Below are 230,686 nucleotides of genomic sequence, written 5' to 3'. Positions count from 1 at the left end.
CTATCTTAGACGCCAAGCAAGGCGTTAAAACCCATATGCAATCACCTAGTGCAGAGATGCTTGATCATTTAAGTGGCAGTAGCACCGAAAAAAACGCTTTTAGTTTGTTTGATCACTTTGGCGTAACCCACCCGGGACTTGCTTATATCTACATGGGTAATGAACAAGGTGGTTATATTCAATGGCCAGAGGGTGAAGTAACAGCAAATTATGACCCAAGAGTTAGGCCATGGTACGAAACAGGTAAAGCTGCAAATGGTAAAACAGTAAGAACCAATGCCTATTATTGGGCAGTAGATGACATGGTAATTGTTTCTACTGTTAAGGCAATTAAAGAAGAGGGCGAGTTTATTGGTGTGCAAGGCATGGATGTATCCTTGCAGGGGCTTACCGATATTATTGCGAACATTAAACTTGGTGAAACTGGCTATTTAATGCTGATTGAAGACAGTGGCAATGTACTCGTTGACGTTAAAAATGCTGATTACAGGTTTAAGCAGCTAGCACAAGTCAATAACGGAAAATACAAGCAGCTCGCTGAGAATAATCATGGTCAATTTGAAATAGACATTAATGGTAAAGATTACTTAGCGAATATTTATACCTCACAAAAACTAGGCTGGAAATTTATAGGCTTAGTTGAAAAATCTGAAGTGATGAGTGCCGCAAATGCAATGACGATTACTATTTTAGTCATCAGTGCAATTCTGATTGCTGTATTCATTCTAGTTGCTAGCTACATTTCTAAATTAATTTCAGCACCTATTGTTGAAGTAAGTGATGGCCTGACAGAAATATCGCAAGGTGGTGGTGATCTAACCAAACGTTTGGTTATTAAAACACGTGATGAAACGGCCAAATTAGCAAACAGCTTTAATTTATTTTTGAACCTGATATCGGATTTAGTTACGCAAATTAATGATTGCGCTCAAAATGTGAGTGATACCTCCGCACAAACATCATCACAGGCCGCACAACTGTCAGGCTCAACATCGCAGCAACAACAAGCTCTTGAAATGGCGGCCACAGCGATTAATGAAATGGCAGCGACTGCTAATGAGGTCTCTGCCAGTTGTGCAAATGCAGCTGAGCTTGCATCGCAAACTCAACAAGCCTCAGAGCTTGGACAAAGTGTGATTTCTCAGACTGTTGATAGCGTTGTATCTTTGTCTGAAGTGATCACCAAAGCAACTCAAGATATAAACCAACTTGATGCTGAAAGTGAAAACATCATGTCGATATTGAGCGTAATAAGAGGGATTGCAGAACAAACCAATTTATTAGCATTAAATGCGGCAATTGAAGCGGCGAGGGCGGGCGACCATGGCCGAGGCTTTGCGGTTGTTGCAGATGAGGTTCGTGCATTATCACAAAGAACATCTGAATCAACAGAAGAAATTGCAAGCCAATTAGACTCCTTACGAAAGATGTCTGATCAAGTGTCAAAAGAAATGACAACCAGCTTAAACCGCACAAATAAAACAGTTGAGTTAGCCCATTCAGCACAGCAACAATTTAGTGAAATAACCGCGTCAATTGTTAATATTAGCGATTTGAATACACAAATCGCGACAGCAGCTGAAGAGCAACAGCATGTAGCTGAAGACATTAATCGTAATGTGGTAGAGATTAAAAACGCGGCGGATGATGTCAGCGAAATTGCTGAAAGTGCAAGAGGCAACGGAGAGAAACTAAACTTATTATCGAACACGCTTACTGATTTAGTAGGTAAGTTTAAAGTTTAGAGTAGTTAAAATTATGCTTGGATACTAACCTTGTCCCTTTTTTGTTGATTAAATAGAGATTAAAGGTTAGTTTTTATGTTGGTATTATCAAACCTAAAGTAGAACATGCAGGGAAAAATATTTCAGCTAAACAATAACAAACAAACTATTTATATATTTTTTATCATGCTATTTTTTACGCTGAGTCTCCACCTCCTCATAAGCTACCTTCAAGTAAATCATCAAAAGCAGTTTGCTGAATCTCTATTAACTAAAGCAGAAAATATATCGAATGATATAGTGGCTTCTATCCAAGAAGTCGCAACGCTATCTCCTAATAGATGTGACTCTGATTCCATCAACACATTACGTATAATTCTTTCAAAATATGAATACACTCATGACTTAGGTCTAATTTTTGATGGTAAGGTCGGTTGTTCAGCAAACTGGGGACTATTTGAAACTCCAATTTTATTTGCAAGAGAGTTTTATAGTTCTTCCTCGGGGTATCAATTCGCTTCGAAGGTAGGGAATATTTTCCCAGTTCCAGCCAGATACGATATAACAAAAAAAGACAACGTGATTGCTTTCACAATTAATGAACCATTTAAGAGTTTTGACCATCTTGAAAAAGGGTTTTCTTATAAAATTATTTCAAAAAATGAGAGCCATACTTTCCATAACTACAAATCTGAGTATCAGTTCAAAAAGGATACGTTATTAAATTCTCAGGAATTAAAAATTTGCAGTTCAAAATTCGAATACTGCGTAGAGACGTTAAATAATCGTCCTGGGCTACTTTATTTACCAATTTTTATCTCGTCATCACTTATTTGTTTAATCGGGTTAATAAGTTTTTTAATTGCTTATTCTGTTATTTCATATTTTGATAAGAACTCTTCAATCGAGTTTAGGTTGCGTAAAGCTATAAAAAACGGTGAATTATATTTAGAGTACCAACCAATAATTGAGCTGAAAAATAATAAAATAATTGGTGTGGAGAGCCTAGTTAGGTGGAAAGACGCCGTTCATGGAAATGTATCACCTGAACTTTTCTTAAGTATCGCAGAACAGTTAGGCTTGTACTCAACCTTAGCATATGACTTAGTTAAAAGAGCATTTGCAGAGCTTTCAGCTATTTTACATAGGGATCCCGAGTTCACAGTTGCGATTAATGTTAATGCGTACGAAATTAAAACTTCAGAGTATTTAGATAACCTATACGAACTTTGTATGAGTTATAAAATAAAGCCGCAGCAAGTAAAAATAGAAATTACAGAGCGAATAGGTTTGCCACTTGAAGAGTTATCTAACTTTGCAACACGGGCAAAGTACTATGGCTTTATTATTGCTCTTGATGATTTTGGAACAGGAGTATCTAACCTTGTGTGGCTCACTGAAATTAACTTCGACATCATTAAAATTGATAAAATATTAACACAATCAATAACGGATGAATTTAAACAGGATATGGTATTAGCCATTATGTCTCTGGTTACAAATCTTAATCGCTTGGTCATTTTTGAAGGGGTTGAGGTGTTTGAAGAATATAACTTCATAAAAGCTTTTAATCCTAATCATCAAATTCAAGGTTGGTATTTTTATAAGTCTTTACCATTAACCGAGCTAAATAAAGCACTAGATGGCCAGCAAGGATGACAATGAAAATAGAAAGTGTGAACACTGAAGATTTCCCAGAACTACTTAGTGTATGGGAAAACTCAGTTCGAGCGACACATGATTTTATAACAGAAGACGACATAGCCTTTTTTAAGCCCATTATCATTGAGCAGGCTTTTCCAAATGTTACTTTGAAGTGCATAAAGGATGAACATAAAGCAATTTTAGGTTTTGTTGGTGTTCACGATAGCAAAATTGAAATGTTGTTCATTTTAGATGCTGCCAGAGGTGAGGGGATAGGTAAAGTACTCTTGAACTATGCGGTTGAGCAATTAGCAGCCAACAAAGTGGATGTTAATGAGCAAAACCCACTTGCAGTTGGGTTTTATCAACATATGGGGTTTAAAGTTATCTCACGCTCACCTTTAGATGATATGGGCAAACCATTTCCAATATTACACATGGAACTCGTGTAGGAATGGCTACAGCCATGTAGGTCGTCATTTATGGCGACAATAACTGTGAACGATGAATGTACGGCGTTGAAACGCCTCCTACATACTTTACTCTCGTAACTCGCAAACTTTACTCTCATATCTCGCTAACTTCTCTTTTAACGCGCTAAAGCACGACCTACAACGCGCGAAACAAGTTTCACGCCTACGATTGAAAACATTGGGCTCTAGGATTTAGGCTCTGGGACGCGATGTAAAATCGCTGCTACTTGCTCGGCGTTAAAACGCCTCCTGAAACTTTCACCTTGTAACTCGCAAACTTCTCTTTTAACGCGCTAAAGCACGACCTACAACGCGCGAAACAAGTTTCACGCCTACGTTGGAAAACATTAGGCGCTAGGATTTAGGCTCTGGGACGCGATGTAAAATCGCTGCTACTTGTTCGGCGTTGAAACGCCTCCTACAAACTTTACTCTCGTATCTTACAAACTAAAAAATCATTACTTGTCATACAAAATAATCTATTGTATTTTCAGGGGATTAAGGTTTAAAAATAAAAGGATTTTAGTAATGGTTAAACTAAATGGATTCACAGTTTTAATTTTGATTGCTATCAGTTCGCTAATAACTTATTTGGTTACTTCATCGAGCAACAATAGTGAGGTGACGGCTACCGTAATAGAGAGTCAAGTTAATAGTGATTCTAATAAAGAAGTGATCTCGGCGAATAACAAAGATATACATCAAAGCACTATTCAAGTTAAACAATTAGCCAGTTCAGAGCCTGAAGGTAATAAGGTGAGTGAAGAGCAAGGTCAACAAACGAATTTAGCTGATAGACATTTTTCATCATCAGAATCTGTTACCAATTCATTCATCACTGATAATGGGTAAATTAAACAGCAAAGCGTATTTGGCGCAATCACAATTCCTGAATTTCATGACTTTTTGAATAATGTACGAGTTACTGAAGAAACAGATAATTCAATAGAAAGAGAAGTTAAGCTGCTCGAGATGTTGAGTCAAATTCGCACAAACGACGTTTATGCTGAAGACTTTGCTTGTAGAGGTAAAGTCTGTGCTATGTCATTTCACCATGAGGCTAACTCTGATTTTGATCTTGATAAGTTGAGTACTTTTGATGAAAACTACCTTTTCACAAACACATCAAAAGACGAATCAGGTTCAACAGTGACAAGAGTCTTGTTTATTCAAACAGACAACCCATCTCAATTAGTTTTTACCAATGGCTAGTCTTTGTAAGTCGCTATTTATGGCGACAAAACCTTGAACATTTTCATGTAGGAACGGCTTTTGCCGTGAACCATAAATGTTTGGCTTTGAAACGCCTCTTATAAACAAACGCGCGAAACAAGTTTCACGCCTACGTTGGAAAAACATTAGGCGCTAGGATTCAGGCTCTAGGACGCGATGTAAAATCGATGCTATTTGCTCGGCGTTGAAACGCCTCCTACAACTTTCATCTTGTAGCTTGCTAACTTTCCCCTTGTAACTTGTAACTCGTCACTTATCTTTTGCTTAATTTGCTGTTCGCGATATGCTGACATAACGAATATTGAATTACATTGGAATTGAAAATGAAGCTCAATCAGGTGACGTTACCTGTAAAAGATATGGATGAAGCGGTGGCTTTTTACTTAACACTGGGAATGATTCAGATTGTAGATACCCCGCATTACGCACGCTTTCAATGCCCAGATGGTGATGCCACATTTTCGCTGTCATTAGAAACCGATAATTATAATAATCATGCGGTAATTTATTTTGAACATGAGCAGCTCGATGAGCTCTACGCAAGCCTTGTTGAAAAAGGCATTAACTTTGAACAGCCACCAACCGCCCAGCGTTATTTATGGAAAGAAGCAATTTTAAAAGATCCATCAGGTAATAAAATTAAATTGTATTGGGCCGGAGAGAACCGCTTAAACCCACCATGGAAAGTAGAAAAAAGAGGATAAATTAAAGGCGCTAGGTCCTAGCGCCTAATATCTAAAAACTAACCTCTTAAAATGTTACTGCTTTTCTTTCAGTAATTGTTTTAGTTCGGCCATTTCAGCTTGTAGCTGAGCAATTTGTCCTTTGGTTGCAGGCATGTCGGCATCAGATGTTTGCTCTTCTCGAGCGTTGCGATGCTCTTCAGACATGACTTCTAAAATTGCACCCACCATCATGTTTAAAAATATAAAGGCAGTTAAGAAGATAAACGTTAGGTAGAAAATCCAACTGAGTTCATACACAGCCATGGTCTCATACATGACATCAGTCCAATCCTCGAACGTTGCAATCCTAAATAGGGTGAGCATAGAAATAGATACATCGCCCCATAATACAGGGTTTATATCAGCAAACAGCATGCTACCCATAGCGGCATAAATATAAAAAATCACAAACATAAGTAGGGCAATATAGCCCATTTGCGGAATAGCTTTTAAAAGCGAGTTAACCAGCAGTCTAAGCTCTGGGATCATAGAGACTAGTCGCAGAACGCGGAAAATACGCAGTAATCGAGCGATAAAAATTGTTGATCCAGCTGCAGGGTAAAGGCTACCGACCACGATTATGAAATCAAAAATATTCCAACCTTTGCTGAAAAAATCTTTAAAGCCACGGCTTGCGATAAAACGGATCACTAGTTCAACTAAAAAGAATACCGTGATACCTACGTCCATCCAATGTAAAGCAAGCTCAGCTGTAGGATGTAATGAATAGGTATGTGCACCCACTGTTAGTGCTGAAATAACAATGACAGCGATAACAAATGATTGAAAAATTTTACTTTTATCGATACGCTGAAACAGCTCTTGTAACTGCGACAACATCATATAGAACCCTTTGGTAATAATATTTAAACCCACGCAATATACAGGAAAACGCAGCACCAATGTATAACTACATAAAGGAAATTTAATGTTTTTTAATGCTTTAAAATTGGCCATCATCGCGACTGTTGTAGTGCTCTTGTCAGCTTGTAGCTCAGACGCCCGTTATCATGAAATTCAATCGGCGCGTTTAAGTGAATGCAATCATATGGCAGATAAAGAGTACCATGAGTGTGTAAAGCGCCAGCAAGATGGCTACGAAGAATTTAAAAAACAACAAGCAGAACATGACTAAAACTGAAAAGCGCCAAGATAAGGCTATTCGAGTTGCGTTAACGCAAGCGTGCGAACAAGCAAAAGAACAAGTACACGAATTTTCATGGTTAACTCATACTGCTGATCTAAAAAAACTACCGCAATCGCTGAGAGTAAGTTGTTACTGTAAAGAGCTGCCGATTACAGCTGAGCAAACCCAGTTAATTAGCAGTCTAATTATCAAAGAATTGAGTGCAATAGATTTAGCGATCAATCCAAAAGCAATTGCGTTTTTAAAGGAATAAAAATGAATTTAAATTTAACCCCTAAACAGATGGTTAGGTTAAACCTAGCTCTTGCTGTGTTGTTTTGTATTATTGGTGTGTACAGCTTGCAATCAGACTCATTACCTATTTCAAGTTTTACTGGTTTTATATTTGCTATCGGTTTTTTGGCACAGGCCTATCGCTATACAGAAAAGTTTGTAGCCAAAACAGCCCTTAGTAAAACACTCACAGCAACAGACACAAGCCTCACGGTTAAGCAGGTGTATTATGGCGAGCAAGTAGAGACTCTTGAGTTGAGCCGTATTACACAATTGAAAGTTGCTGATAACTATTTAGCTGTCATTTTAGATGGCAACGGCCAAGGCTTCGATTTTCAAATTAAAGGCAAAGCTCAAGCCATTACTGAACGTTTAAATGAAATATTGCCAAAGGAGCTGCTTAAAAACAGCCCAATCAAACAGGTTTAATTTGGTAAGCCAGCTGCAAATGGCTATAATCGGCAAAAATTATTGAAAGAGATATAGCAATGGCAGTGCCTACGCGTTCACAAATTTCAATTGGCTGCGAAGTCAACATTGTATTAAAACAAGATCAACGAACTGGTCAGTTAACTCAAGGTATAGTGTCACGTATTTTAACTAAGTCACCGAATCACCCGCATGGTATTAAAGTTCAACTTGATGATGGTCAAGTAGGGCGCGTGAAAGAGATTTTATCATGAGTGTTTTAAGCGAAAGTGAATTTTGGCAACTCGTGACCGCCGAAGATAAAACTGCCGAGCCTGAGTCTGTTTGTAATGCATTAAAAGCAAAACTGACTGATTTATCTGACCAGCAGCTGATGGAATTTGATAAGCAGTTTAACCTACGTATGCGTAAAGCCTATACCTGGGACTTATTTGGTGCAGCTTATGTAATGGCCGGTTGTAACGATGATTATGGCTTTTCTGAGTTTTTATGTTGGCTTATTTCACGTGGTGAACAGGCTTTTTTAAAGGCGCTTGAAAACCCAGACTCAATTGCTGAGTGTACGCCAGTTTATCATTTAAACGAACAGCCTTACCCGTATTTAGATGAGTACGACTTGATTGCCGGTATGTTGTACGAAGAGCGTAATGATGACGAATTACCCTTTGTGCCATCAGGCCTTGAGCAACCAAAAGGTAAACGTTTTAAAGATAAAGCAAAGTTTTTAAAACAAACCTACCCAAATTTATACGCCAAGTATTGGCAACAACCGAGTTAAATAAAAGCACCTAAGGGTGCTTTTTTATGTCTTTATACTTACTTGTCTATGGCTTTTAAGTAATTTCTTAGTACCCAAATCTATTCACTTTGTGTTATCTTATTAATGCTGAATTCAGCACTATTTACAATATAAATCAGCAGACTAGATTAAATCGGTTTGCTACAACACATATCAAAGGAAATGACAGTGTCAGAAAATGTATATCAAGCCCCAGAAGCAAACCTCGCTACAGCATCAACAGAAACAACCACTTTAAGCATAAAAGAAATTTTGTTTTCTTTTAAAGGACGTATTCCTCGTAAGACTTATTGGTATTCAGCATTAGGTATGATTTTAGCTTCATTTGTTCTTATGTTTTTAGTAGCACTATTAACAGGTGGTAATGAGTCTGCTATTTCTGTAATCATGCTTATTCTCTATATTCCGCTAATATGGGTTTCGCTTGCGATTCAAGTGAAACGCTGGCATGACCGTAATAAATCAGGTTGGTGGGTACTAATTAGTTTTGTGCCATTAATTGGTCCTATCTGGGCTTTAATTGAAAATGGTTTTTTAGCTGGTGATGAAGCTGAGAACCGTTTCGGTCAACCTACTAGCTTATAAGCTATACTGTGTGCTCTGAATAACAGAGCACACAAAGCCAACTTGTCTAATGAAGCATTTAAATACGATTCAAATAGCTCGATTTATTATTAGCTTTAGTTGGTTTTATCATGGGCTGATACCAAAGCTTATTCACATTGCCCCCCTAGAGCTAAAAATGACAGCCAGTTTTGGTTTTAATCCCGAAATCTCAACGCTCATCACCCGAGCAGCTGGCATAGGTGAAATTATATTTGCCGTGCTGTTTTTTATTTTCTACCGTTCCATCTTAATCAATATTCTCAATATAGCTGCTTTAGTTGGGCTAATGCTGTTTGTTGCTGTTTTACAACCCGCACTTTTAATCGAAGCGTTTAATCCTGTAACTACAAACCTTGCCATAATCGCGTTTAGTCTAGTGCTTATAAATGAGCAAAAAGCGCCAAAAAAGTAATAAAGCCTAAACCGCGTAACAGCGCTTAATTTCGTCAATCATAGCGTTTGCTAAAGGGGAGCTGGCGTTTGTTTTTGAGGTGATTAATACCACAGGAATATCGTAGTGATATTTGTTTGGCTGAACAGCCTTAAAAATGCCTTTATCGACCCAGAACTGTGCATAGTGATCAGGTAAATAACCAATAAACTCACCAGATAAAATTAAATGTGCAATCCCTTCATCATGGTAGGCAACGGCACTATTTTGATAGTTTAAACCGTCGTTTCGGCTTTCTTTATCACGCATGTAGTTACTGGTAATCACCTCCGCTTCTTTGAGCAGCTCATTTATTTTCTTGTCTTCACAATTAAATAACGGGTGACCGACTGCGCAATACAGAAAGTTGGTTTCGTTATGTAGGGCGGTGTAATCTAATCCGCGAATATGATGGCGGCTAACACCAATCCCCACTAACGAGCGGCCATTGGCTACTGCGGTTTCTACCTCTCGTGCTTCACATACGTTAATATCGAACTGAATGTTTTTACCTTTTCCTTTTAACCTTGCAATAGCACGGGGAACGGCACAGCGTGGATCGCTAACCATGGTATCTATCATGGCGATACTTAAACGTCCCGATAACTCATTTTTAGAGCTTGCTACGGTATTAGCAAAGGCTTCGCATTGCTGAAGCAGTTCAATCGATGCCTGATAGGTGATAGCTCCTGCATCTGTAATTTCAAAGCCACTGCGGCCACGTTTACATAATTTAATGCCAAGCCTTACTTCTAAGTCTGATAAATGCGCACTGATGGTTGAGCGGCCAATATTCAAACGTGACTCTGCGGCTGAAAGCCCGCCACACTCAACAATTGCTACAAAAACGCGCAATAAGCGCAGGTCTACGTCATGAACTTGCATAGCTCTTCTTTTAGTTCGATAAATCTGGAATGAATAACGATAATTATGCATTTGTAAAACAACTAGAGCAAGCTAGACTCCCTCTAAATAAAACTAATCCTGTTCTTTAGGAGTTATAAATGACATTTAAGTATGGTGTTGACCAATTAACGTTAGATAGCGTTAATGCTATTGCAGCCGGTACGTTACAGGCAGAGCTTTGCCAAGAAGCAATTGATAAAATTAATAAAAGCCGCCAAAATGTAGACAAAATGGCTGCCTCAGATAAAGCCATTTATGGTATCAATACTGGCTTTGGTCCATTATGTGATACACAAATTTCTCCAGAAGAAACTAACCTACTACAAAAGAACTTATTGATCACACACGCTGTAGGTGTGGGTGAGCCAATCGCTAAACCTATTTCAAAGCTAATGCTAATCACCAAAGTACATGCATTAAGCCAAGGTTTTTCAGGTATTCGTTTAACCGTTGTTGAGCGTATGCTTAAGTTTATTGAACTTGATATCATTCCTGTTGTACCAGAGCAAGGTTCAGTTGGCGCATCGGGCGACTTAGCACCGTTATCGCACTTATTTTTACCTCTTCTAGGTGAAGGTGAGTTTTGGGTAAACGACACAATCAAGCCAGCAGCAGAAGTATTAAAAGAGCACGGTTTAGCGCCTCTAGATTTACATGCTAAAGAAGGTTTAGCGTTAATTAATGGTACTCAGTTTATTTTATCTCATGCCATTACTGCGCTTACTAAAATGCGTTACCTATTAGACCTTGCAGACATCGCAGGTGCTATGAGTATTGAAGGTATGCAAGGTAGCGAATCACCATTCCGTGAAGAGTTACATGCTATCCGTGCTTTTAAAGGTAACATCGAAGTTGCAGCGCGTATGCGCAGCTTTTTTGCAGGCTCTGAAAACATGGCTTCACATACTGATTGTGACCGTGTTCAAGACCCTTACTCACTGCGTTGTATTCCTCAAGTTCATGGTGCATCACGTAATGCGTATTACCACTTAAAAGAACTTGCTGAAACAGAAATGAATTCAGTTACAGATAACCCAATTGTGATCAGCGAAGAAGAAGCAATTTCGGGTGGTGGTTTCCACGGTCAACCACTTGCTATGGTATTAGATTATGCTTCAATTGCAGCAGCAGAGCTTGGTAACATTGCTGATCGTCGTTGTTACTTGCTACTTGAGGGCTTACATGGTTTACCGCGTTTATTAACGTCATCGGGTGGCTTAAACTCTGGCATGATGATCCCACAATACGTGACTGCGGCATTGGTAACAGAAAACAAATCTTTGTGTTTCCCACCATCAGCGGACAGTGTACCAACATCAATGGGTCAAGAAGATCACGTATCTATGGGTAGTATTTCTGGTCGTAAGTTAAACCAGATTTTAGGTAATCTTGATAAAATCTTTGCAATTGAGCTTATGTATGCAGCACAAGCAATTGAATTTAGACGTCCTAATAAGTGTTCTGACATCATTGAAGAAAACTTTGCATTAATTCGCAGCAAAGTTGCCAAATTAGAAGAAGACCGCTTACTTAAGCCTGATATTGATGCCATGGTAGAACTTGTTAAATCGCAAGCGTTTAAAGTTAACTAAGGGAGCAAATAATGACTTTTCAAGAACAAATTAAGCAAGGTATCCCAAGCGTATTGCCAGAGCCAAAACCGTATCCAAGCGATGCAAACCGAGCTCCAAAACGTAAAGACATTTTATTGGCCGACGAAAAGCAATTGGCTATTCGTAACGCATTGCGCTATTTCCCTAAAGAATGGCATCAAGAATTAGCTGCTGAATTTGCTGCTGAGCTCAAACAATTTGGCCGTATTTACATGTATCGCTTTAAACCTAACTATGAGCTTAAAGCGCGCTCGATCAGTGATTACCCGGCTAAATGCGAACAAGCTGCCGCTATTATGTTGATGATCGACAACAACCTTGACCCTGCTGTAGCACAGCACCCAGAAGAGCTAATCACTTACGGTGGTAACGGTGCGGTATTCCAAAATTGGGCGCAGTACTTATTAACCATGAAGTACTTAAGCGAAATGGAAGAAGACCAAACGCTACACATGTATTCGGGTCACCCTATGGGGTTATTTCCATCATCAGTTGAAGCACCGCGTGTGGTTGTGACAAACGGTATGATGATCCCGAACTATTCAAAACCAGATGACTGGGAAAAATTCAATGCACTAGGTGTAACTCAATATGGTCAAATGACTGCGGGTTCATTTATGTACATCGGCCCGCAAGGTATCGTTCACGGTACAACCATTACGGTAATGAATGCGTTCCGTAAAGTACTTGCAAAAGGCGAATCACCAAAAGGTAAGATCTTCTTAACTGCTGGTTTAGGCGGTATGAGTGGTGCTCAGCCTAAAGCGGGTAACATTGCTAACTGTATTACCGTGTGTGCTGAGGTTAACCCTAAGGCGGCTATTAAGCGTCATCAACAAGGTTGGGTAGATGAGCTAATCGATAACATGCCAGAGCTTGTTGAGCGTGTACGTACTGCTCAGCAAAATGAAGAAGTGGTTTCGATTGCCTTTATTGGTAACGTGGTTGATGTATGGGAAAGCTTCTTAGCTGAAGATATTTTCATTCACTTAGGTTCTGACCAAACTTCACTTCATAACCCATGGTCAGGCGGTTACTACCCGGTTGATATCAGCTATGAAGAGTCAAATCGTTTAATTCGTGAAGAGCCAGAAGTATTTAAAGAAAAAGTACAAGCGACGCTTAAGCGCCACGCCGATGCTGTTAACAAGCACACGGCAAAAGGTACTTACTTCTTTGATTACGGTAATGCGTTTTTGTTAGAAGCATCACGCGCTGGTGGCGATGTAATGGCTGATAATGGTATTGATTTTAAATACCCATCGTACGTACAAGATATTCTTGGCCCAATGTGTTTTGATTACGGCTTTGGCCCGTTCCGCTGGGTATGTACCTCAGGTAAGCCAGAAGATCTAGATAAAACAGATGCTATTGCTGCAGATGTTTTAAATAAAATCATGGCAGACTCTCCTGAAGAGATCCAACAGCAAATGCAAGACAACATCACGTGGATCAAAGATGCGAAGCAAAACAAACTTGTTGTAGGTTCTCAAGCTCGTATTCTTTATGCAGACGCACAAGGCCGCGCTGAAATTGCTAAAGCCTTTAATGATGCCATTAATCGTGGTGAAATTGGTCCAGTTGTACTTGGTCGTGACCACCATGACGTAAGTGGTACTGATTCACCTTTCCGCGAAACATCAAACATTTATGACGGTAGCCGCTTTACAGCAGATATGGCTATTCATAACGTAATTGGTGATGGTTTCCGTGGTGCAACATGGGTATCTATCCATAATGGTGGTGGTGTAGGCTGGGGCGAAGTGATCAACGGTGGTTTTGGTATGCTACTAGATGGTAGTGAAGCTGCCGAGCGTCGTCTGAAATCTATGCTATTATTTGATGTAAACAACGGTATTGCTCGTCGTAGTTGGGCTCGTAACGAAGAAGCTAATTTTGCAATTAAACGTGAAATGGCTCGTACGCCTAAACTTAAAGTGACCTTGTCTAATAACGTTGATGATGAAGTTTTATCAAACTTAGATTTCTAAGTTGTGTCAATGCAAAAAGGCTATGTTGTACACGCAACATGGCCTTTTTTATTGCCTAAAATTTTTAAATAGCGCATTGTTTAGGTAATAAATTTTTGGCTTAGCTAATGAGGAGATAGAGATGACTAAAACACTGACGGGTGAATGTTGCTGCGGTGCAGTGAGTTTTAAAGTTGCTGATAAATTTAGGCGTTTTTACTTCTGTCATTGTGAACAATGTCGAAAACTGAGCGGAACAGCTCACGCTGCAAATTTGTTTACCTCACCAGATGCTATCGAATGGGTAAAAGGTCAGCAGCATATAACGCGGTTTAATTATCCTGGTCGTGCATTATCTAGAGCGTTTTGTAAAACCTGTGGCTCTGCGCTGCCATTTGAATCACAAGACAGTAAATACCTACTTGTACCTGCAGGTAGTTTAAACGAAGAGCCAAGTAAAGAATTAGACGCGCAAATATTCTGTGAAGAACAAACCGAATGGCATAGAAAAGGCTTAAATGGCAAAAAGTTGATTGGCTTGGGTCGCGATTAAGCGCTTTGATAATTTGCTTTTATGAATAAAGTTTGACCAGCTAATCGAGTTTGATTAATCTTTAAGATACATTTTAAAAGGAGGTTTAATATGTTTAAAGTTTTAACCTTAGCTGCTTTAGTCTCGTTAGCAGTACCTACAAACGCAAATGAAATGACAGCCGAGTTTCTTAAAAATGAGCTAGAAATCGCTCATTCTCAGTACATCAAAGGTTCAAGCGATAGTGCGCTTTATGCGTTAAATGCACTCGCAAGAATTCTTGAGCTTGATAGCGCTAAAACGCTGCAAACAGAGTTAGGCCCTAATAATCTTGCGTTTACTTATCTTCGGATTGGACTTATTCATGAGCAAGCTGGTGAGCAGCAGCAAGCCAATAGCTACTTTGCAAAAGCAATGAATGTTCACCAAGGCGAAAAAAGTCAGCTTGCAGAGCTTAAAGCTTATGTAACTAAATTAGACAAATCAGTAAAGAGTTAGCGAGATACTAGAGTAAAGTTTGTAGGAGGCGTTTCAACGCCGAACATCGAAGGTTCACTGCTGAAGCCGTTCCTACTTGTGAAACTGTATAGGCTCTAACATCCTGACTCGCAACTCGCAACTCGCAACTCGCAACTCGCAACTCGCAACTCGCAACTCGCAACTCGCAACTTTAATCTTCTTTCTTTGCTTTTTTCGCGAGAATCTCAACTTCTGCTTTTTCGGTTACACCTGCCATACTAAGGGCTGTGCTGCCTACCGATTCATATTCAAGTTTGATTTTATCGAGTTTTGCGTCGTTTTTGTCTGGTAAGCTTAAACTACGTGACGACATCCCTTTGGTTAAAACCCCTAGGTTATCAAACACTTTTTCTTCACCGTTATTCATAACAACTTTAATTTTCTTAAGATTCACAGTGCCATGGGTACATTTAATTTTAATATGGCTGTAGTTGCTGCTGGTGATAGGATTAACGGTATCGGTTTCGCTTTTGTAGCTGACTTTTTTCTCGGCGATGGACTTCCAGTCGTCATCACTGGCTAGGCTTTGTGTGCTAGCTAGGGCTAAAAATGTTGTTAAAGCGATGAGTTTGATTATTTTCATTTGATTCCCTCCAAAAATTTTCATCATTAAAATTTATAGCACATAAACAGATTGGTTGCTTATGCAAAGTTCATAAAATAGAACCAAAAGCATTTTTTTATCGTATTAACTAATGCGTTATAAATTCACCAACCTTAATCAGCATGCTATGCTAGTAAAGTGTCTATAAGTTTATGGATTTTCAATGAGATATTACTTTTGTTTAGTGGCTTTTTTACTATCAACCTCGTCAATTGCTAGTGCTCTACTTGATGTGAAGCCGAGCAATAAAACGCAGTTTTTGGCTCTGATTAAAGATAAACAAGGTGATTACAAAGTGAAAGCAGGCAGTGATGTGGTTTGTCAAAACGCCTCCTTTTCATTGATAAAAGAAACAACTCAAGGATTTAGCTTAGGAACATTAATCGACTTTAGTGACTTACATAACGGTACGCAGGTAAAGAAGATCCCAAATTTTTGTGTTGTCAGCTCGAAGTTAAAATACTTTGTAAATGGGATTGTCAGAACTAAGCGCTACTTTCGCTGTGAAAATGAAGACGATAACGGTTCAACAACTGAAGATCTGCGTTTTAAAGATAATGGCAATATCACTTACACACTGAATAAACCTGAAGTTTCATGTGTGTTTGAAAAGCAATAAATGTTTGTCTCACGCAATTTCAAGCCTATTATGGGCTTTTATTTTTAATTGAAAATTCTATGACTAGCCAATTTATTCAAGCACTTTTAGTTATCGCCGCGTTTTACATTGCAAGCCTGATTATAGACCATGCTATTAAACAATTTCAACGACGCTTTGATTCAACCGCTCTTGAAACTTTTCGGCTTATTTCTAACTCGCAGCGTGCTATTTTATTATTCATTGGTATTGTGCTTGCGTTATCGAAACTGGGTTTTGACGTTGCCGCTTTAGTTGCCGGCTTAGGCCTAACAGGCTTTGCTTTGGGTTTTGCGTTGAAGGATGCTATTTCGAATCTAGTAGCAGGTGTCATGATTGTGCTTTATAAGCCCATTAAGCTTGGTAATTACATTGAAGTGAGCAATTCAAAGGGCACAGTGATTGACCTTAATTTGCGCTATATCACAATTAAAGGCGAGGGAGCGGTGCATTTAATTCCTAACTCTTTAATTTTAAGTAATAAAGTGTCAATCATTGATCGCGAAGATGATTAAGCACAAATTTTTGCCATAAAAAAAGCAGCCTAGGCTGCTTTTTTAAGTTTTAGCAAATTACATTTGAGATTGCAGGTAATTCTCAAGCCCTGCGGTTTTGATTAACTGTTGCTGTGTTTCAAGCCAATCAATCTGTTCTTCTTGCTCATTTAAGATGTTATCTAACGCTTCACGGCTGATGTAATCTTTTTTCTCTTCAGCAAGTTTAATTGCCGCTTTAAGATCGACTAATGAATCAAGCTCAAAGCTCATGTTAGCTTCGATCATTTCTTCTGAGTTTTCACCAATACGTAGGCGACCTAAATCTTGTAAGTTTGGTAAACCTTCTAAAAACAAAATACGCTCAATTAAACGGTCGGCGTTTTTCATTTTTTGAATAGATACTTTGTAATCAGCTTTGTCTAATTTTGAAAAACCAAAATCTTTAAACATACGAGCGTGTAAAAAGTATTGGTTAATACCCACTAATTCATTTGCTAATACTTTATTAAGTGCAGCAATGACGCTTTTATCGCCTTTCATACAATTAGCCTCTATTCGCCCATTTGAGATTGATGGTAGTTTTGGCTACCAATTTTGTCGATTAGACCCAGCTGTTGTTCTAACCAGTAAACATGATCTTCTTCTGTATCAAATAATAGCTTTTCAAGCACTTCGCGTGATTGATAGTCTTTTTCTTGTTCACAAATTGAAATAGCTTCTTTAACGCAGTCAACAACTTCTAGCTCAAGTGTTAAGTCATTTTGCATCATGCTTTTAACGTCTGAGCCAATTAATAAATCACGACGTTTAGTCATGTTTGGTACGCCTTCTAAAAATAGAATACGTTTTATCAACCAATCAGCGTGGTCTTTTTCTTCTTCCATTTCGTGGTTAAGACGCTCATACAGCTTATTTAGGCCCCAATCGTCATACATACGAGAATGAATAAAGTATTGATCTATAGCAGCTAATTCGTTTGCGAGTAGTTTATTAAAACTATCGATGACTTTTTGGTTACCTTTCATAATGCTGTCCTCGAATTCCAAGTTGCGATAATTGTAGTATATAAAAATAAGATTGCAAACATTTTCCTTTGTAAATCAGTTGTTTACTATTGAGTGTGATTCTCGTTTAAGTTTGCGTTAATGGTTGATAAATGAACAATTTATCGTTTCTATTCTTAAAGGTAAAAGCCCTTACTAAGAAGGGCTTGTTGCTCTAAACAAAAACTGCTTTAGAAGCTATAAGTTGCACCAAGTGTCATGGTCGTACCTAAACCATTAATGTTATAGCCACCATAAGTATAAGACTGCGCACGGGCAGGGTAGTAATCATTATTAAATAGGTTTTCTACACCCATAAACGCTTGCCAGTTGTTGCTAAAGTTATAACGACCGCTTAGGTTAAATAGGTTGTAACTGCTAATTGGACCTTGATCACCAACAAACTCACCCTCTGCATTTGGCTCAAAGCGTTTGCGTGAACCCACATATAAATAACTCACAGTGAGTGATAATTCATCATTTGGTTGCCAGTTTAAATTAGCAGTACCTTTTGGTGGGCTTATTTGGCGAGAACCTAAGTAAATGTCGTCTTCGGTGTTCTTACCTTCAACATAGCTGTAGGTTGCAACAAGTTTGAGAGTTGGATTAATTTTATAATCGATTAGTGTTTCGTAACCCCAGATCTCTTGTGGCGCTCTTACTGGCTCATAGACACCCGTTACCTCATTAAAGCTATTAGTAGTGCCAAACTCAGACGTACTGCGGTAAGCTGCAAATTCAAAACGTAAGTCATCAAACTGTGATGTAAAGCCAATTTCATAGTTATCGATGATTGATGCTTCTGTTTGAATTAGGCCAATATCATTTACTGTTGCAGAACGTAATAAGCGGCCAATATCTGAGATATCAGAACCTTGTGAATAATTGGCAAACGGGCTGAAGGCATCAAGCAAATTGTATTTAACACCTACGTTATAGGTGGTTGCATCGTAATCAATAGTGTCACCCTTTACACTAAGTGGCACTGAGCACTGTGTTTCTGAACGACAAAGCTTTAAGGTGTTGTAGTCATCAACGGTTAAATCAATACTCTCTTGGCGCACACCCGCTTTAATGATTAAATCATTATCGATAACCCACTTTGTTTGTAAAAAGCCAGCAAGGCTTTCCATATCCATCTCTGGTACCCAAACACGGCCATCAACAAGCGGTTGAGAAGTCACATCATTCAGTGCATCTAGGCCATAAATAAAGGTGGCTTCAACATTGTCAAAATCAACAAGGGTATTAAAGGTAGCGCGCGCCCCTTTCTTTTCTGAGCGAATAATTGATTGGCCGCCTTCGTAACCTTCGTCTGGGTTAGCTAAGTTTGTAGAAAAGAAAAACACATTCTCGATGTCTTGCATGTATAGATCGAGCGTCATTTGTGTATTAGTAAATAGGGCGTAGTCTGTATACTTTAAGGTTATGTTTTCGTTACCGTCTGGGCCTTGTGGTTTACCTTGCTTTTGAAGCTCTTTAGGTACATGAATCGCATAAGTTTTTTCGCCATCGTTCAGGTTGCCAACAACGTCACCTAAATCGGTTTTTTGTTGAGAGCTAAAGTAGTTATAGCTAAATTGCAGCTGCTTCTCATCATCAAAATCATAGCCGAGTTTGGTAAAGTAGTTTTCTGTTACTGCATCAGATAAACCATACTGCAAGCCAAGAATATCGCCTTCGGCGTCACGTTGAACACCATTTTCTTCGTAACTTGCGGTAAATAAATAGCTAATTTTATCAGCACGACCATTAATTGCTGCAGAGACTCGCGCACCGGCGCTTTCTTCTAATTTAACTGCACTAAAACGTGACGATAGGCTGATCTCACCTTCTGGCTGACCATCACTTGTTGCCTGCTTTGTGATGTAGTTAATGATACCGCCCGATGCACCATTACCATAAACAGAGGTAGCGCCTTTGATCACTTCGATACGCGCAATGGCGCTTGGATCGAGAGTTTTAACTCCTAATGAGCCGTTTCTGAGTGGTGTCGATTGCGGCACTCCATCGATCATTACAAGTGGTGCACGACCACGTAAACTCTGACCTGTATTACTCGAACTGCCGGTATCTGGTGCTAGGCCTGGTACCATTTGCGCAAGTAAGCTTTGTAATTCTGGATTAACTTTTAAATGTTCTTCAATTTGCTGTTGGCTAATAATAGTGACAGAAGCTGGGACTTCATCAATGCTTTCAAATACACGGCTGCCTGATACAACAACGTGTTCCATTTCTTCTACGGTAAGGTTTTTATTTATGGCATCATCAGCAAATGATTGGCTGCTAATTGCAATAGCGACCAGAGTCAGAGAAGTTTTTAACATGCTTGTCCTTAATTCTTGTTTGATTGTGCGGCAGTCTAAATGTAAAGAAGAGTAAAGGCAAGGTTAATGATAATGATTTGCAATAAGTCCTTTGGTTCTGTTATATAGCGATGAATTTAGCATCCACGAATGTTCAATGGATGCTTAATAGGTGAGTATTATATTTGAACCCTTACTAATTTTGCGTGTTCAGAGTATTGGTTTTAAAGCGCTAACATAGGTGTTACTGATATTTCTAGTGTTACCTAGCAGGCAGCACCCAAATTTGTGAATAAACAGTTGATATAGCGATGTGGTTGATTGCCACTTTAGCATCAAGTGTTTTGCCACCAATTTTACACATTCATGTGATTATATATACGCAGTAATATAGCTTTGGCCGAGAATATGAGTTCGTTTAATGATGAAAGGCCGTTGTATAATTAATCTGTCAGATAAAGTGTCTATCTGTAATGCCGTTTGTACCAAAAGTAAACACCTGAGATCGTAAAAAATAACGGTGATAAAGCAAATATCAACCACAATAATTGCACAATTGGGCCTGCAAAATCACCAATATGAAACTTATATTTGAAGTTCCAAGTTTGAGTGGTCAAAGAGCTTTCGCTGGCATCATAACTTGCTACAATATCGGCTGAATATGGGTTTGCCCATACCCAACTATAGGCATGGCTTTCACCTGGGTTCTCTATTCTAAATCCTATGTTGTCACTTGGTTTTTTCGGTAAATAAATTCTAAATAACTTGCCTTCAGGAAAAACAGTTTGTGCGTTATCAAACGCTTTTTGCACTTGAAAGGGCGTATCCGCTAAAGGGGGAATAACCGCTGGTGGTTTAGGTCTATCTTCAACTGTGCCTTGCATCACAAATTCTAATACGGCTTTGGTTTGTTCTTTCCAGTTAAACGCCATACCTGTGTAAGCAATTAAAATGAGTGGAATTAAAAAATACACACCCAAAACGGTATGTAGCTGATACATCAGTACTCTAAACTTTGCTTTACGCTTAATAGCCAAACGTTTCATACGATTTTTTGGCTTAACCCAAATATAAAAGCCGAGCAGAATTTCAATAATAAGAATGAGCGCACACACCGATACCCAGTTTCTTAGAGGGCGGCTTTTATCGCCATCTTCATAAAGCAGCCAGCGGTGCAAAGCCATGGTAAAGCCATAAATCGTACTGTAATAATCGTATTCATGTAAAACCTGACCATTGTATGGATTAACACTCACATAGCGGTTATTTGCTAGTTGTAATTGCCACGCTAGATCACTGCGCTGCTCTGGCATTACCAGAGTAACAGGTTGTTTAGTTGACGCTGAAACGTGATTGATTAGGTTATCAAAATCAAGTGCTGAAGCCGCTGGCGTTACTGTCCATCTATCACTTTGAGTAAGGTATTGAATGTCTTTTGCGTAAATAAGCAAAGCACCGGTCAAACTTAAACAAATTAAAAATAAACCGCTTACTAAGGCAAGTAATAAATGCGTACGACGTAACCACAACTTCAACAAGATTTGTTCCTTCAGTTTGCTTTAACACAAAACTGAATAGTAAATGATAACGCGAAACATTTACACTAAAACTTGTTCAATGGTACAGCTTTCAATTGCAAAGTTGTTATGTAAAAAGTGACGTATATCATCGTTACTGATGCTTTGCTTGGCACGAAACTTTAGCTCGCAATGAACGTGATGATCATCTATCTGCCATGTTTTAAGGTAATCAACATCAGTGATTGCAAATTGGGCTTTAAGCCTATTGATAGCGTCTGTTACAGCAAAATTATCAGGGGCTGCTTGCATTAAAATTTTACTACTGGCAATTAACAGTAAAATGCCGTGATAAATGACATACATTGAAATCAGCATAGTGGCAATTAAATCAACAATATACCACTGGTAGAGAATGATTAAGGTACCCGCAATGATTACCACAACTGAGGCTAGTGCATCAGACACATTATGTATAAACGCAGCACGAATATTCATACTGTCTTTTGCACCCGCTTTGTAAGTTAATAGGGCGGTGACAAGATCAACAACCAGCGCAAGACCCGCAACCCAAATGATGATCCAGCCATCAATGGGGTCGGGGTTTAAATAGTTGGTGATCGCTTCAAAAATTAAGTAACCACCAATCACAATTAAACTTAAACTGTTAAATAGCGTGGCTAAAATTTCTGCACGTTTATAACCGTATTGATAACGATGATTAGCAGGTTTGGCACCAATTTTTCGGGCAATTAGGGCAATGAATAACGACGAGGCATCGCTTAAATTGTGCAGCGCATCAGCAATTAACGATAAGCTGCCAGAAACGAGGCCGCCAATCACCTGAGCGACAGTTAATAACACATTAATTGCAATTGCCAGCATGAGTTGGCGGGTGCTTTGGTTATTTGTATCGTGATGATGGTGGTGTCCGTGTCCCATATAAATACCTAGTTATTGATTTGCTTTATTTTTATACCATGCGTGCCTTTGTAATAAAATGTTTGTATTGGTTTGTTTGCTAACAGATTATAATTTTCTGTTCAAATGCGGGTGGATTTGTTAATTTAGCGCCGATGTACCAATTTTTAGTTCTAATTTTTAGGCTCAATGTGAAAGCTGCATTTATTATTTTGATTAGCGTATTATTGCTCCAGCCACTGCTGGATAGCTTTGATGTGGCCGATCATAATGTTGCGTTTAATCACACCTCGGTACTGCTATAAGAAGAAATTGACCTTGAAGCTCATTGCGCTGCCAATGGCGATCATCAACTACATCAATCAGAGCATGACGAGCTTAGCAAACAGTTGTCTGACTCAGCCGAGAAAGGCCATTGTCATGTTTGTCACAGCCCTGCATTTTTAGATTCGCTGCAATTGTCTGAACCTACTGGTGTCTATTTCACTAAAATTGAATCACTTGATTTCAACTTCAAATCGCCTGACTTAGCACCGCTACATCGCCCACCTATTTTAGCTCTTACTTAATCCCAAACCCTTTTTAGATGTTATTTGGGCTTAGCCCATTTTAAGTAAGAGACAATATATGTATTTAAGAAATTTTATGCGTTATGCATTGCTGTGCGTATGCTACATGACTGTGACAAATATTTATGCGACAGAACAAGCGCATAATCATCAAGAAAATGAGCAAGCTGAACATGCTAATGAAGTCAGTTTAACTGAGCAGCAACAGCAACTAGCTAATATCAAGGTTGAGCGCCTTGTACTGAAAAAATACAAGCAAATCTTGTATGCACCGGGCGAAATTAAAGCCAATGGCTATGCCAGTTATTTGGTGTCACCGCGTGTTGATTCAATTGTTGTAAAGCGCCATGCCTTATTAGGGCAGCATGTAAATAAAGGAGACTCTTTAGTCACTTTATTTAGTGGCGAAGTGGCCAGCCAGCAAACTGAATTTAGGTTAGCTGAAGCCGAGTTAAAACGGCTAACTAAAATGACAGCTGGCACGGTAAGCAAAAAGCAAATTCTAACTGCTAAAGCTGAATATGAAGTCGCTTATAGCCGATTAGTTGCCTTTGGTTTATCAAAACAAGCTATTGCAAAAACACTCACCATAAACCCAGAAAAACTCGGTGAATACACCTTGTTTGCACAAACATCGGGGGCTGTTTTAACCGATAACTTTGCCCAAGGTCAGCGAGTCGATTCGGGGATTGAGTTGATGCTAATAGCCGATGAATCAGCGCTTTGGGTTGCTGCTCAGCTTTCAGCTAATCAAGACCGTACTATCAGTAATGGCTCTAGGGCGCTGTTAGAAGTTAACGGTAATCGCTATCCAGCAACAGTTATTCAAGAAGCACATACCATTGATGAACAAACACGCTCACGCACCGTTAGGCTCGAGGTAAAAAACACTCAGCATAGTTTGCATCCAGGCATGTTTGCCGATGTGTATTTTCAATTTGAAACGGATAAAGCAGTACTTGCTGTACCTGAAAATGCATTAACTCGCAGCGCAGATGGTGACTGGCAATTGTTCGTCGTTGATGACGATGGCAGCTTTGTCGCCCAAGAAGTGAACCTCGGCAGACGTTTTGGCGATTATCGTGAAGTGCTGGATATTCAAGCCGGGCTTGAAGTTGTCACCCAAGGTGCATTTTTTATTGCATCACAACTAGCTAAAGGCGGATTTGATCCGCATAACCACTAGAGGTGACGCATGTTTAATTTATTAATTGAGGCGGTGATAAAGAACCGTCTACTTGTGCTTTTGGCCTTACTTACGGCGATTGCGGTGAGTGCATTTATGATCCCAAAACTCAATTTAGATGCCTTTCCTGATGTTACGAATGTGCAAGTGGCGGTAAATACCGAAGCGCCAGGACTTGCGGCTGAAGAAGTCGAGCAACTGATCACATACCCGATAGAAGCCGTTATGTATGCACTGCCTGATGTAGAGCAGGTTCGTTCTATTTCTAAAACGGGTTTATCGGGTGTTACTGTTGTGTTTAAAGAAGGGGTTGATATTTACTTTGCTAGGCAACTGGTTTTTGAACGTTTGCAGTCTGCTAAAGAGTTGATCCCATCTGGTGTGGGTACGCCAACCATGGGCCCTAATACATCTGGGCTTGGGCAAGTCTATCAGTATTTACTTGAAGCAAAGCCGGGTGCAAACATTGATAGTATGGCACTGCGTAGTTTAAATGATTGGGTGGTTAAATTACTTATTTTACCTATTGATGGTGTGACCGATATTCTGTCATTTGGCGGTGAGGTTAAGCAGTATCAAGTGAACATAAACCCCAATAAGCTACTTGCTTATGACTTAACACAGCAAGATGTTAGTAACGCCCTAGATGCTAACAACAGTAATGTGGGTGGCTGGTATATGAACCGAGGCCAAGAGCAGCTTGTTATTCGTGGTACAGGTTGGTTTACTCCAGGCGAAAAAGGACTTGCTGAGATTGCGCAAACGCCTATCAAAACCATTGATGGTACGGTCGTTAAAGTGGCTGATGTTGCGACTATTGAGCTTGGCAGTGAGATTCGCCAAGGTGCTGTTACCTTGTCTAAACGCAATGATAAAGGCGAAATAGTTAATCGTGGTGAAGTGGTTACTGGTATCGTGCTCAAACGGATGGGTGCAAATACCAAGCAAACGATTGATGGCATAAACGCGCGTATCGAGATGATAAATCAAGCATTGCCAAAGGATGTTGAATTTAAAGCAATTTACGACCAAGCAGAGCTTATCAGCCAAGCAGTACAAACGGTTATTGATGCACTGCTTTTAGCTTTTGTCTTTATTATCATAGTATTAGCACTATTTTTGCTTGATTTAAGAGCGACATTTTTGGTGTTATTGTCGATCCCTATTTCGATTGGCTTAGCACTGAGTGTAATGGCATGGCTGGGATTATCGGCAAACTTAATGTCGTTGGGTGGGATTGCTGTTGCCATTGGTATGCTGGTGGATGGCTCTGTAGTGATGGTTGAGAATGTATTTAGGCACTTAGGGCTTAAGCATAATCAACATAAGCCTTCTTCGGAGCTGGTTGCAATTGCTGCAAAAGAAGTTGCGCGGCCTATCTTTTTTGCTTCTTTGATTATTCTAACGGTATTTTTACCACTGTTTAGTTTTGAAGGCGTTGAGGCTAAGCTATTTCAGCCAATGGCTGTGAGCATTATGCTGGCAATTATTAGTGCAGTGATCGTTGCCTTGGTTGTAGTGCCAGCTCTGTGTGTGTACTTATTTGCTAAGGGCGTGACAGTAAAGCAAAGTATTTTGTTAAAACCTATCGATATGCTTTATCAAAGGGCTTTACAAAAAGCATTGCAGGCTAAACGCGCCGTTTTAGTTATAGCAGGGTTATTACTGATTGTAGCTGCCGTTATGCTACCAAGGCTGGGTACTGAATTTGTGCCAGAGCTTGAAGAAGGCACTATCAATCTACGTGTGACACTTGCTCCCTCTGCAAGTCTCGATACAGCAATCTCAGTTGCACCAAAGCTTGAAGCCATGTTGCTTGAATTTAGTGAGGTGGAATATGCGCTGAGCCGAATCGGTCGGGCTGAAGTAGGGGGCGATCCTGAACCGGTTAACAACATTGAAATCTATTTAGGCTTAAAACCTCATGAGCAATGGGTTAACGCGAAAACACGTGTCGAATTGCAAAAACTAATGGAAGCCAAGCTTGAGCAATTCCCAGGGCTTTTATTTAACTTTTCACAGCCTATAGCAACCCGAGTAGATGAGCTTTTATCGGGTGTTAAAGCGCAATTGGCCATTAAGTTATTTGGTAGTGACCTAGGCGTTTTAACTGAAAAAGGCCAACAAATTGAGCAGCTAGTTCAGCAAATACCTGGCGCTAAGGATGTCGCGATGGAGCAAATAGGCGGCGAAGCACAGCTTATAGTTAAACCCAACCGTTTGGCGTTGTCGCGCTTTGGCTTATCGGTGGCTGATTTGATGGATGTAGTTCAGCACGGTATTGGCGGGCAATCGGCAGGGCAAATCATTAATGCTAATGAGCGCTATGATATTTATGTGCGCATAGCCCAAAGATTTCGCCAAAACCCGAATGTGATTGCAGATCTTCGACTGCGAACCCCCGCGGGTGCCATTGTTAGGGTGGGGGATGTAGCCGATGTACAGATTGAGTCAGGCGCTCCTCAAGTTCGTCGCGATGATGTTCAAAGGCGGGTGGTTATTCAAGCGAATGTGCAGGGGCGAGATATGGGCTCTGTAGTTGCAGATATACGCGCTAACATTGCCGATAAAATACAGCTACCAAGTGGTTACAGTGTTGCCATTGGCGGCCAGTTCGAAAACCAGCAACGGGCACAACAGCGGCTGATGATTGTAGTGCCTGTGGCCTTGTTACTCATTGCGTTATTGCTTTATTTTGCTTTTAGTAACCTATCGCAAGTGGTGCTTATTCTTGTCAATGTACCTTTGGCTGTGATTGGTGGGGTGATTGCATTATATGTCTCTGATCAATACTTATCTGTACCCAGCTCTGTAGGGTTTATCACGCTATTTGGTGTTGCGGTATTGAATGGTGTGGTGATGGTCGAAAGCATTAATCAAAGGATTATTGCCGGAGATAGCAAAGACAAAGCGGTATTTGAAGGAGCTATTTCGAGGTTAAGACCCGTACTAATGACTGCGCTAACCTCAATGCTTGGGCTAATTCCGATGCTGCTTAGCACAGGAATAGGGGCTGAAATACAAAAGCCCCTTGCCACGGTTATTGTTGGCGGGTTGGTCAGTGCAACCCTCTTAACTTTATTTGTACTGCCGGTACTTTATAAGTCGATGAGTAAGTAAATAAAGCAAAATGGGGCTAACGTTTAGTAGCCCCTTTTTTTAATGCAATGTATTTCTGTAAAGGGCGTTTACACCACGCTAAAGCCCTTATAAACTGGGCATTACAATAATGATGTAAAAAAGGAATACAGAGTGAGTAACGCAATTACAATTCGTCCGGCAGTCGCAAGTGATGCTGCAACAATCCTACATTTTATTACCGAACTTGCTATCTACGAAAAAGAACCTGACGCAGTTAAAACAGACGAGCAAGCTATTTTAAAAACGTTATTCAGTGAAGGCGCAACGGCTCATAGTGTTATTTGTTTAGAGGGCGACACACCAATTGGTTTTGCTGTGTATTTTTATAATTACTCAACGTGGCTTGGCAAAAATGGGTTGTATTTAGAAGACCTTTACGTAAGCGCAGATAGCCGTGGTAAAGGTGCCGGTAAGCAAATTATGCAATATCTTGCTAAGCAAGCACTTGAAAAAGACTGTGGTCGTTTTGAGTGGGTGGTACTTGATTGGAATAAACCAGCCATTGATTTTTACGACAGCATTGGTGCTAAACCGCAAAATGAGTGGATTATTTACCGCCTGACAGGCCAAGAGCTTATCGACTTTGCTCATCAATAAGCAATGTTGATGTAGTTTAAAATAAACAAATAAAAACATAAATAAAAATCATTTGCATTTGTGTGTGTCGGTGTGTAGTTTAAACACATACTGAGACTGGTATAAGTGCAGGTGATTTTTATGACTCAAACAACACGCCACACACCTTTAACTTCAAACGCCATTGATGATGCGCTTGTCCCTTGGCAACGTGCTATTTATAAAGGCAATTTAGCATTTGAATCTGGCGAACTTATTACTGCGCGTGATCATTACACGGTTGCAAGCAGCTGCGCCGAAACACTACTCGCACAACTTTCTAATATCCCAATCAACCAGTTGGTTACTCGCTCGTTAGAGCATTGTATTGCAGCATTTGTTGTTGCAACTTTGAATCTTGCAGATACCTTTAAAGTGATGCAAAAACCCGAAAAAGCTTGCACTTGGCTTTGCCATGCTCATCAACAATTAAGTATGCTTTTAAGTCACCCAGAGCTGCAAGTTCGCACCTTGGTCCTGCATCATCATCACAAAACCTACTTTGAGCTGGTTAAGTTTGCCAGCATGGCATCAGCATTTCCGACACTCATTAACCGAATCAATCAGCTATTAGCTGACCATCCCCACAAAACGCAGTTATTACATTAACGATAAGGAATCAGTATGTCTTTTACATTACCCGATTTAGCGTATGACTATGATGCACTTGAACCGCACATTGATGCGAAAACTATGGAAATTCATCATACCTTGCATCATCAAACCTATATCAATAAAGCGAATGTTGCACTAGAGGGCAGCCATTACTCTGAGCAAGATGCTGAAACATTACTACGCACCATTTCATCAATGCCTGAGTCATTACAAAAGGCAGTGCAAGAGCATGTAGGTGGCCATTATAATCACTCATTATTTTGGCAAGTTATGTCACCTAATGGCGGTGGTGAGCCAAGTGAAGAGTTAAATACCGCCATTGTTGATACATTTGGCAGCTTTGACGCATTTAAAAAGCAATTTACTAATGCAGCGGTAAGCCGTTTTGGCAGTGGCTGGGCTTGGTTATGTGTTGATGAAAATAACCAGTTGGTTGTTGAAAGTAGCCTCAATCAAGATAGCCCATTAATGCATAACCATACGCCAATTTTAGGTCTTGATGTGTGGGAGCATGCGTATTACTTGAAATATCAAAATCGTCGCCCTGACTATATTGCGGCATTTTACGAAGTGATTAATTGGCCGGAAGTAGAGCGCCGATATTTAGCCGCACTTAAATAGCTGTTTAAATAGTTAAGGTCCGAAACCGGCTAGTCAAAAAATAATATTCAGTTAAGCTAACGGTATTAGCGTGTAACGAGAATAATTATGACTAGCCAACAATGGCAGACTGCAAGGCAAAGCCGCGATCCACGATTTGATGGGGTGTTTTTTGTGGCGGTAAAAAGTACTGGTATTTATTGCAGACCAATTTGCCCCGCACCAACGGCACAAGAAAAGAACGTTGAATATTACCAATACGCGCACTTAGCTGCGCAAGATGGTTTTCGACCCTGTATTCGCTGTCGCCCAGATAGTGCACCAAATAGCCCAGCTTGGCTAGGTACTAAAACCACAGCATTACGCGCAAAACAATTGATAGATAAAGGTGAGGCTTACGACTGTGAGGTTTTAGCAGACAGACTCGGGGTGTCGAGCCGCTATTTACGCCGTTTGTTTAACCAACATTTTGGACTGTCGATCACCCAATATAGATTATTTAACCAATGCAATTTCGCCAAGCAGCTATTACAAGAAACAGATTTGTCGGTGGCAGATATCGCATTTGCTTCTGGCTTTAATAGTATTCGTCGCTTTAACGATGCTTTTTTAAAGCAGTTAAATATCGCTCCTTCAAAGTTACGTAAGTCAGATAAAAAACCAGCCTCAACATTAACTCTAACACTGGCATTTAGGCCGCCTTATAACTGGCAAGCACTCCATGACTTTTTGCAGCGCCGTTTAATCAGTGGGTTAGAATGGTTGAGCACAACAAGCTATGGTCGCACTTTTAAAGATAAATATTGCCAAGGGCAATTCACTGCGCATTTTGTTGAGCATAAAAACCACTTTAAAGTGGCGATTGATATTGATAACACCCGCTATTTACAGCAAGTGATCCATAACATTCGTCGTGTGCTTGATTTAGACGCCGATACGCATACCATAGAACAGCATTTAGATGCAGAGCTTAAAGTTTCAATGCCGCTTTGTGTTGGCCTGCGTTTACCGGGGATTTGGTCAGATTATGAAGCGGGCATACGAGCGGTCCTTGGTCAGCAGGTTAGTGTTACAGCGGCTCATAACCTAGTGTCACAGCTTGTGAGTGAGTTTAATCAGCAAAGTAATAACCACTATTTTCCAAGCCCTGAATGGGTTGCCAATTCTGAACTCGATTTTTTTAAAATGCCACAATCACGCAAAGATGCGCTACGTCGTTTAAGTGCTTATTGTCAGCAAAACCCAGATAATCAAGAGCTTGATAATTGGTTAGAGCTTAAAGGCATTGGCCCGTGGACAGTTAATTACGCCAAACTACGTGGTCAAAGCCACCCAGATATTTTACTGGCGGGCGACTTAGGGGTTAAAAAAGCCCTCGCTGGAATCAGCGAATTTAATAGCGAGCACTGTGCGCCATTTCGCTCTTATTTAACTTTTCAACTATGGCAACAATTATGAGTATGCAACAAGTTATAATGCCAAGCCCCATTGGCGATATTACCATTCAAAGTACATTAAAAGGCGTCAGTTACGTTGGCTTTTACCCAGTAGTTGCGATGCAAACAGAGGCTGTTGATGAGCACACCCTTACACCTATTTTAATATGTATAAGTGAGCTTAATGAATATTTTAATGGTCTGCGTACGCGTTTTACTGTTCCTATTGATACGCAAGGTACAGAGTTTCAAAGGCAAGTATGGCATGCGCTGATGGATGTTGAGTTTGGTCAAAGTAAGAGTTACCAAGAGATAGCACTTGCCATTAATAACCCAAAAGCGGTGCGTGCAGTGGGCGCTGCGAATGGAAAAAACCCGATTAGCATTATTGTGCCATGTCATCGAATTATTGGCGCAAACGGCAAGCTCACAGGCTATGCGGGTGGCCTTGAAAGAAAAGAGTGGTTACTGAAACACGAAGGCTTGTTATAAAACAGCAATTTTACTGGGATAACGCTTGAGGTAATAAGAGTAAGGTAATAGATGATGTTGTCGCGCGATTAGGGTAGCATATTGCGACTTTAAAATTTGGGCAACATCATGGCACAGCTGTACTTTTATTATTCTGCAATGAATGCAGGCAAATCTACCACACTTTTACAATCTGCATTTAACTACCGCGAACGTGGTATGGAACCGGTTATTTTAACAGCGGCTATTGATGATAGAGCAGGTGTTGGCAAGGTGTCTTCACGTATTGGTTTACAGGCTGATGCGCATATTTTTGATGCAGATAAAGATGTATTTGAATTGATCAAATCATTAAATGCAGAGCAAAAGCGCCATTGTATTTTAGTAGATGAGTGCCAGTTTTTATCAAAAGACCAAGTAATGCAATTAACAGATGTGGTTGATGAACTTGGTATTCCGGTACTGTGTTATGGCTTACGTAACGATTTTAGAGGTGAGCTATTTAGTGGTTCACAATACCTACTTGCCTGGGCTGACAAACTAATTGAGTTGAAAACCGTGTGTCATTGCGGTCGTAAAGCTAACCATGTACTGCGTACCGATGAGCATGGTAATGCGATTGCAGACGGTAATCAGGTAGAAATTGGCGGCAACGACCGATATGTATCGGTGTGCCGCAAACATTATAAAGAATCGTTAAATCTCGGCCGCTAATGCCGAGATAAAGCTATCAATATCTTGCTTAGTGACACCTAAATGGGTCACTAGGCGCAGTGGTTTACCTGGCGAAAATAGCATATTTTGCTCTTTTAGCGCATGTGCCACTGCTTTTAAATCGATATGTTCGGCAACATTTGCGTAAACAATGTTGGTATCGATTTGAAAAGTTGACGTATCAAAACCAGCTAACGTGTTTAACTGCTCTGCCAAATACGCCGCATTATCGTGATCCTCAGCAAGCCTTGCTACGTGATGCTCAAGTGCATACTGACCAGCGGCTGCAAGCATACCTGCTTGACGCATACCACCGCCGAGTACTTTACGCCAGCGGCGCGCTTTATCAATCAGTGCCTTGCTACCTAATAATAGTGAGCCAACCGGCGCGCCAAGTCCTTTTGATAAGCAAATAGACACTGAATCAAAATACTGGGTGATTTCAGTGATATCAACACCTAACTTAACCGCAGCGTTATACACACGGGCACCGTCTAAGTGCAGAGCAAGGTTATGTTTATCAACACATTCTCTGGCTTCTTTAAGATATCTAAGCGGGAGAACTTTGCCGCCAATGGTGTTTTCTAAGCTAAGTAATTTAGTTTTAGCAAAGTGAAAGTCATCAGCTTTAATTGCAGCCACAACTTTGTTTAAATCTATGCTGCCATCAGTATTATTTTCAATTGGTTGCGGCTGAATAGAGCCTAATACAGCAGCACCGCCACCCTCAAATTTGTAGTTATGTGCTTGTTGCCCACAAATGTATTCGTCGCCACGTTCACAATGTGCCATCAATGCCAGTAAATTGGCTTGCGTGCCTGAGCTACAATAAAGGGCGCTTTCGAAGCCATGACGCTCAACAGCAAATTGTTCAAGCTGATTAACGCTTGGGTCGTCACCATAAACGTCGTCACCTACTTGGGCGTCATTCATTACCGCGCGCATGGCTGCTGTTGGTTTTGTAACTGTGTCTGAACGAAAGTCGATCATCTTATTATCCTTATACTAGTTCGTTAAGAATGGCTTCGCGGTCGGCTTGGTCAAAATAGCTCCAAGCAATAAAGCGACTAATTTTTTGGCCTTGTGCCATTTTTATAACTTTTACCTCTTTCACATCAAGTGTGCTAAGTAACTTTTTTATATGCGGTAAAGTGTCAGATTTAGAAACAAGTGATGTAAACCAAATACATTGCTCTGCAAACTCTTGGCTCTCAATACACATTTTACTGATAAATTCGCGCTCACCGCCTTCACACCATAGCTCGTTTTGGCGGCCACCAAAATTAAGTACTTTTTGTGGTGCTTTGTTTAGGTTTTTCCATTTACGCTCAGTACCCGCTTTGGCCTGTTGCTCACTGGCATGAAACGGCGGGTTGCATAAAGTTAGGTGGAAGACATCTTTATTCGATATCACGCCCTTAAACATTTTATCGGCGTTGTTTTGCTGCTTAACATTAATTTTCAGGCGGTTAAATTGCACAATTTGTTTAGCAATTTTAACAGACAAGGCATCAATATCTGAGCCTGTGAAGTGCCAGCCATATTCGTGATTACCAGTAAGCGGGTAAATCACATTTGCACCCGTGCCTACATCAAGTACTTTTACTTGCTTACCCGTAGGAATATGACCTTGGTTATCGCTTGCTAATAAGTCGGCTAAGTGATGAATGTAATCCACTCTGCCAGGGACCGGTGGGCAAAGGTAGTTGTCGGGTAAATCCCAAAAATCGATTTTATAATGGCTTTTTAATAACGCTTGGTTGAGGGTTTTAACCGCTAATGAATTGCTGAAATCAATGGTATCAGTGCCCGTTGGCGTTTGCGTTATATAAGGTGTTAGGGCAGGAGTATCTTTGCATAGCAAAGTAAAGTCGTAGCCATTTAAGTGGCGATTTCGCGGATGCATTAAGGAAAACCTATCTGTTAGCAATATCAAAGGTTGATTGTACCAAATAAATCTTTGCTCTGAGTTAGTTTGCGGTGGATATTTTTCTGCAGAATCAGATAGATTTTAGTGTGTAAATAGCTTCGGTTTTGAAGTTATGTATTTACTAAGCAATTACACCTGATCAGGTGCTAACTAAATATTTAATTGATATTTATAACGATAAAATGGTTAGTTCAAAGAGTGTTTTGTTTTTATGGCGTAATTAGTTAAGTTCAATTTTATGCTTGCAATAAATTATTAACCGATAGTGATACTTGAGTACTTCTTAAATGATTGAAATAGAGTATTTAAAATGCCATGTATGGACGAAGAACCAAATGCTTGAATGGCATTTACTCTTTGTTTTTTCAGATGAACATCATATATTTGTTCTATATATGGTATTAGAATCTAAGGTAAATATGAATATTTCATTGGAAGAAATAGACAAATCGAATTACGAATCTGTTTGTGATCTGGATGTGGCAGACTCTCAAGAAGAGTATGTTGCTTGTAATATGTGGTCATTAGTTGAGTCATTTTATAATACAGGTTATACGTGCAGGGCTATTTATAGCGACAATCTACCCGTCGGCTTTTTGATGTGGGTTCAAGAATCTCCTTACAAAATTTCAATTTGGCGGTTTATGGTTGATAAGAGCTATCAGAACAAAGGGATTGGTAGGGAAGCATTAACGCAAGCAATAGATGCTATTAAACAGAGTCCCACTGTTAAAGAAATCGAAATATGTTATGACCCAAAAAACCCTGTAGCTAAAGAATTCTATTCAAGTTTTGGTTTTCAAGAGGTTGGCTTGGACGAAGAAGATGATGATATGTTAGCTATTATTAGACTTTGAATTTTAACTACAATAAATTTTACGGTAAGTTCAGCTTGCCGTTTTTCATTTCTGTTATTTATTTTTTAAAAAATACATAAGTTTTTTTTAAGGTTAGCAAAGTAGAGTGAGATACTAGGTAAAAAATAAACAAGATAATTTATAACTTGTTTATGTTTCAGATCATTAAAGTAACAATGATTGAACGCTACACTAAATCCACGAATTTCAAACGCATATAAACTATGTACTACTGTGAATGCGTTTCTGTACAAACGAGGCATTATGAATTTTAAAAATACAACAACTCATTACAGTACTATTTCAATTGCCTTACACTGGCTTATGTTTATTTTAATTGTGACGGTTTTCGCTAGTATTGAGCTACGTGAATTATTTGATAAAGGTACTGAAACCCGCGATGCTTTTAAAATGTGGCACTTTATGTTGGGCTTATCAGTTTTAGCTTTAGTCGTTGTGAGGATAGTTATGCGTGTATTGGCAGGTCCGATACCCGCAATACAGCCTACGCCTGCTAAATGGCAAGATGCTTTAGCTAAATTAGTACACATTGCGCTTTATGTGTTTATGTTGGCGATGCCAATAGCAGGCTGGTTAATATTGAGTATGTCAGGAAAACCAGTGCCATTTTTCGGTATAGAGCTTCCTGCATTAGCAAGTGAAAACAAAGAGTTGGGTAAGTCTATAAAAGAAATACATGAAACAGTCGGCGAGTTAGGTTATTACTTAATCGGCTTTCATGCCGCGGCTGCATTGTTTCACCATTATATTTTGGCAGATAACACCCTTAAACGTATGTTACGTCCTAAAAAGTAGATACAAGAAAAAAGCTTCTAACCCAAAATAAACTCGGGAAAAGTTCATAAAATGAATTGAAGAGAATTTTATTGGTAAATGAGATAGGTGACGGGGCCGAACAGATTATTTTTACCATACTTAAAATATGCGAATAAGGGTGAAATAAAGCATATCAAATTTAATTCCCAACTCTAAATTTTGTAGTGTCAGAAGGGAGGTAGCAATATGGAAATAAAAAGAGTACACAATGCTAAATGTCATTGTGGCACCGTTGAGTTAGAGCTGATTATGCCTCATGGTTTAGAAGACCCGCGTCGTTGTTCATGTTCCATGTGTCGTAAGCGTGGAGCAATTGCTGCTTCTGTTTTGCTTGAAAACCTGAAAATTATTAAAGGCGAAGATAACTTAACCCTCTATCAATTTAACACCATGGCAGCAAAACACTATTTTTGTAAAACATGTGGAATATATACTCATCATCAAAGGCGTTCTAACCCTCATCAATTTGCAATCAATGTTGCTTGTCTCGATGGTGTTAACCCCTATGATTTAGAGCCAGTTAAAATATACGATGGAATCCATCATCCAAAGGATGAAGTTATCTTATAAATTAAAATATTAGCGAGTATTTTATAAAGCGTTATGCTCGGTTTGCCATTTGATTGCTTCAAATTTAGTGATGGCGGCACATTGAGTTAGGCTTGATATCGGCGCTTTAGAAAAGCGCCGTAAGGTTTAACAATAATGGTTACTTTAGCCCTTTCATACGTCAAAACGGTTCCTTGATTATCATTTCATAATGCTTGCTTTGCTGGATAGACTGGCGTAATTTGATGCTGGTACGATGAGTCTATAAGAATAAAAAGGTCAAACGTGACGATTAAACAAGAATCAGTATTTATCAAACTCGCTGAGAACCAAACTTTACATTTACGCCGTATTAGCAAAACTGATGCGAAGGGCCCTGCGGTGTTTTTTATGCATGGTGCCGTTGAAAATGGCAAAATCTTTTACACTCACAGCAATAAAGGCTTAGCCCCTTTTTTAGCTGAGCATGGTTATACTTGCTATGTGGCTGATTTACGTGGTCGTGGTGAAAGTAAACCTGCGATTTCAAAGCATGCAAACTATGGACAAACTGAGGCTATTTTAGAAGATATCCCCGCATTTCTAGATAAAATTAAACAACTTGAAGGCGAGCCTGCTCGTTATTGGGTTGCTCACTCATGGGGCGGGGTGTTAATGAACAGTGTGTTTGCCCGTTTTCCTGAGTTGATTGATGATGTGAAAGCCTGCGGCTATTTTGGTTCTAAACGGTCTTTGTATAATCATCATCCGAGTAAGTATATTCAAGGTAATTTAATTTGGTATGGCTTGGCACCCTTAGTTGCCCGTAAGCATGGCTTTGTTCCGGCTAAAAAGCTGAAGTGGGGCAGTGATGATGAAACCCGTAAATCACATTATCAAAGTATGCAATGGGCTAAGCGTAAACCTTGGGTCGATACAGACGATGGCTTTGATTACGCCAACGCATTAGCTGATAAGGCACTGCCACCCATTATGCATGTGGCGGGAATTAAAGATAAAGCGCTATGCCAGCCTATTGATATTGAAAAGTTTATGGAAGAGTCGGGCATCGGCAAGCAAACGATGACCATTTATGGCCGTAAATTTGGGCATAAGGTCGATTATGATCACATAAATATGCTTACTCACCCACAGGCGCGTTTTGATCAGTTTGTTGATTTGTTGAATTGGTTTGAGACTCACGCATAAGCGTGTGCATTGCGCTCTCGTAGCGTTTGTATTTCTCTAATGCTTTATCACTTAACGGCTGCCTTACAGCCGTTTTACTGAGCGTTGCCACCGGTTTTTTTGACTTATAAAAATTTAAAAACTGCTTGCTGTACTCAATGTTTAAGAATTTACACAGCGCTGTTAGTGTTTGTTCGCTGTCGCTGACAAGTGCTTCATAGCTTAAATCAAAAATTGCTTCTGGCATTACGTTTTGCCAATGTTCCATTAACTGCTGATACAAATCAAAATACTGTTTAAACTCTGGGAGAGAACAAAAGTAAGGTTCGTTTTCAGCAAAATAGTTGCTAAACACCGACCAAGCAATTGCATCATACTCTCGCTGCATATTAATAAATTTGGCATTAGGAAAGAGTAAGTAAATCAAACCAAGTGACTGATAGTTCGCAGGCAGCTTATTGATCATAAAGGGCCGCACAACTGGCGCTTGTTTTATTCGTTCAATATAAATATTACGGGCATTGTTAATTAGCCCTTGGTTTAGCTCTGCTAAGCAATCTGGGTAGGGGAGCTGTGTTTGTTGTTCAAGATATGCAACAACCTGATTACTGATACTGGCATCTTCACCTAAGCTTGCAAAATCATCATTGCTTGCCAACATTTGTTCTACTAGCGTTGAGCCACTTCTTGGCATACCAATAATAAATATGGGTGTAATGGTGCCTGTGAATGATTTGTCTCTAGCATCTATTAGCTCTTCGGTATTTTGCTCTATTATACGCTGATAAAAAGGCACTAAGTCACTGGTTTTAAACTGAGTAAGTTTTATTTGTAATCTATTTGCTAGGCTGAAGTAGTTAAAGGCTTGCTCTGTATCATTGAGCTGGTCATAACTTTTACCTAGCGCATAATAACACACCATTTTTAAACGTAGGTTATTAGTCAATGTTAAAAATTGATGTAGCTCATTTATGTAATTATGTTCGTTATTAAAGCGGCCAAACTGTACTAATTCAAATAATATGTACGCCGTAACTGGGTAATTTCCCATACTGAGAGCATGCTTTAAAATGCGATAAGCTTTGTCTAACTCACCATAGGTTAAATAATGCTGGGCGAGGTAATAATGCGGTTCAGGATTATGGCTAGCAATTGATTTAGCATATTCAAGTACAGTTAAAGCATCTTGCGGTGAATGCACACCATTGAAGGCATCCGCAAGAGCATGTAAAGGTTCAAGCATATGAGGTAGGCGCTCACAGGCTCTTTGTAAAAGGTAAACCGCGGCATCATAACGCTCTAATCGCAGCGCAATGCGGCCTAATCCAAATAACGCTTCGCCATTTTCAGGATCTGAATCGAGAATGGTTTTAAAATGAAACTCAGCCTCTTTTAGCTTGTTTTCATTTAGTAGTTGATTCGCTTTCTGTAACAGCATAGTAATAGCGGGTTATTTGTTATTTTTATTTACTATAAAACGAAAAAGGCGAAATGTCTTTCGCCTTGGTTAACTATAAATATCCAGAATAAATCCGGGGTATCGACTTTCTAGGTTGATTGCTCAACCTAGAAAGCACTTCTATTAGAAAGTATATGTCGCTTTCACGTAATAGAAGCCACCGTTAATACCATATGGTGAAGTCTCGTAGTATTTACCACCCCAGTTGTTGTTTGGGATACCTGTACTATCGAAGAAATCAAGTTTCTCTGCTTCTTGGTCGAATAAGTTTGTCGCACCAACAGAGAAGCTAAGCTCTTCAGTTAGGAAGTAAGTAACTTCTGCATCAATTGTTACTGCAGCATCAGCTGTTTTGGCTGTTGCATCGTAATCTACGTGAACGCCTTGGTATTCGCCATAGTAGTTAACACGTGTAAACGCCGAGAAGTTCTCCCATTGTTGTGCCCAGCTAAGCGTTGCACGGTGGTTTGGTAAGTCATTTTCTAAACGGCTTACTTTAAATTCACCTGTAATTGGGCTCGACTTAGTTACTTCGGTGTCGTTCCAGTTGTACGCTAAGCTAAATGTTGAGCTGCCACCTAACAATTCAGTTGAATAGTTAGCAACCGCATCTACACCTTGTGTCGTTGTGTCAAAGTCATTTGTGAAGAAGCTAACTTGCGCTAAGTTTTGTACATTAGGTACACCAGCTGCTTCAAGTGTGTCTTTGTCTGCTTGGCTTAACTCAATTTTATCTGATTGACTGATACGGTCATCAACTTGAATGTTGTAGTAATCAATGGTGAAGAATAAGTCGCCAAGGGTCCATACTGCACCAAATGTGTAGCTTTGTGACTCTTCAGGTTGTAACTCTGTACCACCTAGTTGCACAGCAATTGGGTTTGTTGGTGGTAAAAGAGCCGAGTCAACTAGAACACCGCTGCTTAAGTTAGTTTGAACGTTACTTACGTTTGCTTGACCAACCGTTGGCGCACGAAAACCTGTACTGATTGAACCACGAATGTTCAAGTCTTCAGTTAAGTGATATTGACCAGTTAATTTGTAGTTAGTTGTCGAACCAAATGTGTCGTAGTCTTCATAGCGCAGTGCTAAGCCCATTAAGAAGTCTTCTGTAAATGGTGCTTCAACATCAACATATGCTGCATAGTTACGGCGAGTATATTCGCCAGCATCAGATGGTTTGAAACCAGGGAAACCGTTCGAGCCGATACCAAAACCTTGTTGAGTTAATGGACCCGCTGTAAAAGATGCCACATCACCAGCGACAACAGTGAAGGTTTCTTCATGCCATTCAAGACCACCAGCAACGTTAACGTCGTAGGCTAAACCAAAGTCAAAACCTTTTGATAAATCAGCGTTGAAGTTTTTCTCTAACTGAGAATATTTACCAGGGCTAAAGTCACGAGGGCTTTCTGGGCCTAATGATGCATTGATTGTGTCGTAGATGAAGTAACGAGATTCGTTGTAACCAACTGTACCGCTTAAGTCATAGTAAGCACCTTCAAGGAAACCAGATGTGATTTCACCTTTAGTACCAATTGTTAAAGCAGTATCTGTAATATTACCACCGAAGTTAGGTGTAAAACCGCCAGGTAGCATTTCGTTAAACGCAAAACAGTCTGGGTTGTTAGCAACTAGATCAATGTATCTTTGGTTATCTAAGACGTTATCATCAATCATGATGTCGGTAGGACAGTTACCGCTCATATCGCCTGTTAAATCACCAACAAGGAGTGTTTCACCGCCGTCATTTGAGTAAACACCTGGACGAGTGTGTGGGTTACGATAGTAGAAACCACCTCGTACATCACGCTCAGAGTAGTTACCAAACATATAGAATTCAGATGAATTGCTTAATTCAAGGCCAATGTTACCAAAGATTGAAATATCGTCATCGACTTCAGGTGCACCCCAAACTTGAGCAAGAGAAGAAACTTCTGGCACGCCTGCAGCGTTAAGTGCTGCTGCATCAGGACGTTGCACTGAGCGACTTGTAGCATCCGCAGTTTTATATTGGAAGCTTAAGTTAGCAAAACCGCTATCAGTAAATGGAAGACCCACATTACCTGAAATTTGTGTTGTGTCGCCATCACCTTCGTAGTATTCACCCTTACGGATTTCGAAAGAACCGCCTTCAGAGGCATCTTTTAAAACAAAGTTCATTACACCTGCGATTGCATCAGAGCCGTACTGAGCTGCAGCACCGTCACGAAGTACTTCTACTTGTTTTAGAGCAATACTTGGAATAACTGAGATATCGGCACCTTGAGCACCATCGTTGATACCACCACCCAAGAATGCGATAACAGAAGCACGGTGACGACGTTTACCATTAACAAGCACTAAAGTGCTGTCTGATGGAAGACCACGAAGGTTAGCTGGACGTACAAGTGACGCAGCATCACTAATTGGGTTTTGGTGAACGTTAAAAGAAGGAACAGAGCCTTTTAAAAGCTCTAGCATGTCAGTGTTGCCACCTTTATCTAGCTCTTCACCACCAATGATATCAATTGGTACAGGTGAATCACCAATTGAACGTGGTGCTGAACGAGTACCTACTACGGCAATTTTTTCTACATTTTTGTTAACTTTAGTTTCTTCAGCTGCTTGTTCTGCAGCAACAACCGAACCCGACACAAACAGGCCTGCTGTTGTTGTCGCTAAAGCAAATTTAATTGCTTGTTGTAGCGCATTATTTTTGAATTTCATTCTGACTTCCCCAGTTAGAATATTTGTGATTATGTCACCGAAGCTAAATGTTAAACTTGGTGTAAATCTCTTATACATCCTGTAAATTTATTTTGCAAATTGTTAATGTCATGTTGTTTGTTGGTTTTTTTGTGATTGTTTATTGCTCGTTTTTTGATTATGTCTATGAAATCAATGGGGATAATTTATTCCTTATTCTTCTTGTTCATGTAAGAAAATATATAAAATATCTAAAAATATTTTAAAAAAGGAATTTTTTGAGTGAATTTTAAGCAGGATTGGGTATGGAGTAGTCTATTGAGCTTGTTGCGGATTGCTGTTTAATTGCCACTGTTTTAATTTTTCTCGGTATTCATCCCATACACAGGGACAACAGCTACCACCACCACAACATTCATCTGGGGCTGGCTTTTGGGGTTTAGGCTCAGCCTGTTGTTTGGGTGTGTTCATTTTTAATACTGAAAAATAATTAGTACTAGAGTTTTAAGAATAAAACAAAACCTAATATAAGTAAATTATACTTTGTGAACGTCGCCTGCTGTGTGAAAATAACCTAATGCGATTATATAAAGTTATTCATAGAGCCCCGTTCCGAGTGGCTAAAATTACCAAAAAGCGTCAGACCCTACGTTTTAAGCGTGCTATGGTAGCACTTAAAATCGCACTTGCCCAAGAAAAGCAAGAAACAAAAGAGATGCTTCATATCTATAGACGATACACCCAAGGGCAAGCTACTAAAGAAGAATTGCATACTGCTAATGAGCAATTCTTAGATATTTTGAAAGGACTTGGCTTAGGGGTATTTGCTGTATTGCCCTTTGCACCTATTACGATTCCTTTGGTTGTAAAACTGGGTCAATGGGTTGGTGTTGATGTGCTACCTAGCTCATTCAATATCAATAAGTCGATTAAAGAGCTTGATCAACAAGTAGAAAAAGAAGAAAAAGAGAACCAAAACAAAGACTGATTAGGTTTTGATTATCTAATTTTGCCTATACCTTTTGTACCAAGATATTGGTATGCTTAAATACCTTTTCTTTATATCGAGTCGTTTAATGAGTTCATTAATTCGCCATTCTTCTACGGGAATTCCCCTGTCATTTATCGCTAAAGCTGACCTATCAACCTGGTTAACCGAGCAGCCGCAAGCCTTACAAAATTGGCTAACAAATTGTGATTTCAAAAACAAAGGCATGGCCTTAATTGCTGATAGCGAATCGGGTTCACTTGAGCATGTGTATTGCTTAGTTAATGATTTGCAGGACTTTTGGTTGGCAGGTGACTTATCAACTAAACTGCCTGCAGGCTGTTATCAAATTCAAGGTGATGACAAATTTGTAGAACAAGTAGCGCTGGGTTTTGTGTTAGGTGGTTACGAGTTTAGTGAATATAAAGAAAAACCATCGCCACGTGCCACACTAGCTATTAAAGATGAAAGCTTAGTTAAGCGTTTATCGCAGCATGCAAGTGCAATTAATTTAGTGCGTGATTTAGTTAATACGCCTGCTGCAGATATGATGCCGCAACACCTATCACAAGTGATGGCTGATTTAGCCGACACCTTTGATGGAGAGTTTAGCGAGTGGGTTGGTGATGAGCTATTAGAACAAAATTACCCAACGATCCATATGGTTGGTCGTGCCTCTGAGAATAAACCTCGCTTACTTGATTTAACTTGGGGCGCAAAAGATGCTCCACAAATTACCTTAGTTGGTAAGGGGGTTTGCTTTGATTCTGGCGGTTTAGATCTCAAACCAAGCTCAGGTATGCGTAATATGAAAAAAGACATGGGCGGTGCCGCGCATGTTATTGGTCTTGCGCAGTTAATTATGGCTGCTAACTTACCAATTCGCTTACGTGTACTGGTACCTGCTGTTGAAAATGCGGTTTCTCGAAATGCATTTAGACCTGGTGATGTGATCAAAACTCGTAAAGGGATCACAGTAGAAATTGATAACACTGACGCTGAAGGTCGTTTAGTGCTGTGTGATGCACTTGCTGAAGCACAAAACGATAACCCCGATCTTATCGTTGACTTTGCAACCCTTACCGGTGCTTGTCGTGTAGCCCTAGGTACTGAATTACCAGGCTTTTTCGCAAATAACCGTGAAGTGGCTAACAAATTGATGGATGCAGGCGAAAGCTGCCATGATCCTGTTTGGCAACTGCCGTTATTTGATCAATACAAGCCATTATTAAAAAGTGATGTAGCTGATATTGCTAACTGTGCGTCGACTCCATTTGGTGGTGCGATCACTGCAGCGCTTTATTTAAAAGAGTTCATTGAGCCAAGCACCCCTTGGGTCCACTTTGATGTAATGGCTTGGAACTTACGTGCATTACCAGGTCGTCCTACTGGTGGTGAGGCACTGGGTATTCGCGCTGTATTTAACTATCTACAAGACCGTTTCCAATAAATTAGAGCTGATATAACTCTAATGGTAAATCATCGGGATCAGCAAAAAACGTAAATTGCTTCCCGGTGATTTCATCCACTCTTATTTCTTCAACCTTGATACCTTTTTCTTCTAAATAGAGTTTAGATTTTGTAATATCAGCAACATTAAACGCTAAATGGCGAAGTCCTTGTGCTTCTGGGTAACTTGGTCTTTTAGGGGCTGCGGGAAACGAAAATAGCTCCAGTTGACTGCCATCTGGTAGTGCTAGATCTAGTTTATAAGAGTCACGTTCAGCGCGGTATAGTTCGTTAATTACCGGAAGTTTTAATATTTCACTATAAAAGTGCTTCGACCTCTCGTAGTTGCTACAGATGATTGCAGCGTGGTGTATACCTAATAGTTCCATGGTCGATTCCTTTTATGCTCATAAAAAAACGCGGACTAAGCCGCGCTTTTCTATTAATGAGTGCAGCTTTTTATTCTGCCGCTTTACATGCCGCAACAGCCGGTGCAACAAGTTCAAGACCTGTTTTATCACACTCAGGTAGAGCTGCATCAGACACTGCAATTGGTGTCACCCGATCGCCCCATTTAATGTAACTTGCAGCCCACGTTAAGCCTGCACCAAATGCTGCTGACATAATATTTGAGTTTGGCTTGATTAGGCCTTTCTCAACAGCTTCACAAATTGCAATCGCAATTGTAGCAGCAGAAGTATTACCATAGTCGGCAATGTTCACCATTACTTTTTCGTCAGCTACTTTCAAGCGTTGTTGAATGGCTTGAATAATACGTAAATTAGCTTGGTGAGGAACTAATACATCAATATCATCAAGATCTAACTGTGCTTGGTTTAGCACGTCATCACAGGCTTCACTCATACCTTTAACTGCACGTTTGAAGATTTCACGTCCTTCGAATAATAAATTAGACGGACCAATTGGTTCGTATTTATTTAAGTCGCTACCAAAGTTTTCGATATGCAAAATATCACGATCTTCACTGTCACAACCTGTTTTCGTTGCGAGTAAACCTGATGGTGTATCTGAGGCTTCTAATACAACTGCACCCGCACCATCACCAAATAATACAGCACTGTCGCGACGAGCCCAGTTGATGTACCAAGTCATGCGTTCAGCTGCAATAACTACGGCTTTTTTGATCATACCTGAACGAATTTGTGCTGTAGCAGCTTGTAATGCATATAAAAAGCCTGAACATGCAGCATTAGTGTCCATTGCTGCTGCGCCTACCGCACCAATGTTTTTTTGCACTAAAGACGCCGTATTTGCCACCATAGTTGATGGTGTACAAGTCGCAAGAATCACAAGGTCAATGTCTTTACCTTCAACACCTGCACATGCAAGCGCGTGTTTTGCTGCGACAGTTGCTAAATCGGCAGTAGAAACATGGCTGACACGGCGAGATTTGATGCCTGTACGTGTTGTTATCCATTCATCATTGGTATCAACAATATTGCTAATTTCATCATTGCTGATGCTTGCTGGTGGTATACATTTACCCCAGCCAGTAATTTGGGCATAAGACATAATGTGTTCTCTTTATGTGGTCAGACTTGTTAAATTTTTCCGAAGTTATATCAAAAATCACTTGTTAACACTAGTTCATTGCTGCGCTACGTCGTAAATAATGGCATTTACTCAGCATTTAAGTTAAACCTAGTATAAAAAAGAGGCGATTATGAAAAAAATAAACCTAAAAATAAGCACATTATCGGTACTGACTTTATTATCTGCGTTTACGGTTCATGCTCAAACCACCATAATCCATGCTGGGAAAATGCTAGTTGGCACTGATCAAGATGTCAAAGAGCAGCAAACACTGGTTATTGAAGATAGTAAAATTGCAGCAATCAAAGCTGGTTTTCTAACAAAACAACAGTTAAAGCTCAGTGACGCAGACGTTATTGATTTAAAAAATCAGATGGTATTGCCGGGTCTGATTGATATGCACGTTCATGTTACCTTTGAGCGAGATGCAAAACGTAACCCACACCAATGGGCAACTGAATACGAAGCAGATTATGCACTGCGTTCTTTAAAGTACTTAAAACGCACGGTAGAAGCGGGTTTTACCTCTGTGCGCGACCTTGGCAGCAGTTATCAAGTTATCTTTCCATTAAAGCGAGCGGTTGAACGTGGCGATATTGTTGGTCCGCGCATTTTTGCTGCAGGCGATATGATCACACCGACCGGTGGCCACGGTGACATGCATGGTTATCGCCGTGATATTACCAAGGCAACAGAAGGGGGTGGTTTGGGTGTCTGTGATGGTGCTGACGACTGTACTCGTGCAGTGCGCGATGTAATAAAAAGTGGTGCTGATGTGATTAAAATTACTGCGACAGGTGGTGTTTTAAGTAATACAGCTGCAGGGGTTAATCAGCAATTTACTGATGAAGAGCTCAGTGCCATTGTCAACACCGCCCATCATTTAGGTCGTAAAGTCACCGCTCATGCTCATGGTACGGAAGGTATAAAAGCTGCACTTAGAGCGGGTGTCGACTCAATCGAACATGGCTCTTTTTTAGATAAAGACACAGTTAAATTATTTAAAAAGCAAGACGCGTATTTAGTCCCTACTTTGTTAGCTGGTGCAACAGTAAAAGAAGAAGTGCTAAACAACCCGAATATGCCAAAAGCCATTGCTGATAAAGTAGAAATCGTAGCGCCAAAAATGGAAGCGTCTTTTAAATTAGCTTTAAAAAACAAAGTTAAAATAGCCTTTGGTACAGACTCAGGGGTATCTAAGCATGGTGATAATGCCAAAGAATTTGAGTTATTAGTAAAATATGGCATGACACCAAAGCAGGCAATTAAATCAGCCACCGTTGAAGCTGCTAAACTATTAGGTCAAAGTGATAGCCTTGGTGACTTGAGTGTTGGTAAACAAGCAGATATTATCAGCGTTAATATGAATGTACTTGATAACATTAGCGAACTTAGTCAGGTTCAGTTTGTTATGAAGGACGGTAAAGTGCTCAAACAGTAAGGGTTACTATGGGCGGTAAAATTAAAGAGACGTTATTTAATCATTTGATTGATGCAGAGCGACAGTTGCTTGAGCCAGAAGTGCGGCAATCTACTGAAGCGCTTGATGCATTACTTGATGATGATTTTATTGAAATAGCCGCCGATGGCACGTCTTTTAATAAGTTCCAAGTATTAACCCGTCTGCCAACTGAGGTGGTGCCGCAATTTTACAATCAACATTTTAAAGGTCGTATGCTCAGTGAGAATATTGCACAACTAAGCTATCAAGCGGCCTTTAGACGCTCTGCCCGCTCTGAATTTAACTATTCAGTTCGCATGTCACTGTGGCGTTTTAATGGTAAACAATGGCAAATGGTGTTTCATCAGGGAACGCCTTGTGCTGTTTTTACAATTTCAATGGACGATGATTAAGCCTTAAAGAGTCCGCTATGCAAACCGATCCGGCGATTAGTCGCCTACTAATTTTGAGAAGCGCCGCAATAGCTGTGCAGTTTGTTGCTGTGATTGCAGTGTATTTTCTATTTGAATACCAAATACCTTTACTGCCGTTACTTGCTGTTATTTGTGTTGAAGCAATTTTTCAGCTGTTAAGTATATTAGCTTATCGAAAAGTAACAAAAGCTAAACCTGCTGCTGTGTTGATGCAATTAACTGCTGATTTGCTGTTTTTAACTATTTTACTCTCGTTAAGCGGCGGGGCAACCAATGCGTTTGTTTCATTATTGCTGTTGCCAATAATGATAGCTGCAGTGTCTGTTAATGCCAAAGGACTTGCTTATACCGCTGTGTTGGCAATCGCAGCTTACAGTTTTTTACTGATACGAATGCCTGAGCACACCATGCATCAAATGCAAATGACACACCATTTTATTGGTATGTGGATTAACTTTGTTATTAGTGCAATTGTAATCGCGTTTGTAATTGGCACATTAAATAGTACCTTAAGAGCTAGAGAAGCCACCATTGCACGTACCCGTGAACAGCAGCTGAGGCATGAGCAGTTATTAACTCTCGATGGCGCTGCAGCACAAGTGACACACCAACTAGCGACACCAATCGCAAACTTACAGCTTTTATTTGAAGAGTTGCAAGAGCAACAAGCTGATGATCCTATTGTCCAAGAAATGGCTAAACCATTAGCACAATGTAAAGAACAGCTTGAGTACTTTAGAGCACTATCAAATGCATTAAGAACCGGTCAAACACAGCAGGTGATCAGCGCGGATACATTACAAAATACCATTCAAGATGCTATGACCCTGCATTTTCCAGAGCAAAGCATACATTGGCAAAATGATGCACCAGAATGCTCTATTTTAAGTGACGCCATGCTGTTACCAGCTATTTTGAATTTACTACAAAATGCTGTTTCAGCGAATAATCAGAGCCAACAAAACATCATAGAAGCTGATTGGCAAATAGATAATCAACAACTTTCTTTATCATTGCGTGATTTCGGTCAAGGCTTTAGCGAGCAACAAATGGCATCATTAGGTGGTCAGCTAATGCCAAGTAGCGGCGGAATGGGGATGGCAGTCATGTTATCTAATGCGACTTTAGAGCGCTTAAATGGCTCATTAACACTGTGCAATCACCCGCAGCAAGGTGCAATTGCAATGGTTAGTTTAAAAATTGTATGAAACTTTTAATTATTGAAGACGATGTAAATCTTGCCACCACACTTGCAAGGCGCTTTACAAAGCAAGGCTTTACATGTGAACTGGCTCATAACAGTGAACAAGCATTACAAAAATTAGCCACTTTTGAAGCAAGTCACTTTTTAGTGGACTTGAAACTTGGCGATGATAATGGCCTCGCATTAATTAAACCAATTAGAGCTCAATTTCCAACAGCGCGCATTGTATTGCTCACAGGTTTTGCCAGTATCGCCAGTGCGGTTGAAGCAATACGTTTAGGAGCTAATGATTACTTACCAAAACCTGTTGATTTTAATGCATTAATAAGAACCATTTTAGGTAATACAGAGACGAGTCAATCACTGGATGACACAAAGCCAAACCAGATTATGTCACCAGAGCGACTTGAGTGGGAGCATATTCAGCATGTATTGCATAGCAATAATGGCAATATCTCCGAGACAGCACGCCAACTCAATATGCATCGAAGAACTTTACAACGTAAATTACAGAAAAAACCCGTACAACAATAAAATGATTGTTTAATAAACTGAAACAATGATTAAATTAATGCTAAAGTATTAATTTAATGCAAATAGGTACAAAACTCGACCTCTTTGATTTGCTGCATTGCTGATCGTTAACTAAAGTCAAAATAACCCTGTTAGTTGTATGAGTCTGGCGTATGCATTTTTCAGAACTTAATTTCTTCGCGATATTTTTTGCTGCCCTTGCATCTTTCCTATTGGGCGCTGTGTGGTATTCTCCTTGGCTTTTTAAACGAATTTGGATGGAGAGCTGTGGCTTAACTGAACTTGACCTACAGAGCATTAACCCGTTTATGGTGTTTGGTGGCAGCTTTGTTTTATGTTGTTTAATTGCTTTTAGTTTATCGTTATTTATTGGTGCAAATGTCAATGTAGGGGTGGCTGTTGGCACTGGCTTTATTATTGGTTTATGTTGGGTCAGCTGTGCTTTGGGAATTGGTTATATCTTTGAACAGCGACCATTAAAGTTGTTTTTAGTTAATGCAAGTTATTCAATATTACAGTTTTCTGTTATTGGCTTAGTTTTGGGGCTCTGGCCTTAACATGTTAAAGTATGCTTTTAGTTTAGTAATGTAGTTGTAATGGCAAAACCAAACAAAAAAGGCCCGACTAAAACTGTCGATATTTTTTGCTCACAATGTAAAAGCCAATTGTTTAAATACCGCAAAGGTGGAAAAGGGGCGTTGGTTAAATGTTTTGTCGAACGTATTAGCCAAGACTTTACCAACGAAACCGGTATTTGTCCTGACTGCCAACGTCAATTCGCCCGCCAGACCATGATCCGTGGCACACCTGCTCTAAAAATCATTGGTGGTAAGGTGACGCATAAGTAGCAATTAAAATACGGACATTTATCCTCGTTTATTCCTCATGCTCTGATACTATTAGCCGGTTTGCTGTTTCAATGAATGAAAACAACCCTCCCCATGGATTGGGCCAGTTGTATGGGTATAAACACATGAACAAAATGGACTCACGCACGTGATAGCACTTTTATTTGATATTATTGGCATGACAGGCACATTCTTAGTGGTTGGTGCTTTCTTTTTATTGCAACTGAATAAAGCATCGCCAACCGGCCTTGTGTATAACATGATGAACTTAACCGGTGCAATTCTGTTACTGATTAGTCTTTGTTATAACTTTAACCTTGCTAGTTTTGTTATCGAAATTTTCTGGATAGCGGCGTCACTTATTGGTTTATATAAGTACATCAAAGCAAAGCGCACTGGTAATGTTGAAACAGCATAATTAAGTTTGGTGCACCAAAACAGATTTTCTTAAAACCCATTTACAGTTGAAAATGGGTTTTTTTGTATCTACTTCCGAGAACTCTTCAACTAAAGCTATAAAAACATTGCAAGCTTGCCAATCTTTTGTATTAATAGTGTAAACAATGTGTTGCTGTTGCAGCATAGACTATTAGTACAGGTAAGTCGCAACGTGAAGTTTTTAAGATGTTCAGCACTTTTTTCAATTGCAGTTGCCTCAACCATTCCATTGGTTGCAAACGCGACTGAAGAGCAAGACTTATTCTCTTTAAGTTTTGAAGACTTGCTTGACGTTCAAGTTGATATTGCTAGCAAAACCAACGAAACCTTGTCCTCTGTTCCCTCAACCATGAGTGTATTTAGTCGTAAACAAATTCAAGCACTTGGTGTTGATAACGCCTATGAAGTAATGAACTTTGTGCCTGGTATGCAATCAACCCGGGGGGATTGGGTCGGTGCAGTGCCTAAAGATCATGCTCGGGGTGTTTATCTAGATAGTGGCAATGTACTGGTGATGATCAATGGTGAACGAGTCAATGAATCATCATTCGGTAAAGCCTCTGTTTACATGCCTTATATTCCCATTGAAGTCATCGAAAAAATTGAGTTTATTCGCGGCCCTGGCTCGGCGCTGTATGGCAGTAATGCGTTTTTAGGGGTCATGAATATTGTTACCTCTAAAGAGCGAAATACTATGCAACTTGTGGTTGGTAATAATGGTCGCTATGGCGCAACAGGGCAGTTTAATAGCTCCTTTAGTGATGATACATTACTCTTTGCGAGTTTTTCTTATGATCAAAAAGACGGCGAAAGCTATCCGCAAGGAGTAAAAGATCCTCTTGAAGCGATATATCTAGAAGCGGGTGTTGATTATAAAAAGCTTAAATTACGAGCTCGTTACAACGAAACATCCCTTGATGAGTTTTTAAACCTTGCTGGCTATTCAACGCAGAACCAACATAGCAGTGATAACACCTTTGTTGGCATTAAATATAACTGGGTTAACAACGATAAGCTAAAGCTAGATTCTAGTTACTCATACACAAAGCATAATATCTCTAGCGCTGGTCTAATCGCTGAATTTGACGATATACCTGACTTTTTCCTCGGTCCAGAATGGCAAACAACCGATAGTAAATTTGAAACGGAATTGAGTTATCAATTTGATAATCAATGGCAGCTTGCCGCAGGTGTTGAATATGCAGAGGCTAAGCAAGTAAAAGCAGGGGTACGTACCAATTACTATGATGATGAGTCTATGTTAGTCATTATTGACCCCGCTTATTATCAGCAAGGTATCGTGACTGTGATGGACTTTCCTGAATTTGCGCCACTTAAATATACTTTCGAAACATATAGTGCGTATGGGCAGTTAAAAATACCTTATTCAGAGGCACTTACTTTATTTATAGGGGCACGCTATGACGATGTGAAAGACATCGACAGTAAACTTTCGCCTCGTCTTGCGGGTGTTTATGTTATAAACCCAGAGCATACCGTTAAAGTGCAATATGGCGAATCGTTTAGAACCCCGGTTACTAATGAGCTTTTTTCAAATGATGATGTCACCGTAGGTAACCCATCACTTCGCTCTGAATCAGTAAAAACCACTGAGCTTGTTTGGCATTATCAAACTTCAGAGTTACAAGCTAATGCCGTATTTTTTTATAATGAACTCAATGACTTTATAAACATTGAGCCAACGCAATCTAATGATGCCTTATTTACTTTTGCAAACTCATTTAATACTCAAAACAGTGGTATCGAGCTTGATGGCACTTGGCAATCAAGTAAAGAGTTCTCTGTAACGGGCACTTACACGCAATACTTTGAAGATCCAATTAATGCGAGCTTTAAGCGTTTCGCAAGCTTAGTTAGCAGCTACAACTTATCTGACAGCTGGCAAGTAAGTTTAAACTTATTATGGCGTGATAAAGTTGAGGTAAGTTCAGTAACTGGTGCTCACTTCAAACAGTCTGCCTATAGCTTATTAGGTGGCAGTTTAAAATGGCAAGTAAACGCAAAGAGCCAGTTAACGTTAAAAGCAGAAAATCTGTTAGGCAAGAAATATAACGTGTTTGACCCACGTATGGACAATGGCGCTGTCGCTGGTACAACAGAAGAATTATCGTTACACTACCAGTTTAATTTCTAGTTGCGCTGCTCACAAAGGTTTGAATGTCGTCATTAAGTAAAAAGTTAGTTATTGCAGGTGCAATGCTTTTATTGTTGCTTGTGTTAGTTTTTTACGTTGGGCGAGCCCATGATTATCAGCAGGCAGAGCAACAAAGCCGTGTTCAAGCGACTCAGTTAAGTCATTACTTCTCCAGTGAATTAGCCCGATTTAAAACAATTCCTACCTTAGTGAGTGCTAATGATTTAGTTAAATCCTTTGTGATTAAGCAAGGTATAGGCGAACAAGCCGTTAATTATTATTTAGAAGATATTCAACGTGCCAGCGGTGCATCAGATGTCTATTTAATGGATTTATCAGGTTCGGTCGTGGCAAGTAGTAACTGGCAAGTTGATTACACCTTTTTGGGAAGTAATTTTGCTTTTCGGCCTTATTTTTATTTAGCCAAGCAAGGTGGGAAAGTTGCCTATTTTGCTTTAGGCATGCGCTCAAGTGAGCGCGGTATTTATTTTTCAGAGCCTGTTATAGATAAAGGGAAAGTCATTGCCGTTGTAACATTAAAGGTTAATGCTAAAAAGTTTGAGCAAGACCGCCAACTACTTAATGCATCAGATAGCACCCATTTTTATATCACTTTAGAAGACAGTGTAATTGTGATGTCAGATGTTGCTGACTGGCGTTTAAAATCTCTTAAGCCCCTCAATGATGCACAAATGGCTGCTTTAATTAAGTCACGCCGATACTTGTCTCATAAACCGAGCTTACTTGCCCATAATCACAAGCCTTTAAGTAAACAAACCGCGCAGCAAAACATTCAGCTTGATGGCAAACAAGCGCGCTTTATTAGTGCCATCGAAACAATAGACATTATAAACGCTAAAGCCAGTGTGTTGGTGGATGTGACAAATGTGGAGCTTGCACAAATTCCAAGGCTTCTTTGGTTTAGTGTGTTTTATGCCATTGCTGTGGTGCTTATTCATATGGCAATGGTACGATTTGCTGGTTATAAAAAACTACTTTTTTCAAGGCATAGTCTTGAGCAAGAAGTGATTGAACGAACCCAAGCGCTCGAAAAAGCTCAAAAAGCACTGATCCAAACAGCTAAATTGGCCACGATAGGCCAATTAAGTGCAGGCATTAACCATGAAATAAACCAACCTTTGAGTGCCATGAATACCTACTTAGTAAGTACAAAAAGGTTACTTATGAAAGGCAATATTGAACAAGCTGGCGAAAATTTAGTGCTAGTACAGTCGTTAATAGAGCGTGTTCATAAAATTGTTGCTCAGTTAAAGCATTTTAGTAAACCGGCGCAAACTCAATTGAGGCAGCAAAGCTTAGCGAGTATGTTAAAGAATGCTTTAATGATTGCCAGCGCTCAACTTAAGCAAGATGATATCGAGGTAAAAGCCAGTGATATTGACGCAAACATAACCGTGTGGGTCGACAGCGTGAAGTTTGAACAAGTCTTGGTAAACGTAATCACCAATGCCAGCCAAGCGATGAGTGAATCAGAAAAGCGCGAATTGAGTTTTGAACTTGAACTATTTGACGACCGTGTGAAGCTATCGATTCTTGATACGGGTCCAGGCATTGATCAACATGCATTAGGTAATATTTTTGAGCCTTTTTATAGTACTAAAACCAGTAATGGTTTAGGGCTTGGTTTATCTATTTCACGACAAATTATAGACTCATTTAATGGTCGACTATCGGCTCACAACCGTCCTGAAGGCGGGGCACAATTTATAATAACCTTACAAACTAATAAGGAACAATCATGAGTGTAGTTGCAACTACCTGTAATCAGGTAATTGTTATTGATGACGAAGCGGTGATCCGCGATTCATTAAAGCAACTGCTTGAAATTGAGGGTTATCAAGTTCAGTGTTTTAGCGAACCTACAGCTGCACTTTCAAAACTGGGTCGTCGTTTTGAGGGAATTGTGCTTAGCGACATAAATATGCCAAAAATGGATGGTTTGGAGTTTTTAGAGCAAGTAAAAGCGTTTGATAGTGAACTGCCGGTTATATTTCTTACCGGTTTTGCTGATGTATCTGTTGCGGTTAAAGCTATGCAGTTAGGGGCTTATGATTTATTTGAAAAGCCGCTTACTGAGCAATTGTTAGATTGTATTGCGCGTGCTTCAGAAAAACGGGCTTTAGTGATGGAAAACCGCGCCTTGAAAATTGCGGTAGAAAAAACTTCTGCACCCGGTGTGCGTATTTTAGGTGAAACAGAGCAAATGCAACAAATGATGCATTTACTTAATGCTGTAATTGATACTCCCGCCGATGTGCTTATAGAAGGTGAAACAGGTACAGGTAAAGAGTTAGTTGCTCGTTACTTGCACGATCAAAGTAACAGATCAGCGGCTAATTTCGTAGCGATAAACTGTGGTGCAATTCCTGAGCAATTAATTGAAAGTGAGTTATTTGGGGCGGCAAGTGGGGCTTACACCGGTGCAACGCAATCTCGCCAAGGTAAATTTGAATTTGCTAAAGGAGGTACCGTTTTTTTAGATGAAATAGAGTCAACGCCTGCAAGTTTACAAGTCAAGTTACTTAGGGTGCTTGAAGAGAGAAAAGTCACGCCTGTAGGCGACAACCACGCCATTGATTTAGATGTACGCATTGTTGCTGCTACAAAAGTTGATTTGATGACCTTGGTAGAAGCAGGTGAGTTTAGAGCCGATCTTTATTATCGATTAAACTTAGTTAAAGTGAGTATTCCTGCATTACGCGATAGAAAAGCCGATATTCCATTACTTTTTAAACACTTTAGCTCAATTGCTGCAACACGCTTTCATAAGCCACCTGCACCACTTAGTAGTGAAGCAAAACAGCGACTACTTGCTTATGATTGGCCAGGTAATGTGCGAGAACTTAGAAATCAGGCCGAACGTGCAGTATTGCTAGGCTCTGATTTAGCATTTGCTTCATACAACGACGCAAACAATGAAAACGAACTAGCTCAGGACCTAAGCCTAGCTGAGAAAATCAGCTTTTATGAGCAATCACTGATTGAAGAAGCGTTAGAGCGTAACAACGGTAGCATTAAAGACACTATGGTCACTTTGCAAATTGCTCGTAAAACCCTTTACGACAAGATGACTAAATACGGTATTAATCGGGAAATGTTTAAAGACTAACCAGTACATCTACAGTTAATTAAAGATAATGGGTGGAACAGGTGACAACACAATCTTAAAAATGTGTGGAGATCCACCCATAAAACTCAGCCTCCACTAAGCCAATGAAGTTAATGTTTTGTTATTTATAGTTTTTTTATAAATTAACTAAGTTGGCAACCTACTTGCCTTAACAGTTAGGAACAACAATTTGAACCTAATAAGGGGCGCATAATGACAACAATATTCACTCATAACAAAACACGCGTAGCAGCGGCTGTGATTTTAGCGAGCACAGCGGGCTCAGCAATGGCAGCAGATTACGCTGTATATGGTAAAGCAGAAGTTCAAATAGCAAACACAGATACTGGCGTTATGCGCTATGCAGATGAAGGCACTCAAATTGAAGCACCTTTTTCTCGTATTGGTATTAAAGGTAGTCATAAACTAACTGAATCGCTAAAAGCGGTATTCAAATACGAAGTGCAAGTAAAAGGCTTCGAGCATGACGATACCAGTGAACCATTTTCTGCTCGTAATACCTACTTAGGTCTAGCAGGTGATTTTGGTGAAGTCGTTGTGGGTCGTAACGATACTCGTTTTAAATACTCAGAAGGTAAAGTTGACGGTTTTAACGAAACGCAAGCTGATATTGCCCAGTTGATCCCTGGTCAAGACCGTATTGGTGATACAATTACCTATAGCTCAAAAACCTATGGTGGCGCATCGCTTGCGCTAACTTATGCACCAAAAGATGACAGTAGCAACGATGAAGATGGTTTTGCTGCAACCGTTATTTATGGTGACCGTGCATTAAAATCAAAAGATTACTATTTAGCTATCAGCCATGTTGATGCACTTAACAAGTTGACTGCAAGCCGTGTGGTTGCAGCATGGAAACATGAAAACCTACAACTTGCGGGCTTATTCCAACGCAGTGAATCAACAGATGGAAGTAAAGAAGGTAATGGCTATGCACTCAGTGCAAGCTATGCTATCGATAAATGGGTATCTAAGCTTCAGTACGTTAAAGATGACTCAAAAATTCGCCATGCTGAAGAAGGTAAACAATGGACAGCAGGTGTTGATTATGTTTTTGATAAACAAACCACAGCCTACTTATTCTATACTGATTTAGATTTAGAACTTGAATCAGACAACAGCGTTGCAATTGGCCTTAAATACAAGTTCTAAGGAATAGGTATGTCACTAGTAAATCAAACAAAAGATGGCTCTCAGCCACGTCCATTAATGAGCACAGTCATGTTACTGCTTGGCCCATTAGTAATGCTATTAACTTGCTTAATTGATCCACCAGCGGGAATGAGTGTGTCTGCACTTCGCACTGCGGGCCTTGCTTTTTGGATGGCTTCTTGGTGGGTAAGCGAAGTTGTGCCAATTCCTGCTACTTCATTATTGCCACTGGTTATATCACCTCTTGCTGGCATTGCTGCAATCAAAGGGGTCGCGTCGCCTTATGCACACCCTTTGATCTTTTTATTCTTGGGCGGTTTTTTAATCTCAATTGCGATGGAGCGTTGGGGTTTACATAAACGTATTGCGCTTAATACTATGCTTCGAGCAGGGACTAAGCCAAGCCTACAAATTTTAGCCATGATGTTAGTAACGGCATTTTTATCAATGTGGATGTCAAATACAGCTACCGCTGTGATGATGTTACCGATTGCTATGTCGATTACTATGTTGGTGAAGCAATCTAACCCTGATAATGACCAGTTTGGTAAATCAATGTTACTGTCGATTGCTTATGGTGCGAGTATCGGTGGTATTGCAACGTTAATTGGTACGCCGCCAAATGCGTTAATGGCTGCGTATTTATCAGATAGCTACAAAATCGAAATAGGTTTTGCACAGTGGATGAAAGTAGGTGTACCACTTGCAACAGTTATGCTGATTTTATGCTGGGTTTGGTTAACTAAGTTTGCTTACAAAGTAGATACACAATGTGCAAAAGCAGCAAGTAAAGATACGAAATCGTTATTCTTATCGCAGTTACAAGAGCTTGGTAAAATGCAGCGCGCTGAAAAAGGCGTAGCAGCAGTCTTTGTCTTAGCAGCTGTTTGTTGGATCTTTAGACCAGTACTTGCCGATCTGTCGGGTTTAAAAATCTCTGACACTGGTATTGCGATTGCTGCGGCACTATTGTTATTTGTCTTACCAGCAAACAAAGGTGATGGTGAGCGTATTCTTGACTGGGAAAGCGCTGCTAAGGTGCCATGGGGTGTGTTATTACTATTCGGCGGTGGTTTAACACTTGCTGCGCAAATTAAATCATCAGGTCTAGCTGAATACATTGCGCACATGATAGAGGGTGCAAGTGCTATACCTTTGGTACTAAGTGTTCTAGCAGTTGCTACTTTAATTACGTTCTTAACTGAGATCACGAGTAATACAGCAACAGCCGCAGGCTTCCTTCCACTTTTAGGCCCGGTTGCTGAATCTGTATTTGGTACACCTCTTGTGTGGGTCATTCCTGCGGCAATCGCGTGTAGTTGTGCGTTTATGATGCCAGTTGCAACACCGCCAAATGCGATTGTATTTGGCTCAGGACAAATTCAAATGCGCGATATGATCCGATCTGGTTTTGCACTAAACATTATTGCTATTGCGATGATCACTTTAGTAACTATGACCATTGCAGCAGTTGTGTTTGGCTTTTAGATAAGTTTAAAAGTTTTCAACCTAATCCAACCATCAACAGCGCTCACTATGAGCGCTGTTTTTACATTTATAAAGTTGCTCAGATAATTATAGCTGGTTATAGTGGCTAAAATCGTTTATCAAGAGATGACCTTTTGACTGATATATACGCACAATTACACAGCAAATTTTTAAAACTTAATGACGCCTTTTTGGCTGAGCCTTATTTAGCGCTTGATAAGCGTATTAAGCTTTTAAAAACCATCAAAACTCGCCTCATTGAAAATGAACAGGCCTTAGTTGCAGCAACCAGTAAAGACTTTGGTTATCGTACTGAGTTTGATACGGTGTTAGGCGATCTGCTGCCAACTGTGAAATCGATTAGTGATACAATAAAACGTTTACCTAAATGGGCCCGTAACGAATCGCGCAGCGTCGGTATTAGTTTGTGGCCTTCATCAGCGCATATTCATTACCAACCTAAGGGTGTAGTAGGCGTTATCGCACCTTGGAACTACCCAATTCAATTGGCTTTAGTGCCAGTTATAAGCGCAATAGCGGCTGGTAACAGAGTGATGTTAAAGCTAAGCGAATTTACGCCGCATACCAATAATGTTATCAAACAGCTGATGGCAGATACAGTTGCAGAGCACTGCATCATTGTTGAAGGTGAAGCCGATACCGCAGCATGCTTTTGTGACCTACCGTTTGCCCACTTACTTTTTACAGGCTCGACATCAGTAGGGCGCAAAGTAATGCAAGCTGCCAGTAAAAACCTAACCCCTGTGACTCTTGAGTTAGGTGGCAAGTCACCGGTAGTGATTTTAGAAGATGTGAATATTAAAGAAGCTGCAAAAACACTATTATTTGGTAAATTAAACAACGCGGGGCAAATATGTGTCGCGCCAGATTATGTGTTTGTGCCTAAAAAGCTTGAACATCAGTTAGTCTTACAGTTGAGTGAGCTTTATAAGAAGTATTATAAACAAGGTGTTGAAGGTAAAAACCTAACTTCAATCGTCTCTGATGCGCAGTACCAACGTTTAAGCGCAACACTGCTTGATGCAAAAGACAAAGGTGCACAAGTGTTTGAGCCTATTGAAGGGCACCAAGTTGATGAACTTAAACATCGCATGGGGTTACATATTTTAACGCAAGTTAATGATGATATGCGTGTAATGCAAGATGAGATCTTTGGCCCTTTACTACCTATTAAAAGTTATGAATCAGAGCAACAAGTGATTGACACCATCAATGGTGACTCCTCACCACTTGCATTATATATATTGGGCCATGACAAAGAGAAAATTAGTAAGCTAAGTTCATCAATCAGAAGCGGTACATTAGCGATTAACGATGTACTTATGCAGGTTACAGCAGATCAGTTACCGTTTGGTGGCATTGGTGAATCAGGAATGGGGCACTATCATGGTGTTGAGGGATTTAAAACCTTTAGCCACGCAAGAAATACCCTAGTATCAGGAAAGTTTAATCCACGCACAAGCCTATTGTTAAAACAAAATAAGCTGTTAATTAAACTGTTAAAATGGATGTACTTGCGCCGTTAAGCGCAAGTACATTACTTGTTTACAAACGTCCGTCAGGGGCGTAAAGGCCTGCCTGTATTTTTGCATAAATTGCGTCTGCTTTTTCTTTAGCAGCTTCAATTTCTGCTGGCATCATATTGCGCTCATCTAGTTTACGACTATGACTTGCATTCATATTGCCATTGTACTCAGCAATTGTATTCCAAATGTATGATTTCTCAAGGTTCTTGGGTACTCCTAAACCTTCGTAGTACATCAAGGCCATATTAAACTGAGCAAGAGTAAAGTTATTCGCTGCAGCTTTTTGGTACCAGCTAAGCGCGGTGCGATAATCTTGAATAACACCTTCGCCATTAGCGTACATAACGCCTAAATTATATTGAGCTGCAGGGTGATTCTTTTTTGATGCCATTTCAAAAAGTGAAATCGCTTTTTCTTTATCAAGTTTAACACCTTTACCTTCTTGATAAAGCACACCCAATGCAAACATTGAATCAGCATGTACTTTCTTTACAGCCTTTTCATACAACTCTGCCGCTTTTCGATAGTCTCGTTGCACACCAAAACCACCTTCGTACATTTTAGCAAGCTCATAGATTGCAGGGGCATAACCTCTATCAGCAAGGTAATTAAATTCATGAAGTGCTTCTTCAAAACGACCTTCATTAGCCGCTAATTGGGCATCTTCAAGACTGGCATTTGCAAAAGGTGAGAGGATTAACGTACTAGCGAACAGTAGTGATTTAAAATTAGGCTTGATCATAGTCTGCCTCCAAATGTGTTATGTATCAATAATAGGCAATCAGCTATTGATAAAATGCATTGCCAAACAGTCACTGAGCAAAACATCTCTTATAGTTTAGACCCAACAGCTGTAAATGCCTAATTTATAGACAGCGGCAAGCGTTGTAATTAACAAGTAGGCTTAAGATACAGATTTTACAGAAAAATTAAAGAAATAAAAAAAGCCCATGATGGGCTTTTTAGTGTCATATCTACCGTCACCGATATGAGCAATGTAGCAAGTAAAGTGTAACGTTTTATGTCGCTGCTTGGGTCGAGGAAACAGATGACAATCAAGAGTTACGTCTTGAACTAACTTGGTAAAACAACATCAAAGCCTTTAACAGCAAGATGTTGCCGTGAGAATACTTTAGCGAGCCAAGTTGTTGATAACGATTATTACTTAGGTTTGTTTTTTCGTCAATACCTAAATGATAATTAATTTCATTTATATGCTATTGCTGAATATTTGTTCTCAATGTTAACTTTACTATGTTTTAGAAACAGGATTTAAAAAAAGACAATGAAAAAGCTATCAAAGTATCTAATAATTTTCAGTTTATTGTTTTCAGTCGCGGGGTGCTCTCCTAGCTTCACTTACAATAACTTAGGCTGGTTATCAGGGTTTTGGATTGATGATTATGTTGATCTAAATGGCGACCAAGCTGATAAATTTAAGCATATTGTCAAAACCAGTCGTGATTGGCACAGGGAAACTCAGCTACCTTTATACAAGAGTGACCTCGAAAGCTTAAAATCTATGTTAGATAAGCAAGTTAACCATAGCGAACTTAAAGCACACTTTGTGCAAGCAAAACAACACTGGCAAACCTTGGTTGATAAAATTGAACCCGAACTTATTGAGTTAGCTAACTCACTAACTTACAAGCAGCGAGTTGAGTTTGTCGCTGCCTTACAAGAAAACATTAACGATGAGTACAAAGAGCACGAAGAGAAAACACCTGAGCAACATGCTCAAGAACGTTTAGAAGAAAACCTTGAAAACTATAAAGAGTGGTTCGGTACCAAGCTCTCTGCACAGCAACAAACACTGATAGAAAATTCATCAAATAGCCGTATAAGTACATTTTTACTATGGATGCAATACAAACAAAAGCGTTTAGATGCATTAAAAACGTTATTTATGCAAGAGGAAAAACCAGCAGACTTTGATAGCAAGCTCGCTGTTATCATTAATGATCGTTTTGCCTTTATGAGCGATGAGTTAATTGCCGCCGATGATAAAAACCTTGATAACTACGTTAGCTTGTTATTGGAGCTAAAGCCTACATTAACCGACAAACAGCGCCGTAATATTCATGATGAGTTTGATGAGTTAATTGAAGAGGTCAGTGACTTGATTGATGATTAGCTGCAAGGTGTGCTTTTACGCGATGTGAAACTGCTGCTAGCTTGAATCTCATTATTTGTAAATAAAAGTTAAAAACTATTAGTTTTTCTTGTGCTTATGAAAACGTCTGCATTTTTATGCACTTTTTATTAATAACTTGTTCCTATATCTATTATTTCGCGTTAAAATTAGGCAATTATAACAATAACGAGAAACTGGATGGATATTGGGGCGCTAAGGGGCACTCAAGCGTTACGAAATACCGTTCTTAAATGGATGGGCTTTTGTCTTGGCGTGCTAGCTGGAATATTCGCCGTTTTTAATCTCTTTATAAATGACTTTTGGGTTCTTGGTGCATTAGAAGTCGTTTTTGCATCCTTTTGTTTTTATATCTTTTTTTATACCCGAAAACGCAATGGTCATCTATGGCAGTCGCTCACCTTATGCGTGTTTTTAACGCTACTTGTCACATTGGGTACTTACCTCAGTAATATTAAAAGCTTGCTGTTCATTTGGACTTGCTCATTACCGGTTCTATTTTATTTATTATTAGGCAAACAGTATGGCAAAGTTTTGTCATTGGTCGTTGCGGTACTGCAAGGCGGTTTTCTTTTCACCAAATCAAGTCTTGAGCCCCTTAATAGCATTAATTTTTTACTCAACTTTACATTCACGTACATCAGTATTTGGGCGGTGTCTCACACCTTTGAGAATAGTCGTGCAGAATATGGTAAACGACTCGAAAACTTAGCTTTACTTGACCCACTTACAGGGGCAGGTAACCGGTTGGCGATGACCCATTATTTTGAAGTTGAGCTGAAAAACAAAAATGGCTTATTTATCTTAATGCTCGACCTTGATTACTTTAAGAATATAAATGATCAATACGGCCATGATGTTGGCGATCGTATTCTAATTGAAGTAACCAGTTTCTTTAGGCAACGCATAAGTAAAGGCTATGTATTTCGAATTGGCGGTGAAGAGTTTGCTATCTTCTTACCAGGTAGCGACCCGCAAAGTGCATATGAATTTGCAGATATGCTGCGCGAGCACTTATCAACAACTATCCACAATATTGATGAGCAGGCGATCAATTTGACTATTAGCATCGGTGTTGCCTGCTACATGCCAAATCAAACCCTTAAAAACTTTATTAAGCGTGCAGACGATGCGCTATACCAAGCAAAACAGCAAGGTCGAAATAGAGTTGTAACGGCTTATGAGTTAAGCGAACAATTTGCACAACGTAATAAAGCGAGTTAGTGCTTTTTAAACTTAGCCTTTGTACATAGTATCAAAATCAGGAATGTTCGCCTCCCATACAGGAACATCTTTACCAATGTATTCACGCATAGCATCAAAGAATAAACGTGTTCTTACTGGTAAATCTCTATGTGGGTAAACCGCGTACACTGCGCTGTAATCGAGTAATTCCATATCGGTTAAAATTGGTACTAAATCTCCGCGTTTTACCTCATCATCAAGAATAAATGCTGGTGCAAGAACATAGGCATTTCCTGAAATTGCCTTCATCAAAAGTACTTCCGCATCGTTAGCACGAAAGACACTTTTAATATCCTGCTCAATAATATCGCCACCGGCATTACGATAGCGAATACCACTAATGCGTTTACTTGGGCTTGAATAACTAGCGGCAGGCAGCTCTTTTAAATCTTCAACATGCTTTGGCATGCCGTAAGTTTTAATAAATTCTGGTGAGGCCAACAGTAACATACGGTTGCGGGCAATCTTACGGGCAATAAATGACGAGTCTTTTGGTTCGCCAACACGAAAAGCCAAGTCATAGCCTTCTGATACTAAGTCAATCAGCCTGTCGTCTAAACGAAGCTCAACTTCAACTTGCGGAAAACGTTTTTGAAAGTCATTAATTACTGGTTGAATATACCTTTTACCGATAATACTTGATGAGGTAATTTTTAACGTGCCACGAGGTTCTTGGTGATAGTTCTCGGCCAGTCTAACAGTATCTGATAATAAATCCCTGAGTTCAGCTGCTTTTTTTACCATTTCAGCGCCTGCAGCAGTCAACGAAAAAGAACGAGTTGTACGGTTTAGTAAGCGCACCCCTAACTCATCTTCAAGACGGCTAATTTGTTTCGAAATGACAGAACGGTCTATATTTCTAGACTCTGCAGCTTTAGCAAATGAGCCTCGTTCAATCACTTCAAGCAGCATTAATAAACGGCTGGTGGTATCCATAGCAGTTCCTTAAAATTTATTGGTGCCATTCTGGCATTAATGAATTTAAAAATCTATCGTTTTTATCCTCTAATTAGTTCCGTAACATTGTCTCCAATCTATTAACAGGAGAGTCGTGATGAACAAATCTATTCTTGCAGTGGCTGTCACCATTGCGAGCTTAACGCTTGCAGGGTGCGGTACTGAAGCCAACCAAGCAGCGCAGCAACAGCATTTACAACCTATCGATGTAGCAAAAGTACTGGTTAAACCCGTACAAAATTGGCACACCTATACAACGCGCTTAGAAGCACCACAAGAAGTAGCGCTTATGCCACGTGTTTCGGGTGTTATCGACAAAATTAATTTTAAGGAAGGTGATAGCGTTAAAGAGGGGGATTTGCTTTTCACCCTTGATGCACGTCCCTTTGCTGCAGTGGTTGATAGCTTAAAAGCGCAAATCGAAAGCGCCAAGGCAGCACTTGAACAAGCTAAAAGTGAAGCAAAACGCGCAGAGCGCTTAACTGAGCGTAAAGCGATTTCAACTGAGCAAGCTGAGTCTCGTAAATCAACCCTTAGACAACGAGAAGCACAATTACTTGCTCTTCAGGCTGAGCTAACTGCAGCTGAGCTTGATTTAGCATTTACGAAAGTTCGCTCGCCAATAAATGGCGTAGTATCGCGTGCCAACATCACCAAAGGTAATAACGTACTTGCCGGACAAAGTGTGTTAACAAGTATCGTATCAAATCAGCAAATGTATGCTTATTTTGATATTGATGAGCGCACGTGGAATCAGTCATTTGCTGATGTAACGGCACAAAGTGAACAAGCGGTTGTGATGCAAAAAGTGGGTGAAACCAGCTTTAACTTTAATGGCAAAATTAATTTCATTGATAACCAAATTAACGAAACTACAGGCACTCTTCGTGTTCGTGCCGTGTTTGAAAATGATGAGCAACAACTTCGTGCTGGTTCATTCGCCCGCATTAAGCTTGCAGGCAATAAAGTAAGCGAAAAGGTCATCGTGCCGGAGCGTGCTATTGGCACAGATTTAAAGAATCGTTTTGTTCTAACCGTTGGTGAAGGCAATGTTCTTGAATATAAGTTAGTTACTGTTGGTGAACGTTATGGCAGCTTACGAGCAATTAAATCGGGACTAAACGAAAACGATGTGATTGCAGTGAACGGTCCTGCTCGTGTGGGTCCAGGTATGCCAATTTCGCCTAATAAAGTAACGATTAATAGCGACGGTATTGCATTCACTCTTTCAAATAATCACTCAGATTTGGTTGCTAAACAGTAGGTCAAAATGAAATTTTCACACTTTTTTATCCAGCGACCCATCTTTGCAGCGATGCTGTCGCTTATCTTTCTCATCGCAGGGGCAATTTCGTTATTTCAATTGCCAGTGAGTGAGTATCCAGAGGTGGTGCCGCCAACAGTTGTTGTTACAGCAAGTTACCCAGGTGCAAACCCAACGGTTATTGCTGAGACTGTTGCAACACCTCTTGAGCAAGAAATCAATGGTACTGAAAACATGTTGTATATGTTTTCGCAAGCAACCAGTGATGGCCGTATGACGTTAACAGTTACCTTTGCGTTAGGCACTGACTTAGACCGAGCACAAGTACAAGTGCAAAACCGTGTAAACAGTGCACTGCCACGCTTACCACAAGAAGTTCAGCGTTTAGGCGTCGTAGCAGAAAAATCATCACCAGATTTAACCATGGTAGTGCATTTATACTCACCTGAAAAAACGCATGATACAACTTACTTAGCGAACTATGCTGACTTGTATATCAAAGACCAAATTGCACGTCTTCCGGGTGTGGGTGATGTACGTATGTTTGGTGGTGGTCAATACTCAATGCGCGTATGGTTAAACCCCGATGCACTATCGGCACGTGATTTAACTGCCATGGATGTAGTTAATGCACTACGTGCGCAAAACCAGCAAGTTGCCGCGGGTAGTATAGGTGCACAACCTACATCGAAAACAAATCAGTTTCAAATTCTGATGAACGTAAAAGGGCGCTTAAGCTCACAAGAAGAATTTGAAAATGTGATCATCAAAGTAGGTGAACAAGGTCAGCTTACACGCTTAAGTGATGTTGCACGCCTTGAGTTAGGACAAGACACCTATGCATTAAGAGCAATGCTCGATGGTCAGCCAGCACTTGCTATGCCAGTATTTCAACGCCCAGGTTCTAATGCGATTGAGCTTTCGGATCAAGTGCGTGAAACCATGAAGCTATTATCGAAAGACTTTCCGGCGGGTGTTGAATATGACATTGTTTATGATCCAACAATTTTCGTACGCGGTTCTATCGATGCTGTTATCAAAACACTACTAGAAGCAATCGCGCTAGTTGTAATCGTTGTAGTGGTGTTCTTACAGACGTGGCGTGCATCGGTTATCCCTCTGATTGCGGTACCGGTGTCTTTAATTGGTACGTTTGCAGTTATGCAATGGCTTGGCGTTTCAATCAATACCTTGTCGTTATTCGGCTTGGTTCTAGCCATTGGTATTGTTGTTGATGATGCCATTGTTGTAGTTGAAAACGTTGAGCGTAATATTGAGCAAGGCTTGTCGCCACTCGAAGCAACCCGTGTTGCCATGACAGAAGTAACAGGGCCAATTATCGCCATTGCACTTGTACTGTGTGCGGTATTTATTCCAACGGCATTTATTACTGGTTTATCTGGTCAATTTTATAAGCAATTTGCGTTAACTATTACTATTTCAACGATTATCTCAGCATTTAACTCATTAACACTATCGCCTGCGTTATCGGCATTGTTATTAAAAGGTCATGATGCAAAACCAGACCGTTTAACTAAGCTATTAAACCGTGTATTTGGTAATTGGCTATTTAAGCCTTTTAATCGCTTGTTTGATAAAGGTGCAAATGGCTACGAAAAGCTGGTACAAAAACTGATTCGCATGAGTGTGATTGTATTAGTTGCCTACATTGCGCTTGTTGGTGGCACAGTTAAATTATTTGATGCTGTACCGGGTGGCTTTATTCCACAGCAAGATAAGCAATATTTAGTGGCTGTTGCACAGTTACCTGATGCGGCAAGCTTAGATAGAACCCAAGAAGTCGTGCAAGAAATGGAAAAAATTGCATTACAAGTACCGGGTGTTGCAAATACGGTGTCGTTTCCTGGTTTATCTGTTAATGGTTTCACCAATAGCCCTAATAGCGGCATTGTGTTTACTCCGCTTGCACCTTTTGAAGAGCGTCAAGATCCGAGTATGTCAGCAATGGCGATTGCGGCTCAGTTAAATCAAAAATTTGCCGCTATTGATGAAGCATTTGTTGCGGTATTCCCGCCACCGCCAATTCAAGGTTTAGGTACAACTGGTGGCTTTAAACTACAAATTGAAGACCGTGCTAATAAAGGCTTTGAAGCACTCTTTAATAGCTTACAAGCAACCATTGCTAAAGCTCAGCAAGACCCTGCATTAATGGGGCTTTACTCAAGCTTTAGAATTCAAGTGCCACAAATGGATATCGACATTGACCGTGAGCAAGCGCTGATTCAAGGTATTCCACTTGATGAAGTATTCAATGCCTTACAAGTGTACTTAGGCTCGATGTATGTGAATGACTTTAACTTGTTTGGTCGAACTTATCAGGTTAATGCACAAGCTGATGCTGATTACCGCCAAGATCCTGAGCAAATTTTGAATCTTAAAGTGCGTAACCGCATGGGTGAGATGGTGCCATTAGGTTCTGTATTAACGGTCACGCCAACAACAGGGCCAGATCGTGTAATGCACTATAACGGTTACCCTACAGCTGAACTAAATGGTAGCCCAGCGCCAGGTTATAGCTCTGACCAAGCGCAGCATGCGATTGAAGCAATTCTTGCCGATACATTACCAAATGGTATCGAGTTTGAATGGACAGAAGTAACTTATCAGCAAATATTAGCGGGTAACACCATGGTGTATGTTTTCCCACTCGTTGTATTGCTCGTGTTCATGGTACTTGCTGCCCAATACGAGAGCTTAAGACTACCTCTGGCGATTATTTTGATTGTGCCTATGACTATTTTCTCGGCCTTGTTAGGTGTGTGGCTTGTAGGTGATGACAACAACATCTTTACGCAAATTGCATTAATTGTACTCGTTGCACTAGCAAGTAAGAATGCCATCTTAATGGTTGAGTTTGCACGAGATCAGCATAAAGGTGGGATGACACATCTTGAAGCAATTATTAAAGCGTGTCGCTTACGACTTCGTCCAATTTTAATGACGTCAATTGCTTTTACAGCAGGTGTTGTACCCCTTGTTTTAGCCACAGGCGCAGGTGCAGAGATGCGTCATGCCATGGGTAACGCTGTATTCTCAGGCATGATTGGTGTAACCGTGTTCGGCTTATTGTTCACCCCGGTGTTTTATATGTTAGTAACGAAAAAATCGCAGAAGGAGCAAGATGATGCATAAGCCTCTTCATGCAATCTTTAAACAAGGCAAAGTTTTAAGTGCAATGCTGTTAGCCGGTGTATTAGCTGGCTGCGCACAAAGCGTAGATATGCAAGAGCAGCAAGTTAGCCTGACGCAATTTGTAAGTGATACACAAATTGGTGAACAAAACGAAGGCGCGAGCGAGAATAACTGGTGGCGTCGTTTAGATTCAACCCAGTTAAATAATTTAGTGACTGATGCATTAGCAATGAATCACGACCTAAAAACCAGTCAACTTCAACTTGATGCAGCCATTGCCCGTTTAGGTGCAGCCCGCGCGGAATATTATCCGCAGGGCAGCCTAAGCGTAGGTGCAGAGCGCAGCAGCTTAGATGGCGTTATTACACGTCAATCAAACGCTGGGGTTAATGTTAATTGGCAGCTTGATTTGTTCGGCCGTATTACCGCGTTAGTCGATGCTGCTAATGCGGGGGCATTAAACCAAGCAGAGCAGCTAAGAGCATTACAGGTTGAAGTGGTTTCAGCTGTGGTGCAAGGCTATGTCAGCTATCAAGGTAATGTGCAAAAGCAAGCTATCATTGAGATGCAAATCGAGGCACTCGAGCAAAGTATTGATGTACTAAAAGCGCGAGTAGAAGAGGGTGTTGCGAATGAGCTTGATCTTAACCGCACCCTTGCGCAGTTAAAGCAACAACAAGCGCTTATTCCTGAGCTTAGTTACTTGCAATATCGCGACTTAGCAACCCTTGCGGTGCTAACCGGTCGACTTGCAAGCGACATAACATTGGTCGAAGAGCCTGAGTTACTCAGCCACCAATTTAGCGTGTCGTTTAGTAAAGCGAGTGAAGCAATGGCACTGAGACCCGATATCACCAGTGCCTTGTATCAATTTAGTCAGGCTTATTCATTGAGTGTTGCAGCCTCAAAAGCGTTACTGCCTGATATTAGTTTGGCAGGGTTTGCAGGTGTGGTGAGCTTAACCAGTAATGGTTTAGAAGATACTGTGCAACAATGGCAAGTAACGCCAAAAGTTGAATGGTCATTGCTCAGCTATCCTGCATTATTAGCTCAGCGTGATGCACAGCAATTTTTAAGTGAAGCCGCTTACAGTAACTACCAAAGTAAAGTATTAAACGCCATTAGCGATAGTGAACTTACTTTACAAAGGCTAGTCAAACAGCAGCAACAGTTAAGTTATGCTGATCAGCGTTTTAATTATGCGAATAAAGCATTTGGTCAAGCTCAAGCAATGTATCAAGAAGGACAAATTCCTTACTTAGAGTTGTTAGATGCGAGACAGGATGTTTTAATAGCGCAAGAGAACGCTGTTGATTCAACAATTGCTTCATTACAGGCCAAAGTAAGTGCTTATCAAGCGTTTAATGGTCGTTGGAGCTTTGAACTAAACAACCTTTAACCCAGAGTATTAAATGTCACATATTCAACAAACTACAGATCTTCCGTCAACAATGCGCGCGCTTGCACTGATTGAGCCGAATGACGCGATTGCGTTATCTGAGCTTTCTGTGCCAGTACCGAGCCCTGAAGGCAATGAGCTCTTGATTAAAGTTGAATATGTGGGCTTAAATCATGGTGATGCCAACTTTGCAAAGCAAGGCTTTTGCAAATGGCATTACCCTCATGTTTTGGGCCATGACGCTGTTGGGGTGGTTGTTCAAGCAAATAAAGGTGTATTCCCTGGTGTTGGTGCGCGTGTTGTATGGCATGCCAGCCTTGGTGACCAAGGTGTGTTATCTGAATACACTACAGTGCCTAACTATGCAGTATCTGTTGTGCCAGATAATGTATCTCCGGCAGACGCTGCAACCTTACCTTGTTCAGGTATGACGGCATTAATCGCCCTTGATAAGTTGCAGCTAAGCGAAGGGGATTCACTGTTTATTGACGCCGGTGCTGGCGGCGTTGGCCAATTCGCTATTCAGTTTGCTAAGCAACGTGGTGCGACTGTGTTTACCACTGCCAGCAAACACAATCATAAGTTACTTAAGCAATTAGGCGCTGATGTTGTGTTTGATTATAATGACCCTAAACTCCAGGATAAAATTCGTCGTGAACTTGGTCCGCAGGGCTTTGACGCGGTGCTTGATTGTATCGGTGGCGATACCACCATTCGCAACGTTGAGCTAATGCGTTTTTGTGGTCGCATCGCCTGTTTAAATGAATTACCTAAGTTTGAACAAGAACTTATGTTTAGACGCGCTCCCAATATTGGCATTGTATCGTTAGGTGGTGCATGGCTTGCGAACAGTTTATGTGCTCAGCAAAGATTAAGCTTTATGGGTAACTTATTACTTGATAATGCAGCGCGAGGCGAGATCAAATTGCCGCAAATCCATGCCGTAGACTTTACCGCTGAGGCTGTTTCAGCTGCTTTAAATAAACAACTTGCTGGTGGTTTTACAGGTAAACAAGTTGTACAAGTAAGCGGTTAAACTTGCGTACTAACTGCCCAGTCATTTTGTTTGATGGTCAGTGCAATCTGTGCCATTTTTGTGTGCGGTTTATTCTTCGCTTTGATAAGCAAATTACCTTTAAGTTATGCCCCATGCAAAGCGATAAAGGTGAGCGTTTATTAAAGGCATATAAAGTCAAAGATCCACTTTCCTCAATGTTAGTGATTGATAAAAACCAGCTATATAAACAAAGTGATGCTGTATTATTTATCGCAACGAAATTAGGTTTTCCATTCTCTGTCGCTAACGTGTTCAAGCTACTGCCAAAAGGCTTTCGCGATCGTGTGTATGATTGGGTTGGCCGTCATCGTTATCGGTTTTTCGGCAAACAAACAAAGTGTAAGTTATTGTCAGAAAAACAAAAGCAGCATTTTTTATAAACATTTAAAGTAAAGCTTGCTATTCTCTTTATTGGGAACAAACAACAATAATAAGAATATGAACATTCTCTTCCTAATCTTAAGTACGTTTTACATTGCTTTATTGCTTTTACAGCCAGCATTACCTCAGCCTTTTATGGCGTTATTTAAAACATTACCAATCGGCCTTTTGATTGTGATGGTGTTAAAAGCGCGCAGTCAGCTACAAAATCGAACTTTTATTACTTTATTATTCGCTCTTAGTTTTTCAGCACTAGGTGATGTGTTGCTAGCCCTTGATACGGGGCAACTGTTTATAGGCGGTTTAGCGGCATTTTTTGTAAGCCACACTTTTTATATCATTACCATGTTGCCAATTAAAAACTGGCGACTAGACGTTGTACTCCTTTATCTATTTTTGGCCATCATCGTTTTTTGCTTATTCTACCCAAACCTGAATGACATGCTCATTCCCGTGCTTTTTTATATGTTGGTGCTCACCATAATGGCAAGCCTTACTTGGATGACTGATAAATCGAACGGTTTTTTAGTGTTAGGTGGTGCCGTGTTTGTAATATCAGACTCTATACTAGGCCTTAATCGTTTTTATTTAGAAATAGAGCATGCAGATATCGCAATCATGGGTAGTTATTATTTAGCGCAATTTTGTTTGGTGACAGGTTTTTTGCAAGCAACAGGTAAACATAAATAGCCGCAGTGGCTCAGTGTTAATTGCCGTGATAAAATACGCGCGTTTTAATTTTCGAGATTTCCCATGGCAAATACAGCGCACGCACTGCACATTCTTGTTAAGCACAAAGAACAAGCTGAAGACATTATCAAGCAACTTAAAAAAGGCGCTAAGTTTCAGACTCTAGCTAAAAAACATTCAACCTGTCCGTCGGGTAAAAAAGGCGGCGACTTGGGCGAATTCAGACGTGGTCAAATGGTGCCACAGTTTGACAAAGTAGCATTCAGCGGTGAAATCTTAGAACCACATCTAGTTAAAACGCGCTTTGGTTGGCATGTAATCAAAGTGCTATACAGAACGTAAAGTTTAAAGCCACACTAAATTTAAAAAGACACGTTGTTAGTCTTAAACTTTTCATTTCAGTGAGTTAAAACGCTAGGTTTTAACTCATTTTTGGACATAAACGCGTTAAAATATTTGAAGAGTCATGACTAAATTAAGGCATAAAAGTATGCCACTACATGGTAGTATTTAGTAAGGAACGCTGTGAATTCATTTCAGCACAATATGGGCACTAAGCCTAATAACTTGTGGCGTTTCTTTTTAACTGTGACAAGATATTATCATTCAATTTTAACCAATTAGTTTCGTATTCCCATGTCTTTTTGAAGTCGTCATTGCTCCTTGAACTTTCAAGCATTTCTCTAAAATCGAAAACACCTAGAAAATTATCAGCCGTAACATCATACCTTCCATAACCTCGGTTTTCAGGCACAATATATTTTAAAAAATTAGATTTAAAATCAGATATAGTGCTTACTAGTTCCTTTGAATCATTTAGTTTTTCTTCTAAGAATTCTTTTTCAAAACCTGTAATTGTGCCTGTCGCTTCTAAAGCACCAGATTGGTTTATAGCGATTCCCCAATTTTTATAGGCCAATGAAGGGTTCTGCCGATTTATATCTGAAAGAAGTGAGTCATAGGGAGACAGCATTTTTTCTACCGCCTTAGGCACACTACCTCCCGGCAAATATAATTCACCAGTAGCAACAGCTAGCTCATGCATATAGTCATCAACTGTTTTAGTTATGTCTATCTGGCTCGATGTCATCGTCAGCGGTTTGGTATACGTTTGGTTTAGCTCTGGAGGCGCGCTTTCATGATATACGTCATCCGCCAATTTTTTAAGCTCAGTTTCTAAAAGAGCCTTGCCATTTATAGGTGACTCTAAAGTCACATTTTGAATATTAAGTGGTTGCGGTAAACTTCCAGAATTAACCTTCATAATACGTCCCTGATTTAGTGATGTAATTTTATATCGGCCTATTTTGATGATTCTTTATATTTATCATTTTTTAAAAAAGGGAGCCAAGCTAATTGTATTATTATTAGGGATGGATTATTCTTGAAAAACTTAGGGGAGTAGTCTCTTGCATTAAGCAAGGAAACTGTCAACAGTCTCCGGGCAACATAGCTCGTGGCAGTTTCGAACCGTATCAGGTTTTGACAAGACTTAAGGCAATGAGTCATTTCGGGCAGAGATGGTTTGTTGTCTTTTTAGTCTAGTCTGCCCTAAGGGTAAATAATGAAACTACATCGCTGCCAAAGTTCACTTCATTTTGCAAATAGACCAGACAACTCTGCCATACACCTTTCAGGTATTGATATCGCGGGGGCTCAGTCATGGTTTTAGCTATAGCCGCTATTATTGCAGGGTTTGCCTTACTCGTATGGAGTGCAGACCGCTTTGTTGAAGGGGCGGCATCTACAGCAGGCCATGCTGGCTTGCCTTCAATTTTAATTGGTATGGTCATTGTTGGTTTTGGGACTTCGGCTCCTGAAATGGTCGTGTCTGCCATGGCGGCAAGTGATGGAAACCCTGACTTGGCTTTAGGTAATGCACTTGGGTCCAACATTGTAAATATCAGCTTAATTCTTGGTGTAACAGCCATCATTGCGCCTATCACTGTTCAGTCTAAAATTGTTAAAAACGAGCTTCCCTTATTATTAGCTGTCGTACTTTTTTTAGGGTATTTGCTGTATGACGGCGCTTTATCAGTGATTGATGCAAGTCTGTTGCTGGGCGGATTAGTCTTGTTCTTAGTATGGTCTGTGTATTCAGGTATGAAATCACCGAGTGATACCCTTAAAACAGAATTTGATACTGAGCTTAAAAGTCACGCCATGTCTTTAGGGAAAGCAATTTTCTGGCTCATCGCGGGTTTAACATTACTCATTATTAGCTCTCGTATACTTGTTTGGGGAGCGGTTGAAATTGCAACTGCGCTGGGTGTCAGTGACCTTATTATCGGCTTAACTATCGTTGCATTAGGGACATCTTTGCCAGAGCTTGCAGCTTCTATTATTGCCGCTAAAAAGGGAGAGCATGACATCGCCATTGGGAATGTTGTGGGGTCGAATATGTTTAACATCCTAGCCGTAATTGGTATCGCCGGTATTATTGAGCCTATACCTCACATTTCTACAGACGTACTTTACAGAGATTGGAGTGTGATGCTTGTACTTTCCGTCATATTATTGGTTATGGCTTACGGTTTTGGCCGACAAGGCAGAATAAATCGTTGGGAAGGTGGTATCTTGCTTGCTTCCTATATTGCTTACAATGGCTACTTAGTTACCAGTATCATTAGATAACATTTATCGCTAAATTGTTTAGAGTAAAGCGCATATTTTATTTATATTAAAAGGGAAATCACCGATGGACACCATCATAAACTTTTTTTCTGAGCATCAATTGCAACTTATAGCAATAGCAAAGAATACGCTGCTGACTATTTTCATTTTTATTGGGGCAAATATTTGTTCAAAATTACTAAAACGTGCCGTACATAAAGGTGTTTACAGACTGAGCAAGCAAGATGAAATCATTACAAAACTGCTTACCACGCTTTCAGGCTATGTGGTTTATTTAATTGCAATTGTGATTATTTTAGATTTATTTGGAGTTAATACGGCAAGCCTTGTTGCACTCGTCGGTGCCGCAGGCTTAGCGATTGGTCTAGCGTTAAAAGATACGCTCAGTAATGTGGCTGCAGGAGTCATGCTACTTTTCCTAAAGCCACTAAAAAAGGCAGAGTTTGTTGAAGTATCAAGCTATACAGGCAGTGTAAAAGATTTAGGGCTATTTACCACAGTCCTTGAAACTGCTGATGGCGTTTTTGTTTCAATTCCAAATAGCACCGTTTGGGCAAATGCGATAAAAAACTTTACTAGAAACGATAAGCGCCGTATGGATATAACAGTAGGTATTTCTTATGGTGACTCAATTGAAGATGGTCTAGCAGCGTTAAAGGAGCTTGTCGATGAAGAATCTCGAATTCTAATGGAGCCAACCCCTCAGTATTTAGTACACACATTAGCAGATAGCTCTGTTAACTTGCAGCTTCGTGCTTGGGTCGCTACACCACATTATTGGGATATATATTGGCAAACACAGCGTAAAATTAAAGATAAAGTGGAGAGCAAAGGAATTACCATCCCATTTCCTCAACGTGATTTACATATAGTTAACAGTGATAAGAAATAGAGAAAAAATGTGCTCAGTTCTAAAAAGTTTTTCTATGATAAAGTGACAGGACTGAGCTTTTGCTTTTAGAGCATTGCTCGCGTTTGATTATTACGAAGTAGAGTTTATTATGCTCAAATATTGGTATAAAAACATTCCAGCACACCACAATAGTCCTGAGCTATTTTGGCGAAGCCGTTTGATCGCCCATTCTTTATTGATATGTACTGTGTACTTCTTTGTACTGACTGTTATCAATATCTTTAAATTCAACAGCTATGAACTCGCTTTGCTTGATGCGGTTGGGCTAACTTTGTCTATTTTACTATATGTTTGGTTCATTAAAAGCTCAAAAATTAAAGCGGTTTCATGGGCTGTGGTGTTATTGATTAACAGTTTAATACTGACATTTATTATCTCAATTAACGGCGCGGCCTATTCATTATTTTGGGCAACATTAATTCCTCCATTTTCATTTTATTTAGTAGGTCGAAATTGGGGAAGTTTACTTAGTGCGTTTGCTTTTGCAGTGTGTGCTTTTATAGTTTATGAACACTCACAGAATCCGGAACCTCTTAAAATTGGCCTTGGCTCTGTTTTTAATATTATTGAAGTTGCCATTGCTCACATTGTCTTATTTCGTTTCTATGAAAAAACTCGGTTTGCTGCTTATGATACGTTGGCTGAGAAAAATCAGCTTATTAAAAAACTCGCTGAAACCGATAAACTCACGGGATTGTTTAATCGAGAAAAACTAGATAGAACGCTTTCCAGTTTACTAAAAAGCTCGAATTTTGGTTTCATACTACTAGACATTGATTATTTTAAAGAAATAAACGATACCTATGGTCACTTGGAAGGCGATAAAGCGCTTGTCATTGTTTCAAATAAATTAAAGTCAGTATCTCCAAGTAAAGCGCTATGTGCTCGTTGGGGTGGCGAAGAGTTTGTAATCATCATTGAAGGGGCAACCTTAGATGAAACAAAAGAGGTTGCAACGACCATTATTACAGATATAAATGGTATTTATTTTCACGAAAAAAGATTGTCAGTCAGCTGTGGAGTGACGATTAATCACAGTGATGATAATACGCTAACAGTAATTGAACGTGCTGATTTAGCTCTATATCGTGCAAAGAAAAATGGCAGAAATCGAGTTGAATATAATGAATGAAACTTGGATTAATTTTGTGGTCATTACGTTCATTAATGACCACATTTTGAATGTTTAAAGTTATCTTGCAGAGTGCTTCAATGACGACACAATGAATTGACACTTTTCTTGCTCAATACTTAGAGGGTGATTATTCATTAATTTAGAAATATCATAAGGTAAAAGGAAACTTCTACCACCATCTTTATCTAGCTCACCATAATCAATGTCCGTTTCTTTATAAAAGTCCTTGCTATGTGCCACTTCATTTCGGAGTTTTATTAAGTTAATCAAAGTCTGATAAATTTTACTTTCATTGTCTGTAATGAGCTTACCAGATGATAAAAGGAACCCTAATACATCTAACTTTTTACTTAAGTTCATTGAAAGAAACGCTGTTGCATGTCTTTTGTGATCAGCTTTAGGGAAATGACGAAAAGCCCATGAGATGATGCCTTCATTAAGCAAGCTTTCCAATGAAGCGGCAGCAACTAAGATAAAGGAGTATTTATTTGAATTGAAGAATGCATCATCATCTTCAGTGTGTGCCGGCAGATATTCTGCTGATTCAATTAGTCCTCTAGAGGAAGTAAATACAAAATGCATTTCCAAAATTCTGATGCCTCGTTGCTTTATAGCGCCCCGCACTGCAATGGCTTGTTATGTTTCAACTCGTTGAGTTTTGCTTTTGGCAAATTCTAAGGTCTTTATTAGTAACGTAAAGCCTGAGGCCATTAATAAGCCACCTACAATGAAATAAAATAATACAGGATTTTCATTAAGTTTAACGCTAAATCCAAATGCTGAAAATTGCATTTCGAAAATACTGAACAGGCTATAAATAAAAACTATAACGGATAAAATAAAAAGTAGTTTATTTCCAAATCTATAACTCATAAGTCAACTTTTCCCTTTGAAACATGACATGTCTATAGCGAGCGAATCGCGCGTTTTTCTAACACAGTGTCGCTCGCTTTTCTGAATGACTCATTTGTAACAAACTTCTTAACTAATTGCCATTAAGACTAAAATGCAGTAGTTCTAGCTTTTGTCTCAGGACAAAAAAGAGCGATTGGGTCGCTTTCCTGACTATGCAAGCAATATACTTTGACGAAATAGAAAAGCAATTTTGAATGGCCGAAGTTCGCTCTTTTGAGTAATTCGCCTAAACACGTCTTGGGGCGTGCGACGTGAAGTCGTATGAAGCGCTGTTCACCGCTTAATGAGTGAACCATCTGTATCACCAGATGATCCTAGGAGCCTGAATAAAGTAGCGGCTCTGACAATGTAACGAAGGTTGGTATGCGCCAATCGGGATCTTAATCGTGAGAGGACGATCCTCCTGATAACCACAAATCGGGTGAGTGCTAGGCAGTCAGTATGATGAACATAAGTGAATCCGCGTAAGGTGCGTTATACGATGAAACAGCGGAAGTGGTTAATACGCTGTAGCCAAAAGGCACGAGAGTCGGAAAGAGATTGCCCCATGCTCTTTCGTGATCACTGAACTCTCCGCACTATAGCGGGCATCTAACCTGACATTGCGCAACATACGGAACACGGTAAGCCTGTATCACTCCCTTTGGGAAAGCTTATATAGCCGATAGTGATGCAGGTAGAGGATGTTGGAGAAAGCAAAGGCTGGATTGTAATGATGCAGATACAGACGTCTGTCTGGCACGAAAGTGAGCTGACTTCCGACTGGTCTTCCGTTGCAAGAGAATTTGAAGAACTTTATTCAAGGAGAAACGCAAATGATGATTTCAAAAGAGATTAGTGCCTCCCCTGACAGTGCTCAATGGCAATCCATAAATTGGAAAACTGTTGAGTCGCACGTTTTAAAGCTTCAGATGCGTATTGCAAAAGCAACAAGAGAAGGTAAACACAGCAAAGCGAAAGCGTTGCAGTGGATACTGACTCACTCGCATTCGGCAAAACTTCTTGCTGTTAAGCGAGTATCACAAAACAAAGGCAGTAAAACGCCCGGAATAGACGGCGTCATCTGGAATACGGATACGCGCCGCATGAAAGCAGTCAATCAATTGAGCAGAAAGGCTTATCAAGCCAAACCGCTCAAGCGTATCTACATCCCTAAGAAAAACGGCAAGCTCAGACCTTTGGGTATCCCGTGCATGGTCGATAGAGCGCTACAAGCGCTTCACCTTCTTGCACTAGAGCCTGTGTCAGAAACACTTGCTGACCCAAATAGCTACGGATTTCGGCGCAATAGAAGCACTGCTGATGCTATTGCTCAGTGTTTTCTCTGTTTGAGTAAAAAGCAATCCGCGCAATGGGTTCTTGAGGGAGATATCAAAGCCTGTTTCGACAAGATTGGGCATCAATGGCTTATGAATAATATAGCTGTAGATAAACGAATGTTGGAACAATGGTTAAAGTCTGGTTTTATGGACAAAGGGCTGTTCTATCGCACTGACGAGGGAACACCACAAGGCGGGATCATATCTCCAACCTTGATGCTGATGACTCTTGCAGGTCTTGAGCAACGCATTAAGTCCACCGCACTTAAAAATGGGGCGAGAGCCAACTTTATAGGATACGCCGATGATTTCGTAGTCACATGCACTTCAAAGGACGTGCTGGAGAACGATATCAAACCGTTGATTGCTGACTTCTTAGCACATAGAGGCTTAACGCTCTCCGAAGAGAAAACGCACATTACCCACATTAGCCGTGGTTTTGACTTCCTAGGCTTTAACCATAGGAAGTACAAAGGAAAACTGCTCATTAAACCGAGCAAATCTAACACGTTAATATTTCTGAGTAACTTGCGCGAACTCATTAAAAAGCACGCAACTACCCCCGTTAACGATCTAATCAAGTTGATAAATCCGAAACTCAGGGGTTGGTCGAATTACTATCGCCATTGCGTTGCCAAACAAGTATTCGGATATGTGAGCCACAAACTATTTCTAGCGTTATGGCATTGGGCTAAAAGGCGTCATCCAACAAAATCAAAAACTTGGATCGCCATGAAGTACTTTATCAACCGTCGAGGCCAATGGCAATTTCACGGTTGGCAGAAGAGCATGAACATGAACATGAACATGAACATGGATTGTCAGTTTAATCTATTTCAAATAGCTAAGGTGCCAATAGAGAGACATGTGAAAATCAGGAGTGAAGCTACGCCTTTTGATCCTTTATACCAAGAATACTTGGCAAAGAGAAAAGCAAAGAGGCAATGCCGCAACTCTTGGAATGAGCCTAATCTCGCTGCTTTATAAGTTGCTGGGTACCAATTAGGTGCCTTCGTGAAGGCTTGAGCCGTATGCAGTGAAAGTTGCACGTACGGTTCTTAGGAGGGCGACACTTGGTAACAGGTGTCGTCTATCCGACAGCAGTGAGTTACGGATGAAGCTCTGACTTTGTACAGAGCTGTCATTCATTTCCAACTCATTTGATCCAAAAATGTGTTGCTAAAAAGAACTCAAAACACAACAAAAAAGCGCCTAGGGCGCTTTTTTAAAATCAACTAACTTAATTTAGTGTGGGCTGCACATCTAAGCCATAGCCAAACATTACAGCTAATACTAATACAACTGATGCTGCGACCATTAGTTTAATCAGCAGTGGTAAACAGAATCTAAACCAATGGCCGTAAGGCACACCTGCCATCCCTAAAATGCCCATTAGTACAGCATTGGTCGGAATGATCATATTTGAAAAGCCATCACCAAATTGATAAGCAAGCACGGCAACTTGTCTTGGGACACCCACTAAATCACCAAGTGGGGCCATCAATGGCATAGTGACATAAGCTTGTCCTGAACCTGATGGAATAAAGGTATTAAGTAAGGTTTGAATAACTAACATGCCTATTGCTGATATTTCAGCTGATACATAAGAAAGCGGTAACGACATACCATGTACAAGGCTATGCAGGATTTGACCGTCTTCTAAAATAAGTGCGATACCGCGTGCAACACCGATTAAAACTGCGGTGGTAACAAGATCAGACACGCCCTCTATAAATTTGTTTGCTGCTTCATCAGCAGATAATTTGCCTAAAATGGCTACAACGACACCCCAAGCGATAAAAACACCGCCTAGCTCGTATAAGTACCAGCCTTTAGTTGCTATACCCCATACTGCAATTGCAAGGGTAATGATAAAACTTCCTAAAATAAGTTTATGGCGCAGGGCAAGTGCTGGGTAACTTGTTGCTGTTTGATTTTCCAGTGGGCAAGGCACGCCAATCATCATTGATTTAGACGGATCATTCGCTACCTTTTTTGTGTATTGCCAAACATGATGAAAACCAATGAGCACAAATGGAATAAATATAGCTAAACGAAACCACAAGCCTGAGTAAACTGGAATACCTGCAATTTGCTGTGCGATTAATACGGTAAATGGGTTAAATGCCGATACACCATAACCAATACCATAACCCGCGACTATCATACCTACGGCAGTCATTGCGTCTAGGCGCATTGCTTTACACAGCGCAACGAGAATAATAACAAAAGGAATATATTCACCGGCGGTACCGATACTGCTTGATGCCAAAGCAAAGCAAAATACCACCATAAAGATTAATCGCTGCGGCTTTTTACCGTGTCGCTCTAAAAGCCTACCAATGAGTGCATCAACAGTGCCTGTGGCACGTGCAACAGCTAATACGCCGCCAACGATTAAGACAAAGAAAATAACATCTTGAGCAGCAGCAAATGCACGAGGTATGGCTTGTAATAAATCCCATGGGGTTAAGTAATGGCGTTCAGCAACCGTTTGATAGGTACCCGCAACGACCATTTCGCGGCCAGATTCACTCAGTGTGGTGCTGAAAAAACCTTGTGGTACTAACCATGTAGCAATAAGCGCAACAACCATCATGCCAAGCAGCAGTATCAAGGTATGTGGAACTTTAAAACGTAAACCCATTTATTCTCCGTAATTATGTTAGGTTAAATTGTTAAAATCATAACATGATAAAAGCTGATAGATTGTCTCAAAAATATATACACTGTTAAAAAATGTAATAATTTAGACACAAAAAAAGGCCAGATAGCTGACCTTTTAATAGTTATTTAGATTTTATTTAGCTAGGCCAAATGGGTCGTCAATGCTATGAGCTGGCTCGGTAAACCAACGCGGGCCTTCGTCTGTCATATAAAAATGATCTTCTAAGCGAATACCAAACTCATCGGGTATAACAAGCATCGGTTCGTTACTAAAACACATGCCTGTTGCGAGTGGGGTAGGGTTTCCACCGACAAGGTATGGCCATTCATGAATATCCAAACCAATGCCATGGCCAGTTCTGTGTGGGCAACCTGGTGTTTGATATTCTGGCCCCATGCCATTTTCGGCTAAGTACTGTCTTGCAGCATCATCTACTTTGCCACATGGCTCACCAATTTTTGCTGCAGCAAAAGCGGCTAGTTGGGCATTTTTCTCGTGTTGCCAAAACATACGTTGACGTTCGGTTGCTTCACCAAATACATAAGTACGGGTAATGTCAGAGAGGTAATCATGTACTTTACAGCCAGTATCAATCAGTACCACATCACCTTTTTTAAGGGTTTGTGGGTTTTTAACGCCATGCGGGAAAGACGACGCAACACCAAATAGCACAATACAAAAATAGTTACCCGGTGCACCGACTTTTTGGTGGGCTTTTTTAATAAAGGCTTCTACTTCAGTAGTGGTGATACCTTCATAAAGCATGCTCGCCGTTGCTTTGTGTACTTCTAAAGTCATGTCCATAGCACGTTGCATCAAGGCAAGTTCGCTGGCTGATTTATGCATGCGGCAGTGAGCTGTTACGCACTGTGCGTTAACAATATTATAATTACCATTAGCTTTATTAATGCCGTCGTAGATGAAAAACTGTGCGCTTTCATCAATACCAAGGGTGCCATTTTTGCTAATACCCATTTCTGACAGTACTTCAACACATAGTTGGTATGGGTTTTCGTGCTCTTGCCAGCCTCGAATTGGGCCATCAATCACCATAAAGTCGTTTAAGCTGCCGATTTCAAAAAACGGTGCGATATATTGCACATCACCTTTAGCAGGTAAAATAGCACCAACTAAACGCTCACTTGCGTACCAACGCATACCAGTAAAATAAGCAAGGTTAGTGCCTGCATTTAAATATATTGCATCAATGTTATTTGCTTGCATATACGCTTGTGCTTTTGCGATACGCGCATGAAATTCGTCATTTTGAATAGGGGTTAAATCTGTTGTCATATCTGACAAAGAGTCAAGCGCCTGCTCTGGCGTTTGTGTGCCAATACCGTATGTTGTCATTGTGTACTCCTTGGTTTTTTGTGCATTGTGGCTTGAGTAAACACCTGATGCAAATTCACTGCGACTAATCGCATAATATTCGTATTTATGTACATAACTGTTAGCATGCGCAAAAAATAAGGAGCGACAATGCAAGTTAATTACTTAAAAAGACAAGCTGAATTTAAAGCCTTACTAGAACAACAAGGTTACAGCGCCATGTTAGTACTAGGTCATGAAAATATTCGTTACTTAAGTGGTTTTAGTGGTAATGCTGCTTATGCATTAATTACTCAAAATGCGTGTGTGCTGATAACAGATTATCGTTACCATCAACGTGCAATTGCAGAAACAACAGGATTTGAGGTTGTTTGTAGAGACAGAGAAAACGAAACTCTTGGTCATTGTATTAACAGGCACCTTAAACCAAACAGCCATGTCGCATTTGATGCAAGTTATGTCACAGTTGCGATTTGGCAAGGTGTTGCAGATGAGCTTAATGGTCACACTCTAACAGCCATAAACGGTCTAATAGAAAAGCTAAGACGCGTTAAAGATAGCTGGGAAGTTGCGCAAATTAAAGCTGCTGCAGCTATTGCTGATGAAGCCTTAGCACAAACGCTGCCTTATTTTAAACCAGGTATGACTGAACGAGACCTTGCCTTAGAGCTTGAATATAGAATGCAAAAGCTAGGTTCAGAAGGAATGTCGTTTGCCACCATCATGCTGTTTGCAGAACGCTCAGCCTTGCCGCATGGTAATCCATCAAATCAGGTTTTAAAGCAAGGAGACTTTGTAACACTTGATTTTGGTGCCGTTGTAAATGGTTATCGCTCTGATATGACTCGTAGCTACATTATTGGCGAAGCATCAGAAAAACAAACCCGTATTTATAATACTGTTCTTAAGGCACAAAATGCGGCACTTGAAATGGTTAAACCAGGTGTTAATTGTTTAGATTTAAATACCATATCAAACAAGGTGATTGCTGAGGCGGGCTTTGGTGAATACGCGGGTAAAGGCCTTGGCCATGGTTTAGGGCTATTTTTACATGAAGTGCCATTTATCAACACACTCACAGATTACAACCTTGAAGTAGGTAATGTGATCACCATTGAACCTGGCATTTATATACCAGGCTATGGTGGTGTGCGACTTGAAGATGACATAGTTGTCACCGAGTCTGGCTTTGAGGTGTTAACCCATGCGCCTAAGCCATTCATAATCTAATGCTTAAATTTTGCGATTACTTTTTAGCATAAGCTAAGCGGGCTAAACGTTCAGTTACATGGTAACTATCAAGCCCGCTAACTGCGACTGTATCAATGGCTTCAATATCGACAAAACCGTCTTCTTGCAAACAAGCCTCATCTAAGTAGATATCAGTGATTTCTCCAATAATAAGCTCAGTGCCATTAATGGCAAGGTGGTGGTGTTCTTTGAGCTCAAGAGCATACTTAAGCTTGCTCTCTTTAACAAAAGGTGCTGTGAAGTTATTTAGGTATTCAGTGCAGAGCCCTGTAGCATCAAATTCAGATTCGTCTTTGTCGTAGCGTGCAGATGTTTGATGTGCTTTATCATAGATATCTTTGTTCACATGGTTAATCGTGTACTGCTTAGTGGCTAATAAGTTCTCTAGGGTATGGCGAGGCACTGAATGAGGCCTAATGATCATACCCACTAAGGGGGGATGTGCCCCAAGATGAAATACTGAACTTACAATCGCTAAATTAGTTTGGCCATTATTATCTTGTGTGCCAACTAAGTTGGCACTTTTAAATCCCGACAAACTATTAATTAAGTGGGCGCGGTAGCGGTTTTCTAAATCAGCAATAGCTTGTTTTGTAAAATGCATAATTGTCCTGTTACCAGTCTATGGGTTTTCCTTGCCAGTCAAAGTAGGCTGGGCTGGGTGATTGTTGTAAATAGTCAGCATCACTTATCAATGAATACAATTGCTCGGCTACAAACTCAGGGGTAAATAGCTTCCCTTCGGGCACATTTGCCTGAAAAGGTTTTGATAATGGCGTATCAGTAGTTCCTGGGTGAAATAACACGCAGTGGCATTTTTTATAGCGTCTGTTAAGTTCAATCGCTGCAGATTTAAATAACATGTTTAGTGCCGCCTTAGATGCCCGATAGCTATACCAACCGCCTAACTTGTTATCACTAATGCTGCCAACACGTGCACTCAGTGCACATACAACCGTTGCTACATGCGGCTTTAAAAGCGTTGAAAATAAAGTCACGCAGCGAATCGGCAGTAGGGCGTTTGTATGCATGCTATTTATAAAGTGCTGCTCAGATATTTGCTCAAGTTTACGTTCAGGCGCGTTATCTAGATCATGCAGCAGGCCGTTAAATATCATCAATTGTGCTAAATCATATTGGTTACTAGTTAATTCTACGGCAATTCCTCTTAGGCTTTGCTCTGAGTAATCAGTTATAAAATGCTGGTGGCTGATCTCATTGTTTGATATTTCATCAAAAGGCGCCTTAAATTCACTTCGACTGATGGTTACGATATGACCGCTTCTGATTTGTTTTCTTAGAGTAGTGAAATAGGCTTTAGCGATTTCACTGCTTGTGCCACACAATATATAGAGTTGCATTTATGACCCGTAATAAAAATATTCGAAAATTTTTTTCGCTCAAACTATCACCAATTAATAAAGTGTTAGTAACCTTGGTTGTCTTTTGCCAAAACTAAAACACATAAAATAGGTTGATAAATAATTGACCATACAAAAATGAAAGATGCCTTAATTCACAGGCATTTTATCATTTTAATTGGTAAGTCCATTTTACCAATTGCCCATATTGTAAAGTACAGTATCTGACTAGGCGGCGTATTTATTACACTTTTATGTTTACAGATTGGTTATTCTTTTTTACGAGTATGTTAGAAAATTCGATCTATTAAATTAACGCTGACAATGATATTAATAAAAGGGATCAGTATTTAGCAGCGTTCGTGCTTGGTTAAATACTGTGCAGTAAGTACTTTCAACTTAGTTAAAGAAAGGAGTATGAGAATGAGTGAACAATACGCTGCACTTCGCGGTAATGTTAGTATGCTTGGACAAATGCTGGGTCAAACCATTAAAGATGCACAAGGACAAGCCATTTTAGATAAGGTAGAAGAGATTCGCGCTTTATCTAAATCGTCACGTAGTGGTAACGAAGCCGACAGACAAGCGCTTATCGAAGTACTACACGCTCTCACAGATGAAGAACTATTACCGGTTGCACGCTCATTTAATCATTTTTTGAATCTTGCTAATGTTGCAGAACAATTTCATACCGTTTCGCGCTTTAATGATGTTGGTTTTTGCCAACTAAACCCTCTCACTCAAACATTAAAAGCGTTAGCAACTGCATCAAAGCAAGGTCAAGTGGACCCTAATCACTTGGCACAAACACTCTCAAAACTCCACATCAATTTAGTACTCACGGCTCACCCAACCGAGGTGACACGCCGTACAATGATCAATAAACACGTTGAATTAAGTGATTGTCTTGCCTCTTTAGAGCGTAAAGACAATTTACCAAGTGAACGTGCAGATTTATTAAATCGCATTGCCCAACTTATTAGCCAAGCTTGGCATACCGACGATATTCGTCGTTCGCGCCCAACGCCAATCGATGAAGCTAAATGGGGTTTTGCAGTTATTGAGAATAGCTTATGGCATGCCGTTCCACGTTTTCTACGCGAGTTTGGTGAAGACGTAAAAGCAGAGCTTGATCTTGAATTACCGATTGATTTCAGCCCAATTGAATTTACTTCATGGATGGGTGGTGACCGTGATGGTAACCCGTTTGTTACCGCTGAAGTCACTCACCAAGTGTTAGACCATGGCCGTTGGATGGCACTTGATTTGTATTCGCGTGACATTGAGACGCTAAGTAATGAGTTATCTATGTCTGATGCAAGCGATGAATTAGTTGAGCTTGCAGGGCAAGACTTTGAACCTTACCGTGCGGTACTTAAAAAATTAAAGAATCAAATTGCCGAAACCGTGACGCATTTGGGCGCTAAAATTAAGAAAAAGCGCACTGACTCTGAAGATTTAATTACCGATATTGCGCAAATTAAGCACCCTATTGAAGTGTGTTATCGCTCGCTAATTAAAACCAACATGAAAGTGGTGGCAGACGGTTTGCTACTTGATGTACTGCGCCGCATTAACAGCTTTGGTTTGCGCCTTGCAAAACTTGATGTGCGTCAGGACTCGTCACGTCATGGTGATGTTTTCTCAGAGCTAACACGTTATTTAGGTTTAGGAGATTACCATCAATGGCAAGAAGAAGATAAACAAGCATTCTTACTTGCGGAGCTGAACTCTCGTAGACCACTAATACCTAAACATTGGCAGCCAAGCCCTGAAGTACAAGAAGTACTTGATACGTTTGATGTGATAGCAGCGCAAGACGCACAAACATTTGGCTTGTACATCATTTCCATGGCACGCACTGCATCCGATGTCTTAGCAGTACAATTGTTATTGAAAGAAAGTGGTTGCAAGTTTAACTTGCCGGTTGCACCGTTATTTGAAACCTTAGATGACTTAAATAATGGTAAAGAGGTTATTGAATGTTTACTTGATAACACTTGGTACCGTGGTCATATTCAAAATCAGCAAAATGTCATGATCGGCTACTCAGACTCAGCAAAAGATGCAGGCATGATGGCTGCTGGTTGGGCACAATATGAAGCAATGGATAAACTCGTTCAATTAGCCGAAGAGCGCGGTATTGAGCTTATCTTATTCCACGGCCGTGGTGGTACTGTTGGTCGTGGTGGCGCTCCAGCTGCACAGGCGCTTCGTTCTCAGCCTCCTGGTTCATTAAAAGGTGGCCTGCGTGTAACAGAGCAAGGTGAAATGATCCGCTTTAAGTTTGGTTTGCCTGCTGTCGCACTACAAAGCTTAAATATTTATGCCGGTGCGGTACTTGAGAGTAACTTATTGCCGCCGCCAGAGCCTAAGAGCGAATGGCGTGATGTTATGGATCTTATTAGTGCAGACTCATGCGAGCATTACCGTCAAGTTGTGCGTCATGATGAAAACTTTGTTCCTTACTTTAGAATGGCAACGCCAGAACAAGAGCTCTCAAAATTACCTTTGGGCTCTCGCCCGGCTAAGCGTAACCCGAATGGGGGTGTAGAAAGCCTTCGTGCTATTCCATGGATCTTTGCATGGAGCCAAAATCGTTTAATGCTGCCTGCTTGGTTAGGTGCATTAACAGGCCTTAAAGCTGCTTTAGATAAATATGGCATCGAAACACTTCACGAAATGAGCTTAAAATGGCCATTCTTCCGTGCTCGTTTAGAGATGCTAGAGATGGTATTTAGTAAAGCCGATACATGGTTAAGTGCTCATTATGATGATGCACTTGTTACTGAGCAATATAAGCCATTAGGTGTGAAGTTACGTCAGGAATTGAGCGAGGCTATTGAGCTTGTTCAATCGCTTAGCCCACAAAAGAGCTTACTTGCAGACCAGCCTTGGATCAAAGAGTCAATCGCGCTTCGTAACCCTTACACAGATCCACTTAACTTATTACAAGTTGAGTTACTGCGTCGTTCACGTGAAGCTGATGAAAACTCTGCAACTGATATTGATAATGCCTTGATGATCACGATGACAGGTATTGCAGCAGGTATGCGTAATACCGGTTAATAGCCAGTGTCATCTACTAATTGAGCATCGATTGGTAGGCTAATAACAAATCGTGCGCCGTGTTTACATGACTCGGCGCCGATTTTGCCTCTTAGGTTGTATTTAACCGCGTTAAATACCACGTTTAAACCAAGCCCTAAGTGATTACCCCCTAGATTAGTGGTGTAAAAAGGGGTAAATATTTCATGTAGAATTTCATCACTGATTCCCACACCGTTATCTTGATAGATAATTTCAACCACATGCGTAAACGCTTTGACTGAAACTTCGACCACTCCCTTACCCGAATTAACAAAGCCATGCTCACAGGAATTAATAACTAAGGTTTTTAATACATCACTTAAAATAGTTGGATAAGATGTAATAGTTGCTTCATCGCCATGAATTTTAAAATCAATTTGTTTACCAAGATGTTTGCTCAAAGGACATAAACGATGGTTAAGAAAGCTTGAAAGCTGTATTTTGCTCATCGGTTTATCTAGGTGTATAGACACATTAAGCGCTTTAAACTCTTCTACAATTCCGGCAAGTCGATTAATACTGTTGATCACAAGGTCTTTAGCACTATTGGTATCGGTAATAAATTTATGAAAATGCTTGCTAGACAGCTCTCGGGCTTTAAATTTTTCTTCTAAACCTTCCATGTAATCATCTATTAATGAACTTGCTGTAACTATGGTGCCTATAGGGGTATTAAGTTGATGCGCCATACCGGATACTAGTGCTGTTAAAGACGCTATTTTTTCTATTTCAATAAGATGATTTTGAGTATCTTTTAACTGTTTTAATGCTTTAGCTAATTTTTGTTTTTGTTTGTCGATACTATTAATTGCGATAAAAGAGCCAAATAAAATAATTACTAAACATATACTTACAACAATAGTGAGATCTTTAAATGCATTGGCTTTCGTCGCTTTTATTTGTTCAGCACGAGTCAATTCAGAAATTCTTACCTCTTTTGCGGCTACATCAGCTTCCGCTAATGCTTTAGCTAGGTTCACTTTTGCTTGTCTGGTTAAAATAGCTTCATTAATGTACGAATATTGTTTATAAGCGCTTAGTGCATTTGCATAAATTTTTTGTTGTTCGTAAAGCTCTGCAGTTAATTTTGCAATCGATAATAGGACTTCAAAATTAGTATGGCTAACAGCTTGTATGTTAACGGATGCTAGTGTATCGAGCGCTTTCTCAGTATGGCCTTGTGCTTCATACGTTTCTGCTAAGCATAAAATGATATTAAGTTGCTCATTTTCAAGCTTTTTATTTTCAATAAGAGTCGAAGCCTCGTTTAGTACCTTTTCTGAGTCTTCTAAAAAACCTTGAAAACGTAATATTTTGGCTTTTATAACTAGGCTTGAAGCAAGGTGAGTGGTGTAGTTATGTTGGTTTTGTAACCCTATAGCTTCATTGATAACCTTGAGTGCGTCTGAATACTGTTTTAATCCAATTAAAGCAAGCGCTAAGTTATTACTAGCAAATGATTCGTTCAGAGTTTGATTTTTACTGCGGGCATAATCTCGATAGTATGTGAACGAGTCAGCAGCTTCTTTGTAACGGTTTAAACGTAGCTTTACCAAAGCGATATTATTTTCGGTTTGATAAACTAAACGTTCATCTCGAGATTGTGCAAATGGCATGGCATCGCGATAGTAAGCTAAGGCTTCTTCATATAGACCTAAGCGTGCATAAATCCCCCCGGAAATATTGAAATAGCCATACATGAGGTCTTTTTCATCAGACTGAGAAACCATATTCATGTACTTAACAATGGTTTCCATGGCTTGTTCTAGCTCGTCTGTCTCTAATAAGAACCAAGCTTTATAATTAGTAGCAATAATCTTTTGTTCTAATGTTAGCTCGGTAGTTTCTATGAGGGCATTGACAAACTTTAGGCCTTCTTGTGGTGAGCTTGCATAGCTTTGCCTTATTGAAAGTCTGAGTTCATTAAACTCTTTGTTAGGCATTGCATTAATTGTTGTTGAATATGATAAAATCAATAGTATAAAGCTAATGAGCAAAACCAAACGCGCTTTCATGGCACACCAATCCATTTTAAAAATGAGTACATAAAGCACTCACTCCTTTTACTGTCTTAATAACGCTTTACATTATAAATTTTAACTAAATACAGGTTTATCTGAAATTGCTTATTTGTTTAGAGGAAATCTCTTACATGTTTATAAAGTAAATAGGGTGTGAACTCGAATGGCAGATTTTCAGATTAAAACTAATCCTAAAATATGAAATATGCAACTGGTCATACCTATTTTATTGCTAGGTATTGACTGGAAGGGCGATATCAATAAAATAGCCCAGCTTTTTAGATCAGCTACCGTTGATCCAAAAACAACTCCCACACTTTTTTAGAGTAACTTATGCCAAACGTGTCTACTTGCATCACTTATGATGCATCGACGTCACTCGTGATGATGACGTTAAGAGGGACTGCTAGTGCACAGGATGTGATTAATTTTTACCAAATTGCCCAACAATACTCGGTATTATATGGGTCAGAAAAAATACTCGTTGACGTGTCTGAATTGACTCACAACTTCGCACCTGCTGATTTATTCACCATCATGCCGGAAGTGGCAAACTCTTTGAAAGAAGCTGTAGTGGCTATTGTGGTAAGTTTTGATGGATTTATGCACGATTTATTTATGCAAAAAGCAAAGCGCTATAACTTACAGGCTGAAAACTTTGAATGTTTTAACAAAGCTAAAAACTGGTTAGTGCATCAATAAATGCTGAGCTTAGCTATTGGAAATATATTTGTATATCTGGGCTTACAAATACCGCTAATTTTTAGCTTTTTTTGTGCTAATAATCGGGATGTTTAACGCCAAAACCTAGCAATTCAATACGTAACCTTTTAAACTGTTTAGCCAATTAATAATTATAATTTGTTATGACAGCAACTAGGATAGATGCAAGCAAACTAGCTCAAAAATCTGAGCCGTTTAGCTTCAATGAACAACAAAAAAACTCTCTTTTTGCCCAGCTTAAAAAGCAGCGTGGCATCTTATCTCAATCAGATATTTCTTCTCTTTGTCAGCAGTTCGAAGTTAGCCAACTTGAGTTACAAAAAGCCTGTGTACCCGTCGCAAGTTTATTTTCTGTCGCACCTATTTCTAAATTTTATGTGGGTGCTGTTGCAGTTGGGTTAAACAAACAAGGCGAAACAAACTTTTATTTTGGTGCTAATGTCGAGTTTTCTCATCAAGCATTAAGTTTGGTAGTACATGCTGAGCAATCAGCGATTAATAATGCGTGGCTTAACGGCGCGCAAGCAGTTCAAAAAATTGCTATCAGTGATGCACCTTGTGGTTATTGCCGTCAATTTATGAATGAATTGAGCACCGCAGACTCACTTGAGATTTTATTGCCAGAACGGGACTTTAACCTACATGAGTTGTTACCACATTCATTTGGTCCAAAAGATTTAGGTAATGAAGAATGCTTGTTTTCACATAAACAAAGAGATAAGCAATTTGCAGAAACGAGTATTAACGATGAAAAACTAGTTCAGTTGGCGCTTAATGCATACGTACCATATACAGGTAACTTTAGTGCTGTTAGATTAAGTACATATACAGAAGGTGACTTTTACGGAAGCTATGCTGAAAATGCAGCTTATAGTCCAAGCCTTTCTCCGCTACAAAGTGCGTTGAGTCAGTTTTATCTTGCGGGTTTAACTTTTGATGATAAAACGGTTAAGTCAATAACCTTGCTAGAAACACAAGGCGCAGAAAATCAGTATGAGGTGGCTAAAAGTGTGCTGGCAAGTTTTGAAAACCCACCAGCATTTGAACACTGTGTTGCTAAACTAGTTAACGATTAGTTTAGCAATAGTTTTGCAGCTTCAATGACGACGGCGACTGATTTTTTCTCAATCTCGCCGTGGTCAACATTAGGAATTTCTTGTTTAGTACGATTTACTAATACACCTGCAACACACGCTGCACGCAAGCCAAGTGCTGCACACATAGTAAATAGTGTTGCTGATTCCATTTCATAATTCATCACGCCTAGTTTTTGCCATTCTTCACAGCTGCCTTGGAATGAACGAGGAACATAGCCAGAATAGGTATCGTAACGTTCTTGTCCTGGATAGAAGGTGTCACTAGATGCTGTAATACCAATATGGAAGCTAATCCCTAACTTATCACACGCATTTACCATAGCTTGAGTAGCAAAAAAGTCAGACACTGCAGGATAGCTTAGCGGTGCGAAATGCTGGCTTGCGCCGTCTAAACGAACTGAGGCTTGGCTAATTAAAATGTCGCCTTCATTAATGTGTGGCTGAATAGCACCGGTCGTGCCAATTCGCAAAAAGGTATCTATACCTAGCTGGGCAAGTTCTTCAACAGCGATTGATGTAGATGGTCCGCCAATACCGGTTGAACAAACTACAACGCTATGGCCGTTTAGCTCACCTCGGTATACATGAAATTCACGGGTCTTCGCTAAGCATTCTGGGTTATCGAGAAGTGTTGAAATGCGTGCTGAGCGGTCAGGATCGCCTGGGACAATCGCAAGGGTTGCGCCGTTTAAGTCCTGACGAGTAAGCCCTAAGTGAAATACCTTTTCCATTATTAAACCTTATTTTTGTCTAAAGCGTAATACTTTAATCATATGTGTTTAAAGTACAGGACAGATGTCCTATTAGATTACGAATGTTGCAAGAATTGCACAGATAACCTAAACCTAAAGAAGTAACGATAAAAGAGGATATATTATGCCTGCTTCATCTTCTATGAGTAAACACCATGAGTTTGCACGCTGTTTAGAAAGCTCGAAAATTTCAATCGGTGCGCCTTTTCATTGGTTGGCACTCGCATTTAAAGATATCGCTAATGCTCCCATACTAAGTCTAGTATACGGATTAGTATTTACCTTGATACCTGCGACTATCATGTATTTTGTTTATCAGTTTGATACACACTTGGTTATTTTACCTGCCGTAGTTGGCTTTGCACTAATAGGCCCTGCATTTGCCGCTGGTCTTTATGATGTTGCTTGGGAGCTTGAAAAAGGTCACAAGCCCACTTTGATGCACAGTCTTAAATCGATGTTCAGAAACCCTGCAGGTGAATGGGGATTTGCCGTGTTGTTAATGGTGATTATGATTGTATGGATGCGTTTAGCAGCTCTTATTCATGCATTGTACCCGAACGTTGTTAACCCGACTTTTGAGCAGTTATCTGCATTCTTAACGCTCGGCAGTATTGTCGGCGGTATCTTGCTGGTGACTGTATTCGCTATTTCTGCATTTACCCCGCAAATTATGATGGAGCGCCGTGTTGATATTATGACTGCGGTAATTTCTTCTATGAACGCGGTTAAAACAAATTTTGGTGCCATGGTTGTTTGGGCTGGGTTAATTCTGTGCTTAGTGTTTGTAGGCTTTATTACTGGCACTGCTGGTTTTATTGTCATTATGCCTTTATTGAGCTACGCCAGCTGGCATGCGTATATTGCCGTTATCAAAACCAAGAAGCCAAGAGGCTATGAATAATGAGTATTCACTTCGCTTGAATATAAATCTATAGCGGCAATCGAGTAGGTTGCCGCAAAATTTGACTTTCTTTTCGCGCATGTTATACCTGCCCAAATACAGCGCTCTTATTTAACTAGAGCAGTTTAAATTCTTCTGCATTAAAATTATAACCTTTTAATTTCAGAGAGTTATAAGTTTGGTTGGGCAAGTATTTGTTTAGCCTCAAAAATCTAAACGATACACAAACCTGATTGCGTAACTTTTTTTATTACGCATGAATATGCAGATAATGATCAGCGGAGTAGAGATGAGTAACACACAAAAAGCATTCCATGAAAAACTAAGTCAGTGTCTTTGTCCTCCTGGCGATGGCGTATTTACAGTCAATACAGCAAAAGAACGTAAAGATGCGCTGCGTACTAAATTATACGGCCAAACAGACAATGTTGATGTGCTTTGGAAAGAGTCACTTGAAACACTGACTGACTCTGAACACAAAGCCGTTATTTTAGGAATTAGCTCTGACTGTGGCGGTGGTATCTTACGTGGTGCTAATTGGGGACCATTGTTTTTGCGCTCTACTTTGATTGATCAACAACCTCAAGCTCGCGCTTTTGATTTGGGTGATGTACGTGTAATCCCGCATTTATTACATGATAAATACCTTAACGATGCGACTATCACAAACTGCCAAAAAGCGTTATATGCAGATGAAAACAGTGAATACCATGTATCACCTTTGTCTATCACCGAAGATGTTTGTGATGGCTTTTATGCAAACTATCCTGATAAGGGTATTTTTGGTATCGGTGGCGACCATTCAATTAGCTACCCGCTGACTAAAGCTTACTTAAAAGCAAAACGTGATGCAGGTAAACGCACCGCAATCATTCACTTTGATGCTCATACTGACTTATTAGTTGAACGTTTAGGTATCGATTTATGTTTTGGTTCATGGTGTACACATATCCTTGAGTATTTACCGGCGCCGCGTAATTTAATTCAATTTGGTATTCGCTCTAGTGGTAAGCCTAAGCAACATTGGGAAGACACTTTTGGTGTTAAACAACATTGGGCCCACGAAATCATCGAACGTGGTGCTAAAGCAGTTGCTGAAGAGGTAATTGCACAACTTAAGGCTGATAATGTAGATGAGCTTTATGTAAGCTTTGATATTGATGCACTTGATGAAAGTTTTGCTTCAGCGACAGGGACACCAGAAGCAGGTGGCTTAACACCACAACATGCTTTAGATATTCTAGTTGCGTTGGCTGACGAGTTCCCAATTACTGGTGCTGACATGATGGAAATTGCGCCATTCACAGACAGCTCATTAATCGGTCAAACAAGTTCTGAAACAACACTTAGAGAAGGTGCTAAAATCTCAGCATTTTTGATTAATGCAATAAATAAGTAATTGACTCTAGGGCGGAAACACCCCGTTTCCGCTCATTCCTTTTTACTAAATAATATTTCAATATCCGCAACTTCGAGCTATATTATTATAAAAAATAATTATAATTTATTTGGTATCGCTCATTATGCGCACAATTCTAACCCTGTCATTGCTGCTATTTCTGCAACCTTGTTTTGCAGCAATTACAGTGGTGACCGAAAATTTCCCTAATTTTCAATACCTAAATGAAAACGGCGTATTAACTGGAACTGTGGTTGATCAAGTTAAATCAGGTCTAGAAAAAAGTGGATTGGATTATGAGCTTTCTGTAAACACTTGGTCAATTTCGTATAACGCAGCATTACGTGACAGCAATACCTGTATCTTTTCTATGGCAAGGCTTCCTTCACGTGAAGACAAATTTACTTGGATAGCCCGCATTGGTGGTTTTTCGGCGTCATTTTATTCTTTTAAATCTGAACAAGTAAAAATAGCTAATATTGATGAAGCTAAAAAATACCGAATTGCAGTTTTAAAAAATAACTATTCACACATATACTTAAAAGAGAATGGCTTTGATGAGCGCAATCAGCTGATCTTACTTGATAGTTTTGACAACATTTATGATGTGCTTAAAAGCAGACGCTCAAGTATAGATTTAGTCATCCTCAGCGATGAACAGTTTAAATATGAACGTGATGGCGATAATACGCTTGAAGATTTAAAACCGATATTAAAACTGCCCGTCGGAACACCTCAGTTATACTTCGCTTGCAATAAAAACATCAACCCTGTGACTCTTGAAAAATTAAACAAAGGCTTTGCTGCTAACGATTAAAAATAGCACTTGTTGAATGCTACAAAGTGGCTATAATCAGCTGCTTTTTGTCCATTCTCGCCAAACTCTAGCTAGCCTAAACGAGCAAAAAGTTGTTTGCATTCAACACTCTGAATGCGCTTAATTATTAGGAGCTACAATGAGTGATTTACTCATTATTATGATTTTAATTTTGATCAGTGCATTGTTTGCAATGAGCGAAATAGCGATTGCTGCATCTCGTAAGATCAAATTACGAGTTATGGTGGACGAAGGAAATAAAAAAGCCCAAGCAGTGCTTAGCTTACAAGAGCAACCTGGAGCATTTTTTGCGATGATACAAATAGCCTTAAATGCGATTGCGATTTTGGGGGGGATTGTTGGTGAGCAAGCATTATCTCCTTATATCGAACAAGTTTTAGGAATGATTTATCAAGGTCCGTTACTGAGCCAAGTTAGCTTTTTGATTTCGTTTTTTAGTATTACTTCTTTGTTTATCTTATTCGCTGACTTGTTACCAAAACGCTTAGCGATGATTATGCCTGAGGCGGTTGCTGTTAATGTGGTATCTATTATGCGCTGGGTTACTTTTGCGCTAACACCCTTTGTTGTTTTCTTTAATGGTATTACTAATTTGGTTTTGCGCGCGTTTAAAGTGCCTGCAGAGAGAGAAGATATCGTTACCACAGAAGACATCGTCGCGATGATGGATGCAGGGGCTGAGTACGGCAGCTTGCAGCAACAAGAATATGAGTTAATTGGCAATGTATTTGATTTAGAAGCCCGCTTTTTATCGAGTGTGATGACGCCTCGTGATCAAATTGTGTTTTTTGATGTCAAAGCAGATGCTCAAGAAGTAGCAACCAAAATAATTGAGCACCCTCATAATCACTTTTTAGTGTGTGATGGCAGTTTAGATAAATTAATTGGTTCGGTTGAATCAAAAGATATTTTGCGCAAAGTACTAAAAGGACAAACTGCCGAAATAGATAATGAATTGATAAGCCGCGACATTTTCTACCTGCCAGAAACATTGAGTCTTTCAGAAGCGTTAAATACCTTTAAAAAAGCGGCAGAGCCGTTTGCCGTTGTGGTTAATGAATATGCGCTAATGGTCGGTATTGTCACTGTTAAAGATTTAATGAAAGGGTTCATGGGCGATTTAATTAGCCATCAAGGTGAAGAGTTAATTATTCAACGTGATAATTCATCCTGGTTAGTTGATGGTTTAACCCCAGTGGTAGAGCTTGCTAAGGTACTTGAAATTGAAGAGTTCCCAGAACAGTCTCATTACGAAACAGTCGCAGGATTTTTGATCTACACCATGAAACGCCTGCCAAAGCGTGCAGAGTTTATAAACTTTGCTGGCTATAAGTTTGAGGTTGTCGATGTTGAAGGGGTGAAAGTTGAGCAACTATTAGTATCTAGAATCACTAGCAATGAAGGCGCATAATGCGCCTCTATCTTTCATTTTCAGCAATCTAAAAAGTCGGTATACTTTTGTTAATTTTATACAGCTAAATACCGATACATGCGCATTTTTAAAAAATTATCCTTATTTTCTCGCAGTGCATTACTTGCAGGTACTGCGTTACTTCCGTCATTATGTTTTGCTGAGCCTGCAAATCAAACCTTAGTTATGGTTGGTAGTGACCTAGAAATCTGTTCAAGTAGCAAACCAAAGAATTGCTCAACAAAAGAAAGCATAATCGGTAAGCAAGAGAATGTTTTTAGCGTAACAAAACAATCAATTAAAAAAATTGACCAATTTTGGCCTAACAACAATACAAAGCACCGAGACCATGTTGTTGCTGTATTAAATAAATTAACACATAAAGAGTTCCAAAAAGTCAGTAAAGCAACTTTGTTATGGGCTTGGCGAGATCTTGATAATCAGGTGCTATCGTCTCTATCTGAAAGTGAATTTAATTACGTATTTGATATATTAGAAGTTGTTATTCTTAATAAACAAAACCAAAGAATTACAGAGCGAGTGTATAAAGACTTAACTACAGAAACCTCTACTACAGATATTTTAGATTTTGTTGCTGCTTCATTAAAAACAACCACCAAATCACCAACAATTTTGGCTGTTACAGCCTCTAGCCGAGATCCATATGAATCAGCTGACTTTTATGAAGGGCTATTAAACTTTAAGGGAGTAGAATCAAGCTGGTTACCTCTAACCCCCGCCTTAGCAAAAGCGATTACGAGTAAGCAATGTGAAAGTTTGGATTCTTTACGCACTGACTCTATGGGTGTTTTTAATCGTGAGACAATTTACCCTGATCGAATTAAGGCCGAAAAAGCGCTTTGTGATAAAGGGGTAGATCATTTAGTTAAACTGATTGAAAACGCGACGGGGATGATGTTTAACGGTGGCGATCAGAGTTTAACCAGAAAAGTACTGTTTGATGATAACGGTAAGCAATATCCTTGGACTCACGCAATTTTACAAAGACCATTACTTGTTGGCACAAGTGCAGGCACTGCTGTGCAAAGTGGTGGTAAAAATGAATATGGTTCAGTGCCGATGATTTCAAATGGTACAAGTTTAGCGGCAATGAGAGAAGGCTCGTTTGCTGTTTCACCTCCAAGTGAGCGCTGTGAAAATGAGTGCAGTAATAAGCTTTCGTCTGATAGCCTAACTTATGAAAAACAAGGTGGGCTAGGTAGCTTTACGTACGGTGTTCTTGATACACACTTTAGCGAGCGCAACAGAACAATGCGTTTAGCTAGATTATTGGCAGATACAGGGCAAAAACATGGCTTTGGGGTTGATGAAACTACAGCGCTTGTATCAATACGAGCTGGTGGAACTTCCTTAATGACAGTGATTGGTAAAAGCGGTGTTGTGCATGTTCAATCAGACGCTAAAAATAGCGGAGCTATTAGTTATTGGCCTGTAGGTACGGTTATTGATGTAACAAAGGATGGCTTTAACTTAGCTAAACGAACTGTTGATAATGCACTCCCAAGTATTAAAATTCCGCCACTGCCGATGCAGCGTTTCGGCACCATATTTTCAGATGCTAAATTACGCTCGCTTGTACAAGCTATGTGTTTAACACAAGAGCAACAAGCAGTAGCACAGCATGATGAGTTTTTATTGGATTTAAATGCTACTGAAAACACTCATTATTACCGTGTAAACACAAGTAGTACAGGCTGTGCGGTAGAAAACCTAGCCTTTAAAGTTAAGACCTTTTAACAGTATAAGATACTGAAAAAGTAGTGGATTATTTGTTCATTATTAGTTAGCGTAAGACTAATAATGAACAAACCATGGAATGGAGTTATGAAATATAACGTACTACTTTTATCTATTTTTGGCTGTTTATTTGCCTATTTATCTATACCCGTTATTGGTTATGGATCAGCTATTGCGATTCCAACTGAAGTACTCTCAGCCCTTTATGACTTGTCACCTAACTTTGCTTTATCAATGGTTGATATCGTTACTTTAGGCCTTCCTTTATTAGCTTTACTTTTAGTGTTTTTACTCATTAGTAAGTCGCTGTATCTTAGAGACAAAGCGTATTCATATTTTATATTGCTGACACCATTTTTAGCGCTGCATTTATATTTTGCTCTTAACACCTTTTCTGCAAATATTGATAACACCACTTTACTGACTAGTTTGCCTAAGTATGTATTACTAGTGCTTTTTGTGGCGCTGTTTTCTACACATAAAAAACCGCGTTTTAGTTGATGTAAGTCATACGCGAAAGTTCAATATATAAGCTAATCTGTAATTAATCAGTGAACGAAGTTGGTAACACGATGAAAAAATTACTGCTATTAACAAGTGGGGGTGATTGCCCTGGGCTTAATGGAGTGATCAGAGCGGTGGTTAAAGCAGCCGAACATGATGGCGATTGGCAGGTGTATGGTAGCCGAAGAGCATATTGTGGTGTGCTTGAAAAACCAAATGATATTATACACTTAACTAGTGAAGTGGTGGCTGGTATTCATGTTCGAGGTGGAACAATTCTAGAAACAGTTAATAAAGGTAATCCAACTGCATTTCCTGCTGAAATAGCAGGTGAACAAGTGTTTATTGACCGCTCTGATGAGTTAATCAGTATTATTAAGCAACTTGGTTTTGATGCCGTTATTAATATTGGTGGTGATGGTTCACACAGAGTATCTCAGCATCTATTTGAGCATGGCTTAAATATTGTCGGCGTGCCAAAAACCATTGATAATGATTTATATGGCACTGATTACACAATAGGTTTTCAGACTGCTGTCGACACCGCCACAGAAGCCATTGATCGATTAATACCAACAGCACAAAGTCACAACCGGGTGATTGTAACTGAAGTCATGGGTCGCGATGCAGGTTGGATTTGTTTGCATTCAGCAATTGCAGCAGGCGCTGAAGTAGCCCTTATTCCAGAAATTCCTTACGATATTGAAGCGATTAAAGCAAAACTTAAATCACGTTTTGACAAAGGGCATGGATTTGCCAACATCGTAATTTCAGAGGGGGCTAAACCACTTGCTGGCAGTGTAGTGAGTAAACAATCAAATGAGTTTGGTTATGAAAACCCAATTCTTGGTGGTATTGCAGAGCATTTGGCTTCACAAATACGAGTCGCACTTGATCTAGATGTGAGAGTGACAGTACTAGGCCATATTCAACGCGGTGGTACACCTAATGCGTTCGATAGAGTATTAGCAGCCGAATTTGGTGTGCAAGCATTCGAGCTTGTAAAACATGGCCGATTTGGTTTTATTCCTGTCAGTAAAGACGGAGAAATTAAACCAATCAGTTTAAAAGAAGCTACCTCTGAATATCGTGTTATTCCTTTAGAACACTCGTTAATTTCAAGCGCTCGAGCAATGGGTATGTGCTTAGGCGAAGAGCTCAGTTAATCAAGCGAATTTACTATAACTGATAGTTTTAAAACGATTTTTTTAACAAGCTATCAGTTATAATATCAAACCTTCTATTCGTTTTATTTCTTTTGAACAAAACATGCTTTACAGCAAGTTATTTATTTAATGTAAAGTTATTTAAATATGGTTGATCTGTGCCTTTTTTAGTTTAGAATGATCGTTCACTCTAAACTAAGGAAATACACATGCAGCGCTCTCGCATTCCATTTTTTGCAGTGTCAGCTTTGGCTGGTGCTGTTTTATTATCAGGCTGCGGCCAATCAGAATCGGCTCAAGGGCAAACGCAGGCAGCTCAAGCTGTACCTGTTGGCGTTATTGAGATGCAAAGCAAACCTCTTACGCTAACTAAAGAATTACCAGGTCGTGTTGCTGCTTCACGTATCGCGCAAATTCGTCCGCAGGTTAACGGTATTATCCAGTCGCGTATGTTCGTTGAAGGTGCTGAAGTTGAAAAGGGCCAAGCCTTATATCAAATTGATCCGTCTACATTTGAAGCTGAAGTAGCTACCAGTAAAGCTGCTATTACTAAAGCTCAAGCAAGTATTGCTAATGCCAAAGCAAAAGCTGAACGTTACAAAGAGTTGTTGAGTATCAAAGCTGTAAGCCAACAAGATTATGATGAAGCAGATGCTGCATATAAAGGTGCAAAAGCAGACTTACTAACAGCTCAGGCGCAGCTTAAAACAGCTGAAATTAACTTGAACTATAGCAAAGTATTAGCACCAATTAGCGGCCAAATTGGCAAATCAGATGTAACAGCAGGTGCCCTAGTTAGCGCTAATCAAGCAACTGCGTTAGCAACAATTACTCAGCTAGATCCTATTTATGTTGATTTAACTCAATCGAGCAGTGAATTAACACGTTTGAAAAAAGCGATCGCTGCCGGTGAGCTTGATAAAGATGCTGCTTTACATTCAAAAGTTGAATTAAAGATGGAAGATGGCAGCACTTATCAACATAAAGGCACGTTACAATTCTCAGAAGTAACGGTTGACCCAAGCACTGGCTCAGTCACCTTACGTGCTGAATTTCCTAATCCTGAAAAATTACTTCTGCCTGGTATGTATGTTCGCGCAGTGATTGTTGAAGGTGTCAAAAATGATGCGATTTTAGCACCACAGCGCGGTGTCAGTAGAAATACCAAAGGTGAGCCTACTGCCATGGTTGTAAGCAAAGACAACACCGTAGAAGCACGCGTGCTTAAAACTGATCGTACTGTTGGTTCAAACTGGTTAGTGACAGACGGCCTAAACAATGGCGATAAGTTGATTGTTGAAGGTTTACAGAAAATCCGCCCAGGTGCACCAGTCAATGCAATGCCTGCAGAATCAGCAGCTAACAGCCAGTAACGGAGAAACTTAATGTCACGATTTTTTATTGATCGGCCCATATTTGCATGGGTACTTGCTATCGTAGTTATGCTGGCAGGTATCTTAGCAATTAGAAGTTTGCCAGTTGCGCAATATCCATCAATTGCACCGCCTGCAATTAGTATTCAAGCCTCATACCCTGGTGCGTCGGCCCGTACTCTAGAAGATACGGTTACACAGGTTATTGAACAAAAAATGAAAGGGCTAGATGGCTTGCTCTACATGTCGTCAACGTCAGAATCTAATGGCTCAGCTACTCTAACGTTAACCTTTACTGCGGATACAGACCCAGATATCGCACAGGTTCAAGTACAAAACAAGCTGTCGTTGGCAACACCGTTATTACCAGAAGAAGTACAACGTCAAGGTGTATCCGTTGCTAAATCTGCACGTAACTTCCTAATGGTTGTAGGATTTGTTTCTGAAGACGGTAGTATGAATAATATCGATATCGGTGATTATGTTTCATCAAACGTGCTTGATATTATCTCTCGTGTTAACGGTGTCGGGGAAGTACAGCTGTTTGGTTCTCAGTATGCAATGCGTATTTGGTTAGACCCAGCTAAATTACTCAAGTACTCGTTAACTCCTGCTGATATTAGTGCAGCAATCAGTGCCCAAAATGCACAGGTTTCGGCAGGTCAACTGGGTGCATTGCCAGCAGTGAGTGGCCAGCAACTTAATGCGACAGTGACTGCACAAAGCCGTTTACAAACACCTGAGCAATTTAGAAATATCTTTGTAAAAACTAATACTGATGGTTCAGTTGTTCGTTTAAGTGACGTTGCAGATGTTGAACTAGGTGGTGAAAACTACGGTGTTGTAGCTCGTTTTAACGGTAAACCTGCATCAGGCTTAGGTGTCAAGCTTGCCAGCGGTGCTAATGCACTTGATACAGCAGATGGCGTAAAAGCTGCACTTGCAGAGCTTGAGCCTTTCTTCCCTGAAGGCTTAAAAACGGTTGTTCCCTACGATACAACGCCATTCGTATCACTTTCAATTGAGAAAGTTGTCAGTACGCTGATTGAAGCTGTTGTGCTGGTGTTCTTGGTAATGTACTTATTCTTACAGAACTTCAGAGCAACACTTATTCCTACTATTGCAGTGCCTGTGGTACTGCTAGGTACGTTTGCTATCTTACAGGTTTTTGGCCTCTCTATTAATACCTTAACTATGTTTGCTATGGTGCTTGCCATTGGTCTACTGGTAGATGATGCAATCGTCGTCGTTGAAAACGTTGAACGTGTAATGACCGAAGAGAACTTGTCTCCACTTGAAGCAACACGTAAATCAATGGACGAAATCAAAGGTGCGCTTGTTGGTATTGCGATGGTACTCTCAGCAGTATTTGTGCCTATGGCGTTCTTCCCAGGCTCAACCGGTGTTATTTATCGCCAGTTCTCAATTACCTTGGTCACAGCGATGAGCTTATCAGTACTGGTTGCATTGATTTTAACGCCAGCGCTTTGTGCGACCATCTTAAAACCAAGCCATGTTCACAATAATAAATCATTTATTGGTCGTTTCTTCCTTGGTTTTAACCGTGGTTTTGATAAAACAAACTCGGGTGCGCAAGGTTTTGTGTCTCGCATGATCAAACATAGTAAACGCTATTTACTTATTTACGGTTTAATCGTGGGTGGCATGGTGTTTATTTTCTCACAATTACCATCGGCATTCTTACCAGATGAAGACCAAGGTATTTTGTTTAACCAAGTAAGCCTACCTGCAGGTGCGACAACAGAGCAAACCTTAAAAGTTGTTGAAAAGATGGAACATCACTTCTTAGAAGATCAATCAGAAGCGGTTAAATCTATCTTTACGGTAACAGGTTTTAGCTTTGCAGGTTCGGGTCAAAACGCGGCAATCGGTTTTGTTGGTTTAAAACATTGGGATGAGCGTCAGCGCCCAGATCTTTCAGTGGGGGCGGTTGCTGGTAAAGCCATGGGGTACTTCTCAACGATTAAAGAAGCATTCGTGTTTGCTTTTCCACCACCAGCTGTTGTTGAGCTTGGCACTGCAAATGGTTTTACATTATACCTTCAAGACCGAGTTGGCTTAGGTCACGAGAAATTACTTGAAGCACGAAATATGTTTTTAGGTATGGCTGCGCAAAACCCAGTACTATCAGGTGTACGTCCTAATGGTCAAGAAGATAAACCAGAGCTTGAGCTTGATATAGATTTAGCGAAAGCAGAAGCGTTAGGTCTTACTCAAGCAGACATCAATAACACGTTATCGACGGCCTGGGGTAGTAGCTATGTAAATGACTTTATTGACCGTGGTCGCGTGAAAAAAGTGTACCTACAAGGCACACCTGAATCGCGCATGGTGCCAGAAGACTTAGACAAGTGGTATGTACGTAATGCAAATGGTGACATGGTACCATTTACTGCGTTTGCTCATTCATATTGGACTTATGGCTCACCGCGTCTTGAGCGCTATAATGGCTTCTCTGCGATGGAAATCCAAGGTGCTGCAGCGCCGGGTTACAGTACTGGCCAAGCGATGACCGAAGTTGAAAAAATGGTTAAGAAGTTACCCCCTGGTGTGTCGTTCGAATGGACAGGTATTTCATATGAAGAACGTTTAAGTGGTGGTCAAGCACCATTACTTTATGCACTTTCATTGCTGGTTGTATTCTTATGTCTAGCGGCGTTATACGAGAGCTGGTCAGTCCCTGCGGCAGTTATGCTGATTGTACCGCTAGGGGTATTTGGTGCTTCGATTGCCTCATTTGTATTTAACTTATCAAATGATATTTATCTACAAGTTGGTCTATTAACCACTATTGGTCTTGCATCAAAAAATGCCATCTTGATTGTAGAGTTTGCTATTCATAAAATGGATGAAGGTATGAAGCTTGTCGATGCAGCAGTGGCAGCCATTCGCCTGCGTTTACGTCCAATCTTTATGACATCAATGGCATTTGTGTGCGGTGTACTACCTCTTGCAATTGCATCAAGTGCAGGTTCAGGTGCACAAAATGCGCTAGGTATTGCTGTTATTGGCGGTACACTCGCGTCATCGACCATAGTTGTGTTGTTTGTGCCATTGTTTTTTGTACTAGTGCGTCGTGTATTCCCAGGCAAAACAAAGTCAAACAATGAGGAGCAGGCATAATGAAAGTAAAACTTATCTCAGTGTCTGTTGCTGCACTTATGTTATCTGCCTGTAATATGGCGCCAGATATGGAGCAACGTGAATTACCCGTTGCACAAAACTATGATATCCAAGGTACAGCAGGTGATATCAATGCACTAAATTGGCAGTCATTTTTCAGTAATACGCAACTTCAACAGTTGATTGCGCTAACACTTGAAAACAACAAAGACATCAAAACTGCTGCACTAAATGTGCAGCAGGTAAGAGCAATGTACCAGATTGAAGATTCAGCGTTATACCCAAGCATTGATCTAAATGCGTCGGGTACGCGTCAGCGTCTTCCTGCTGATTTATCTGGTACTGGCCAAGCAACTATTTCTGAAAATTATTCAGCTACAGTTGGCTTAACTGCTTATGAAATTGACCTTTGGGGTAAAGTACGTAACCAATCTGAACAAGCTTTACAAAACCTCTATGCAGCTGAATATAGTTTAACCAGTGTGCGCATTAGTTTGATTTCAGAATTAGTGAATGCATGGCTTAACTATGCGACGGACAAAGAGCTATTGGCGCTCGCCAACGAGACTTTAAAGTCTCAGCAAGAGTCTTTAGAGCTAACTCGTAAAACATTTGCTCTTGGCGCTGCTTCTCAGTTAACGCTATCACAACTTGAGAGTACTGTGGCAACGGCTAAGGTCGATATTGCGAATTATCAGCGCTTGTTAAAGCGCGATAAAAATGCGCTCGACTTTTTAGTGGGTAAAACCGTCACTGCGGATTTATTACCAACTGAAAGTATAGATGATGTACTGAGCTTACCAGATGTGCCGGTTGGTTTGCCGTCAGAACTGCTTACTCAACGACCAGATATTAAGGCTGCTGAGCATGATTTACTTGCAGCCAATGCAAATATTGGTGTGGCAAAAGCGGCATTCTATCCAAGCATCAGTTTAACCGCGAATGCGGGTACGGCTTCTGCTGACTTAAGTAATCTTTTTGATTCAGGTTCAGGTACATGGAGTTTTGTACCATCTATCAATTTGCCTATTTTTAACATGGGCCGCAACCAAGCTAACCTTGATGTTGCACAATCTCAGCAAGAAATAGCACTAACCAGCTATGAGCAAACCATACAGCAAGCATTCAAAGAAGTCTCTGATGCCCTTGCTGACCGTGAAGGTTATATGCATCAGTTAGATGCCCTCAATGACTTGTATCAAAGTAATGAGCTATCTTTTACTTTATCGGATGCTCGTTTTCAAAAGGGCGCAGACAGTTACTTGCAAGTATTGGACGCACAACGAAATTGGTACAGTGCAGGGCAACAGTTAATATTGGGTAAGCAAGCGTATCTGGCGAGCCAAATTCATTTGTATAAAGCACTCGGTGGCGGCTGGAATGCACAAAAAGCTGTGCAATAAATCTGCAAAAGCATAATTTATTTAAGGTTTTGCAGGTTCTTAGTTGTTTTGACTCTCCGCAAAGATTAAGATCCTGTAAACCTTGTTTAAATTAAAGTTAACTGTAGTCAGTAAAGCTTGGAGAAACCATGACGCAAAAAACGAAAAGACACAATGACCCTGCTCTTGCCGAAGCAAGACGTAATCAAGTGCTCTGTGCCGCGGCTGATTGTTTTCGACGTAAGGGCTACCATGGCGCAGGAATGGCGGAAATTTCTAAAACCGCAGGCATGAGCGCTGGCCATATCTATAATTACTTCGCCAGCAAAGAGGCAATTATAGAATCAATTGTCGAACGTGACATGGAAGAAATGTTCTCAATTTTTAAAGAATTTGCAGATAAACCCGGCGATCGTGTCACTGTATTGCTTGATGGCCTGGGTAGAGGTGTTGAACGCCATACCGATTTAAATCAAGGTGCTCTTGATTTAGAAATGCTCGCAGAAGCTGCACGCAATGAAAAAGTGGCTAACTTATTACGTGAGTCAGATAGCCATGCTCGTGATTCTATGCGTGACTTATTAGTTGGTGACAGAGGGCCTTTACAAGGGACGGCACTTGATGAAGTGAATGCTCGTATTGAAGTTATGTTTTCTGTGATGGGCGGCCTTTTACTGCGTAAAATGCTCAACCCTGACCTCGATACTGATGAGTTACTAAAAGCTCTTCGCCCCGCAATGAAAACTCTATTGTTACCATTTGAATAGAGCGCTCATTAAAAGCGCTCTATAGACCATTGGATTGCCATAATTGCAATTAGCACTGATCCTGCTGGCATAATGGCTTTTTTATACCAGGGATTATTTCTAAGTAGCATTAGTAGCGGTAAACAAATGGCTAAAATAACGAGTTGACCTATCTCAACCCCTAAATTAAACGCTAAAATACTCATTAGCTGGTATTCATTCGATAAGCCAAGCTCACCTAACACACTCGCAAATCCCATACCATGCAATAGACCAAAGCAGAAGGTGATCCAACCTAAACGTACAATCATCGGCCAGATGTTATTAACGGCAGCAAATAAAACTGAAAGCGCGATACCTAATTCTACCCAACGTGTGTTTGGCGATATGATATTCATTGCAGTTGCTGTGAGGGTCATTGAGTGAGCAAGCGTAAATGCAGTGATGATCCACGCTGTATCGACAAGGATTTGTTTTTTTGACTCGACACGTTGCCACTCACCTTGCTTACGCACCAATACACAGCCAAGCAATAGAGCGATTAAAAACAAAATATGATCTGTGCCCATCCAAATATGTAATATGCCTTGCTGTACATATTCAACAAATGTTGTGATAAAGCTTTGCTCTTTAAAGTTGATAACTTGTTTTGGCGTGTTTTCTGTAAACACGCGGCTTGAGTTAGCAATAGCAGCAATTGCTTGATGATGCTCATCTAATTCAAACAAGGCAGTGTAATTAATCGTTATTGAACTATCAGAAGGGCAATCTACTTGTAGTGGCACATGAATGTACGATTGATTAAAGTGGTTATTCACGCTGAGCTCACCTTCAAAAGCGATCTTGCAGCTTAGTTGTTGCTGTAAAACAATCAAATGGCTATTTAGATAGTTAAAAATTGCTTGCTGCTGAGAGGTAATTTCATGCCATGCAATTACATTATCCTGATTTTTATCGAAGTTTACTGCTTTATCGAGATCAGTCACAGAGGCTTGCCAAGAGCCAGTTAATGAAAGTGTATGACTCGTTTGTTGTTCTAAAGTAAGGTAAGCGGTGCTTTGCTGGTGGGCATAACTGGTAAAACTAAAAATCAATAGAAATAGCGTAAACAACAACGACTTTTTCATTTTTATTCCTGAGATAATACAGGCGGGCAAGTCTTATGCTCGAATGACCGCATTTATTTAAGATAAGTAAAAAGGGGCTGTTACTATAGCAAGTACAAAGGTTTAACGGCTAGGTCATCTGTCTTAGAAATAGTGGCTTTGCTCGTGTTTTAATAATGAATCTTTAGGCTGTGTATGGTTAATTAACATTAAGTTTAGCTGTATAAATAATTTCACTTGGGGAGCCTGATTGTGAACCGCCAGTCGGCTCGCGGCTTATCGCTAGCAACGCAATATTTTGCGGTTTAAATAATGCATTGCGGGCAATTTCTTTGCTATCTGTTTTTGGTAATAAAACAATAGGAATAGCGTTGGGGTAGCCTTTTAAACGGATCCATAACTGGTAGTCATAATCAGTTTGTATACTCATATCACTAGCCGCTTTAAGTAAAATACTGTGATCGCTTATATCTAAATTCCAAAGAGACTTATTTGATGAATCATAAAATGTAACTGAATGACTGATTTTATCGCTAAATGACTCTTGCGGTTGCCAAGTAATCAAAACCAATACAACGCACGCCGCAGAGGCAATAGCAGCCCAAGCATTAAAAATTAAAAAGTTAAAGCCTTTTGCTTTCTTTTCTGCCGGTAAAAGTATCGGGTCAATTCTTTTTGATATTTTATCCCATACTTGTTGATCGGGTGGGTTAGATTCAATCGCGTTTTCTAAATTTTTTATATACCTTTGCCATAATGAGGTTGCGTAGCGAGCTCGTGGTGAGGTTCGCATTAAGCGGCTAAATCTATCTCGGGCATGGCCATGTAATGTGCCTAGAACGTATTCTGCTGCAAGAAAATTAAGTAGCGTGTGGTCATCGTATTTCATAACGAATTAGGCTCAGGATTGATTTAAGTTTTTAAAATAAGCTTCACTAAATATAAATGTCTAGTGTGCTTAACTTTAATTTTAGACTATTAGAGAAAGCCAGCCTTAAAACTTATGATATTTTGCGTATGTAAATAATTGTAAGTTATTCAAAAAGTTGTGAAAAAATGTCCTAAACTTAAAGGGTATGTTTTCAGTTTGAATCTAAGTCATTGATTTTAAAAAGCCAATAGTGTTTAACAAGTAGATTTAACTGGAGTGAAATTTGCATTGTTCTATTCAATTAGAATAACAAGGAGTGATTATGTGGGCAGCTTTTAGTTACTTGGCACTAGCGATTGTATTTATAATTGCGGCTATTATGGTTGAAACTGTGTATTTTGCGCTGTTCTTTTATTGGACTGCTCTGTCGTTGCTTTTAGTTAGCGGCGCTTACTTTTTTAATATCGCACGTATTTTCAGAAAACGAGAAAACGGAGTGATACCCATCTACATCCGTTGGGCATTTATTCCCTTTTTGTTGGGAGCACAACTTTATAACGCATGGTCGAGAAAGCACGACAAAGTTCCGCCACTACAACAAATTAATGAACATTTATTTTTAGCCTGTCGGTTATTTCCTTCAGATATAGACTCAATGAAAGAAATGGGTATTACGGCTATTTTAGATGTAACATGCGAATTTGATGGCCTTGAATGGTCTTCAACACAAGAGAATATTCGTTATTTAAATATTCCTGTACTTGATCACAGCGTACCTACTCGTGCCCAATTACATCAAGCCATTAATTGGATTGACCATCAAGTAAAAGCAGATAGACGTGTCGTTGTGCATTGTGCACTGGGTCGAGGACGCTCAGTATTTGTAATGGCAGCTTACTTACTTAGCCAAAATAAAGATGCAGACGTACATCAAATTCTCGCACAAATTAAAGAGACTCGACAAACAGCCAATCTAAATAAGCGTCAGCTGCGTCATCTTGTTCGCCGACATCGCTCTGGTGACTTATTAATAAAGAATAAAGCCGTACTTATTGCTAACCCAGTATCAGGCACAAAGCTTTGGGAATCAAAACGTAAGCAAATAACATCACGCTTATCTGAGTATTACGATTTAACCGTTTATACAACTTCAGAAGAAGTCGATGGTACTCAACTAGCAAAAGAAGCCCTAGAGTTAAGCCCTGATGTGGTTATTGCTTGTGGTGGTGATGGTACAGTAACTGAAGTTGCAAGTGTGCTTGTTAATACTGATTGTAAACTAGGCATTATTCCTTTGGGTACTGCTAATGCGCTTGCCCATGTTTTAATGGGTATTAAGTCTAAACTTATACCAGTAGAGCAGGCTTGTGAGCTCATTATTGAAGGTCAAGATAGTCGTATTGATACTGCAGTTTGTAATGGCGAGCGTATGTTGTTACTAGTGGGCATCGGTTTTGAACAAAAGATGATCGAAAAAGCGCATCGAGATGCAAAAAATGAGTCAGGTCAACTGGCTTATTTACAGGGCTTTTGGCAAGCATTAGGCGAGCATGAAGCGCAAGACTACGATGTTACCATTGACGATAACGAGCTGAAAACCATTAATACTACAAGTTTAATCATTGCCAATGCCGCGCCATTTACCACGTTACTTGCTCAATCTGCAGGGCAGCCAGATCATCAAGATGGTTTACTTGATGTAAACTGGTTAACACCCAGTGCCGACTCTAAAGCGAGTACTTTAAGCATAGCGGAGTTAGTGTTCTCAAGTATAACTCAAACTAGTTTCGCAATTAATAGTCATCACACAAATGCTAAACGAGTGACTGTGAGCGCAGAAGGTGGATTGAGCTACGTTATTGATGGTGAGGTAAAAACAGCGGATAAACTAGATGTTGAGATTTCACCGAAATCGCTTTCGGTGATTGTAGCTGCTGAAGATTAGCAATGATTACTTTTTAATGCTTTTCCACTGGAAAGAGCCATCATCGGCATGGTCACTATTGATAATGGTATCAATATATAACTGTTCTACTTTTTCACGTGCCCAGGGGGTCTTTCGTAAAAATTTAAGACTCGACTTTACACTTGGGTCATTTTGAAAGCAGCGTACATCGACGTGCGCTGCCATCCCGTCCCAACCAAGTTTTTCTACCAGTTTAGTAACTATGTCAGCTAATTTAACGCCATGTAATGGATTGTTTGGTTGATTGTCCATGATAAATCTTAGGTTATTTGCAACCGCGCAATAGTAACCTATATGCTGGTTTTAAGCTAATTGACATGAATCGTTTTAGCTTTTTTCGGATAAATAATCTCGCCATTAGCATTAAGTCTTAGCCAAGCTAAATCACTGTTTGAAAAATTAGGCTGTTTGGCGGTGCATATTAACGTAATGTCACCAACAGAAATATAAGCACCTTCGGTATAGCGTTTATTTTCATACCAACAGACTTTTTGGTTGTTCAATGCTTCTTGACCGTCGAGCACAATCACTGGATTTTCCTTTGCTAGTGCTTTATTTAAAAATACTAAAATAAACAATGTGCTTAACAGTAAAATTTTCTTTAACAAAATACCTCTCCCGTTGGGCAGATTTGTATAACTACACTAAGCTTATGACAAGGAATAAATAATAAAAAGGTGAACACATGCAATTTGATAAAAATATGATCGACGAACTAACCCTACTTGCAAAATTTCCTCGTAATTCACAAATGCAGGGAATTAAAATTCACTCCGATGCCGAAAGTTCAATTAGAGATGCAGCACAACGTCTTTATGATAAGGGCATTACTGACAGCCCAGATGGAGGCTACTTAACTGATTTGGGACTAGATTTAATTAACCATGTGAGTGTGATTAACTCAGCGCTTAGATAACAAAAATACAGGCCCGAAGTGTTCGGGCCTTTTTCATGAATAACCGAAAAGCTTAAATTGCATCCGGCTGATTTTGTGGTGCAGCATCAATAAATGCATCAAGCTTATTACATTGCTCATAAACTGCGGCAATTTTAGGGTACTTACTCATATCAACCTTAAAGCGCAGAGCATTAAATACTTGCGGCACTAAGCACACATCAGCAAGCGTTGGTTTGTTGCCCACACAAAAGGTGTTCGCTTCATTGAGAAGTTTTTCGATACTCTCAAAACCAACTTCTACCCAATGTTTATACCAGGTGGTTTTTGCCTCTTCGTCAACACCAAGATCGTTAGCTAAGAACTTTAATACGCGCAAATTATCGATAGGGTGGATATCACATGCTACGGCATAACATAAATTGCGTATTTGAGCTTTTTGCCAAGCATCTCCAGTTAAAAGAGGTGTTTCAGGGTGGGCTTCTTCAAGCCATTCTAAAATAGCCAGTGATTGCGCAAGTACACCTTGTTCAGTTTCAAGTGCTGGCAATAATCCTTGAGGGTTTTTTGCTAGATACTCGTCGCTTTGCTGCTCTGATTTTAATAAATTTACAGTCACCAACTCGTGATCAATATTCTTTAAATTAAGAGCAATGCGTACTCGGTATGCAGCTGATGAACGAAAATAGCTATAAAGTTTCATTATGCGTCCTGTTTACCAGTGAAATATTTTTTAATCGTGCGCCAACAGTCTGTGTAGTTAGGCTGACGCTCTTTGCCTTCAAGGGCATATTTAGTTGGTGAAATAACGTAACGCGATTCGAACATAAATGCCAAGGTGTTTTCGTAACGTTGTGGTTCAAGCTCAGCATTTGATGCCTTTTCAAACACATCGGCTTCAGGACCATGTGGCGACATGCAATTATGTAAGCTAGAACCGCCTGGTACAAAGCCATGCTCTTTAGCATCGTAAACGCCTTCAATTAAGCCCATAAATTCACTCATAATATTACGGTGGTAATAAGGTGGGCGGAAGGTATTCTCAGCAACCATCCAACGCGGCGGGAAGATAGCAAAGTCGATATTAGCAACCCCTTCTGTTCCCGATGGTGATGTTAATACGGTGAAGATTGATGGATCAGGGTGATCGTAACTTACAGTATTCATTACATTGAATCTTGCAAGGTCATACTTATAAGGGGCGCTATTACCTGTCCAAGCTACGACATCTAAAGGAGAGTGACCAATATCACAGCGGAACATATTGCCGTTGAATTTAGCAACCAGTTCGAAATCACCTTCAATATCTTCATAAGCTGCTACAGGGTAGTGGAAGTCACGATCATTTGCATAACCGTTTGCACCTACAGGGCCGCGCTCAGGTAAAATATAAGCATGTCCGTAGTTTTCGCAAATATAGCCTCGGGCTGTATCAGTAAGCAAATCAACAGCAAATTTAATCCCTCGAGGAATAACAGCAATTTCACCAGCACGAACTGTTAGTTTTCCGCACTCTGTTCTTAGTAACAGTTCACCTTCTTGCGGTACAAACAGCATTTCACCATCAGCATTATAAAAGTAACGGTTTTGCATTGATTTATTAGCGACATAGATATGAATACCAATACCTGTTTGTGCATTGGCACTGCCGTTGGCAGCCATAGTAACTAAACCATCAATAAAATCAGTTGGCTCTGCTGGAATTTCAATTGGATCCCAACGTAGCATTGTCGGTGGTGTTGGCACTTCTGTTATAGGTGCTGTACGAATAAGGCCATTGTCGATTGGCGTGTAATCACCTTGTACTACTGATGGGCGAATGCGGTAAAACCAAGTACGTCGGTTATCTGCACGAGGCGCTGTAAATGCCGTTGTGCTGAACTGCTCTGCATATAAATCGTATTTTACTTTTTGTGGGCTGAATTGACCGATAGGTAATGCACCGGGTAATGCTTCGGTTTCAAATTCATTACCAAAGCCTGTCATATATTGTAATTCGTTATTCATCACTAGACTCCTGAAAGGTTTTAGGTAAGATACTCTCATGTGAGACTAAATTCAAACCGCACTGAATTTGCTTGTGTAAATATTTTTTGACAGTAGTGTAACCATGACAATAGATAAACAGCCAAAGCTCGATTTACAGCAGTTCTTACCTTACTCATTAACCAATATTGCAATGCAGATGAGTGAGCAATTTAGTGAGCTATATCAAAAGCAGTTTGATTTAACCGTGCCACAATGGCGAGTAGTCGCGAATCTTGCTCAATACGGTGAATGCACTGCTAAACAGTTGTGTGATATGGCACAAATGGATAAATCAACGGTGTCCCGTGCAGTAAAGTCGTTATTAACAAGAAACCTTATTGCAGCAAAAGCGAACCCAACAGATAAACGCGCAAACCTGTTATCGTTATCAGAGGCAGGAGTAGGTTTGCATAAACAAATTGTTCCACTAGCAAATGAGTGGCAATCAAGTTTAGTCAGTGGCTTAGATAGCCAAGAAATTAAACAATTTATGAACACTCTTATTAAGCTTTCCAGTCACTTAAATAAAAATGTGTAAATCTGTAATCAAGGCTTTATAGCAATTGATTTAGACAATCGATACGTATATGATAATGGCTATCATTTACAATTAGAAATTTGGATGTCCCCCCTATGAAATTAGCGTTAAACACCGTTAAAACACTAGGTCTTAGCCTAGTATTAGCATCTACTTTTATTGCCCAACCTGTATTGGCAAATGGTCCAATTGGTGAGCACGTTAATCATCTAAAAGAAAATTTAAAAGATTACTCAGAAGACGTTGAGTGGATGATCGGTAAAGTTGACACCATGGTTACCGATTATGAAACAAAAGGCCCAAAAGCGGTTAAAAGCGATGATTTAATTGAATACTGGGAGTCAGTTAAGTTTCACAGTGCAATTGAAACTAATTATGTGCCGGTTTATGCATCAATCTGGCAAGGTATTTATGGTATCAAAATGGCCATTGATGATAAAAAGCCAGCAAGCGAAGTTCGTGAGCACCAAAAGGCCTTAAATGCTGCCTTGTGGCAGGGTCTTGGAGCTGTTAAACTTGCTGCCGATTTTCAGCAAAAAGGCTTATTAAAAGCTGTAAAAGCAACTGCTTCTGAGACAATGACGCAAAGCGCTACTATCGATGAGATTAAACACAAATTAGATCGTGTTGTTGCAAAATATGCAGAACGTTTAAGCGATGAAGCAACACAAATCGTACACGATACTTACCTTCATTTATTCGAGGGTGTTGAAGGTACACTTATTGAAAAAGATGCGAAGTTAGTAGAAGTTCTCGAAAAAGATTTTAATGTAACCCTGCCAAAAGCTATTTCTGATAAAGGGTCTGTTGACCAAGTACGTGCAGTGGTTGTTGATATGCAAGAAAAACTAGATCGCGCTAAGGTGTTACTAGAAGAAGCCGAAAAAGCACGTAAGGATGTATTTTAGTGAAGCGTAGGACCTTTATTCAAGGCCTGGCTGCGTTTGGGGTAGTGGGCGCAATGCCACTACCTCTTTCTCGTGCCTTTGCAGCCTCTGCTGCAAGCCCAATTTCAGTGAAAGACTTACCAGCCCTTGAGGGTGACCTAACATTATATTTAGGCCGTGGTGAAGGTGGTTTGTACGAAAACGTACTGCAATCAATTCAAAAGAAAAACCCAAAACTTAATTTAGCTATTCGACGAGGGCCAACAGCTGCATTAGCCAACATGATTGTGGCTGAAGCGAAAGCAGGTGTAAAACGTGCTGATTTATTTTGGGCGGTTGACTCAGGTGCTATTGGCTTAGTAACAGACGCGGGTCTAGCTAAACCTTTACCATCTGACTTAGTAGCGCAGTTACAGCCGCAGTTTCGTTATCCTGGCTGGGCACCAGTGACAGGCCGTATTCGTACATTGCCTTATAACACTAAGCGTCTAAGCAAAGAGCAGATCCCAGATAGTATAATGGCAATTGCTGACAGTGATTTATCAATTGGTTGGGCACCTGCTTACGCATCTTTCCAATCATTCGTGACGGCAATGCGCATACTTGAGGGGGATGATAAAACAGCTAAATGGCTTAAAAAAGTTCAAAAACGCTCTAAAAATTATGCTGGTGAACTCGGTGTCGTCATGGCTGTTGAACGTGGCGAAGTGGATATTGGCTTTGCTAACCATTATTACACATTACGCCTTAAGGCAGGTAAACCGGATGCTAACCTTGATCTTGCTTTTACAAATCAAGATGCAGGTTGTTTAGTTAATGCATCGGGTGTCTTATCGCTGACAGATAATCCTAATGCAATGAATTTTATGCGTTACTTACTAAGTTCAGAAGTACAAAGTTACTTAGCTCGTGAAGCATATGAAATCCCATTGATCCAAGGTATTGACCAGCCAGCTGGGCTACCTGCGTTAACTGATATTTCACCTCCGAAAATCGATTTAACTCAATTGGCAGATTTAAGGCCAACTCTCGACCTTATGCGCAGTAGCGGTGTTTTATAATGCGCATACCTGCTTCTTATCCCATGGCGCTGCTTGCAGCGCTTTTGGCATTAGTGCCAGTATATATTTTAATCACTTTAGCCAGTGATGCGGCTGCTGTTTTTGATAGTCATAATTTAAAAATTCTTGGTAACACCTTATCACTTATGGTGTTAACGGTAATAGGCTCTATTTTAATTGGCGTGCCTCTGGCGTTTATTAGTGCTTATGTTCAACTTCCATTTAAAAAGCTTTGGCTTGTTCTGTTTGCAGCTCCGCTTGCAATCCCAAGCTATATTGGTGCGTTTACTTTGTATGCTGCATTTGGTCCCGGCGGTGAGATAAATCAGCTGTTGGGCTTTAAAACGCCCCCTATGTATGGGTTAACTGGTGCTGCCATTGTAATGACGCTATATACATTTCCGTTTGTAATGCTTACAACGCGTTCGTCTTTACTGAGCCTTGATGCGAGCATGGTTAATGCCGCGCGTACATTAGGTATGTCGATGCCGATGAGTGTATTTAAAGTAATACTGCCACGCGTAATAAATGGGATTGCTGCGGGTTCATTATTGGTTGCACTTTATACTTTATCAGATTTTGGTACGCCAGCTATGATGCGTTTAGATACCTTTACTCGTGTAATCTATGTTGAATATAACGCATTCGGTTTAAGCCGCGCAGCTATGTTGTCGCTACAATTAATGGTGATAGTTGGCTTTTTACTGTTCATTGAGTCACAAATTAAAACAGCATCTGAGCGCCATGGCAGACCGCTGATGTTATTCCCATCTAACGGTCAAAAATTAGCAATGCTGGTGACTTTTTTGCCTGTTTTGGTACTTGCGATTTGTTTGCCGTTAGCCATTTTTACCCTTTGGCTTGCCCGTGACGGTGTTGCTGATTTTGATTTTAGCATAGCTTGGAATTCGGCTTATGCGTCTGGTATTGCAGCTACTGTGGCTGTTGTTGTTGCAGTACCTGTAGCCCATGCTGCATTAAGCGGCAAAGTAGGGCGTATTATGGAACGGGTAACTTATTTTGGTTTTGGTATTCCGGGTATCGTGATGGGTACTGCTCTTGTGTATGGTGGCCTGCAATTGCCGCTTCTATACCAAACTTTAGCCTTATTAGTGATTGCCTACGTATTGCGTTTTTTACCGCTGGCGGTTGGTTCTGTGCGTACCAGTACTGAACATTTAGATTCCAGCTTAATCAAATCAGCACGCGTTCTGGGGGCAAGCCCTCGCGAAGCATTTATGCGTATTACCTTGCCTTTAACAATGCGCGGTATCATTGCCGGTGCCGCCTTGGTATTTTTAGAATCAATGCGAGAACTTGAAGCTACGTTGTTACTTGGTCCTACAGGGTTCGAAACCCTATCAACCTATTTATGGCGTGTTTATGAAGCCGGTTACTTTGGTCGTGCTGCAATACCTGGCTTATTGTTGGTAGTGATATCAGCATGTGGCTTAGCTATAATGCTCTCAGGTGAAAAACGCAGTCAATTAGAACATTAAGGATCAGTTTAATGCTATCAGTTAGTAAGCTGTCTATCGATTATGGTAGCAATCGTGTGGTAAGTGAACTTAACTTATCACTTGGGGAAAGTGAGATCCTCATGCTAGTTGGTCCAACTGGCTGTGGTAAAAGTACAATTTTACAAGCGTTAGCTGGGCTAATTCCCATTAGCGAAGGTGAAATTAATTTAGGCTCATGGCGAGCAACGCCAAAGTTAAAAGTACCACCTGAAAAGCGAAAAGTAGGTATGGTGTTTCAAGACTTTGCGCTATTTCCGCACTTAACGGTACAGCAAAATATTTGTTTTAGATTGACTGATACCTCAAAAGCAGATCATTGGATTAAGCTACTGGGTCTTGAAGCTTTTCGAAATAAAAAGCCAGCTACATTATCAGGCGGTCAAAAACAGCGCGTAGCGCTTGCTCGTACGCTTGCCCATGATCCTGAGTTTGTATTACTAGATGAACCCTTATCTAACCTTGATGCAGCTTTAAAAGATACCCTTCGTTGGGATATCCGTAATGCATTAAAAGATGCTGGTGTACCTGCAATTTGGGTAACCCACGACCAAGAAGAAGCTTTATCTGTTGGTGACCGTGTCGGCGTACTTAAAGAAGGTATTATTCAACAAATTGACACCCCTGAGCGTTGTTTTAGTTTACCAAGCAATCGCTTTGTTGCGCGCTTTTTAGGTGAAGCAAGTTTTATCTCTGGCCATTGTGAAGGTGATATCGCCACAACTGATTTAGGTAATGCGCCAGCTATTAAAGTAGACCATAATGCAGCAAAGGTTGATGTATTACTTCGCCCCGATGATGTTCACCTTATTCAAAATGCGAGTACTAGCAATGGTAAAGTGACGTGGGTCCGTTACGAAGGTGGCAGCCGCTTATGCGCTGTTAAATTAGCGTGTGATACAGTAGTGACAAGCCGAGTGAGTCATGAGGTGGTGGTGCGCCCAGGTGATGCAGTTCATGTTTCTATCAATACAACACACCCACTTGCGGTTTACGCAGCTTAAATAAAAGTATCTGTGCAGGTCTCACTGGCCTGCATTTTTTAGAAAGCTTTCAGCCATCAGACGCGAGTAAAATCAGCTACCTAGCAACTTGCTTACTTTCCTCTTAAAGCTCGTAACTACTATTTTTACCAGCTAAAGCCCGTCCTACGGAAATTTTATCAGGTATTAGGCTCTAGGTTTTGGCATTAGGTTTCAGATACAAGGACGCGATGTAAAATCGCTGCTACTAGTAACTTTCTAACTTTACTCTCGAAGCTTTACTCTTGTTAACTTTCCCCTAGTAGCTTTACTCTCGTAACTTGTAATAGCTAACTTTCTCAAAACGTAAAAAGCCCGCCAGTAGGGGCGGGCTTTTGCTTTATAACAAGGTTAACTCGTTATTAGAATGTGTAACGTACACCTACACGCATTTCCCAAACTGATGCGCTGCTTTGAGTTGCAGTTTTACCATTGTTAGGGTTAAAGTCTGAGTATACGTAGCGACCTTGGTCGTCAAGGTCTACAGTCACCATGCTGTTACCAACAAAACTACCTTTCTTAAGTACGCCCCAGTCATCGTTTAACATGTTTGTTAAATTATCGATAACGAAGAATACTTCACCTTTGTGACCAGGCATGAAACCAGGTAATTCTTGAGTCATCTTGAAGTTAACTTTAGTGAACCAATCAGCATTTTGACGGTTACGACCAGAGATTTCACCGCGTTCAAGGCCTTGAGCAGAGATCCACTCGTTGAACTCAGTTACTTCTTCAGGAGTCATGTTGTAAACAACGTTAGGGTCATTCACTTCAGGGATATACATTAGCTGACGACTACCGTTTGAGTTGTTATCACCCCAAACATCATTGTCTCTATCATCAAATGTGTAGCTGTATGGAAGACCTTTGTACGTTTCACTGAATAGGTTGAAACGTGTGTTGTAACCATCGAACAGCTCAGTTGTGTAACCTAATGTCATAGTAAAACGATGTGGGATCTCGTAATCAGATGTGTGCGCACCTGGGTTAGTCGGATCGTATGTCGCTAAGTTACCGTAGTTTGAGCTCGCTACAGAGCTAGTCATAGGGTTAACATCAGTTGAATCAGTGTAAGCGTAAGCTAGTTGTACGCTAATGCCGTTATCAAAGCGTTTGCTCATTGCAGCAGAGATAACATGAGACTCACCGCTATCGCCACTTACGTTAGTCAGTAGTAAATCGCCACGACGACCTTCTTTAGACTCAAGAATTGGACGACCGTCAAACGTTGTTTCACCAGAATCTTGTAACGCGATGTCTTCTAGGAAAGCAGCATCTTTACGTTTAGTGAATAAGTAATCAAGTGAGAATACATACTCATCTTCAGTTGTGTATGTTGCACCTACAGAGTATTTCCATTCTGAAGGCATATCGAAGTCTGGGTCAACAGCGTTTACAGATGAATCACCTGAACCAATAACTGTGTTTGCAACTTGATCGTACAAGCTTTGTGGTACTTCGTAACCTGGCGTGCCGCCGTTTACGTTTGGCGTAGCGAATAGGTCAACACCACCTCTGATTGATGTACCAATGTTAGTGATACCATCATTCGAGTATGAGTTAGATAACCAAACGTTCGGGTTACCACCAGAGAATAGGCCAACACCTGCGCGAACTTCTAATGCATCCGTTGCATACCACTCAAAACCAACACGTGGTTGAATTAAGTCAATGCCGTCGAATGTTGCTTGGTTACTGAAACCGTAGCGGTTAGTAAAGTTTTCATTGTAGTTAGGTTTGTCGTCACTTGTATATTTGTCGTAACGAAGACCAAACGTTAATGTTGCATCTAAATCTGTGAAGCTGTACTCATCTTGCACATATAAAGTGTGTTGTGCATAAGAGAAGTTAGCCGCAGCATCTGTTGGATCGTTAGTACCAGCCGCATTGTTGTAATAAACACGATCTGCAAAACCAGCTTCAAAATCATCTACAGATTTAAAGCGCCACTCACCTTGAGTGTGCTGAACGAATTGGTTGAATACGTCTAACTCTTCAAACTCATAGCCAGCAGTAATCGTGTGTTGATCAAGGTAGTATGTACCCGCAATTTTTGCTGTCACTGTTTCGTAGCTAAGAGCATTTGATTGACGAGAGTCATCTGGACCAATGTAGATAGTACCGCCATCTTCTGTGCGAATTTGCATTTCACCAAAGCTACTTGCTGCATCTAAAGAGCGAACTGTCTGGTCTAATTCTGATTTACCTAGACGAACCTCAGTTGAAAATTCATCAGACCAATCTGAGTAAAGTGAACCAATGATTGATGTAAACTCAGCACTTTGCTTGAAGAAGTGATTATCTAAAGTAACAGTGTTGCTGTAAGCATCTGACTGAGACAGTGTAAAACCATCGTTATAGTTATAGATTAAGTTAGCACGGTGATCATCGTTGATGTTCCAGTCAAGTTTAACTAAGATTTTTTCATCTTCAACTGGTGCGCTTGATGGCATACCACCAGCATCATAGTTATAAACATCTTGGGCAATTTGTTGTACACGTGCAACATCTGCTGCTGAAACACTACCTGTGTCTAGACCGCCGTAGTTGTATTGCTTTACACCTTCAAGTTTTTCGTATGATGTAAATAAGAAAAGGCTATCTTTAATTAGTGGTAAACCAACGTTGAAGCCGTAACGTTTTTCAGTGTAATCACCGTTGTCGTAGTCTTCACCTTCGATTTTATCGCCTTTCATTGAATCATTTGTATAATCGAAGAACATACCACCGTGTACTTCGTTACCACCTGATTTAGTAACAGCGTTGATGTTACATGATGTGAAACCACCGTATTGAACATCAAAAGGTGCAAGCTCAACGGCAACCTGCTCGATCGAATCGAAAGAGAAAGGAGCGCGGATAGTTGGGTAACCGTTTGAGCTTAGACCGAAGTTATCGTTCATACGAACGCCGTCTAGCGTTAAGCTGTTAAAGCGTGGGTTACCACCACCACAGTTGATAGAACCACGGCTATCATCAATTGTTACACGTGGGTCGATACGAACGATATCTTTTAAATCACGGTTGATAGCTGGTTGGTTTTCTAAATCTTCAAGTGTGAACGTTGCAGCTGGACCTGTACCACCAGACATACGGCTGATAGGACGACCTGTAACTACGATTTGTTCTACATCAGATTGTCTCTCTAACGTAACATTAACTGGGTAGTCAGCACCCACTTGTAGGTTGATGTTGTTGAATGTTTGATCTGCGAAAACGTCAGAATCTACAACAACGCGGTAAGGACCACCTACACGTAGGCCTTTTGCTGTGAAGTAACCCGCATCGTTCGTTTCAGTTTCTTTAGTTGAACCTGAAGGTAAGTGAACGATTGTAATCTTAGTGCCTGCAGCAGGGTTGCCGCTAGGACCTTTGATTTGACCCTTGATAGCAGATGTTGTTTCATTTGCTAACGCTGCACCACTCACACCAACACATGCTGCAATAGCAAGTGATAGAGCTGTTTTGCGGAGTTGGATTTTCATTATGTTATTTCCCGTGTTAGAGGTTATGTTTCATTTATAGTTTGCTGTCAGTTGGCATCTTGAGCGCCTTTACTAACGGTTTTGCCGATTTATCAAATAAATTATTTAATAAACCAGCTAATCTTATGCCACCTTGTTGTAGGCGAGTTTTAACAATCGGTAAGTTTTTATAGATATAACTATAACTTACGTTTGTTTCATTTTCATTATACAGAGAGTTTGCAATATTATTTGATTCGATTAACCAATCGCTAGGTGAACTGGCAAGGTAGTCCGTTATTAACGCTTGATTTGTTGTATTTATAAATTGCGCAAACTCAGTATAGGACAAATTTTCATTCTCGATGAGTTTTGAGTCCCATAAACTATGCAAATTGGTATCTTGCCCGAAGAATGTTACAGAAATATTGTTGCCACCACGATCTTCAGCGCGACCTGCGTGAAAAGGTTGGTGGCTGTCACCAACTAGGTGAACCAAAAAGCGCAGTGCAAATTGCTTTTCAGCTAATGAAGCTTTTTGATTTTTTAATACAGAAATTGAATATTCCATGCCTTCTAGGATATCTGACACGGTTTCTTTATTGTGATGAGAGTGTGAGTCGTAATGAGGTTTGGCATTGCCTTCTTTGAAATTAATGTAATGCCAGCGCGAGGATTTCTTTTGCCAAAAACTCTCTGGGGCAGATCGCATTTCATCAGCCCAAGTCGCAATTTGAGGTAATGATTCACCATCAAGTAATGGAACTAATGCTTGTTTAGTCGTATCAGTAATATGCTTAGATGCAATTTCACCAACAATACGGTGACCATTCTGACCCCATGCATTAACTGGGGTACTTAACACTGCTGAAATAACAGGTGTCGATAACAGCAACATTTTTATTGTTTTTTGTAACATTGACTCAGTGTCCAAAAATGAATGTGCCATGAAGCACGATTTCTTGGTGAGTATTTTCCTGAATTTAAAAGCAAATAGAAAGGACTCAATAAGATTCATAATTTCTTGTTCATATATCTTATATTTCAATGGGTTAATTTATTCAAGTAAAGTTACCTATTGCAATGAGTAAGAATAATTGTTCAAATAGAGACAACGGAGCGTTGTTGGCTATTAAAATTGAATTTAAGAACAATACTAATAAAAAAATCGTCGATTGTTACATTTTTGTTTCTATCATTGATTTTGTTTTTTTATATTGGAATTTTGCAGGGTAAACCGGCTGTTTCTGATATCAATGCATTTATTGAAACGTCTTTCCAATGTGATACCAAATCAGATGTTAATCTAAATGAGTTAGTTGTGTACTCATCTGGCAAAGTGCTGGCTGAGGACGTCGCTAAAACCTTATGTTCTGACGACACTATCAGTAAACAATATGGTAAGGTAACATCTTATTGGGGCTATAAAACCTCAGACACTATTGAGTTTTTAGGTAAAGGGATTGCTGATCTGATCCTTGCTAAAGAAAACTTAATTAATGCCTTTATGGCCGAGTCAACCTATAACTACCAAGCTGTTGTAGGGTTTCCTGATTACACAGCGTATTTAATTTCTAGTAAAGAAAAGCCAAGAATTGAAAAAAGCTACTTTTTAGATAAACGCATAGGTTTGCTTGACTATCCAACCAGCCGTTCAGGCCACATTTTGCCCAAACAATTATTTAAAAACCTGGATATAAACTTAGAAAACCTAAATATTAATTATGCTAGTTCGCATACGGAATTAAGAGAATTGCTTGCCAGTGGTAAAGTCGATTTAATTTCTTCTTATTGGCAAGACAGCGATCAACAACGCTTTTCTAAAAATTACATCACACCAATACGCGATAATATAAGCGGAAGTCGTTGGTATTTAAAAATGCAAGACGAGAACACGGATCTTTTATGTGCAGTTCAAGCACGCCTTACACAGTTGGCTCACAATCAGAATTCTCATTATTTTAATCATGTAGAGTCATTTTGGAGCTGTGATTCACAGCAGACAGCTAAACTAGGGGATAGCAATGCTACCAACTAGAATTAAACTTGCATATAGCGCAGTGTTTCTTACCTGTTGCATGGTATTTTTTGCTACTTTTATTGCTGCAAAAGCCTACCAGACAACAAGTAATGATGAATTGACCCTAGCTAAAGTTGAAAACCGTATTGCTCTTGACTTGAACCATTTAAATTTACCTGATGATTTTTTAAAGCATTCAGGTAGTAAAGATATGGTACTTAATTATATAGCACGACTTAATGCACAGCTGGCAGACTCAGGAGTGATGGTCTATTCGATCGAGGGTATATCGGATTACCCTGCGCGTGCTGACTTAATTACCAAGCAATTACATGCCCCACAAAAAACCTTATTGGTTAGCTTTGTTGTGACATCCTCTTTATTTTCTAAAAACGATATCGCAGTATTAATTCTTGTATGTTTAATTTCAGCGGCTTTAACTTACTTATTATTTATTAGTGAGCGTACTAAGATTCAAATAGCAAAACATGAACCGGAAATTGAGCTTCAAGCTGAAGAAAAGCCAAGATTAATAGTCGATCTGCAAAATAAAACCTTGGCAGCAAGTTGTGCTATTGATAAAACCGTTGCACTTGCTAATAAACCACTGTGCTTCTATCTAGCTTTGGTTGAGTTTTGTATAGAGCACCCGGATGTAGTGCTCAATCAGAATAAAGATGTTCCAGAAGAATTACTGACGCTTGCTAACAAGTATTTTTACCGGTTAGTCGAACTGGGGCATACTATTAGAAAGAGACCAAACTTTACTAACAGTTTAGAAAAAACCTTAAGTGAAATTCGAGCAGCCCTTGATGAAGTTTGGCAAGATCAGCTTGAGATAAAAGAAACCTATTATCCGCCAAAAGCCCATGGTGAAGGTTCGCGTTCTCGGTTACATCATTATGGATTGAAAACAATTGAGATCGCGGACATCGAGGTCATAGGTAAGTAATTTAATCTTATTGTAAACTAAAAAGGGAAGTCACTGACTTCCCTTTTAACATAGAGATATTATTTACAAGATGTTTATTGTTACTTAGGCGCGTAATCAGCCGCTTTAACAGGACTATTTTGTTCAAAGAAACGTTTTAGTGCCTGTGCATCCGTATCATCAGTGCTAACATAGCCTTCTTTATTTGTAAGAGTAGGGTAGCCATCACCGCCCGAGGCGTTATAGCTGTTAATACTCATACGATATGTTTTTGCCATATCAAGCGGTTTGCCGGCAATTTTAACATTAGATAATGTGTCGTCATCGCGCTTAAAGCTTAATTTATAGTATTGTAAGTAGGCACCAGAATCAGGTGGGAAAGAAGTGACAACCGACAAGTAATCGAATAACTCTTGGCCTGTCATATCAATATAAGTGATACGGTTTTTAAAAGGATGTACTTTTAAAATATCTTTATAACTGACATCGCCTGCCTGAATACTATCACGAATACCGCCGCCGCTGATCAAGCCAAAGTCAGCTCCGACAGATTGCATTTGTGCTGCAATAATTACGCGAGCTAAGTTTACTTGCTCGTAGCGTACTTTGTTACGATCACCTTCTAGCTTTGCATCAACAGAACCTATCTTACCTGCAATTTGAGCTGCGCCTTTTTTCTGATAAACCGCGAGTACATCTTGTAATCCTTTGTTAGGTTCGATGTAATCAGCAGCAAGTTTTTTATTACCATTTTCATCATCGATATAAAGATTTACTGGGATCAGTTCGTAATTAAGCAGTGTTAATTCATCATTTTCTAATTTAAACTCGGCTTTACCAACATATTTACCCCATTCATGAGCTTGCATAATCCAAGTACCATTTTGTTGATCTGGCTTACAAGCTTTCCCAGGCATGAAGCTCTCGTCTGCCACATTGGCCTCTTTCATACAAACAGGCTCTTGTGAATGGCCGCCTACAATAATATCAAGCATGCCTTCGGGTAAGTTACGGGCCATTGTTACATCACCCGGCGCATTAATACCAAAGTTTGCATCAACATAGTGACCCATGTGTGTCACTGCAATCGTAATATCAGGGTTATATTTAGCTTTGATTTTAGGAACTAGATTGGCTGTTACTGTCACAGGTCCTTTAAAGTCAAGGCTACCAATATATTGCGGGTTACCGATTTTAGCTGTATCTGTTGTTGTTAAGCCGATGACTGCTATTTTAAGACCGTTTTTCTCAAAGATTTCGTAAGCTTGGTAGCGTGGCTCACCTGTTTTCTTATCAATAATGTTGGCTGATAAAAATGGAAAGTTTGACCACTGTTGCTGTTGTTCAAGTACAGTTAATGGATTATCAAACTCATGATTACCAATTGCCATGGCATCATAACCTATTAAAGACATACCCTTAAAATCTGGCTCTGCGTGTTGTAAGTCAGACTCTGGAATGCCTGTGTTGATATCGCCTCCAGAAAGAAGTAATACGGCATGTCCTTGTGCTTTAGCATTGGCTCTTAGTCGATCGATCAACGTTTTTCGAGCTGCCATGCCGTACTCGCCTTGTTCATTGTGCCAAAAGCGACCATGGTTATCATTCGTATGAAGCAGAGTTAAATATTGTACTGAATTTGTATTGTTAGAGGATGAGCTACACGCGGTTAAGGTAACCAGTAGCGATATTAGTAAAAAAAAGCGCATAATTGTTTGCCTGATTAAAGCAGTAGGTTAATTATGCGCATAGTTTAAACGACTTAAGTTTAAATTAAATGTCTTTTATAAACTTTTATTGTCATTTTCTATATTCAGTTGCCCTGTTGCGGCAAGTTGACGGCGTTGTAGTTCTTGTTCTGCATAGTGTGATTTCTGATGATTATTGCCTACCATCCAGTTTAAAAAACTAGCTGGTAACTTACTGTATGGCTCACCTTGGTGTAGGCCAAAATCGCATATCGCGTTCTCTTCATTCGCCATGGTTATTTCCTGTGTGTTCATTGTTGTCGTGCAAATACTAACAAACTCTGTCTATTTGATAAGACGATTTTGATTTAATGTTCAAACTTTTTATAACCAAAATGAATACACCGTGTGAATAAATGTAACTGAGTTGTAATTGCTTTGGCGTGTTTTGTGTAACTATTTTGTTTGCTATTTAAGCGCATATTATTTTTGTTTAAGCTTCAAGCAGTTTTATAATAAAAATTATCAGGAAAGATAAACAATGAAAAAACACTTACTTGCAACAGCACTATTAACAAGCTGTTTCTCTGCCAATGCTACAATTGTAGAAATGCAGACTGATCTTGGCAGTATTACTGTTCACCTTTATGACCAACATACGCCTGTTACCGTTGAAAACTTTTTAAATTATGTGGCTGACGGTAGCTATGATGGTACGGTAATCCACCGTTCAGTTGATAATTTTGTTTTACAAGGTGGTGGCTTTAAATTTGAAACTGATTTTACAGAAATTGAAACCAAAGACTCTATTATTAACGAGCCTGAACTATCGAATGTTAAAGGTACTATTGCAATGGCCAAAATTGGTGGCAATGCTAATAGTGCGACAAGTCAGTGGTTTTTTAACTTAAAAGATAACAGTGCTAATCTAGACCTGCAAAACGGCGGCTTTACAGTGTTTGGTGAAGTTACTGTAACAAGCATGGATGTTTTAGAACAAATTACATCTTTAGTCCACTGCGGCGAAATTCCTGTCGTAAATTTAAATGAAGATCAGTGCCCAACTACAACATCAGGTTTTAATGGTGAGAACTTATTTTATATAAATAGTGTCACTGTGGTTGATGATGATCCTAATTCTTCTGCTTCTTTATCACCAAAAGAAAATACATTAATTGATCAAGATAATTCATCTGATAACGGCGGAAGTAGTTCCGGTGGTAGTCTTGCGTGGATGTTATCTTTATTGGCCCTAGCAGGTTTTACTCGTCGTAAATAATTCCAACCAACAAAGTATACCCAAACCACCTCAAGATGCGAGTTTCAGTTGGAATTAAAAGCGATTTAGGCAAGGCATTAATTGCAAGTAATAGTGGTTCTATTGTTAAAATCAATAACGCAGTATAAATCGCTTTTAAACCAACCCTTTGGGCGCTTCACAGGCACTTACTCTCATCGTTGTTACTTCTTTAAAGGGGATGCCATTCTTGCAAAGTAACGCCTTGATATTAAGCTCCTGTGAAACGCTGAATTCTGCATCTTGAGGTGGCTTGGGTATATATAAGGCGCTAAAAAGCGCCTTATTTTTTGATATTCCTGATTATTAGAAGATTCTTACTAAAATTAGAACCCACATTATTAACATAATAAAGCTACTGACAACGAAACTATAATAGCGAGATTTTAAGGTATTTGATGTTAAGTGTATTACGCTATGAATAATTCTTAATGCAACATAGAGCCAAGCAAGTGCAACAAAAACAGTACCCACAGCATTTACTTGCAGGGCTGTTAAACACGCAATAAAAAACAGCACTGGCATTTCGAATTGATTAATAAAGTTACGATCTGCTACGCGAACGTTATCCCCAGCCTTTTCAAGTTCCATTGTTAAGAAGTCTTTCATTTCAATAGTTTTTAGTTTTGCTGCACGAAAACGACGTTTACCCATAATGTACATCACAGTAAAAGTCAGAAAGACCTGAGTGAACATTGCTACAATTAGCCACTTTTCCATAGCTCATCCTTTGTTATAGTTATTGCTATTAATCTTAACCGTAAGTACTGCATTTTCACAATGTGTTACAAAGTTTTGCTGTAACTTAGCTGAAAAGCATTGAATTGCGGCGCTCGAAAACACATGATAAATAAAAATTTATTCAATTTCTAATGGATACAAAATAATGAAAAAAATAATAGGACTTAGTGCAATCGCATTTGCAGTGCTAGCAGGTTGTTCTTCTACTTCTACCACAACGCCTCCTGCTGCTAATACTAACCTTATTCCTGATTCGTTGGTAATCAGTCCAAACGACACCCGCGAATATAAAACATTAAAACTCGATAACGAAATTGATGTAATTCTAATTTCAGATCCAAGTGCTGAGAAGTCAGCTGCTGCACTTAGTGTTGGTGTTGGTTTATTGCATGACCCTATGTCGCAACAAGGTATGGCTCATTATCTAGAGCACATGTTGTTCCTTGGTACAGATCGTTACCCAGACACTAAAGGTTACAGTGATTTTATGACTAAAAATGGTGGCGCACATAATGCTTACACCTGGTTAGATATCACAAACTACATGTTCAAAGTTAATAACGATGCCTACGACGAAGCACTTGACCGCTTTGCAGATTTCTTTAAATCACCAAAGCTTTACCCTGAATACACAGACAAAGAAAAAAATGCGGTAAACGCTGAGTGGTCAATGCGTCGTGAAATGGACTTTTTTGGTCAGTTTAAACTGGCACGTCAAATGATGGGCTCACATCCTGCAAACCGTTTCTTGATTGGTAACCTAGAAACCTTAGGGGATAAAGAAGGCAGCAATTTACATAAAGAAACCGTCGCTTTCTATAACAAATATTATTCATCGAACATTATGAAAGTAGCGATGATCTCAAATCGTCCACTGGCTGAAATGGAAGCAAAAGCTAAACAGTATTTTGCTGATATTGAAAATAAAAACATCGAAAAACCTACTGTGACTGATAAGTTAGACTTTTCTGTTGCTGGCGGAAAGCGTGTTTACTACTCACCAAATGAAGATGTAAAACAGCTACAGTTAGAGTTCACAATTGCAGATAACAGTTCACAATTTGCGGTAAAACCAAATCGTTTTGTTTCTTACCTTTTAAGTAACGAAATGCAAGGTAGTCCTGCACAAATTTTGCGTGATAAAGGCTGGGTATCACGTTTATCAGCTTCAGATGCACCAACACAATATGGTAACTACGGCAGCTTAACGGTTAATATTGAATTGACTGATGCTGGCATGCAAAACCGCGAAGAAATTGTCGCTATGGTTATGCAATACATTGCGCTTATCAAAGAGCAGGGGGTTGATAGCAAATACTTTAATGAAATTCGTACCTCTCTAAATAACGAATTTCAATTCCTCGAAAAAGGTGATGAGTTTGGTTATGTGAGTAACCTTACTGATAGCATGCAAAAGTTCCCTGTGAACAACGCAATAAACGCACCTTACTATTATGCTCAGTTTGATGCAGGTGCGGTGCAAAATGTACTTTCGCAATTAAATGAAGATACTTTACGTATTTGGTATATTTCAAAGCAAGAAGAAACAGATTCACAGCTACATTTCTATGATGGTAAATACCGTATAGAAGACATCAGTGAAGCAGAAGTTGCAAGTTGGAACAAACCAAGCGAATACGCTTTAGCATTACCAACAGTAAACCGCTTATTACCAGAAAGCTTTGCAATTAAGACTGCTGAATTTAAACAACAAGCGCACCCTGAACTGGTATTTGATAAGCAAGGTGTTAAAGTTTGGCGTCAAGCTAGTCAGCAGTTTGCTGAGCAACCAAAAGGCCTTGTAGAAGTTTACATCAATACGCCAGATGCCCTTGTGAATGTAAAATCGCAAGTTCTTTACTCAATTTGGGCTGATCTTTATAACTTACAACAAAGTAAATTAAGTACAGAAGCAGCAGTTGCCGGTATGAGTTTAGGGTTACAACCAAGTAACGGCCTTGTGCTATCGCTTAGTGGCTTTACAGATAAGCAAGATGTGCTTCTAGCTCAGGCTCTTGAAAATCTAACGTTAGATGTGTCTAAAGAAGGCTTTGCACAAGCTATCGATCGTTTTAAGCGTGATTTACTAAATCAGCAAAAGCAGTTCCCTTTCTATCAAGCATTTGGTGAGTACTCGAAGCTTACTCGTAGCGGTAAATTTGATACTGAAACCTTGATTGCAGCGGCAGATGCGCTAACTCTTGCAGATTTTGCTGCTATCAAGCAATCAACTCTTGCTGCAAATGATTTACGCGTATTCACGTTTGGTAATTATAACCAAAATGACGTTGAATCTATTGCTAGTAAGCTAACAGCTATTCTGCCTAAAGGTCATAAAGCAACGGAGTTTGCCAGAAGCAAAGCATGGTTACCTCAACCTGGTGAGCGCATTGTGCTGCAAAAAGATATCGATGTAGCTGATGTGGCTATCATTGATATGGTTGTTCACCCAACTCCTGGCTATAAACAAAAAGCGCAAGCGCAAATCTTACAAAGTCACTTTAGAACCGTTGCGTTCGATAAGTTACGAACAGAAGAACAACTTGCTTATGCAGTTGGTGCTTTAGCTCGTCCTATTGAAGATTATTCTGCTTTAGGCCTTTATATCCAAACACCAGTGAAAGGCCCGAAAGAAATGCAAGCGCGTTTTGATGAGTTTAAGAAGCAATATGCTGTAGAGCTTGATAACATGACAGAAGAAACATTTGCACAACTTAAAAATGCAACTCTTGTGTCTTTAAAAGAGCAACCTAAGAACCTAAGTGATGAAATGTCACCGCTGATTTCTGATTGGTACCGTGAGAACTTTAAGTTTGATTCTAAGGAAAAGCTTATCGCCGAAGTTGAAAACGTAACCTTGGCAGATCTTAAAGACTACTACAAGAAAACCATGCTAAACGATCAAGCTCCGCGTTTGAACATTCAAATGCGTGGTAGTAAGTTTGCTGATAAACCATTCGCAGATCTTAAAAACCAAACTAAAGTCGACAGTTTAGAGACTTACTACAAAGGAATTAAATTCCAAAAGTAACTTAATAGTTGATAAACAAAAGCCCAAGCAATTGCTTGGGCTTTTCTATTATGCAATAAGTAAAAATCCAATAAACGCAGCTGTTGCTGCTAGTAAGGTGTAAGGAAGTTGCGTAATAGCGTGGCTGACTAAATCACAACCAGAGCCTTGTGCTGCAAGAACTGTGGAATCAGAATAGAAGCACGCTTGACTACCAAACGACGATGCTGACAATAAAGCGCCAATTACTAAAGGAATATTGGCATCAATAGCGTAAGCAAGTGGCATCACAATAGGGATCGTTACTGCGAAAATGCCCCAGCTAGAACCCGTTGCGAAGGCAAGTACTGCCATTGCTAAAAATACCACTGCAGGCAAGTATTGTGCGGTCATGTAAGGGCTTAAGGTATTGATCACATATTGCGGAAGCATTAATTGATCACACACATCTTTAAATATAAAAGCTGCAACTACAGTCCCTATAGCGGGGATCATACTTTTAAAGCCATCCAACATACGCTCAATAAGTTCTGACAATGTCATCAACTTTTGTAATATATAAAATGGTAGTACCACAGCAAAGGTCGCGAGTAATCCTTTGTATACATCAATGTCGAAGTAAACGGTAAACGCGACAAGTAATATAATTGGAACTAGAAAATTATATAGCTTGCCGTTCGATGCTGCTGTTTCAAAGTTTTCTTCTGCTGCTTTTACAGCATATTCATCAGCTGTTTGAATATCTGTGTATTGGTTATTTGAAATTTCGATTTGATTGTTGATGGCACAGAGTTGTGCTTTCTTCATCGGACCAAAAGCCGGTATTACATTTAAGCTGACCAGTAATACAACAATTACTGCAAACCAAGCATATAACATATAAGGAATAGCTTGGATGTAAACGGCAATACCTTGGCCTTCAGGTGCGACATTGTTATCGACTAATAGGCCACCAAAAAATACCGCCCATGTTGATAGTGGCACAAGCACACAGATAGGTGCCGCTGTTGAGTCAACAACATAAGCGAGCATTTCGCGACTTATTTTAAACTTGTCGGTGATACGCTTCATGGTTTCACCCACTGTTAATGCATTTAGGTAATCATCGATAAAAATAATCACGCCTAACACAAATGTCATAAGCAAAGATGAACGCTGACCTTTGGCAAACTTTAACGCAAATTCGGCGAATGCACTGGCTCCACCAGTTCTTACCAGTAAAGCAATTAAAGCGCCAAAGCCACCACAAACAAGAATAAGCCAGGCAATGGTTTCGTCTTGCATTACTTTTAATGATATATCAGCAAAATTAGATAGCACAGCATCAGGCCCTAGCATGGCTAAACCAAATAAAGCACCAATAAGTAAAGATAAAATAGGGCGGCGTAAAAATACGGCCAAAACAACCACAACTACTGGTGGCAGTAAACTTAACGCAGAAGGTTCTTGCATTATATTTTTCACACAGTTAAGCAATGCGAGATTGCTTACAGAAATCAAAAGTCTATAGACTCAAGTAACTGCTTTACGCGAACACACTTTATGGACTCGTTAGGGGAAGTGCCTGCGTTGGCTGGCGCCAGACAGTATAGAGGGTATACTGCTTTTGTTTTGCCCAAAACATCGCATGGAAAATAATCCTGAATATAATTTTAGTCAATAAGAATTTTTATTGTGGGGATAATTACTTTACACTCATCAATTATGTCACATAGTTATTATAATTGAGCAAAGAGTTTATGGCTTTTTCAGATACTTACAGGCTCAGTAGTCATGCAGTTATCACCAATAGTCAAGGTCAGGTGTTGTTACTAAAAGCTAACTATGGTCAAAAAAGTTGGGGGCTACCTGGCGGAGCTTTAGATAAAGGCGAAACCATTCATCAAGCGCTACTGCGCGAATGCCAAGAAGAACTTAATTGCGACGTTGAAATAGGTTATTTAAGTGGTGTCTATTATCACACTGTGTTCAACTCTCATGTGTTTATTTTTCGTGCTTATATGGATGATGATGCTGAGATAATGTTAAGCAATGAGCATACTGAGTATCGTTATTTCCCTATTGATGAGCTTTCAACAGTTCAAAAAGAGCGAGTGCTTGATTGCCTTAATTTTACTCATGAAGTCGTCAGTAAGGTGTTTTAACAAGTGTTAGATATATATTTAAGGGCAGGGCATCCAGATGATGCCACCTTTATTGTTGAGCTATTAAATCAAGCAACATTTTTAGAGCATATCGGCAATAAAAATATAAATACTCCAGCACAAGCTGAACATTATATTCAACAAAACTTTGTTAACAGCCACCAGCAATTTGGGTTTGGTAGTTACATAGTATGTTTATCTGATGGTACACCTGTTGGCATGGTGGGTCTCTTTCAGCGAGATGCGTTAGCTATTCCTGATTTAGGATTTGCACTGCTAGCCAAGTATGAAGGCAAGGGTATAACAACATCAGCTGCAAAGTTATTGCTGGCTAAAAAGCATGTATTAGAGTTTGGTATACTTACAGCAATCACCTCGCAAACAAATATTGGTTCGCAGAAAGTTTTACAAAAACTTGGTTTTGAGTATATCGGTGATGTCATCATTAACGAAGACAATCAGCCACTAAAACTTTTATTAAAGAGCAAGCTTTGAAATGTCGCTTGCTACTTGTTTGTTGACTTTAAGCCAAGAAGATTCAAGTGTGGCAACAAGTCCTTCGTAGTCACTCTCTTTTAAAGGCGTAAGCTCATTAAAATAGTTTACAGCTTTTAATTTTCGGCCCGTGTCTGGCGTTGTATAGTACAAGCGCCAAAGCCCAGCGATGTTGGCATTACCTTGCTCATCACCGTTAAAGTGGTGTAGTTCAAACTCTAATTCATAAAAGCTTTGCTGATCTAAATCAGTAATTACAGGTAAACCTTTTATTACCATCCAATTATTAAGTTCAGTGTAAAGTTGTTGATGGGCACTTGCAGTTAACATTAAATCAGGTGATTCACTCCATAGGTGATAGTTAGCAGCGTTCACTCTGTTGTTATCTAATACCATAGCAATACCACGATTATTTAGCGCACCGCGTAATTGTACCGTGTTAATTCTGAGTTGAGCTTGAGTATTCTCAGCTAAGCGTTGCATTGCAACTATTGGTTGCGAAAATTGATAATACTCAATAGTTGAAAACGAAGTTTGGCTGCAGGCCGATAGTAATAGCACTGATGCAATTGAAGCACAGAGTTTATAGTTCATTATTGTTTCCTCGGCGTTGGATCTGCTGGTAGCTCTTTATCAAAAATCAACATATTAGGTTGCTGGTTTAAGCCACGAGTGAGCGGTTGGAGCTCTTCACTTAAACGTTTAAATTCAGACAATGTTGTTTGCAACTGCTGGTGGAACGTTGAACCTTGCTCGTAGCTTGCCATGGTTTTTTCAAATTGTTTCATGGTTTTATCGAATTGTTGCATGCTTTTTGTCATTTCTGCAAAGTTGCGATTAATATCACCCGGTAAGTCTTGAGTATCTTGTTTATTTAGTAGCTCTCTCATGTCTTGAGCAAGTGCTTGATACTCGGCAAATGTGGTCTGCATTTGCGCTAAGCTATCTTCAATTTTAAGGTTATTAACTTTGTTCAATACATCAGATACTTGGTCGGCTAATACTGTAATGCCGCTCGACACACTAGGGAATACTGTGTACTCAGCTATGGTCTTTAATTCGGCGGGTTCTGCGTTATCATATATGTCTAAGTCGACATATACAGCTCCGGTCAATAAATTACCTGGTTTCAGCGAGGCACGAAGGCCGCTCTTGATCCAGCCATCTAAACTTGAATGCCAAAACTCACGCGCTGCAGTGCTGTCGTGGTATAGGCGACCATATTCAATTTTTACAAGGGCAGGTACTGCGGTGTTATCGGTTCTAAAGTGCGCAGGTTTGCCATCTATGATTACACTTGCAGGTGCTTCAACCACACTACCGATGCGCATACCTCGGTATTCAACGGGGGCGCCTGGGCGTAAGCCACGAATTGATTGTTCAAAGTCTATTAAGTAATAGTCAAAATCATAAAAGCGTTCCTCTAAAGCAGCTTTATAACTATTACTTAATGAAAAACTATGGCCATTACTGGCAACTTCACCGGGTGCTTGTTGTTCAGGAATACCAACTGAAATTCCCCCTTTTAGTAGTTTGCTTAATGAGCCAGTATTTACATTAATACCATCAGCCGACAGGTCTATTTCAATGCCTGAGTTAACCCAAAATATGGAATTTAAGGTGATCAAATTTTGATAAGGCTCCTTGATGAAAATACCATATTTCATCGCTTGGTTTTTCCAATCAAAGGTTGCTGTTTCTATTTGACCAATTTTATAATCTTTGAAGTAAATGCCAGTGCTGACATCAAGCACCTCTGCGTTATAGCTAAGCAGTGTAAAGCGTCCACCTTTAACATCTTTACCAATTAATGCTGGTTCATCCTGAAGTTCAAAACTCTCGGCAAGTCTTTTACTCTCTCCGGGTGCAAATTCTAAATACACCCCTGACAGTAAGGTACTCATTCCGCTTATACCGGTATCATCAATACGTGGTTTTACAACCCAAATTTTTGCATCATCTGTGAGTAGGTTGTCATAATGTTTATCAATTTGTGCACGTGCTATTACACTATTTTGTTTATCAGACAAACGTACATGGTCAATTTGGCCAATCTTCACGCTACGCACTTTTATTTCTGTCTTACCAGCCACAATCCCTTCTGCATGTGGCATTTTTATAAAGATGGTGGTGCCTTTATTCGCTTGATACTGGTACAACATCCATGCGCCAATTAATAAGGCAATAACTGGTATGATCCAGATTGCTGATATATTTGGCGCTGTTTTTATTTTAGCAGTTTCGCTCATGCCAAGGTCTCTTGTTTCGCAGTACTTAAATTATCTGGGTTATCCCACAATAAACGTGGATCAAATGCATGGGCTGCCAACATTTGGCAAATAACCATGGTAGTAAAAAAGATTGTGCCAATGCCAGGGGTGACCGACATTAGGTTTCCTAGTTGTACTAAGGCTACTAGAATCGCCACAACAAATACATCGATCATTGACCATTTGCCAATAAATTCAGTCAATTGATATATGCGTGTATAACTTTTTGTTTGCCTGTTTGCCGGCCTCATAACCATAAAACACAAAAAACTTAAAATAAGCGCTTTTGCTAGAGGGACAACTACACTCGCTAAAAAGATAATCATCGCGATGGGGTAAGATCCACTATTCCATAAAATCATAACCCCACCAATAATAGTCGATGGCATCTCATCGCCAAGACTCGTTGTATACATAATTGGGTAGACATTGGCTGGTATATAACAGGCGACTGAGGTAATTAACCAAGCTGCAGCTTTTTGCACACTAAATGGGTTACGGCTGTATGTTTTAGAGTGGCAGCGTGAACAGGTTTTTGTTGCACATAGCTGTCCACATACATGACAAGCTCTTAAACCTTGATCAATTGCACGCATATTCGGTTGTGTTTGTTCTATATAGTCAGGCTCTTTTAGTTGGTGCCACAAAGAGTGTTTATTTAATTTTGCTGTAACCGCTACATAGCAAATTACAAAAGCACTGTAAGCCCAAAAGCTCACACCAAACTCGATATCGGCCATCGACATAATTTTGACCATGCTCACCATTACGCCTATTAAAAAAATTTCCGACATGATCCAAGGTTCTAACGCAAAGGTAATTTTTAATATTCTTTTTCCCCATTGGTATGGTAGCGCTTTTAGTAAACCTAAATGCAGAGGAATTATTAGTACCAATAAAAGTAGGGGCAGACCGATAATACTTGTGTCAATGAACAAACCTAAAAAGTCGTTGTCGTAATTAAAGAGTATTCGTGCGGCATCGGGTAAGGTGATTGTTTGGGTAATACCGCTACTTGTAAAAGATAGAAATGGATAAAACATACTACTAAAGAGCATAACGATAGCACTTAAACTCAGTGCGACAACCATGCTATCTTGATTAGCTTGCGACGCCGAAAGCTTTGTATTGCAATGTGGGCATAATGCCACTTGTTTTGCACTTAAGTGTGGGATCTCTATAACAAGATCGCAGCTAGGACAGGCTGTTTGCAAACTTATGGTCTCTTAAACAAGAACTTAGTTTAGTTTGCATCAAATAGTGTATAAATTCAAATGCACCTTTGTTCAATATAAGCTAATATTTGTACAAAGTGATTACGCTTTTTAATACAGTTAATTTTTAAGGTGAGCAGTGAAGCAATTATTTATCCTTTTAATGTTGTTTGTTAGTGTTAAAGGCGAGTGTTTATCAGAGCCAAATACGCAAAAGCCAATTATTGTTGCTGCAAGCTCCTCTTTACCTCCTTATGTTATTGAAGACACGAACAGCGGAATCCAACTCGAAATACTAAAAGCGGCTTTGAAATCTCAAGGTATTTCTAATATCGATATCCATTACATGTCGAATAAGCGTGCTGAGCAACAGCTAATGCATGGTAAGGTTGATATTGTACTTAACTTTCCTGATGCACTTACGACACGAGTCTATAAAAGTGACGAACTGCTGCGCTACCAAAATGTAGCGGTCAGCCTTGCTAATAAAGAGTTAAAAATTAACAGTATTTATGATTTAGCGGGAAAGAGTGTTTTGGCGTTTCAAAACGCAACCAATTTTATTGAAGCACCATTTAAATCGGTTACCAATATTTTACGCTCATACGAAGAAGTCGTTAATCAAGAAGCACAAGTTGATCACCTTATGAAAGGCTGGGTTGATGTTATTATTTTAGAGCGTCGAGTGTTTTTGTATTATTTTGAAAAATACAAACAAAGCGGTGAAGTAAAACCGTTTGTTGTGCATGCAATATTTAAAGAAGCACCAAGACCTGCGTATTTTCATAGTAAAACGTTAAAGAATGTCTTTAATTTAGGTCTTGATGAGATCATTGAGTCAGGCGAATATCAAGCTATTATTCGCCTTGATGGAACTGAATATGCCCAGCTTTTAAATTCTAAGTTACGCGAATAACGCAACGGTCTGGCGACTGAGAGCGATAAGTTTGCCATCTTCACTCCAAATACAGCCATCTTCTAGACCGTAGCCATCTTTACTATGATGTGTAATTGCTTCATAGCCAAGCCACCCGTTATGGGCAATGGCAGGTTCTTCTACAAATTCAATGTACCATGACATGCTACTCGCCGGTGCTGGTTGCTTATACATTTGCAACAGGGTGGGTGGCCATGCATCTGCTAACGCGATTATATGTGCCTCTTGCATCTGTTCTGGTATGTGCTTAAATTTCATCCAACCGCCTAAGTGAGACGTATCTGAGTTAGTAAATGGCATATTGCCTTGTTGTAAGCAAAGGGAAATATGTTGGAAGAAAGCTGGCATCTGCCCTTCTAAATATGGAAGAACAAATTGCTCATTAACAGGAGTTAGTTGCATTGTTTTTGTAACATCAACCTTAACTCCTGATTGTCGTTGTGCGCCAAAACAGGCTTGAGTTATTACACAGACTTCACCACCCTGAATCACTTTTGCTAGTACTTGAGCGCTATTCTTTCCTTCACGTAATACGTCGACATCAATAGTAAAGTCAGTTTCGGCAAGAAGCGGTCCAACAAAATTAGTGCTTAATGAAAGTAGCCTACGAGAACTATCAATATGTTGACGAATTGCTTGGTAGAGTAGTGCTGCAGATAAGCCACCAAAGGCAGTTCTACCTTGGCACCAATTTTCTGGAAACTGCATCACTTTTGTGTTGTCTTTACCAAGCTCTGTTGCCATTGCGAGCAATTGTTCAAAATGCATAATTTTCCTTGTTATTTATCATACTTATTTTCTTATAGCATAGCTAAGCTCATCAGACCAGTTTGTTTGATTTTAAGAATGTATCTGAAAACTTATTTTTTTGAGGAAAAAATGTCCATTTAGAAAATATTTCAAAAAAAAGTATATTTTTTTCATTTTTACAGTTGAATTCAGTTTCCTGCACCCCTATTTACTAGTCATCGAACGTTTTAACGAATTTTGAAGTTGGAGAAGATTCATGGGTAGAATTATTGGAATCGATTTAGGTACTACTAACTCTTGTGTAGCAGTACTAGACGGTGATAAAGCACGTGTTATTGAAAACGCGGAAGGCGATCGCACAACACCATCGATCATTGCTTATACGCAAGACGGTGAAACATTAGTTGGTCAACCTGCAAAACGCCAAGCAGTAACGAACCCAACTAACACATTATTTGCAATCAAGCGTCTAATTGGTCGTCGTTTTGAAGACGAAGAAGTACAACGCGATATCGGTATCATGCCTTTTAAAATTGTAAAAGCTGATAACGGTGATGCATGGGTTGAAGCACGTGGCGAAAAACGTGCTGCACCACAAATTTCAGCAGAAGTGCTGAAAAAAATGAAGAAAACAGCAGAAGACTTCCTAGGTGAAGCGGTTACTGAGGCAGTAATCACAGTTCCTGCATACTTCAATGACTCACAACGTCAAGCTACTAAAGATGCTGGTCGTATCGCAGGTCTTGAAGTTAAACGTATCATCAATGAGCCAACAGCCGCTGCACTTGCATACGGTATGGACAAAAACAAAGGTGAAAACGTTGTTGCAGTATATGACTTAGGTGGTGGTACTTTCGATATCTCTATCATCGAAATCGACGAAGTTGAAGGTGAGCACACGTTTGAAGTTCTTGCAACTAATGGTGACACTCACTTAGGTGGTGAAGACTTTGATAACCGTGTTATCAACTACTTAGTTGAAGAGTTTAAGAAAGATCAAGGCATCGATCTTAAAAATGACCCACTTGCAATGCAACGTGTTAAAGAAGCTGCTGAAAAAGCGAAGATTGAACTTTCTTCTGCACAGCAAACAGAAGTTAACTTACCGTACGTGACTGCTGACGCAACTGGTCCTAAGCACATGAATGTTAAAGTTACTCGTGCAAAACTTGAGTCACTTGTTGAAGACTTAGTAACTAAGTCAATCGAGCCACTTAAGCGTGCACTAGCTGATGCTGATTTATCAGTAAGCGACGTAAATGACATCATCCTTGTTGGTGGTCAAACACGTATGCCTTTAGTACAAAAAACAGTTGCTGAGTTCTTTGGTAAAGAACCTCGTAAAGATGTTAACCCAGATGAAGCAGTTGCAGTAGGTGCAGCGATTCAAGGTGGTGTTCTAGCTGGTGACGTTAAAGACGTACTACTACTTGACGTATCTCCGTTATCACTAGGTATCGAGACTATGGGTCAAGTAATGACAGCATTAATTGAGAAAAACACGACGATTCCTACTAAGAAATCACAAGTTTTCTCAACAGCTGAAGACAATCAATCAGCGGTAACGATTCACGTACTACAAGGTGAGCGTAAGCGTGCAAGCGACAATAAATCTCTAGGTCAATTTAACCTAGAAGGTATTCGCCCAGCACAACGTGGTACACCTCAAATCGAAGTAACATTCGACGTAGATGCGGACGGTATCTTACATGTATCGGCTAAAGACAAAGATACAGGTAAAGAGCAGAAGATCACAATCCAAGCTTCTTCAGGTTTAAGCGATGAAGAAGTAGAAAAAATGGTTCGTGACGCTGAAGCGCACGCTGAAGAAGATAAGAAATTCGAAGAGCTAGTAGCGACTCGTAACCAAGCAGATGCAATGGTTCATGGCACACGCAAGCAAATCGAAGAAGCGGGTGATGCATTACCAGCAGAAGATAAAGAAGCAATTGAAGCTGCGCTTACTGAGCTAGAAGCTTCGATTAAGAGTGATAACAAAGAAGAGATTGAAGCGAAAACTCAAGCTCTAGCTGAAAAATCACAAAAGCTAATGGAAATTGCACAAGCTAAAGCACAGCAGCAACAAGGCGGTGCGGATGCTGGTGCACAGCAATCTTCTGCAAAACAAGACGACGATGTTGTTGATGCAGAGTTCGAAGAAGTGAAAGACGACAAGTAATTGCTTGTTTCGCTTCTGCCTAACGCAATAATGGCTGCTTTGTTTAGCCAATTAAGTTAGGATGAAATGATTGAGGCGCGCCAGCGATTTCGCTTGACGCGCCTTTTGCATGTATATAAACGGTAAATTGATAAGAGACCAATCTGCTTAGATTTAACTTAACACGATTGGTATGAATCGATTTATCTTACGCAGTGTAGCTGCAGTAAAAAGAGTAGTGTGATAGAAATGTCAAAAAGCGATTATTATGAAGTTCTCGGCGTGAGCAAAGATGCCAGCGAACGAGACATAAAAAAAGCGTATAAGCGCTTAGCGATGAAATATCATCCAGACCGTACAGCAGGCGATAAAGACCTTGAAACTAAATTTAAGGAAGTAAAAGATGCCTACGAAGTACTGACTGATCCGCAAAAACGTCAGATGTATGACCAATACGGCCATGCAGCCTTTGAACAAGGTGGCGGCGGCCATGGCGGTGGCTTCGGCGGCGGTCAGGGTGATTTTGGCGATATTTTCGGTGATGTGTTTGGAGATATCTTTGGTGGCGGCGGTGGTCGTCGTCAATCTCGTCAACAACGTGGTTCAGACTTACGTTACAATATGGATTTAAGTCTTGAAGAAGCGGTTCGTGGTAAAGACGTTGAGATTAAAGTTCCAACATGGGTAAGCTGTAAGCCGTGTGATGGCAGTGGTGCAAAAGCAGGTTCTAAACCAAAAACGTGTACTACTTGTCATGGTGCAGGGCAAGTACAAATGCGCCAAGGTTTCTTCGCGGTTCAGCAAACCTGTCCTACGTGTCAAGGTACGGGTCAAATTATTTCTGATCCTTGTGACAGCTGTCATGGTCAAGGTCGTGTAGAAAAAACTAAGACCTTATCAGTGAAAATTCCAGCTGGTGTTGATACCGGTGATCGTATTCGTTTATCTGGCGAAGGTGAAGCGGGTATGCATGGTGCGCCTGCAGGTGATTTATACGTACAAGTGTCTGTGCGCGAACACCCTATTTTCCAACGTGACGGTAATAACCTGTATTGTGAAGTACCTATTGGCTTCACAACAGCTGCACTTGGTGGCGAAATTGAAGTGCCAACACTAGATGGTCGCGCAAAGCTGAAGATTCCATCAGAAAGCCAAACGGGCAAAATGTTCCGTATGCGTGGCAAAGGTGTGAAGTCGGTTCGCAGTGGCGCACAAGGTGATTTGATCTGTAAAGTAGTTATTGAAACACCGGTGAATTTAAACGAACGTCAACGTGAGTTACTTGAAGAGCTTGAGCAAAGCATGGGTAAAGATGGTTCTAAAAACCGTCCAAAAGAAAAAGGTTTCTTTGACGGTGTAAAGAAATTCTTCGATGACCTAACTAAGTAACTTTAGTTAGATAGTAAGAAGGCGCTAATTAGCGCCTTTTTTTATTGGTAATTGCCTACTTTAGTGATCTAAGAATAGGTAGTTTTGCCAACTTTTCATTCTGATCAACACTTTACGCATCACTGAGACATGTTCGAAGTGTTCAGAATAAACAGCTACCTCAGTGCTTGTTCCTTGTGGAAGATGGTACTGGCTCATATCATCTGTAATTTTTAAGGTGACAATAGCGCGGCCTTGACGGGCAAAAAACTCACTGCCCATAAGTGTGCCTTGTGCTTGTACTTGTCCCTCACCAATAGCGGGTAACACATCGATTACTTCGCCCGCAAATGTTTTACCAGGAATTGCTTTAAAGATAAAATCAGCTTTATAGCCTGGTTCAAGTCTTAATAGCGAATTTTGTCTAAACGCAGCTACATAAACAGTGTCTTCTTTGTGCACAAAAGTCATTACCGGCCGTAGTGGCATAGGGACCGCAATCATCCCAGGACGTAATGTAAGTTGTGTAACATAGCCATCGGTTGGTGCATGTACGCGGGTGCTATCTAAGTTAAATTGTGCTTGCTCTAAATTAGCGCGAGCAGCAGCGATTTTGGTTTGTTCGCCGTTTATTTCTGATTCAAATGCCAGCTTCTGACGTAATTCTTCTGCTTGTGCTGCTTCATAACTTGCCTTTGCTGCTAAGTATACACCTAATTTATTATCAACTTGGCCTTTTGAGTAAGCACCGCTTTTTGCGCCTTTTTCATAGCGCTCGTATTCTTTCTTGCTGCGGTCATATTCAGCTTTAGCCATCAGAGCACTTGCTTGCGCTGATTTATAGGCCGCTTCCAAACCAAGAACTGACTGCTTTGCATCTTGTAAAGCCGCAATTGCTTGATTTAGTTTTGCTCGATACAAGGTGTCGTCTAGACGAAATAGTAAGTCACCTTTCTTAACTGGCTGATTTGGCTTCACTGCAACTTCTTCTACCGTGCCACGTACATTTGGCACAATCGGCGTTGTGACATAGGCACTGCTAGCCATATTTGAATGTGGGTGGTTATAGTTCATTAAAAGAATTAAAGCGCCAATCAGCACCACACCACCGAGTACTGCTGTGGGTACGGTCCATTTATTAAGCGGGATCTTAAAAACTTTAAATATGCCTATGCACAATGCGGTATATGTGAGTATTAATAACAAATCCATATTTTATTTCTCTTTATTATTCGATTGAGCATTAACCTGTGCTTGTAGTGCTGCGACTGTGGCTGTCAGACTAGCCACCTTCTCAGCTAAGTCTTCTTGTTCCTTTTGAATCTGGTTGAAGCCCCAACCGCGGTCATCACGCCATAATGTGGCCCAAACCCATAAAAATGGCCACAATACATGCAGTGTAAATAGGCTAACCCAGCCTGCATAATGGATAGCATCTTGATGAGGGTGATTACGTTTTTTCGCAATTTCGTAGGGAATATCGTGGATAGCGATTACACCATAAAATATTACAACCGTCACAAACACGAGCATGACTAGCGCAAAGTAGTCTAAAAACATGTACTTTCCTTTGTTTAACTTATAATCAATTTAATAATACGTGAAATTTATCTAATTCCTAGTCGGTATTTTCAGATTTAGTTAAGCACAACGTAGTAGTCTGTATCGGCAAGACAGCGACATAAAGTCACATCTTCTGAAAATGTTGTGCTTTGTATTTTACCTTTTTCTAAGCCAAGCGTATGGCATTTGCTTTGACAATTCATGTAGGCATTCCATGCGAGGTATTCGTTGCACACAAAATTAACTGCATACAAAAGGGTGAGTATGATGAATAATTGCTTGGCTAGATACAGCCCTGTGCGTCTAGACATACTTGTTACCTTGCCCAGGATTCATTATTCAAGTGTAGTTCAATTAGAGCCATTAAGTGCTTTTTGAAGTCGTTTTTCTATTGCCTTATGTTCCTTTTTCACGATATGTTTTATAAGTTACAGAAAATTAATCAGTTATAGGAAAATCAATGACGCCGGCTATAAACTTATTAAAAAAGAAAGGCATTAGTTTTGATGTGCTCAGCTATCAGCATGAGCCTTCACAACAACAGTTTGGCCTTGAAGCGGTTGAAAAATTGAATCTTCCTGCTGAGCAAGTATTTAAAACCTTAGTACTCGAAGATACAGAACATCAACTCTTAGTTGCTATTGTCCCTGTTAGTCAGCAAGTTAATTTGAAAATGTTGGCAAAGGCTGCGTGCGTTAAAAAAGTGCAAATGGCTCCACAACAGAAAGTCGAAAATACGACTGGTTATATTTTAGGTGGTGTAAGCCCACTTGGTCAGAAAAAACGTCTTGTGACCTATGTTCATGAATCTGCAAAAGAATTTGATGTTATGTATGTGTCGGCTGGTAAACGTGGTTTAGAAATTGCCCTGTCTCCGCAGGATCTTTGCAGTTTACTTAATGCTAAATTTGCTAATTTTTAGCAATGTATTTTTGGTAGGTTATGCCACCGGGTTGTGTAGTGAGGCGATAGATACTCACGCTTCATATGCCAACGAGTTGTGGGTGTTTGGCTGGCTATCGCAAGCGTACCAACCCCATAACGAGCATTGATGTTATCAAGGCACTGCATCAGTTTAGGGTTATCTATAGGTGCTTGAAATAAATCTGGTTGCTGAAACATTTGACTTGATAACTCAAGTGCACCCACACCACATTTGTAAAATTGCACACCAGGCTTATAGAGGTGTTTAAATATCTCGCTGATGGCATTCGCAAACACGCAGCTATCAGCTGTGGCGACACTGAACTCATAAATATAAGATTTTTTATAATAGTCGTCTTGATGAGGCGAGCTGGCGACAAACAGTAATAAGCGTTTAGTTTGTGAGCCTTGCGTACGCAGCTTTCTTGCCACAATAGTGCCGTGATTGATCAGTGCAGTTTTTAGCGCTGTGGCATCAGTGATACGTTCCCCAAAACTGCGGGTCGAGAAAATCTCTTTTTTGTCTTGGCGCACTTCATCCCACGCTAAACAACTTTTACCACGTAACTCGTTCACTGTTCGCTCTAGGACTATACTGAATAAACGTTTCATTTTTCGTGGCTCTTGCTCAGCTAAATCAAAAGCCGTATTTATATTTATTGCTTTAAGCTTTTTAGCTAAGCGTCTGCCAACTCCCCATACATCTTGTACATCCATCGCTTTTAAAATGGCTAACCGTGAAGGTTCCGAATCAATCACTGCAACGCCATCAAAGCCGGGTAGCTTTTTCGCTGCATGATTAGCCGCCTTAGCAAGGGTTGCTGTTGGGCCAAATCCAACACCGACTGGCAGCTTTGTTTCGCGCCACACGGTACGACGAATATCATGGCCATAACTATGCCAATCGTGAACAAAGCTGGTGAAACCTGTAAAGTTTAAAAATGACTCATCTATAGAGTATATATGTTGGTTATCGCAAAAGCGGCCAATTACATTCATCATCCGCTCGCTTAAATCGGCGTACAGCTCATAGTTAGATGAGCGGATCACTACTTGGTTATCTTCGAGTATTTTCTTTACTTGAAAATAAGGCTGAAACTTTGGAATAGCCAGCTTTCGTGCGATTGGACACACGGCACAAATACAGCCATCGTTATTGGTCAGTACAACGACAGGTTTACTGCGAATTGCTGGATCAAACACTTTTTCTGCGCTGGCATAAAAAGCTACGGCATCGACTAAGGCGTACATGATAATAACTCTTTACTACTGCGATGTAAGCGAATAGAGCGAGTGACCACGCCTTCTAGTTGAAATTCATCAGATTGACGTAGTTGCACTGCAGGGTATTTGGGCGATGCTGATAATAACTGTGCATTGTGTTTATCTAACAGTTTACAGACAAATAAACCATTTAGATTTGCCACAATTACATCGCCATTTTTAACGTCTTCGGCGCGATCAACCAGTAATAAGTCGCCATCAAAAATCCCCACACCTTGCATTGATTCGCCAGAAGCAATACCAATAAATGTTGCATCAGGGTGCTTAATCAATAGCTGATCTAATGATAAGCCTAGCTCTTTGTATTGTGCTGCCGGTGATTCAAAACCACACACGCCAGCTTCGATATAAATAGGAATAACACGCATAACAAAACCACTGTACTGTATATTTTCACAGTATAGTGGTTTGTGGTTATCTTGCCAATAAGATCACGGGGTGTTGTTATTGATATTTTCGATCATGGTTGTGGCAATAGCGATAAAATTACGTACTTGTTCATCAGTTAAACCTTGGCAAAGTTTGGCATCGACCTCTTGCTCTGCAACTTCTAAGCGCGAGAACAGGGCGTTACCTTGATCAGTAAACGATAAAATTAAACAGCGCTTGTCATTTTCGTCGGCACATTTATAGACCAGTTCAAGCTTTATAAGCTCTTTTACTAAGCGTGCTATTTGTGCTTTATCACGGCCTGTTTTGGCAACAATATCATTCGCGGTACAGTGCTGTGTTTGGGCAATAATATGTAAGCAGCGTACATGCAGAGCGTTAAGACCAAGCTCGTTTGCGTTAATTGCTTCTCGTACAGTGACACGATAACTTTGTGCCAGTGTAAATAAAGCAGAAGAAAGAGAAGTTTGTGACATGGCTTACCTAAATTATGCTAGTTGGTATTAGTTGACATAATCAACTAAAAGCGTATAGTTGACTATATCAACTATTGGGGCGTTGTGCAATTTAACCAGCTAGGAGACCAACATGGCTAGAAAAGTTCGTCGTGCAACTGTATTAAGTACTACGCGTATTTCCCCGCATCTACAAAGAATTGTCGTTGGATCAGATGAGTTTGCCGATTTCCCGCAAGACGCAAAAGGTGCGTACGTAAAAGTACTGCTACCTCACTCGGGTGAATCTAAGGTTGAACTTGATCTACAAGCTAAGCGTCCTGCATTAATGCGCTCTTATACTATTCGCAATATTCATCCTGTTAACGGTGCAATTACCCTCGACTTTGTAGTTAACCAGCACATAGGCGTGGCAAGCAACTGGGCACAAAATGCGGTAGTAGGCGACGAGGTAGGTATTGCAGGACCTGGGCCTAAAAAACTCACCGACTTAACTCAAACACATTATCTAATGTTGGCTGATTTAACTTCAGTGAATGCAATAAATGGCTATTTACAAGTATTACCGAAAGACGCAATTGTTGATGTCATTATTCACGTTGCAGATAAAGCCGATATCATCGAGCTTGAGCAAATTAAAGCTAACACTCAGCACAGCATTAAATGGCTAGTTACAAAAAAGCCTGAAACAGAACTACTCGATCAAGTAATACGATTTTGTGCAGGATATAACACACAACCTATGGTATTTATGGCATTGGAAGCAAGCTTAGTAAAATCTGTGCGCCGCTTAATAACAAACCGCTTTGCTGTTGACCATGAGCATATTGTTGCATCAGCATATTGGAAGCGAGGTATTGATGCCGATGGCCTAAAGGTGGAAAAACAGCAACAAAGTCGTGCTTAATTAGCATTTGAAAAATAGTCGTTCGCTCTCATTTACTAAATATAATGAGTTTAATTTTGGAGAGCGAATGTCTGACCTTACCAACACGCCTTTTTCATTGCTTGAGTTGAGCCCAATGAAAGAGCACGAAACAGTTTCGCAAACATTAGCTAATAGCGTTACTTATGCACAAACAGCTGACAGACTTGGCTTTAATCGGTTTTGGATGGCAGAGCACCATAATATGCGCGGTATTGTTTGCGCTGCAACCTCAGTACTGATTGGTCACATAGCAGGTAAAACCCAGAATATTCGCGTAGGTGCGGGTGGGGTGATGTTACCTAATCATCCACCGCTGGTGGTTGCTGAACAATTTGGTACTCTTGAAAGTTTATATCCCGGTCGAATTGATTTAGGGCTTGGCCGTGCTCCAGGCAGCGACCCAATTACCAGCCGTGCCTTGCGCCGAGACGAACAACGCGCTGAACACTTTAATGATGAAGTAACTGAGCTTCAAGGTTTGCTTGGCCCATACAAAGGTGATTCACCAGTACGTGCAATCCCAGGTGAAGACACGAATGTGCCTATCTGGTTACTTGGCTCAAGCCTTTATAGTGCACAATTAGCTGCTAAAAAAGGCTTACCATATGCATTTGCAGGACATTTTGCCCCGCGTTTTGTTGAAGATGCTATTGCATTATATCGCAGAGAGTTTCAACCATCCGAAGTGTTAGATAAGCCATACGTAATGCTGGGCTTACCTGTTGTAGCCGCTGACACAGATGAACAAGCACGATTTTTATCAACAACCGCGAAACAGCGCATTTTAGCACTTATGCGTGGTAAGCCGCTTTGGCTTAAAGAACCTGTAAAAAGCATGGATGGTTTATGGACAGCGCAAGAAAAAATGCAAGTAGAAAACTTTTTAGGACTTTCTGTCGTTGGTGATCAAGCGAGCGTTAAGCATAAGCTGAGTATGATTAAACAGACGCTACAGGTTGATGAGTTTATTTTTACTAATGACCTGTATGATTTGAGTGACAGACAACATGCGTTAGAAATATTAGCAGACATCATGAACTAATACAGTCAAACGAATGATGAAAAACATGATGCGTATAACGATTTATTATACGCATAAATTGGACTCTGACACTCATGCAATAAACGGTTTTATAGATTGAAACAATTTAATTATTCCGTTTTAAGGATTGAAATTAACTTTATACAATACATTTATAAACTATTACCCTAGGAAGGTGCACCGTGAAATCTCAAACAATTGCCGCAGTAGAACCCCAATCAAAAACAGCATTAATCGCTGAGGGTGGTGGGCAACGAGGGATTTTTACAGCAGGTGTGCTCGATGCATGGTTAGAAAACAATTACGATCCATTTGATTTATTCATTGGCACATCGGCAGGCTCACAAAATTTAACGAGTTATTTAGCGCGTCAAAAAGGCTATGCAAAACGTTTGATCAGAGGGCTTTCTCGTCATAAACGTTTTTTCCAACTTGGCCGTGGGCTGTTTGGTAAAAGCATTGTCGATCTTGATTGGTATTTTGATAAAACCAAAGAAGTAAACCGTGCCCTTGATTTTAAAACAGCAACGCAAAGCCTAGGCAATCGCGAACTATTGATCACAACTACTAATGCGGCTGACCGTAAACCTTATTACTTGAGCCCAAATGGTGAAGATATGCAATGGTTGGCACTGTTAAAAGCATCAAGCGCATTACCGTTTTTATATAAAGATGGGGTTAACTTAACTCCTTGGCTGACAACTAAAGCTGCGAACGATGCAATTATTCAGAGCTCTAATACTGATTTAGTTCATGATATGTATCTAGATGGTGGTTTAGCAGCTCCATTACCAGTAAAAGAAGCCTATAACCGGGGAGCCCGAGATATTGTGGTTATCCGCACTGTGGATGAAAACTTTCAAGTTCAGTCAGAGTGGATGAATAAGATAAAATCGATAGTACGTGTATCGGGTTATTGTCCTAAAACAATCGATTATTTAGTACAGCACGAACAAGCTTATCAAGATGAACTTGATTTTATTGCCAATCCTCCAAGTGATGCGCGGATCACGCAAATTTTTGCAGGCGATAAACTACGCAGTAAGCTACTTGGTAGTACAGACTATGATCTACGCTACGATCACAAATTGGGATTAGCGGCGGGTCGTGAATTTTTACAGCAACAACTGCTAAATTAGTCGGGCGTAAGTTCGGTTAATTAATCACATTGCCTACTTGAGATATTTGTAAATAGAGTTAAAGTGGTTAGCTATTCACTTTTTGTGATTTGTTATTCTATAAGAAAAATAAAGGCTTGCCATGTTTAACACTTTGGTATCGACAATCAATGGTCTTCTCTGGGGAGAAGGCCAAATTCTTATCTATATTCTTCTGTTTGCCGGAATCTGGTTTTCGGTGCGACTTAAAGCGATTCAATTGGTTAAATTTAGCCATATGTTTAGCCTATTAAAGACGAGTAGCAGCACAGATAAAAACTCAATCAGCTCGTTTCAAGCCTTATGTACTGGTCTTTCAGCCCGTGTTGGTACTGGTAACCTTGCTGGGGTTGCCGTTGCTATTTCATTAGGTGGCAGCGGAGCAATATTTTGGATGTGGGTGATTGCCATTTTGGGCATGGCCACAGGCTTTGCCGAAAGTGTACTTGGGCAAGTGTACAAAGTAAGAGATGCTAATGGCGAATTTAGGGGCGGGCCAGCTTATTATATTCAACAAGGGTTAGGTAGTAGGGCGCTTGCGGTGAGTTTTGCCTTTTGCTTGTTTCTTGGGTATGGCTTTACGTTCAGTGCTATGCAGACTAATACAATTACTGATGCTCTCAATTACGCATTTGAAATTCCAACATTGTATTCAGGTATTGTGATCACAATACTAGCAGGCTCAATTATTTTAGGTGGTTTTAAAGCGATCGCCCGCTTTGCTGAGCGAATTGTGCCAGTAATGGGCATTTTATTTGTGCTAGCCGCTATCATTATCACCTTGCTTAATATTGGTAAAGTGCCCGAGATGATTGAAGATATCTTACTTTCAGCCTTTGGCTTACAAGAAGCTGGAGCCGGGGCTATGGGCGCAGCAATAAAAAATGGCATTCAGCGTGGCCTATACTCTAATGAAGCTGGCGCCGGTAGTGTACCGCATGCATCAGGCTGCGCATCGCCAGTTCCGAATCATCCGGTCACTCAAGGCTATATTCAAATGCTTGGGGTGTTTTTTGACACCATTGTATTGTGTAGTTGTACTGCGGTAATTATTCTACTGGCTGATATTGATATAAGCGGCGAAATGGAAGGAATACGCTTAACTCAATCTGCAATGACAGCGCATATGGCTGCTGGTGGCATTTACTTTGTAGCGGCTGCGATTTGTTTATTTGCGTTTACTTCTGTGGTTGCAAATTATGCCTATGCAGAAAGTAACCTACATTTATTTAAGCTTGATAATAAACTTGGCCGTGGCATTTACACCTGTTTATATTTATCAATGATGATTTGGGGAGCTTCAGCAACTATTAAACAAGTGTGGGATCTGGCAGACATTGCTTTAGGTTTAATGACAGTGGTGAATGTAATCGCTATTATACGCTTAACGCCAACCATCTTATCTGTGACAAAAGACTATCATAGTCAACGTGAAGCAGGGCAAGAACCGAGCTTTGATTCTGAAAAAGTGCAGGTTCAAGGTCAAACAGAGCAAGGAATTTGGCGCAAATAATCTAAAACAATAACGAGCAAAGTAACCATGATAGATATTTACGCAGGGCCAAGTGCTGCAAAAGTTATTCAAGAGCAAGGCCTATCTGCAGATTTGTTTAATACCTTTTTAGGGGCAAGCGGCGGGCCAAAGTGGTTTACTTTATTTGGTCTGGATAAATATCTATTTGGTGAATTTTTTAAAGACCGTAGCACACCTTTAAACTTATTAGGGTCAAGCGCTGGCGCGTTTAGATCTGCCTGTTTTGCACAAAACGATCCTGTTGCTGCTATATCAAGATTAGCAAAGTCATATTCTGAAACACGTTATTCATCCAATAAAGCAAAGCCTGAAGAAATAACAACAAAAGCCCGAGAGTTGTTACGCTATGTGTTTGCCGAAAAAGGCATTCAAGAAATTATTAATAACCCAATTTTTAAAGCCCACTTTATAGTTGCAAAATCGAATGGATTTACAGCATCAGAAAACAAAGTAATGCAATTAATGGGTTTATCAAAAAGCTACTTACTAAACAGAATGAATAGACGTTTTTTAAGTAAGCAATACGAGCGTTATGTGTTTCAGCCTGCTGATAGTAAGTTATCATTTTCAGATAACAATACTTTTAATACCCATACTATAGAGTTAAACGAAGATAACTTACCGGATGCTTTACTTGCTTCGGGCTCTATTCCATTAGTAATGCAAGGCATTAAAAATATAACAGGAACACCGCCTGGTATGTATCGCGATGGTGGTATCATCGATTATCACTTTGACTTAAATATACATAATGATGGGCTTATTCTATATCCACATTTTAATAGCAGCCCTAAAGCAGGGTGGTTTGACAAAAGCTTAAAGCGCGGTATAACCTCAAGTAACTATGATAAGGTGGTGATGATCACCCCATCAGCTGACTTTGTTGCTTCATTACCCTATGGCAAAATCCCTGATCGTAAGGATTTTACTGAGCTTGATGCAGATACACGGATAAAATATTGGCAGCAGGTATTCAAAGAAACCGAACGGCTAGCAGATGCTTTTGATGCAGTGTGTACTAAAACGCACACACCGAAAGTAAACCTTATCAATTAAAATAAAACATTGATAGCCGTTATTTAAACTGATTAATCAGCGCAGTCTGCTCAGTAACTTTACTGAGTAACGCTTCGCATAACTGCTGTGAAGTATGGCCAAGCTCAGTACATTTATGAGCAAAATCTTGTGCTGCGGTTAGGTTTGTAGCAATAACCTGACTCGCAGTCAGTTGCTCATTCATAGCATGAGCTATAATACTATTGAGCTCACTTAATTTTATTGATTGTGCTTTTATGTGGTCCAAACTATCACCGCTTTGATGTGCAAGCTCTACACTTTTAGCTGACAAGTTTAGCCCGTCTTTCATGGCAACTTGGGCTTCCTTTGAAGCATGAGTAAGTTGATTCAATACATTGTTTATCTCTTCTGTTGATTGTTGAGTTCGTGAGGCCAGTGCACGTACTTCACCTGCAACAACCGCAAAACCTCGGCCATGATCACCCGCTCTGGCAGCTTCAATAGCCGCATTTAAGGCAAGTAAATTAGTTTGATCAGCAATAGCGTTTATCTCAGATAAAATTGCCACAATATGTTGATTACCTTCTATTAAGTTTTCTAATTGGCTACTAGCTGTCTTAAGCTTTTTATCAAGCTCGCTGATTGAGTTTATGGTTTGCTTGACCGCAAGTGAGCCTTCTTCGGTTGCTTGATTAGACTTTTCGGCAGCTTGATTAGATTTTTTAGTACTTGAAGATAGTTCATTAATAGACGCGGTCATTTGTTCTGTTGCGACAACAATTTGAGAAACTTCATCCGTTTGTTTATTTAAAAGCTCAGTAACATTATGGCCGGACTCTGCACACTGCTGAGCATTTTGATTAACGCCCATGGTCACATCATTAACACGGCCAACGACAGCCTTTAATTTAGCTTGTTGCATCTCTAAAGCAAGATTTAAAAAACCAGAAAGATCATTGGTACCAGAATAGAGGTAAGCCATTAAAGGATTATCGTATACTTGTTTTGCTTTACTGATCAGCGCTAAGTATTTTTGACGCCAAAAATACATGAGCCCATTAGCTGATGCTAAGAGCAGTACAAGTAAACAGTTAAAAATATCGAATCTAGAACTAAATACGCCAGCCAGCGAACCTAAAAAACTAATGAGTAATAGGGCACTTATGTAAAGAGTGGCATCGAACTTTGCCGCAGTAGCATGGGATTTTTGATTATCGTTTATTTTAGCGTATTCCGCTGTTGCTCTTTGTACAACATCATCGCTTTGCTTGGTTCTTACAGATTGAAACTCAACAGTACGACCACTTTTATCTTTAATTGGTGTTACAAAGGCATTCACCCAATAGTAATTACCATTTTTACAACGATTTTTAACGGGCCCCATCCAAGATTGACCATTTTTAAGGTGTGTCCATAAATCAGCAAAAGCAAGTTTTGGCATGTCTGAGTGGCGAACGAGGTTATGAGGCTTACCCTCCATTTCATCAAGTGTATAGCCAGCTATCTTACAAAATTCATCATTGGCATAAGTAATAAAGCTTTGTAAATCTGTAGTCGATAATAGGATGTCAGATTCAGAAAATTTAACTTCGGTATCGGTTTTAATTCTATGTTTCACGTCAAAATCATCCAAGTACAGCTTTGGTTTCAGAAAGTTAAATTAGCGTTTAACAAAACAACCTAAAATCAAAAAGAAAGTTAGTGCTAAATTAGCTACTAATGTTTATAAACAATTTAGCGATAAATTCATGAAAAAAAACTAGGAAAATTCCGGTTTTATGTTACAAAAGTTAATATTATTTAACTAAGAAAAGTTAGGAAGATGGGTTAAAAGTTGGCTAAAATTGTAAATTTAGTGCCATTTCCAACCTCAGAGTGACAGCTGATTGTACCTTTTAGCTTCTGAACGATAAGATTATAAACAATATTCATTCCAAGGCCACTACCGCCAGCCCCACGTTTAGTCGTGTAGAAAGGTTCAAATATCTTACTTTGTACTTCTTTAGTTATGCCTTTGCCATTATCTTGAAAATCAACTCTAAGTTTTGAGCCTTCAAGCTCTGCAGTAATCGTTATCTGACCTTCTTGTGTATCTTCAAAGCCATGTATTAAAGAATTTAAAATAAGATTGGTGAATATATGTGCGATAACACCAGGGTCAACCTTGATCACTAAGTCATCGCTACAATCAATTTGGATAGTATGATGACCCTTTTTAAGAGCAGGAGATAAACTGCTGACTAAATCGGTTAAATATTCTTTTAGATTGATTTCACGCTCTTCATCGTTACTCGTATCAACAGCGACTAGTTTAAAGTTAGCGACAAGTTCGGCAGCTCTATTTAAATTACGGTATACAATAGAACCTGCTTGGTTAATATTTGCAATACTAGAGACAAATTCTTTACGCGTGAGAGTTTGTGCTTCAAATGCAACGCGTAGCTGTTCTATTAATTCAAGCAGATTTGAAGAGGCTGTGACACTCACACCTAAAGGGGTATTAAGTTCATGGGCAACACCTGCAACTAAGCGACCTAGTGAAGCCATTTTTTCTGATTCGACTAAATGATTTTGCGTTTGTTTTAATTGCTTTCGTGATTTTTCTAAATCATTAGTTCGGGCAACAACCTTTTCTTCCATTTGGCTATAAAGGACTGAATTTTCGATTGAGATTGCCATTTGACCAATCAATAAATTAAGCATATCTAGATGGTTTTGGCCAAAGGCATCAGTTGTGAGTTCATTCTCTAAATAGACAATGCTGTTGATTCGATTCTTGTAGATAAGTGGTAAGCATAAAATAGATTTTGGTTGATGCTTCTCAATGTAAGGGTCGTTGGTGAAAACCGAATCGACAGACACATTACCAATTAAAGCCATACTTTGTGTTCGAATCACATACCGGATAACACTGGCAGGTATATCAGTAGATTTAGAGTAAGGTAAAGGTTCAAACTGGAAATTTGGCTCATTCAAAATACCAATATTTTCTACCCACCATTTTGAATTTTTCTTAAGTAACAAAGCAACTTTTGAGGCACCAGAAAACTCCATAACAATGGCAATTAATTTATTCATTAACTTATCTATAACCATTTCTTCTGAAAGTACATTAGCTGCCTGCATCATGGAATTAAGCGCAATTGAACTAGTCGACACTTCTATCGATGAATTACTGGTTAAAACAGGTATCTCATCGTTTGGTAATGATGAGTTTGCCGCCTTAACATTGACTGATAAATGATTATAAATAGTCTGAGAAATTTGCTGATGGTGCATGACATATTCAAGTTTACTTTGCTTCACTAGGTAATTTGCGAGTAACTCATTTGCTAATGCCTCAATCAGTTTGTAATCGGCTGCTTTAGCAAGCTCGATTGCTTGATGGTAAAGATCAAATACCTCATAGAAAGGTTGGTTATTCAAACTTGCTAATTCAGCCTCTATCAATTTTACCTTATGAAGGAAGTTATCTTCACAAGAGTCACTCCAAGTTTTCAAGCGTTCAAACATGTGCTTAAACATGTCCTGATATTTACTAGAATCTAAATAAGTTTCTGGTTTAGCGAGCAGAATTAAACATGAATAAAAATAGGCTTCAGGTGTTTTTATTTGTCCTGGCACACCCATTGGGATGATATGAATATGCTCTATAATTGCTAGAGCTTCGTCATATAGGCCAATTAAATAGAGCGCTCTGATTTTTGCATAGTAATACCAAGCTTGAATAATCGGTGAGTCTTTGGCATAAAGTTGGTGCTCCTGTTCATTAAAAACATCACAGTTAAAGCTATTATGGCTATCACATTTATCCATTAAGTGCAGTAATGGTACATATGCGCCAGGTATAAAAAAGCTTTTAGTTGATTCTTCATTTTTTTCTTTTAAAAAACTTAAGTACTTATTGGCCTCAGTTAAAACATCAGTGAAGGGCAGGCCTTCTATTATTAAGTTTGAAATAATATTAACTGCTGCATAGCTAGCGTATGTCCAATCACCAGCCTGACAACTGAATTGATAGCTTTGCCGAAAACTTTTGGTAGAAAAAGAAAGGTGATTACTCCAATGACAAATCGTTAAGCCGTACATAAAGTACACTTTGCCGCGTAACGCTAGGTTTGGGTAGTTATCAGCGATTTTTAGTGCAACTTTGCCAAATTCATCCGCTTTTTTGAATTCATTTAGCCTATTAACACAAACAAAACCATAAAGAATATAAGCAAAGGCAGATTGTTCACACCTACCATGCTCAAGGCAAAGGCTACACATTTTTACTGATGCCCATTGAACAACATCCTCATCTGATAATAAATATGCGGTGATCCAAAGGCTGGTCAGAATATCGAGTAATAATAAAATTTGTTCATCTTCTAAGTCATTAGAATCATAGAGACTATCAATAGAGTGCTGTGCAAGGTATGTATCTATTAGCATGATTTCGTTAACGATTTGAGCATCTAAATTCTCTAACTCAGAAGGCGGGGTTAAATTTAATACTTTTAACGCTAGATATTGTGTATCTAGTGCTTCTTGATAGAGTCCTTGTTGGTGGAAATCATCCATTTTCACCAGCAGTACGCGCGCATGATCTAAATCTGTATGTTTGTATTTTAATAATAGACTATAAAATTCATCGGATTCATTATATTTATTTAAAATACAATTAACTTTACATAACAACAGTAAGGTCTCAAACGTTACACTATAGTTAACTTTAAAATGCTCTATCTTTAATAACCTCTTAGCAAAGCTAAGATAATTATAAGAGGAGCTATAAGCCGCCGAGTCAAACGCTTTTTTTGCGGCTAAATAATTAATTTCAATAACTTGCTTTATTTCAAGAGGATTACATATAAGCTCTATTGCTTTATTAAATTGGTTTGCTAGATCAAATAAGCTTTTATCTAGAATGTTATTGTTAAGTGCATACTGATAAAGCAGTCTGGCAATATTAATATGAACTTGCTGACGCTCATTTTCAGGGATGAGTGAGTAGGCGGCTTGCTGCACACGGTCATGTAAAAATTTTAATTGCACATTTTCATTAACGGCCACTTGTGAAGGAATGACATGTGAAATAGATTGCGGAGTTAATATAAGTTCTCTATCAATAGCAGGGATCAAATTATTAATTATCTGCTTGGCTGTGTATTGATTATCAGAAAGCGCTACCAACATATTAGTGTCGAATGTATTACTAACACTTGCAGCATACTTAAGTAAATCACAGGCATGATCTGGTAGCTCATTAATTTTACCTGCCATAAAATCAACAACATTATCGGTGATGTTTTCTGCCAAAATAGTTTCTTTATCCCAGCACCAACAATCTTTTTCTAGGTTGTGATATAGCAGACCTTTCTCATACAACTCTGTCGTAAATTGTAAAACAAAAAAGGGGTTTCCTAATGTCTTCTTGAATATGAGTTCACTTAAAGGAAGACATTCTATTTCAGGGGTATTTATTGTGTCACTGATTAGAGTATTTATTACATCTTGTGGTAAGTTATTCAAAAAAGCCTGGTTTACAGGTACATTTTTATCTTTAATTTCGGTAATGAATTTAGTGAATGGGTGTTGGTAATCAACCTCATTATCTCGAAATGCTTGTATTATTAATAAATGATGTAATTGTAAATTATCAAATAAAGATGCTAATAACTCTAAAGATGCTAAGTCAGCCCATTGCATATCATCTAAAAATAAAATGAAAGGGCGGTTTCTACTACAAATGGCAGTCATAAGGCTTAGAAATAAACTGTGTAACAGACTTTTATCTATATTTTTTTTCTCTATATCTATATCTTTAATTTTCAGAATTAGGTTTAAGTCAGAGATTATGTTACACAAATATACTGCTTTATCAGTGAGGTGGTTGTTAAAAATATCACGCCAAAGAATTAATTCATCATTAGGTTCTGTTAAAATGTAACGACAAAATTTATTTAAGGCATCAGTGATGGCAGAATAAGGGATATTTCTCTGATACTGATCATACTTACCAGAACTAAAATATCCATACTCTCCAGTCATTGGTTTATAGACTTCTTTCACCAGAGCAGACTTTCCGACACCAGAATAACCAGATACTAAAAATATTTCACAACTACCTTGGGCGACACGCTCAAAAGACTGCAACAAATCAGCTATTTCTTTTTTACGACCATATAACTTCTGCGGAATATTAAATTGCTCTGATGCTGAGAAGTTTACATTTGGTAATTCAAAATTAGTGAGTGATGGATCATTCTCAAACCGAGCTGAAATTAGTTGCAAATCTTTTGCTAACCCCCAAGCTGATTGATAACGATCTTCTGCATTTTTTTGAAGTAGCTTACTAATAACATCAGCAATAACTTTTGGAATGTTTGTATTAATTTTATTAACTGGCACAACTTTTTTAGCTATATGACAGTGCACAAGTGCTAGTTGATCCTGTTCACTAAAAGGAGGTTTACTAGTTAGCATTTCATAAAAACTGGCGCCTAAAGAATAAAGATCACTGCGGCAATCTATTTTTCGATTAATACGCCCGGTTTGTTCTGGTGATAAATAAGCGAGGGTACCCTCTAAAACTGCCGGGCTAGTTAAGTTTTGTGAAGACTTCGAAAGAGAGGTCGCAATATGTAAACCAAATAATTTAAAGCTAAATAAATCATCACTAATCAAAATGTGATGGGGGTTAATATCTTTATGAATTAATTTTTTAGAGTGCAAATAATTGACCGTTTCTGAGAGCTTAACAGCTAATGGCAGAAAATCATTTACCGAAATAGTCGCTTTTTGTAAAAGTTTAGAAAGAAGCTTGGCAGGAAAATATTCATAAATGATGGCTGTACAGTCATCTTCGTTAATGAAATTAATAGGTTTTAAAATATTAGGATGGTCTAATTTATCTGAAAATGCATGCTCAAGTAAAAGCTTGTTTATTGTATCTTTGTCTCTACTTACTTCTTTTAGTGACTTTATAAGGACCAAGTCACCATTTTTTAGTGACTTAGCGCTATGAAGTAAGAAGTAACCACTATTGTCGATACAATCAACTAAACTATATCCTGGAATCGGCAAGAGAACTCCTTACTAAAAAAGATACAAGCTACTATATAGCTACTACTAATTTAGTATAGTCAAAACTTACCTATCTTCCATCTTATTTATTAGGCTGATTCATTTGTTAAATCAACATATTAGTTTATATAAAACAACTAGTTCACATAAAGTTTTATACAATCTAATCACGTAATATGAAATCACTCTGGCAGGGGGCTTCACCAGGTCTTTGATCTAAATTTGTGTTAGGGCAATTTTTAGTAAAAAATAACGCTTCTTCTAGAGAGTTCATTTGGCTGCAGTATTGTCGGCCATCACACTCATATTTTGCCTTCTCGTAATCAGAAATTGTGATGTCACGATTATGGCTGTACTTTGATTTTACAGGATCAATAATTTTTATTTTTATCGCTTCCTTCGGTGAGATACCACCATAATTCACCGCATAATGATCCCATGCAAAATAGCCAATGATGATAATTAGAAAAAATTTCCTCATTATAAATCCTTGTTATTATTGTTTAGACTAAAGTGAAGAGCGAATAGGCTCTGAGGCAGTAAGCCATATGTACAATACAGTAGCCGTACTATAATAAGGTGAAGAGATAATACTAAGTAAAATTAGAGGCTTATAAGTTAAATGTGAAATTTCTGATAGGTTAGATAAATCTAAAGTTTGAACTTAATAGATGTTCCGAGTATTTAATTATTAGAAATACTGTCTTTGTAAAACAAACTGAAGGTATCTTCTTAAGATATGAAATGTTAGGGCTTACAGGTAAACCTATTAAATACTACCCATAAATTACGTTATGTTAAATTTAGCTATATCCGACATTTTGTCGGCATTTCCCTTTACGCAATAAAATTGTATTCTAACCCCCGTTTTCATACGTTTTACTCTACCAGCGTTCAATCAATTAAATTAATTGAATGTTCGGGGTTCAATCGAAAAAAATCATCAAACTTTCTTCCGCGCAGACGCCGTAACATAACAACGTCAAAGGAAATTTAGGGAAATGACTGATTTTAAACAACTGCTTTTTCGTGCTGGATTTATGAATTTCGGCAAATTAGACCGCAAAGCGACAATGGCCTTTTTATTGTTAAAATCCGAGCGAACATTAGAACGCTGGATTTCGACTAATAACCCATGCCCGCGCGCGGTCGCTATGCTGGAATCACGTATAAACGGGGGATTTACGTATCATAAATCGTGGGACGGTTTTTATATTTGTCGTGATGGGTATTTATGGACTCCACGCGGCAAACGCTATGACGCAAGCGTTATCAATAAAATTGATTTTATGCAACGTGCTGTCAGGTATAGCGAATCGGAAACCGAATCACTTAAACAGCAAATTGCTTATTTACATGATTTAGTTGAAGCCAGTGAAACGCTTAAGGCGATTGGTTCAGACTTAATCAAAATGGGCGACCAGTTAGCAATCAAGGATGTGGTTTTAAAATACGGTGACAAGAAAACCGCTTAATAAAAAGCCCGCTGCAATAGCGGGCTATTTTTTTGGGTTTGTACCCTTTAGAAGAATAAGCACTCTACCCTAATGCTTCTGCTAATGCATCAACTAATTCATTATCAAGTGTGTTATCTGACTTTTCAGCTAAGTGTTTAGCTGTTGCCAAGCATACACGCTTAATAAATGCTTCTGTTAAAAGTTTAACTGCCAGGTATTTACCAACCGTTGCTAACATAGTTTTTCCTCTAGTTTCTTGATGCGTTCATCTTGTTTATTGATGATGACTTTAAGCCAGTTAATGTCGTTTTTAAGTGTCGCTACAGTGGCAATAAAACCGCCAACCTGAACACCGATAACAATGATTGTATTTGCGTCCATAACTACACCTTATCGACTGTGGCGACTGATTCGGGGCTTACTTCAAGCCCGATTAATACCTCATATTGTGGTTTTAACCTTAAGTCGTTATCAAAAATGTGATTAAGCAAATCTTCATGCTTATCGTGAAGCAATGTGATTGCTTGCAGCCAGCGCAAATCAGTTACCTTGTTACTAAAATCAAGCTTTTCGGGGTTTAGGTAAAAGCCCGCTTTCGGGTATTTGATGTAATTGCTGTCGTTAATGAAAAACTGAATTTCAGCAAGCGCCTTGCTCACTGGTTTTGTCATTGGTGCGATAGTTTCGCGCCCTCGAATAACGATTTGTGAATACGCATAGTAACCACCGAGCAGTAACAGGATTGTTGACCAGTTGCGATCTAAGAATTTAGCCATAGAACCCCCAAACAAAACCTTGTTGAATTTGGTCGGCGGTGTATGGGTTTTGCCCGTTTTCTAGGTAAATCATTGCCGCCAATACTGCCGGATAATCGGATTCATTAAGCGTCTTATCCTCCGGTATACCTGTATTATCACTAACAAAATTAATATAACTTTGAGAGTTATTTTCGCTTGGTGGTGCAAAGCGATTAATAATGTTTTCAATGGTTTTAATGCCGTACTTGTTGCGGTAGGTGCGCAAAATGCGCGCCCCTGCCCTTATGCCATGCCCCGCCGTTTCAAACACCATGAAACGCCCATCATTGCCGACCTTACCAAGCCAGCTTTCGCCCGTATCTTCGATATTCAGCGGATTATTATTGCGAATACCACGCGGCTTTTCGGCTGTACTTGATGGAATCATTGCCACACCAAGCGCGGCAAGCGTTGCTAATAAAACGTGTGATTTTTTCATTAGAACGACTCCTTAAGCACACGGAACAGCGCTTTAGGTTTTGATAAGTCAGGCGTTAAACCAAACTTAAGTAAACCACTGTTTTCTGTGGAGTCATTCACCCATGCAACAAGCTCATTCCCCACGATATCAAACATGCCATAAAGTCGGTCGCAAAATACCCGGCTATGCGTGTAAGCAATGCTGTATGTGGCAAAGTTATCCTCTGATATATAGATTTTATCGTCCTTGATAACGAGTATTGCGTCACCTACCGCCGCCACTGCTTTTGGTGATGCTACAAAGGCACCAACATCTATAACTTGCCCCGACTCACGAACCCACACTTTCGCAGCTGTATTACTCGTAAAACAAACGTACTTATTTGAAAAAACGGGTTTATCAACCACGCCCGTTGGTTGGTCAATAATTTTAATGCTCAGTGTCGCGAGCTCGTCGTCGGAATAATACCAATCCTCCCCAATCGCGACCCAGATGCGCCCGTCAATTTCATCACGGTACAACTTGCTTGCAGCTGATGCGCCTTTTAATGCTGCATCAACACCATCACGAACAGTGAACACGCCATCTTTGTAATAGTGAATTTCTGAATTTCCGCTCGAAAAATCAACGCTAATTAATACACCGCCGTCACTTTCTACGCAACCGTAAGGTGTAGCGCTATCCAGCACTTTTGCATGTGGGTTTTCTAAATCTGCAATTAAGTTCCCGTCAAAATCCAACACCTTAAACGTTGCTGATGTATTGGTTAGAAATACTTTACCGTCATACACACATGCTGAGTTGTATTTGTGAGCGATTGATTTAATTTCGCCCGTTTCAAGGTTGACAAGCTTTGAATCGTTCGCCTGATTTTTAAATAACATTTTGTTATCGAAGACAACCCAATCACGACACTCATTATCACCAAGCACTTCTATACTTTGCTGCGTATCAATATCAAGGATTAAATCAGGCTTATCGTTAATGTAAGCATGTAGCGGCGCGGCTGAATCGTGGTTGTAAATAGCACCCTGCGCAACATAAATCCCATTCTGATTGTCCACACCCTCACCACCTACCCAAAAACCACTACTAGAAAGTGATACTTTCGCACCGCTTTGTGATGGGTCATAAGGTAAAATTTGCTGTGACAAACCATAATGTTCCGCTATAAATGACGCGGCTTTATTTGGCTTTGTGCTTAGTGCGTCATAGCTTAATTTGTGTTGAGATACCCAAATTTCGAGTTTTTGCTCAACCTCACTTGTGATTTGAATCAACGAGAACGGGCGCACTGTTTGCAAATCAAACCCTGCCCGCACTTCTGTATCGAGTAAAACTTCAACACCCTCAGTTGCGCGAATTCGAAGCTTACCTTCACAGTTCATCACCTTGATAAACATACCTTTTGTGTTTATATCATTTACTTCATTTGGTTTTAAAAACTTTGTGATAAACATTATTTACGCCCCCAAAACATAGCAACAATGGCAATACCACCTAAGCCGATAACAATATATTTCATGGTTTCATTTGTGCTGATAGCGAGCTGCTGACCGTCAGAGCGTGATGCGTTATCTGCAAACTGTAATGCTTGCTTATGCGCCAATAACGTTTGGTCGCCCGCATCTTGGTAAGCGTCACTTGCTGCAGCGATTGCATTAGCTGCCAAACCGCCTGTTACATCAGCAAAGCTACCTGCAAAATCACGCGCCAGATTGCTTGCGTTATCTGCCGTGTAATACGCTAAATCAGCCATGTTGTTATTGGAATCTCGAACAACTGCGGCGTTTGCTTCGATTGCGTTGTTTGCAAAGGCTGTATTGTTGCCATGCATTGATTCAGCTAATTGCGCAACGCCACGCGCTAAGTCGCTGTTTTCTTTTACGGTTGATTCAGCAAGGTAATTTTGCGCCGCAATAGAATCACGCGCTAGATTGCTTTGCGCTGCAATAGAGTCACGCGCAATACCATCACCAAACGTAAAGGCATCTTTTAGCGTATTACCCATTTCGCCCATTGCGGTCGTTGCAAAATCAAGTACACCTTCACCCGCTCCCGCTACGATATTCATTGCATCGTAAGAAAGGCCCATTGCGTTTCGTGTTGTATCTTGCATTGCGGTCACTGAGTCGCGGCCTAGTGCGTTTGATAATTCAAGCGAATCACGCCCAAAATTCAGCGCGTCCGCCGTTGTGCCCTGCATTGCATCAAGTGAATCGCGGTTAACATCGCGACCATAATCAAATGCATCGCTTGCCATGTTACCGACTGTGGTTGTCATTTCTGACTGGTTGCCCGCCATATCTCCCCAAATAGAGACAAGGCCATCAACAAGACCGCCGTCAGTGGTGGTGATGTTATACGAGTTACCATCACCAACGGTCATAAACCCTGTATTATCACCTTGTACGCCGAGTGACGTACTGGTGTTGTTAGTTTGTTGTGAGCTGTTAGAGCGTGACTTACTACCCATTTAGCGCCATCCTATAAACTTTATAACCGCCATCAGCGGTATCTAATAAATTGAAGTTGCAGTGTTTTAAAAGTCGGGTGAGTGCTGGGCGCTGTGTGTAAAAGTCGATTGCGTTTAACCTTAATCGCTTTGCTAATTCAATCACCACGTAAGACGCTCTTTTTAGCTCTTTACCTTCTGCGCATACGACCGTTAACGCTTGACCATCTACACGTAAAACAAAAAAGACACCGTAAATTTTCACAAATCTAGCGATGCCCTTTTGAATTTCCGACTTTATGCACTCAAAATCAGCGGGCGAGCCTGCCGCCCGCTTGATTTGGTGTAGCTGCGCCGACTTGCAAAACTCAATCATTTTTTGAAAAGCAAGATTGCTGCAATCGCAATCGCACCGATAATCATCAATTGATTGTTATTGCTTGAGCCGAAGTTGATAGAGCCACCTTGAAAGCCAATATTTGCTTTTTGGTCGCCCGTACCTGAGCTTGCAGCGCTTGAGTTACTGGCACTCATGCCGCCCGCGCCGCCCATTACTCAGCCGCCTGTCGCTTGCGCATAAAATCACGCACTTTTTCAGCGACAATTGCACCAACAGCCGCAACAGCCACACCGTAAGCAAATGCTTTTAAACCTTTTTTACTCATGACTTAGCCACCTTTAAAAGAACGGCAACAGCCAGTAAGCCACCAAAAGCCATGATTACTTGCTTTTGCGGAAAGCCAAACACCATCACTTCTTGTTGGCCTTGCTGTGCTGTTGCATTGCGAGGTACATCAACAAGCGTTGCCGCGCCATTATCTAGTTCGGGCGTGTATTCATTTTCAACACGCGCCGCGCCAGTGGCTTTTTTTGCTGCTTGAATCTGCTCGTACTGACCATAGAGGTTCATTGCATTTGCGAGGGCGTTATTAACGCCACCCGTAAAATTACCCCATATGCTCGAATTTTCTGGCGGCATAACTGCTGTGTGTTGAACCATATTTTCAACTGGAACACTTACCGCGCTGCCAAAACTACCGACCATACAGCCCCCTTAGAACGTGCTTTTCGCGAAGTCATCAAAGTAATGAACAACAATCTCAGCTTGTCCTGCTGAATCAGCTTCGATACGTAAGCGCATATCATTGATAGCAGGGTCAAGCATTAATGCGCCGAACACGTCACCGTCATTCATTAGGTCGATTGCGTATGTATCAGCCTGTGGAACACGACCGCCTTGCTTCAGGATAAGTGAGTGTAATTCGGCTGGGATTTTGTCACGCCATTTCACGTTGTTAACCAAAAATTCAGTGCTAGTAACGCCTGCTTTTTTGATTTCAATCAGTGCAATGTATGAACCTTTAGGGCGCGGTAAGTTTTCGATTTCGTTAACACCTTCCGCGATGTTGTAACGAAATGTGCGGCGCTTGAACAACCAACCAGGTGCAGACGCTGTCGATTTTTCGGCAAACGCTTTAATATCGGGCGCTGTTGCTGCTTGGTCAATATCAAACTTGATTTGAGCAAGGCTTAAACCTGTTGTGCCAAGACCAAAGAAACGCTGTTCAACCAGTGTTGGTTTTAATGCGCTTTTGATTTCAGGGCGCACGAAATGCAACGTTGTTAAACCAGCCACTTTTTGACGAGCGTAATAGTCATTTTCTTTGATTAAATCGGCAAGTGTTGACCATTCAGTTAAAAGTCGACCGTTAAGCTCAAGGCGCACGTTTTTAATTTGCTCGGCGGTTACGCCAGCATATTTAAAGTGGATTTTGTCATATGTGTGACCGATTGGCAGAGTAAGCGAAGCAGTGCCGCCCGCTGATACACCAGTAAGATTATTTAGGGGTGAATGTTCGCGCATCGCTACCCCCTTAACCTAAAATTGTACGTTTAATTGAACGCAGAGCGCGCACATTTGAAAGCAACGCTAATGCACCTAGCGTGATACCTACAGGAATTAAATTTGATTTGTTAAACATGGTTTGCACCTATTTAGTTAATTAACGAACTTGTCGTGTGAAAATTCGTTAATTAATAAATCAGGCGTTTCGCTCTCAGGTCGAACGGGTTTCGCTCCCCCTATAGCGAAAAGAGCGAAATTTTCGCTCTTTTAAGTGTTTGACCCCTCGTAAAAATCATAAATTCTGTATTTGAAATCCCATTCGCACATGATTTTTACTTTAGGTTTTGTTTCACCGAGACTGTGTTCGCCATAGTAAAAAAGCATACTTCCGTCATTTGCTTTTTTAATGCCGCACACGGCAAATTTGCATTTATATACCGTGTTAGTTAAATGAAGTTCAGCGCAAAAGTCACCCAACCTAAAAAATTGCCGCCCTTGATTTAGGTCGAAAATAGTTGAATCTGTTTTCTCAAACAAACCCTTTAAGTGCGCAGTAATTAGCTCTGCTCTTTGCCATGAGCGCGTTCTGGTTCTGTCGCGGTAATTTGAGTCGTAAGCCATTACGCCGCCCTTAACTGATCAAATGTAATTTTATGGTTCTGACCATGCTTCAAATCGATGTATTGCGGTTCAATATTACCGATACCGCCACGCGACTTAACAAGGTAATACAAGCGCTTTTTGTCGTGCTGCTGATTTCGCTGGCTCAATGCGAAAACGTCAGATAATTCTGCGTCCAATTCAACCGAGACTTGTTTAGCATCACCCCTTGATTCTTGCGCACCTAGCACCTTACGCGGGCTGTTATTCCAGATGGTTTTTGGCACTTCCTGCGAGCGCTGGAAAATAGTGTGTAAGATAAGGCCAAACTTCCGCCCACCCGTTGCCATTTCGCCTACTATGGTATCGTCCTTGCCCGCAGTGCTTGCGAGTTTCGCTAATTCTTCAATGATAACGTGTAGCTCGCGATTGCCGTCCGCAGCCGCCCACATTAGCGATGCAAACCATTGAAGTTCAGCAACCCTTGCCGCTTTTAGCTTGTCGCCTTTTAGTGATGGGCTAAACTGGGGCTGGTAAGCAACTGCGAATTTTTTACCACTTCGCCATGCATCAGCGAAAGCAGTAGCGAAAGCGCGGCGAGTTTTGTAGTGATAGACAGGGCGACCGCCTAAGCCGTTAAATGGCGATTTACTGCGAGCATCATAGCGATAATCGCCGTACATATCGAAAATAGCCACTTGATTACCTACCAAGCGAAGCAGTTTAACGGCGGTTGTTTTACCGCCGCCTGTGCCAGCTAGGTAGCAAACGTGCTTTGCTTGTAAGCTGTTATTTGGATTAACTGGCACTGACTGTTACCTCCCCGCTTTTGTCATATTTCGGTTCGCTTTTCGGTGTGGCCTTTTCAGCCTTTTTGATTTGCGAGTAAATTGACAGGCCAGCGCTACCAAGGGCGGCAATTAACATCAATTCTTCCTTGTATGGCATGATGTATTTTGTAACCCACGGCGGCAATTGAGCGCCCTTTGTATGCTTGAGTACAACAGGTGTTGCAGCAATGGCGATTTTTTCGCGAGTGTCGTTATCAATGGTAACGGGATGGTCGAACATTGATTCGACAAACTCTGCAGCTTTACCAACACCAAATGCAGAAAATGCTTGCGCGTCCGCTTCGCTCATTTCTTCCGCTTCGACAACATCCTGATTATCATCATGCGATGGTTCGCCCTGTTTTAAATAGCTATCCAATTCGCTGTAATTTTCGTTGATTTGAACGCCCTGTTCAGGCTCGTTATGCGTTTGCTCTGATTCCTGCGATTGCTGCGAGCCCTGCGATTGCACCGAAGATGAATAATCCAAGCCCTCCATTGCTTCCGCTAGTATCGTTTTTTTCGTGTTCAATTCGTTGTGCTGATTCGTTGTTCCGCTCATTTGCTGTGCCTTGTTCGCTGGTTTTAGTTTCATGGGTTAATGCCTGTGGTTGCTGCGCTTGAGGGCGAATTTCAGGTGGTAGCCATTCGCCTTTGTCGTGCGATAATTGCGCCAGTGGTTTTGGCGATAAATCAACTTCGGGTTCGGGTTGTTGTTCGCCTATAGCCCGCTCCCATTTCGCTTGAAGTTTCGCGCCGCTTCGCTTATCCATTCCGCAGTTTTTGCAGTGCAAGTAAAGCAGTTGGCGACCTGTTCGCTGTCTGCGAATTGCAGCGAATCCGCCGCAAGCATCACACTCAATTGCGCCTAAATCGGGATTGTTTGATTTACTCGACATAGGCATCACCTGAATATTGAGCTTCCAAGCTATTAACTCTCGACTCCATATCAAACGCCCACTTCATAACATCGCCAAGCGCCTCTTCTGCTAACTCGACCTTTTTACCAGCTTGTAAAACACTTAAGCTTTTAGCTTCATTGATTTTTGCCTGAATGGCATTTAATACTTTGCTACTCATAAAAACCTATTCCGTAGTCGTCAACGCGCTCAAACCGTGAATAAAAATCACAAAGCGCTGAAATTGAATCGTCATAACATTGGCGTGTTTTTCTGAGTAATTTATTTACGATGTTTTCCTCCTGTTTTTCTGCTTCTATCTGCTTGTCTATTTCAGGGCTGGTTAACTTTGTGAAAGCGGTTTTCAACTGCCAACCGCGCACCCCAATAGCCCAATCCATAAAGCCTAAAAAAGCTGTTTTGTCTGCGAATTTAGCGACACCACCACGCGCAAAATTGCCGTGAATTTCGTTTGAAATTTCGGTGACTTTTTCGCTTATGGTTTCGAGCTTTTGTTCAAGTTTTTCAATTAGATGTAATCGTTTTTCGCTAAATGACTTTTTGTTGATGTTTTTTTGCTTTTCGATAAAGCCAATTGTTGCTTTTAATTCGTATTGCTTCGAAGCTCTGCGGCGGGCTTTTTCTTCTAAGCCTTGCATGTATTCTTGTATTAGGCCGTACATGTGTTGCGCTTCATGAGTAGCGCAGTTTTCCCACGCTTCGGCGCGAGCATACTTCGAAATATTGTAACGATTACCGCGAATTTCGCCTTGTGACCCTTCCGCGCCTTTGGTCATATATCCAAGCGCTTTTAATAAATAGGTGGCTGCTGCCTTGGCGTTTTTAATACGCTCAATCGTCACAAAGCCTTGCCCCCAATGGCGTTCAATATTTGCCGACCACTCATGAAAATAAACAGGCTCAACATTCCAGCGCATAAGCACATGAGCGTGATAGTTTTGTTCCCCAACACACTCAATCACATGCTTTTCACCGTTCCAGTCATACGTTTTAGAGCCATGTTTTTTTGCTGGCGCTTCGGCTACCCAAAGATAATCAAAGATAGGTTTTTTCGTTGCTGATTGCTCACATTCAATTGCTGTTAATTCCATTCGCTCATTTGTGATTGCGCGCTTTTCGCATTGCTCTATGCATTCAACAACACCCCAAGGGTAAAGCCTTTCATTGTCGTGCATTAGGTCTGATTCAACACGACCACTGGCACCAACACTTTGCACTTTACCCCATGGGTATAAACGGTCATTTCGCCCAATACATTCAACTTTACCCCATGGGTATTTTTTGCCTTTAGGTGTTTTTGAGATATTCCCCGTTGCGATAAAACCGCGCTTGTGCATTTTCCCTAGCTTGTCAAAGAACGGGCTTAACTGCTCACCAATCGTTGCAAAGTCATACTTAAGCAAGGAAAAACGCCCACTTGCTACAATTGGGTTGTTATCTGCCATTTCAAAAACAAGCTTTTCGCCGCTTGCGTCATACCATGGTTTGATGATGTCGCCAGCTTTACCGCCACTCGCTTTTTTTAAGTGTTTTTCATTTAATTTTTTACGGGCTTTTTCATCTAGCGTCACAGTTAAAAACGCATTAAAACCGCCTTTGACGGCTTGCATGTATAAACCGCTGTCTATGATTTTTCCACGGGCGCGGCTGCTAACTGTTTGAGTAATTCGGTCGCCTGTGTTCGCGTCCGGCGCATCACTTGCGCGGGTATTTTGAGTGCAAACAATACGAAAACCATCACACCAATTACGGCTTTGAAAGTGGACGCGGGCTGTTTCATCAGCCTGTGTAACAGTGCTGGCAAAGTGACCTTTGTCGATTTCTGCTACCTTTTTCGGTTTAATTTCACCTGTTTCAAGACAAAGAATTTCATCAGGATTAATACCAAGGCGCTCTGAACGCTGTTCAGGCGTTAAGTTTTTAAGGGCATGACTGTATAAACTATCAAGGCTTGAAGCCTTAGCAGCTAAAAGAGACTGTTTAGAACGTGGATTTTCATCTCTTTTTTGTTGTGTCTGACTTTTGCGCCTTTTGACAAGCCTAGCTTTTCCGCTTCGCGCCCCTTCGGGGTTTTGACCGTATAATTCCTCAGTCCACCAACCTGTTTTATTTTCAGTTACGCCGCAACTAAAAAAAGCGCCACTTTGGGCGCTAACTGCTGCTTTATTAATAATGTGTTCGGGGATATTAATTGCCATAACTAACCCCGAAACTTAAAGTGAACGCAAGCGATATCAAAAGATAAGACGCAATATCCATCTTTCAAACCGCTTGGAAATTCATCGCTAGAAAGAACATGTGTCACCTGAACTAAAACAGTTCTTCCGGTGTACTCATTGTTTTTGAACTCGCACAAATATAAATAATCATGCTCTCTATAATTTCTATCGTTCAATCTTACTTCGGCTGTTTTCATCCCAACCGAAACAAGCCCGAAATACTCAGGCGCAATTTTTAATCTGTGTGTAGTCATAACGCACCAACCTTTGCAGCATAAGCCGCTGACCTAAGTGCATCATAGCGAATGCATGAACCGTCTTGATAATTGCGTTCACGCTCTGCTTGAATTTGAATTTGTTTTTCACGGCGAATTGCTGCCAGTTTATTTTTAAACTCAAGCTTTAGTTGTGCGGCTTTACCCCTGGCATAGTCCCAGTGGTCTGATTCTGTGTGTAATTCATGAATATCTACTTTGTATTGACTCATGCTTTCACCTTGGCGTGTGGTTTAACGTTTTCTTACAATTTGTTCATCTTTGGCTAAGTGATGGGCGACTACCTTTGTCGGGTAGCCGCCTAATACACGCCAATGTAAACACCTTCCACAGTCGGGCGACTGCTTCGGGGATGATGGTAGTCAATATACAACCACTACGTCAATGGGTATTGATTAGTGAAAATATACTGACCAACGACTATAATCAAAATTACCGACACGCCAAGACGGACACAAAACGTATGAAAATAAGCTCTTCACTTGAACTGCTAGATTGGTTTAAAACCGTTGCAGAACTTGACTCTGACTATATGGTTCACAAGATAACAGGCATATCAAAACAGGCAATTAGCATTGTTCGCAATGGGAAAGGCGAATTTAAAGACCTTACAGCCCTTAAGCTACTTTTAGTAGGTGAACACCCTGAACCCCTTGAAACTATGGCACTTTTAGAAGCTTTTAAGGCTGAAAGAAAGGGTAACAATGAAGATGCAGAAATTTGGCGTAAAAGTGTTGCGTAGGTAGATTTTTGTACCCCACATTTTGACGGTCTTGACTTTCGGAAACACCCACCCCGCAACGGTTACAGGTGAATCAACGATGAATAAATTACGTTATGTTAAATTAGCTAAAGTAATTAAAAGTGGGAGTTAAGTTGCTAACTAGCCCACTTTTAGAAGGGTTTTTTAAAGGTTAATTTAGTTCAGAATCCACCCAAAACTTAGTGCCTTTGAGTACTGCTTGAAGAGCAAGTCCATTTTCGGTTAAAGAATAAACCGTAACTTGGTCTGCAATTGCTTCGGCAACTAAAGCACCACCTTTTTCTTCATATTTTGCTGCTGCATCAGCATTTCCACCGAATGCCCAACCATGTTCAATAAAGCGATTTACTGCTGCTTGGTTATGAAAAACCATTACTACATTAAAGTCTTTTACACCTAAACCGAGTCCCAAACCAGCTTCACCCATATTCATATAAGTTGATTTACCAGTTAGGTTATTTTTAACGACACCATAACCGCCACCAAAACTGGCTAAAACAACGTTAACATTGGCATTATCAAAAACGGCATAACCAGCAGAGTTAGCAATTTGTTGTTTAACATCTGGCTTTTGTGCGTACAATTCACTCAATGTGTTATTTTTCATACTTTGCACTAAAGCACGTTTTTCATTAGGGGACGCACTACCTGTAGTGGCGCAACCGGTTAAAATTGTGGTCATTAAAACTAAACTAATAACGATATACTTTTTCATACATATTCCTTGAATATTAGTATGGCAATCTAATTAATGATTAACTGTTGCAAATATTTAAGATATCTTAAGTCCAATACTAGACAGTATCGGACTTTATGGTAGTCTTATAACTAGTTATTTTACAAGATTTTTCATTATTATGCTCGTTGCTCTCGTTGATACACTTAAACAACTGCGATACCAAATTGCCCATCTAGAAGATGATACTCTTGCAATAGAATATCCTGAACTTGATAACTTTATACAACAAGTTGGATTGACAGTTGCTGAATCAAAAAGTGACTTATCTTTTGTTTATCAATTTTTATATGTGTATGGTCGAAAATCAGAAGCAACTTTTAATCGCTTTCGAAATGAACTTGAGCGATTTTGTTTATGGTCATGGTTGATTGCTGAAAAATCGGTTTTTGAACTAAAACGCGAAAACATAGAAGCATATGTTGATTTTATGGTTGAGCCAGATTCAGCTTGGTTATCAAACTCAGTGCAATGGCGTTATAAAGATGAACAAGGTATAAGAAAGCTTAATAAAAATTGGCGCCCTTTCATTAATAAAGAAAATATAGCAAGCCAACAAACACTAGCAGCTATGTTTACTGCACTAAATGTATTTTATAAATTTGCGATTTTAGAAGAAAAAACGTTTGCTAATTTTGTACCGGTAGTTAAAAAGAATAGTCCATATTTAGTAGTGCAATCACAAATTAAGATTCCAGATACACTGAGTGACATTCAATGGGAGTATGTGTTTGGTGTAACACGTGACCTATGTGAGCAACAGCCTGATTTAGAAAGAAATTTATTTACACTAGCTTGTTTGAAAGGTTTGTATTTACGTATTTCTGAGTTATCTGAAAGACCACAGTGGTCGCCGGTGATGTCACATTTTTGGCAAGACAATGATGGCTTTTGGTTTTTAAGAATTATGGGTAAAGGTAATAAATTACGTGATGTCACTTTAAGTGAAGATTTTATCACTTACCTAAAACGTTACAGATTATACCGAGGCTTACCTGCCCTCCCCCGTGTTGATGAAGCCGAACCATTAGTACACAAAATTCGTGGTAAAGGTGGTATGACTGTTCGACAAATTCGACGGTTAGTACAGCAAAGTTTTGATTTAGCAAAACAATCATTATTATATGATGGTTTTAAAGACGATGCGGAACAACTTGAAGCGGCAACGGCTCACTGGTTAAGGCATACAGGTGCAACCCATGATGCTCAAACAAGACCGCTTAAACACTTATCGGAAGATTTAGGTCATGCAAAAATTGCTACGACTGATCAAATTTATATTCAAACAAATATAAAAGAACGCGCAAAGTCTGGAATTAAAAGGAAAGTTTAATGGAATATACCATACTCGCATTAGTTGGTTTAGCTTTGTTATTTTACTCACTGACAATTCGTCAGTTAGAACGAACAGAAATAACCGGGCCAATGTTTTTTGTTCTAGTTGGCATCGCTATGTCTTACTTTTTGCCTAGTGAGTTCAAGTTAGGTGAAGCGGGACTCAGTGAAATATTACCTTTAGTTGAATTAACTCTTAGTATTTTTTTATTTACCGATGCAGCAAAATCAAAACTGGCAGTATTAAAACATAGTTATCAATATCCTAGTCTTTTACTTTTTGTAGCTTTGCCAATGACATTACTATTAGGTGTTGCAGGTGCGTTGTTTTTCTTTTCTGAGCTATCACTTTTTCAATCTGCTTTGATTGCTATTATTTTAACGCCGACTGATGCAGCTCTTAGTAAAGGCATTTTAGAATCCACATCTGTACCTGAAAATGTTCGCGAAGGTATAAATACTGAGAGTGGTTTGAACGATGGACTTTGCGTACCAATATTTTTAGTTCTACTTTTATTAGCACAAAATCCAGAGAGTGCAGTAACAACGATTGATACCCTACTCGTTTTTGGTCGAGAATTAGGAGTCGCACTCGTTATTGCCGGCGTGTCTATGGCTGTGTTTATACCTCTTTTAAAAATTGCATTAGCACGTCATTATTTTGCAAATAACAGCAGCCCATTTTTATTAATTGGCTTGGTAATGGCTATTTTCTCTTTAACACAAAATTTTCATGGTAGTGGTTTTATTGCCGTTTTTGTAGCGGGACTATTATTTGATTACTTAGCACCTAAAAAAATTCGTTCAACATTAGTTAAAGACTCTGAACATATCGCTGAATTTGTTGCACTACTTATTTGGTGTTTATTCGGTTTTGTTTGTGGGCACTTAATTGTGAATGATATTACATGGCCAATTGTATTTTATGCCTTACTAAGCGTAACGATTTTTAGAATTGTGCCAGTTTTAATTTCGCTTATATTCACTAATTTAAATTTCAAAGACAAATTTACTTTTGCTTGGTTTGGTCCTCGAGGTTTAGCGTCTATTGTTTTTACTTTAATGGTTATGGACACAGCAATTGTGAACAAAGAACAAATTGCTACAGTGACATTAACGACAATTTTATTTAGCGTATTTATTCATGGCATGAGTACCAAGCCAATTGCAAAAAGTTACCAAAAATAAAGGCGCGTTAAGCGCCTTTATTTTTTTAATGAATTTAATAGCACTTTAATTTTTAAAGTAGCTCTGCAATTAATTGTAATGGGTGTTTTGGTTTGAATTTTTCATAGCGCTTTACTTGGCTGCGACATGAGAACCCTGTTGCTAAAATTGTTTCAGGTTCATTGTCGGCAACAATTGGTTGCCAACTCATTTCATAAAGTGCGCGTGAATTTTCTTGGTTCTGTTTTTCGTGGCCATAGGTTCCTGCCATTCCGCAACAACCAGTACTTGTTGTGTCTAATTGTAAATTCAGGTCAGCAAAAATAGTTTGCCAAACTTTAGACGCATTTGGCATTGCTGTTGTTTCAGTACAATGACTTAACAGCTTAAATGGCGAAGTCTTATTAGTGGTAAGTGAAACTTGTTTGAAGTTTTGCGTTTGAAGCCATTCATGGGCAAGTTCAACTTTAAAATCACCACGGTCTTCTTTTAAGATTGATACATATTCATCTCGGTAACACATAACCAAAGAAGCATCGAGTCCAACTAATGGTGCATTGATTTCACTCAGTGAATTTAAAAACTCAGCAGCATTTTTTGCTGTTGTTCTAAATTCATTTAAAAACCCTTTCACATGCTGTGCTTTACCATTTGGTTTAAAAGGTAATAGCATTGGTTTTTTGCCTAACGCTTTAATTACTTTAATAAAGCTTTCGACTAATTCGGCTTCATAAAAACTAGTAAATGGATCTTGTACTATCAGTACATATTCGGCTTGCTCTTCTTTTGAAAGCGAATTAAGTAATTCAAAATTGAAATGCTGCTCTTTTGAAATACGTTTTGAAAGTTGCGGGACGCTTAAACTGGGCGTATCAACATAACCAATCGTATTTTTGATTAACCCAGAAACAAGTTTAGTGTTTACTATTGGGTTAACAACTTTAGCAAATTTTGCCATAACAGGTGCAGTTTGCTCGATACCCGCAACTAAGTAATCCTTAGCTGGTCGTGCATAATAACTGTGATAGAAATTTAAAAACCTTGAACGAAATGTTGGAACATCCACTTTGATTGGGCATGCAGTTGTACATGCTTTACAAGCTAAACATTCGTCCATAGATTCTTTCACCTCGTGAGAGAAATCATAAACGCCCTTTTTCTTATCACGACTATGTTGATAGCGCTCCCACCAAGTGATGACTTCGCCATTGATCAATTCTTTTTCAACATTGAGCAAATCAATATTTTCTGACTCTTGAAGTCGTAGCCATTCACGCATTAAACTTGCGCGCCCTTTTGGTGAATAACGGCGGTCACCAGTAACTTTATAAGATGGGCACATTGGTGATTTTTCGTCATAGTTAAAACACAGGCCATTACCGTTACAGGTCATAGCGTTATTAAATTCTGTTTTAACATCGATAGAAATTTCTTTGTCGAACCAAGCTCGCTTTTGATCATCAACAGAAACTAGTGAGTCTTTACTTTCAAGTGGAGTACAGATTTTACCTGGATTTACTCTATTATTTGGATCAAATGCCGCTTTAATTTTTCTTAATTGTGTAAATAAATGTTCGCCAAAAAATTCAGGGCCATATTCACTACGATACCCTTTGCCATGCTCACCCCACATTAAGCCGCCATATTTGGCAGTAAGTTTAACGACTTCATCTGAAATATGTCGAAGTAATTTTTCTTGTTCAGGGTCGCACATATCAAGAGCTGGTCGAACATGTAATACGCCAGCATCAACATGGCCGAACATACCATATTGTAGGTTGTGTTTATCGAGAAGTTCACGAAACTCGACTATAAAATCGGCTAAGTTTTCTGGTGGAACCGCAGTATCTTCAGCAAAAGCTAACGGTTTTTGACTGCCTTTTACATTACCTAAAAGGCCTACTGATTTTTTACGCATTGCATAAATTTTTAAAATATCAGCTTTGTCATTCGTTAACTGATAACCGATCACCCCATTAGTTTGTTTTTCAACACATTCATCAAGTAACTTGCAAAGAGTATCTACTTTATCTTTAATATCTTCAGGTGAAACAGCATTAAACTCAACCATGTTGAGTCCTTGCATTTCTCTGTTTTCAACATCGGTTATTAAGTCCGATACTGAGTGCCAAATAATATCTTCACGAGCAAGGTTAAGTACTTTACTGTCGACAGTTTCTACAGAAGTTGCATTTGCTGCAACTAAGAATGGTGAATGACGCAGAGCAGAGTCAAAGCTATCATATTTAATGTTAATTAAAGTCTTAAATTCTGCAATTGGTGTAATGTTTAGTTTTGCTTCAGTTACAATACCTAATGATCCTTCAGAGCCAGTAATTAATCGGCTCATATCAAAGGTTTGTAAATCATCAGAAAAAATATGTTCTAAATCGTAGCCGGTAAGAAAGCGGTTTAAACGCGGGAACTTTTCTAAAATAGCATCACGGTTCTCAAGGCCAATATCGATAACTGTTTTATATAATTTACCTATGGTTGTGTTTTGTTCAGCAATTATTTTTGCTTTTTCAACGCTCATAGGTGTTGTAGACATTTCTGTTCCATCAACAAGATAAGTAGTAAGGCCTAAAACATGATCACTTGTTTTGCCATAAACTAAAGAGCCTTGACCTGAGGCGTCTGTATTTATCATTCCACCAATTGTTGCTCGGTTACTAGTTGACAGATCAGGTGCAAAGAAAAAACCGTAAGGACGTAAAAAGTCATTTAATTGGTCTTTTATTACACCAGTTTGAACGCGCACCCAGTTTTCTTCGACATTGATTTCTAAGATTTCACGCATATAGCGAGATAAATCAACAACTATTCCTGGCGTTAGCGATTGGCCATTAGTACCCGTGCCACCACCACGTGGACCAAAAGTCAGTGATAAAAACGGATCACGTGACGCAATTTGCATAGCAAGTTGTATATCTTTTGCTGACTTTGGAAAGATGACACCTTGAGGTACTTGTTGATAAACGCTGTTATCGGTCGATAAACTTAAACGTGTAGAAAAGCTTGCATCGGTATCACCACTAAAACCTTGTTTTTTAATTGTTTCTAAGTAATTAGATACGAGTTCTGTGGCAGCTTGTTGTTGGCTTATTGTTGCTATCATGACAGTGATAAATTAAGGCATTTTGCAAATTATATCATGCTAATAGCTAAGATAAATTGAAGATTTTACAGTTTGTAACACTCTTTTTATCGATTTCTGGAGTAATGCTTTTATACTGTGTAATAAAGCAGCAGATGAGATAGACAGATGAAAAAGATTGCATTAATCAGTTTAGGTGCCTTATGCATGTTATTGGGATTAGTTTTTGTTATTATTCCCGGACCGTCGCTGATCTTTTTTATTGCAGGACTTTTCTGTTTATCTTTTTATTATCCTAAAGCGCGTGATTATTTAGCCTTGTGCCAAAAGGCACTTACTAAGTCATGTGCCTATATAGATAAAAAACTTGCTCGCTGATTTCTAATTGAGTAACAAAAATGCCAGCTAAATGCTGGCATTTTTTATATTAGAATCTTTATTTTAGATAAATAAAGTACTTAGTCTGGTAATTTCTTAGCAAGATATAACCAAGTTTCTAATACTGTATCAGGGTTTAGAGAAACAGAATCAATACCCTGCTCTACTAACCAAGCTGCAAAATCTTCATGATCTGAAGGACCTTGACCACATATACCTACGTATTTGCCTTTTGCTTTAGCAGTTTGAATTGCCATTGATAATAGTTTCTTGATTGCAGGGTTACGCTCATCAAATAGATGTGCAATTAAACCAGAATCACGGTCAAGACCTAATGTTAACTGAGTTAAATCGTTTGAACCGATAGAGAAACCATCGAAATACTCTAAGAACTCATCTGCTAGTAAAGCGTTTGATGGTAATTCACACATCATGATTACTTTAAGACCATTTTCGCCACGTTTAAGGCCATGTTCTTCAAGTAGTTCAATAACGCGTTTACCTTCTTCAAGTGTACGAACAAATGGGATCATGATTTCGATATTAGTCATACCCATTTCGTTACGAACACGTTTAATCGCTTCACACTCTAGCGCGAAACAGTCACGGAAATCTTCAGAGATATAACGTGCTGCACCACGGAAACCAATCATTGGGTTTTCTTCTTCCGGCTCATATTGCTGGCCGCCAACAAGGTTTGCATATTCGTTCGACTTGAAGTCAGACATACGAACAATTACACGCTCTGGTGCAAACGCACAACCTAGTGTTGCAATACCTTCAACAAGCTTAGAAATATAGAATTCAACTGGCGATTCATAACCAGCCATCATTTCTGAAATTTCAGCTTTAAGCTCATCAGATTGCGCATCAAAATTAAGAAGCGCTTTAGGGTGAACACCAATCATACGGTTGATTACGAATTCAACACGAGCAAGACCAACACCAGCATGCGGTAAACGTGCAAAGTCAAATGCACGATCAGGGTTACCCACGTTCATCATAACTTTCATTGGTAATTCTGGCATTTCATCAACGCGTGAAGTAAGTACTTCGTAATCTAAAATACCTTCGTAGATGTAACCTGTATCACCTTCGGCACACGATACTGTTACATCTTGGCCTGCTTTAATTAAATCAGTTGCATTACCACAACCAACAACAGCAGGAATACCTAATTCACGAGCAATGATCGCTGCGTGACAAGTACGGCCACCACGGTTTGTAACAATCGCAGCGGCACGTTTCATGATTGGCTCCCAGTCTGGGTCAGTCATGTCAGTAACTAGAATGTCACCTTGTTGTACTTTGTCCATTTCGTCAATTGAATCTAGTACGCGAACTGTACCTGAACCAATTTTATGGCCAATTGCACGGCCTTCAGCAACAACTGTGCTTGTACCATTTAATTGGAAACGCTCCATTACGTTAGCGTCTTCGTTTGAACGAACTGTTTCTGGACGTGCTTGAACGATGTAAAGTTTACCGTCGTTACCGTCTTTTGCCCACTCGATGTCCATTGGACGACCGTAGTGTTTTTCAATGATCACAGCTTGCTTTGCAAGTTCTTGAACTTCAGCATCTGTGATTGAGAATTTGTTTGAAAGCGAAGAATCTACGTCAACAATTTCAACTTGCTTACCGTGTGATTCATCCGCAGAGTAAATCATTTGGATTGCTTTTGAACCAATATTACGGCGAACTACAGCAGGTTTACCGTTAGCAAGTGTTGGTTTGTGAACATAAAATTCATCTGGGTTTACAGCACCCTGTACAACCATTTCACCAAGACCATAGCTTGAAGTTACAAATACAACATCTTCAAAGCCAGATTCAGTATCAATACTGAACATAACACCTGAAGCTGCTTTATCTGAACGAACCATGCGTTGGATACCCGCTGATAATGCAACACCACGGTGATCATAACCTTGGTGTACACGGTAAGAAATAGCGCGGTCATTAAATAGTGAGGCAAACACGTGTTTGATGGCAGTCATTACTGCATCAATACCACGTACGTTTAAAAACGTTTCTTGTTGTCCTGCGAATGAAGCGTCTGGCATGTCTTCTGCTGTAGCTGATGAGCGAACTGCAAATGAAACATCTTGTGATGCGTCGCCATGTAATTGGCTATATGCGTCGCGGATGGCTTGGTCTAGGTTAGGTTGGAATGGTGTATCAATAATCCATTGGCGGATTTCGGCACCGACTTTAGCGAGTGTATTTACATCATCCACATCCAATGTGTCTAAAATGTCGTGGATTTTTGAGTTTAACCCAGATTGCTCTAGAAACTCGTTGAATGCATCAGCGGTTGTAGCGAAACCACCTGGCACTTGAACACCAGCGTTAGCTAGGTTTGAGATCATTTCACCCAGTGAAGCGTTTTTACCGCCAACACGTGGAACATCTTGCATACCAAGCTCTTGATACCAGAGAACGTATTCTTGCACGGATCTTTCTCCATAAACAAATTGTAGTACTAACTGTGAGAGTTAAGAAAGAAAACCTTCTAAAAAGGTCGTAGTCATTCTACACTGGCAACAGACCTCACGTAAACCGTGAAGCCCCTATTTTGCAGATAAAGGTAATAAAAAGGTTAAATATGAGAACTGCATTTTATATTTCTGATGGAACAGCAATCACTTCTGAAGTATTTGGTCATGCGACCTTATCAATGTTTCCTGTGGATTTTAATCACAAAACAATTCCTTTCGTTGAAACTGAAAAAAAAGCGAATGAAGTTAAGAACTTGATCAATTCAACCGCACAGCGTGATGGCGAACAGCCATTAGTATTTTTTACTTTTGTTAATCATGAGCTAAGTGAGATAATTAAATCTTCATGTGCGGTTTGCTATGACTTTTTATCACAATATAGCGATAAAATTTCTCAAGAATTAGAAGTTGCACCTGTACCAAAAGTACATAGAACTCATTCAATGCACGAGAAAAGTTATGATTTTCGCATTGACGCAGTTAACTATGCGTTGACTAATGATGATGGTGCTAATATTAAAAACTACTCAGAAGCAGATATTATTTTAGTAGGTGTAAGCAGAAGTGGTAAAACACCGACTAGCTTATACCTAGCATTGCAATATGGTATTAAAGCGGCTAACTACCCTCTTACAGAAGATGATTTAGAAAGAGGCACTTTGCCTGAATGTTTAAAGGCTTACAAACATAAACTATTTGGTTTAACTATTGACCCTGTTCGCCTTGCGGATATTCGACAGCGTCGTATGGCGAATTCAAAATATGCGTCTTTAAAACAGTGTCGTATTGAAGTACGTGAAGTAGAAATGCTTTATAAAAAACAGAAGATTCAATATCTCAATTCAACACATCATTCAGTTGAAGAAATATCTGCGAAAATTATATCTGATACAGGTCTTGAAAGACGTAAGTACTAACTTAATTTAGTATCGGACATTAAAAAGGCTGCACGTTACAGCCTTTTTTGGATAACTTAGGATGTTACTTACGTGCGTCTTTTAATAAATCAGCAACTAAGAAACCAAGTTCTAATACTTGATCCGCATTTAAACGTGGGTCGCACTGTGTACGGTAACGTTGAGCTAAATCTTCATCTGATAATCCATACGCACCACCAGTACACTCTGTTACATGTTGGCCTGTCATCTCAAGGTGAACACCACCTGGGTAAGAACCTTCGGCCTTGTGAACTGCAAAGAACTGGCTGATTTCACGAAGAATATTATTAAAGCTACGTGTCTTATAACCTGAACTCGCTTTTTCTGTATTGCCATGCATTGGATCGGAACTCCAAATAACTTTACGGCCTTCTTGTTGTACTTTACGGACGAGAGCCGGTAACTTTTCTGGAAGAACATCAGCACCCATTCGTGTGATTAAAGTTAAGCGACCAGGGATGTTATCTGGGTTGACTGCATCAATAAGCTTGATAAGTTCATCTGGGTCCATACCCGGGCCAACTTTTACGCCAATTGGGTTTTTAATACCTTTAAAGAATTCGATATGCGCGTGGTCTAATTGTCGAGTACGCTCACCAATCCAAACAAAGTGTGCAGAACAATCGTACCAGTCACCTGATAAGTGGTCACGGCGTGTAAGTGCCTCTTCGTAACCTAGTAATAAGGCTTCGTGTGATGTAAATAAGTCTGTTTCTTTTAGGCTTGGAGCAACAGTTGAGTCAATACCACACACTTCCATAAACTCAAGTGCATCTTGAATTCTATCCGCTAACTGTTGGTACTTCTCTTTAAGTGGGTTTGCTGCAACAAAACCCATGTTCCAACGGTTTACTTGGTGTAAATCCGCTAAGCCACCTTGAGCAAATGCGCGTAATAGATTTAACGTTGCTGCACTGTGATGATATGCCGTCATTAATCGCTGTGGATCTGGTACTCGAGCTTGCTCTGTGAATTCAAAATTATTGATGATATCACCACGGTACGAAGGTAATGACACACCATCAATTGTCTCGTAATCTGACGAACGTGGTTTAGCATACTGACCAGCCATACGGGCGATCTTAACTACAGGGCACTTACCACCATAAGTTAAAACAACGGCCATCTGTAAAAGTGTTTTAAATGTATCGCGAATGTTTGCAGCATTAAAGTCACTAAATGACTCAGCACAATCACCGCCTTGCAATAAGAAAGCTCTGCCTTCACATACAGCTTCTAGTTGTTTGTATAAGCTACGCGTCTCTTCAGCAAATACTAAAGGTGGTGCGCTTTTTAATTGTCCCTCAACTGATTTAAGGGCTTCTTGATCTGGGTACTCTGGCTGCTGAAGTATCGGCAGTTTTCTCCAGCTGTCTGGGTTCCACGATTGCATGTTCTTTCCTCATTCCTAACATAGACCGTTAACGAAAACTAACTTATTGCACGTAGTAAGTTCAAGGACAATATTCAGGTATTTGTAATTATTTAGTTATTTAATAAATTCTTTAAGTATTAATGATTAAAACCGAAGAGTTTAAACCATTTAAAACAGATAGTTATCACTATTCTTATGCGTTTACTCTTTACAACAAAGGAAGAACACATCTTACCATAAGTTAGTATCTATGTAACCTCAGCTTTACGCTAGACAAATACACTTTTCTAGCACTATATTGAAAAATAATAAAAGCGTGCTATAGAATACAATAAAGAACACATCATACTTTTTTCGTACTTCTAGTTAGGTCAGCTATATTCATAATGGAAACTTCAAATTATCAAAAGAAAAGGTTAAACTTGAAACATGAGTATGTAAGATGTGTTCTTATGAGTACAAAGCTAGAAATTCGCAGTCAGTTTGATTTGGTAAGTGAGCTAACCCATTTATTTTGTGAAGAATTAAAACAGATGGGGTTTTATAAAGCGTCATATTATCAGTTGCCAGATATAAATATTAACGATGAAAAACAAGTTCCTTCTAATATCCCTGTTAATAAATTTGAGGGAGAGGAAGCTCAAAAGCAAATTCTTAATTCTTTTGGGGACTTTTACAAGAAAACGGGGTTAAGTAGCCGTGTATTAAAAAGGCATCCTGGGTTGTTAGTACTAAAAGATGTCGATAAGCAGTTTATTACCGCACGAATAAATCAGTTAAATAAAGCTAAATCCGATTTTAAAAACTGTGTGTTAGCAATTGATAATAATGATGCACGCTTTGAAGCTGTTCACAACGCAGTGCCAAACCTTATTACTTTAGCTGCTTATCGTAAAATTCATTTTGAAACTGAGTCCCCCTACTCTGTTCGTTTTACCTGGATGCACAAACATGCAACAAAAACGCTTACAAAAAAAATGGCGTTAGCTATGTTAGAAAAGTCGGCAGGTTATTCAAATCCAAGAATGATCGACCAACATTCTTGGCAAGCACTTGTAGCACAAGAACAAAGTCGTGTTGCAAGTTTGGGTGATAAAGAAAAATTACGAATTCGCAGGCCTACAAGAGTAAGTCCACAAGTAAATGTAAGATACACAGCGCAAAACCGATATCATGTTAGTGCAGCTCTCCCATTTATTTTGATAAACCCAGAACCAGATGTAAAACTTGGTACATTATCAGATTACCAAAAACCGGAGAGTCATCCTCGGAAAAGAGAATATGATTTCTTAGTAGATAGACTTTACTTAGAACAAGTAACAGATTGATTATGTTAAAAAGGCCACATGCGTGGCCTTTTTTCATAGTATGTATTATTAATGAAATTAATCTTCTACTATTTCTTCAATTTTATCTTCATCGATTAAAACTGCATTCTCGACAATACGTTTACCACCTTGAATTTCGATTCGTTTATTATGCTTATTAAGCGTAAGAATCTCATCGCAAAATTGATCAGACGGATGCATCTCGTAAGTGTAATCAATAATATTACCGGTTTTGTCATCTTTAACATTGGTAATGTTATATTCAGAAATTGCACCTTTCTCAATTAAGTCTTTCATTGTAGTTGTCATATCACGACGTAATGCTTTTAATTTATTCTCGGTAATTTCGTCGGTTGAATAAATTGAGCCGTACTTTTCCATGATAGATAAAAGGCGGAAATGGTAAGTTTTACCCGGAGCAGCGTAGCGCCATAAATGATATAAACGAAGCATCATCCAACGAGATAAACCACGTTTTAATTCTTGAGCACTATTGAAGTAGTAGCCTTTATATTCAAGGTTGTCGATCATGTTATGAACAAATGCGTTCAAACATGCCACACATTTCACGTTACCACCCTGACCTTTTTTGCCACTAAAATGAAGTGATGACAAAAAGTTCATGTTCGATTCGTAAAATGAATCATCAATATCTGAGTTACGGGTATCTGTCGCTGAATATTTAAAAGAAAGTTTAGAACCTTGTAATGCCTCTAATGATTCTTTAATTTGTGGATACGGCATCGATTGACCAACCGCTTTTAATTCTTGCGCTAATTCATTCATCGAAAAAACAACCGCGTATTGAATTCCCGATTTAAAATTAATTTTTACAATCTTACCTTTTGAGGCTAATCGAATTAAGGCTCGTTCCACCTTTTCTTCACGATCAGATGGCCAAACAAGGTATTCTACATCTTCACCATCTTTACGTGTACTTACCACTGCAGGTGTTATTTTAATTTCGCCATCATAAAGAATGCCATCTACTTTTTCAGAAATTTTTCGAGTAACAATTGTTTTCTTTGGTGCTTCTTCAACAGGAAGCTTCTTATGACCAGAACGAACAAAACGTCCCCATAAATCATAATGATTAAAAGTATTCGAGTAAGCTCTCAAACCATGTGCTGCATTTTCAATTGAAACGCGCACATCTTTATTGTCTGTAAATAGTGCAAGACTTTCATTATCAATCGCACTTTCCACCCCGTGGATCTGCCCGCGTAAAGTATCGGGTAAGTTATCTACCGAGATGTTGACCTTTCGGCTCATTGTTCTTATTTCCAATTTTTCTTCGACAGTTAATAACAACACATAAAACTTCAAAAGTTAAATGTTTAAGTTAGTATAAACTTGATCCGATCATAATTTATTTCTTTGGATCAGATTTATACCAACTAATTCTTACTAGCTAATTTTCAGATCAGATTTTTACTAAGTTATAGTTCATAGGTCGTGATTTTACTAACTCAGTTCAAATTATGTCCTACAAAACGCCTTTTTATAGCAAATTAACACGACATAAATCCCATTTTCAAAACACCATGTGGATAAAGCGACTTCAAGTTAGCATAGATCTGATCTGTACCAACTATAGATCAGATCCATACCAACTTATTGCTTGATTTGATTAGCTTGTCAGTGCATAACTTTATAATTTAGTTAGTAAAAAATTGATCTATACCTATGATTTTGTGAATAAACTCGTGACTAAGCTGTGCATAACTCAAATGCTCATTTTTTGCTTAGTATTAGGCTGATCTGTGAGTAATAAGAGATCTGATCTTTACCAAGTAAAAGTATGATCTGGCTTTTTACTAAATATTTAATAAAATCAGTTAGATACTTCTATATTTTAGCATCTTAACCTTATATACCTATATATTTAACCGATATTAATCTTATTTATTTATACTTAGCTTCAAGAAGTTTACAATTTTTTATTAAATGTCTTATAAATAAAAGGTATGTCGTCTTAAATACTTGTTTACAGCAATTTGAATGGACATTATACTTAAAGCATAACTTTGAGGAAGAAAGTATGTCTATCAATAATAATGCGCTAGCCACTTATAGGTTACTAAAAGCGACAGCAGAAGTTGCTGAAAAATCGCTAGAAGGACGTATTCAACATTATCGTGCTCATCTAAAGTCTGAAGAAAAAGAACTTCGAACTTATACCCAAAAAGCAGCAGCTGATTTATTAGGCTGTAATAATCGTACCTTAAAACGACGCCATGATAATGGTGACTTTGATAAACTTAACATTAAACGTGGTGCAAATGGTCACTATGCATATACCTTAGTAAATATTTTTGCTATGGCCGATATCATGGATATTAAGCCTGATCACCGTACAGATGACGATAAATTACAAGTTATCGTTATCAATTCATTAAAAGGTGGCTGTGGTAAAACAACAAGCATGGTAAATATTGCCGCTGCACTTGCTACAACCAACATTAAACGCTATCGAATCGGTATTATTGATCTTGATCCACAAGGCTCTTCGTCAAGTTTTTTCCCACCAAGTGAGCCAGATCCGATCACTGTGGGTGACTTGATGCGTGATTGTATCGAGCTTGAAGAAAATGAAACTTGGCATGAGTTAGTAGGTAATTCTTTTTTACCTACCCACATTCCTAATATTCGTATTTTACCTTCAGGTATGGATGACTTTTACTTTGAGCATGAAACAGCAACTTTATTAAAAGATAGCTCTAGTTACGATAAAACACGTCACTATCATAAGCTGCTAGAAAAAGTTATCGAGCCAGTGAAAGACCAATTTGACATTATTCTAATTGATACAGCTCCATCCCTTAACTTCATGTTTTATAATGCATTAATGGCTTCAACTGCGATGCTTATTCCGGTTCATCCTGAAGCTGTCGACTTTGATGCAAACAATAAATATTTAAAACGATTAGGTGAGATTTACCATACAGTTGCAGCACTTGGTCACCAAGGTTGGGATTTTATGCAATTCTTGGTAACTAACTATGTTAAGGGTAACCACTCACAACGAGATATTGTTAAAGATGTTCGTAGTGCATTTGGTCGCCAAGTAATGAGCTATCCAATTAATCATAGTTCTGCTATCACAGCTAGTTCATCATCTTTTAACACCATTTTTGATCAAAAAACCTCTGACAGCTTAGCTAGTCGTGAGTCTTTACTTCGTGCTCAAGAAAATATCAAAGATGTAGTAGATGAGCTTGAAATGCTGATCCGCTCGAATTGGCAATCAACTCAGTCGTCTCTAAATTCAGCTAAGTAAGGTAAAGAATAAAAATGGCTAAAAAACGTAAAAATGATACCAGCTTAGATCCTTTTTCAACCTCAATTGAAAGTAGTAGCTTAGATGCTTTGCTTGAACAGGCATCGGCTGGCGATGTTATTAGTATGCCAGCACCTAGCGATCCTACTCGTCAAATTACCCTGGTGTGTAAGGTTATTCCTAGCTCAGAAATTGAATTAAGAACAAAGGTCTATGGTAAAAACCGCCGCGTACAATCATTACTAAATGAAAAGTCAGTTGCCGATATCCTTCCCGCAATTGCCGAAGATGGCCGCAACCAGCACCCTGCACTATGTTGGGATAAAGGTGACGAAATGCTTGTGTTAGCAGGCTCTCGTCGTCGTAAAGCATGTATTTTGAGTAACTCTGATTACTTAGTTTTAAGCTCTGAAGATTTTACAGATCAAGATGCTAAAATCCTTGCTGTATCATCAGACCAATACATTGCCCCAAGTCTGTGGGAGCTTGGTCAAGCTTATCAACAAACCCGTGATGAACTTATTGCTGAGGGTAAAAAGGGCTCTTATCGTGAGATTGCGGCAATTGAGGGGGTATCTCACACTGCGATTGCTGATGCTATCAAAGCTTATGAGAATCTCCCTGCAACAGTTTTGAGCCTTTATCCTACAGCTAACCATGTTGGCCGTGAAGTGGCCAAAAAGCTAATTAGTGCCAAAGAACGTGATGAGCAGTTATTCACTAAGTTAGTAAATGATGTGAGTAGTGATGCTGAAATAGCGCAGATTAGTAGTGATGATAAACGTGCTCTGGCAATTACGAAATTATTAACCGCTGAGCCTGCAACGCCAAGTCGCCGAGAAGCGCTCATCGACAGTGAGTTTGTTAGCGTACAGCGCAATATCAAAAGCGGCGATTTATCTGTCAAAATCGATAATAAAGTGATGACAGACAAACGTTTAGAGCAGTTAACTAAACTTTTAAATAGCTTTAATTAGTTAGTAAAATAATGATCTATCGCGCTTTTACTGTTAGTAAAAGCGTGATCCCAACCTCCCATTTGTTAGTAAAATAATGATCTAATAATATAAAAATAGCTACTCATTAGCCTCACAGATCAGTTTTTTACCAACTAATAACCCCTTTACAGGCTTTTTACTCCATAAATTTGTTTACTTAGTAAAAAAGCGATCTGTAAAGCCCCTGCCTTGTTATTAAGCTGTTTATATCTTGTGCGATTGTTGTTTGTTAAATGCTCAGAATGTCAATTTTCAACTTTCATTTTCTTTTAAAGCAGTTTTTTACTAAGTTATCAGCTCCAACCAGTCCAATATTGCTCAATAGTGCTTTAGCTCTGGGTCGATAGATCATATACTGGCAGAATTATTTTTTGTTTTTACTGCCATAAGCGTTATGTCTGCTAACTTATCCAAAAATGACTTATTAGCTATCTTTGAAGAAATAAAACAAGAGCAAGAAACTCAGTTTCCCCTGTCTGAGCGCTTCATTAAACAGCTGTTTAAGCCACATGTGTTAAGTAAAGCAAAAGAGTATCATCAGAACGGTCAAATAAACTGGTTAGAACATAACAGTGACTTTAGTGTTATTGATGCATCGATGTTTGGTAACGAAGGAAATACCTTCACTCAGCATATTGAGATCAGTAAATTACCAAGTGGATTTTCGGTCGATTCACACTGCACTTGCGGATCTAAAACCAAATGTCGTCATATTGCCGCCGTGTTACTTAAGCTCAAAATTGAACATTCAGGCGACTACGGTGAAGACTACATCATTAACGATTGGTTTAGTGAACTTAAGACGCTTAAGCAGATTGCCAACGAAGATGCCAAACAGGTTTTATTATTTGTTCTTGATGTAGAGAAATCTATAGTAACTATCACCCCGAAGATTGCTAATTATGACCCTGAACATAATTATACCCTAGGTCGAAATCTTACAGAGCAGCAATTAAACAGCTTTGTAACTCCTACTGATTTACTAGAGTCAGACTTTCGTTTATATAGTTGGATACGCTCACAAAATGCACTCGGTAAATTAGAGCTTAAAGGTCAATGGGGGTTTGCTGCACTACAGCAATTAATCGCTACGCAACGTTTGTTCTTAGGTCGTTCACGTCAAGCTATTAAAGCTGATAGCATGCAAGCTCTAGAGTTTGATTGGAAACAAAATAAAGACTTAACCTCATTGAGTATGACGCTAGCAGGCCAAGATAATTGGTTATTATTAAAAACAACACCTCCGACCTACCTTGATCCAGAAAAACTAAAAGTAGGTCGTATTCGTACTCCATTAACAGCTGATGAAATAGCTTTACTCGCAAATATGCCTGCAATTCACACTGAGAACTTTGACCGTGTTTATCAGCAACTCAATGATAACTTCGGTGAAGGGGTTATTCCGCATGCTTTTAAGCAAAGTAAAAAAAGCCTAGCTCGAACTGTATTCCCAGTCATCAGTATTCATAATGACGAGGGTACAATCCGCTTATCATTGCAGTTTAATTATCAAAACTCCTTGTATGATTTAAGCCAAGCTCCAGCGGATATACTCAACCAGTCATTAGAAAATACCGTTGTAAATGAATTAACCAATCTCGGTTTTGAATTATGTAAAGGGGCTTTACAAACTGAGTTTATCTTTAATAAACAATCAGTTATTCATGAGCATTGGCTAAAGTTTGAAATTATTCCTAACTTATTAAAGCGTGGTTGGAAAATTAATGATGAGTTAGAGGTCGGCAAAGCTCTAAAACAGCTTTCACTGCAAGTTGAGCGTGGTAAAGGACATCAGATAGTTAGTAAAATCGTGATCTCTGGAGTCAAAACGCAACAACTATTTATCACTGATAATAATATTTATCAGTCACTTAATAGACAAAGTGAGCGTTTCTATTATTTTACTGTAGGTAAACGCTTTGCGGTAGTTGAAAAGGTCGCGATGATGCAACTTAACGATTATCGTGAACGTTTTGAGCATATCAAAACGCGTGACGAAATCTTAATGCCGCTATCGTTTTTGCCAAAGCTTATTGAGCAAAAAGCGATTAAGGTGAATATTGTTGACGATGCGCTAGATGCTTACTTAGCTGAGTTAAGTGACTCACAACAACTTATTAAAAAGTCCGATATTCAAGGCTTAAACCAAGGTGTGCAATTACGTGAGTACCAACAGCACGGTGTTGATTGGCTCAACTTTTTAAAACGTCACCAGCTCGGTGGTATTTTGGCTGACGACATGGGACTAGGTAAAACCTTACAAGTTATCGCCTTTTTAGCTAACGCAAAACAATCACCTCAATCGGGTCCTACATTAATTGTTTGCCCAACAAGCCTTGTTGGTAATTGGCAAAGCGAAATTAATAAGTTTGCTAGCAACTTAAAAATCACCACAGTATTCGGTGCTGCTCGCAGCGACCAATTACAACAGCTGTCGCAAGCTGATTGTATTTTAACGACTTACCCACTGCTTAAGCGCGACATCGCTTTTTATTCGCCGCTTTATTTTGAAAATATCATTTTAGATGAAGCCCAATATATTAAAAATGATGCAGCTCAAGTTTCACGTTTGGTTAAGCGCCTTAATGCTGACTTTAAATTGTGTTTAAGCGGCACCCCTATTGAAAATAATCTATTTGAGCTTAAATCCTTGCTCGACTTTGCTATGCCGTCTTTACTTGGTTCGCAAACACATTTTAAAAGCTACTTTCAAACGCCTATTGAGCGTGATAACGATGTACAACGCGCTGACGAATTGAAGTCATTGATCATGCCATTTATCTTACGCCGAACTAAAGCGCAAGTTACTCAAGAGTTACCAGAGAAGACAGAGCTAGTAAAAGAATTTGAATTTGAAACTAAACAAAAAGAAATTTATACCGGTATAACTGAATCATTAGAGCAGAAATTGGTCGATCTATTTGCTCAGCAGGGTGTGCAAAAAAGTAAGCTGGCTTTTCTGGATGCATTATTAAAATTAAGACAAATTTGTTGTCACCCCAAATTGATAGATCCAACATCTCAAGCAGGCAGCGCTAAGCTTGAATGGCTTTCTAAACATTTACCTATCATGCTTAGTGAAGGCCGAAAGGTGATTATATTTAGTCAATTCACCATGGCACTTGATGTGATTGCGGAGCGATTAAATGAGCTTGGCATCAGCTTTAGTATGCTAACAGGGCAAACAAGACAACGCGATCGTGTTATCGAAGAGTTTACTCAAGGTGATACATCTGTGTTCTTAATTAGTTTAAAAGCCGGTGGTACAGGGTTAAACCTGACTCAAGCAGATACCGTGATTCATTTTGACCCTTGGTGGAACCCTGCTGTTGAGAAACAAGCGACAGATCGTGCTTATCGAATTGGCCAAACTAATCCTGTGTTTGTTTATAAATTGATTATGGCTAACTCAATTGAACAAAAAGTATTTAAAATGCAGCAGCATAAGCAAGCGCTTGTTGATGCATTATTTACTGAAAAATCAATGAGTTTTACTCAGTTTGATGAAGAGCAAATGCTTGCGCTGATAAAAAATTAAATTTTTTTAAAGTTTTTTTGAACTAATCAAATTTTAGGGCGTCTATTATTATGCTTGTTGTTAAATTGCAGTTTACATAAGCATTATGTTGATTTCCCATTTGGTTACTAAATTTTAGTAATGTTAGAGCCAGCTCTTCTTGAGCTGGCTTTTTTTATGCCTGATCCCCCTACTCTGTTGAGAACTATTTCGTTATGATGATGTGTCTTTAAGTTATTGAGTTTTCGATATGATTACAGAGCTAATTGCACAGATTAATTGGCAAAGTGTGGTGCTTGGTGCTGCTACAGGTGCACTCGCAAGTGGTGTTATTTTTGCTCTGCAAAAAAGCCGCTTAAAAGAACAGTTAGCTGAACTGCAAAATAGTCATCAAATTCAGCAAAGCCATTTAGAGCAAACGCAGTTGCAATTACAAGAAAGCCAACTCTCGTTTTCTCAATTGCAGCAAGATTACGCTGAACAACGTGATGAATCTCAACACTTTAAAACCCGTTTTGTAGAACAAGAAAAACAAGCACAGCAATACAACCAATTTTGGCGTCAACTCGAGGCTGAGCTTGCTGCTACCAAAGCGGCTCTCAATCAACGTGATATTGATTTAAGTACTTTACGCAGCACGGTAGAGCAAAAAGAGCTGCACTTTAAAGAACAGCTCAGTCAAATCAAAGAAAGCAAAGAGCAACTTAAGAAAGAGTTTGAAAATCTTGCTAACCAAATCCTTGAAGAGAAATCTCAGCGTTTTAAAACCTTAAATCAAGAAAGCATTGAGCAATTATTAAAACCTGTTCAGGGTGAGCTAAAAGGCTTTCGCGATAAAATGGAATTGATCCATGTTGAAGATCTCAAACAGCGTGCTGCACTTAAAACTGAGTTATTGCATTTGCAAGCTAAAAGCCAAGCTATTACTGAACAAGCTGATAGACTTAGCACTGCGTTACAAGGTCAAAAGAAAACCCAAGGGAATTGGGGTGAGTTAATGCTCGAAAATGTATTAGACAGCGCAGGACTGCGTGCAGGTGTAGATTATCAACGTGAAGTGTCGTTTAACACCGAAGATGGTCGTCTACGCCCTGATGTGGTGGTGTATTTACCACAACAGCGTCATTTAGTTATCGATGCTAAAACCTCGTTAAACGCTTACACACGCTACGTAAATGCCGATTCAGAGCTTGAGGCACAGCAAGCGCTAAAAGAGCATGTCACGGCAGTGCAATCACGTATTAATGAGTTAGCAAGTAAAGCCTACGATAGACTACCGGGTATTAACTCCCCTGAAGTGGTGATCATGTTTGTACCGATAGAGTCGGCTTTTGTTGAAGCGCTCAAATATCAAAGTGATATTTATCAGCAGGCAATCGAAAAAAATATTTTAGTTGCAACGCCGACTACCTTATTGACTAGTTTGAATATCGTTAAACAATTGTGGCGTTTTGAAGAGCAAACTAAATACTCAAAAGAGCTTGCTGCCCGTGCAGAGCGCTTTTATAACAAGCTAAATGGTTTTCTTACTAGTATGGAAGGGGTTGGTAAGCAATTAGACCGCGCCAAAGAAAGCTATGATAAAGCGTTTTCTCAGCTGTATCGTGGTAAAGGGAACTTGATTAAGCAGGCCTCTGAGTTCAAAGAGCTGGGGGTTTCTGTTCAAAAAGAGTTACCCGCGGAAAGTGTTGAAAAAGCCCAATTAGAGTTAGATTAAATGCGATACAAAAAAGCCAACGTCATGTTGGCTTTTTATTAGTTAATTAGTTCAGCTGACACGATATCGTTGAGCATCAAAAAGTGGTTAAGTACAGACTCCTCAAGCTCGAATACTTGCGCTACTTTTTCGCCACTTGCTGACATCCCTGTTTGCGTTCCTGCAAACTCGATATGTAACCCTAAACGCTTCAGAGTTTGGACATCGTAACTATAAATAGCTGAATCACGTTTTTCGGTAATGCCAGGCATCATACCTATGATAGTAACCGCTTGTTCAACATTGATGATTTTAAAAAATTGTCGTTCTGCAGTTTGCCATTTTGCAATATAGCTAGCGACCTCGGGAGGTTGCTCCATCGGCACGTATAATGGCTGTAATGAGCCCCCATGCCAGCCTATAACGGCTTGTTCTTCAACGAGAACATGTGGACTTGCAGTAAGTACGTAGTTGGCGCAAGACGATGCACAAAGCTCGTGTACTACAACATTGAGTTGATACTCATGCACTAAGCCACCTAAATGTAGACCCGCCATCACATCACCCCCTTGGCTCTTAATAACCAAGGTATTGATTTGTTGATCGCTACTTACTAATAATTGTTCGAACTTTTCAACATTTTGCTTTGATGTTTCGCCCTGAAAATAAATAGTGCTCGGCGATACTTCACTGATTTCAGCAACGTTTTGCTGTGTTGTTTTACAACCAACCAGCAGCACGCTCAATAATAATAAAAAACGCATTAACAATGCCTTGAAGTTTTGTTTGTATACAGTGCGCAATTTAATAATATGTCATTAACGAACTGCAAAAATGGCATAGTACGTTTTTTTGCTTGAGAAATAAATCAGCATAATAGGAACAATTGTATGAATATTGGAATTTACATTTATGATGATGCCGAAGTGCTCGATTTCTCAGGTCCATTTGAGGTGTTCAGTACCGCTAAGCGCCTAGCGGATAATGACTGGCAAGTGAGTTTAATTGCCGAAACTACTGGTCCTGTTCTTGCCCGTGGTGGTTATAGTGTAAACCCCCATTACAGTTTCGCTGACTGTCCTTCGCTTGATTTACTTATTGTGGTTGGTGGTGATCATACTCTAGAACTTGAAAAAGCAGAGGTTATTGCGTGGTTAAAAAATACTGCTACTAAAACCAAACGTGTTGCCAGTGTTTGTACGGGGGAGTTTTTGCTTGCCAAAACAGGGCTTTTGAACGGTAAAAATGTCACGACTCATTGGCAAGATCAACCTGAGCTGGCTGCTTTGTTTCCTGAGCTCAATGTGATTGCAGATACTCGTTGGGTCACCGACGGTAAGTTTACCTGCTCAGGAGGAATTTCTGCAGGCATTGATATGAGCCTAGCGTTAGTCGCTGAATTTATTAGTTACGAGCATGCCCTACTGACCGCCAAACAGATGGAATATGAATGGCAGACGTTATAATTTTTCAGGAATGTAGTCGGTTATAAACTGTTTTAAACAGACAGCCTTTTTACTCAGTAAACGTGCGCTTGGCCAGATAGCATAAATGTCGCGGTTTTCCCCTCGCCAGTGTGGCAGTACTTGAACTAACTGCTGAGATTTTAATTCATCTATAACCTCAAACCGAGGTAACAAAGCAACACCTTGCTCATCACAAACTAAGTATTTTACAAATCCGGTATCGTTAAAAGTAGTAGCAAATCGGCACATGTGCGTATAAGTTGCATTCGTTTGTGTATTGGTTAGCTGCCACTTATTTCTCAACGTGGTACCAATTAACCTATGCTGTTTTAAATCAGTTGGCTCTTCTATGGAAGGTGCTGAATCAAGGTATGCTTTTGTGCTTACAAATAAGGTATCAACACTGCCTAACTTTTTTTGATGGAGCATAGAATCAACCTGCGGCCCGACTCTTATTGCTAGATCAGCTTGGCTTTTACTCAGATCTTCAAGTTGATTATTAAGCAATAGCTCAAGTTGAAAATCAGGGTACTGTTTAGTAAATGCTAGCCACATAGGCTTTAAGAAACCATGACTAATATTGAGAGGTGCCAGAACTTTCAGCTTCCCTGACAATTGTGCTTTTTGCTCATTAAGTTGACGATGGGTTTGTTCAAATTGCTCAATTAATTCAACATAACTTTGAAAATATACCTCTCCTGCTTGCGTTAACGTGCATTGCCTTGCTGAGCGATTTAAAAGCTGCTCGCCTAGGCGTTGCTCAAGTCGTTGCAAGCGTCTCGATACAGTTGCGGTAGGCAACGACAAGCTCTCAGCCGCATTACTTAGGCCGCCTTGTTTAACAATCTGTATGAATAGGGCAATATCGTCAATCATGTTCTCATTTATGCAATCATAGTTTGTTTATCTTGCTATTTTTAGCATTTTTGCAATTAGATATCATGTCTTTTATTAAATCATTTAAGAGCATCTAATTATGAGTGTTAATGATATTTATGTGATAACTTTTGTAGGCATAGCGGCGACTTTGTTCATTGATCTTTATGCTTTTCTGCTGGCTAAAGTGTTTAAGATACCGTCATTAAACTTTTGTTTAGTTGGCCGTTGGGGCTTGGGTTTATTAGATGGAAAGTTTAAGCACCTGAATATAGCAACTAGTCCAGTTAAGCAGTTTGAGTGCGTGTTTGGCTGGTGTTTACACTACTTTATTGGTGTTTTATTTTCGTTTCTATTTATATTATTGGTCGGTATTGCTTGGCTTGAACAGCCCACCTTAATCGCTGCATGTATATATGGATTAGCTAGCGTATCTATGCCATTTTTTGTTATGCAGCCCGCTTTAGGGATGGGGATAATGGCTACGAAAACAGCAAACCCACTTCAAGCCCGCTTAAAAAGTGCTGTAACTCACCTACTTTTTGGTGTCGGAATATATTTATCAGCTCAATTCATTCAATTTATTTAGGAGTATGTAATGGACGCAAAGCATTGGCATCAACGTTGGGAAAATAACGAAATTGGTTTTCATGAAGGAGACGTTAACCGTTATCTAGATCAGTATTTTACTAACTTAAATTTGCAGCAAGGCGATACTGTTTTTGTACCACTGTGCGGAAAAACTCACGACATTCATTATTTGCTAGCGCAAGGTATGCGTGTTGTTGGGGCAGAACTTAGTGAGATAGCCATTAAGCAGTTATTTGATGAGTTAAAGCTAGAACCCGAAATTAGCCAACACGGCGAACTATTACGTTACCAAGGCGCAAATCTAACCGTTTGGGTGGGTGATATTTTTGCACTTACTGCAGCTGATCTTGGCCCTATCAACGCAGTTTATGACCGTGCCGCTTTAGTTGCGCTACCAAAGCCAGTGCGCATTCGCTATACCCAGCATTTACTTGAATTAACTAATAGAGCTAAACAGTTAGTGGTGGTCTTTGAGTATCAGCAAAGTGAGTTTTCGGGTCCGCCGTTTAGTGTAGTCGCCGATGAACTACATCAGCACTACGATGCTTTTTATCAACTAACATTACTGTGCAAAGAACCTCTCGAAGGTGGCTTAAAAGGGCAAGTCCCTGCCATGAACGTAGCTTGGCATTTAAGTTAGTACTTACAAACTATTGGTGTGTAAATTCACACCCTAGTTGTGCGTTTTTGTGGCTAGTTATTGTACCTCTGTGCGTGCACTATAGAGATACCAATCCGCAATAATACTTAATCATTTTGAGGGATTAAACCTGTCGCTACCTGCGTTAAAAATTTCTGAGTTAGAACAACTAAATAACGAAATTTTTGCCTTGCTATCAACGAGGTTTCTTCGCCTCACAATAGACTACTTAATTAAGCGAATTGGTATGAAAAGCGTATTTAAGGAGTACATTTATGCAAAAGCCACGCGTTTTCTTTGTTTCACATGGCGGCGGTCCTATGCCTTTATTTGGCGATCCAAGTCATGCCGATATGGTCACTTGTTTGCAGTCCGTTGCTGCTAAAATTAAAAAGCCATCTGCTATTTTGATGGTGAGTGCGCACTGGGAAGCGAACCCTATTAGTATTACTTCGAGTGCTGCTCCTGAGCTAATTTATGATTACTATGGTTTTCCTGAGCCTGCTTACAGTATTGAGTACCCAAGCCCAGGTGAACCAGCCCTTGCCGAAAAAGTACATCAGGCATTGGCAAAAGCTAATATCGATAGCGCATTAAACCCATCTCGTGGCTTTGACCACGGTATGTATGTGCCTTTGAAAATTATGTATCCAGAAGCAGATATACCTTGTGTGCAATTGTCGTTACATCCAAGCCTTGAGCCAAGCTTACACCTAGCGATAGGTGAGGCTTTACAACAACTTGATTACGATAATTTATTGATCATTGGGTCTGGCTTTACTTTTCATAATATGCGCGCATTTTTCCCCCCTGAAACCGCTGAAATTAAAGCGCAAAATATGGCTTTTGAGCAATGGTTAGTTGATGTATGTGGCAATACTGAGCTGAGTGAGCAGCAGCGACAAGCTAAGCTATTAGAATGGCAAATGGCCCCTGCGGCGCGTTTTAGTCATCCTCGAGAAGAGCACTTATTGCCGTTACATGTTTGCTATGGTGCGGCGATGCGCCCTTGTAGTGATATCTACGAACTACGTATTGCCAATAAACAAGCCAGTATGTTCTTGTGGGACGATTAAGTTTAAGTTCAACCCCCTTGATAACACGATAAAAGCTCAGATTTTATTCATCTAATTTGGTACGCTAGGTAAGTTAAAACCTAGGAACAACAAAATGAACTTAATAAAAACATCAACCCTTGCGTTTGCTGTGGTTGCGGGTTTAGGTTTGCAAGCATGCTCAAGTACAGAGCAAGCGAGCACCCCATCAGCAACAGTGAACGCAACGGCTAATCCACTCTCGCTTGCACAAATTTATAAAGAAAAAGACTTTAAAGCTGAGCGTAGCACCTATTTTACGTGGCTCGATGATGGTACTGGTTATACGGTACTTGAAGAGCGCGAAAGCGATAAAAACAACCAAGACGATAAAGCTAAAGACGATGAGCACGGCGTAAAAGGCAATGATATTGTGTTTTATAACGCCGATGGAACGGGTCGTAAGGTACTTGTTAGCTACGAAAAATTAATTCCCAAAGGTGATAAAGAGCCACTCACCGTTGAAAGCTATCAATGGTCTAAAGATGGTAAATGGCTGATGGTTTTTACCAATGGCGAGCAAGTGTGGCGCTCACGTAGCCGTGGTGATTTTTGGCTATTAAACCTTGAAACAGATTCGCTATATCAGTTAGGTGGCGAAAACATCGAAGCGAAAAAGCTAATGTTTGCTAAGTTCTCACCAGATAGCTCAAAAGTAGCTTACGTGCGTGATAACAACATCTACATGGAAAAAGTCGGTAGCAAGGCTGTGACTGCTTTAACCACTGATGGTAACGACACCATTGTTAATGGTAATTTTGACTGGGTATACGAAGAAGAATTTACTATTCGTGATGGTTTTCGCTGGAGCCCAGACAATAAATCAATTGCCTATTGGCAGCTTGATACCAGTGGCGTGAAATACTTCACCATGATCAATAACACCGATGATCTCTACCCTACCCTTAAAGAATTCCCGTATCCAAAAGCCGGCGAGATGAACTCTGCGGTTAAAGTGGGTGTGGTCAGTCTTAGCGACAAGAAAACTCGCTGGGCTGAACTTGGTGGCGATAATCGTGATCGTTATATTCCACGTATTAGCTGGGCAGGCACTGGTGAATCTTTGATGATCCAAGATCTTAACCGCCCGCAAAGCCACAACAAGGTTTGGTTATTCGACTGGCAAAAACAACAGCTAACTAAAATCCTTGAAGATAAAGACAATGCCTTTATTGAGTGGTTTTATAAAGCAAACTGGTCAAAAGACGGTAAGTTCTTTATTTGGCACAGTGAGCGTGATGGCTGGCGTCATCTATACCGTGTATCTCGCGATGGCAAAACGGTTGTTGATTTAACGCCGGGCGACTATGACATCATTGATATGTTAGCGCTTAACGAAGATAAAAACGTTATGTACTTTACTGCATCACCGGATGATCCTAGCCAGCGGTATTTATTCCGTACGTCGTTAGATGGCAGCTCTAAACCTATGCGCGTAACGCCAGCGTCATTTGATGGCTCAAACAGCTATTATATGTCTAAAGATACCTCTTGGGCGATGCACACATTCTCTAAATTTGGCACTCCACCAATGAAAGAGATCATCAAAGTAAGCGATCATAGCAATGTGAAAACCTTAGTTGAGAACAAAGCATTAAAAGAGAAATTAGCGACTGAGCAATTACCGACTCACGAGTTCTTTACAGTTAATGCCCGTGATGGTGTTGAGCTTGATGGCTACATCATGTTCCCAGCTAATATGGATAAAAGCAAAAAATACCCAATCGTTTTCTATGTTTATGGTGAGCCATGGGGCTCAACAGTACAAGACCGCTGGGAAGGTAACAGTTACTTATACAAGTCGTATCTAACTCAGCAAGGCTTTATTGTTGCCTCAGTTGATAACCGCGGCACGCGCGCACCAAAAGGCAGAGATTGGCGTAAGTCTATCTACAAAAAAATAGGCTCTATTACCGTACGAGACCAAGTTGACGCCCTTGATGCAATGGCAAAACGTTGGGATGTCATTGATACCGACCGTGTCGGTGTATGGGGTCACTCTGGTGGCGGTAGTTCAACACTTAATTTGTTATTCCGCCATGGTGATAAATATAAAGTTGGTATTGCCTCAGCCCCAGTGCCAGATATTCGCTTGTACGATACTATCTACCAAGAACGCTATGCGGGTAACCCAAATACCGATCCTGAAAGTTACGACAACACGTCGCCGATTACTTTTGCAAAAGATCTGCAAGGTAAGTTGCTACTGATCCACGGCACCGGAGATGATAACGTACACTACCAAGGTTCAGAGCGTTTAATTAACGAATTAGTTAAGCACAATAAACAGTTTGAGTTTTTCTCTTACCCGAACCGTTCTCACAGCCTACGAGAAGGTAAAGGCACTACCCTGCACTACCACACTATGATGGCTAACTTCTTCGAAAAGCATTTACTTAATACCAACCCGCAATAATACTTAATCATTTTGAGGGATTAAACCTGTCGCTAACTGCGTTAAAAGTTTCTCATTTAGAACAACTAAATAACGAAATTTTTGCCTTGTTATCAACGAGGTTTAATTGCCTCAAAATAGACTACTTAATTAAGCGGATTGGTATAACAAGTAAATATGCTTTATAAAAAATACCGCAGCTTCAACGTTAAGCTGCGGTATTTTTATGCAAACTGTAAACCCCCGTTACACAAAGAAAGCGTTTAGATGAAAGCTATCAAATGTTCGATGTAAATTTTCAGTGCTGGCAATGGCGGCTGCGAGCTATTGGATTATCGAGCAAGCGTATAATGAATATCTTGTATCACAGTTAAGTCGGTGAAAGAGGCTAACTAATACCCTGTTACAATTGTCTTATTAACTAATATTTATAATTGAAGTAGTGTCATTAAGTTATTGATTAAGGGTATAAAATGGCATTACTAAAATTTAGATTTCAGTATCTAGCTTGGCTTATTACATTTGTTTTGTTAGCTACAGGCTTGTATATCGCGATGAAATACCAACAGCACTATAGTTCACGCTTTATTGATATAGATATAAAGTCGAATGCGCTTTCAGAAATGCGCCGAGTTTTCATTCGCTTGCCCAAAAACTACAACCCTAACAAAGCTTATCCGCTCATAATTAAAACTGACGGCAATTTTAACCTTGATACTTGGGATGACGCTTTAAGTTTTCTTGAAAGCACCGATGACAAGCATGAGGTTATTCTCGTGGCCATCCCGAACCTGTTTTGGCATGACACACGAAATCGTGATTTAGTGCCACCTTACGCCCGTAAGGATGTGGCGATAGAAGCTCGCCCAATTAATCAAAATCAACGAGAAATATTTGGTAAAGCTGATGTGTTTTTAAAGTTTATTGAAACAGAGCTAATACCCTATTTAGAGGGAGAGTACCGTATTAGCGGGGAGCGCACACTAACAGGTTTTTCGGCGGGAGGTAGCTTTGTGTTATATACCATGGTTACTAAACCAGAGTTATTTAATGCATACTTTGCTTTTAGCCCTGCGGCTTGGTATGACGATAATGTTGTCGTAAAACAGTTCAGTAAAAGTTTACCTAATACAGCAGGCAGCACTCACTATTTTTATGTCACATTAGGTGGTGATGAGAATCCAATCATAACCGGTGCATTTAATGGCTTAGTGAATGCTCTTCAAAAGCATGCACCAAACGACCTTACCTGGCAGCACCACATCAACAAAGGAGCTGACCATGAACAAAACGCAGAGCAATCCGTTCGCAGTGCGCTAGATGGGGCGTTTAATCATTTTGATATGGCTAAGTAATGATTAAATAGGGCCTTTTTGGCCCTTTTTATTTTCAAAAAAAGTTACAAATACTTGTTAAACCAATTCACTAGCTCTGTTTCTAGTTGCTTTTTATGGTTCATTAAAAAGTGGTTGTCACCTTCATACACCACAAGCTTATGGGGGATATGATGCTTATCTAGCGCTTTGGCAAATTGAATTGAGTTATCGACCGATACTCGTTTATCGTCACTGCCATGAATAAGTAATATGGGCACTTTACGCGAGAGCTTATCAACCCAGTTCATTACAGAGCGTGCTTTAAGCTCTGCTTGTTTATTTTCTTTATAATTGGGGATACGACGTACATACACGTTATTTTCCATGTTAGGTCTAAACGTAAGCTCTTTAACTAAATCGGTCGCCCCTGCAATGGTTGCAATGGCTTTAATCTTGTTTGTGTGTTGCATCGCAACGTGGGTTTGCATGCCGCCTCTACTTACTCCTAACATGCCAATACGGTTTTCATCTGCACTTGCTATGTGAGGAATAAAATCAATAAGCGCAAGTACGTCATTAACATCTTTGCCACCAAACTCATCTAAATCATCATTTTTTGTTAATGTACCGCGGTACTGACTGCCGATAACCACAAAGCCTTGCTCTGCTAAAGGAAATAAATTTCGCATCATTGCTGCAAAATAAACACTGCCAAAATTACCGTTACCGCCGCGGTTATAAATTAATACTGGTAGCTTATTCTTGATGACTTTAGGTTTGATGATATAACCAAGCACTTCAACATCATCAACCTTATATTTAAAGTTATGGCAGGTTAAATTTGTTTTAAAGTTATCGAACATATCTTGTGGAAAGGTTTCTTCAAAGGCTTTAATACGCTTTAAGTACTCAGTCTCGGTTTTAGCTTTGCGTTTATTCTTTTGCGCTATAAATTGGTGCCACGAATCATAGTCAGCAAAGATGCCTGTGAAGCAGTCTGTTTCTTTTGTTACGTGTTCATCATCGATAATTTTCGCTGCGCTGGTAGAAAAAACAGCAAGAGATAGGCTGGCAAAGAGTAGTAATTTATACACAACAACATCCTTTTTGGTGGCTAAAATTTACTAAACCACAGTAACTTAAATGAAGGTTATTTGTACAACACTAATTTAGTAAACGCTCAAGCCACTCAATCACAACTTTTTGTATAGATGTTTCAAAGCGATTTTTTTCGGGGATGTAGTAACATAGTTTTGATTCAACATCTTGGCTATTAAATGGTGTTAGTAACCCTGCATTTAAATAAGGTTGAACCAAGGTTTTTGAGCAAAACACCACGCCTTTATTGGCGAGCACCTGATTTATACCAAATAGCTCTTGATCAAATGTTTTTATCTCGAAACATGAGTCATTTAGGTTATTTACTTTGAGCCACTGCGCTAATGGTGGAGCAGGTAGCGCATTATTTTTCCACTGGCTTGTGTATAAAGTGACCTGTTCATCAAGCCAAGGGGGGTTTTTATCTGAGCTTGCTGCAAACACATCAAAGCGTTCATACTTGATGATATCTGATTTGTTTACTTCCTCACTATTTCCTAGCCGAACAGGCAAGGTATGAAGCTGCTTATCTAAAGTTTCACTGGTTGATATATCAAGCTGTAAATGTGGTTTTTTGTTATTTAGCTCTTCTAAAGCGGGTATTAATCTTAGGGCTGCTAGAGAAGATGTTGTGGTGATACGTACTTGGTTATGTGCTTGGCTCACCTGTTCAATTGCCGCAAAAATAAGCTTAAAGCCGCTAGTTGTGTTTTGGCTTAGGTACTCGCCTGATGGAGTTAAGGTTATCTTTCTCACTTCGCGATGAAATAAATCAGTATTCAAGCGGCTTTCTAGATTAGCAATGTGGTGCGATACCGCTGTAGGCGTAATCGCAAGCTCAGCGGCGGCTGCTTTAAAGCTACCTAATCGTGCAGCTGATTCAAAGGCTTTTAAAGCTTGTAATGATATATGCATAGTTGAACCCACCTAAATTTATAGATGAGTATAACTTACTTATAGTGAATTATAACTCGTTTGTTAAATGGCGCACATTTAATGATGATACCAACACATTAACTAATGAGGTATTTACTATGACTACTCTGCTACACATTGATGCTAGTGTGCGTTCAGCTAAAAATGCAAACCCTAATCACGACTCAATCTCTAAAAATATTGCTAAGCAATTTGTAAATCATTTACAGCAAAACAATGCTATAGCTGAGTATATTTACCGTGATGTTGGAATGAATCCACCTTCATTTATTAATCAATCTTGGATTGGTGCTGTGTTTACGCCTGCCAACAAGTTAACGCTAGAGCAAAAAGAAGTACTGGCCGAATCAGATGAATTGATAAATGAATTGGTTAACGCTCATACCATAGTGATATCAACGCCTATGTATAACTATGGCATGCCCGCACAACTAAAAGCATGGTTTGATCAAATCGTTAGGATCAATAAAACATTTGACTTTGATTTGCAGCGGGGGGATTTCCCTTTGCAACCATTATTAAGTGGTAAGCGTTTGCTGGTTATAACCTCAACGGGTGAGTTTGGCTTTGAGGCAGGTGGTATACGAGAGAGTATGAGTCATTTAGTGCCGCACATTAAAACGTTGAGTAAGTATTTAGGTGTTCAGCATATTGATGAAATTGCTTGTGAGTATCAAGAATTTAACGACAGCAGGCATCAACGTTCTTTGACTAATGCCTATGCTAAGGCTGAACAGTTAGCACTGAGATACATCAATTAAGATTACATAACAAAGCCGCAATAAGCGGCTTTGTTGTGTAATGGGGCTTTACATTATAAATTCGATTTAACGTTATTCTACCGAAATGAACACCTCAACTTCTTCACTGCTTTTATAAAACTCATAGTCAGTTTTATATGCTCGGATGTGTGGGCATTGTTCATTACTAAAGTACTGCCAAACTTGACCCCAAACATCTATAACGGTTTGTGGCATGGCTCCTTTGGCGCTAAAGCGAAGGTAGTTACCTGTGGCAAGTGTAGTTTGTTCTGTCTCTGGTGAAGTGACTTGCAGGTCAGTACAAGCAAATACATCAAACTCCCATGTGACATCTGACTCATAGTGAGTGTATACGCCATATACTTTGCTAGATGGCGTTAAATTTGGTGCTATGTCTGTGTAAAATTGCTGCCATAAGCCTGCAATTTTGGCACCTTTACCACTCATTTCGTTCATATTACTGGTGCGAACCTTGAGGCCAAATAAAGTCGTTGGGTTGTCGATATTGATTTTCGTTACTTGCTGATCCATTGCATTTATCCTTGTTTTTTGTTCCCGTTAAAATACCAGAGCATATGTGCTTTAACCTAGCCTTTTTCATTATTTATTTTATTACCCCTCATTTTGTCAACGGCCTTTACAGCTTAAAAAACAGTCATAGCATCCTTATCAGCATCAGGTTAAGATGGGCAAAATAACAATAAAATCAGCGGGTGTTTAATGAATAAGATCAATGCGCTTATCTACTTTTTAGCCTTTAGTAGCGGCTTTTGTATTATGGGAATTGAGCTTTTAGGCGGACGAATTTTAGCGCCGTACTTTGGCAGTAGTGTGCATATATGGGGCAGTATCATCACTGTATTTATGTTGAGCTTATCGATCGGCTATTTGCTTGGTGGCAAGCTTTCAATCCGCAACCCGTCATTAACTAAATATGGCCTAATCTTCTTTGTGGCTAGCATTATGGTTGTGCCGATCGTACTGTTTGCTGAGCCAATTATGACCTTTATTTTCACCTATATTGAAGACAGTCGTTACGGCTCGTTACTGGCTTCAACGGCATTGTTTTTTATCCCAACAACAATACTCGGTATGATCTCACCTTACTCAGTGCGATTATTGGTTACCGATCATGAAAAAAGTGGTCAGGTTGCCGGTGGTTTGTATTTTGTGAGCACTCTAGGAAGCGCCCTTGGCACGATTATTACCTCTTTTTATATGGTGCTAGCATTTGATGTTAACGACATCATTAAAACCTTTGCCGCGGTTTTAGGCTTGCTTGGGTTGCTTGCAATTGTTGTTAGTCAAATAAAAACGAAGGAGCGTACTGTATGTTTAGAGTCTTAATGGTTTGTTTGATCATGACCCTGCCCTTTAATGGCTTTGCCGAAGTAATTCATAAAGAACGCTCGCTTTATCGCAATATTTTAGTGGAGAAGTCTGGCGATTTATTGTGTTTAAAATTTAACGAAAAAACCCGTAAAAGTACGCAAAGTTGTATGTATAAAAGTAAGCCTAAAAAGCTGGTGTTTAATTACACCAAAATGACGTTTGCAAGCTTACTATTTATTGATGACCCTCAGAATGTATTGATCATTGGGTTAGGGGGCGGATCGCTTTCTAATACCATTCATGAGCTTTACCCAAGTGCTAGTATCGAAAACGTCGAAATTGATCCTGCGGTAATCAAAGTTGCCCGTGATTTTTTTAGTTTTGTAGAAACTGATAAAGTAACGTCTAAAGTGCAAGATGGTCGTATTTTTATTAAACGCGCTGCCCTTAAAAAACAAAAGTATGATTGGGTAATTCTTGATGCTTTTAATGGCGACTATATCCCAGAGCACCTGCTTACTAAGGAGTTTTTTACGGAAGTAAAAAGTGTTTTGGCTGATGGCGGAATTATCGCTGCAAATACTTTTTCATCGAGTAAACTTTACCAGCATGAGTCGGCAACTTACTTCGATGTGTTTGGTGACTTTGTCAATGTTGTGACCGATGAAAACTCTAATCGCATTATTTTAGCTGGCTTCGATACTATGCCTAGCCAGCAACAGTTAGCTGAACGAGCCAACAAACTAGCAAATAAGTTAACACCTTACGATGTTGATTTGCAGTTACTCAGCGAGCATTTGTTTTATACTAAGGGTAATCAAGATTGGCCTGCTGATACTAAAGTACTCACTGACCAATATTCACCAGCGAACTTATTAAATTATCAATGATCAAATACGGCTTAATTGCATTTCTTTTATTTGCTTGCTCTGCTGCTACGGCAGAGCACCCTTCTACCGCTCCTTTAGCGGCAAGCCAGCAACAATTGTCTAAACTTTTGAATCAATATAAAGGGAAAATCGTGTTACTCGATTTTTGGGCATCTTGGTGTAGCCCTTGTAGGCGGTCATTTCCTTGGTTTATTGCCATGCAAAGTAAGTATCAAGAGCAAGGACTTAAAGTGATAGCTGTAAACATTGATGTTGAGCGCAGTGATGCTGATGTGTTTTTAACTGAGTTTGCTGTGAACTTTAATATTATTTACGACCCTGATGCTGTTATTGGTAGGCAATACCAACTGAAAGGGATGCCGAGCAGCTTTTTAATCGATAAAGAAGGTATAGTTCGATATCAACACACTGGATTTTTAGCTGATAAATTAGACCTCTATGAAAGCCATATCAAAGAGTTAATTGCTAATTAGTATTATTAAGCAGATAACTTTTGCTGTTATTCGTTTTTGTCGAACATTGCTATCTATTTTATTAATTGCACTAATATTTACTTAGCATGCTAACTATATTAAAATAGTTAGCATGCTAAGTAAATGGAGCGCATCATGTCCTCTACTCCCCCTTTTCACGAAACTCTTGATTTAACATTATGCGGCAGTATGGGCCGTGTGCATCGATTATGTCGCGATGCAGTAACTTTGGCGGTCGAGCCTCTTGGACTCACTCAATCTCGTTGGACTGCAATGATGCACCTGTCTCATTTAAACCAAGGTTGTACGCAGCAAGAGTTGGCAAGCAGCTTAGGTATTGAAATGCCATCGTTGACTCGCACTATTAAGAAGCTTGAGCAACAAGAGATTATTGCTCGCAAAGCTGATGCTGAAGATAAACGCAGTAAACGTCTGTACTTCACTGAGCAGGGTCTACAATTGTTAGACACATTACAAGTGATTATCGCTGATGTGAAAGAGCATCTTTATGCCGATTTGACCACAGAACAACTCGATACTATGGCACATGGTTTAATTCAGATGGAGCAAAACGCTCGCCAGTGTATCCGTCATTATTCAGGAGATAAGTAACTTTATGACGCCAGATCAAAAATTTGCCCGTTACGTAAAAATCTCTTTGGCGGGTTTCATTGTTTTATTTTTATATTTTGTGATTGCTGATCTATACATGCCTGTCACACCACAGGCCCGTGTGTATCACCCTGTTGTGCAAGTGACGCCACAAGTAAGTGGGCGTGTGACTGACGTATTAGTGACCAATAATCAAGCCGTCGAAAAACAGCAAGCCTTGTTTAAGATTAACGATGAGCCTTTTGAGCTTGCCGTTCAACAAGCTGAACTTGCTTATGATGATGCGAAACAACAAAACCAACGTTTAGATAGTAGTGTCAAGGCAATAGAAGCGCAGTTAGCTGCTGCTCAAGCTAAGCTGCATGAGCAAACGTTGCTGTTCGAGCGCGGTGAGTCGTTATTGAAAAAGCGCTCTATTTCAGAGCAAGAGTACGAAACAATCAATGCAAACTACCAATCAAGCAAAGCGAATGTAGCTGCAATTGAAGCGCAGCTTAGCGAGGCTAAATTAGCGCGTGGTAAAAAGGGTGATGACAATTTAGCGCTTCGCCATGCCCTAAATCAGCTTGAGCAAGCGAAACTAAATTTGTCGTACACCACAGTGACTGCCGATACCGACGGTAAAACAGCAAATTTACAAGTAACACCGGGTACTTATGCTAATAAGGGCCAGCCGTTAATGGCGATTGTTGCCAATAAGGCTGATTTAGTGGCTGATTTTCGTGAAAAGTCTTTAGTTCACGTACAAATTGGTAGTACTGCAAAAGTTAGCTTTGATGCGCTACCGGGAAAAGTGTTTACTGGCAAAATTATTAGTTTTGAAGCCGGTGTAAGTGACGGTCAGCTCAATGCAAACGGTTTACTCAGTGCTACAGAAAGCAGCAATCGTTGGGTACGAGATGCACAGCGTCAACGTATTCATATTCAACTTGATGAACACCAGATGCTAGCTAAGTTCCCAAGTGGTGCTCGTGCAACCGTACAGCTTTTGCCTGACTCTAGCATCGGTAGCTGGTTTGCGAGCATGCAAATCCGTTTTATCAGTGTTCTGCACTTCATTTACTAAGGCTGGGTGAGCTATGTCTGTATTGCAACTCGATGGTAATGGCTTGCGCCAGGCGCTTCGCATTGCTACGGGCTCAGCATTAGGGTTTGCACTGGCAAAATTGATGAACTGGCCTAATGGCATCTTTTTTACTGTTTACCCTATGCTATTGCTCGGCTTAGTGCCTGTGTTAAACATGCATATCATTCGACAGTTTTACGCAGGCGCAGTATTCAGTGCATTATTTGTACTTGTAGTGCAAGGGCTGTTCTCTCACTTGCCTGTTGTTATGACGATGATCTGCTTTGTGGCATTTGCCTTTTTATTCTATCAAATGAGTCGTGGCGCTAACTTTTTATTTGGCGCTACAACAGTGGTCAGCTTGTCTATTCAATTGCATTTTTCGACCTACACAGGTGGAGGGGTAAGTATTTATCCGCTGATTATTAGTAATGCCGTTGCAGTTGTGGTTACTGTGGTGTTTTCGATGCTAATGCATGGTTTATTCCCAGATGTTTCACCGCGCCAAGGCCGTCAGATGCCAGAAAAAGCAAAAGAAAGTGTACGCCATGAGGTATTACTTTGCTCAACGGTGGCAACCTTGTCATTTGTGGTTTTTCAGGTTTTTGATTTACAAGATTCAATTTCTGCTCAAGCAGCATCTGTTCTGATCTTATTTTCGTTATGCTGGAAAGCGGCTGGTATGGCTGCATGGCAACGTGCTATAGGAACTTTAATTGGCTGTAATTTGGCCTTAGTTTCACAGTTATTCTTGTACAACCATACTGATATTTTGATATTTCCGGCGTTAATTCTATGGATCTTAACTTTTATCTTTAGTCGTTATCATATAATTGGTGGGGGTATTCCAGGTGTCGGTTTTGGTATTATTACTACATTTGGCATTTTGTTTGGCCAGTCATTGGGGCCGGGGCAAGATCTAGTATACAGCGCACTTTATCGCTTTTCGTCAGTATCAGTGGCAATACTGCTGAGCTTATGTGCAGTGTACATTATGCATCACATTTTAAATCGCTTTGAAATGACAAGGCATCACACATTCGAGTAAAATCTAATATGCACAAAAAAGGGAGTTATTCAGTACTCCCTTTTTTATTATTTGGTTCGAAAATTGTGGGTAAAGACTTTAATAAATCCTCTTGCTTCTTTACAACACTTTGTACGCAAGTTTTTGAAGCAACATCTGCAACCCAAGCGCCCCATTGAGAACTGCCTGGTTCTTCTCCAGGTGTTGCCCACCATCTGGCTTTATAAAGAATTTCGTTATAACAGGTTTCACTACCTTGCGGATACGCGCTTCCAGCTTGCCAAGAATCTACAGCAAAGCTTGAAATAGGCAACGTTGACAGCGTTATCATTGCAGCTGCAAAAAAACGTGATTTTTGGCCCATACGCCCCTCCTTTATTATTCTGAAATTGTATTACTATTATAGACGCGGCAGGATTAACCATCAATTAACTTTGTTAACAAGTTACACTTCTTTACAGTTTCGCTCATTTTTGACACGGTTTTCTGGTGCTAAGGTTAGGGTTTTATGTTTTTTCGTAATGCTTTTGTTTGTCCTCTTTTGGTTTTGCTGTCCATACGTTTTCTCTGAGAGCTTTTGCTTGGTTTAGTTGCTCTACGTTTCTTTTGTACTTGTGTAGCGTTTACGATTATTTCTTTTAAACGGCTAAGCGCATCTTCTTTGTTCATCTCTTGTGTACGATGACTTTGCGACTTAATGACAATTACGCCCTCTTTGGTGATTCGAGAGTCATTTAAATTAAGCAAACGTTGTTTGTAAAAGTCAGGTAATTTTGATCGGTTAATATCAAAGCGTAGGTGAATTGCTGTAGCCACTTTATTGACGTTCTGTCCGCCAGCACCTTGAGAACGGATCGCACTAAAGTCGAGCTCCCATTCAGCAATCGTGACAGTATTAGAAATAGTTAACATCAGGTTCATTTAGCTATGGTAAAAAAAGGATTATAACATTTGTAATTGGTCAAACATAATTACTCGACTATGTGAGCCGATTGCTAACCAATTTGAAAGAAAGGAGATCACAATGAAAGCACTATTTATTTCAATAAGCCTACTGGCGATGAGTTTTTCTAGCTTCGCAGAAGATATTACTGAAAGCCAGCTACAGCGTTATATCAGGGCTTTGCCAGCAGTAGTAAATTGGTCGCAAAACCAACCAGAGCTTGAAAGTTTGAATCTCGATAGTATGTTAGGAAGCTCTAATGGTGCAGATAGTTCCTCTGTTATGGATGCATTAGGCCACATTAAAAGGCATGAGCTTTACACTGAGTTTGCAGCGTTAACCAAACAATACGGTTTCACTCCTGAGCAGTTAGTTACAGTTGGCTCAGAAGTATCTCTTGCCTATTTAGAAAACCTTAAAGCAGGTATGTCTGAAGAGAACAAGCAACGTGTAAACCAAGCGATGAGTGGTTTACAAAGCCTAACGGCATCATCATCTAATGCGGGGGCTCGCTCAATGGCGGGTGCTTTAGAAGGTGTTAAAGCAAGTACTGCAACAGCAGATGTTAGCGAAAGTAATATTAACTTAGTTAAGCAATACATGCCGCAGTTAAAAGAGTTATTCGCGATGTTGCAGTAACAGCACAAAAAAAGAAAGCGGCTAGTGAGCCGCTTTTTTCTACTTACTCGAATACCATTGCGTTTTTTAGATGCTGCATTTGTTCTGCAGTTGGTAAAAATCCAGTTTGTACAAATTCATTCAGGCTCGGGTGACGTTCAAAGTACAAAATATCTAGGGCAAATCGATTCATGCCGTACAAGCCCCGATGGATCATATTTGCCGAAAATATGAGTAAGTCACCCTTCTTCAATGCAACTTGTTTTCCGCGTCTCAGCGAATCATTATTTTTAGCTCCTTGCTGCCCCAATCTTACAGCTAGTTCTTCGTCTGAATCCCAGTTTTTGTGACTGCCCGGTATTAGCTCAATTCCCGGCTCATCTTCAAAAGCTACTCGGCAATGTAAAACTTCAGGGCCATAAAGTGCGGCCTTTTGTGCATCAAGCTCTAAGTGATATTGCATATCGCGATGCCAATAGTTTGCTTGTTTGGGATTGTAAGGATTAAAAAATAATTGAGTATTCATAAACTGAGGTTCAGCAACAACGCCTTTAACCTGATTCAATAGAGTATCGGCACAGATAAATTCAAAAAGGGTAAACTTTTCTTCAGTACTTAAACATGCAGCGCCAGTCAACCCTGAGCTATTAATCCCTCTGGATTGGTAAAAACGTTGGTTTTCTAGCAGCCAGTTATAATGAAACTTATCGAGAATGGGCCTTATCTTGCCAAGTTCATTCGCTGTGTAAAGCCCCTTTACATGGCAATAGCCGTTTTCAGCAAAAAAGTTATTTTCCATTTTTTACCTTGCTAAAATTGCACGTATTTTACTACTAAGCTCAGGCAATACTTGTTGCTCAAACCATGGGTTTTTCTTCAGCCAGATATTATTACGAGGGCTTGGGTGAGGTAATGGCAGGTAACTTGGCCAATATTCACGCCACGATTTTACTAACTCAGTTAAGGGTAACTGCTTAGTGTGGGGTAAATGATATGCCTGCGCGTACTTACCTAAGATAATGGTGAGTTCAATATTAGTTAACTGTGCTAAAAGTTTTTCACGCCATGTAATCGCGCACTCTTTTCTCGGTGGTAAATCGCCCGACTTACCTTTTCCTGGGTAACAAAAGCCCATTGGCAGAATAGCAAAATTACTATTATCGTAAAACTCTTCATTGCTTACGCCAAGCCAAGAGCGAAGCCTTTCACCGCTAGCATCATCAAATGGTTTGCCACTTTCATGTACTTTTATCCCTGGCGCTTGACCAGCAATTAAAATACGAGCCCGTGAATTAAATTGAATAACGGGCCGAGCGCCAAGTGGTAAATGAGTCTCGCAGATCACGCATTTACTAACTTGTTCTAATAATGATTGAGTAGTCATGAGTTAGTAAAAATATGATCTATGCTTGTTTTGACCAAACAGCTAACTCGTTACCACTTGGTTCTGTGAAGTGAAAACGACAGCCTCCAGGAAAATCAAACAAAGGCTTAATAATTGTGCCGCCGTGTTTTTCTACCTGTGCTTGAGTCTCTTTAATATTATTTGAATAAAGCACTACTAGCGCACCGCCATTAGAGGTTGAGCTACTTAGAGGTGCTTGGTAAAAACCACCGTCAAGGCCCGCTGATTCAACGCTAAATGCGCTGTATTCAGGCCCGTAATCGGTAAATTGCCATTTAAAAACTTGATGAAAAAACGCTTTTGTTGCAGCTAAATCTTTTGCTGCAAACTCAACATAATTTAAGCTATGGTGGTTCGACATAATTTGTTCCTATTTTAAACTGTTCTTGAGCGCCATGGCGCAATGCAGTGCTGTACTATCAAGTAATGGAATTGAGGCATCGGATTGCTGAACTAGCAATGCTATTTCAGTGCAACCAAGAATAATGGACTCTGCACCCTGCTTAGTTAGATTATCAATAATTGTTAGGTACTCGGCTTTGGATTCTGGATTGATTATGCCTTTGCATAGTTCATCATAAATCACACGATGCACTATTTCACGCTCCTGAGCATCAGGAATTAAAACGTCTACAGAGAATTTATCTGCTAAGCGTTGTTTATAAAAGCCTTGCTCCATAGTGAATTGAGTACCCAGCAAAGCCACTTTTTTATGGTTACATTGTATTAGCTTTTCACCAACTGCATCAGCAATATGTAACAAAGGAATAGAAACACATGCTTGTACTTGCTCTGCTAATTTGTGCATCGTGTTAGTACAAATCAATAAATAATCGGCGCCAGCAGCTTCAACCTGTTTGGCTGCTTTTATCAGTATTTCGGCCATCTGTGGCCAATCCTGTTGCTGTTGTAGTTCTGCTATTTCGGCAAAATCGAGACTGACAAGTACTATTCTGGCGCTATGTAGCCCCCCAAGTTCATTTTTAATGCCTTGATTTAAAAGTTGATAGTAACTTTGCGTTGACTCCCAGCTCATACCACCAATTAAGCCTATTGTTTTCATTACAACCTCTTTTTAGTTTCATAACACCATATGACAATGCTCAGAACAAAGCTAGCAGATCATTATTTTACTAACAAAAATACAGGATGAATTTGTTTCATTATTAAATACGCTTACGCAAATGATAATCACTATCTTTCTGTTTGGCGGCGATATAATATGTGGTTTTCTTCTCGTGTTATTTTTTAAGGGATTATCATGCACTCTCAATCATTAGATGCAGTGACAAACAATCACCCTAAAATTACAGCTAAAAAGGGTTCTGTGAGCCTATCTTATCGTGTCGCTGTATTTTTGCGTTTTGTTGCAGCCATCATTGGTGGTTACGCTTTTACCAGTGTACTTATTTCGTTATTAGCTGTGTTATTACCACTTAATAAACTCGACAGTGTTCTTTTAACTACGACTCTATCGGTATTTTTTTACTGTTGTGTATTTATTTGGGTGTTTGCAGTTAAGTCTTTAAAGACTGTATGGATCACAATTTTACTAACTACTGGTGGGCAATTACTGGCCCTTTCATTGATTAAGGGGTGGTTATGAAAGAGAGTTTTTTCCGCTCAATGACTTGGCTGCACACCTGGGTCGGTTTACTGGTATGTTGGTTATTATTCTTGATATTTTTTGCTGGTACTATCAGCTTTTTTAAGGATGAAATTACTATTTGGGCTAAGCCCGAAACGCATCATGTGCAGCATCAGCCTAAGCGTATTCAGTCTCAAGCCGATCAAATTAAATATGTGTTTGCGCAATTACAGTTGCAGGCACCTAACTCATTATCGTGGCGAATAAACTTACCTGAATCTCGAAATCCAGTTTTAAGCTATGGATTTGCTGAGCCTAAACAGCCAGGGCAGCGTCGTGCGCCTTTCAATTATACCTATTTGAACCCTAATAATTTAGAGCAATTGCCAGCGCCTCGAGATACTAAAGGTGGGAATTTTTTCTATCGCTTACACTTTGATTTGCATTACATAGACGTTTTTACTGCAAGGATAATTGTTTGTTTAGCCTCATTATTTATGCTTGTAGCATTGATCACTGGCATTGTGATCCATAAGCGCATTTTTAAAGATATGTTTAGCTTTAGAGCTAACAAAGGCAGCCGAAGTTGGCTAGATGCACATAATGTTTCGTCGGTAATAGCGTTGCCGTTTCATATTATGATCACCTATACGGGTATTATTACTCTGATATTTATGCTGTTCCCCTACCCCGCTGAAACCGTATATGAAAATGGCTTAAGACAAATGTTTGATGAGGCATTGCCCATTAACAAGCGTGCTAAGCCCAGTGAAGAGCAGCGCCCTATGGTGGCAATCAAAGAGGTATTAGATCAGATTTATACTAAGTCACCGAATGCCGACATTAGCCACGTGTTTGTGAGAAATGCGAATACAGCGACCTCACAAATAGTGGTTTATTTGGCAACCGGCAAAGAGCTTGTAGATAACGGACCACGCTATTTATTTAATGGTGTAACAGGTGAGCTCGAAGCGAGCTCAGGTGAAGATTGGAGCGCTTCGGCGCAGTTTTATGACTCAATGACAGCATTACATAGCGGCCGTTTAGCCGAGCCATTACTGCGTTGGTTGTATTTTTTCTGTGGCGTAGCAGGCTGTGCCATGATAGCTACAGGCTGCATCATGTGGGCAAAGCGCTTACGCGAGAGACTCAAAGCAGAGCAAAAACCAAGCTTTGGACTTAAGCTCGTTGAGACACTAAATTTAGCCACATTGATGGGCTTACCCCTTGCAACCGCAGCGTTCTTCATTGCTAATCGACTATTACCTTTAGAGTTAGCTGGTCGTGCCGATAAAGAAATACTCGTGTTTTTCTTAGCTTGGCTTGCGACGCTAGTTGTTGCTGTGATCGGCCGAGAAAAACATCATTGGCGCTATAGTGCATGGTTAAACGCTGCTGCTTGCTTATTAGTGCCTATTGTAAATGCGCTGACAACAGATGGTAATTGGATCACGTATTTACTAACTAAACAGTGGGCTTTATTTGGTATTGATAGTGCGTTTATTTGTGCAGGGGGGCTGTTTTTACTACAAAGCAAAAAAATACCAAGCCATAAAACCACTACAAATAAAGGTAGATCAAATAAAAACAGGATTTTAAAGGAGCAACAAGGATGATGGAATTACTACAATTTAGTCTCTGCTTTTTAGGATTTAATTGTTTTGCACTTGCAAAATTTAATCATTTTCGTGATGTGTTTAAAAAGAAATTGACTGAAAAACAAAGAAATAGCTTTTTATTAAGTGGCTGGATCACTATTTTACTAAGTTTAGTACTTTGTGTGCTGTCAGATGCTGGATATGGCGCATTGCTGTTTTGCGGCTATATGGCATTAAGTGTACTTATATTAATGATTTTATTCAGTTTTACTGTTTCTTGGGTTAAGCATGTCAGTTTATTAACTATGTCTGTCTTGCTGTTAAGTGGCTTTTCAGTGATGATTTTCTAGTTTAGTTAGTAAAAAACTGATCTGATACCAATTCGAAACAATACCTAATTCAGGAATTGATATAAAAAAATGGGTAGGCAATGCCTACCCAAGCAGGGGATTAAATTGGGGATCACATGTTGCTACAATTTAATGGTGAGTATTATGCTCATCCTCCATTACAGTTGTGTTGCACATTCGTGATAGTTTAAAGACAGTTGTAAAGCCCCTTTACAAGCTCTTATGGTCAACATAAATAAGCTCGTCTGTTTTAAAACCATATTTTTTTGCTGTGTTTATAAAGTCCTGCATTTGCTGTTCTGTAACGTTAGGGGTGCGTGACAAAAACCATAAATACTCTTTGTTATAGCCAGTGATATAAGCGTATTGATAATCTTGCTTATCTAATTCGAACACTACATAAGAGCTATAAAATGGCCCAAAGAATGATACTTCTAAGTGGCCTATGTCTTGTTGCTTGACAAATTTCGCTTTACCTTCAGCTTGCTGCCATTCTTGATCTTCAGCGCTGTATCCCTTATTGATAACTTTCACACTGCCATCTGGGTTAATCGAGTATTCGGCAGTAATACCCTCTAGGCCGCGTTCAAATGAATGATCTAAACGTGCAATTTCGTACCAAGTTCCTGTGTATTTGTTTAACTCAAAGTTATCGACGGGTTTGATATCGTCTGGCACTCCTGTACACGCAGATAAAATAGCTGTGATACATAAAATTCCGATTAGCTTTAATGATGTTTGCACGCTTTTACTCCCTTTTAAAAATCAAACAAATTAATACGTTAATGGCACTAATTTAGTTCAATTACGGTAAACTATTAAAGTCAAAAATTAAAGTGAGAACAGTATGAAGATTTGGGTTGATGCAGACGCCTGCCCCGTCGTTATTAAAGAAATATTATTTCGTGCCGCAGAGCGCACACAAACCTTCACCACATTAGTGGCGAACCATGCGATGCGAGTGCCCCCTTCAAAGTATATTAGCCGTTTGCAGGTATCTTCGGGTTTTGATATTGCTGACAACGAAATCGTTAAGCGCATTGAGCCGAGTGATTTGGTGATCACCGGTGATATCCCTTTGGCTGCAGAAGTTATCGAAAAAGGTGCCCAAGCGCTCAACCCTCGCGGTGAGTTATATACAACTGAAAATATTCGCTCACGTTTAAACGTTCGTGACTTTATGGATACAATGCGCTCTAGTGGCGTTGAAATGGCCGGCGGCCCACCGCCGTTAAGCCAAGCTGATCGCCAGAACTTTGCTAATAACCTAGACCGAATTCTAGCTAAAAAGTCATGAGTGTCGCTAATAGCAGAGCGCTAATCGGTTTTGGTGATGAGGCGTTTAAAGTCGCTGTTTATATAGAAAAACGCCCGCCAATGCCTGCTTGGCAACAGCTTGACCATTTACATGTAATGCAAACCGGCCAAATTAACGAAATAAACCAAGCATGCGGAAATGGTTGGCGTAAAGTTTTTAACGTGTATGGCAAAGTGCTGTTTGCACTACCAAGTGAATATTATGATTTTGCTAAATGCGCACCTGACTGGCAGACTTTTCGCGATGAACAACTGCTACAAGCACATAGTCAAACGGCATTACTGTTTAGCCCGCCGTTATTAGACAAACCAAAGCAATTACATATTGTTGCTGGGCGAACCTATGCCAAAAAGCTTATCAATGATGGGCTTCTCAGTAGTCAGCTAACTTGGCTTGATGATGAGTTTGCTATTAGTAAATCAGATAAAGTGATTGTCTGCCCTTATTTTGATTACCGTCAGTTAAGCAATATTAAAATCGCACGTCTTAGTCAGTTAGTCGCAGATATTTTCTCTTAGTTTCTAGTTTATTGCGTTATTGAGTTAGCAAACTAAGCTTAGAATACCGCAAAAATTAATAGTACTTCAGATGAAAATACTGGTCGTCGATGACATGCCCTTGATGCGCCATGTGCTTATAAACATGTTGCGTAGGTTAAACTATAAGGATATAACAGAGGCGACTGATGGCGCGCAAGCGTTAGATTTACTAGAAAAGCAAAGCTTTGACCTGATAATAACTGATTTACACATGCCGAAAATGGATGGTAAATGCTTGCTTAATCATATTCGTGAATCCTCTGTACTTAGAGATTTACCCGTACTTATGGTGACGTGCGAAGATAGTAAGCAAACGGTCAACGAGATGATTACAGCAAGAGTAAACGGCTTTATTATCAAACCATTTTGTTTAAATACGCTGCAAAAGCAGTTAAGTCGAATTGTTAAACCAGAATAACCAGCAAAAACTGGAGTTAAGAGCGATGTTTAAGCATTTAACAATAGTGAGTTTATTCACAGTAAGCACAGCAGTGGCAAGTGCTGAACAATTGACTTTATACACCGAAGTGTTTCCACCCTATAACTTTGTGCAGCACAATCAAATCACAGGTATTAACACCAAAATCATGGAATCTTTGTGCGAAAGAGCCAAGTTGAGCTGTACGTTTAGTGTATTGCCTTGGAAGCGCGCAATGTCACAAACGCTCGCCCAACCGAATGCAGGAATTTACTCTACTTCGCGTACCGCAAAGCGAGAAACTCAATTTTATTGGGTTGGCCCTTTGGTATCTGGGCATTCTTGTTTATACCGTTTAAATAACCGCAACGACATTAAAGTAACGAGTACTCAGTCGTTGCAAAACTACACCATTGGCGTATCTCGTGGTGATGTATATCAAACCGTTCTAGCTGATTTTAACCTAACTGAAGGCCAGCAATTTTTAACTTACTCAAAAAAGTTTGAAGAGCTAAAAATGTTTAAGCAAGGTAAGCATGACTTGCTGATTGGCTCGTCTCTTACTCTTTCATCACAATTGATGAATGTGGGTATGAATCCAGAACAAGTAACACCGGTATTTGAGCTTAAGCACCCTGCTTTAGTGGGTAATTACTTAGCGCTTAACAAAAATACGTCGCTAGAGGTGATCACTGCACTGCAAAAAGCGCTTGATACCATGAAGCAAGAAGATCAAATAGACCGAATTGTTGATGAGTTTGTAGCAGAGGAGATGCATTCTCACGGCGAAGTATCGACAGTTGCGCAGCCGTGCTTAAATGGCTCTGCTATTTACTAATTTGGATTGTTTTTAGGTAAAATATCCGCAACTTCTCTTATTTTTGAAGTCAATCGCGATTTTTCGCACTCGAACGCAAAGCCATTGCCTCATTTTTAATTGCTTTTTATAGTGATTAATACAATAAAAAGGGCAAAAACTATGAAACCAACTCCACTCATTAAAAGCTTAGTGCTCGCTATATGCTTAGGTACAACAGGCGCTACTCAAGCTTACGATCGCATCACAGGACATAACTTTGCAAGTCGTTCTGAAGTCATCGCACAATCAGGTATGGTTGCAACATCACAGCCGTTAGCTACGCAAGTGGGCTTACAAGTATTAAAAGAAGGTGGAAATGCCATTGATGCGGCGATTGCAGCAAACGCAGTGCTTGGCCTTGTTGAGCCAACAGGATGTGGAATTGGTGGCGACTTGTTTGCCATTGTTTGGGATAACAAAACTAAGCAACTTTACGGTTTAAATGCCTCTGGTCGTTCACCACAAGGCTTGTCTTTTGATACTTTAAAAGCACAGGGGGACTATATTCCTGCTTATGGGCCCTTGCCAGTGTCGGTACCTGGTGCTGTTGATGGTTGGTTTGAATTGCACAAAAAGTTCGGCAAAACGCCAATGAAAACGCTATTACAACCTGCTATCGACTATGCCGAAAATGGCTTCCCTGTGTCGGAACTGATTGCCTATTACATGCAAAAAAGTGTAGCTGCGCGTGGTAAATACCCGGGTTTTAAAGATGTTTACATGCCTGATGGAGCAATGCCTGAAAAAGGCGATATATTTAAGAACCCTGCCCTTGCAAATACCTATCGCAAAATTGCCAAAGGCGGCCGCGATGCCTTTTACAAAGGCGATATAGCTAAAGAAATTGGTCGCTACATGAAAGAAAACGGCGGCTACTTATCCTATGAAGATTTAGCTGCGCACCATAGTGAATGGGTTAAGCCTGTGAGCGCCGATTATAGGGGGTATACGCTTTGGGAATTGCCACCAAATGGTCAAGGTATTGCTGCACAGCAAATTTTGAATATTCTTGAAGGTTACGATATCAAAGCAATGGGTTTTGATAGCCCAGAATACGTACACACCTTTGTTGAAGCGAAAAAGCTCGCGTTTGCTGATCGTGCAAAGTACTACGCCGATCCAGCGTTTAACACCATTCCCGTACAAACACTTATTTCGCAGCAATATGCTGACCAAAGACGTAAACTGATAGACCCTAACAAAGCCGCAAAACGCGACCATGCAGGCCCAGTAGAAGGCGATACCATTTATATGACGACCGCCGATAAAGACGGCAACATGGTTTCACTTATTCAAAGTAATTACCGTGGCATGGGTTCAGGTATGACACCTGCCAAATTAGGCTTTGTATTGCAAAACCGTGGTGAAATGTTCGCGCTTAAAAAAGGCCACATGAACCAATATGAGCCAGGCAAACGACCATTTCATACAATCATTCCTGCGTTTGTCACCAAAGATGGCAAGCCATATATGAGTTATGGCGTGATGGGCGGTGCAACACAGCCACAAATGCATGCTCAAATACTTATCAACATGATTGATTTTGGCATGAACCTCCAAGAAGCCGGTGATGCACCGCGTATTCTGCACACAGGTTCATCGCAACCAACCGGTGAGATTATGGAAGACGGTGGTTTTGTTAGTTTAGAGTCAGGCTTTTCGATGGAAACCCGCCGCGAGTTAATGAAAAAAGGCCACACCTTACAAGACGCCGTTGGCCCATACGGTGGTTATCAAGCTATATTGAAAGACCCTAAAACCGGCGTTTATTACGGCGCATCCGAAACCCGTAAAGACGGACAGGCCGCGGGGTATTAGGCTCGGAATTTAAAAGAGCTGTCAGCTATCAGCCGTCAGCTCCGTAAAGTAGCTAACTCCCAACCACATACCCTGTAAAACCCAGCACTTTAAAATACTGTTTTGGGGTGCTGAATCGGGTTTCATTCATTAACTCTGAAAAACGAATTCGGTCTAATGGATAAAACTCGTGCTCTAGATTGTGGCGCGTGTGCTCTACGCCGGCTTCGGTTAAACCTAACTGTGTACAAAGCTGTAGCTGTGATTCACGTTCAAAAGCAGATTCTGGGCGCATTAAATCGGCAATGTATAAGTTGCTCGATTTTTTAAGTTTGCTGTGAACCGCTTTTAATAGCGCTTTTTTGTCGCCGTTATCCTCAACAAAATGCATTACCAATAAACACAATGCTGCGTCACATTGGCTGTCGATGTCGTTGATATCACCGCAGTGTACAGTCACGCGGTCGCTGATGTTATGCTGACCAAACTGCTGCTCGGCAATATCGAGCATGTCTTGTGAAATATCTTGAGCAATAAACTGCCAGCTAGGGTTTAATGCTGCTAATTCGATGATTTCCTTACCTGTTCCGGCTCCAACAACTAAAATGCACGCATCATCGCTCAGCGTTGTTGCCAGTTGGGCGGCGGTTGCTTGATGTAATAGCTCATAACCTGGAACTAGGCGCAAAATACGTTCGTCGTAGTGACTTGCTTCTTCGTGATTAAAAGTTGGCATGCTAATCCTTTAAATAACTGAGATGGTCGAATAACCACCTGGTTTTTTCGCCACATGCACTTGCGTGGCAACGCGTTCGGTCATTTCCGATACGTGAGAAATAACGCCCACTTTGCGACCTTGTGCTTGCAGAGAATCAAGAGCATCCATCGCGATGCTTAACGTTTCACTATCCAAAGTACCAAACCCTTCGTCGATAAACAAAGAGTTTATTTGCACTTTATTTGACGACAACGATGCAAGACCTAATGCCAGTGCTAACGACACTAAAAATGACTCGCCGCCAGATAACGTATTTACAGAGCGCTGCTCATCGGCCATGTCTTTATCGATAATTGCGATATCGAGTGTTTGTCCTATGGCTGTTAATTTGTAGCGTTTGTTTAGTGTCTGTAAGTGGCTATTCGCGTAGTGCAGAAGTATTTTTAAGGTTTGTGTTTGCGCTAGATTACGCATGGTTTTACCGCTTGCATCTCCTAGCACCTTATTGAGTAGATACCAGTGCTCATAGCTTCTTTGTTGTTCCACTAATAGCTTTTGTTTATCAGCCAGCGCTTGGCTATTTTGTTGATGGGTTTTAAGCTCCGTCGCAACTTGCAATAATGCGTTATTCGTTTGCACTTGTTGCTCTGTGGCCTGATTAAGTTGTATTTGCAGCTCACCTTCTCCCAGAGCTGGCTTATCTTTTTGATGTTGAGCCAGAGCCTGTTGTCGTTGTTTTAAAAGAGCTTCAGCGTCTTTTAAGCCGCTTTCGGCGGAGTGATATTCAGCCAGAGTTTGCTTGATTTCAGTAGGGCTTATCGTTAATAGCTGACTAATTGCTTGCTCATCCAAGTTTGGATGCTGCGCTTTAAAATCGTTAAACCAAACGCAAAAGCGCTCATTAAGCGCTGCTTGTTCAGCGTTTAGTTCTTTCTCACGCTCGTCAATATTGGCGATTTGAATGGCTTGTTCGTCACGCGCCTTTACCGCATGACTATGGGTTGTCTGGGCAAGTTGTAGTGCTTGCTGCGCTGAATCTATCGCCTTTTCTAGCTCTGCAATAAACTCATCTACCGAAATTGCAGCGTTACTCAATAAGCCCTCGCGCTTTGATTGTATCTGCGTTAGTTCGTTTTGAGTTTGGCTTAGTTGCTCGTTGCAATGAGTTAAAGAGGCATTTGCTTCGTTAAGCTGCGGCGTTAAATGAGCAAGGTGCTGCTCAATCGTTTTTAAGCTAGCTTTAAGCTCATCTGCAGTTTGTAGCGAAGCTTGATAGGCCTTAACATGTTCAGCGATGTTCTCTAGAGAAATACTTTGTTCATTTAATGCGTGCCACCAAGGTGCACTGGTGAACTGTTGATTTAGTGTCGTATAGAGCTGCTGATGCTCATCATTGAGCTCATTTAAACGTGTTTGCAGATTATTTAGCTGTTGTTGCAATTCGTTTAATTGCTGCTCTTTGCTATGTAGCGCTTGCCCTTGCTGATTATATTCAGTTTGCTTAGCCGTAAGTGTGTTTTGCAGCTGCTGTTGCTGCTCGAGGGTTTTGTAGTATTGCTGTTTTTGCAGGCTGAGCTGTTGCTGACGCTCACTTAACTGATCTTCGGTTAAATCATTTAGCTCAGTACGGCTAGCTGCCATGGTTTCTTTGAGGCTCTGTTGTTGAGCGCTCAGTTCTGAGATTTGCCCGCTTAACGAGCTTATCTGTTGGCTACATGCCGCCAGCTCATTACTTTTAGTTTGCTGTAATGCTTGCTGAGCTTTTAAATGCTGTTTGGCGTTAGTTAGCTCCCTGGTAAAGTCGTTAATAAGCTGGCTAAATTGCTCGCTAACCATTTCTTCATGCATAAAGGGGTGTTCTTTTGAGCCACATACCGCGCAAGGCTCCCCTGCTTTTAAAGTGGCACGTAACTGGCTGACTCCCTCACTGGCTCTTAACTGCACTTGCTGTAAATTTTTCTCACAAAGCGAAACCTGTTGCTGTGCTTGCTCTGCCCCTTGCTGAGCATCTTTTAATGCCGTTTGTAGTTGCTGCTCAGTTTGGCTTAATGTGTTTAGCTGGGTTTGCCAGTTTTTTAACTGCTGCTGATTAGTTTGCCACACTTGGCGCTTTTCAATCAGGTGCTTAATCGCCTCAAGCCCCGCATCAATATCCGCCATTGATTGGGTATTTAAACTCGATTTAAAGGCGGCATCTTGTTCATTTAAGCGCTTAATTTCTTGCTCAAGGGTTTGAAACTGGGTTTTGCACTGCTGCGCGGCTGCTTGCTGCTCATCAATTTTAGGTTGAAGAGCTTTTACGTTTTGCTGTGATTGGCTAATTGTGTGCTGTTGCTGACTAAAGCGGCTTAGCTCACTTTTAAAGAATGACCAGTCTTTTGCTAAAGGCTGCCACTGTGCGTGTGTTTCTAAGTAGCTATTAATGTGTGCTTGTTGCTCAAGCTGTTTTTGCTGCTCTGCTTTATGACTATTTAGTGTATTAGTCAGCTCTTTATGATGGTGCTTTGCTTTATCCGCTTGTACTTTTTGCGTCGCTGCTTGCTGGTTTAATACGGCAAGTTGCTTATCTAACTCTCGGGCCTGACTAATAAGAGGTTGCGCGTCTTTTTGTGCTTGCTTTGCTTGGTTTAGTTGCGCGGTTTGCTTTTCAAGCGTTTGCTCAGCATCTTTGATCAGTGCTTTATGGTCAACGTTTAATAGCTGCTCACGATTTTGGGTTAGCTGACCTTGTTGGGCTGTAATTGTAGCGGCGCGTTCGCGGTTATCTTTTATTTCAAGGCATTGCTGAGCTTGTTTCGCTTCAGTGGCTTTTTCAGCAAGGGCTTCTAATTGCTGTTGTAACTCTTGTTTTGCTTGCTCAGCTTGGTTTAGCTGTTGTTGCTGCTGAGATGCTTGCTTATACCAGGTTTGGTACTGTTCGAATTGCTTTATTTGTTTTTGTGACTCAGCAAGTTTTGCCTCAAGCGCCGTTTGCTCAGCTTGTTTAGTTTCGACCTCTTCAGGGCTTAAAACCTGATAATTACTTAAACTTAACTTTAACTGCTCTAACGATTGCTGCTGCTCACGGTGGCGCTCAAAAATACGCTGACCAATACGGCTGAATTTATCTGTGCCTGTTAAACATTCAAGTAATTGCGCACGCTCATCACCGGTTGCTTTTAAAAACGCTGCAAATTCATGTTGCGCAAGCAGCACTGCTCGAGAGAACTGCTCAAAGCTCAAACCAATAATACGCTCGATCTCTTTACCTGCCGCGCTTCTGTCAGCGATCAGGATTTCATCAGGTAATGAGTGCAAGCTATGTTGTGCGGGCTGTAACTTGCCATCAGCTTTATTACGCGCTCGGCTAAAGCTTAATCTTGCTCGATACTGCTGTTTATCTTGGCCTATAAAGTCGACTTCGGCAAAGCCCTGCCCTGCCCCACGGCGTAATAAATTTCGCGAGTCATTGAGTTTGATATTGTCGCCGTTAAAGTCAATTTTATTGCCTGTATCGCCGCGTAATCTTGCTGTTTTGTTATAAAGCGCTAAGCAAATAGCATCAAGCAAAGTACTTTTCCCCGCGCCTGTATCACCTGTGATGGCAAACAACCCCGCCTCTTTTAAAGGCGAAGTGCTAAAGTCGACTTCGGCGTCTAAGATAGAGGCGAGTTGATGAACACGAATCGCTAAAATTTTCATAGTAGATCCTCCGCATTCAATTCATCGATCACTTGGCTTAATAAGCTTTCTAGTTCTTTTGGCACAGCCTGCCCTGCCATATCTTTATTATTTGCAAATGCTTGCTCTAAAAGTGAATGTGGGTTCAGCGCTTCAATTTGCGAGACATCTTCAAATAAGGTTTGTTCATCGTCTTGCTGGCTGCTTTGATGTCGCACCCTTTCAATGCCACAAAACTTAACCTGCTTACCTTCAAGGGCTTGTTCTATTTGTTCTCTAAAAGTGGTGTCAGTGTCATGGGCGCCCAATTTAACCCTAAGATACGGCGCTAAATCTTCATCCGTTAAATCGAGCTGTTTTATAAGCTCACATAATTCGTTCAGTGGCACACAGTCTTTTTCTGGTAGCAACATGACTTTACAAAAGCTAGGAATGTAAAGGGGGTTTACAGAAGTTCCTGAGTCACTAAGCTCAACAATTACAACTTGATGTTGATAACGCCTTTCAGAAAATGACATTGGCAATGGCGTGCCACTGTAGCGAATAGTCTCTTTCTTCGCGACGGTTTGAGCTTTATGAAGGTGCCCTAGCGCGACATAATCAGGTTGTTCAGTAAATATGCTTGCCGATATCGCATCTTCACCACCAATGACTAAGTTACGTTCAGAGTCAGATGAGATGTCTCCGCCTTTTGCATGTAAATGACCCATGGCAATTAATGGCGCGTTTGGTAATTCGCTTGTTGCTTGTAATGCATCTTTGTAGGCAAGGGCAACTGCTTGGTTATAACTTAATGGTTGCTCTTGTTGGCGGTTATAGCTGCTTAAATCACTGCTACGTAAAAATGGCATGGCAACAACATTCGCATCGCCGTTTTTTGTGCTGATTGGCAGTACTACTTCATGAGGAGCGTTGCTATCAAAGCGGCCAACAACATGGGTATCAAACTGAGCTAATAAGGGCTTTGCCGCCATAATTCGATTTGCTGAATCATGGTTACCAGCAATAATCACTATGTGTAAGTCTGGGCAATGCTGCTTAGTGGTTTTAATAAATTGGTAGAGTTGGTTTTCTGCGCTGGCAGGTGGCGTTGCCGTATGATAAATGTCACCCGCAACCAGTAGTAAGTCGATCTGTTCTGACACAAGCGTATCGGTTAACCAAGCAAAAAATGCTTGATGTTCATCGAATCGGGAGTGCTCGTAGAATTGTTGGCCTAAATGCCAATCAGATGTATGAAGGACTTTCATTAAACGCTCTTATTATTTAGTAAGAGCGCCAATATACCTAAGCTGAGGCAAGATGCCCAGCCTGGTTTGTTAACTTAAGCTATACCAAGCAAAAATCACCATAGGCAGAGCTAATAATGCCATTATCAAAGGTACTTTAAGTGCTTTTGTTTGCTTAGCTTGCAATATTTTAAGGGCATTTGTTTCATTACATGCCGCTACTTTGTCGATATAAAAATACCCTGAATCTAGGTACTGTTTACAATTTTGTTCGTCCGCTGGAATTGCAATTAGTTCTTGTTGTTTTTTTAGGATATAGAAATCCATAAGCTCACCGAATTCTATGCTGATTACCAAAACATTTGGGGTTTGAACAAACGCACAACAGACCCCAAAATCAAAAAAGTGGGCGATTTTAAATACAAATGGCAGTGAATTTCAATAGCAAATGTCGCAAAATTTAATTTATTGCAAAAATAATGGCAATTAAGGATAAAATTACTAG

At 39.9% G+C, this 230,686-nt stretch carries 218 protein-coding genes and 1 pseudogene (1 of these 219 cut by a window edge); 131 read left to right on the top strand and 88 right to left on the bottom strand.

What is annotated here, in order from left to right:
- The 6 genes from EVU92_RS17920 to EVU92_RS17895 all read left to right on the top strand — a co-directional run.
- On the top strand, positions 1-1,745 hold the 3' portion of the coding sequence (locus tag EVU92_RS17920) for a methyl-accepting chemotaxis protein (protein ID WP_130052541.1). It extends 214 nt beyond the left edge of the window; 1,745 of the gene's 1,959 nt are visible here — the last part of the coding sequence; the start codon falls outside the window, past its left edge; its stop codon occupies positions 1,743-1,745.
- 105 nt (positions 1,746-1,850) lie between these two features.
- Entirely contained in the window at positions 1,851-3,383 is a 1,533-nt protein-coding gene (locus tag EVU92_RS17915) for an EAL domain-containing protein (RefSeq protein ID WP_130052539.1), read from the top strand.
- Between the two features lie 2 nt (positions 3,384-3,385).
- On the top strand, positions 3,386-3,820 hold the full coding sequence (locus EVU92_RS17910; protein WP_130052537.1) for a GNAT family N-acetyltransferase: 435 nt from the start codon (positions 3,386-3,388) through the stop codon (positions 3,818-3,820).
- A 549-nt stretch (positions 3,821-4,369) separates the two neighbouring features.
- A complete protein-coding gene (locus tag EVU92_RS17905; RefSeq protein WP_130052535.1) occupies positions 4,370-4,693 on the top strand; it encodes a hypothetical protein in 324 nt (107 codons plus the stop codon).
- Between the two features lie 54 nt (positions 4,694-4,747).
- Complete coding sequence (locus EVU92_RS17900) at positions 4,748-5,053, top strand: hypothetical protein (RefSeq protein WP_130052534.1); 306 nt, start codon at positions 4,748-4,750, stop codon at positions 5,051-5,053.
- Between the two features lie 344 nt (positions 5,054-5,397).
- Positions 5,398-5,778, top strand: a complete 381-nt coding sequence (locus EVU92_RS17895; RefSeq protein ID WP_130052532.1) for a VOC family protein — start codon at positions 5,398-5,400, stop codon at positions 5,776-5,778.
- A gap of 54 nt (positions 5,779-5,832) precedes the next feature.
- Here the strand turns inward: EVU92_RS17895 and EVU92_RS17890 are convergent, their stop codons facing one another.
- Positions 5,833-6,639: an ion transporter gene (locus EVU92_RS17890; RefSeq protein ID WP_175580486.1), complete on the bottom strand. Its 807-nt coding sequence runs from the start codon at positions 6,637-6,639 to the stop codon at positions 5,833-5,835.
- Between the two features lie 88 nt (positions 6,640-6,727).
- Between EVU92_RS17890 and EVU92_RS17885 the strand changes: the two genes are divergently transcribed.
- From EVU92_RS17885 to EVU92_RS17855, 7 genes are all read left to right on the top strand, one after another.
- Entirely contained in the window at positions 6,728-6,934 is a 207-nt protein-coding gene (locus tag EVU92_RS17885) for a hypothetical protein (protein WP_130052529.1), read from the top strand.
- The gene (locus tag EVU92_RS17880; protein ID WP_130052527.1) at positions 6,927-7,199 is read left to right on the top strand and encodes a hypothetical protein; all 273 of its coding nucleotides are present in this window, start codon (positions 6,927-6,929) and stop codon (positions 7,197-7,199) included. Before EVU92_RS17885 ends, EVU92_RS17880 begins: the two co-directional genes overlap by 8 nt.
- A 2-nt stretch (positions 7,200-7,201) precedes the next feature.
- Positions 7,202-7,648 (top strand): hypothetical protein, encoded by a 447-nt coding sequence (locus EVU92_RS17875; RefSeq protein WP_130052525.1) that lies wholly within the window; start codon positions 7,202-7,204, stop codon positions 7,646-7,648.
- A gap of 59 nt (positions 7,649-7,707) precedes the next feature.
- Positions 7,708-7,902 carry a YwbE family protein gene (locus EVU92_RS17870; RefSeq protein WP_130052523.1) on the top strand — a complete coding sequence of 65 codons (195 nt, stop codon included), beginning with the start codon at positions 7,708-7,710 and terminating at the stop codon, positions 7,900-7,902.
- Positions 7,899-8,426, top strand: a complete 528-nt coding sequence (locus tag EVU92_RS17865; protein WP_062565591.1) for a DUF4240 domain-containing protein — start codon at positions 7,899-7,901, stop codon at positions 8,424-8,426. The genes EVU92_RS17870 and EVU92_RS17865 overlap by 4 nt, the downstream gene beginning before the upstream one ends.
- 189 nt (positions 8,427-8,615) lie before the next feature.
- Complete coding sequence (locus EVU92_RS17860) at positions 8,616-9,032, top strand: DUF805 domain-containing protein (protein WP_205987947.1); 417 nt, start codon at positions 8,616-8,618, stop codon at positions 9,030-9,032.
- Between the two features lie 49 nt (positions 9,033-9,081).
- The gene (locus tag EVU92_RS17855; RefSeq protein ID WP_130052521.1) at positions 9,082-9,465 is read left to right on the top strand and encodes a DoxX-like family protein; all 384 of its coding nucleotides are present in this window, start codon (positions 9,082-9,084) and stop codon (positions 9,463-9,465) included.
- Between the two features lie 6 nt (positions 9,466-9,471).
- Here the strand turns inward: EVU92_RS17855 and EVU92_RS17850 are convergent, their stop codons facing one another.
- Positions 9,472-10,368, bottom strand: a complete 897-nt coding sequence (locus EVU92_RS17850) for a LysR family transcriptional regulator (protein WP_130052519.1) — start codon at positions 10,366-10,368, stop codon at positions 9,472-9,474.
- Between the two features lie 119 nt (positions 10,369-10,487).
- Between EVU92_RS17850 and hutH the strand changes: the two genes are divergently transcribed.
- From hutH to EVU92_RS17830, 4 genes are all read left to right on the top strand, one after another.
- Entirely contained in the window at positions 10,488-11,981 is a 1,494-nt protein-coding gene (gene hutH, locus EVU92_RS17845) for a histidine ammonia-lyase (RefSeq protein WP_130052518.1), read from the top strand.
- Between the two features lie 11 nt (positions 11,982-11,992).
- Positions 11,993-13,993 carry a urocanate hydratase gene (locus tag EVU92_RS17840; protein WP_130052517.1) on the top strand — a complete coding sequence of 667 codons (2,001 nt, stop codon included), beginning with the start codon at positions 11,993-11,995 and terminating at the stop codon, positions 13,991-13,993.
- Between the two features lie 121 nt (positions 13,994-14,114).
- A complete protein-coding gene (locus EVU92_RS17835; RefSeq protein ID WP_130052515.1) occupies positions 14,115-14,525 on the top strand; it encodes a GFA family protein in 411 nt (136 codons plus the stop codon).
- A gap of 90 nt (positions 14,526-14,615) precedes the next feature.
- Positions 14,616-15,002 (top strand): hypothetical protein, encoded by a 387-nt coding sequence (locus EVU92_RS17830; protein WP_130052514.1) that lies wholly within the window; start codon positions 14,616-14,618, stop codon positions 15,000-15,002.
- A 172-nt stretch (positions 15,003-15,174) separates the two neighbouring features.
- Here EVU92_RS17830 and EVU92_RS17825 read toward each other — a convergent pair whose 3' ends face one another.
- The gene (locus EVU92_RS17825) at positions 15,175-15,606 is read right to left on the bottom strand and encodes a hypothetical protein (protein WP_130052512.1); all 432 of its coding nucleotides are present in this window, start codon (positions 15,604-15,606) and stop codon (positions 15,175-15,177) included.
- Between the two features lie 184 nt (positions 15,607-15,790).
- Here EVU92_RS17825 and EVU92_RS17820 point away from each other — a divergent pair, with 184 nt between their 5' ends.
- Together EVU92_RS17820 and EVU92_RS17815 are read left to right on the top strand one after the other, a co-directional pair.
- Positions 15,791-16,246, top strand: a complete 456-nt coding sequence (locus tag EVU92_RS17820) for a hypothetical protein (RefSeq protein WP_130052511.1) — start codon at positions 15,791-15,793, stop codon at positions 16,244-16,246.
- A gap of 59 nt (positions 16,247-16,305) precedes the next feature.
- Entirely contained in the window at positions 16,306-16,779 is a 474-nt protein-coding gene (locus EVU92_RS17815; RefSeq protein WP_130052509.1) for a mechanosensitive ion channel domain-containing protein, read from the top strand.
- Positions 16,780-16,836: 57 nt separating this feature from the next.
- Here the strand turns inward: EVU92_RS17815 and bfr (EVU92_RS17810) are convergent, their stop codons facing one another.
- The 5 genes from bfr (EVU92_RS17810) to EVU92_RS17790 all read right to left on the bottom strand — a co-directional run bounded on the left by bfr (EVU92_RS17810) (position 16,837) and on the right by EVU92_RS17790 (position 22,569).
- A complete protein-coding gene (gene bfr / locus EVU92_RS17810) occupies positions 16,837-17,301 on the bottom strand; it encodes a bacterioferritin (protein WP_130052508.1) in 465 nt (154 codons plus the stop codon).
- Positions 17,302-17,312: 11 nt separating this feature from the next.
- Entirely contained in the window at positions 17,313-17,786 is a 474-nt protein-coding gene (gene bfr, locus EVU92_RS17805) for a bacterioferritin (RefSeq protein ID WP_130052506.1), read from the bottom strand.
- A 209-nt stretch (positions 17,787-17,995) separates the two neighbouring features.
- Entirely contained in the window at positions 17,996-20,131 is a 2,136-nt protein-coding gene (locus EVU92_RS17800; RefSeq protein WP_130052505.1) for a TonB-dependent receptor, read from the bottom strand.
- 443 nt (positions 20,132-20,574) lie between these two features.
- Complete coding sequence (locus tag EVU92_RS17795) at positions 20,575-21,645, bottom strand: PepSY-associated TM helix domain-containing protein (RefSeq protein WP_130053016.1); 1,071 nt, start codon at positions 21,643-21,645, stop codon at positions 20,575-20,577.
- A 63-nt stretch (positions 21,646-21,708) separates the two neighbouring features.
- Positions 21,709-22,569 (bottom strand): cation diffusion facilitator family transporter, encoded by an 861-nt coding sequence (locus EVU92_RS17790; RefSeq protein WP_130052503.1) that lies wholly within the window; start codon positions 22,567-22,569, stop codon positions 21,709-21,711.
- Between the two features lie 368 nt (positions 22,570-22,937).
- Here EVU92_RS17790 and EVU92_RS17785 point away from each other — a divergent pair, with 368 nt between their 5' ends.
- From EVU92_RS17785 to EVU92_RS17745, 9 genes are all read left to right on the top strand, one after another.
- Positions 22,938-23,117 (top strand): hypothetical protein, encoded by a 180-nt coding sequence (locus EVU92_RS17785; protein WP_130052502.1) that lies wholly within the window; start codon positions 22,938-22,940, stop codon positions 23,115-23,117.
- Positions 23,118-23,175: 58 nt separating this feature from the next.
- Positions 23,176-24,303 carry an efflux RND transporter periplasmic adaptor subunit gene (locus tag EVU92_RS17780; protein WP_130052500.1) on the top strand — a complete coding sequence of 376 codons (1,128 nt, stop codon included), beginning with the start codon at positions 23,176-23,178 and terminating at the stop codon, positions 24,301-24,303.
- Positions 24,304-24,312: 9 nt separating this feature from the next.
- Positions 24,313-27,423 (top strand): CusA/CzcA family heavy metal efflux RND transporter, encoded by a 3,111-nt coding sequence (locus EVU92_RS17775; RefSeq protein WP_130052498.1) that lies wholly within the window; start codon positions 24,313-24,315, stop codon positions 27,421-27,423.
- A gap of 132 nt (positions 27,424-27,555) precedes the next feature.
- Entirely contained in the window at positions 27,556-28,041 is a 486-nt protein-coding gene (locus tag EVU92_RS17770; protein WP_054552102.1) for a GNAT family N-acetyltransferase, read from the top strand.
- Positions 28,042-28,161: 120 nt separating this feature from the next.
- Positions 28,162-28,668, top strand: a complete 507-nt coding sequence (locus EVU92_RS17765) for a hypothetical protein (protein WP_130052496.1) — start codon at positions 28,162-28,164, stop codon at positions 28,666-28,668.
- A 15-nt stretch (positions 28,669-28,683) separates the two neighbouring features.
- Positions 28,684-29,295 (top strand): superoxide dismutase, encoded by a 612-nt coding sequence (locus tag EVU92_RS17760; protein WP_130052495.1) that lies wholly within the window; start codon positions 28,684-28,686, stop codon positions 29,293-29,295.
- 87 nt (positions 29,296-29,382) lie between these two features.
- A complete protein-coding gene (locus EVU92_RS17755; protein ID WP_130052494.1) occupies positions 29,383-30,732 on the top strand; it encodes an AlkA N-terminal domain-containing protein in 1,350 nt (449 codons plus the stop codon).
- 2 nt (positions 30,733-30,734) lie between these two features.
- Positions 30,735-31,202 carry a methylated-DNA--[protein]-cysteine S-methyltransferase gene (locus EVU92_RS17750; RefSeq protein WP_205987955.1) on the top strand — a complete coding sequence of 156 codons (468 nt, stop codon included), beginning with the start codon at positions 30,735-30,737 and terminating at the stop codon, positions 31,200-31,202.
- 108 nt (positions 31,203-31,310) lie between these two features.
- Entirely contained in the window at positions 31,311-31,895 is a 585-nt protein-coding gene (locus EVU92_RS17745; RefSeq protein ID WP_058584247.1) for a thymidine kinase, read from the top strand.
- Here the strand turns inward: EVU92_RS17745 and ltaE are convergent.
- Positions 31,878-32,885 carry a low-specificity L-threonine aldolase gene (gene ltaE, locus EVU92_RS17740; RefSeq protein WP_130052492.1) on the bottom strand — a complete coding sequence of 336 codons (1,008 nt, stop codon included), beginning with the start codon at positions 32,883-32,885 and terminating at the stop codon, positions 31,878-31,880. The genes EVU92_RS17745 and ltaE overlap by 18 nt on opposite strands.
- Before the next feature lie 10 nt (positions 32,886-32,895).
- Entirely contained in the window at positions 32,896-33,801 is a 906-nt protein-coding gene (rlmF, locus tag EVU92_RS17735; RefSeq protein ID WP_130052491.1) for a 23S rRNA (adenine(1618)-N(6))-methyltransferase RlmF, read from the bottom strand.
- Between the two features lie 443 nt (positions 33,802-34,244).
- On the opposite strand from rlmF, the gene EVU92_RS17730 reads away from it, so the two are divergent.
- The 4 genes from EVU92_RS17730 to EVU92_RS17715 all read left to right on the top strand — a co-directional run bounded on the left by EVU92_RS17730 (position 34,245) and on the right by EVU92_RS17715 (position 37,256).
- Entirely contained in the window at positions 34,245-34,682 is a 438-nt protein-coding gene (locus tag EVU92_RS17730; RefSeq protein ID WP_130053015.1) for a GNAT family N-acetyltransferase, read from the top strand.
- A gap of 264 nt (positions 34,683-34,946) precedes the next feature.
- Positions 34,947-35,498: a cytochrome b gene (locus tag EVU92_RS17725; RefSeq protein ID WP_130052490.1), complete on the top strand. Its 552-nt coding sequence runs from the start codon at positions 34,947-34,949 to the stop codon at positions 35,496-35,498.
- Positions 35,499-35,705: 207 nt separating this feature from the next.
- A complete protein-coding gene (locus EVU92_RS17720) occupies positions 35,706-36,089 on the top strand; it encodes a GFA family protein (protein ID WP_130052489.1) in 384 nt (127 codons plus the stop codon).
- Positions 36,090-36,353: 264 nt separating this feature from the next.
- Positions 36,354-37,256 (top strand): alpha/beta fold hydrolase, encoded by a 903-nt coding sequence (locus EVU92_RS17715; protein ID WP_130052488.1) that lies wholly within the window; start codon positions 36,354-36,356, stop codon positions 37,254-37,256.
- On the opposite strand, the gene EVU92_RS17710 is transcribed toward EVU92_RS17715, so the two are convergent.
- The 3 genes from EVU92_RS17710 to EVU92_RS17700 all read right to left on the bottom strand — a co-directional run bounded on the left by EVU92_RS17710 (position 37,189) and on the right by EVU92_RS17700 (position 41,853).
- Entirely contained in the window at positions 37,189-38,673 is a 1,485-nt protein-coding gene (locus tag EVU92_RS17710; RefSeq protein ID WP_130052487.1) for a sulfotransferase, read from the bottom strand. The genes EVU92_RS17715 and EVU92_RS17710 overlap by 68 nt on opposite strands.
- A 144-nt stretch (positions 38,674-38,817) precedes the next feature.
- A complete protein-coding gene (locus EVU92_RS17705; RefSeq protein WP_130052486.1) occupies positions 38,818-41,403 on the bottom strand; it encodes a TonB-dependent receptor in 2,586 nt (861 codons plus the stop codon).
- 294 nt (positions 41,404-41,697) lie between these two features.
- A complete protein-coding gene (locus EVU92_RS17700) occupies positions 41,698-41,853 on the bottom strand; it encodes an oxidoreductase-like domain-containing protein (protein ID WP_130052485.1) in 156 nt (51 codons plus the stop codon).
- Between the two features lie 106 nt (positions 41,854-41,959).
- Here EVU92_RS17700 and EVU92_RS17695 point away from each other — a divergent pair, with 106 nt between their 5' ends.
- Complete coding sequence (locus EVU92_RS17695; RefSeq protein ID WP_130052484.1) at positions 41,960-42,370, top strand: hypothetical protein; 411 nt, start codon at positions 41,960-41,962, stop codon at positions 42,368-42,370.
- Positions 42,371-42,458: 88 nt separating this feature from the next.
- Positions 42,459-43,820, top strand: coding sequence for a leucyl aminopeptidase family protein (locus EVU92_RS17690; protein ID WP_130052483.1), 1,362 nt, complete (start codon positions 42,459-42,461; stop codon positions 43,818-43,820).
- A gap of 1 nt (position 43,821) precedes the next feature.
- On the opposite strand, the gene EVU92_RS17685 is transcribed toward EVU92_RS17690, so the two are convergent.
- Together EVU92_RS17685 and EVU92_RS17680 are read right to left on the bottom strand one after the other, a co-directional pair.
- Complete coding sequence (locus EVU92_RS17685) at positions 43,822-44,208, bottom strand: VOC family protein (RefSeq protein WP_130052482.1); 387 nt, start codon at positions 44,206-44,208, stop codon at positions 43,822-43,824.
- A gap of 70 nt (positions 44,209-44,278) precedes the next feature.
- On the bottom strand, positions 44,279-45,352 hold the full coding sequence (locus EVU92_RS17680; protein ID WP_130052481.1) for a ketoacyl-ACP synthase III: 1,074 nt from the start codon (positions 45,350-45,352) through the stop codon (positions 44,279-44,281).
- Positions 45,353-45,500: 148 nt separating this feature from the next.
- Between EVU92_RS17680 and EVU92_RS17675 the strand changes: the two genes are divergently transcribed.
- The 13 genes from EVU92_RS17675 to EVU92_RS17615 all read left to right on the top strand — a co-directional run bounded on the left by EVU92_RS17675 (position 45,501) and on the right by EVU92_RS17615 (position 59,765).
- The gene (locus tag EVU92_RS17675; RefSeq protein WP_239977782.1) at positions 45,501-46,814 is read left to right on the top strand and encodes an amidohydrolase family protein; all 1,314 of its coding nucleotides are present in this window, start codon (positions 45,501-45,503) and stop codon (positions 46,812-46,814) included.
- Positions 46,815-46,822: 8 nt separating this feature from the next.
- Positions 46,823-47,227, top strand: a complete 405-nt coding sequence (locus EVU92_RS17670; protein ID WP_130052479.1) for a DUF4440 domain-containing protein — start codon at positions 46,823-46,825, stop codon at positions 47,225-47,227.
- A gap of 17 nt (positions 47,228-47,244) precedes the next feature.
- Positions 47,245-48,456, top strand: coding sequence for an ATP-binding protein (locus tag EVU92_RS17665; RefSeq protein WP_130052478.1), 1,212 nt, complete (start codon positions 47,245-47,247; stop codon positions 48,454-48,456).
- Positions 48,453-48,986, top strand: coding sequence for a response regulator (locus EVU92_RS17660; protein ID WP_130052477.1), 534 nt, complete (start codon positions 48,453-48,455; stop codon positions 48,984-48,986). The genes EVU92_RS17665 and EVU92_RS17660 overlap by 4 nt, the downstream gene beginning before the upstream one ends.
- Positions 48,987-49,138: 152 nt before the next feature.
- Positions 49,139-49,543 (top strand): DUF1761 domain-containing protein, encoded by a 405-nt coding sequence (locus EVU92_RS17655; protein ID WP_130052476.1) that lies wholly within the window; start codon positions 49,139-49,141, stop codon positions 49,541-49,543.
- Between the two features lie 39 nt (positions 49,544-49,582).
- Positions 49,583-49,834, top strand: a complete 252-nt coding sequence (locus tag EVU92_RS17650) for a hypothetical protein (RefSeq protein ID WP_130052475.1) — start codon at positions 49,583-49,585, stop codon at positions 49,832-49,834.
- Between the two features lie 148 nt (positions 49,835-49,982).
- Complete coding sequence (locus EVU92_RS17645) at positions 49,983-50,252, top strand: hypothetical protein (RefSeq protein WP_054552127.1); 270 nt, start codon at positions 49,983-49,985, stop codon at positions 50,250-50,252.
- A 192-nt stretch (positions 50,253-50,444) separates the two neighbouring features.
- Positions 50,445-52,427, top strand: a complete 1,983-nt coding sequence (locus EVU92_RS17640) for a TonB-dependent receptor (RefSeq protein WP_240701335.1) — start codon at positions 50,445-50,447, stop codon at positions 52,425-52,427.
- Between the two features lie 23 nt (positions 52,428-52,450).
- Positions 52,451-54,190, top strand: a complete 1,740-nt coding sequence (locus EVU92_RS17635) for an ATP-binding protein (protein ID WP_130052474.1) — start codon at positions 52,451-52,453, stop codon at positions 54,188-54,190.
- Positions 54,187-55,557: a sigma-54 dependent transcriptional regulator gene (locus tag EVU92_RS17630; protein WP_130052473.1), complete on the top strand. Its 1,371-nt coding sequence runs from the start codon at positions 54,187-54,189 to the stop codon at positions 55,555-55,557. Before EVU92_RS17635 ends, EVU92_RS17630 begins: the two co-directional genes overlap by 4 nt.
- A 213-nt stretch (positions 55,558-55,770) precedes the next feature.
- Positions 55,771-56,730, top strand: coding sequence for a porin (locus EVU92_RS17625; protein ID WP_130052472.1), 960 nt, complete (start codon positions 55,771-55,773; stop codon positions 56,728-56,730).
- A gap of 57 nt (positions 56,731-56,787) precedes the next feature.
- Complete coding sequence (locus tag EVU92_RS17620) at positions 56,788-58,218, top strand: SLC13 family permease (protein ID WP_239977783.1); 1,431 nt, start codon at positions 56,788-56,790, stop codon at positions 58,216-58,218.
- A 134-nt stretch (positions 58,219-58,352) separates the two neighbouring features.
- Positions 58,353-59,765: a coniferyl aldehyde dehydrogenase gene (locus EVU92_RS17615; RefSeq protein WP_130052470.1), complete on the top strand. Its 1,413-nt coding sequence runs from the start codon at positions 58,353-58,355 to the stop codon at positions 59,763-59,765.
- Between the two features lie 19 nt (positions 59,766-59,784).
- Here the strand turns inward: EVU92_RS17615 and EVU92_RS17610 are convergent, their stop codons facing one another.
- Positions 59,785-60,507, bottom strand: coding sequence for a tetratricopeptide repeat protein (locus EVU92_RS17610; RefSeq protein WP_130052469.1), 723 nt, complete (start codon positions 60,505-60,507; stop codon positions 59,785-59,787).
- A 543-nt stretch (positions 60,508-61,050) separates the two neighbouring features.
- On the opposite strand from EVU92_RS17610, the gene EVU92_RS17605 reads away from it, so the two are divergent.
- Positions 61,051-61,899 carry a DUF6279 family lipoprotein gene (locus EVU92_RS17605; protein WP_130052468.1) on the top strand — a complete coding sequence of 283 codons (849 nt, stop codon included), beginning with the start codon at positions 61,051-61,053 and terminating at the stop codon, positions 61,897-61,899.
- Between the two features lie 198 nt (positions 61,900-62,097).
- Positions 62,098-63,141 carry a GGDEF domain-containing protein gene (locus EVU92_RS17600; RefSeq protein ID WP_130052467.1) on the top strand — a complete coding sequence of 348 codons (1,044 nt, stop codon included), beginning with the start codon at positions 62,098-62,100 and terminating at the stop codon, positions 63,139-63,141.
- Between the two features lie 12 nt (positions 63,142-63,153).
- On the opposite strand, the gene EVU92_RS17595 is transcribed toward EVU92_RS17600, so the two are convergent.
- The gene (locus EVU92_RS17595) at positions 63,154-64,098 is read right to left on the bottom strand and encodes a LysR family transcriptional regulator (protein ID WP_130052466.1); all 945 of its coding nucleotides are present in this window, start codon (positions 64,096-64,098) and stop codon (positions 63,154-63,156) included.
- 118 nt (positions 64,099-64,216) lie between these two features.
- On the opposite strand from EVU92_RS17595, the gene EVU92_RS17590 reads away from it, so the two are divergent.
- The 7 genes from EVU92_RS17590 (at position 64,217) to ppiC (ending at position 72,405) form a co-directional block, all read left to right on the top strand.
- Entirely contained in the window at positions 64,217-65,383 is a 1,167-nt protein-coding gene (locus EVU92_RS17590) for an efflux RND transporter periplasmic adaptor subunit (RefSeq protein ID WP_130052465.1), read from the top strand.
- Positions 65,384-65,389: 6 nt separating this feature from the next.
- A complete protein-coding gene (locus tag EVU92_RS17585; protein ID WP_130052464.1) occupies positions 65,390-68,536 on the top strand; it encodes a multidrug efflux RND transporter permease subunit in 3,147 nt (1,048 codons plus the stop codon).
- Positions 68,529-69,935, top strand: coding sequence for a TolC family protein (locus EVU92_RS17580; RefSeq protein ID WP_130053013.1), 1,407 nt, complete (start codon positions 68,529-68,531; stop codon positions 69,933-69,935). The genes EVU92_RS17585 and EVU92_RS17580 overlap by 8 nt, the downstream gene beginning before the upstream one ends.
- Positions 69,936-69,948: 13 nt before the next feature.
- Positions 69,949-70,971, top strand: a complete 1,023-nt coding sequence (locus tag EVU92_RS17575; RefSeq protein ID WP_130052463.1) for a zinc-binding dehydrogenase — start codon at positions 69,949-69,951, stop codon at positions 70,969-70,971.
- Positions 70,972-70,973: 2 nt separating this feature from the next.
- Positions 70,974-71,372 (top strand): DCC1-like thiol-disulfide oxidoreductase family protein, encoded by a 399-nt coding sequence (locus EVU92_RS17570; protein WP_130052462.1) that lies wholly within the window; start codon positions 70,974-70,976, stop codon positions 71,370-71,372.
- 58 nt (positions 71,373-71,430) lie between these two features.
- Positions 71,431-72,063 (top strand): lysoplasmalogenase, encoded by a 633-nt coding sequence (locus EVU92_RS17565; protein ID WP_130052461.1) that lies wholly within the window; start codon positions 71,431-71,433, stop codon positions 72,061-72,063.
- A gap of 63 nt (positions 72,064-72,126) precedes the next feature.
- Positions 72,127-72,405, top strand: a complete 279-nt coding sequence (gene ppiC / locus EVU92_RS17560) for a peptidylprolyl isomerase PpiC (RefSeq protein WP_055021968.1) — start codon at positions 72,127-72,129, stop codon at positions 72,403-72,405.
- Between the two features lie 217 nt (positions 72,406-72,622).
- Here the strand turns inward: ppiC and EVU92_RS17555 are convergent, their stop codons facing one another.
- A complete protein-coding gene (locus EVU92_RS17555) occupies positions 72,623-73,327 on the bottom strand; it encodes a hypothetical protein (protein ID WP_130052460.1) in 705 nt (234 codons plus the stop codon).
- Between the two features lie 398 nt (positions 73,328-73,725).
- On the opposite strand from EVU92_RS17555, the gene EVU92_RS17550 reads away from it, so the two are divergent.
- The 3 genes from EVU92_RS17550 (at position 73,726) to EVU92_RS17540 (ending at position 76,742) form a co-directional block, all read left to right on the top strand.
- The gene (locus EVU92_RS17550) at positions 73,726-74,697 is read left to right on the top strand and encodes a calcium/sodium antiporter (RefSeq protein ID WP_130052459.1); all 972 of its coding nucleotides are present in this window, start codon (positions 73,726-73,728) and stop codon (positions 74,695-74,697) included.
- 64 nt (positions 74,698-74,761) lie between these two features.
- Positions 74,762-75,589, top strand: a complete 828-nt coding sequence (locus tag EVU92_RS17545) for a mechanosensitive ion channel family protein (RefSeq protein WP_130052458.1) — start codon at positions 74,762-74,764, stop codon at positions 75,587-75,589.
- Positions 75,590-75,698: 109 nt separating this feature from the next.
- Complete coding sequence (locus EVU92_RS17540) at positions 75,699-76,742, top strand: GGDEF domain-containing protein (RefSeq protein ID WP_130052457.1); 1,044 nt, start codon at positions 75,699-75,701, stop codon at positions 76,740-76,742.
- Positions 76,743-76,802: 60 nt separating this feature from the next.
- Here EVU92_RS17540 and EVU92_RS17535 read toward each other — a convergent pair whose 3' ends face one another.
- Positions 76,803-77,333, bottom strand: a complete 531-nt coding sequence (locus EVU92_RS17535; RefSeq protein ID WP_130052456.1) for a hypothetical protein — start codon at positions 77,331-77,333, stop codon at positions 76,803-76,805.
- A gap of 1,142 nt (positions 77,334-78,475) precedes the next feature.
- Between EVU92_RS17535 and ltrA the strand changes: the two genes are divergently transcribed.
- A complete protein-coding gene (gene ltrA / locus EVU92_RS17530; RefSeq protein WP_130050855.1) occupies positions 78,476-79,966 on the top strand; it encodes a group II intron reverse transcriptase/maturase in 1,491 nt (496 codons plus the stop codon).
- A gap of 253 nt (positions 79,967-80,219) precedes the next feature.
- Here ltrA and EVU92_RS17520 read toward each other — a convergent pair whose 3' ends face one another.
- Both EVU92_RS17520 and EVU92_RS17515 read right to left on the bottom strand, forming a co-directional pair.
- Positions 80,220-81,626 (bottom strand): TIGR00366 family protein, encoded by a 1,407-nt coding sequence (locus EVU92_RS17520; protein ID WP_130052455.1) that lies wholly within the window; start codon positions 81,624-81,626, stop codon positions 80,220-80,222.
- A gap of 153 nt (positions 81,627-81,779) precedes the next feature.
- Positions 81,780-83,000 (bottom strand): Xaa-Pro peptidase family protein, encoded by a 1,221-nt coding sequence (locus tag EVU92_RS17515; protein WP_130052454.1) that lies wholly within the window; start codon positions 82,998-83,000, stop codon positions 81,780-81,782.
- Positions 83,001-83,129: 129 nt separating this feature from the next.
- On the opposite strand from EVU92_RS17515, the gene EVU92_RS17510 reads away from it, so the two are divergent.
- On the top strand, positions 83,130-84,209 hold the full coding sequence (locus EVU92_RS17510) for a Xaa-Pro peptidase family protein (protein WP_130052453.1): 1,080 nt from the start codon (positions 83,130-83,132) through the stop codon (positions 84,207-84,209).
- Between the two features lie 16 nt (positions 84,210-84,225).
- Here EVU92_RS17510 and EVU92_RS17505 read toward each other — a convergent pair whose 3' ends face one another.
- On the bottom strand, positions 84,226-84,834 hold the full coding sequence (locus tag EVU92_RS17505) for a flavin reductase (protein ID WP_130052452.1): 609 nt from the start codon (positions 84,832-84,834) through the stop codon (positions 84,226-84,228).
- A gap of 10 nt (positions 84,835-84,844) precedes the next feature.
- Entirely contained in the window at positions 84,845-85,591 is a 747-nt protein-coding gene (locus EVU92_RS17500; protein ID WP_130052451.1) for an SDR family NAD(P)-dependent oxidoreductase, read from the bottom strand.
- 423 nt (positions 85,592-86,014) lie between these two features.
- Between EVU92_RS17500 and ppc the strand changes: the two genes are divergently transcribed.
- Entirely contained in the window at positions 86,015-88,660 is a 2,646-nt protein-coding gene (gene ppc, locus EVU92_RS17495; RefSeq protein WP_130052450.1) for a phosphoenolpyruvate carboxylase, read from the top strand.
- Here ppc and EVU92_RS17490 read toward each other — a convergent pair.
- Complete coding sequence (locus EVU92_RS17490; RefSeq protein ID WP_168990037.1) at positions 88,657-90,696, bottom strand: tetratricopeptide repeat-containing sensor histidine kinase; 2,040 nt, start codon at positions 90,694-90,696, stop codon at positions 88,657-88,659. The two genes, ppc and EVU92_RS17490, sit on opposite strands and share 4 nt — an antisense overlap.
- A 339-nt stretch (positions 90,697-91,035) precedes the next feature.
- Here EVU92_RS17490 and EVU92_RS17485 point away from each other — a divergent pair, with 339 nt between their 5' ends.
- Both EVU92_RS17485 and cdd read left to right on the top strand, forming a co-directional pair.
- The gene (locus EVU92_RS17485; protein WP_130052448.1) at positions 91,036-91,404 is read left to right on the top strand and encodes a hypothetical protein; all 369 of its coding nucleotides are present in this window, start codon (positions 91,036-91,038) and stop codon (positions 91,402-91,404) included.
- Positions 91,405-91,568: 164 nt separating this feature from the next.
- Positions 91,569-92,501 carry a cytidine deaminase gene (gene cdd / locus EVU92_RS17480; RefSeq protein WP_130052447.1) on the top strand — a complete coding sequence of 311 codons (933 nt, stop codon included), beginning with the start codon at positions 91,569-91,571 and terminating at the stop codon, positions 92,499-92,501.
- Here the strand turns inward: cdd and udp are convergent.
- Entirely contained in the window at positions 92,498-93,253 is a 756-nt protein-coding gene (gene udp / locus EVU92_RS17475) for a uridine phosphorylase (RefSeq protein WP_130052446.1), read from the bottom strand. The two genes, cdd and udp, sit on opposite strands and share 4 nt — an antisense overlap.
- A 145-nt stretch (positions 93,254-93,398) precedes the next feature.
- Here udp and EVU92_RS17470 point away from each other — a divergent pair, with 145 nt between their 5' ends.
- The 11 genes from EVU92_RS17470 (at position 93,399) to EVU92_RS17420 (ending at position 107,920) form a co-directional block, all read left to right on the top strand.
- Entirely contained in the window at positions 93,399-94,178 is a 780-nt protein-coding gene (locus EVU92_RS17470; RefSeq protein WP_130052445.1) for a DUF2189 domain-containing protein, read from the top strand.
- Between the two features lie 289 nt (positions 94,179-94,467).
- Positions 94,468-95,577 (top strand): arginase family protein, encoded by a 1,110-nt coding sequence (locus tag EVU92_RS17465; protein WP_130052444.1) that lies wholly within the window; start codon positions 94,468-94,470, stop codon positions 95,575-95,577.
- Positions 95,578-95,701: 124 nt separating this feature from the next.
- Complete coding sequence (locus tag EVU92_RS17460; protein WP_130052443.1) at positions 95,702-96,394, top strand: transporter substrate-binding domain-containing protein; 693 nt, start codon at positions 95,702-95,704, stop codon at positions 96,392-96,394.
- Positions 96,395-96,533: 139 nt separating this feature from the next.
- On the top strand, positions 96,534-97,826 hold the full coding sequence (locus EVU92_RS17455) for a hemolysin family protein (protein ID WP_130052442.1): 1,293 nt from the start codon (positions 96,534-96,536) through the stop codon (positions 97,824-97,826).
- A gap of 78 nt (positions 97,827-97,904) precedes the next feature.
- Positions 97,905-99,584 (top strand): cyanophycinase, encoded by a 1,680-nt coding sequence (locus EVU92_RS17450; RefSeq protein ID WP_130052441.1) that lies wholly within the window; start codon positions 97,905-97,907, stop codon positions 99,582-99,584.
- An 87-nt stretch (positions 99,585-99,671) separates the two neighbouring features.
- Complete coding sequence (locus EVU92_RS17445) at positions 99,672-100,085, top strand: hypothetical protein (protein WP_130052440.1); 414 nt, start codon at positions 99,672-99,674, stop codon at positions 100,083-100,085.
- Positions 100,086-100,156: 71 nt separating this feature from the next.
- Positions 100,157-101,254 (top strand): ATP-dependent 6-phosphofructokinase, encoded by a 1,098-nt coding sequence (locus EVU92_RS17440; protein WP_130052439.1) that lies wholly within the window; start codon positions 100,157-100,159, stop codon positions 101,252-101,254.
- A 209-nt stretch (positions 101,255-101,463) separates the two neighbouring features.
- Entirely contained in the window at positions 101,464-102,627 is a 1,164-nt protein-coding gene (locus EVU92_RS17435; protein ID WP_130052438.1) for an efflux RND transporter periplasmic adaptor subunit, read from the top strand.
- Positions 102,628-102,639: 12 nt separating this feature from the next.
- Positions 102,640-105,771: an efflux RND transporter permease subunit gene (locus tag EVU92_RS17430; RefSeq protein ID WP_130052437.1), complete on the top strand. Its 3,132-nt coding sequence runs from the start codon at positions 102,640-102,642 to the stop codon at positions 105,769-105,771.
- On the top strand, positions 105,771-107,174 hold the full coding sequence (locus EVU92_RS17425; RefSeq protein ID WP_130052436.1) for an efflux transporter outer membrane subunit: 1,404 nt from the start codon (positions 105,771-105,773) through the stop codon (positions 107,172-107,174). The genes EVU92_RS17430 and EVU92_RS17425 overlap by 1 nt, the downstream gene beginning before the upstream one ends.
- 128 nt (positions 107,175-107,302) lie before the next feature.
- A complete protein-coding gene (locus tag EVU92_RS17420; RefSeq protein ID WP_130052435.1) occupies positions 107,303-107,920 on the top strand; it encodes a TetR/AcrR family transcriptional regulator in 618 nt (205 codons plus the stop codon).
- 8 nt (positions 107,921-107,928) lie between these two features.
- Here the strand turns inward: EVU92_RS17420 and EVU92_RS17415 are convergent, their stop codons facing one another.
- Positions 107,929-109,026, bottom strand: coding sequence for a HupE/UreJ family protein (locus tag EVU92_RS17415; protein ID WP_130052434.1), 1,098 nt, complete (start codon positions 109,024-109,026; stop codon positions 107,929-107,931).
- A gap of 178 nt (positions 109,027-109,204) precedes the next feature.
- A complete protein-coding gene (locus tag EVU92_RS17410) occupies positions 109,205-109,894 on the bottom strand; it encodes an anti-sigma factor (RefSeq protein ID WP_130052433.1) in 690 nt (229 codons plus the stop codon).
- A gap of 304 nt (positions 109,895-110,198) precedes the next feature.
- Between EVU92_RS17410 and EVU92_RS17405 the strand changes: the two genes are divergently transcribed.
- Positions 110,199-111,821 (top strand): diacylglycerol kinase family protein, encoded by a 1,623-nt coding sequence (locus EVU92_RS17405; protein ID WP_130052432.1) that lies wholly within the window; start codon positions 110,199-110,201, stop codon positions 111,819-111,821.
- A 6-nt stretch (positions 111,822-111,827) separates the two neighbouring features.
- On the opposite strand, the gene EVU92_RS17400 is transcribed toward EVU92_RS17405, so the two are convergent.
- Complete coding sequence (locus tag EVU92_RS17400) at positions 111,828-112,094, bottom strand: VF530 family protein (protein ID WP_130052431.1); 267 nt, start codon at positions 112,092-112,094, stop codon at positions 111,828-111,830.
- A 56-nt stretch (positions 112,095-112,150) separates the two neighbouring features.
- Positions 112,151-112,450 (bottom strand): DUF1496 domain-containing protein, encoded by a 300-nt coding sequence (locus EVU92_RS17395; protein ID WP_168990036.1) that lies wholly within the window; start codon positions 112,448-112,450, stop codon positions 112,151-112,153.
- A 77-nt stretch (positions 112,451-112,527) separates the two neighbouring features.
- On the opposite strand from EVU92_RS17395, the gene EVU92_RS17390 reads away from it, so the two are divergent.
- Positions 112,528-112,758 (top strand): TIGR02647 family protein, encoded by a 231-nt coding sequence (locus tag EVU92_RS17390; RefSeq protein ID WP_130052429.1) that lies wholly within the window; start codon positions 112,528-112,530, stop codon positions 112,756-112,758.
- A gap of 52 nt (positions 112,759-112,810) precedes the next feature.
- Here the strand turns inward: EVU92_RS17390 and maiA are convergent, their stop codons facing one another.
- Together maiA and hmgA are read right to left on the bottom strand one after the other, a co-directional pair.
- Positions 112,811-113,440, bottom strand: coding sequence for a maleylacetoacetate isomerase (gene maiA, locus EVU92_RS17385; protein WP_130052428.1), 630 nt, complete (start codon positions 113,438-113,440; stop codon positions 112,811-112,813).
- Positions 113,440-114,744, bottom strand: a complete 1,305-nt coding sequence (hmgA, locus tag EVU92_RS17380; RefSeq protein WP_130052427.1) for a homogentisate 1,2-dioxygenase — start codon at positions 114,742-114,744, stop codon at positions 113,440-113,442. Before hmgA ends, maiA begins: the two co-directional genes overlap by 1 nt.
- Positions 114,745-114,847: 103 nt before the next feature.
- On the opposite strand from hmgA, the gene EVU92_RS17375 reads away from it, so the two are divergent.
- The 5 genes from EVU92_RS17375 to EVU92_RS17355 all read left to right on the top strand — a co-directional run bounded on the left by EVU92_RS17375 (position 114,848) and on the right by EVU92_RS17355 (position 119,772).
- Positions 114,848-115,303 carry a MarR family winged helix-turn-helix transcriptional regulator gene (locus tag EVU92_RS17375; protein ID WP_130052426.1) on the top strand — a complete coding sequence of 152 codons (456 nt, stop codon included), beginning with the start codon at positions 114,848-114,850 and terminating at the stop codon, positions 115,301-115,303.
- A 95-nt stretch (positions 115,304-115,398) separates the two neighbouring features.
- A complete protein-coding gene (locus tag EVU92_RS17370) occupies positions 115,399-116,211 on the top strand; it encodes a hypothetical protein (protein WP_130052425.1) in 813 nt (270 codons plus the stop codon).
- Positions 116,211-117,251 (top strand): extracellular solute-binding protein, encoded by a 1,041-nt coding sequence (locus tag EVU92_RS17365; protein WP_130052424.1) that lies wholly within the window; start codon positions 116,211-116,213, stop codon positions 117,249-117,251. Before EVU92_RS17370 ends, EVU92_RS17365 begins: the two co-directional genes overlap by 1 nt.
- Complete coding sequence (locus EVU92_RS17360; RefSeq protein WP_130052423.1) at positions 117,251-118,750, top strand: iron ABC transporter permease; 1,500 nt, start codon at positions 117,251-117,253, stop codon at positions 118,748-118,750. The genes EVU92_RS17365 and EVU92_RS17360 overlap by 1 nt, the downstream gene beginning before the upstream one ends.
- An 11-nt stretch (positions 118,751-118,761) precedes the next feature.
- On the top strand, positions 118,762-119,772 hold the full coding sequence (locus tag EVU92_RS17355; RefSeq protein ID WP_130052422.1) for an ABC transporter ATP-binding protein: 1,011 nt from the start codon (positions 118,762-118,764) through the stop codon (positions 119,770-119,772).
- Positions 119,773-120,152: 380 nt separating this feature from the next.
- Here the strand turns inward: EVU92_RS17355 and EVU92_RS17350 are convergent, their stop codons facing one another.
- Positions 120,153-123,275, bottom strand: coding sequence for a TonB-dependent receptor (locus EVU92_RS17350; protein ID WP_130052421.1), 3,123 nt, complete (start codon positions 123,273-123,275; stop codon positions 120,153-120,155).
- A 34-nt stretch (positions 123,276-123,309) separates the two neighbouring features.
- A complete protein-coding gene (locus EVU92_RS17345) occupies positions 123,310-124,173 on the bottom strand; it encodes a S1/P1 nuclease (RefSeq protein ID WP_130052420.1) in 864 nt (287 codons plus the stop codon).
- 219 nt (positions 124,174-124,392) lie between these two features.
- Here EVU92_RS17345 and EVU92_RS17340 point away from each other — a divergent pair, with 219 nt between their 5' ends.
- Together EVU92_RS17340 and EVU92_RS17335 are read left to right on the top strand one after the other, a co-directional pair.
- Positions 124,393-125,292 (top strand): hypothetical protein, encoded by a 900-nt coding sequence (locus tag EVU92_RS17340; RefSeq protein WP_130052419.1) that lies wholly within the window; start codon positions 124,393-124,395, stop codon positions 125,290-125,292.
- 40 nt (positions 125,293-125,332) lie between these two features.
- Positions 125,333-126,226 (top strand): hypothetical protein, encoded by an 894-nt coding sequence (locus EVU92_RS17335; protein WP_130052418.1) that lies wholly within the window; start codon positions 125,333-125,335, stop codon positions 126,224-126,226.
- A gap of 80 nt (positions 126,227-126,306) precedes the next feature.
- Here the strand turns inward: EVU92_RS17335 and ushA are convergent, their stop codons facing one another.
- Both ushA and EVU92_RS17325 read right to left on the bottom strand, forming a co-directional pair.
- Entirely contained in the window at positions 126,307-127,914 is a 1,608-nt protein-coding gene (gene ushA, locus EVU92_RS17330; protein WP_130052417.1) for a bifunctional UDP-sugar hydrolase/5'-nucleotidase UshA, read from the bottom strand.
- 75 nt (positions 127,915-127,989) lie between these two features.
- Positions 127,990-128,187: a hypothetical protein gene (locus EVU92_RS17325; RefSeq protein WP_130052416.1), complete on the bottom strand. Its 198-nt coding sequence runs from the start codon at positions 128,185-128,187 to the stop codon at positions 127,990-127,992.
- Between the two features lie 247 nt (positions 128,188-128,434).
- Here EVU92_RS17325 and EVU92_RS17320 point away from each other — a divergent pair, with 247 nt between their 5' ends.
- On the top strand, positions 128,435-129,172 hold the full coding sequence (locus tag EVU92_RS17320; protein WP_130052415.1) for a peptidylprolyl isomerase: 738 nt from the start codon (positions 128,435-128,437) through the stop codon (positions 129,170-129,172).
- A gap of 324 nt (positions 129,173-129,496) precedes the next feature.
- Here the strand turns inward: EVU92_RS17320 and EVU92_RS17315 are convergent, their stop codons facing one another.
- A complete protein-coding gene (locus EVU92_RS17315) occupies positions 129,497-129,910 on the bottom strand; it encodes an MAPEG family protein (protein WP_130052414.1) in 414 nt (137 codons plus the stop codon).
- 166 nt (positions 129,911-130,076) lie between these two features.
- Here EVU92_RS17315 and EVU92_RS17310 point away from each other — a divergent pair, with 166 nt between their 5' ends.
- On the top strand, positions 130,077-132,962 hold the full coding sequence (locus tag EVU92_RS17310; protein ID WP_130052413.1) for an insulinase family protein: 2,886 nt from the start codon (positions 130,077-130,079) through the stop codon (positions 132,960-132,962).
- Positions 132,963-133,010: 48 nt separating this feature from the next.
- On the opposite strand, the gene EVU92_RS17305 is transcribed toward EVU92_RS17310, so the two are convergent.
- Positions 133,011-134,393: a Na+/H+ antiporter NhaC family protein gene (locus EVU92_RS17305; RefSeq protein ID WP_130052412.1), complete on the bottom strand. Its 1,383-nt coding sequence runs from the start codon at positions 134,391-134,393 to the stop codon at positions 133,011-133,013.
- A gap of 287 nt (positions 134,394-134,680) precedes the next feature.
- On the opposite strand from EVU92_RS17305, the gene EVU92_RS17300 reads away from it, so the two are divergent.
- Positions 134,681-135,085, top strand: a complete 405-nt coding sequence (locus EVU92_RS17300) for an NUDIX domain-containing protein (RefSeq protein ID WP_130052411.1) — start codon at positions 134,681-134,683, stop codon at positions 135,083-135,085.
- Between the two features lie 3 nt (positions 135,086-135,088).
- On the top strand, positions 135,089-135,580 hold the full coding sequence (locus EVU92_RS17295) for a GNAT family N-acetyltransferase (RefSeq protein ID WP_130052410.1): 492 nt from the start codon (positions 135,089-135,091) through the stop codon (positions 135,578-135,580).
- Here the strand turns inward: EVU92_RS17295 and EVU92_RS17290 are convergent.
- The 3 genes from EVU92_RS17290 to EVU92_RS17280 are packed head-to-tail and all read right to left on the bottom strand — an operon-like array spanning position 135,563 to position 139,064.
- Entirely contained in the window at positions 135,563-136,174 is a 612-nt protein-coding gene (locus EVU92_RS17290; protein ID WP_130052409.1) for a PqiC family protein, read from the bottom strand. The two genes, EVU92_RS17295 and EVU92_RS17290, sit on opposite strands and share 18 nt — an antisense overlap.
- Positions 136,174-137,829: an intermembrane transport protein PqiB gene (gene pqiB, locus EVU92_RS17285; RefSeq protein ID WP_130052408.1), complete on the bottom strand. Its 1,656-nt coding sequence runs from the start codon at positions 137,827-137,829 to the stop codon at positions 136,174-136,176. Before pqiB ends, EVU92_RS17290 begins: the two co-directional genes overlap by 1 nt.
- Positions 137,826-139,064 (bottom strand): PqiA/YebS family transporter subunit, encoded by a 1,239-nt coding sequence (locus EVU92_RS17280; protein ID WP_130052407.1) that lies wholly within the window; start codon positions 139,062-139,064, stop codon positions 137,826-137,828. Before EVU92_RS17280 ends, pqiB begins: the two co-directional genes overlap by 4 nt.
- Positions 139,065-139,203: 139 nt before the next feature.
- On the opposite strand from EVU92_RS17280, the gene EVU92_RS17275 reads away from it, so the two are divergent.
- Complete coding sequence (locus tag EVU92_RS17275) at positions 139,204-139,980, top strand: transporter substrate-binding domain-containing protein (protein ID WP_239977856.1); 777 nt, start codon at positions 139,204-139,206, stop codon at positions 139,978-139,980.
- On the opposite strand, the gene EVU92_RS17270 is transcribed toward EVU92_RS17275, so the two are convergent.
- Complete coding sequence (locus EVU92_RS17270) at positions 139,969-140,769, bottom strand: thioesterase family protein (RefSeq protein WP_130052406.1); 801 nt, start codon at positions 140,767-140,769, stop codon at positions 139,969-139,971. The genes EVU92_RS17275 and EVU92_RS17270 overlap by 12 nt on opposite strands.
- 238 nt (positions 140,770-141,007) lie before the next feature.
- Between EVU92_RS17270 and dnaK the strand changes: the two genes are divergently transcribed.
- Positions 141,008-142,930, top strand: a complete 1,923-nt coding sequence (gene dnaK / locus EVU92_RS17265; protein ID WP_130052405.1) for a molecular chaperone DnaK — start codon at positions 141,008-141,010, stop codon at positions 142,928-142,930.
- A 228-nt stretch (positions 142,931-143,158) separates the two neighbouring features.
- Positions 143,159-144,298: a molecular chaperone DnaJ gene (dnaJ, locus tag EVU92_RS17260; RefSeq protein ID WP_130052404.1), complete on the top strand. Its 1,140-nt coding sequence runs from the start codon at positions 143,159-143,161 to the stop codon at positions 144,296-144,298.
- Between the two features lie 60 nt (positions 144,299-144,358).
- On the opposite strand, the gene EVU92_RS17255 is transcribed toward dnaJ, so the two are convergent.
- The 3 genes from EVU92_RS17255 to EVU92_RS17245 form a co-directional block, all read right to left on the bottom strand.
- Positions 144,359-145,489 carry an HlyD family secretion protein gene (locus EVU92_RS17255; RefSeq protein WP_130052403.1) on the bottom strand — a complete coding sequence of 377 codons (1,131 nt, stop codon included), beginning with the start codon at positions 145,487-145,489 and terminating at the stop codon, positions 144,359-144,361.
- 3 nt (positions 145,490-145,492) lie between these two features.
- The gene (locus EVU92_RS17250) at positions 145,493-145,837 is read right to left on the bottom strand and encodes a DUF3302 domain-containing protein (protein ID WP_063703726.1); all 345 of its coding nucleotides are present in this window, start codon (positions 145,835-145,837) and stop codon (positions 145,493-145,495) included.
- A 77-nt stretch (positions 145,838-145,914) separates the two neighbouring features.
- Entirely contained in the window at positions 145,915-146,151 is a 237-nt protein-coding gene (locus tag EVU92_RS17245) for a hypothetical protein (protein WP_130052402.1), read from the bottom strand.
- A gap of 149 nt (positions 146,152-146,300) precedes the next feature.
- Between EVU92_RS17245 and ybaK the strand changes: the two genes are divergently transcribed.
- Positions 146,301-146,762 (top strand): Cys-tRNA(Pro) deacylase, encoded by a 462-nt coding sequence (gene ybaK, locus EVU92_RS17240; RefSeq protein WP_130052401.1) that lies wholly within the window; start codon positions 146,301-146,303, stop codon positions 146,760-146,762.
- Here ybaK and EVU92_RS17235 read toward each other — a convergent pair.
- From EVU92_RS17235 to EVU92_RS17225, 3 genes are all read right to left on the bottom strand, one after another.
- Positions 146,759-148,015 (bottom strand): Y-family DNA polymerase, encoded by a 1,257-nt coding sequence (locus EVU92_RS17235; RefSeq protein WP_130052400.1) that lies wholly within the window; start codon positions 148,013-148,015, stop codon positions 146,759-146,761. The genes ybaK and EVU92_RS17235 overlap by 4 nt on opposite strands.
- Positions 148,003-148,416, bottom strand: a complete 414-nt coding sequence (gene umuD / locus EVU92_RS17230) for a translesion error-prone DNA polymerase V autoproteolytic subunit (protein WP_130052399.1) — start codon at positions 148,414-148,416, stop codon at positions 148,003-148,005. Before umuD ends, EVU92_RS17235 begins: the two co-directional genes overlap by 13 nt.
- Before the next feature lie 63 nt (positions 148,417-148,479).
- Positions 148,480-148,914 carry a MarR family transcriptional regulator gene (locus EVU92_RS17225; protein ID WP_130052398.1) on the bottom strand — a complete coding sequence of 145 codons (435 nt, stop codon included), beginning with the start codon at positions 148,912-148,914 and terminating at the stop codon, positions 148,480-148,482.
- 112 nt (positions 148,915-149,026) lie between these two features.
- On the opposite strand from EVU92_RS17225, the gene EVU92_RS17220 reads away from it, so the two are divergent.
- The 5 genes from EVU92_RS17220 to EVU92_RS17200 all read left to right on the top strand — a co-directional run bounded on the left by EVU92_RS17220 (position 149,027) and on the right by EVU92_RS17200 (position 154,610).
- On the top strand, positions 149,027-149,800 hold the full coding sequence (locus tag EVU92_RS17220) for a siderophore-interacting protein (protein WP_130052397.1): 774 nt from the start codon (positions 149,027-149,029) through the stop codon (positions 149,798-149,800).
- A gap of 67 nt (positions 149,801-149,867) precedes the next feature.
- Positions 149,868-150,863, top strand: a complete 996-nt coding sequence (locus EVU92_RS17215) for an LLM class flavin-dependent oxidoreductase (RefSeq protein WP_130052396.1) — start codon at positions 149,868-149,870, stop codon at positions 150,861-150,863.
- A 182-nt stretch (positions 150,864-151,045) separates the two neighbouring features.
- The gene (locus EVU92_RS17210; RefSeq protein ID WP_130052395.1) at positions 151,046-152,002 is read left to right on the top strand and encodes a patatin family protein; all 957 of its coding nucleotides are present in this window, start codon (positions 151,046-151,048) and stop codon (positions 152,000-152,002) included.
- A gap of 121 nt (positions 152,003-152,123) precedes the next feature.
- Complete coding sequence (locus EVU92_RS17205; RefSeq protein ID WP_130052394.1) at positions 152,124-153,533, top strand: alanine/glycine:cation symporter family protein; 1,410 nt, start codon at positions 152,124-152,126, stop codon at positions 153,531-153,533.
- Between the two features lie 27 nt (positions 153,534-153,560).
- Positions 153,561-154,610: a patatin-like phospholipase family protein gene (locus tag EVU92_RS17200; RefSeq protein WP_130052393.1), complete on the top strand. Its 1,050-nt coding sequence runs from the start codon at positions 153,561-153,563 to the stop codon at positions 154,608-154,610.
- Positions 154,611-154,629: 19 nt separating this feature from the next.
- Here the strand turns inward: EVU92_RS17200 and EVU92_RS17195 are convergent, their stop codons facing one another.
- The 3 genes and pseudogenes from EVU92_RS17195 to EVU92_RS21855 form a co-directional block, all read right to left on the bottom strand.
- Positions 154,630-156,189 (bottom strand): methyl-accepting chemotaxis protein, encoded by a 1,560-nt coding sequence (locus tag EVU92_RS17195; protein ID WP_130052392.1) that lies wholly within the window; start codon positions 156,187-156,189, stop codon positions 154,630-154,632.
- 209 nt (positions 156,190-156,398) lie between these two features.
- Positions 156,399-161,639, bottom strand: coding sequence for an AAA family ATPase (locus EVU92_RS17190; protein ID WP_130052391.1), 5,241 nt, complete (start codon positions 161,637-161,639; stop codon positions 156,399-156,401).
- 163 nt (positions 161,640-161,802) lie between these two features.
- Positions 161,803-161,949: pseudogene (locus EVU92_RS21855) on the bottom strand (cold shock domain-containing protein); the annotation flags it as partial.
- A gap of 691 nt (positions 161,950-162,640) precedes the next feature.
- Between EVU92_RS21855 and EVU92_RS17180 the strand changes: the two are divergent.
- Positions 162,641-163,114, top strand: a complete 474-nt coding sequence (locus EVU92_RS17180; RefSeq protein WP_130052389.1) for a DUF3653 domain-containing protein — start codon at positions 162,641-162,643, stop codon at positions 163,112-163,114.
- Between the two features lie 64 nt (positions 163,115-163,178).
- On the opposite strand, the gene EVU92_RS21635 is transcribed toward EVU92_RS17180, so the two are convergent.
- From EVU92_RS21635 to EVU92_RS17105, 17 genes are all read right to left on the bottom strand, one after another.
- The gene (locus tag EVU92_RS21635) at positions 163,179-163,334 is read right to left on the bottom strand and encodes a hypothetical protein (RefSeq protein WP_168990035.1); all 156 of its coding nucleotides are present in this window, start codon (positions 163,332-163,334) and stop codon (positions 163,179-163,181) included.
- Positions 163,328-163,477 (bottom strand): hypothetical protein, encoded by a 150-nt coding sequence (locus EVU92_RS21630; RefSeq protein ID WP_168990034.1) that lies wholly within the window; start codon positions 163,475-163,477, stop codon positions 163,328-163,330. The genes EVU92_RS21635 and EVU92_RS21630 overlap by 7 nt, the downstream gene beginning before the upstream one ends.
- A 2-nt stretch (positions 163,478-163,479) precedes the next feature.
- Positions 163,480-163,872 (bottom strand): hypothetical protein, encoded by a 393-nt coding sequence (locus tag EVU92_RS17175; RefSeq protein WP_130052388.1) that lies wholly within the window; start codon positions 163,870-163,872, stop codon positions 163,480-163,482.
- Entirely contained in the window at positions 163,865-164,332 is a 468-nt protein-coding gene (locus EVU92_RS17170; protein WP_130052387.1) for a virion protein, read from the bottom strand. The genes EVU92_RS17175 and EVU92_RS17170 overlap by 8 nt, the downstream gene beginning before the upstream one ends.
- Complete coding sequence (locus tag EVU92_RS17165) at positions 164,332-165,774, bottom strand: hypothetical protein (protein ID WP_130052386.1); 1,443 nt, start codon at positions 165,772-165,774, stop codon at positions 164,332-164,334. Before EVU92_RS17165 ends, EVU92_RS17170 begins: the two co-directional genes overlap by 1 nt.
- Positions 165,774-166,790, bottom strand: a complete 1,017-nt coding sequence (locus tag EVU92_RS17160; protein ID WP_130052385.1) for a hypothetical protein — start codon at positions 166,788-166,790, stop codon at positions 165,774-165,776. The genes EVU92_RS17165 and EVU92_RS17160 overlap by 1 nt, the downstream gene beginning before the upstream one ends.
- On the bottom strand, positions 166,783-167,034 hold the full coding sequence (locus EVU92_RS17155) for a hypothetical protein (RefSeq protein ID WP_130052384.1): 252 nt from the start codon (positions 167,032-167,034) through the stop codon (positions 166,783-166,785). The genes EVU92_RS17160 and EVU92_RS17155 overlap by 8 nt, the downstream gene beginning before the upstream one ends.
- Positions 167,035-167,141: 107 nt before the next feature.
- Positions 167,142-167,321 (bottom strand): hypothetical protein, encoded by a 180-nt coding sequence (locus EVU92_RS17150; protein ID WP_130052383.1) that lies wholly within the window; start codon positions 167,319-167,321, stop codon positions 167,142-167,144.
- 109 nt (positions 167,322-167,430) lie between these two features.
- A complete protein-coding gene (locus tag EVU92_RS17145) occupies positions 167,431-167,814 on the bottom strand; it encodes a hypothetical protein (protein WP_130052382.1) in 384 nt (127 codons plus the stop codon).
- A 9-nt stretch (positions 167,815-167,823) separates the two neighbouring features.
- Complete coding sequence (locus EVU92_RS17140) at positions 167,824-168,633, bottom strand: major capsid protein P2 (protein WP_130052381.1); 810 nt, start codon at positions 168,631-168,633, stop codon at positions 167,824-167,826.
- Positions 168,634-169,235: 602 nt separating this feature from the next.
- On the bottom strand, positions 169,236-170,024 hold the full coding sequence (locus EVU92_RS17135; protein WP_205987946.1) for a hypothetical protein: 789 nt from the start codon (positions 170,022-170,024) through the stop codon (positions 169,236-169,238).
- Complete coding sequence (locus EVU92_RS17130; RefSeq protein WP_130052380.1) at positions 170,014-170,535, bottom strand: hypothetical protein; 522 nt, start codon at positions 170,533-170,535, stop codon at positions 170,014-170,016. The genes EVU92_RS17135 and EVU92_RS17130 overlap by 11 nt, the downstream gene beginning before the upstream one ends.
- Positions 170,468-170,944, bottom strand: coding sequence for a hypothetical protein (locus EVU92_RS17125; RefSeq protein ID WP_130052379.1), 477 nt, complete (start codon positions 170,942-170,944; stop codon positions 170,468-170,470). The genes EVU92_RS17130 and EVU92_RS17125 overlap by 68 nt, the downstream gene beginning before the upstream one ends.
- Positions 170,934-171,125, bottom strand: a complete 192-nt coding sequence (locus tag EVU92_RS17120; protein ID WP_130052378.1) for a hypothetical protein — start codon at positions 171,123-171,125, stop codon at positions 170,934-170,936. The genes EVU92_RS17125 and EVU92_RS17120 overlap by 11 nt, the downstream gene beginning before the upstream one ends.
- Complete coding sequence (locus tag EVU92_RS17115; protein ID WP_130052377.1) at positions 171,118-173,163, bottom strand: hypothetical protein; 2,046 nt, start codon at positions 173,161-173,163, stop codon at positions 171,118-171,120. The genes EVU92_RS17120 and EVU92_RS17115 overlap by 8 nt, the downstream gene beginning before the upstream one ends.
- Before the next feature lie 2 nt (positions 173,164-173,165).
- Positions 173,166-173,438: a DUF3850 domain-containing protein gene (locus EVU92_RS17110; RefSeq protein WP_130052376.1), complete on the bottom strand. Its 273-nt coding sequence runs from the start codon at positions 173,436-173,438 to the stop codon at positions 173,166-173,168.
- Complete coding sequence (locus EVU92_RS17105) at positions 173,435-173,671, bottom strand: hypothetical protein (RefSeq protein ID WP_130052375.1); 237 nt, start codon at positions 173,669-173,671, stop codon at positions 173,435-173,437. Before EVU92_RS17105 ends, EVU92_RS17110 begins: the two co-directional genes overlap by 4 nt.
- 251 nt (positions 173,672-173,922) lie before the next feature.
- On the opposite strand from EVU92_RS17105, the gene EVU92_RS17100 reads away from it, so the two are divergent.
- On the top strand, positions 173,923-174,201 hold the full coding sequence (locus tag EVU92_RS17100) for a hypothetical protein (protein ID WP_130052374.1): 279 nt from the start codon (positions 173,923-173,925) through the stop codon (positions 174,199-174,201).
- A 172-nt stretch (positions 174,202-174,373) separates the two neighbouring features.
- On the opposite strand, the gene EVU92_RS17095 is transcribed toward EVU92_RS17100, so the two are convergent.
- Positions 174,374-174,937, bottom strand: coding sequence for a YSC84-related protein (locus EVU92_RS17095; RefSeq protein ID WP_130052373.1), 564 nt, complete (start codon positions 174,935-174,937; stop codon positions 174,374-174,376).
- 142 nt (positions 174,938-175,079) lie between these two features.
- On the opposite strand from EVU92_RS17095, the gene EVU92_RS17090 reads away from it, so the two are divergent.
- Positions 175,080-176,291, top strand: coding sequence for a tyrosine-type recombinase/integrase (locus EVU92_RS17090; RefSeq protein ID WP_130052372.1), 1,212 nt, complete (start codon positions 175,080-175,082; stop codon positions 176,289-176,291).
- Positions 176,291-177,481, top strand: coding sequence for a cation:proton antiporter (locus tag EVU92_RS17085; protein ID WP_130052371.1), 1,191 nt, complete (start codon positions 176,291-176,293; stop codon positions 177,479-177,481). The genes EVU92_RS17090 and EVU92_RS17085 overlap by 1 nt, the downstream gene beginning before the upstream one ends.
- 52 nt (positions 177,482-177,533) lie before the next feature.
- Here EVU92_RS17085 and EVU92_RS17080 read toward each other — a convergent pair whose 3' ends face one another.
- Positions 177,534-180,578, bottom strand: coding sequence for an FAD-binding and (Fe-S)-binding domain-containing protein (locus tag EVU92_RS17080; protein WP_130052370.1), 3,045 nt, complete (start codon positions 180,576-180,578; stop codon positions 177,534-177,536).
- A gap of 147 nt (positions 180,579-180,725) precedes the next feature.
- Between EVU92_RS17080 and EVU92_RS17075 the strand changes: the two genes are divergently transcribed.
- Positions 180,726-180,935, top strand: a complete 210-nt coding sequence (locus tag EVU92_RS17075) for a PGPGW domain-containing protein (RefSeq protein WP_130052369.1) — start codon at positions 180,726-180,728, stop codon at positions 180,933-180,935.
- A gap of 80 nt (positions 180,936-181,015) precedes the next feature.
- Here EVU92_RS17075 and ppsA read toward each other — a convergent pair whose 3' ends face one another.
- Positions 181,016-183,391 carry a phosphoenolpyruvate synthase gene (gene ppsA / locus EVU92_RS17070; protein ID WP_130052368.1) on the bottom strand — a complete coding sequence of 792 codons (2,376 nt, stop codon included), beginning with the start codon at positions 183,389-183,391 and terminating at the stop codon, positions 181,016-181,018.
- Positions 183,392-183,543: 152 nt separating this feature from the next.
- On the opposite strand from ppsA, the gene EVU92_RS17065 reads away from it, so the two are divergent.
- Positions 183,544-184,353 carry a pyruvate, water dikinase regulatory protein gene (locus EVU92_RS17065; protein ID WP_130052367.1) on the top strand — a complete coding sequence of 270 codons (810 nt, stop codon included), beginning with the start codon at positions 183,544-183,546 and terminating at the stop codon, positions 184,351-184,353.
- 64 nt (positions 184,354-184,417) lie between these two features.
- Here EVU92_RS17065 and EVU92_RS17060 read toward each other — a convergent pair whose 3' ends face one another.
- Entirely contained in the window at positions 184,418-185,767 is a 1,350-nt protein-coding gene (locus tag EVU92_RS17060) for a 3-deoxy-7-phosphoheptulonate synthase class II (protein ID WP_054563102.1), read from the bottom strand.
- Between the two features lie 434 nt (positions 185,768-186,201).
- On the opposite strand from EVU92_RS17060, the gene EVU92_RS17055 reads away from it, so the two are divergent.
- On the top strand, positions 186,202-187,077 hold the full coding sequence (locus EVU92_RS17055; RefSeq protein WP_130052366.1) for a DNA replication terminus site-binding protein: 876 nt from the start codon (positions 186,202-186,204) through the stop codon (positions 187,075-187,077).
- Between the two features lie 57 nt (positions 187,078-187,134).
- Here the strand turns inward: EVU92_RS17055 and EVU92_RS17050 are convergent, their stop codons facing one another.
- Entirely contained in the window at positions 187,135-188,349 is a 1,215-nt protein-coding gene (locus tag EVU92_RS17050) for a hypothetical protein (protein ID WP_054563104.1), read from the bottom strand.
- 769 nt (positions 188,350-189,118) lie between these two features.
- Between EVU92_RS17050 and EVU92_RS17045 the strand changes: the two genes are divergently transcribed.
- The 4 genes from EVU92_RS17045 to rmuC all read left to right on the top strand — a co-directional run bounded on the left by EVU92_RS17045 (position 189,119) and on the right by rmuC (position 196,589).
- Positions 189,119-190,357, top strand: a complete 1,239-nt coding sequence (locus EVU92_RS17045) for an AAA family ATPase (RefSeq protein WP_130052365.1) — start codon at positions 189,119-189,121, stop codon at positions 190,355-190,357.
- Between the two features lie 14 nt (positions 190,358-190,371).
- The gene (locus tag EVU92_RS17040) at positions 190,372-191,334 is read left to right on the top strand and encodes a transcriptional regulator (RefSeq protein ID WP_130052364.1); all 963 of its coding nucleotides are present in this window, start codon (positions 190,372-190,374) and stop codon (positions 191,332-191,334) included.
- Positions 191,335-191,749: 415 nt separating this feature from the next.
- Positions 191,750-194,893: a DEAD/DEAH box helicase gene (locus tag EVU92_RS17035; RefSeq protein WP_130052363.1), complete on the top strand. Its 3,144-nt coding sequence runs from the start codon at positions 191,750-191,752 to the stop codon at positions 194,891-194,893.
- Positions 194,894-195,122: 229 nt separating this feature from the next.
- A complete protein-coding gene (gene rmuC / locus EVU92_RS17030) occupies positions 195,123-196,589 on the top strand; it encodes a DNA recombination protein RmuC (protein WP_130052362.1) in 1,467 nt (488 codons plus the stop codon).
- A 38-nt stretch (positions 196,590-196,627) separates the two neighbouring features.
- On the opposite strand, the gene EVU92_RS17025 is transcribed toward rmuC, so the two are convergent.
- Positions 196,628-197,332, bottom strand: coding sequence for a hypothetical protein (locus EVU92_RS17025; RefSeq protein ID WP_130052361.1), 705 nt, complete (start codon positions 197,330-197,332; stop codon positions 196,628-196,630).
- 126 nt (positions 197,333-197,458) lie between these two features.
- Here EVU92_RS17025 and EVU92_RS17020 point away from each other — a divergent pair, with 126 nt between their 5' ends.
- Positions 197,459-198,034 carry a DJ-1/PfpI family protein gene (locus EVU92_RS17020; protein ID WP_130052360.1) on the top strand — a complete coding sequence of 192 codons (576 nt, stop codon included), beginning with the start codon at positions 197,459-197,461 and terminating at the stop codon, positions 198,032-198,034.
- Here the strand turns inward: EVU92_RS17020 and EVU92_RS17015 are convergent.
- The gene (locus EVU92_RS17015) at positions 198,029-198,910 is read right to left on the bottom strand and encodes a LysR family transcriptional regulator (protein WP_130052359.1); all 882 of its coding nucleotides are present in this window, start codon (positions 198,908-198,910) and stop codon (positions 198,029-198,031) included. The two genes, EVU92_RS17020 and EVU92_RS17015, sit on opposite strands and share 6 nt — an antisense overlap.
- Before the next feature lie 100 nt (positions 198,911-199,010).
- Between EVU92_RS17015 and EVU92_RS17010 the strand changes: the two genes are divergently transcribed.
- From EVU92_RS17010 to EVU92_RS16990, 6 genes are all read left to right on the top strand, one after another.
- The gene (locus EVU92_RS17010) at positions 199,011-199,499 is read left to right on the top strand and encodes a DUF2938 domain-containing protein (protein ID WP_130052358.1); all 489 of its coding nucleotides are present in this window, start codon (positions 199,011-199,013) and stop codon (positions 199,497-199,499) included.
- Positions 199,500-199,508: 9 nt separating this feature from the next.
- Complete coding sequence (gene tmpT / locus EVU92_RS17005; RefSeq protein ID WP_130052357.1) at positions 199,509-200,141, top strand: thiopurine S-methyltransferase; 633 nt, start codon at positions 199,509-199,511, stop codon at positions 200,139-200,141.
- 100 nt (positions 200,142-200,241) lie between these two features.
- On the top strand, positions 200,242-200,526 hold the full coding sequence (locus EVU92_RS21790; RefSeq protein ID WP_346654653.1) for a CcdC protein domain-containing protein: 285 nt from the start codon (positions 200,242-200,244) through the stop codon (positions 200,524-200,526).
- On the top strand, positions 200,417-201,217 hold the full coding sequence (locus tag EVU92_RS17000) for a class III extradiol ring-cleavage dioxygenase (protein WP_130052356.1): 801 nt from the start codon (positions 200,417-200,419) through the stop codon (positions 201,215-201,217). The genes EVU92_RS21790 and EVU92_RS17000 overlap by 110 nt, the downstream gene beginning before the upstream one ends.
- A 94-nt stretch (positions 201,218-201,311) precedes the next feature.
- Positions 201,312-203,651, top strand: a complete 2,340-nt coding sequence (locus tag EVU92_RS16995) for a S9 family peptidase (RefSeq protein WP_130052355.1) — start codon at positions 201,312-201,314, stop codon at positions 203,649-203,651.
- A 452-nt stretch (positions 203,652-204,103) separates the two neighbouring features.
- Positions 204,104-204,985: an alpha/beta hydrolase-fold protein gene (locus tag EVU92_RS16990; protein WP_130052354.1), complete on the top strand. Its 882-nt coding sequence runs from the start codon at positions 204,104-204,106 to the stop codon at positions 204,983-204,985.
- Between the two features lie 44 nt (positions 204,986-205,029).
- Here EVU92_RS16990 and EVU92_RS16985 read toward each other — a convergent pair whose 3' ends face one another.
- Both EVU92_RS16985 and EVU92_RS16980 read right to left on the bottom strand, forming a co-directional pair.
- The gene (locus EVU92_RS16985; RefSeq protein ID WP_130052353.1) at positions 205,030-206,040 is read right to left on the bottom strand and encodes a prolyl oligopeptidase family serine peptidase; all 1,011 of its coding nucleotides are present in this window, start codon (positions 206,038-206,040) and stop codon (positions 205,030-205,032) included.
- 70 nt (positions 206,041-206,110) lie between these two features.
- Positions 206,111-206,959 carry a LysR family transcriptional regulator gene (locus tag EVU92_RS16980; protein WP_130052352.1) on the bottom strand — a complete coding sequence of 283 codons (849 nt, stop codon included), beginning with the start codon at positions 206,957-206,959 and terminating at the stop codon, positions 206,111-206,113.
- Between the two features lie 119 nt (positions 206,960-207,078).
- Here EVU92_RS16980 and EVU92_RS16975 point away from each other — a divergent pair, with 119 nt between their 5' ends.
- A complete protein-coding gene (locus EVU92_RS16975) occupies positions 207,079-207,741 on the top strand; it encodes an NAD(P)H-dependent oxidoreductase (protein WP_130052351.1) in 663 nt (220 codons plus the stop codon).
- A gap of 72 nt (positions 207,742-207,813) precedes the next feature.
- Here the strand turns inward: EVU92_RS16975 and EVU92_RS16970 are convergent, their stop codons facing one another.
- Entirely contained in the window at positions 207,814-208,272 is a 459-nt protein-coding gene (locus EVU92_RS16970) for a GyrI-like domain-containing protein (RefSeq protein ID WP_130052350.1), read from the bottom strand.
- Between the two features lie 189 nt (positions 208,273-208,461).
- Here EVU92_RS16970 and EVU92_RS16965 point away from each other — a divergent pair, with 189 nt between their 5' ends.
- From EVU92_RS16965 to EVU92_RS16940, 6 genes are all read left to right on the top strand, one after another.
- Positions 208,462-209,088 carry a fused MFS/spermidine synthase gene (locus EVU92_RS16965; protein ID WP_130052349.1) on the top strand — a complete coding sequence of 209 codons (627 nt, stop codon included), beginning with the start codon at positions 208,462-208,464 and terminating at the stop codon, positions 209,086-209,088.
- Positions 209,073-209,963: a fused MFS/spermidine synthase gene (locus tag EVU92_RS16960; RefSeq protein ID WP_130052348.1), complete on the top strand. Its 891-nt coding sequence runs from the start codon at positions 209,073-209,075 to the stop codon at positions 209,961-209,963. Before EVU92_RS16965 ends, EVU92_RS16960 begins: the two co-directional genes overlap by 16 nt.
- A complete protein-coding gene (locus EVU92_RS16955) occupies positions 209,960-210,436 on the top strand; it encodes a TlpA disulfide reductase family protein (RefSeq protein WP_130052347.1) in 477 nt (158 codons plus the stop codon). The genes EVU92_RS16960 and EVU92_RS16955 overlap by 4 nt, the downstream gene beginning before the upstream one ends.
- 135 nt (positions 210,437-210,571) lie before the next feature.
- Positions 210,572-211,048: a MarR family transcriptional regulator gene (locus tag EVU92_RS16950; protein WP_130052346.1), complete on the top strand. Its 477-nt coding sequence runs from the start codon at positions 210,572-210,574 to the stop codon at positions 211,046-211,048.
- Between the two features lie 4 nt (positions 211,049-211,052).
- Entirely contained in the window at positions 211,053-212,114 is a 1,062-nt protein-coding gene (locus tag EVU92_RS16945) for an HlyD family secretion protein (RefSeq protein ID WP_130052345.1), read from the top strand.
- 13 nt (positions 212,115-212,127) lie between these two features.
- Positions 212,128-213,162 carry a DUF2955 domain-containing protein gene (locus EVU92_RS16940; protein ID WP_130052344.1) on the top strand — a complete coding sequence of 345 codons (1,035 nt, stop codon included), beginning with the start codon at positions 212,128-212,130 and terminating at the stop codon, positions 213,160-213,162.
- Positions 213,163-213,187: 25 nt separating this feature from the next.
- Here the strand turns inward: EVU92_RS16940 and EVU92_RS16935 are convergent, their stop codons facing one another.
- Together EVU92_RS16935 and arfB are read right to left on the bottom strand one after the other, a co-directional pair.
- The gene (locus EVU92_RS16935) at positions 213,188-213,505 is read right to left on the bottom strand and encodes a hypothetical protein (protein WP_130052343.1); all 318 of its coding nucleotides are present in this window, start codon (positions 213,503-213,505) and stop codon (positions 213,188-213,190) included.
- Positions 213,506-213,639: 134 nt separating this feature from the next.
- Positions 213,640-214,053 (bottom strand): alternative ribosome rescue aminoacyl-tRNA hydrolase ArfB, encoded by a 414-nt coding sequence (gene arfB, locus EVU92_RS16930; protein WP_130052342.1) that lies wholly within the window; start codon positions 214,051-214,053, stop codon positions 213,640-213,642.
- Between the two features lie 112 nt (positions 214,054-214,165).
- On the opposite strand from arfB, the gene EVU92_RS16925 reads away from it, so the two are divergent.
- Positions 214,166-214,723 carry a short-chain dehydrogenase gene (locus EVU92_RS16925; protein WP_130052341.1) on the top strand — a complete coding sequence of 186 codons (558 nt, stop codon included), beginning with the start codon at positions 214,166-214,168 and terminating at the stop codon, positions 214,721-214,723.
- Between the two features lie 43 nt (positions 214,724-214,766).
- Here EVU92_RS16925 and EVU92_RS16920 read toward each other — a convergent pair whose 3' ends face one another.
- The 4 genes from EVU92_RS16920 to EVU92_RS16905 are packed head-to-tail and all read right to left on the bottom strand — an operon-like array spanning position 214,767 to position 217,170.
- A complete protein-coding gene (locus EVU92_RS16920; RefSeq protein ID WP_130052340.1) occupies positions 214,767-215,501 on the bottom strand; it encodes a phytanoyl-CoA dioxygenase family protein in 735 nt (244 codons plus the stop codon).
- 3 nt (positions 215,502-215,504) lie between these two features.
- The gene (locus EVU92_RS16915) at positions 215,505-216,086 is read right to left on the bottom strand and encodes a uracil-DNA glycosylase family protein (RefSeq protein WP_130052339.1); all 582 of its coding nucleotides are present in this window, start codon (positions 216,084-216,086) and stop codon (positions 215,505-215,507) included.
- A 19-nt stretch (positions 216,087-216,105) separates the two neighbouring features.
- Complete coding sequence (locus tag EVU92_RS16910) at positions 216,106-216,468, bottom strand: VOC family protein (RefSeq protein ID WP_130052338.1); 363 nt, start codon at positions 216,466-216,468, stop codon at positions 216,106-216,108.
- A 9-nt stretch (positions 216,469-216,477) separates the two neighbouring features.
- Positions 216,478-217,170, bottom strand: coding sequence for an aspartate/glutamate racemase family protein (locus tag EVU92_RS16905; RefSeq protein ID WP_130052337.1), 693 nt, complete (start codon positions 217,168-217,170; stop codon positions 216,478-216,480).
- 198 nt (positions 217,171-217,368) lie between these two features.
- On the opposite strand from EVU92_RS16905, the gene EVU92_RS16900 reads away from it, so the two are divergent.
- Genes EVU92_RS16900 through EVU92_RS16890 form a run of 3 tightly spaced genes read left to right on the top strand, consistent with a single transcriptional unit; the run spans position 217,369 to position 219,643 of the window.
- Complete coding sequence (locus EVU92_RS16900; RefSeq protein ID WP_175580338.1) at positions 217,369-217,713, top strand: hypothetical protein; 345 nt, start codon at positions 217,369-217,371, stop codon at positions 217,711-217,713.
- On the top strand, positions 217,710-219,311 hold the full coding sequence (locus EVU92_RS16895; protein ID WP_130052336.1) for a PepSY-associated TM helix domain-containing protein: 1,602 nt from the start codon (positions 217,710-217,712) through the stop codon (positions 219,309-219,311). Before EVU92_RS16900 ends, EVU92_RS16895 begins: the two co-directional genes overlap by 4 nt.
- The gene (locus tag EVU92_RS16890; protein WP_130052335.1) at positions 219,308-219,643 is read left to right on the top strand and encodes a DUF3325 domain-containing protein; all 336 of its coding nucleotides are present in this window, start codon (positions 219,308-219,310) and stop codon (positions 219,641-219,643) included. Before EVU92_RS16895 ends, EVU92_RS16890 begins: the two co-directional genes overlap by 4 nt.
- 210 nt (positions 219,644-219,853) lie before the next feature.
- Here the strand turns inward: EVU92_RS16890 and EVU92_RS16885 are convergent, their stop codons facing one another.
- Complete coding sequence (locus tag EVU92_RS16885; RefSeq protein ID WP_239977456.1) at positions 219,854-220,387, bottom strand: lipocalin family protein; 534 nt, start codon at positions 220,385-220,387, stop codon at positions 219,854-219,856.
- Between the two features lie 103 nt (positions 220,388-220,490).
- Between EVU92_RS16885 and EVU92_RS16880 the strand changes: the two genes are divergently transcribed.
- From EVU92_RS16880 to ggt, 5 genes are all read left to right on the top strand, one after another.
- Positions 220,491-220,940, top strand: coding sequence for a YaiI/YqxD family protein (locus tag EVU92_RS16880; RefSeq protein WP_130052334.1), 450 nt, complete (start codon positions 220,491-220,493; stop codon positions 220,938-220,940).
- Positions 220,937-221,479 (top strand): hypothetical protein, encoded by a 543-nt coding sequence (locus EVU92_RS16875; protein ID WP_130052333.1) that lies wholly within the window; start codon positions 220,937-220,939, stop codon positions 221,477-221,479. The genes EVU92_RS16880 and EVU92_RS16875 overlap by 4 nt, the downstream gene beginning before the upstream one ends.
- Before the next feature lie 70 nt (positions 221,480-221,549).
- Positions 221,550-221,918, top strand: a complete 369-nt coding sequence (locus EVU92_RS16870) for a response regulator (RefSeq protein WP_130052332.1) — start codon at positions 221,550-221,552, stop codon at positions 221,916-221,918.
- Positions 221,919-221,943: 25 nt separating this feature from the next.
- Positions 221,944-222,756: a transporter substrate-binding domain-containing protein gene (locus EVU92_RS16865; RefSeq protein ID WP_130052331.1), complete on the top strand. Its 813-nt coding sequence runs from the start codon at positions 221,944-221,946 to the stop codon at positions 222,754-222,756.
- 141 nt (positions 222,757-222,897) lie between these two features.
- The gene (ggt, locus tag EVU92_RS16860; protein WP_130052330.1) at positions 222,898-224,595 is read left to right on the top strand and encodes a gamma-glutamyltransferase; all 1,698 of its coding nucleotides are present in this window, start codon (positions 222,898-222,900) and stop codon (positions 224,593-224,595) included.
- Between the two features lie 52 nt (positions 224,596-224,647).
- Here the strand turns inward: ggt and EVU92_RS16855 are convergent, their stop codons facing one another.
- The 4 genes from EVU92_RS16855 to EVU92_RS16840 form a co-directional block, all read right to left on the bottom strand.
- A complete protein-coding gene (locus tag EVU92_RS16855; RefSeq protein WP_130052329.1) occupies positions 224,648-225,310 on the bottom strand; it encodes a class I SAM-dependent methyltransferase in 663 nt (220 codons plus the stop codon).
- Positions 225,311-225,319: 9 nt separating this feature from the next.
- The gene (locus tag EVU92_RS16850; RefSeq protein WP_130052328.1) at positions 225,320-228,973 is read right to left on the bottom strand and encodes an SbcC/MukB-like Walker B domain-containing protein; all 3,654 of its coding nucleotides are present in this window, start codon (positions 228,971-228,973) and stop codon (positions 225,320-225,322) included.
- Complete coding sequence (locus EVU92_RS16845; protein WP_130052327.1) at positions 228,970-230,202, bottom strand: exonuclease SbcCD subunit D C-terminal domain-containing protein; 1,233 nt, start codon at positions 230,200-230,202, stop codon at positions 228,970-228,972. Before EVU92_RS16845 ends, EVU92_RS16850 begins: the two co-directional genes overlap by 4 nt.
- A gap of 69 nt (positions 230,203-230,271) precedes the next feature.
- Positions 230,272-230,508, bottom strand: coding sequence for a hypothetical protein (locus tag EVU92_RS16840; protein ID WP_130052326.1), 237 nt, complete (start codon positions 230,506-230,508; stop codon positions 230,272-230,274).
- Positions 230,509-230,686: the final 178 nt, after the last annotated feature.

The sequence above is a fragment of the Pseudoalteromonas sp. MEBiC 03485 genome, assembly GCF_004195145.1.
In the GTDB taxonomy this organism is placed as follows: domain Bacteria; phylum Pseudomonadota; class Gammaproteobacteria; order Enterobacterales; family Alteromonadaceae; genus Pseudoalteromonas; species Pseudoalteromonas apostichopi.
This window is presented reverse-complemented; position numbering and strand designations above follow the sequence as displayed.

Excerpts from the sequence above, each read along its gene's own strand:
- EVU92_RS17915 (WP_130052539.1), top strand. The coding sequence starts at position 1,851 with ATGCAGGGAAAAATATTTCAGCTAAACAATAACAAACAAACTATTTAT.
- EVU92_RS17910 (WP_130052537.1), top strand. The coding sequence starts at position 3,386 with ATGAAAATAGAAAGTGTGAACACTGAAGATTTCCCAGAACTACTTAGT.
- EVU92_RS17905 (WP_130052535.1), top strand. The coding sequence starts at position 4,370 with ATGGTTAAACTAAATGGATTCACAGTTTTAATTTTGATTGCTATCAGT.
- EVU92_RS17895 (WP_130052532.1), top strand. The coding sequence starts at position 5,398 with ATGAAGCTCAATCAGGTGACGTTACCTGTAAAAGATATGGATGAAGCG.
- EVU92_RS17890 (WP_175580486.1), bottom strand. The coding sequence starts at position 6,639 with ATGTTGTCGCAGTTACAAGAGCTGTTTCAGCGTATCGATAAAAGTAAA.
- EVU92_RS17885 (WP_130052529.1), top strand. The coding sequence starts at position 6,728 with ATGTTTTTTAATGCTTTAAAATTGGCCATCATCGCGACTGTTGTAGTG.
- EVU92_RS17880 (WP_130052527.1), top strand. The coding sequence starts at position 6,927 with ATGACTAAAACTGAAAAGCGCCAAGATAAGGCTATTCGAGTTGCGTTA.
- EVU92_RS17875 (WP_130052525.1), top strand. The coding sequence starts at position 7,202 with ATGAATTTAAATTTAACCCCTAAACAGATGGTTAGGTTAAACCTAGCT.
- EVU92_RS17870 (WP_130052523.1), top strand. The coding sequence starts at position 7,708 with ATGGCAGTGCCTACGCGTTCACAAATTTCAATTGGCTGCGAAGTCAAC.
- EVU92_RS17865 (WP_062565591.1), top strand. The coding sequence starts at position 7,899 with ATGAGTGTTTTAAGCGAAAGTGAATTTTGGCAACTCGTGACCGCCGAA.
- EVU92_RS17855 (WP_130052521.1), top strand. The coding sequence starts at position 9,082 with ATGAAGCATTTAAATACGATTCAAATAGCTCGATTTATTATTAGCTTT.
- EVU92_RS17850 (WP_130052519.1), bottom strand. The coding sequence starts at position 10,368 with ATGCAAGTTCATGACGTAGACCTGCGCTTATTGCGCGTTTTTGTAGCA.
- hutH (WP_130052518.1), top strand. The coding sequence starts at position 10,488 with ATGACATTTAAGTATGGTGTTGACCAATTAACGTTAGATAGCGTTAAT.
- EVU92_RS17840 (WP_130052517.1), top strand. The coding sequence starts at position 11,993 with ATGACTTTTCAAGAACAAATTAAGCAAGGTATCCCAAGCGTATTGCCA.
- EVU92_RS17835 (WP_130052515.1), top strand. The coding sequence starts at position 14,115 with ATGACTAAAACACTGACGGGTGAATGTTGCTGCGGTGCAGTGAGTTTT.
- EVU92_RS17830 (WP_130052514.1), top strand. The coding sequence starts at position 14,616 with ATGTTTAAAGTTTTAACCTTAGCTGCTTTAGTCTCGTTAGCAGTACCT.
- EVU92_RS17825 (WP_130052512.1), bottom strand. The coding sequence starts at position 15,606 with ATGAAAATAATCAAACTCATCGCTTTAACAACATTTTTAGCCCTAGCT.
- EVU92_RS17820 (WP_130052511.1), top strand. The coding sequence starts at position 15,791 with ATGAGATATTACTTTTGTTTAGTGGCTTTTTTACTATCAACCTCGTCA.
- EVU92_RS17815 (WP_130052509.1), top strand. The coding sequence starts at position 16,306 with ATGACTAGCCAATTTATTCAAGCACTTTTAGTTATCGCCGCGTTTTAC.
- bfr (WP_130052508.1), bottom strand. The coding sequence starts at position 17,301 with ATGAAAGGCGATAAAAGCGTCATTGCTGCACTTAATAAAGTATTAGCA.
- bfr (WP_130052506.1), bottom strand. The coding sequence starts at position 17,786 with ATGAAAGGTAACCAAAAAGTCATCGATAGTTTTAATAAACTACTCGCA.
- EVU92_RS17800 (WP_130052505.1), bottom strand. The coding sequence starts at position 20,131 with ATGTTAAAAACTTCTCTGACTCTGGTCGCTATTGCAATTAGCAGCCAA.
- EVU92_RS17790 (WP_130052503.1), bottom strand. The coding sequence starts at position 22,569 with ATGGGACACGGACACCACCATCATCACGATACAAATAACCAAAGCACC.
- EVU92_RS17780 (WP_130052500.1), top strand. The coding sequence starts at position 23,176 with ATGTATTTAAGAAATTTTATGCGTTATGCATTGCTGTGCGTATGCTAC.
- EVU92_RS17775 (WP_130052498.1), top strand. The coding sequence starts at position 24,313 with ATGTTTAATTTATTAATTGAGGCGGTGATAAAGAACCGTCTACTTGTG.
- EVU92_RS17765 (WP_130052496.1), top strand. The coding sequence starts at position 28,162 with ATGACTCAAACAACACGCCACACACCTTTAACTTCAAACGCCATTGAT.
- EVU92_RS17760 (WP_130052495.1), top strand. The coding sequence starts at position 28,684 with ATGTCTTTTACATTACCCGATTTAGCGTATGACTATGATGCACTTGAA.
- EVU92_RS17755 (WP_130052494.1), top strand. The coding sequence starts at position 29,383 with ATGACTAGCCAACAATGGCAGACTGCAAGGCAAAGCCGCGATCCACGA.
- EVU92_RS17750 (WP_205987955.1), top strand. The coding sequence starts at position 30,735 with ATGCAACAAGTTATAATGCCAAGCCCCATTGGCGATATTACCATTCAA.
- EVU92_RS17745 (WP_058584247.1), top strand. The coding sequence starts at position 31,311 with ATGGCACAGCTGTACTTTTATTATTCTGCAATGAATGCAGGCAAATCT.
- ltaE (WP_130052492.1), bottom strand. The coding sequence starts at position 32,885 with ATGATCGACTTTCGTTCAGACACAGTTACAAAACCAACAGCAGCCATG.
- rlmF (WP_130052491.1), bottom strand. The coding sequence starts at position 33,801 with ATGCATCCGCGAAATCGCCACTTAAATGGCTACGACTTTACTTTGCTA.
- EVU92_RS17730 (WP_130053015.1), top strand. The coding sequence starts at position 34,245 with ATGAATATTTCATTGGAAGAAATAGACAAATCGAATTACGAATCTGTT.
- EVU92_RS17725 (WP_130052490.1), top strand. The coding sequence starts at position 34,947 with ATGAATTTTAAAAATACAACAACTCATTACAGTACTATTTCAATTGCC.
- EVU92_RS17720 (WP_130052489.1), top strand. The coding sequence starts at position 35,706 with ATGGAAATAAAAAGAGTACACAATGCTAAATGTCATTGTGGCACCGTT.
- EVU92_RS17710 (WP_130052487.1), bottom strand. The coding sequence starts at position 38,673 with ATGCTGTTACAGAAAGCGAATCAACTACTAAATGAAAACAAGCTAAAA.
- EVU92_RS17705 (WP_130052486.1), bottom strand. The coding sequence starts at position 41,403 with ATGAAATTCAAAAATAATGCGCTACAACAAGCAATTAAATTTGCTTTA.
- EVU92_RS17700 (WP_130052485.1), bottom strand. The coding sequence starts at position 41,853 with ATGAACACACCCAAACAACAGGCTGAGCCTAAACCCCAAAAGCCAGCC.
- EVU92_RS17695 (WP_130052484.1), top strand. The coding sequence starts at position 41,960 with ATGCGATTATATAAAGTTATTCATAGAGCCCCGTTCCGAGTGGCTAAA.
- EVU92_RS17690 (WP_130052483.1), top strand. The coding sequence starts at position 42,459 with ATGAGTTCATTAATTCGCCATTCTTCTACGGGAATTCCCCTGTCATTT.
- EVU92_RS17685 (WP_130052482.1), bottom strand. The coding sequence starts at position 44,208 with ATGGAACTATTAGGTATACACCACGCTGCAATCATCTGTAGCAACTAC.
- EVU92_RS17680 (WP_130052481.1), bottom strand. The coding sequence starts at position 45,352 with ATGTCTTATGCCCAAATTACTGGCTGGGGTAAATGTATACCACCAGCA.
- EVU92_RS17670 (WP_130052479.1), top strand. The coding sequence starts at position 46,823 with ATGGGCGGTAAAATTAAAGAGACGTTATTTAATCATTTGATTGATGCA.
- EVU92_RS17665 (WP_130052478.1), top strand. The coding sequence starts at position 47,245 with ATGCAAACCGATCCGGCGATTAGTCGCCTACTAATTTTGAGAAGCGCC.
- EVU92_RS17660 (WP_130052477.1), top strand. The coding sequence starts at position 48,453 with ATGAAACTTTTAATTATTGAAGACGATGTAAATCTTGCCACCACACTT.
- EVU92_RS17655 (WP_130052476.1), top strand. The coding sequence starts at position 49,139 with ATGCATTTTTCAGAACTTAATTTCTTCGCGATATTTTTTGCTGCCCTT.
- EVU92_RS17650 (WP_130052475.1), top strand. The coding sequence starts at position 49,583 with ATGGCAAAACCAAACAAAAAAGGCCCGACTAAAACTGTCGATATTTTT.
- EVU92_RS17635 (WP_130052474.1), top strand. The coding sequence starts at position 52,451 with ATGTCGTCATTAAGTAAAAAGTTAGTTATTGCAGGTGCAATGCTTTTA.
- EVU92_RS17630 (WP_130052473.1), top strand. The coding sequence starts at position 54,187 with ATGAGTGTAGTTGCAACTACCTGTAATCAGGTAATTGTTATTGATGAC.
- EVU92_RS17625 (WP_130052472.1), top strand. The coding sequence starts at position 55,771 with ATGACAACAATATTCACTCATAACAAAACACGCGTAGCAGCGGCTGTG.
- EVU92_RS17620 (WP_239977783.1), top strand. The coding sequence starts at position 56,788 with ATGAGCACAGTCATGTTACTGCTTGGCCCATTAGTAATGCTATTAACT.
- EVU92_RS17610 (WP_130052469.1), bottom strand. The coding sequence starts at position 60,507 with ATGATCAAGCCTAATTTTAAATCACTACTGTTCGCTAGTACGTTAATC.
- EVU92_RS17605 (WP_130052468.1), top strand. The coding sequence starts at position 61,051 with ATGAAAAAGCTATCAAAGTATCTAATAATTTTCAGTTTATTGTTTTCA.
- EVU92_RS17600 (WP_130052467.1), top strand. The coding sequence starts at position 62,098 with ATGGATATTGGGGCGCTAAGGGGCACTCAAGCGTTACGAAATACCGTT.
- EVU92_RS17595 (WP_130052466.1), bottom strand. The coding sequence starts at position 64,098 with ATGGATACCACCAGCCGTTTATTAATGCTGCTTGAAGTGATTGAACGA.
- EVU92_RS17590 (WP_130052465.1), top strand. The coding sequence starts at position 64,217 with ATGAACAAATCTATTCTTGCAGTGGCTGTCACCATTGCGAGCTTAACG.
- EVU92_RS17585 (WP_130052464.1), top strand. The coding sequence starts at position 65,390 with ATGAAATTTTCACACTTTTTTATCCAGCGACCCATCTTTGCAGCGATG.
- EVU92_RS17580 (WP_130053013.1), top strand. The coding sequence starts at position 68,529 with ATGCATAAGCCTCTTCATGCAATCTTTAAACAAGGCAAAGTTTTAAGT.
- EVU92_RS17575 (WP_130052463.1), top strand. The coding sequence starts at position 69,949 with ATGTCACATATTCAACAAACTACAGATCTTCCGTCAACAATGCGCGCG.
- EVU92_RS17565 (WP_130052461.1), top strand. The coding sequence starts at position 71,431 with ATGAACATTCTCTTCCTAATCTTAAGTACGTTTTACATTGCTTTATTG.
- ppiC (WP_055021968.1), top strand. The coding sequence starts at position 72,127 with ATGGCAAATACAGCGCACGCACTGCACATTCTTGTTAAGCACAAAGAA.
- EVU92_RS17555 (WP_130052460.1), bottom strand. The coding sequence starts at position 73,327 with ATGAAGGTTAATTCTGGAAGTTTACCGCAACCACTTAATATTCAAAAT.
- EVU92_RS17550 (WP_130052459.1), top strand. The coding sequence starts at position 73,726 with ATGGTTTTAGCTATAGCCGCTATTATTGCAGGGTTTGCCTTACTCGTA.
- EVU92_RS17545 (WP_130052458.1), top strand. The coding sequence starts at position 74,762 with ATGGACACCATCATAAACTTTTTTTCTGAGCATCAATTGCAACTTATA.
- EVU92_RS17540 (WP_130052457.1), top strand. The coding sequence starts at position 75,699 with ATGCTCAAATATTGGTATAAAAACATTCCAGCACACCACAATAGTCCT.
- ltrA (WP_130050855.1), top strand. The coding sequence starts at position 78,476 with ATGATGATTTCAAAAGAGATTAGTGCCTCCCCTGACAGTGCTCAATGG.
- EVU92_RS17520 (WP_130052455.1), bottom strand. The coding sequence starts at position 81,626 with ATGGGTTTACGTTTTAAAGTTCCACATACCTTGATACTGCTGCTTGGC.
- EVU92_RS17515 (WP_130052454.1), bottom strand. The coding sequence starts at position 83,000 with ATGACAACATACGGTATTGGCACACAAACGCCAGAGCAGGCGCTTGAC.
- EVU92_RS17510 (WP_130052453.1), top strand. The coding sequence starts at position 83,130 with ATGCAAGTTAATTACTTAAAAAGACAAGCTGAATTTAAAGCCTTACTA.
- EVU92_RS17505 (WP_130052452.1), bottom strand. The coding sequence starts at position 84,834 with ATGCATTTTACAAAACAAGCTATTGCTGATTTAGAAAACCGCTACCGC.
- EVU92_RS17500 (WP_130052451.1), bottom strand. The coding sequence starts at position 85,591 with ATGCAACTCTATATATTGTGTGGCACAAGCAGTGAAATCGCTAAAGCC.
- ppc (WP_130052450.1), top strand. The coding sequence starts at position 86,015 with ATGAGTGAACAATACGCTGCACTTCGCGGTAATGTTAGTATGCTTGGA.
- EVU92_RS17490 (WP_168990037.1), bottom strand. The coding sequence starts at position 90,696 with ATGAAAGCGCGTTTGGTTTTGCTCATTAGCTTTATACTATTGATTTTA.
- EVU92_RS17485 (WP_130052448.1), top strand. The coding sequence starts at position 91,036 with ATGCCAAACGTGTCTACTTGCATCACTTATGATGCATCGACGTCACTC.
- cdd (WP_130052447.1), top strand. The coding sequence starts at position 91,569 with ATGACAGCAACTAGGATAGATGCAAGCAAACTAGCTCAAAAATCTGAG.
- udp (WP_130052446.1), bottom strand. The coding sequence starts at position 93,253 with ATGGAAAAGGTATTTCACTTAGGGCTTACTCGTCAGGACTTAAACGGC.
- EVU92_RS17470 (WP_130052445.1), top strand. The coding sequence starts at position 93,399 with ATGCCTGCTTCATCTTCTATGAGTAAACACCATGAGTTTGCACGCTGT.
- EVU92_RS17465 (WP_130052444.1), top strand. The coding sequence starts at position 94,468 with ATGAGTAACACACAAAAAGCATTCCATGAAAAACTAAGTCAGTGTCTT.
- EVU92_RS17460 (WP_130052443.1), top strand. The coding sequence starts at position 95,702 with ATGCGCACAATTCTAACCCTGTCATTGCTGCTATTTCTGCAACCTTGT.
- EVU92_RS17455 (WP_130052442.1), top strand. The coding sequence starts at position 96,534 with ATGAGTGATTTACTCATTATTATGATTTTAATTTTGATCAGTGCATTG.
- EVU92_RS17450 (WP_130052441.1), top strand. The coding sequence starts at position 97,905 with ATGCGCATTTTTAAAAAATTATCCTTATTTTCTCGCAGTGCATTACTT.
- EVU92_RS17445 (WP_130052440.1), top strand. The coding sequence starts at position 99,672 with ATGAAATATAACGTACTACTTTTATCTATTTTTGGCTGTTTATTTGCC.
- EVU92_RS17440 (WP_130052439.1), top strand. The coding sequence starts at position 100,157 with ATGAAAAAATTACTGCTATTAACAAGTGGGGGTGATTGCCCTGGGCTT.
- EVU92_RS17435 (WP_130052438.1), top strand. The coding sequence starts at position 101,464 with ATGCAGCGCTCTCGCATTCCATTTTTTGCAGTGTCAGCTTTGGCTGGT.
- EVU92_RS17430 (WP_130052437.1), top strand. The coding sequence starts at position 102,640 with ATGTCACGATTTTTTATTGATCGGCCCATATTTGCATGGGTACTTGCT.
- EVU92_RS17425 (WP_130052436.1), top strand. The coding sequence starts at position 105,771 with ATGAAAGTAAAACTTATCTCAGTGTCTGTTGCTGCACTTATGTTATCT.
- EVU92_RS17420 (WP_130052435.1), top strand. The coding sequence starts at position 107,303 with ATGACGCAAAAAACGAAAAGACACAATGACCCTGCTCTTGCCGAAGCA.
- EVU92_RS17415 (WP_130052434.1), bottom strand. The coding sequence starts at position 109,026 with ATGAAAAAGTCGTTGTTGTTTACGCTATTTCTATTGATTTTTAGTTTT.
- EVU92_RS17410 (WP_130052433.1), bottom strand. The coding sequence starts at position 109,894 with ATGAAATACGATGACCACACGCTACTTAATTTTCTTGCAGCAGAATAC.
- EVU92_RS17405 (WP_130052432.1), top strand. The coding sequence starts at position 110,199 with ATGTGGGCAGCTTTTAGTTACTTGGCACTAGCGATTGTATTTATAATT.
- EVU92_RS17400 (WP_130052431.1), bottom strand. The coding sequence starts at position 112,094 with ATGGACAATCAACCAAACAATCCATTACATGGCGTTAAATTAGCTGAC.
- EVU92_RS17390 (WP_130052429.1), top strand. The coding sequence starts at position 112,528 with ATGCAATTTGATAAAAATATGATCGACGAACTAACCCTACTTGCAAAA.
- maiA (WP_130052428.1), bottom strand. The coding sequence starts at position 113,440 with ATGAAACTTTATAGCTATTTTCGTTCATCAGCTGCATACCGAGTACGC.
- hmgA (WP_130052427.1), bottom strand. The coding sequence starts at position 114,744 with ATGAATAACGAATTACAATATATGACAGGCTTTGGTAATGAATTTGAA.
- EVU92_RS17375 (WP_130052426.1), top strand. The coding sequence starts at position 114,848 with ATGACAATAGATAAACAGCCAAAGCTCGATTTACAGCAGTTCTTACCT.
- EVU92_RS17370 (WP_130052425.1), top strand. The coding sequence starts at position 115,399 with ATGAAATTAGCGTTAAACACCGTTAAAACACTAGGTCTTAGCCTAGTA.
- EVU92_RS17360 (WP_130052423.1), top strand. The coding sequence starts at position 117,251 with ATGCGCATACCTGCTTCTTATCCCATGGCGCTGCTTGCAGCGCTTTTG.
- EVU92_RS17355 (WP_130052422.1), top strand. The coding sequence starts at position 118,762 with ATGCTATCAGTTAGTAAGCTGTCTATCGATTATGGTAGCAATCGTGTG.
- EVU92_RS17350 (WP_130052421.1), bottom strand. The coding sequence starts at position 123,275 with ATGAAAATCCAACTCCGCAAAACAGCTCTATCACTTGCTATTGCAGCA.
- EVU92_RS17345 (WP_130052420.1), bottom strand. The coding sequence starts at position 124,173 with ATGTTACAAAAAACAATAAAAATGTTGCTGTTATCGACACCTGTTATT.
- EVU92_RS17335 (WP_130052418.1), top strand. The coding sequence starts at position 125,333 with ATGGTATTTTTTGCTACTTTTATTGCTGCAAAAGCCTACCAGACAACA.
- ushA (WP_130052417.1), bottom strand. The coding sequence starts at position 127,914 with ATGCGCTTTTTTTTACTAATATCGCTACTGGTTACCTTAACCGCGTGT.
- EVU92_RS17325 (WP_130052416.1), bottom strand. The coding sequence starts at position 128,187 with ATGGCGAATGAAGAGAACGCGATATGCGATTTTGGCCTACACCAAGGT.
- EVU92_RS17320 (WP_130052415.1), top strand. The coding sequence starts at position 128,435 with ATGAAAAAACACTTACTTGCAACAGCACTATTAACAAGCTGTTTCTCT.
- EVU92_RS17315 (WP_130052414.1), bottom strand. The coding sequence starts at position 129,910 with ATGGAAAAGTGGCTAATTGTAGCAATGTTCACTCAGGTCTTTCTGACT.
- EVU92_RS17310 (WP_130052413.1), top strand. The coding sequence starts at position 130,077 with ATGAAAAAAATAATAGGACTTAGTGCAATCGCATTTGCAGTGCTAGCA.
- EVU92_RS17305 (WP_130052412.1), bottom strand. The coding sequence starts at position 134,393 with ATGCAAGAACCTTCTGCGTTAAGTTTACTGCCACCAGTAGTTGTGGTT.
- EVU92_RS17300 (WP_130052411.1), top strand. The coding sequence starts at position 134,681 with ATGGCTTTTTCAGATACTTACAGGCTCAGTAGTCATGCAGTTATCACC.
- EVU92_RS17290 (WP_130052409.1), bottom strand. The coding sequence starts at position 136,174 with ATGAACTATAAACTCTGTGCTTCAATTGCATCAGTGCTATTACTATCG.
- pqiB (WP_130052408.1), bottom strand. The coding sequence starts at position 137,829 with ATGAGCGAAACTGCTAAAATAAAAACAGCGCCAAATATATCAGCAATC.
- EVU92_RS17270 (WP_130052406.1), bottom strand. The coding sequence starts at position 140,769 with ATGCATTTTGAACAATTGCTCGCAATGGCAACAGAGCTTGGTAAAGAC.
- dnaK (WP_130052405.1), top strand. The coding sequence starts at position 141,008 with ATGGGTAGAATTATTGGAATCGATTTAGGTACTACTAACTCTTGTGTA.
- dnaJ (WP_130052404.1), top strand. The coding sequence starts at position 143,159 with ATGTCAAAAAGCGATTATTATGAAGTTCTCGGCGTGAGCAAAGATGCC.
- EVU92_RS17255 (WP_130052403.1), bottom strand. The coding sequence starts at position 145,489 with ATGGATTTGTTATTAATACTCACATATACCGCATTGTGCATAGGCATA.
- EVU92_RS17250 (WP_063703726.1), bottom strand. The coding sequence starts at position 145,837 with ATGTTTTTAGACTACTTTGCGCTAGTCATGCTCGTGTTTGTGACGGTT.
- EVU92_RS17245 (WP_130052402.1), bottom strand. The coding sequence starts at position 146,151 with ATGTCTAGACGCACAGGGCTGTATCTAGCCAAGCAATTATTCATCATA.
- ybaK (WP_130052401.1), top strand. The coding sequence starts at position 146,301 with ATGACGCCGGCTATAAACTTATTAAAAAAGAAAGGCATTAGTTTTGAT.
- EVU92_RS17235 (WP_130052400.1), bottom strand. The coding sequence starts at position 148,015 with ATGTACGCCTTAGTCGATGCCGTAGCTTTTTATGCCAGCGCAGAAAAA.
- umuD (WP_130052399.1), bottom strand. The coding sequence starts at position 148,416 with ATGCGTGTTATTCCTATTTATATCGAAGCTGGCGTGTGTGGTTTTGAA.
- EVU92_RS17225 (WP_130052398.1), bottom strand. The coding sequence starts at position 148,914 with ATGTCACAAACTTCTCTTTCTTCTGCTTTATTTACACTGGCACAAAGT.
- EVU92_RS17220 (WP_130052397.1), top strand. The coding sequence starts at position 149,027 with ATGGCTAGAAAAGTTCGTCGTGCAACTGTATTAAGTACTACGCGTATT.
- EVU92_RS17215 (WP_130052396.1), top strand. The coding sequence starts at position 149,868 with ATGTCTGACCTTACCAACACGCCTTTTTCATTGCTTGAGTTGAGCCCA.
- EVU92_RS17205 (WP_130052394.1), top strand. The coding sequence starts at position 152,124 with ATGTTTAACACTTTGGTATCGACAATCAATGGTCTTCTCTGGGGAGAA.
- EVU92_RS17200 (WP_130052393.1), top strand. The coding sequence starts at position 153,561 with ATGATAGATATTTACGCAGGGCCAAGTGCTGCAAAAGTTATTCAAGAG.
- EVU92_RS17180 (WP_130052389.1), top strand. The coding sequence starts at position 162,641 with ATGACTGATTTTAAACAACTGCTTTTTCGTGCTGGATTTATGAATTTC.
- EVU92_RS21635 (WP_168990035.1), bottom strand. The coding sequence starts at position 163,334 with ATGTTAGCAACGGTTGGTAAATACCTGGCAGTTAAACTTTTAACAGAA.
- EVU92_RS21630 (WP_168990034.1), bottom strand. The coding sequence starts at position 163,477 with ATGGACGCAAATACAATCATTGTTATCGGTGTTCAGGTTGGCGGTTTT.
- EVU92_RS17175 (WP_130052388.1), bottom strand. The coding sequence starts at position 163,872 with ATGGCTAAATTCTTAGATCGCAACTGGTCAACAATCCTGTTACTGCTC.
- EVU92_RS17170 (WP_130052387.1), bottom strand. The coding sequence starts at position 164,332 with ATGAAAAAATCACACGTTTTATTAGCAACGCTTGCCGCGCTTGGTGTG.
- EVU92_RS17165 (WP_130052386.1), bottom strand. The coding sequence starts at position 165,774 with ATGTTTATCACAAAGTTTTTAAAACCAAATGAAGTAAATGATATAAAC.
- EVU92_RS17160 (WP_130052385.1), bottom strand. The coding sequence starts at position 166,790 with ATGGGTAGTAAGTCACGCTCTAACAGCTCACAACAAACTAACAACACC.
- EVU92_RS17150 (WP_130052383.1), bottom strand. The coding sequence starts at position 167,321 with ATGGGCGGCGCGGGCGGCATGAGTGCCAGTAACTCAAGCGCTGCAAGC.
- EVU92_RS17145 (WP_130052382.1), bottom strand. The coding sequence starts at position 167,814 with ATGGTCGGTAGTTTTGGCAGCGCGGTAAGTGTTCCAGTTGAAAATATG.
- EVU92_RS17140 (WP_130052381.1), bottom strand. The coding sequence starts at position 168,633 with ATGCGCGAACATTCACCCCTAAATAATCTTACTGGTGTATCAGCGGGC.
- EVU92_RS17125 (WP_130052379.1), bottom strand. The coding sequence starts at position 170,944 with ATGTCGAGTAAATCAAACAATCCCGATTTAGGCGCAATTGAGTGTGAT.
- EVU92_RS17120 (WP_130052378.1), bottom strand. The coding sequence starts at position 171,125 with ATGAGTAGCAAAGTATTAAATGCCATTCAGGCAAAAATCAATGAAGCT.
- EVU92_RS17115 (WP_130052377.1), bottom strand. The coding sequence starts at position 173,163 with ATGGCAATTAATATCCCCGAACACATTATTAATAAAGCAGCAGTTAGC.
- EVU92_RS17110 (WP_130052376.1), bottom strand. The coding sequence starts at position 173,438 with ATGACTACACACAGATTAAAAATTGCGCCTGAGTATTTCGGGCTTGTT.
- EVU92_RS17105 (WP_130052375.1), bottom strand. The coding sequence starts at position 173,671 with ATGAGTCAATACAAAGTAGATATTCATGAATTACACACAGAATCAGAC.
- EVU92_RS17100 (WP_130052374.1), top strand. The coding sequence starts at position 173,923 with ATGAAAATAAGCTCTTCACTTGAACTGCTAGATTGGTTTAAAACCGTT.
- EVU92_RS17095 (WP_130052373.1), bottom strand. The coding sequence starts at position 174,937 with ATGAAAAAGTATATCGTTATTAGTTTAGTTTTAATGACCACAATTTTA.
- EVU92_RS17090 (WP_130052372.1), top strand. The coding sequence starts at position 175,080 with ATGCTCGTTGCTCTCGTTGATACACTTAAACAACTGCGATACCAAATT.
- EVU92_RS17085 (WP_130052371.1), top strand. The coding sequence starts at position 176,291 with ATGGAATATACCATACTCGCATTAGTTGGTTTAGCTTTGTTATTTTAC.
- EVU92_RS17080 (WP_130052370.1), bottom strand. The coding sequence starts at position 180,578 with ATGATAGCAACAATAAGCCAACAACAAGCTGCCACAGAACTCGTATCT.
- EVU92_RS17075 (WP_130052369.1), top strand. The coding sequence starts at position 180,726 with ATGAAAAAGATTGCATTAATCAGTTTAGGTGCCTTATGCATGTTATTG.
- EVU92_RS17065 (WP_130052367.1), top strand. The coding sequence starts at position 183,544 with ATGAGAACTGCATTTTATATTTCTGATGGAACAGCAATCACTTCTGAA.
- EVU92_RS17060 (WP_054563102.1), bottom strand. The coding sequence starts at position 185,767 with ATGCAATCGTGGAACCCAGACAGCTGGAGAAAACTGCCGATACTTCAG.
- EVU92_RS17055 (WP_130052366.1), top strand. The coding sequence starts at position 186,202 with ATGAGTACAAAGCTAGAAATTCGCAGTCAGTTTGATTTGGTAAGTGAG.
- EVU92_RS17050 (WP_054563104.1), bottom strand. The coding sequence starts at position 188,349 with ATGAGCCGAAAGGTCAACATCTCGGTAGATAACTTACCCGATACTTTA.
- EVU92_RS17045 (WP_130052365.1), top strand. The coding sequence starts at position 189,119 with ATGTCTATCAATAATAATGCGCTAGCCACTTATAGGTTACTAAAAGCG.
- EVU92_RS17040 (WP_130052364.1), top strand. The coding sequence starts at position 190,372 with ATGGCTAAAAAACGTAAAAATGATACCAGCTTAGATCCTTTTTCAACC.
- EVU92_RS17035 (WP_130052363.1), top strand. The coding sequence starts at position 191,750 with ATGTCTGCTAACTTATCCAAAAATGACTTATTAGCTATCTTTGAAGAA.
- rmuC (WP_130052362.1), top strand. The coding sequence starts at position 195,123 with ATGATTACAGAGCTAATTGCACAGATTAATTGGCAAAGTGTGGTGCTT.
- EVU92_RS17025 (WP_130052361.1), bottom strand. The coding sequence starts at position 197,332 with ATGCGTTTTTTATTATTATTGAGCGTGCTGCTGGTTGGTTGTAAAACA.
- EVU92_RS17020 (WP_130052360.1), top strand. The coding sequence starts at position 197,459 with ATGAATATTGGAATTTACATTTATGATGATGCCGAAGTGCTCGATTTC.
- EVU92_RS17015 (WP_130052359.1), bottom strand. The coding sequence starts at position 198,910 with ATGATTGACGATATTGCCCTATTCATACAGATTGTTAAACAAGGCGGC.
- EVU92_RS17010 (WP_130052358.1), top strand. The coding sequence starts at position 199,011 with ATGAGTGTTAATGATATTTATGTGATAACTTTTGTAGGCATAGCGGCG.
- tmpT (WP_130052357.1), top strand. The coding sequence starts at position 199,509 with ATGGACGCAAAGCATTGGCATCAACGTTGGGAAAATAACGAAATTGGT.
- EVU92_RS17000 (WP_130052356.1), top strand. The coding sequence starts at position 200,417 with ATGCAAAAGCCACGCGTTTTCTTTGTTTCACATGGCGGCGGTCCTATG.
- EVU92_RS16995 (WP_130052355.1), top strand. The coding sequence starts at position 201,312 with ATGAACTTAATAAAAACATCAACCCTTGCGTTTGCTGTGGTTGCGGGT.
- EVU92_RS16990 (WP_130052354.1), top strand. The coding sequence starts at position 204,104 with ATGGCATTACTAAAATTTAGATTTCAGTATCTAGCTTGGCTTATTACA.
- EVU92_RS16980 (WP_130052352.1), bottom strand. The coding sequence starts at position 206,959 with ATGCATATATCATTACAAGCTTTAAAAGCCTTTGAATCAGCTGCACGA.
- EVU92_RS16975 (WP_130052351.1), top strand. The coding sequence starts at position 207,079 with ATGACTACTCTGCTACACATTGATGCTAGTGTGCGTTCAGCTAAAAAT.
- EVU92_RS16970 (WP_130052350.1), bottom strand. The coding sequence starts at position 208,272 with ATGGATCAGCAAGTAACGAAAATCAATATCGACAACCCAACGACTTTA.
- EVU92_RS16965 (WP_130052349.1), top strand. The coding sequence starts at position 208,462 with ATGAATAAGATCAATGCGCTTATCTACTTTTTAGCCTTTAGTAGCGGC.
- EVU92_RS16960 (WP_130052348.1), top strand. The coding sequence starts at position 209,073 with ATGTTTAGAGTCTTAATGGTTTGTTTGATCATGACCCTGCCCTTTAAT.
- EVU92_RS16955 (WP_130052347.1), top strand. The coding sequence starts at position 209,960 with ATGATCAAATACGGCTTAATTGCATTTCTTTTATTTGCTTGCTCTGCT.
- EVU92_RS16950 (WP_130052346.1), top strand. The coding sequence starts at position 210,572 with ATGTCCTCTACTCCCCCTTTTCACGAAACTCTTGATTTAACATTATGC.
- EVU92_RS16945 (WP_130052345.1), top strand. The coding sequence starts at position 211,053 with ATGACGCCAGATCAAAAATTTGCCCGTTACGTAAAAATCTCTTTGGCG.
- EVU92_RS16940 (WP_130052344.1), top strand. The coding sequence starts at position 212,128 with ATGTCTGTATTGCAACTCGATGGTAATGGCTTGCGCCAGGCGCTTCGC.
- EVU92_RS16935 (WP_130052343.1), bottom strand. The coding sequence starts at position 213,505 with ATGGGCCAAAAATCACGTTTTTTTGCAGCTGCAATGATAACGCTGTCA.
- arfB (WP_130052342.1), bottom strand. The coding sequence starts at position 214,053 with ATGTTAACTATTTCTAATACTGTCACGATTGCTGAATGGGAGCTCGAC.
- EVU92_RS16925 (WP_130052341.1), top strand. The coding sequence starts at position 214,166 with ATGAAAGCACTATTTATTTCAATAAGCCTACTGGCGATGAGTTTTTCT.
- EVU92_RS16920 (WP_130052340.1), bottom strand. The coding sequence starts at position 215,501 with ATGGAAAATAACTTTTTTGCTGAAAACGGCTATTGCCATGTAAAGGGG.
- EVU92_RS16915 (WP_130052339.1), bottom strand. The coding sequence starts at position 216,086 with ATGACTACTCAATCATTATTAGAACAAGTTAGTAAATGCGTGATCTGC.
- EVU92_RS16910 (WP_130052338.1), bottom strand. The coding sequence starts at position 216,468 with ATGTCGAACCACCATAGCTTAAATTATGTTGAGTTTGCAGCAAAAGAT.
- EVU92_RS16905 (WP_130052337.1), bottom strand. The coding sequence starts at position 217,170 with ATGAAAACAATAGGCTTAATTGGTGGTATGAGCTGGGAGTCAACGCAA.
- EVU92_RS16900 (WP_175580338.1), top strand. The coding sequence starts at position 217,369 with ATGCACTCTCAATCATTAGATGCAGTGACAAACAATCACCCTAAAATT.
- EVU92_RS16895 (WP_130052336.1), top strand. The coding sequence starts at position 217,710 with ATGAAAGAGAGTTTTTTCCGCTCAATGACTTGGCTGCACACCTGGGTC.
- EVU92_RS16890 (WP_130052335.1), top strand. The coding sequence starts at position 219,308 with ATGATGGAATTACTACAATTTAGTCTCTGCTTTTTAGGATTTAATTGT.
- EVU92_RS16880 (WP_130052334.1), top strand. The coding sequence starts at position 220,491 with ATGAAGATTTGGGTTGATGCAGACGCCTGCCCCGTCGTTATTAAAGAA.
- EVU92_RS16875 (WP_130052333.1), top strand. The coding sequence starts at position 220,937 with ATGAGTGTCGCTAATAGCAGAGCGCTAATCGGTTTTGGTGATGAGGCG.
- EVU92_RS16870 (WP_130052332.1), top strand. The coding sequence starts at position 221,550 with ATGAAAATACTGGTCGTCGATGACATGCCCTTGATGCGCCATGTGCTT.
- EVU92_RS16865 (WP_130052331.1), top strand. The coding sequence starts at position 221,944 with ATGTTTAAGCATTTAACAATAGTGAGTTTATTCACAGTAAGCACAGCA.
- ggt (WP_130052330.1), top strand. The coding sequence starts at position 222,898 with ATGAAACCAACTCCACTCATTAAAAGCTTAGTGCTCGCTATATGCTTA.
- EVU92_RS16855 (WP_130052329.1), bottom strand. The coding sequence starts at position 225,310 with ATGCCAACTTTTAATCACGAAGAAGCAAGTCACTACGACGAACGTATT.
- EVU92_RS16850 (WP_130052328.1), bottom strand. The coding sequence starts at position 228,973 with ATGAAAATTTTAGCGATTCGTGTTCATCAACTCGCCTCTATCTTAGAC.
- EVU92_RS16845 (WP_130052327.1), bottom strand. The coding sequence starts at position 230,202 with ATGAAAGTCCTTCATACATCTGATTGGCATTTAGGCCAACAATTCTAC.
- EVU92_RS16840 (WP_130052326.1), bottom strand. The coding sequence starts at position 230,508 with ATGGATTTCTATATCCTAAAAAAACAACAAGAACTAATTGCAATTCCA.